General features: G+C 51.6%; 237 protein-coding genes, 3 tRNA genes and 3 pseudogenes (2 of these 243 cut by a window edge). 113 read left to right on the top strand and 130 right to left on the bottom strand.

Going from position 1 to position 222,954, the window contains the following annotated elements; all coding sequences use genetic code 11:
* The 4 genes from SIB66_RS07410 to SIB66_RS07395 form a co-directional block, all read left to right on the top strand.
* Nucleotides 1-455 carry the 3' end of a trypsin-like peptidase domain-containing protein gene (locus SIB66_RS07410; protein ID WP_063403759.1) on the top strand. The gene continues 700 nt to the left of window position 1, outside the view, so the window shows 455 of its 1,155 coding nt (coding positions 701-1,155); the start codon falls outside the window, past its left edge; its stop codon occupies nt 453-455.
* 6 nt (nt 456-461) lie between these two features.
* Nucleotides 462-1,124 (top strand): TIGR04282 family arsenosugar biosynthesis glycosyltransferase, encoded by a 663-nt coding sequence (locus SIB66_RS07405; RefSeq protein WP_063406491.1) that lies wholly within the window; start codon nt 462-464, stop codon nt 1,122-1,124.
* Nucleotides 1,125-1,338: 214 nt separating this feature from the next.
* Entirely contained in the window at nt 1,339-2,646 is a 1,308-nt protein-coding gene (locus tag SIB66_RS07400; protein WP_063406490.1) for a hypothetical protein, read from the top strand.
* A 527-nt stretch (nt 2,647-3,173) separates the two neighbouring features.
* The gene (locus tag SIB66_RS07395; protein ID WP_063406489.1) at nt 3,174-3,869 is read left to right on the top strand and encodes a TIGR04283 family arsenosugar biosynthesis glycosyltransferase; all 696 of its coding nucleotides are present in this window, start codon (nt 3,174-3,176) and stop codon (nt 3,867-3,869) included.
* Between the two features lie 3 nt (nt 3,870-3,872).
* Here the strand turns inward: SIB66_RS07395 and SIB66_RS07390 are convergent, their stop codons facing one another.
* From SIB66_RS07390 to hisG, 3 genes are all read right to left on the bottom strand, one after another.
* A complete protein-coding gene (locus SIB66_RS07390) occupies nt 3,873-4,373 on the bottom strand; it encodes a GNAT family N-acetyltransferase (protein WP_063421559.1) in 501 nt (166 codons plus the stop codon).
* Nucleotides 4,374-4,473: 100 nt separating this feature from the next.
* On the bottom strand, nt 4,474-6,270 hold the full coding sequence (locus SIB66_RS07385; RefSeq protein WP_063406487.1) for an ABC transporter ATP-binding protein: 1,797 nt from the start codon (nt 6,268-6,270) through the stop codon (nt 4,474-4,476).
* Entirely contained in the window at nt 6,270-6,923 is a 654-nt protein-coding gene (gene hisG / locus SIB66_RS07380) for an ATP phosphoribosyltransferase (RefSeq protein WP_011130564.1), read from the bottom strand. The genes SIB66_RS07385 and hisG overlap by 1 nt, the downstream gene beginning before the upstream one ends.
* Nucleotides 6,924-6,952: 29 nt before the next feature.
* On the opposite strand from hisG, the gene gloB reads away from it, so the two are divergent.
* The 3 genes from gloB (at nt 6,953) to SIB66_RS07365 (ending at nt 8,833) form a co-directional block, all read left to right on the top strand.
* Entirely contained in the window at nt 6,953-7,735 is a 783-nt protein-coding gene (gene gloB / locus SIB66_RS07375; protein ID WP_063406486.1) for a hydroxyacylglutathione hydrolase, read from the top strand.
* Nucleotides 7,736-7,921: 186 nt separating this feature from the next.
* The gene (locus tag SIB66_RS07370) at nt 7,922-8,320 is read left to right on the top strand and encodes a Rid family detoxifying hydrolase (RefSeq protein WP_011825483.1); all 399 of its coding nucleotides are present in this window, start codon (nt 7,922-7,924) and stop codon (nt 8,318-8,320) included.
* 291 nt (nt 8,321-8,611) lie between these two features.
* Nucleotides 8,612-8,833 (top strand): DUF3136 domain-containing protein, encoded by a 222-nt coding sequence (locus SIB66_RS07365; protein ID WP_011130567.1) that lies wholly within the window; start codon nt 8,612-8,614, stop codon nt 8,831-8,833.
* 35 nt (nt 8,834-8,868) lie between these two features.
* Here SIB66_RS07365 and cbbX read toward each other — a convergent pair whose 3' ends face one another.
* The 10 genes from cbbX to SIB66_RS07315 form a co-directional block, all read right to left on the bottom strand.
* Entirely contained in the window at nt 8,869-9,786 is a 918-nt protein-coding gene (gene cbbX, locus SIB66_RS07360) for a CbbX protein (RefSeq protein WP_063421561.1), read from the bottom strand.
* Nucleotides 9,770-10,021: a 4a-hydroxytetrahydrobiopterin dehydratase gene (locus SIB66_RS07355; RefSeq protein WP_063397380.1), complete on the bottom strand. Its 252-nt coding sequence runs from the start codon at nt 10,019-10,021 to the stop codon at nt 9,770-9,772. Before SIB66_RS07355 ends, cbbX begins: the two co-directional genes overlap by 17 nt.
* A 143-nt stretch (nt 10,022-10,164) precedes the next feature.
* Nucleotides 10,165-10,779, bottom strand: coding sequence for a BMC domain-containing protein (locus SIB66_RS07350; RefSeq protein WP_063406484.1), 615 nt, complete (start codon nt 10,777-10,779; stop codon nt 10,165-10,167).
* Nucleotides 10,780-10,835: 56 nt separating this feature from the next.
* Nucleotides 10,836-11,087: a carboxysome peptide B gene (locus SIB66_RS07345; RefSeq protein WP_011825478.1), complete on the bottom strand. Its 252-nt coding sequence runs from the start codon at nt 11,085-11,087 to the stop codon at nt 10,836-10,838.
* A complete protein-coding gene (locus tag SIB66_RS07340; RefSeq protein WP_011130572.1) occupies nt 11,087-11,362 on the bottom strand; it encodes a carboxysome peptide A in 276 nt (91 codons plus the stop codon). The genes SIB66_RS07345 and SIB66_RS07340 overlap by 1 nt, the downstream gene beginning before the upstream one ends.
* 1 nt (nt 11,363) lies before the next feature.
* Nucleotides 11,364-12,908: a carboxysome shell carbonic anhydrase gene (locus SIB66_RS07335; protein WP_063406483.1), complete on the bottom strand. Its 1,545-nt coding sequence runs from the start codon at nt 12,906-12,908 to the stop codon at nt 11,364-11,366.
* Between the two features lie 7 nt (nt 12,909-12,915).
* Nucleotides 12,916-15,297, bottom strand: a complete 2,382-nt coding sequence (locus SIB66_RS07330) for a CsoS2 family carboxysome shell protein (RefSeq protein ID WP_063406482.1) — start codon at nt 15,295-15,297, stop codon at nt 12,916-12,918.
* A gap of 110 nt (nt 15,298-15,407) precedes the next feature.
* A complete protein-coding gene (locus SIB66_RS07325; protein ID WP_011825473.1) occupies nt 15,408-15,749 on the bottom strand; it encodes a ribulose bisphosphate carboxylase small subunit in 342 nt (113 codons plus the stop codon).
* 108 nt (nt 15,750-15,857) lie between these two features.
* Nucleotides 15,858-17,270, bottom strand: a complete 1,413-nt coding sequence (locus SIB66_RS07320) for a form I ribulose bisphosphate carboxylase large subunit (RefSeq protein ID WP_011825472.1) — start codon at nt 17,268-17,270, stop codon at nt 15,858-15,860.
* Between the two features lie 69 nt (nt 17,271-17,339).
* Nucleotides 17,340-17,651 carry a BMC domain-containing protein gene (locus SIB66_RS07315; protein WP_011130577.1) on the bottom strand — a complete coding sequence of 104 codons (312 nt, stop codon included), beginning with the start codon at nt 17,649-17,651 and terminating at the stop codon, nt 17,340-17,342.
* Nucleotides 17,652-17,993: 342 nt separating this feature from the next.
* Here SIB66_RS07315 and SIB66_RS07310 point away from each other — a divergent pair, with 342 nt between their 5' ends.
* Complete coding sequence (locus SIB66_RS07310; protein WP_041385109.1) at nt 17,994-18,587, top strand: non-canonical purine NTP pyrophosphatase; 594 nt, start codon at nt 17,994-17,996, stop codon at nt 18,585-18,587.
* Here SIB66_RS07310 and SIB66_RS07305 read toward each other — a convergent pair whose 3' ends face one another.
* Nucleotides 18,588-19,358, bottom strand: coding sequence for a hypothetical protein (locus SIB66_RS07305; RefSeq protein WP_011130579.1), 771 nt, complete (start codon nt 19,356-19,358; stop codon nt 18,588-18,590).
* 101 nt (nt 19,359-19,459) lie between these two features.
* Here SIB66_RS07305 and SIB66_RS07300 point away from each other — a divergent pair, with 101 nt between their 5' ends.
* Nucleotides 19,460-19,861, top strand: a complete 402-nt coding sequence (locus SIB66_RS07300) for a hypothetical protein (protein WP_011130580.1) — start codon at nt 19,460-19,462, stop codon at nt 19,859-19,861.
* Between the two features lie 214 nt (nt 19,862-20,075).
* Here the strand turns inward: SIB66_RS07300 and SIB66_RS07295 are convergent, their stop codons facing one another.
* The 5 genes from SIB66_RS07295 to SIB66_RS07275 all read right to left on the bottom strand — a co-directional run bounded on the left by SIB66_RS07295 (nt 20,076) and on the right by SIB66_RS07275 (nt 24,301).
* Nucleotides 20,076-20,243: a hypothetical protein gene (locus SIB66_RS07295; RefSeq protein ID WP_236073721.1), complete on the bottom strand. Its 168-nt coding sequence runs from the start codon at nt 20,241-20,243 to the stop codon at nt 20,076-20,078.
* 205 nt (nt 20,244-20,448) lie between these two features.
* Nucleotides 20,449-20,751, bottom strand: a complete 303-nt coding sequence (locus SIB66_RS07290; protein ID WP_063397375.1) for a hypothetical protein — start codon at nt 20,749-20,751, stop codon at nt 20,449-20,451.
* 322 nt (nt 20,752-21,073) lie between these two features.
* Nucleotides 21,074-21,355: a P-II family nitrogen regulator gene (locus SIB66_RS07285; RefSeq protein ID WP_063400205.1), complete on the bottom strand. Its 282-nt coding sequence runs from the start codon at nt 21,353-21,355 to the stop codon at nt 21,074-21,076.
* A 4-nt stretch (nt 21,356-21,359) separates the two neighbouring features.
* A complete protein-coding gene (locus SIB66_RS07280) occupies nt 21,360-22,379 on the bottom strand; it encodes a sodium-dependent bicarbonate transport family permease (protein WP_063400204.1) in 1,020 nt (339 codons plus the stop codon).
* Between the two features lie 200 nt (nt 22,380-22,579).
* Nucleotides 22,580-24,301: a SulP family inorganic anion transporter gene (locus tag SIB66_RS07275; protein ID WP_063406481.1), complete on the bottom strand. Its 1,722-nt coding sequence runs from the start codon at nt 24,299-24,301 to the stop codon at nt 22,580-22,582.
* A 188-nt stretch (nt 24,302-24,489) separates the two neighbouring features.
* Between SIB66_RS07275 and SIB66_RS07270 the strand changes: the two genes are divergently transcribed.
* The 3 genes from SIB66_RS07270 to bchL all read left to right on the top strand — a co-directional run bounded on the left by SIB66_RS07270 (nt 24,490) and on the right by bchL (nt 28,458).
* On the top strand, nt 24,490-25,746 hold the full coding sequence (locus SIB66_RS07270; protein WP_063406480.1) for a ferredoxin:protochlorophyllide reductase (ATP-dependent) subunit N: 1,257 nt from the start codon (nt 24,490-24,492) through the stop codon (nt 25,744-25,746).
* 7 nt (nt 25,747-25,753) lie between these two features.
* Entirely contained in the window at nt 25,754-27,364 is a 1,611-nt protein-coding gene (locus tag SIB66_RS07265) for a ferredoxin:protochlorophyllide reductase (ATP-dependent) subunit B (RefSeq protein ID WP_063406479.1), read from the top strand.
* 203 nt (nt 27,365-27,567) lie between these two features.
* Complete coding sequence (gene bchL / locus SIB66_RS07260) at nt 27,568-28,458, top strand: ferredoxin:protochlorophyllide reductase (ATP-dependent) iron-sulfur ATP-binding protein (RefSeq protein ID WP_063397370.1); 891 nt, start codon at nt 27,568-27,570, stop codon at nt 28,456-28,458.
* Nucleotides 28,459-28,487: 29 nt separating this feature from the next.
* Here the strand turns inward: bchL and SIB66_RS07255 are convergent, their stop codons facing one another.
* The 4 genes from SIB66_RS07255 to SIB66_RS07240 form a co-directional block, all read right to left on the bottom strand.
* On the bottom strand, nt 28,488-29,492 hold the full coding sequence (locus tag SIB66_RS07255; protein ID WP_063397369.1) for a protochlorophyllide reductase: 1,005 nt from the start codon (nt 29,490-29,492) through the stop codon (nt 28,488-28,490).
* Nucleotides 29,493-29,574: 82 nt separating this feature from the next.
* Nucleotides 29,575-29,973, bottom strand: coding sequence for a hypothetical protein (locus tag SIB66_RS07250; RefSeq protein ID WP_236070264.1), 399 nt, complete (start codon nt 29,971-29,973; stop codon nt 29,575-29,577).
* 80 nt (nt 29,974-30,053) lie between these two features.
* A complete protein-coding gene (gene psaM, locus SIB66_RS07245) occupies nt 30,054-30,164 on the bottom strand; it encodes a photosystem I reaction center subunit XII (RefSeq protein ID WP_011130590.1) in 111 nt (36 codons plus the stop codon).
* Between the two features lie 303 nt (nt 30,165-30,467).
* Nucleotides 30,468-31,235, bottom strand: a complete 768-nt coding sequence (locus tag SIB66_RS07240; protein ID WP_063406477.1) for a sulfite exporter TauE/SafE family protein — start codon at nt 31,233-31,235, stop codon at nt 30,468-30,470.
* A 9-nt stretch (nt 31,236-31,244) separates the two neighbouring features.
* Between SIB66_RS07240 and SIB66_RS07235 the strand changes: the two genes are divergently transcribed.
* Nucleotides 31,245-32,087, top strand: coding sequence for a lipoate--protein ligase family protein (locus SIB66_RS07235; protein ID WP_063406476.1), 843 nt, complete (start codon nt 31,245-31,247; stop codon nt 32,085-32,087).
* Here SIB66_RS07235 and SIB66_RS07230 read toward each other — a convergent pair.
* A complete protein-coding gene (locus SIB66_RS07230; RefSeq protein ID WP_063406588.1) occupies nt 31,994-33,262 on the bottom strand; it encodes a site-2 protease family protein in 1,269 nt (422 codons plus the stop codon). The two genes, SIB66_RS07235 and SIB66_RS07230, sit on opposite strands and share 94 nt — an antisense overlap.
* Before the next feature lie 66 nt (nt 33,263-33,328).
* Here SIB66_RS07230 and SIB66_RS07225 point away from each other — a divergent pair, with 66 nt between their 5' ends.
* A complete protein-coding gene (locus SIB66_RS07225) occupies nt 33,329-34,006 on the top strand; it encodes a phosphoribosylanthranilate isomerase (protein ID WP_063406475.1) in 678 nt (225 codons plus the stop codon).
* Between the two features lie 186 nt (nt 34,007-34,192).
* Here SIB66_RS07225 and SIB66_RS07220 read toward each other — a convergent pair whose 3' ends face one another.
* From SIB66_RS07220 to SIB66_RS07190, 7 genes are all read right to left on the bottom strand, one after another.
* Entirely contained in the window at nt 34,193-34,342 is a 150-nt protein-coding gene (locus tag SIB66_RS07220) for a hypothetical protein (RefSeq protein WP_157859851.1), read from the bottom strand.
* A 141-nt stretch (nt 34,343-34,483) separates the two neighbouring features.
* Complete coding sequence (gene folE / locus SIB66_RS07215; RefSeq protein WP_063406474.1) at nt 34,484-35,251, bottom strand: GTP cyclohydrolase I; 768 nt, start codon at nt 35,249-35,251, stop codon at nt 34,484-34,486.
* Between the two features lie 11 nt (nt 35,252-35,262).
* The gene (locus SIB66_RS07210) at nt 35,263-35,970 is read right to left on the bottom strand and encodes an SDR family oxidoreductase (protein ID WP_063400193.1); all 708 of its coding nucleotides are present in this window, start codon (nt 35,968-35,970) and stop codon (nt 35,263-35,265) included.
* 24 nt (nt 35,971-35,994) lie between these two features.
* Nucleotides 35,995-36,984, bottom strand: a complete 990-nt coding sequence (locus SIB66_RS07205) for an acetyl-CoA carboxylase carboxyltransferase subunit alpha (protein ID WP_011130598.1) — start codon at nt 36,982-36,984, stop codon at nt 35,995-35,997.
* Nucleotides 36,985-37,010: 26 nt separating this feature from the next.
* Nucleotides 37,011-38,048 (bottom strand): long-chain acyl-[acyl-carrier-protein] reductase, encoded by a 1,038-nt coding sequence (locus SIB66_RS07200; RefSeq protein ID WP_063403738.1) that lies wholly within the window; start codon nt 38,046-38,048, stop codon nt 37,011-37,013.
* A gap of 162 nt (nt 38,049-38,210) precedes the next feature.
* Entirely contained in the window at nt 38,211-38,942 is a 732-nt protein-coding gene (locus SIB66_RS07195; protein WP_063406473.1) for an aldehyde oxygenase (deformylating), read from the bottom strand.
* A 74-nt stretch (nt 38,943-39,016) separates the two neighbouring features.
* Nucleotides 39,017-39,838: a creatininase family protein gene (locus SIB66_RS07190; protein WP_063406472.1), complete on the bottom strand. Its 822-nt coding sequence runs from the start codon at nt 39,836-39,838 to the stop codon at nt 39,017-39,019.
* Between the two features lie 69 nt (nt 39,839-39,907).
* On the opposite strand from SIB66_RS07190, the gene SIB66_RS07185 reads away from it, so the two are divergent.
* From SIB66_RS07185 to pgeF, 3 genes are read left to right on the top strand one after another with little or no spacing between them, the layout of a single operon-like run.
* Nucleotides 39,908-41,173, top strand: coding sequence for a S1 RNA-binding domain-containing protein (locus SIB66_RS07185; protein ID WP_063406471.1), 1,266 nt, complete (start codon nt 39,908-39,910; stop codon nt 41,171-41,173).
* The gene (locus SIB66_RS07180; protein ID WP_063406470.1) at nt 41,170-42,069 is read left to right on the top strand and encodes a Tab2/Atab2 family RNA-binding protein; all 900 of its coding nucleotides are present in this window, start codon (nt 41,170-41,172) and stop codon (nt 42,067-42,069) included. The genes SIB66_RS07185 and SIB66_RS07180 overlap by 4 nt, the downstream gene beginning before the upstream one ends.
* Nucleotides 42,066-42,920, top strand: a complete 855-nt coding sequence (gene pgeF, locus SIB66_RS07175; protein WP_063406469.1) for a peptidoglycan editing factor PgeF — start codon at nt 42,066-42,068, stop codon at nt 42,918-42,920. The genes SIB66_RS07180 and pgeF overlap by 4 nt, the downstream gene beginning before the upstream one ends.
* Here the strand turns inward: pgeF and SIB66_RS07170 are convergent.
* The 5 genes from SIB66_RS07170 to hemH form a co-directional block, all read right to left on the bottom strand.
* A complete protein-coding gene (locus SIB66_RS07170; protein ID WP_063406468.1) occupies nt 42,905-44,581 on the bottom strand; it encodes an NAD(P)/FAD-dependent oxidoreductase in 1,677 nt (558 codons plus the stop codon). The two genes, pgeF and SIB66_RS07170, sit on opposite strands and share 16 nt — an antisense overlap.
* Nucleotides 44,582-44,654: 73 nt before the next feature.
* Nucleotides 44,655-45,920, bottom strand: coding sequence for an amino acid ABC transporter substrate-binding protein (locus SIB66_RS07165; protein WP_074160848.1), 1,266 nt, complete (start codon nt 45,918-45,920; stop codon nt 44,655-44,657).
* Between the two features lie 110 nt (nt 45,921-46,030).
* Nucleotides 46,031-46,393, bottom strand: a complete 363-nt coding sequence (locus tag SIB66_RS07160; RefSeq protein ID WP_063406467.1) for a hypothetical protein — start codon at nt 46,391-46,393, stop codon at nt 46,031-46,033.
* Nucleotides 46,393-48,174 carry a biosynthetic-type acetolactate synthase large subunit gene (gene ilvB, locus SIB66_RS07155; protein ID WP_074160847.1) on the bottom strand — a complete coding sequence of 594 codons (1,782 nt, stop codon included), beginning with the start codon at nt 48,172-48,174 and terminating at the stop codon, nt 46,393-46,395. Before ilvB ends, SIB66_RS07160 begins: the two co-directional genes overlap by 1 nt.
* A 208-nt stretch (nt 48,175-48,382) precedes the next feature.
* Nucleotides 48,383-49,558: a ferrochelatase gene (hemH, locus tag SIB66_RS07150; protein ID WP_011130609.1), complete on the bottom strand. Its 1,176-nt coding sequence runs from the start codon at nt 49,556-49,558 to the stop codon at nt 48,383-48,385.
* A 74-nt stretch (nt 49,559-49,632) separates the two neighbouring features.
* On the opposite strand from hemH, the gene SIB66_RS07145 reads away from it, so the two are divergent.
* The 6 genes from SIB66_RS07145 to SIB66_RS07120 all read left to right on the top strand — a co-directional run bounded on the left by SIB66_RS07145 (nt 49,633) and on the right by SIB66_RS07120 (nt 54,906).
* Nucleotides 49,633-50,796 (top strand): site-specific integrase, encoded by a 1,164-nt coding sequence (locus SIB66_RS07145; RefSeq protein ID WP_063406465.1) that lies wholly within the window; start codon nt 49,633-49,635, stop codon nt 50,794-50,796.
* Nucleotides 50,793-51,422, top strand: coding sequence for a class I SAM-dependent methyltransferase (locus tag SIB66_RS07140; protein ID WP_063421563.1), 630 nt, complete (start codon nt 50,793-50,795; stop codon nt 51,420-51,422). The genes SIB66_RS07145 and SIB66_RS07140 overlap by 4 nt, the downstream gene beginning before the upstream one ends.
* Nucleotides 51,423-51,465: 43 nt before the next feature.
* Nucleotides 51,466-52,158, top strand: a complete 693-nt coding sequence (gene cobO / locus SIB66_RS07135) for a cob(I)yrinic acid a,c-diamide adenosyltransferase (RefSeq protein ID WP_011130612.1) — start codon at nt 51,466-51,468, stop codon at nt 52,156-52,158.
* A 311-nt stretch (nt 52,159-52,469) separates the two neighbouring features.
* Nucleotides 52,470-53,183, top strand: coding sequence for a UMP kinase (pyrH, locus tag SIB66_RS07130; protein WP_063406463.1), 714 nt, complete (start codon nt 52,470-52,472; stop codon nt 53,181-53,183).
* Between the two features lie 50 nt (nt 53,184-53,233).
* Entirely contained in the window at nt 53,234-53,782 is a 549-nt protein-coding gene (gene frr / locus SIB66_RS07125) for a ribosome recycling factor (RefSeq protein WP_041374725.1), read from the top strand.
* Nucleotides 53,779-54,906 (top strand): NAD(P)/FAD-dependent oxidoreductase, encoded by a 1,128-nt coding sequence (locus tag SIB66_RS07120; protein ID WP_063406462.1) that lies wholly within the window; start codon nt 53,779-53,781, stop codon nt 54,904-54,906. The genes frr and SIB66_RS07120 overlap by 4 nt, the downstream gene beginning before the upstream one ends.
* 169 nt (nt 54,907-55,075) lie before the next feature.
* On the opposite strand, the gene SIB66_RS07115 is transcribed toward SIB66_RS07120, so the two are convergent.
* From SIB66_RS07115 to SIB66_RS07095, 5 genes are all read right to left on the bottom strand, one after another.
* Nucleotides 55,076-55,741, bottom strand: coding sequence for an SDR family oxidoreductase (locus tag SIB66_RS07115; RefSeq protein WP_063406461.1), 666 nt, complete (start codon nt 55,739-55,741; stop codon nt 55,076-55,078).
* A gap of 267 nt (nt 55,742-56,008) precedes the next feature.
* On the bottom strand, nt 56,009-57,181 hold the full coding sequence (locus SIB66_RS07110; protein WP_063406460.1) for a transaldolase: 1,173 nt from the start codon (nt 57,179-57,181) through the stop codon (nt 56,009-56,011).
* A 93-nt stretch (nt 57,182-57,274) separates the two neighbouring features.
* Complete coding sequence (locus tag SIB66_RS07105; protein ID WP_063406459.1) at nt 57,275-59,083, bottom strand: peptidoglycan D,D-transpeptidase FtsI family protein; 1,809 nt, start codon at nt 59,081-59,083, stop codon at nt 57,275-57,277.
* Nucleotides 59,083-59,550 (bottom strand): hypothetical protein, encoded by a 468-nt coding sequence (locus SIB66_RS07100; protein WP_063421586.1) that lies wholly within the window; start codon nt 59,548-59,550, stop codon nt 59,083-59,085. Before SIB66_RS07100 ends, SIB66_RS07105 begins: the two co-directional genes overlap by 1 nt.
* A 93-nt stretch (nt 59,551-59,643) precedes the next feature.
* Nucleotides 59,644-60,894, bottom strand: a complete 1,251-nt coding sequence (locus SIB66_RS07095) for a CPBP family intramembrane glutamic endopeptidase (RefSeq protein WP_413681214.1) — start codon at nt 60,892-60,894, stop codon at nt 59,644-59,646.
* Between SIB66_RS07095 and SIB66_RS07090 the strand changes: the two genes are divergently transcribed.
* Genes SIB66_RS07090 through SIB66_RS07080 form a run of 3 tightly spaced genes read left to right on the top strand, consistent with a single transcriptional unit; the run spans nt 60,881 to nt 63,780 of the window.
* Nucleotides 60,881-61,147, top strand: coding sequence for a hypothetical protein (locus SIB66_RS07090; RefSeq protein ID WP_413681213.1), 267 nt, complete (start codon nt 60,881-60,883; stop codon nt 61,145-61,147). The genes SIB66_RS07095 and SIB66_RS07090 overlap by 14 nt on opposite strands.
* A 40-nt stretch (nt 61,148-61,187) precedes the next feature.
* Nucleotides 61,188-62,519 (top strand): histidine phosphatase family protein, encoded by a 1,332-nt coding sequence (locus SIB66_RS07085; RefSeq protein ID WP_063421565.1) that lies wholly within the window; start codon nt 61,188-61,190, stop codon nt 62,517-62,519.
* A gap of 4 nt (nt 62,520-62,523) precedes the next feature.
* Entirely contained in the window at nt 62,524-63,780 is a 1,257-nt protein-coding gene (locus tag SIB66_RS07080) for a dihydroorotase (protein ID WP_063406584.1), read from the top strand.
* Here SIB66_RS07080 and lepB read toward each other — a convergent pair.
* Entirely contained in the window at nt 63,770-64,474 is a 705-nt protein-coding gene (gene lepB, locus SIB66_RS07075) for a signal peptidase I (RefSeq protein WP_063406457.1), read from the bottom strand. The two genes, SIB66_RS07080 and lepB, sit on opposite strands and share 11 nt — an antisense overlap.
* 81 nt (nt 64,475-64,555) lie before the next feature.
* Here lepB and SIB66_RS07070 point away from each other — a divergent pair, with 81 nt between their 5' ends.
* A complete protein-coding gene (locus tag SIB66_RS07070; protein WP_063406456.1) occupies nt 64,556-66,073 on the top strand; it encodes a hypothetical protein in 1,518 nt (505 codons plus the stop codon).
* Nucleotides 66,074-66,688: 615 nt separating this feature from the next.
* Here the strand turns inward: SIB66_RS07070 and SIB66_RS07065 are convergent.
* From SIB66_RS07065 to SIB66_RS07055, 3 genes are all read right to left on the bottom strand, one after another.
* Nucleotides 66,689-67,051, bottom strand: coding sequence for an arsenate reductase family protein (locus SIB66_RS07065; protein ID WP_063406455.1), 363 nt, complete (start codon nt 67,049-67,051; stop codon nt 66,689-66,691).
* Nucleotides 67,052-67,094: 43 nt separating this feature from the next.
* Nucleotides 67,095-67,631: an inorganic diphosphatase gene (locus SIB66_RS07060; protein ID WP_063406454.1), complete on the bottom strand. Its 537-nt coding sequence runs from the start codon at nt 67,629-67,631 to the stop codon at nt 67,095-67,097.
* Between the two features lie 366 nt (nt 67,632-67,997).
* Complete coding sequence (locus tag SIB66_RS07055) at nt 67,998-68,462, bottom strand: hypothetical protein (protein ID WP_011825410.1); 465 nt, start codon at nt 68,460-68,462, stop codon at nt 67,998-68,000.
* Between the two features lie 147 nt (nt 68,463-68,609).
* On the opposite strand from SIB66_RS07055, the gene SIB66_RS07050 reads away from it, so the two are divergent.
* The 4 genes from SIB66_RS07050 (at nt 68,610) to SIB66_RS07035 (ending at nt 73,356) form a co-directional block, all read left to right on the top strand.
* Nucleotides 68,610-70,409 carry a proline--tRNA ligase gene (locus tag SIB66_RS07050; protein ID WP_063406453.1) on the top strand — a complete coding sequence of 600 codons (1,800 nt, stop codon included), beginning with the start codon at nt 68,610-68,612 and terminating at the stop codon, nt 70,407-70,409.
* A gap of 37 nt (nt 70,410-70,446) precedes the next feature.
* Nucleotides 70,447-70,878: a photosystem II protein Psb27 gene (gene psb27, locus SIB66_RS07045; protein ID WP_063406452.1), complete on the top strand. Its 432-nt coding sequence runs from the start codon at nt 70,447-70,449 to the stop codon at nt 70,876-70,878.
* Between the two features lie 86 nt (nt 70,879-70,964).
* A complete protein-coding gene (locus SIB66_RS07040; protein ID WP_236070262.1) occupies nt 70,965-72,284 on the top strand; it encodes an adenylosuccinate synthase in 1,320 nt (439 codons plus the stop codon).
* A 64-nt stretch (nt 72,285-72,348) separates the two neighbouring features.
* Complete coding sequence (locus SIB66_RS07035; RefSeq protein ID WP_413681211.1) at nt 72,349-73,356, top strand: adenosine kinase; 1,008 nt, start codon at nt 72,349-72,351, stop codon at nt 73,354-73,356.
* Nucleotides 73,357-73,369: 13 nt separating this feature from the next.
* Here SIB66_RS07035 and cutA read toward each other — a convergent pair whose 3' ends face one another.
* Together cutA and SIB66_RS07025 are read right to left on the bottom strand one after the other, a co-directional pair.
* Nucleotides 73,370-73,711 carry a divalent-cation tolerance protein CutA gene (gene cutA / locus SIB66_RS07030; RefSeq protein ID WP_063406582.1) on the bottom strand — a complete coding sequence of 114 codons (342 nt, stop codon included), beginning with the start codon at nt 73,709-73,711 and terminating at the stop codon, nt 73,370-73,372.
* Nucleotides 73,712-73,731: 20 nt separating this feature from the next.
* Nucleotides 73,732-74,553 (bottom strand): precorrin-6A/cobalt-precorrin-6A reductase, encoded by an 822-nt coding sequence (locus SIB66_RS07025; protein WP_063406450.1) that lies wholly within the window; start codon nt 74,551-74,553, stop codon nt 73,732-73,734.
* Between the two features lie 29 nt (nt 74,554-74,582).
* Between SIB66_RS07025 and SIB66_RS07020 the strand changes: the two genes are divergently transcribed.
* A complete protein-coding gene (locus SIB66_RS07020; RefSeq protein WP_063406449.1) occupies nt 74,583-75,065 on the top strand; it encodes a single-stranded DNA-binding protein in 483 nt (160 codons plus the stop codon).
* Between the two features lie 9 nt (nt 75,066-75,074).
* Here the strand turns inward: SIB66_RS07020 and SIB66_RS07015 are convergent, their stop codons facing one another.
* The gene (locus SIB66_RS07015; protein WP_063421567.1) at nt 75,075-75,275 is read right to left on the bottom strand and encodes a hypothetical protein; all 201 of its coding nucleotides are present in this window, start codon (nt 75,273-75,275) and stop codon (nt 75,075-75,077) included.
* A 52-nt stretch (nt 75,276-75,327) separates the two neighbouring features.
* Here SIB66_RS07015 and SIB66_RS07010 point away from each other — a divergent pair, with 52 nt between their 5' ends.
* From SIB66_RS07010 to SIB66_RS06995, 4 genes are read left to right on the top strand one after another with little or no spacing between them, the layout of a single operon-like run.
* Nucleotides 75,328-75,900: a DUF2854 domain-containing protein gene (locus SIB66_RS07010; protein ID WP_011130636.1), complete on the top strand. Its 573-nt coding sequence runs from the start codon at nt 75,328-75,330 to the stop codon at nt 75,898-75,900.
* Nucleotides 75,887-76,813 (top strand): acetylglutamate kinase, encoded by a 927-nt coding sequence (argB, locus tag SIB66_RS07005; RefSeq protein WP_063406448.1) that lies wholly within the window; start codon nt 75,887-75,889, stop codon nt 76,811-76,813. The genes SIB66_RS07010 and argB overlap by 14 nt, the downstream gene beginning before the upstream one ends.
* Nucleotides 76,814-76,816: 3 nt before the next feature.
* On the top strand, nt 76,817-77,308 hold the full coding sequence (locus SIB66_RS07000) for a hypothetical protein (protein WP_063398274.1): 492 nt from the start codon (nt 76,817-76,819) through the stop codon (nt 77,306-77,308).
* Nucleotides 77,283-77,573: a DUF3153 domain-containing protein gene (locus SIB66_RS06995; protein ID WP_063406447.1), complete on the top strand. Its 291-nt coding sequence runs from the start codon at nt 77,283-77,285 to the stop codon at nt 77,571-77,573. The genes SIB66_RS07000 and SIB66_RS06995 overlap by 26 nt, the downstream gene beginning before the upstream one ends.
* Nucleotides 77,574-77,587: 14 nt before the next feature.
* Here the strand turns inward: SIB66_RS06995 and priA are convergent, their stop codons facing one another.
* Nucleotides 77,588-79,894, bottom strand: a complete 2,307-nt coding sequence (gene priA / locus SIB66_RS06990) for a primosomal protein N' (protein WP_413681209.1) — start codon at nt 79,892-79,894, stop codon at nt 77,588-77,590.
* Nucleotides 79,895-80,281: 387 nt separating this feature from the next.
* On the opposite strand from priA, the gene rpoD reads away from it, so the two are divergent.
* Nucleotides 80,282-81,622 carry an RNA polymerase sigma factor RpoD gene (gene rpoD / locus SIB66_RS06985; protein WP_063406446.1) on the top strand — a complete coding sequence of 447 codons (1,341 nt, stop codon included), beginning with the start codon at nt 80,282-80,284 and terminating at the stop codon, nt 81,620-81,622.
* Nucleotides 81,623-81,882: 260 nt separating this feature from the next.
* Here rpoD and SIB66_RS06980 read toward each other — a convergent pair whose 3' ends face one another.
* The 4 genes from SIB66_RS06980 to SIB66_RS06965 form a co-directional block, all read right to left on the bottom strand.
* Complete coding sequence (locus SIB66_RS06980) at nt 81,883-82,155, bottom strand: hypothetical protein (protein WP_063406445.1); 273 nt, start codon at nt 82,153-82,155, stop codon at nt 81,883-81,885.
* Nucleotides 82,156-82,401: 246 nt separating this feature from the next.
* Nucleotides 82,402-82,656 (bottom strand): hypothetical protein, encoded by a 255-nt coding sequence (locus tag SIB66_RS06975; protein ID WP_063406444.1) that lies wholly within the window; start codon nt 82,654-82,656, stop codon nt 82,402-82,404.
* A gap of 241 nt (nt 82,657-82,897) precedes the next feature.
* Nucleotides 82,898-83,179: a hypothetical protein gene (locus SIB66_RS06970; RefSeq protein ID WP_063421569.1), complete on the bottom strand. Its 282-nt coding sequence runs from the start codon at nt 83,177-83,179 to the stop codon at nt 82,898-82,900.
* A 244-nt stretch (nt 83,180-83,423) separates the two neighbouring features.
* Entirely contained in the window at nt 83,424-83,678 is a 255-nt protein-coding gene (locus SIB66_RS06965; RefSeq protein ID WP_063406443.1) for a hypothetical protein, read from the bottom strand.
* A gap of 963 nt (nt 83,679-84,641) precedes the next feature.
* Here SIB66_RS06965 and hemC point away from each other — a divergent pair.
* Nucleotides 84,642-85,595, top strand: a complete 954-nt coding sequence (hemC, locus tag SIB66_RS06960) for a hydroxymethylbilane synthase (protein WP_063406442.1) — start codon at nt 84,642-84,644, stop codon at nt 85,593-85,595.
* A 76-nt stretch (nt 85,596-85,671) separates the two neighbouring features.
* On the opposite strand, the gene SIB66_RS06955 is transcribed toward hemC, so the two are convergent.
* The 3 genes from SIB66_RS06955 to SIB66_RS06945 form a co-directional block, all read right to left on the bottom strand.
* Nucleotides 85,672-86,247, bottom strand: a complete 576-nt coding sequence (locus tag SIB66_RS06955) for a L,D-transpeptidase (protein WP_063406580.1) — start codon at nt 86,245-86,247, stop codon at nt 85,672-85,674.
* 95 nt (nt 86,248-86,342) lie between these two features.
* On the bottom strand, nt 86,343-86,930 hold the full coding sequence (locus SIB66_RS06950; RefSeq protein ID WP_011130644.1) for an inorganic diphosphatase: 588 nt from the start codon (nt 86,928-86,930) through the stop codon (nt 86,343-86,345).
* A 267-nt stretch (nt 86,931-87,197) separates the two neighbouring features.
* Complete coding sequence (locus SIB66_RS06945; protein WP_236070260.1) at nt 87,198-87,656, bottom strand: hypothetical protein; 459 nt, start codon at nt 87,654-87,656, stop codon at nt 87,198-87,200.
* A 181-nt stretch (nt 87,657-87,837) separates the two neighbouring features.
* On the opposite strand from SIB66_RS06945, the pseudogene SIB66_RS06940 reads away from it, so the two are divergent.
* A pseudogene (locus tag SIB66_RS06940) lies at nt 87,838-88,116 on the top strand (carbamoyl-phosphate synthase); the annotation flags it as partial.
* 155 nt (nt 88,117-88,271) lie between these two features.
* On the opposite strand, the gene SIB66_RS06935 reads toward SIB66_RS06940, so the two are convergent.
* The 4 genes and pseudogenes from SIB66_RS06935 to SIB66_RS06920 all read right to left on the bottom strand — a co-directional run bounded on the left by SIB66_RS06935 (nt 88,272) and on the right by SIB66_RS06920 (nt 90,912).
* On the bottom strand, nt 88,272-88,709 hold the full coding sequence (locus tag SIB66_RS06935; RefSeq protein ID WP_063406440.1) for a hypothetical protein: 438 nt from the start codon (nt 88,707-88,709) through the stop codon (nt 88,272-88,274).
* 193 nt (nt 88,710-88,902) lie between these two features.
* Nucleotides 88,903-89,169, bottom strand: a pseudogene (locus SIB66_RS06930) (carboxypeptidase M32); the annotation flags it as partial.
* 174 nt (nt 89,170-89,343) lie between these two features.
* Complete coding sequence (locus SIB66_RS06925; RefSeq protein WP_063421571.1) at nt 89,344-90,060, bottom strand: transposase; 717 nt, start codon at nt 90,058-90,060, stop codon at nt 89,344-89,346.
* Nucleotides 90,061-90,165: 105 nt separating this feature from the next.
* Nucleotides 90,166-90,912, bottom strand: a complete 747-nt coding sequence (locus SIB66_RS06920; protein WP_063406439.1) for a TIGR01548 family HAD-type hydrolase — start codon at nt 90,910-90,912, stop codon at nt 90,166-90,168.
* Between the two features lie 104 nt (nt 90,913-91,016).
* Here SIB66_RS06920 and SIB66_RS06915 point away from each other — a divergent pair, with 104 nt between their 5' ends.
* Nucleotides 91,017-91,541, top strand: a complete 525-nt coding sequence (locus tag SIB66_RS06915; protein ID WP_063406438.1) for a 30S ribosomal protein PSRP-3 — start codon at nt 91,017-91,019, stop codon at nt 91,539-91,541.
* A 103-nt stretch (nt 91,542-91,644) separates the two neighbouring features.
* Here the strand turns inward: SIB66_RS06915 and SIB66_RS06910 are convergent, their stop codons facing one another.
* The 3 genes from SIB66_RS06910 to atpD form a co-directional block, all read right to left on the bottom strand.
* Complete coding sequence (locus tag SIB66_RS06910; RefSeq protein ID WP_063406437.1) at nt 91,645-92,316, bottom strand: transaldolase family protein; 672 nt, start codon at nt 92,314-92,316, stop codon at nt 91,645-91,647.
* A 33-nt stretch (nt 92,317-92,349) separates the two neighbouring features.
* Nucleotides 92,350-92,751: an ATP synthase F1 subunit epsilon gene (gene atpC / locus SIB66_RS06905; RefSeq protein WP_063399472.1), complete on the bottom strand. Its 402-nt coding sequence runs from the start codon at nt 92,749-92,751 to the stop codon at nt 92,350-92,352.
* Nucleotides 92,752-92,835: 84 nt separating this feature from the next.
* Nucleotides 92,836-94,302 carry a F0F1 ATP synthase subunit beta gene (atpD, locus tag SIB66_RS06900; RefSeq protein ID WP_011130819.1) on the bottom strand — a complete coding sequence of 489 codons (1,467 nt, stop codon included), beginning with the start codon at nt 94,300-94,302 and terminating at the stop codon, nt 92,836-92,838.
* Between the two features lie 226 nt (nt 94,303-94,528).
* Here atpD and groES point away from each other — a divergent pair, with 226 nt between their 5' ends.
* The 3 genes from groES (at nt 94,529) to SIB66_RS06885 (ending at nt 97,880) form a co-directional block, all read left to right on the top strand.
* The gene (gene groES / locus SIB66_RS06895; RefSeq protein ID WP_011130818.1) at nt 94,529-94,840 is read left to right on the top strand and encodes a co-chaperone GroES; all 312 of its coding nucleotides are present in this window, start codon (nt 94,529-94,531) and stop codon (nt 94,838-94,840) included.
* 82 nt (nt 94,841-94,922) lie between these two features.
* On the top strand, nt 94,923-96,557 hold the full coding sequence (gene groL / locus SIB66_RS06890; protein WP_063406436.1) for a chaperonin GroEL: 1,635 nt from the start codon (nt 94,923-94,925) through the stop codon (nt 96,555-96,557).
* A gap of 657 nt (nt 96,558-97,214) precedes the next feature.
* Nucleotides 97,215-97,880, top strand: coding sequence for an FkbM family methyltransferase (locus tag SIB66_RS06885; protein ID WP_063406434.1), 666 nt, complete (start codon nt 97,215-97,217; stop codon nt 97,878-97,880).
* 253 nt (nt 97,881-98,133) lie between these two features.
* Here the strand turns inward: SIB66_RS06885 and SIB66_RS06880 are convergent, their stop codons facing one another.
* The 4 genes from SIB66_RS06880 to gpmI form a co-directional block, all read right to left on the bottom strand.
* Complete coding sequence (locus tag SIB66_RS06880; RefSeq protein WP_063406433.1) at nt 98,134-98,634, bottom strand: hypothetical protein; 501 nt, start codon at nt 98,632-98,634, stop codon at nt 98,134-98,136.
* Nucleotides 98,635-98,734: 100 nt separating this feature from the next.
* Nucleotides 98,735-99,025 carry a hypothetical protein gene (locus SIB66_RS06875; RefSeq protein WP_063421573.1) on the bottom strand — a complete coding sequence of 97 codons (291 nt, stop codon included), beginning with the start codon at nt 99,023-99,025 and terminating at the stop codon, nt 98,735-98,737.
* Nucleotides 99,026-99,763: 738 nt separating this feature from the next.
* Complete coding sequence (gene secG, locus SIB66_RS06870) at nt 99,764-99,994, bottom strand: preprotein translocase subunit SecG (protein ID WP_011825182.1); 231 nt, start codon at nt 99,992-99,994, stop codon at nt 99,764-99,766.
* A 57-nt stretch (nt 99,995-100,051) separates the two neighbouring features.
* A complete protein-coding gene (gene gpmI / locus SIB66_RS06865; protein ID WP_063406578.1) occupies nt 100,052-101,674 on the bottom strand; it encodes a 2,3-bisphosphoglycerate-independent phosphoglycerate mutase in 1,623 nt (540 codons plus the stop codon).
* Nucleotides 101,675-101,837: 163 nt separating this feature from the next.
* Here gpmI and pyrR point away from each other — a divergent pair, with 163 nt between their 5' ends.
* On the top strand, nt 101,838-102,389 hold the full coding sequence (gene pyrR / locus SIB66_RS06860) for a bifunctional pyr operon transcriptional regulator/uracil phosphoribosyltransferase PyrR (RefSeq protein WP_063406431.1): 552 nt from the start codon (nt 101,838-101,840) through the stop codon (nt 102,387-102,389).
* Nucleotides 102,390-102,519: 130 nt separating this feature from the next.
* On the opposite strand, the gene SIB66_RS06855 is transcribed toward pyrR, so the two are convergent.
* The gene (locus SIB66_RS06855) at nt 102,520-104,145 is read right to left on the bottom strand and encodes an Hsp70 family protein (protein ID WP_063406430.1); all 1,626 of its coding nucleotides are present in this window, start codon (nt 104,143-104,145) and stop codon (nt 102,520-102,522) included.
* Between the two features lie 40 nt (nt 104,146-104,185).
* On the opposite strand from SIB66_RS06855, the gene SIB66_RS06850 reads away from it, so the two are divergent.
* The 4 genes from SIB66_RS06850 (at nt 104,186) to SIB66_RS06835 (ending at nt 105,759) form a co-directional block, all read left to right on the top strand.
* Complete coding sequence (locus tag SIB66_RS06850) at nt 104,186-104,470, top strand: hypothetical protein (protein ID WP_063406577.1); 285 nt, start codon at nt 104,186-104,188, stop codon at nt 104,468-104,470.
* A gap of 48 nt (nt 104,471-104,518) precedes the next feature.
* Nucleotides 104,519-104,746: a DNA-directed RNA polymerase subunit omega gene (locus SIB66_RS06845; RefSeq protein WP_011130810.1), complete on the top strand. Its 228-nt coding sequence runs from the start codon at nt 104,519-104,521 to the stop codon at nt 104,744-104,746.
* 4 nt (nt 104,747-104,750) lie between these two features.
* Nucleotides 104,751-105,128 carry a DUF1818 family protein gene (locus tag SIB66_RS06840; RefSeq protein ID WP_063406429.1) on the top strand — a complete coding sequence of 126 codons (378 nt, stop codon included), beginning with the start codon at nt 104,751-104,753 and terminating at the stop codon, nt 105,126-105,128.
* Nucleotides 105,129-105,492: 364 nt separating this feature from the next.
* Nucleotides 105,493-105,759 carry a DUF2811 domain-containing protein gene (locus SIB66_RS06835; RefSeq protein ID WP_063406576.1) on the top strand — a complete coding sequence of 89 codons (267 nt, stop codon included), beginning with the start codon at nt 105,493-105,495 and terminating at the stop codon, nt 105,757-105,759.
* Between the two features lie 152 nt (nt 105,760-105,911).
* Here SIB66_RS06835 and SIB66_RS06830 read toward each other — a convergent pair whose 3' ends face one another.
* Nucleotides 105,912-106,388: an EVE domain-containing protein gene (locus tag SIB66_RS06830; protein ID WP_063406428.1), complete on the bottom strand. Its 477-nt coding sequence runs from the start codon at nt 106,386-106,388 to the stop codon at nt 105,912-105,914.
* Nucleotides 106,389-106,545: 157 nt separating this feature from the next.
* Here SIB66_RS06830 and SIB66_RS06825 point away from each other — a divergent pair, with 157 nt between their 5' ends.
* The 4 genes from SIB66_RS06825 to SIB66_RS06810 all read left to right on the top strand — a co-directional run bounded on the left by SIB66_RS06825 (nt 106,546) and on the right by SIB66_RS06810 (nt 109,614).
* Nucleotides 106,546-107,181, top strand: coding sequence for a 2OG-Fe(II) oxygenase (locus tag SIB66_RS06825; protein WP_063406575.1), 636 nt, complete (start codon nt 106,546-106,548; stop codon nt 107,179-107,181).
* A 65-nt stretch (nt 107,182-107,246) separates the two neighbouring features.
* The gene (locus tag SIB66_RS06820; RefSeq protein ID WP_063406427.1) at nt 107,247-108,170 is read left to right on the top strand and encodes an AEC family transporter; all 924 of its coding nucleotides are present in this window, start codon (nt 107,247-107,249) and stop codon (nt 108,168-108,170) included.
* A gap of 447 nt (nt 108,171-108,617) precedes the next feature.
* Nucleotides 108,618-108,890 carry a DUF4090 family protein gene (locus tag SIB66_RS06815; protein WP_063406426.1) on the top strand — a complete coding sequence of 91 codons (273 nt, stop codon included), beginning with the start codon at nt 108,618-108,620 and terminating at the stop codon, nt 108,888-108,890.
* Between the two features lie 214 nt (nt 108,891-109,104).
* On the top strand, nt 109,105-109,614 hold the full coding sequence (locus tag SIB66_RS06810) for a hypothetical protein (protein ID WP_063406574.1): 510 nt from the start codon (nt 109,105-109,107) through the stop codon (nt 109,612-109,614).
* Between the two features lie 132 nt (nt 109,615-109,746).
* On the opposite strand, the gene SIB66_RS06805 is transcribed toward SIB66_RS06810, so the two are convergent.
* From SIB66_RS06805 to SIB66_RS06780, 6 genes are all read right to left on the bottom strand, one after another.
* Nucleotides 109,747-109,923 carry a hypothetical protein gene (locus SIB66_RS06805; protein WP_413681203.1) on the bottom strand — a complete coding sequence of 59 codons (177 nt, stop codon included), beginning with the start codon at nt 109,921-109,923 and terminating at the stop codon, nt 109,747-109,749.
* A gap of 284 nt (nt 109,924-110,207) precedes the next feature.
* Entirely contained in the window at nt 110,208-111,206 is a 999-nt protein-coding gene (locus SIB66_RS06800; RefSeq protein WP_063406425.1) for a hypothetical protein, read from the bottom strand.
* Nucleotides 111,207-111,695: 489 nt separating this feature from the next.
* On the bottom strand, nt 111,696-113,078 hold the full coding sequence (gene murD, locus SIB66_RS06795; RefSeq protein WP_063406424.1) for a UDP-N-acetylmuramoyl-L-alanine--D-glutamate ligase: 1,383 nt from the start codon (nt 113,076-113,078) through the stop codon (nt 111,696-111,698).
* A 27-nt stretch (nt 113,079-113,105) separates the two neighbouring features.
* Nucleotides 113,106-113,177, bottom strand: a tRNA-Val gene (locus SIB66_RS06790).
* A 78-nt stretch (nt 113,178-113,255) separates the two neighbouring features.
* Entirely contained in the window at nt 113,256-114,047 is a 792-nt protein-coding gene (locus SIB66_RS06785) for a photosystem II S4 domain protein (RefSeq protein ID WP_063406423.1), read from the bottom strand.
* Nucleotides 114,044-114,610 carry a hypothetical protein gene (locus SIB66_RS06780; RefSeq protein WP_063406422.1) on the bottom strand — a complete coding sequence of 189 codons (567 nt, stop codon included), beginning with the start codon at nt 114,608-114,610 and terminating at the stop codon, nt 114,044-114,046. The genes SIB66_RS06785 and SIB66_RS06780 overlap by 4 nt, the downstream gene beginning before the upstream one ends.
* Nucleotides 114,611-114,713: 103 nt before the next feature.
* Between SIB66_RS06780 and serA the strand changes: the two genes are divergently transcribed.
* From serA to SIB66_RS06760, 4 genes are all read left to right on the top strand, one after another.
* The gene (gene serA, locus SIB66_RS06775) at nt 114,714-116,300 is read left to right on the top strand and encodes a phosphoglycerate dehydrogenase (protein WP_063406573.1); all 1,587 of its coding nucleotides are present in this window, start codon (nt 114,714-114,716) and stop codon (nt 116,298-116,300) included.
* Nucleotides 116,301-116,314: 14 nt separating this feature from the next.
* Nucleotides 116,315-117,220, top strand: a complete 906-nt coding sequence (gene prmA / locus SIB66_RS06770) for a 50S ribosomal protein L11 methyltransferase (protein WP_063406421.1) — start codon at nt 116,315-116,317, stop codon at nt 117,218-117,220.
* Between the two features lie 164 nt (nt 117,221-117,384).
* The gene (locus SIB66_RS06765; RefSeq protein WP_011130797.1) at nt 117,385-117,684 is read left to right on the top strand and encodes a ferredoxin; all 300 of its coding nucleotides are present in this window, start codon (nt 117,385-117,387) and stop codon (nt 117,682-117,684) included.
* 113 nt (nt 117,685-117,797) lie between these two features.
* A complete protein-coding gene (locus SIB66_RS06760; RefSeq protein ID WP_063406572.1) occupies nt 117,798-118,217 on the top strand; it encodes a hypothetical protein in 420 nt (139 codons plus the stop codon).
* An 801-nt stretch (nt 118,218-119,018) separates the two neighbouring features.
* Here the strand turns inward: SIB66_RS06760 and SIB66_RS06755 are convergent.
* From SIB66_RS06755 to rnz, 3 genes are all read right to left on the bottom strand, one after another.
* Nucleotides 119,019-119,168, bottom strand: a complete 150-nt coding sequence (locus tag SIB66_RS06755) for a hypothetical protein (RefSeq protein WP_236070258.1) — start codon at nt 119,166-119,168, stop codon at nt 119,019-119,021.
* A 215-nt stretch (nt 119,169-119,383) separates the two neighbouring features.
* A complete protein-coding gene (gene psbV / locus SIB66_RS06750) occupies nt 119,384-119,896 on the bottom strand; it encodes a photosystem II cytochrome c-550 (protein ID WP_011130795.1) in 513 nt (170 codons plus the stop codon).
* A 69-nt stretch (nt 119,897-119,965) separates the two neighbouring features.
* The gene (rnz, locus tag SIB66_RS06745) at nt 119,966-120,922 is read right to left on the bottom strand and encodes a ribonuclease Z (RefSeq protein ID WP_041385149.1); all 957 of its coding nucleotides are present in this window, start codon (nt 120,920-120,922) and stop codon (nt 119,966-119,968) included.
* A gap of 124 nt (nt 120,923-121,046) precedes the next feature.
* On the opposite strand from rnz, the gene SIB66_RS06740 reads away from it, so the two are divergent.
* The 3 genes from SIB66_RS06740 (at nt 121,047) to SIB66_RS06730 (ending at nt 127,307) form a co-directional block, all read left to right on the top strand.
* Nucleotides 121,047-122,465, top strand: coding sequence for a SpoIID/LytB domain-containing protein (locus tag SIB66_RS06740; protein ID WP_063406419.1), 1,419 nt, complete (start codon nt 121,047-121,049; stop codon nt 122,463-122,465).
* Nucleotides 122,466-123,290, top strand: coding sequence for a glucosamine-6-phosphate deaminase (locus tag SIB66_RS06735; protein WP_063406418.1), 825 nt, complete (start codon nt 122,466-122,468; stop codon nt 123,288-123,290).
* Between the two features lie 306 nt (nt 123,291-123,596).
* On the top strand, nt 123,597-127,307 hold the full coding sequence (locus SIB66_RS06730; RefSeq protein WP_063421575.1) for an autotransporter domain-containing protein: 3,711 nt from the start codon (nt 123,597-123,599) through the stop codon (nt 127,305-127,307).
* A gap of 141 nt (nt 127,308-127,448) precedes the next feature.
* On the opposite strand, the gene SIB66_RS06725 is transcribed toward SIB66_RS06730, so the two are convergent.
* The 5 genes from SIB66_RS06725 to SIB66_RS06705 all read right to left on the bottom strand — a co-directional run bounded on the left by SIB66_RS06725 (nt 127,449) and on the right by SIB66_RS06705 (nt 130,532).
* Entirely contained in the window at nt 127,449-128,192 is a 744-nt protein-coding gene (locus SIB66_RS06725; RefSeq protein ID WP_063406416.1) for a YebC/PmpR family DNA-binding transcriptional regulator, read from the bottom strand.
* A 71-nt stretch (nt 128,193-128,263) separates the two neighbouring features.
* The gene (gene truB / locus SIB66_RS06720) at nt 128,264-129,241 is read right to left on the bottom strand and encodes a tRNA pseudouridine(55) synthase TruB (RefSeq protein WP_063421577.1); all 978 of its coding nucleotides are present in this window, start codon (nt 129,239-129,241) and stop codon (nt 128,264-128,266) included.
* A 63-nt stretch (nt 129,242-129,304) separates the two neighbouring features.
* Nucleotides 129,305-129,571 (bottom strand): 50S ribosomal protein L27, encoded by a 267-nt coding sequence (rpmA, locus tag SIB66_RS06715; protein ID WP_011825214.1) that lies wholly within the window; start codon nt 129,569-129,571, stop codon nt 129,305-129,307.
* Between the two features lie 42 nt (nt 129,572-129,613).
* Nucleotides 129,614-130,015: a 50S ribosomal protein L21 gene (gene rplU, locus SIB66_RS06710; protein WP_063406414.1), complete on the bottom strand. Its 402-nt coding sequence runs from the start codon at nt 130,013-130,015 to the stop codon at nt 129,614-129,616.
* Nucleotides 130,016-130,133: 118 nt separating this feature from the next.
* Nucleotides 130,134-130,532: a hypothetical protein gene (locus SIB66_RS06705; RefSeq protein ID WP_236070257.1), complete on the bottom strand. Its 399-nt coding sequence runs from the start codon at nt 130,530-130,532 to the stop codon at nt 130,134-130,136.
* Here SIB66_RS06705 and SIB66_RS06700 point away from each other — a divergent pair.
* The 3 genes from SIB66_RS06700 to kaiC all read left to right on the top strand — a co-directional run bounded on the left by SIB66_RS06700 (nt 130,485) and on the right by kaiC (nt 132,619).
* Complete coding sequence (locus tag SIB66_RS06700; RefSeq protein ID WP_063406412.1) at nt 130,485-130,685, top strand: hypothetical protein; 201 nt, start codon at nt 130,485-130,487, stop codon at nt 130,683-130,685. The genes SIB66_RS06705 and SIB66_RS06700 overlap by 48 nt on opposite strands.
* Nucleotides 130,682-131,053: a circadian clock protein KaiB gene (gene kaiB, locus SIB66_RS06695; protein WP_063396291.1), complete on the top strand. Its 372-nt coding sequence runs from the start codon at nt 130,682-130,684 to the stop codon at nt 131,051-131,053. The genes SIB66_RS06700 and kaiB overlap by 4 nt, the downstream gene beginning before the upstream one ends.
* Nucleotides 131,054-131,119: 66 nt before the next feature.
* Entirely contained in the window at nt 131,120-132,619 is a 1,500-nt protein-coding gene (kaiC, locus tag SIB66_RS06690; protein WP_063406411.1) for a circadian clock protein KaiC, read from the top strand.
* A 56-nt stretch (nt 132,620-132,675) separates the two neighbouring features.
* Here kaiC and SIB66_RS06685 read toward each other — a convergent pair whose 3' ends face one another.
* Nucleotides 132,676-134,733, bottom strand: coding sequence for an ATP-binding protein (locus SIB66_RS06685; protein WP_063406410.1), 2,058 nt, complete (start codon nt 134,731-134,733; stop codon nt 132,676-132,678).
* 24 nt (nt 134,734-134,757) lie between these two features.
* Nucleotides 134,758-136,074 carry a phosphoribosylamine--glycine ligase gene (purD, locus tag SIB66_RS06680; RefSeq protein ID WP_063406409.1) on the bottom strand — a complete coding sequence of 439 codons (1,317 nt, stop codon included), beginning with the start codon at nt 136,072-136,074 and terminating at the stop codon, nt 134,758-134,760.
* A gap of 101 nt (nt 136,075-136,175) precedes the next feature.
* Here purD and SIB66_RS06675 point away from each other — a divergent pair, with 101 nt between their 5' ends.
* The 9 genes from SIB66_RS06675 to SIB66_RS06635 all read left to right on the top strand — a co-directional run bounded on the left by SIB66_RS06675 (nt 136,176) and on the right by SIB66_RS06635 (nt 144,594).
* Entirely contained in the window at nt 136,176-137,174 is a 999-nt protein-coding gene (locus tag SIB66_RS06675; RefSeq protein WP_063421579.1) for a hypothetical protein, read from the top strand.
* Nucleotides 137,171-137,899, top strand: a complete 729-nt coding sequence (gene purC, locus SIB66_RS06670; protein WP_063406407.1) for a phosphoribosylaminoimidazolesuccinocarboxamide synthase — start codon at nt 137,171-137,173, stop codon at nt 137,897-137,899. Before SIB66_RS06675 ends, purC begins: the two co-directional genes overlap by 4 nt.
* A gap of 69 nt (nt 137,900-137,968) precedes the next feature.
* On the top strand, nt 137,969-140,257 hold the full coding sequence (locus SIB66_RS06665) for a BamA/TamA family outer membrane protein (RefSeq protein WP_063406406.1): 2,289 nt from the start codon (nt 137,969-137,971) through the stop codon (nt 140,255-140,257).
* Nucleotides 140,257-141,114: a UDP-3-O-acyl-N-acetylglucosamine deacetylase gene (gene lpxC, locus SIB66_RS06660; RefSeq protein ID WP_063406405.1), complete on the top strand. Its 858-nt coding sequence runs from the start codon at nt 140,257-140,259 to the stop codon at nt 141,112-141,114. Before SIB66_RS06665 ends, lpxC begins: the two co-directional genes overlap by 1 nt.
* Nucleotides 141,111-141,566, top strand: a complete 456-nt coding sequence (gene fabZ / locus SIB66_RS06655; RefSeq protein WP_197459805.1) for a 3-hydroxyacyl-ACP dehydratase FabZ — start codon at nt 141,111-141,113, stop codon at nt 141,564-141,566. The genes lpxC and fabZ overlap by 4 nt, the downstream gene beginning before the upstream one ends.
* A gap of 5 nt (nt 141,567-141,571) precedes the next feature.
* Nucleotides 141,572-142,423, top strand: a complete 852-nt coding sequence (gene lpxA / locus SIB66_RS06650; protein WP_063406404.1) for an acyl-ACP--UDP-N-acetylglucosamine O-acyltransferase — start codon at nt 141,572-141,574, stop codon at nt 142,421-142,423.
* The gene (gene lpxB, locus SIB66_RS06645; RefSeq protein ID WP_063406403.1) at nt 142,423-143,601 is read left to right on the top strand and encodes a lipid-A-disaccharide synthase; all 1,179 of its coding nucleotides are present in this window, start codon (nt 142,423-142,425) and stop codon (nt 143,599-143,601) included. The genes lpxA and lpxB overlap by 1 nt, the downstream gene beginning before the upstream one ends.
* Complete coding sequence (gene msrA / locus SIB66_RS06640) at nt 143,598-144,269, top strand: peptide-methionine (S)-S-oxide reductase MsrA (RefSeq protein WP_063406402.1); 672 nt, start codon at nt 143,598-143,600, stop codon at nt 144,267-144,269. The genes lpxB and msrA overlap by 4 nt, the downstream gene beginning before the upstream one ends.
* 112 nt (nt 144,270-144,381) lie before the next feature.
* A complete protein-coding gene (locus SIB66_RS06635; RefSeq protein ID WP_063406401.1) occupies nt 144,382-144,594 on the top strand; it encodes a hypothetical protein in 213 nt (70 codons plus the stop codon).
* Between the two features lie 304 nt (nt 144,595-144,898).
* Here the strand turns inward: SIB66_RS06635 and SIB66_RS06630 are convergent, their stop codons facing one another.
* The 3 genes from SIB66_RS06630 to SIB66_RS06620 all read right to left on the bottom strand — a co-directional run bounded on the left by SIB66_RS06630 (nt 144,899) and on the right by SIB66_RS06620 (nt 147,850).
* Nucleotides 144,899-146,371, bottom strand: coding sequence for a leucyl aminopeptidase (locus tag SIB66_RS06630; RefSeq protein ID WP_063406570.1), 1,473 nt, complete (start codon nt 146,369-146,371; stop codon nt 144,899-144,901).
* 38 nt (nt 146,372-146,409) lie between these two features.
* Nucleotides 146,410-147,006, bottom strand: a complete 597-nt coding sequence (locus SIB66_RS06625) for a GIY-YIG nuclease family protein (protein ID WP_236070284.1) — start codon at nt 147,004-147,006, stop codon at nt 146,410-146,412.
* A 118-nt stretch (nt 147,007-147,124) separates the two neighbouring features.
* Nucleotides 147,125-147,850, bottom strand: a complete 726-nt coding sequence (locus SIB66_RS06620; protein WP_063406569.1) for a response regulator transcription factor — start codon at nt 147,848-147,850, stop codon at nt 147,125-147,127.
* A 116-nt stretch (nt 147,851-147,966) separates the two neighbouring features.
* Here SIB66_RS06620 and SIB66_RS06615 point away from each other — a divergent pair, with 116 nt between their 5' ends.
* The 3 genes from SIB66_RS06615 to pyrF are packed head-to-tail and all read left to right on the top strand — an operon-like array spanning nt 147,967 to nt 150,361.
* Nucleotides 147,967-148,293, top strand: coding sequence for a DUF1825 family protein (locus SIB66_RS06615; protein WP_063396279.1), 327 nt, complete (start codon nt 147,967-147,969; stop codon nt 148,291-148,293).
* 59 nt (nt 148,294-148,352) lie between these two features.
* On the top strand, nt 148,353-149,600 hold the full coding sequence (gene tyrS, locus SIB66_RS06610) for a tyrosine--tRNA ligase (protein ID WP_063403616.1): 1,248 nt from the start codon (nt 148,353-148,355) through the stop codon (nt 149,598-149,600).
* Between the two features lie 23 nt (nt 149,601-149,623).
* Entirely contained in the window at nt 149,624-150,361 is a 738-nt protein-coding gene (gene pyrF / locus SIB66_RS06605) for an orotidine-5'-phosphate decarboxylase (protein WP_063406568.1), read from the top strand.
* On the opposite strand, the gene plsY is transcribed toward pyrF, so the two are convergent.
* The 4 genes from plsY to SIB66_RS06585 all read right to left on the bottom strand — a co-directional run bounded on the left by plsY (nt 150,349) and on the right by SIB66_RS06585 (nt 154,259).
* Nucleotides 150,349-150,963: a glycerol-3-phosphate 1-O-acyltransferase PlsY gene (plsY, locus tag SIB66_RS06600; protein ID WP_063421581.1), complete on the bottom strand. Its 615-nt coding sequence runs from the start codon at nt 150,961-150,963 to the stop codon at nt 150,349-150,351. The two genes, pyrF and plsY, sit on opposite strands and share 13 nt — an antisense overlap.
* 2 nt (nt 150,964-150,965) lie before the next feature.
* Complete coding sequence (locus SIB66_RS06595; RefSeq protein WP_063406399.1) at nt 150,966-151,997, bottom strand: DUF3086 domain-containing protein; 1,032 nt, start codon at nt 151,995-151,997, stop codon at nt 150,966-150,968.
* 163 nt (nt 151,998-152,160) lie between these two features.
* The gene (locus SIB66_RS06590) at nt 152,161-152,907 is read right to left on the bottom strand and encodes an MlaE family ABC transporter permease (protein ID WP_063406398.1); all 747 of its coding nucleotides are present in this window, start codon (nt 152,905-152,907) and stop codon (nt 152,161-152,163) included.
* On the bottom strand, nt 152,904-154,259 hold the full coding sequence (locus SIB66_RS06585; protein ID WP_236070283.1) for an MFS transporter: 1,356 nt from the start codon (nt 154,257-154,259) through the stop codon (nt 152,904-152,906). Before SIB66_RS06585 ends, SIB66_RS06590 begins: the two co-directional genes overlap by 4 nt.
* A gap of 135 nt (nt 154,260-154,394) precedes the next feature.
* On the opposite strand from SIB66_RS06585, the gene SIB66_RS06580 reads away from it, so the two are divergent.
* A tRNA-Gly gene (locus SIB66_RS06580) sits at nt 154,395-154,465 on the top strand.
* Nucleotides 154,466-154,481: 16 nt separating this feature from the next.
* On the opposite strand, the gene SIB66_RS06575 is transcribed toward SIB66_RS06580, so the two are convergent.
* Complete coding sequence (locus SIB66_RS06575; RefSeq protein ID WP_063406567.1) at nt 154,482-156,551, bottom strand: glycogen debranching protein; 2,070 nt, start codon at nt 156,549-156,551, stop codon at nt 154,482-154,484.
* A 77-nt stretch (nt 156,552-156,628) separates the two neighbouring features.
* On the opposite strand from SIB66_RS06575, the gene SIB66_RS06570 reads away from it, so the two are divergent.
* The 6 genes from SIB66_RS06570 to SIB66_RS06545 all read left to right on the top strand — a co-directional run bounded on the left by SIB66_RS06570 (nt 156,629) and on the right by SIB66_RS06545 (nt 159,998).
* Complete coding sequence (locus tag SIB66_RS06570) at nt 156,629-157,285, top strand: MBL fold metallo-hydrolase (RefSeq protein ID WP_063406396.1); 657 nt, start codon at nt 156,629-156,631, stop codon at nt 157,283-157,285.
* 159 nt (nt 157,286-157,444) lie between these two features.
* A complete protein-coding gene (locus SIB66_RS06565; protein ID WP_011130763.1) occupies nt 157,445-157,720 on the top strand; it encodes an HU family DNA-binding protein in 276 nt (91 codons plus the stop codon).
* An 88-nt stretch (nt 157,721-157,808) separates the two neighbouring features.
* Complete coding sequence (gluQRS, locus tag SIB66_RS06560) at nt 157,809-158,729, top strand: tRNA glutamyl-Q(34) synthetase GluQRS (RefSeq protein ID WP_063406395.1); 921 nt, start codon at nt 157,809-157,811, stop codon at nt 158,727-158,729.
* Nucleotides 158,730-158,819: 90 nt separating this feature from the next.
* On the top strand, nt 158,820-159,017 hold the full coding sequence (locus tag SIB66_RS06555; RefSeq protein ID WP_063396273.1) for a hypothetical protein: 198 nt from the start codon (nt 158,820-158,822) through the stop codon (nt 159,015-159,017).
* A gap of 321 nt (nt 159,018-159,338) precedes the next feature.
* Nucleotides 159,339-159,464, top strand: coding sequence for a hypothetical protein (locus SIB66_RS06550; RefSeq protein ID WP_268873686.1), 126 nt, complete (start codon nt 159,339-159,341; stop codon nt 159,462-159,464).
* A gap of 21 nt (nt 159,465-159,485) precedes the next feature.
* Nucleotides 159,486-159,998 (top strand): hypothetical protein, encoded by a 513-nt coding sequence (locus SIB66_RS06545; RefSeq protein WP_063406394.1) that lies wholly within the window; start codon nt 159,486-159,488, stop codon nt 159,996-159,998.
* A 190-nt stretch (nt 159,999-160,188) separates the two neighbouring features.
* Here the strand turns inward: SIB66_RS06545 and SIB66_RS06540 are convergent, their stop codons facing one another.
* Complete coding sequence (locus SIB66_RS06540) at nt 160,189-161,892, bottom strand: protein adenylyltransferase SelO (RefSeq protein WP_063406393.1); 1,704 nt, start codon at nt 161,890-161,892, stop codon at nt 160,189-160,191.
* 910 nt (nt 161,893-162,802) lie between these two features.
* Here SIB66_RS06540 and SIB66_RS06535 point away from each other — a divergent pair.
* The 3 genes from SIB66_RS06535 (at nt 162,803) to SIB66_RS06525 (ending at nt 163,888) form a co-directional block, all read left to right on the top strand.
* Nucleotides 162,803-163,063, top strand: a complete 261-nt coding sequence (locus SIB66_RS06535) for a hypothetical protein (RefSeq protein ID WP_063396270.1) — start codon at nt 162,803-162,805, stop codon at nt 163,061-163,063.
* Nucleotides 163,064-163,270, top strand: coding sequence for a hypothetical protein (locus tag SIB66_RS06530; RefSeq protein ID WP_041384534.1), 207 nt, complete (start codon nt 163,064-163,066; stop codon nt 163,268-163,270).
* Between the two features lie 429 nt (nt 163,271-163,699).
* A complete protein-coding gene (locus tag SIB66_RS06525; RefSeq protein ID WP_236073734.1) occupies nt 163,700-163,888 on the top strand; it encodes a hypothetical protein in 189 nt (62 codons plus the stop codon).
* Between the two features lie 274 nt (nt 163,889-164,162).
* Here the strand turns inward: SIB66_RS06525 and SIB66_RS06520 are convergent, their stop codons facing one another.
* The 3 genes from SIB66_RS06520 to SIB66_RS06510 all read right to left on the bottom strand — a co-directional run bounded on the left by SIB66_RS06520 (nt 164,163) and on the right by SIB66_RS06510 (nt 167,375).
* The gene (locus tag SIB66_RS06520; RefSeq protein WP_074160844.1) at nt 164,163-165,236 is read right to left on the bottom strand and encodes a carbamoyl-phosphate synthase; all 1,074 of its coding nucleotides are present in this window, start codon (nt 165,234-165,236) and stop codon (nt 164,163-164,165) included.
* A gap of 210 nt (nt 165,237-165,446) precedes the next feature.
* Complete coding sequence (locus SIB66_RS06515; protein ID WP_063406392.1) at nt 165,447-166,193, bottom strand: phytanoyl-CoA dioxygenase family protein; 747 nt, start codon at nt 166,191-166,193, stop codon at nt 165,447-165,449.
* Between the two features lie 576 nt (nt 166,194-166,769).
* Nucleotides 166,770-167,375 carry an aspartyl/asparaginyl beta-hydroxylase domain-containing protein gene (locus tag SIB66_RS06510; protein WP_413681194.1) on the bottom strand — a complete coding sequence of 202 codons (606 nt, stop codon included), beginning with the start codon at nt 167,373-167,375 and terminating at the stop codon, nt 166,770-166,772.
* 77 nt (nt 167,376-167,452) lie between these two features.
* Between SIB66_RS06510 and SIB66_RS06505 the strand changes: the two genes are divergently transcribed.
* The 4 genes from SIB66_RS06505 to SIB66_RS06490 all read left to right on the top strand — a co-directional run bounded on the left by SIB66_RS06505 (nt 167,453) and on the right by SIB66_RS06490 (nt 170,674).
* Nucleotides 167,453-168,001 carry a hypothetical protein gene (locus SIB66_RS06505; RefSeq protein WP_063406565.1) on the top strand — a complete coding sequence of 183 codons (549 nt, stop codon included), beginning with the start codon at nt 167,453-167,455 and terminating at the stop codon, nt 167,999-168,001.
* A gap of 222 nt (nt 168,002-168,223) precedes the next feature.
* A complete protein-coding gene (locus tag SIB66_RS06500) occupies nt 168,224-169,252 on the top strand; it encodes a hypothetical protein (protein WP_063406391.1) in 1,029 nt (342 codons plus the stop codon).
* An 86-nt stretch (nt 169,253-169,338) separates the two neighbouring features.
* Nucleotides 169,339-170,139: a sulfotransferase domain-containing protein gene (locus SIB66_RS06495; RefSeq protein ID WP_236070255.1), complete on the top strand. Its 801-nt coding sequence runs from the start codon at nt 169,339-169,341 to the stop codon at nt 170,137-170,139.
* Nucleotides 170,117-170,674, top strand: a complete 558-nt coding sequence (locus SIB66_RS06490) for a hypothetical protein (protein ID WP_063406390.1) — start codon at nt 170,117-170,119, stop codon at nt 170,672-170,674. Before SIB66_RS06495 ends, SIB66_RS06490 begins: the two co-directional genes overlap by 23 nt.
* 12 nt (nt 170,675-170,686) lie before the next feature.
* On the opposite strand, the gene SIB66_RS06485 is transcribed toward SIB66_RS06490, so the two are convergent.
* A complete protein-coding gene (locus SIB66_RS06485) occupies nt 170,687-170,986 on the bottom strand; it encodes a PqqD family protein (RefSeq protein WP_063406389.1) in 300 nt (99 codons plus the stop codon).
* Nucleotides 170,987-171,249: 263 nt separating this feature from the next.
* On the opposite strand from SIB66_RS06485, the gene SIB66_RS06480 reads away from it, so the two are divergent.
* Entirely contained in the window at nt 171,250-171,930 is a 681-nt protein-coding gene (locus SIB66_RS06480) for a TIGR02466 family protein (protein WP_063406388.1), read from the top strand.
* 275 nt (nt 171,931-172,205) lie between these two features.
* Here the strand turns inward: SIB66_RS06480 and SIB66_RS06475 are convergent, their stop codons facing one another.
* Complete coding sequence (locus SIB66_RS06475; protein WP_413410281.1) at nt 172,206-173,285, bottom strand: carbamoyl-phosphate synthase; 1,080 nt, start codon at nt 173,283-173,285, stop codon at nt 172,206-172,208.
* Between the two features lie 178 nt (nt 173,286-173,463).
* On the opposite strand from SIB66_RS06475, the gene SIB66_RS06470 reads away from it, so the two are divergent.
* The 3 genes from SIB66_RS06470 (at nt 173,464) to SIB66_RS06460 (ending at nt 175,137) form a co-directional block, all read left to right on the top strand.
* A complete protein-coding gene (locus tag SIB66_RS06470; RefSeq protein ID WP_063406211.1) occupies nt 173,464-173,811 on the top strand; it encodes a hypothetical protein in 348 nt (115 codons plus the stop codon).
* Nucleotides 173,812-174,483: 672 nt separating this feature from the next.
* Nucleotides 174,484-174,675: a hypothetical protein gene (locus SIB66_RS06465; RefSeq protein WP_063406212.1), complete on the top strand. Its 192-nt coding sequence runs from the start codon at nt 174,484-174,486 to the stop codon at nt 174,673-174,675.
* Nucleotides 174,676-174,981: 306 nt separating this feature from the next.
* A complete protein-coding gene (locus SIB66_RS06460; protein WP_196757079.1) occupies nt 174,982-175,137 on the top strand; it encodes a hypothetical protein in 156 nt (51 codons plus the stop codon).
* 484 nt (nt 175,138-175,621) lie between these two features.
* On the opposite strand, the gene SIB66_RS06455 is transcribed toward SIB66_RS06460, so the two are convergent.
* Entirely contained in the window at nt 175,622-176,374 is a 753-nt protein-coding gene (locus SIB66_RS06455; protein ID WP_063406214.1) for an MBL fold metallo-hydrolase, read from the bottom strand.
* A gap of 777 nt (nt 176,375-177,151) precedes the next feature.
* Here SIB66_RS06455 and SIB66_RS06450 point away from each other — a divergent pair.
* Nucleotides 177,152-177,484, top strand: a complete 333-nt coding sequence (locus tag SIB66_RS06450; RefSeq protein ID WP_011825262.1) for a hypothetical protein — start codon at nt 177,152-177,154, stop codon at nt 177,482-177,484.
* Nucleotides 177,485-177,892: 408 nt separating this feature from the next.
* Here SIB66_RS06450 and SIB66_RS06445 read toward each other — a convergent pair whose 3' ends face one another.
* The 4 genes from SIB66_RS06445 to SIB66_RS06430 all read right to left on the bottom strand — a co-directional run bounded on the left by SIB66_RS06445 (nt 177,893) and on the right by SIB66_RS06430 (nt 179,672).
* The gene (locus SIB66_RS06445) at nt 177,893-178,078 is read right to left on the bottom strand and encodes a hypothetical protein (protein WP_063421589.1); all 186 of its coding nucleotides are present in this window, start codon (nt 178,076-178,078) and stop codon (nt 177,893-177,895) included.
* A gap of 32 nt (nt 178,079-178,110) precedes the next feature.
* Nucleotides 178,111-178,296: a hypothetical protein gene (locus SIB66_RS06440; RefSeq protein WP_236070213.1), complete on the bottom strand. Its 186-nt coding sequence runs from the start codon at nt 178,294-178,296 to the stop codon at nt 178,111-178,113.
* 310 nt (nt 178,297-178,606) lie between these two features.
* On the bottom strand, nt 178,607-178,879 hold the full coding sequence (locus SIB66_RS06435) for a hypothetical protein (protein WP_063406217.1): 273 nt from the start codon (nt 178,877-178,879) through the stop codon (nt 178,607-178,609).
* Nucleotides 178,880-179,207: 328 nt separating this feature from the next.
* Nucleotides 179,208-179,672 (bottom strand): secondary thiamine-phosphate synthase enzyme YjbQ, encoded by a 465-nt coding sequence (locus tag SIB66_RS06430; protein WP_063406218.1) that lies wholly within the window; start codon nt 179,670-179,672, stop codon nt 179,208-179,210.
* Between the two features lie 284 nt (nt 179,673-179,956).
* Here SIB66_RS06430 and SIB66_RS06425 point away from each other — a divergent pair, with 284 nt between their 5' ends.
* A complete protein-coding gene (locus SIB66_RS06425; protein ID WP_063406219.1) occupies nt 179,957-180,301 on the top strand; it encodes a hypothetical protein in 345 nt (114 codons plus the stop codon).
* Between the two features lie 749 nt (nt 180,302-181,050).
* Here SIB66_RS06425 and SIB66_RS06420 read toward each other — a convergent pair.
* Nucleotides 181,051-181,124: transfer RNA gene (locus tag SIB66_RS06420), tRNA-Arg, on the bottom strand.
* A 67-nt stretch (nt 181,125-181,191) separates the two neighbouring features.
* Here SIB66_RS06420 and SIB66_RS06415 point away from each other — a divergent pair.
* The gene (locus SIB66_RS06415) at nt 181,192-182,016 is read left to right on the top strand and encodes a hypothetical protein (RefSeq protein WP_063406220.1); all 825 of its coding nucleotides are present in this window, start codon (nt 181,192-181,194) and stop codon (nt 182,014-182,016) included.
* Nucleotides 182,017-182,052: 36 nt separating this feature from the next.
* Here SIB66_RS06415 and SIB66_RS06410 read toward each other — a convergent pair whose 3' ends face one another.
* Together SIB66_RS06410 and rsmI are read right to left on the bottom strand one after the other, a co-directional pair.
* Nucleotides 182,053-182,280 (bottom strand): hypothetical protein, encoded by a 228-nt coding sequence (locus SIB66_RS06410; RefSeq protein ID WP_063406221.1) that lies wholly within the window; start codon nt 182,278-182,280, stop codon nt 182,053-182,055.
* Between the two features lie 43 nt (nt 182,281-182,323).
* Complete coding sequence (gene rsmI, locus SIB66_RS06405) at nt 182,324-183,193, bottom strand: 16S rRNA (cytidine(1402)-2'-O)-methyltransferase (RefSeq protein WP_063406222.1); 870 nt, start codon at nt 183,191-183,193, stop codon at nt 182,324-182,326.
* 24 nt (nt 183,194-183,217) lie between these two features.
* Between rsmI and SIB66_RS06400 the strand changes: the two genes are divergently transcribed.
* A complete protein-coding gene (locus SIB66_RS06400) occupies nt 183,218-184,135 on the top strand; it encodes a 3'(2'),5'-bisphosphate nucleotidase CysQ (RefSeq protein WP_063406223.1) in 918 nt (305 codons plus the stop codon).
* 16 nt (nt 184,136-184,151) lie between these two features.
* Here the strand turns inward: SIB66_RS06400 and SIB66_RS06395 are convergent, their stop codons facing one another.
* The 13 genes from SIB66_RS06395 to sppA form a co-directional block, all read right to left on the bottom strand.
* Nucleotides 184,152-186,317, bottom strand: a complete 2,166-nt coding sequence (locus SIB66_RS06395) for a polyribonucleotide nucleotidyltransferase (protein ID WP_063406224.1) — start codon at nt 186,315-186,317, stop codon at nt 184,152-184,154.
* Nucleotides 186,318-186,502: 185 nt separating this feature from the next.
* Nucleotides 186,503-186,805: a 30S ribosomal protein S14 gene (rpsN, locus tag SIB66_RS06390; RefSeq protein WP_063406225.1), complete on the bottom strand. Its 303-nt coding sequence runs from the start codon at nt 186,803-186,805 to the stop codon at nt 186,503-186,505.
* A gap of 108 nt (nt 186,806-186,913) precedes the next feature.
* Nucleotides 186,914-187,996: an RIP metalloprotease RseP gene (gene rseP / locus SIB66_RS06385; protein ID WP_063406226.1), complete on the bottom strand. Its 1,083-nt coding sequence runs from the start codon at nt 187,994-187,996 to the stop codon at nt 186,914-186,916.
* A 19-nt stretch (nt 187,997-188,015) separates the two neighbouring features.
* Nucleotides 188,016-189,293, bottom strand: coding sequence for a serine--tRNA ligase (gene serS, locus SIB66_RS06380; protein WP_063406227.1), 1,278 nt, complete (start codon nt 189,291-189,293; stop codon nt 188,016-188,018).
* 74 nt (nt 189,294-189,367) lie between these two features.
* Nucleotides 189,368-190,858, bottom strand: a complete 1,491-nt coding sequence (locus SIB66_RS06375) for an AAA family ATPase (RefSeq protein WP_063398359.1) — start codon at nt 190,856-190,858, stop codon at nt 189,368-189,370.
* Nucleotides 190,855-191,385, bottom strand: coding sequence for a YceD family protein (locus tag SIB66_RS06370; RefSeq protein WP_063406228.1), 531 nt, complete (start codon nt 191,383-191,385; stop codon nt 190,855-190,857). Before SIB66_RS06370 ends, SIB66_RS06375 begins: the two co-directional genes overlap by 4 nt.
* Nucleotides 191,382-192,518, bottom strand: coding sequence for a membrane protein insertase YidC (gene yidC / locus SIB66_RS06365; protein WP_063406229.1), 1,137 nt, complete (start codon nt 192,516-192,518; stop codon nt 191,382-191,384). The genes SIB66_RS06370 and yidC overlap by 4 nt, the downstream gene beginning before the upstream one ends.
* An 81-nt stretch (nt 192,519-192,599) precedes the next feature.
* On the bottom strand, nt 192,600-193,007 hold the full coding sequence (locus SIB66_RS06360) for a PH domain-containing protein (protein ID WP_011130738.1): 408 nt from the start codon (nt 193,005-193,007) through the stop codon (nt 192,600-192,602).
* Nucleotides 193,004-193,390: a ribonuclease P protein component gene (locus SIB66_RS06355; RefSeq protein WP_063406230.1), complete on the bottom strand. Its 387-nt coding sequence runs from the start codon at nt 193,388-193,390 to the stop codon at nt 193,004-193,006. The genes SIB66_RS06360 and SIB66_RS06355 overlap by 4 nt, the downstream gene beginning before the upstream one ends.
* Nucleotides 193,391-193,450: 60 nt before the next feature.
* Entirely contained in the window at nt 193,451-193,588 is a 138-nt protein-coding gene (gene rpmH, locus SIB66_RS06350; RefSeq protein ID WP_011825283.1) for a 50S ribosomal protein L34, read from the bottom strand.
* A gap of 48 nt (nt 193,589-193,636) precedes the next feature.
* A complete protein-coding gene (locus tag SIB66_RS06345; protein ID WP_063406231.1) occupies nt 193,637-194,227 on the bottom strand; it encodes a DUF2808 domain-containing protein in 591 nt (196 codons plus the stop codon).
* A gap of 127 nt (nt 194,228-194,354) precedes the next feature.
* Entirely contained in the window at nt 194,355-194,741 is a 387-nt protein-coding gene (gene aroH / locus SIB66_RS06340; RefSeq protein ID WP_063406232.1) for a chorismate mutase, read from the bottom strand.
* Complete coding sequence (gene sppA / locus SIB66_RS06335; protein ID WP_063406233.1) at nt 194,738-195,550, bottom strand: signal peptide peptidase SppA; 813 nt, start codon at nt 195,548-195,550, stop codon at nt 194,738-194,740. The genes aroH and sppA overlap by 4 nt, the downstream gene beginning before the upstream one ends.
* A gap of 53 nt (nt 195,551-195,603) precedes the next feature.
* Between sppA and SIB66_RS06330 the strand changes: the two genes are divergently transcribed.
* Both SIB66_RS06330 and SIB66_RS06325 read left to right on the top strand, forming a co-directional pair.
* Nucleotides 195,604-196,563: a DMT family transporter gene (locus SIB66_RS06330; protein WP_063406234.1), complete on the top strand. Its 960-nt coding sequence runs from the start codon at nt 195,604-195,606 to the stop codon at nt 196,561-196,563.
* 118 nt (nt 196,564-196,681) lie between these two features.
* Nucleotides 196,682-198,523 carry an ArnT family glycosyltransferase gene (locus tag SIB66_RS06325; RefSeq protein ID WP_063406235.1) on the top strand — a complete coding sequence of 614 codons (1,842 nt, stop codon included), beginning with the start codon at nt 196,682-196,684 and terminating at the stop codon, nt 198,521-198,523.
* A gap of 110 nt (nt 198,524-198,633) precedes the next feature.
* Here SIB66_RS06325 and SIB66_RS06320 read toward each other — a convergent pair whose 3' ends face one another.
* Complete coding sequence (locus SIB66_RS06320) at nt 198,634-199,176, bottom strand: DUF721 domain-containing protein (RefSeq protein ID WP_063406236.1); 543 nt, start codon at nt 199,174-199,176, stop codon at nt 198,634-198,636.
* Between the two features lie 66 nt (nt 199,177-199,242).
* Between SIB66_RS06320 and SIB66_RS06315 the strand changes: the two genes are divergently transcribed.
* The 5 genes from SIB66_RS06315 (at nt 199,243) to SIB66_RS06295 (ending at nt 203,857) form a co-directional block, all read left to right on the top strand.
* Entirely contained in the window at nt 199,243-200,046 is an 804-nt protein-coding gene (locus tag SIB66_RS06315) for a PspA/IM30 family protein (RefSeq protein ID WP_063406237.1), read from the top strand.
* Between the two features lie 125 nt (nt 200,047-200,171).
* The gene (locus SIB66_RS06310) at nt 200,172-201,368 is read left to right on the top strand and encodes an aminotransferase class I/II-fold pyridoxal phosphate-dependent enzyme (RefSeq protein ID WP_063406238.1); all 1,197 of its coding nucleotides are present in this window, start codon (nt 200,172-200,174) and stop codon (nt 201,366-201,368) included.
* Entirely contained in the window at nt 201,355-202,113 is a 759-nt protein-coding gene (locus SIB66_RS06305; RefSeq protein ID WP_063406239.1) for a biotin--[acetyl-CoA-carboxylase] ligase, read from the top strand. The genes SIB66_RS06310 and SIB66_RS06305 overlap by 14 nt, the downstream gene beginning before the upstream one ends.
* A gap of 51 nt (nt 202,114-202,164) precedes the next feature.
* Complete coding sequence (locus tag SIB66_RS06300; RefSeq protein WP_063406240.1) at nt 202,165-203,136, top strand: M23 family metallopeptidase; 972 nt, start codon at nt 202,165-202,167, stop codon at nt 203,134-203,136.
* A 568-nt stretch (nt 203,137-203,704) separates the two neighbouring features.
* On the top strand, nt 203,705-203,857 hold the full coding sequence (locus SIB66_RS06295) for a hypothetical protein (protein ID WP_236070214.1): 153 nt from the start codon (nt 203,705-203,707) through the stop codon (nt 203,855-203,857).
* 367 nt (nt 203,858-204,224) lie between these two features.
* Here the strand turns inward: SIB66_RS06295 and SIB66_RS06290 are convergent.
* The 3 genes and pseudogenes from SIB66_RS06290 to SIB66_RS06280 all read right to left on the bottom strand — a co-directional run bounded on the left by SIB66_RS06290 (nt 204,225) and on the right by SIB66_RS06280 (nt 207,196).
* Nucleotides 204,225-204,883 (bottom strand): annotated as a pseudogene (locus SIB66_RS06290) (response regulator transcription factor).
* A gap of 53 nt (nt 204,884-204,936) precedes the next feature.
* Nucleotides 204,937-205,632 carry an ABC transporter ATP-binding protein gene (locus SIB66_RS06285; protein WP_063406241.1) on the bottom strand — a complete coding sequence of 232 codons (696 nt, stop codon included), beginning with the start codon at nt 205,630-205,632 and terminating at the stop codon, nt 204,937-204,939.
* Nucleotides 205,625-207,196, bottom strand: coding sequence for an NAD(P)H-quinone oxidoreductase subunit N (locus tag SIB66_RS06280; RefSeq protein WP_063406242.1), 1,572 nt, complete (start codon nt 207,194-207,196; stop codon nt 205,625-205,627). Before SIB66_RS06280 ends, SIB66_RS06285 begins: the two co-directional genes overlap by 8 nt.
* A 127-nt stretch (nt 207,197-207,323) precedes the next feature.
* Between SIB66_RS06280 and topA the strand changes: the two genes are divergently transcribed.
* From topA to SIB66_RS06255, 5 genes are all read left to right on the top strand, one after another.
* On the top strand, nt 207,324-210,023 hold the full coding sequence (gene topA, locus SIB66_RS06275; protein ID WP_236073742.1) for a type I DNA topoisomerase: 2,700 nt from the start codon (nt 207,324-207,326) through the stop codon (nt 210,021-210,023).
* The gene (locus tag SIB66_RS06270) at nt 210,023-210,499 is read left to right on the top strand and encodes a hypothetical protein (protein WP_063406244.1); all 477 of its coding nucleotides are present in this window, start codon (nt 210,023-210,025) and stop codon (nt 210,497-210,499) included. The genes topA and SIB66_RS06270 overlap by 1 nt, the downstream gene beginning before the upstream one ends.
* Nucleotides 210,500-210,567: 68 nt before the next feature.
* Complete coding sequence (locus SIB66_RS06265; protein WP_063394997.1) at nt 210,568-211,176, top strand: DUF2232 domain-containing protein; 609 nt, start codon at nt 210,568-210,570, stop codon at nt 211,174-211,176.
* Complete coding sequence (locus SIB66_RS06260; protein WP_063421594.1) at nt 211,148-212,359, top strand: nicotinate-nucleotide--dimethylbenzimidazole phosphoribosyltransferase; 1,212 nt, start codon at nt 211,148-211,150, stop codon at nt 212,357-212,359. Before SIB66_RS06265 ends, SIB66_RS06260 begins: the two co-directional genes overlap by 29 nt.
* A gap of 29 nt (nt 212,360-212,388) precedes the next feature.
* Complete coding sequence (locus tag SIB66_RS06255; protein WP_063406246.1) at nt 212,389-213,408, top strand: ABC transporter substrate-binding protein; 1,020 nt, start codon at nt 212,389-212,391, stop codon at nt 213,406-213,408.
* On the opposite strand, the gene SIB66_RS06250 is transcribed toward SIB66_RS06255, so the two are convergent.
* Complete coding sequence (locus SIB66_RS06250; RefSeq protein WP_063406247.1) at nt 213,397-214,533, bottom strand: aldo/keto reductase; 1,137 nt, start codon at nt 214,531-214,533, stop codon at nt 213,397-213,399. The two genes, SIB66_RS06255 and SIB66_RS06250, sit on opposite strands and share 12 nt — an antisense overlap.
* Entirely contained in the window at nt 214,530-215,114 is a 585-nt protein-coding gene (locus SIB66_RS06245) for a bifunctional nuclease family protein (RefSeq protein WP_236070216.1), read from the bottom strand. Before SIB66_RS06245 ends, SIB66_RS06250 begins: the two co-directional genes overlap by 4 nt.
* A gap of 69 nt (nt 215,115-215,183) precedes the next feature.
* On the opposite strand from SIB66_RS06245, the gene SIB66_RS06240 reads away from it, so the two are divergent.
* Both SIB66_RS06240 and SIB66_RS06235 read left to right on the top strand, forming a co-directional pair.
* Complete coding sequence (locus tag SIB66_RS06240; RefSeq protein ID WP_063406248.1) at nt 215,184-215,846, top strand: riboflavin synthase; 663 nt, start codon at nt 215,184-215,186, stop codon at nt 215,844-215,846.
* A gap of 92 nt (nt 215,847-215,938) precedes the next feature.
* Nucleotides 215,939-216,529 (top strand): HdeD family acid-resistance protein, encoded by a 591-nt coding sequence (locus tag SIB66_RS06235; RefSeq protein WP_063421596.1) that lies wholly within the window; start codon nt 215,939-215,941, stop codon nt 216,527-216,529.
* A 103-nt stretch (nt 216,530-216,632) separates the two neighbouring features.
* Here SIB66_RS06235 and SIB66_RS06230 read toward each other — a convergent pair whose 3' ends face one another.
* From SIB66_RS06230 to SIB66_RS06215, 4 genes are all read right to left on the bottom strand, one after another.
* On the bottom strand, nt 216,633-216,995 hold the full coding sequence (locus SIB66_RS06230; protein WP_011825310.1) for an AbrB family transcriptional regulator: 363 nt from the start codon (nt 216,993-216,995) through the stop codon (nt 216,633-216,635).
* 96 nt (nt 216,996-217,091) lie between these two features.
* Nucleotides 217,092-217,715, bottom strand: coding sequence for a heme-copper oxidase subunit III (locus SIB66_RS06225; RefSeq protein ID WP_063406250.1), 624 nt, complete (start codon nt 217,713-217,715; stop codon nt 217,092-217,094).
* Entirely contained in the window at nt 217,712-219,388 is a 1,677-nt protein-coding gene (gene ctaD, locus SIB66_RS06220) for a cytochrome c oxidase subunit I (RefSeq protein ID WP_063406251.1), read from the bottom strand. Before ctaD ends, SIB66_RS06225 begins: the two co-directional genes overlap by 4 nt.
* Nucleotides 219,385-220,209 carry a cytochrome c oxidase subunit II gene (locus tag SIB66_RS06215; RefSeq protein WP_063406252.1) on the bottom strand — a complete coding sequence of 275 codons (825 nt, stop codon included), beginning with the start codon at nt 220,207-220,209 and terminating at the stop codon, nt 219,385-219,387. Before SIB66_RS06215 ends, ctaD begins: the two co-directional genes overlap by 4 nt.
* A gap of 306 nt (nt 220,210-220,515) precedes the next feature.
* Between SIB66_RS06215 and SIB66_RS06210 the strand changes: the two genes are divergently transcribed.
* From SIB66_RS06210 to SIB66_RS06200, 3 genes are all read left to right on the top strand, one after another.
* Nucleotides 220,516-221,439 carry a COX15/CtaA family protein gene (locus SIB66_RS06210; protein ID WP_063406253.1) on the top strand — a complete coding sequence of 308 codons (924 nt, stop codon included), beginning with the start codon at nt 220,516-220,518 and terminating at the stop codon, nt 221,437-221,439.
* On the top strand, nt 221,432-222,433 hold the full coding sequence (locus SIB66_RS06205; protein WP_063406254.1) for a heme o synthase: 1,002 nt from the start codon (nt 221,432-221,434) through the stop codon (nt 222,431-222,433). The genes SIB66_RS06210 and SIB66_RS06205 overlap by 8 nt, the downstream gene beginning before the upstream one ends.
* A gap of 86 nt (nt 222,434-222,519) precedes the next feature.
* Nucleotides 222,520-222,954, top strand: partial view of an ABC transporter ATP-binding protein gene (locus SIB66_RS06200; RefSeq protein ID WP_063403669.1) — the start only. The gene runs 579 nt beyond the window's last position; only the first 435 of its 1,014 coding nucleotides appear in the window; its start codon is at nt 222,520-222,522; its stop codon lies off the right edge, out of view.

Below are 222,954 nucleotides of genomic sequence, written 5' to 3'. Positions count from 1 at the left end.
ATGCCTCAGGACAGGTGATCGGAATCAATACTGCCATCAAAGTTGCGCCCGGAGGCGGGCTGAGTTTTGCAGTACCGATCAACCTGGCCAAACGAATTGCCCAACAAATCGTGGGGAGAGGGCAAGCTTCTCATCCCTATATCGGGGTAAGGCTGCAGAGCCTTACCCCCCAGCTAGCCAAAGAAATCAACGCAACAGGAGGGGCATGCCAAGTGCCTGAAGTTAATGCTGTTCTCGTTGTTGAAGTGATGTCTCGCAGCCCTGCAGACAAAGCCGGCGTGCGCCAATGCGACTTAATTCGTGAAGTCAATGGTGAGGTCGTCCGCGACCCTTCACAAGTACAACTTGCCGTTGATCGTGGGGAGGTTGGCAAGCCCATGCCGCTCACCCTTGAACGAAACAACAAGACGATCGAATTAATCGTGAAACCAGCAGAGCTACCCCGGCAGGGGTGAATTGAAATGGCAAAACCTGCACTGGTGGTGATGGCCCGCTGGCCGGCAGCAGGCAGATGCAAACGAAGACTGGCCGACACTCTTGGAATAGTGCGTGCAGCATCAATCCAGGCCAGGCTTACCAAACACACTCTGAGCGTGGCCAATCATCTGGCCAATAGAGGCCTGGTCGAGCTGCAATTCGCGATCACTGGCCTCGCTCCCAAGGCAGCCAAGCGCTGGGCACACGATCAAGGTGTGAGCACAGTGGAGCTTCAAGGCAAGGGAAGCCTGGGTGAACGGATGCGTCGACAGGTTTTGCGAGTGCAGCAACGACACCATCCACAAATCACAATGAGCCGCACCACATTGCTGATCGGCACGGACCTGCCAAATCTCTGTGATCGTGATCTGCTTCAGGCCCTAGAAGCTTTGCAAGAGCATGAGTTCGTACTTGGACCCGCTACTGATGGGGGCTATTGGTTACTTGGACTCTCAGGGCGCTTGGTAAAGCCCGTGACACGCTGGCCCTTCTGCGGCATTCCTTGGGGGAGCAATCAAGTGAAGCAAGTCACACTGGAGAAAGCAGCGGATGCAGGCGTGATGCCTTGCTTGCTGCGCGAACAAAACGATCTCGACCGCCTCGAAGATCTTTCAGCATGGCAAGCATGCGATGAAGGATTGATATGACAATGAGATGAACCAGAAACAACTGGATTAAGGCTAGAAAAATGAGTCTAGAGAGAAGAAGATAACCTCTTTCAAAAGGGAAGCAGTGCCGCTCAAAACTTCTCATCAGTGAGCAACATCACAGCCCCAAGTGAGGCGGGTCATCACCTCAGCCAAAGAATTGAGAGATGGTGTATTCACCGAGTAAGAAATCCCTCCCCACAACCTCAAAGCAATGAACTTCAAAACCCATACCAAGCGACATGACGATTTTAGCAAGAGAGTAATCCTTAGCAAAAAAGATATGGGAGATTTGGAGCGCAAAAGTTCCATACAAGGATCTTTTGAAATAGATCATTCTCAAAAGAATTATGAAACAATAACTGGCCTGGATAGGTTCAATCCAAAAGCCGTAGATCCAAACTCTCTTGATAGATTTAATCCAAAAGCTGTTGAACTAGATCAAGGTGAAAACACAAGCATGCCAGAGCTACCAACATTTTCTCCAACCCTAGGATTTGATATCCCAGAGAACCCAATTGAAGATGAGATTTTAAAATCCGGTGAGCAGCTTGGACCGAACCCCGAGGAGCTTAATGCCAATGATCTTATAGATACAAACGACTTTAGCAACTTGGATGATCTTCTGGGCCAAATAGATAATCTTGAGGATTTAATGCAGGAGATTATGAATGGCGGCACCCATCATCAACAAGCCCCAACTGAAGGTGGCGGTGTAAATGCAGCAGAGGAGTTAGGAGATCTATATGATGCTAGCGAAAAAATAGATGGGTTGTTTGATGACCATGATTTCGATTGTATCCCTAACTGGAGGGATGGGGATTGGTGGTTTGGAAATGAAGAAGAGGAACTCCAAAAAGAAATAGATGAAATTTCGTCATTTGCTGAAGATGACTACACACCAAGCGGCTCTGAAGGAACAGAATCAGATGGTGATGGTGATAATTGGGATCCCAATGACGAAGTTGATCTTGATCAGCCTCCATACGATAAATTATTTCCAGTCATTATAATTGAAGAGGGTGATGATGGGGCAGAAGATGGGGATGATAAGCCGGAAACGACTTCAGGAAAAGATGATAAAGATGAAGGCGATAAAGATGAAGAGGGTGACAATGGGGCAGAAGGTGACATCATGGTCACTGGAAATGAAGATGATTTACCACCATGGGTACATCATTTCGATGATATAACAGGCCAAGAAGATTTCATTCCTGAAGTTTCAACTATAGAGATCCCATTACATGAATCCACCAACCACCTTAAAAAGAGTGGCCAAACTATCAACCAAAGCCCAGAACTCCTTGCAAAGGATGGTGTTAGCAACCATGATCATAACCCTGTGACTATGAAATCGGCTTTTACTGATAATGGTGAATTTATAATCGAGGCGATCCCCTCAGCTGGAGAAACCTATAGAGCAGAAGGCCTCTTCCCCTGCCCGACAATTCCTCACATTCAAGCCAAAAACTTCTCAGAGCTGATACCAACAATCTCGATGACCACCATTCAAGACATCTGATAGGAGATGCCAAACCAATGAGTTTTTATTAAATACAAAAACTTGGAAAGTCAGCGAGCCGTCGATCAAGTACTACCACATCAATCAAATTCAATCAAACCAGTCCAAAGCCCCGCTCTAAGGCGGGGCTTTTTATGCGCTTCAACAAAAGTCAAAACTCCTCTTGCTTAAATTTGATAAACATGCAGCTCCAAAGGCTACGCGAAGAGGCCTACATCTTTTTTCAATTTTTACTTGCCGAAGTTTCACGCCATTGCATGACAATATCCAAGAAGCAACTATTAACACTCTTCAATGCTTAATTAATAAAGGCCTGCTCTCTAACCCGTTTAGTGAAGCACTCTAGTCACTCTTTTTTCTCAAGTAGATGTACTCTGAAAGCTTCCAATAGCAATTTTCTCAGACAGAGGCCCATCAAGATTACTTAGGGGATTCCCCATTCAGTTGCTTAAACAACAAGCCAATCAACCATATTTATCGTGATCCTCTAAGCCAATCCAATCAGGCAGTTCTCTGCAATATCAAACATGAGCGAAGTGCCCAGCCTCAGCGTGATTGTGCCGACGCTCAATGAAGCCAGCCGTCTACCACTGCTGTTGGCCGATCTCCAACGCTGGCCGACACCCCTAGACCTTTGGATGGTTGATGCTGGCAGCTCTGATGGCACAGAACTCGCTGCCCAACTCTCAGGAGCTCAAGTACTGCGAGTAGCCAATCCCAATCGGGGTGCTCAGCTCAGCCATGGAGCCTGCCAGGCAAAAGGTACTTGGTTGATGTTCCTGCATGCCGACAGCCGACTCCCCCCCCAATGGCCCGCTGTCGTTGAAGCAGTGATTACTCAGTCAACAGGAGACCTGAGTGCTTGGTTTTTCGACTACAAAATCCAAGAAAAGGGAACAAAACTACGCCTATTGGAACTAGCGGTGGCCCTTCGCAGTCATTGGCTGCAAAGGCCCTATGGCGATCAAGGCTTGCTCATCAGCAAAAGGCTCTACCAACACATCGGGGGATACAAACCCATCCCTTTGATGGAAGATCTCGAGTTAGTAGAGCGACTCTCTTGCCAAGTCAAGTTGCTGAGCCTGGGATTACCCCTTTACACCGACGGGCGTCGCTTGAAACGGCTAGGTCTACTGAATCAAGCCTGGCAAAACGCCCAATTGCGTAGACGCTGGCGCAGAGGAGAGGCAGCCAAGCATCTGTCAAAAGACTATTACCAATAATCCTTAGGCATACCAGAAAGCACATTTGTGGCCATCAGGCTCAAGCGTCCAACCCTGTCGCTCATAGAAATCGACAACACCTGGATCAGCAAAGAGCGTGACTCGTTTGACACCCATCTCCTTAAGAGATTCAAGGGTGTAATCCATTAGATGCTTACCCAATCCCACCCCCTGATAAATGGGGTGAATCGCTACATCCCACACTGTGGCTTCAAGAACTCCATCACCTGTACATCGAGCAAAACCAACCAAACGAGGCAACAGAGAATCATGGCGCCAAAGACCCACTTTCAAGAGACTGTGATCAAGTGCACGACGCACTCGACGCATCGGCCGGCGACTCCAACCCACAGCCTCCAGCAATTGTTCAAGCTCAACAAGATCGAATGAACGGTCATGACTGAAGACAAGGTTGATCTGCTCATTAGAAGACGGGCACTCTCGTGCTCCATGCCCATAGGCCTGCTCAAGCACCTCCGGCGTTAGCGAACAGGAGCTGATCACACGGCAGTGCTCAAATGTCTTAATCCTGCTTCACCACCGCCCATAGCGATTAAGCGTGAAGCTGAAATCAAGATCCAATCGCTGAAAGCAAAAACTAAATTCAAAGTTTCGCCAGTCCCCTTTCCTGTAGTTCCGCTAACTGAGAATAAAGGCCTCCCTTGGCACGAAGCTCAAGGTGGGTTCCCTGCTCAATCAGCTTGCCCCTCCGAAGCACCATAATTCGATCGGCTGCTTCCACAGTGGCCAGGCGATGGGCAATAACAACCGCGGTGCGACGTTCAAGCAAGCGATCTAGATCCCTTTGCAATGTCGCTTCCGTAGAAGGGTCCATGAAAGCGGTCGCCTCATCCATAACCAGCACAGTGGGGTTGCGAATGGCCACCCTTGCAACTGCTAAGAGCTGTCTCTCTCCCGATGACAAATTGCCGCCACGCTCCCTGAGCTCAGTCTCCAAACCGTTGGGTAGCCGATTGAGCAAAGGATCAAGGCCAAGATCTCTACAGATCGCCCGCAAACGGTCATCCTTAATCGAGGAATCCAATCGGAGGTTATCTGCAACATTGCCGCTAAATAGAAAGGTGTCCTGAAGCACAACCCCCAGTTGTTTGCGTAGCCGCCAAAGAGGGATTGTTTTGATGTCAACACCATCAAGCATGATCCGCCCGACCTGAGGCTCGTAAAGACGACATAGCAAGCGGATCAGGGTCGTCTTGCCTGAACCGGTTGGTCCTACCAGGGCAACATGTTCACCAGCAGAAATGCGAAAACTAAGGTCCTGGAGAATCGGCTCGTCCGGCCGATAGGCAAAGCTCACCCCCTCAAACACCACCTCACCACAAGCAGCAGAAGCCGAGGGCCTAACAACGCTGGGTTCGTCTTTAACAGGCTTTGCATCGACAATGTCCAGTGGCTGCTCTAGCAACTCGCCAATCCGTTCAACAGCAGTCAGTCCCCCCTGAATCTGAGTGAAGCGATCAGCAAGTTGACGCAGGGGATCAAACAAACGCTGGGAATAAAGGATGAACGTTGTCAAGGTGCCAAGGCCCATTGTCTCGGCAGTTACCATCCATCCCCCAAGCGCCAGCACCACAGCCACGGCGGCCAGGGCCACCCATTCGATAAAAGCTGAAATGCTGCTGTCATAAAAGATCGTTCCATTCACGGCTTGCCTGTAGGCCGAGCCAGTGCGATCAAATAGCTGCCCATTAACCGTTTCTCGACGAAACATCTGGACAACCTCAAGCCCCTGAAGGTTTTCCTGAAAATCGGCATTGAGCTGAGAGAGTTCCTCCCTCACGCGGTAATTGGCTTTCCGGTATCGGCGTTGCAACCAAAGGATCACCAAGGTGACTGGTACCTGCGTCACCAGCAGCAACCCCCCCAGCCGCCAATCAATCAAAATCATGGTGACTGCAATCACCACAAGGCTGACGAGATCCCCCAAAACTCCTACTGCCCCACTGCCAAAAACCTCAGAAAGTGCATTCACATCACTGGTCAGCCGAGTCAACAACTTGCCCACAGGCATTCGATCGTGAAAGCGCAGCGAAAGGGCCATGGCGTGGCCAAACAGATCGTTACGAATACGCGCCGTTAGCCGTTGCCCTAAGGCCTCGATATTGAAAGACTGAAAGCCCTGCAGACCCAAGCGCAGAAGCACAGAAATCAGCAGAATCCCCACCAAAACTCTTATTGCTGAGCTCACTGGCAGATCACTGAGCCAAGGGAAGGTTGACTCTTGCTTCAAAACACTGATTGCCTGGCCAACCAAGAAGGGTTGAATCGCACCAGCAAGAGCTACCGGCACCAAGAGGACAAGCACCATCCATAGACGCCGGCGGTCCTCACGGAGATAACGCCCCAGTCGCCGAACCCGCTGAAAATCAGTAACAGACATCAAGCTGGATTTTTAGGTAATGATTCCTGAATGCGCATAGCCTCCACAATCAACTGAAGATCTCCACGGTCCAACCTCAAGGCCAATGGATGGCCGATCAAGCGAGCCGAAGACTGAAATAGCTCCTCAATGGCCACTAAGCCATTGTCGCGAAGGGTACGGCCTGTCGCGACCAGATCGACAATCGCTTCAGCAATGCCTGTTAAAGGGCCAAGTTCCACCGAACCGGTCAGGTGAACAAGCTCTACAGGCAGATCGAGAGCATCGAAAAATTCTCGAGCACAATGGGTAAACTTGCTAGCAACTCGACAATGGGGAGGTAAGTCAGCTGCGTGCTGATAGCCACTGCTGGCCTTCACTGCCACAGCCATACGGCAGCCCCCGAAGCCAAGATCAACCAACTGAGCAACGGGCATCTGATGCTCCCGCAGCACGTCGTAACCAACAACTCCCAACTGGGCCTGACCATAGGCAACATAAACGGGCACATCCCCGTTGCGCACCAACAGTGCCCGGGCCCGGCCACAATGGGAAGGCACCATTAACTGACGATTGCCTGGATCAAGTACAGCTGAAAAATCCAACCCAGCAGATTGAAAACGAGCAACCGAATCATTCAGCAAAGCTCCTTTTGCAAGCGCGACAGTGATCATGGAGCGATGCGTCGACCTGGACTTTAACGATGGAGGCAACCACAACAGCTGCGACTAGCGATAAACAACGTTCATCGATCCATGCCCTTCCTGTTCTTCAGGACAACATCATCTGGATCTGGATTAAAGGCAACCAGGCTGTCGTTGTGGATCCAGCAATCGCAGAACCAGTCAAGACATGGCTGCGAACTCGAAAGCTCTCACTCGCAGCAGTACTTCAAACCCATCACCATGCTGATCACATTGGTGGCACCCTTCAGCTGCTTAGGGACTGGCCTAACGCAGCCGTGGTAGCAGCCGCTGAAGACCGTGATCGCATTCCCTTCCAGACGATCTCCGTTCGTGATAGAGACAAGGTTTCTCTTCTCAACAGCAGTGTTGAAGTGCTCGCTGTTGCGGGTCATACCAGAGCACACATTGCTTATTACCTGCCCACAAACAAGGAAGATCTTGAAGATCCAGCAGTGTTCTGTGGTGACACCCTTTTCGGAGCTGGATGTGGCCGACTGTTTGAAGGAACTGCCGAAGACATGTTCAAGGCTCTTCAACGTCTCAGTTGCCTGCCAGCGAAGACCCGTGTGTATTGCGCTCACGAATACACCGAAGCAAATCTGCGCTGGGCCTCCGCCCTGCATCCAGAAGATGTTGCTATCAGCGAACGACTGGCAGACGTTTCAAGTCGTCGCCAGAGGGGTGACCTGAGCCTGCCTAGCAGCATTTCAGAAGAACAACGTACCAACCTCTTCGTGCGTGCTCAGAACAGCAAAGAGCTAGCAGAACTTCGCCACCACAAGGATCAATGGCGAAACTAAGCACAAATACCTGACTCAGCAACAAGGCAATCCTGTTGCAATGGAACAGGACCAACAGCTAGTGAGATTGCAATCCATTGAGATCAAGGCCGCTGGAACATGAACGAAGCGGCCTCACACCCAGAGAATTTTCAACAGAAACAAAAGCTGACAGCGATGATGCAACATTCATGCTCAGAGCAGACCATGAACGCCCCTTCTGTGCAAGCAATCACCACAGCATCAGCTCCAGCACCAGTCGGGCCCTATAACCAGGCTGTACTAGCAGGAGGATGGCTGTACTGCTCTGGTCAAATTGCCCTTGATCCAACCAACGGGGTGATGGTTGGGCAAGGTGATGTGGAAGCTGAAACCCGCCAAGTCCTTAGCAATCTGATGGCTGTGCTCACAGCAGCCGGTGCTGAGCCAAGGCAAGTGATTCGTACCACGGTTTACCTCACGGATCTGGCGGACTTTCAAAGGGTTAATGCTCTCTATGGCGAGATCTTCGGGGATGGCATCAGCCCAGCAAGAGCATGTGTTCAAGTAGCCGCCCTTCCAAAAGGTGGGCGAGTGGAAATCGATTGCGTTGCTTGGCTCGGCTGAAAACAACCAGTGGAAACCTGAAGCGCTTTGATCAAGCGTGTAGCGACTCAAGAAAATCTTGTCCCTGTCCTCTTATCCCTGTCCTAGCAGGAGTTCTTCGATCCGATCAACCCTAATTATTTTGATTTACGGCTGAAGAGGGGTTACTGCTAACTCCTGTGACTTTCCCTAATGGTGAAAGGATCAAAAACGATTGGCCGAACCAGAAAGCAAAAGCCGAATCCGCCAAGACGGACAGTCCGCTGAGTAGTCTGAAGATTGCATAGGTTTAGAGGCGTACTGCGAGAAACCATGGCCGAAGCCAAGTTGACCATTGGCGAACTCGAGGCGGGTTATCCCCTTTACTGCAAGGCCCTAAGGCGACTGCTGCAGGAAGGTCGTAGCACCCAAGAGATCGAGCGCACAGTTTGTTGGAGCCATCTTGAGACCCTTAATCGTTGCCTCCCCAGCCGTTACAAGGCACCGTCTTATTTGCTTGTGCTGATCAGACGGGATCTGGAGCAACCAAAGTAGAGAAAGGTTTTCATCCAAAAAGCCATCTTCAATCCTCATTCAGACGATTCCATCAGGGGTTGAGTCGGATGCCGACCTTCCACCTCCCCTTGGAATACACGACTCGCCAAGATATCAGCAGGTTCGATCGTCATCAGTTCATCACGACTGAGCGGTTCTCCCATGCGTGCAAACAATCGGTTCGCCTGCCTCAAACGGGTACGGTCCAAAGCATTGCGAATTGAACGAGCATTAGCAAAGAAAGGAAGCTGACGGCGACGTTCGATGTAATCCTCGAAAACGCCCTCAGCTTCATCGTCAAAGTAATAGTTCTGCTGGGCCAGGAATAACTGAGCGATAGCCAACAACTCCTGATTGCTGTAATCCGGGAAATCAATATGGTGAGCAACCCTCGAAGAAAGGCCCGGATTAGATTGATAGAAAGCATCCATCTTATCTTTATAACCAGCAAAAATAACAACAAAATCACCTCGCCGGCTCTCCATATCCTGTAGCAATATTTCGATTGCTTCTGCTCCATAATCTCTTTCATTACCTGGCTTATAAAGGTAATATGCCTCATCTATAAACAACACACCTCCCTGCGCACGCTTAATCATCTCCCGAGTTTTTGGTGCCGTGTGGCCAACGTACTGACCAACTAAGTCGTCACGGGTGACAGTTACAACATGTCCTTTGCGCAGGTAGCCAAGGCGATGAAGAATCTGAGAAATTCTGATTGCAACAGTTGTCTTTCCAGTGCCAGGTCGTCCAGTAAAAGACATATGAAGGCTTGGCATCGTGCTAGCAAGATCGAGATCTTTCCTGGCCCGATCAACTAACAACAAAGCGGCAATTTCTCGAATCCTAGTCTTCACCGGCCTCAAGCCAATCAGCTCGCAATCCAACTGATCTAGGACCTCTCCAACTCCGGAATCGGCATAAGCCAAAGAGAGATCAATTGAGGAGTCCATCTATCTCAGCTGCAAATTTATAATCATCATCATTTAACTCAACCTCTTCTTCTTCATCCTCTGGCCGCAAAGTGATATTGACATAGGTACGTCCAAAACTTATATCAGGAAAGCGCTTTGCGGCTTCAGTGTGCTCGCCAAGACGGTCTAAAAAATCCCTGGTTTCTGCATAGGTTTCGAATTCAAATCGCCGTTCGAGTCGTATTGGACGAGAGCGCTTCTGCCATTGATTCATCACAACAGTTGGGAGATGGATTGTTCGAAGTTAAAGAATAACCTTAATGCTTGTTATCAAAGTTGATCAAACCAGATTTCTGAATAACTTCGCCACAGAAGAAACCCGCAAATAAGAAAGCTAAAAATTAGGGTGTACCCAACTTAGCTGCGGCGCTTTGCATGAGTGGGTCTTAATGCTGGCTCAACTTCCTGATGAGGACGAGCAATAATATGGGCTGCAACAAGTCCATCACCAACCCGCTCACAGGCATCTGCACCAGCACGAACAGCTGCATTCACAGCTCCTGTTTCGCCACGCACCATCACAGTGACATAACCACCACCGACATATTCCCTAGAGATGAGATTAACCTCAGCAGCTTTTGTCATTGCATCAGCCGCTTCAATGGCAGGAACCATGCCACGAGTTTCAATCATTCCGAGTGCAATCCCCTGAACAAAAGAAGGCACCGAGGAAGAGGCGGGTGGCTTGATAGCACCACCAGACGAAGAACCACTACCACTGGAACCCGCAGCACTCTTACCGCCCCTTGATGCAGGCGTCGCAGCCGTTGCTCGGCTGGCGGATGTACGCCCTGTGGCAGCGCTTCTGCTCGTAGTCGACTTTGAACTTGATGAGGACGATGTTGAAGCAGAAACATCAACAGTTTGTGTTGCCTTGGCAGGAAGAACTTTTTTGGCAACTTCAGAGCCAGCAGGTTTCGCTGTCGTCAACGAGGGGCTGTCTGAAGAACTAGAGGAAGAAGGTTTTGGCATGGATAAAAGGTTTAAGAAGAAGAGAATAAATGGATCGGATCCGAATCATTTATTAGCTATCCATCAGGCAGCCAGTAATCAATAATTCCTCCAATTGTCAGATCTGTTTGAGTGTTGGGATCTGGACATGCAAAACGTGCAGCTGATCCACTGGAGGTGAACACCCAATTGCCCTCTCGAGCACCAACAGGATCAACAGCCACCAACTGCTTGCCAGCGTTATTACGCAGGATACGCAGATGCATATGACCAAGACCGTCAACCCTTTGCGTACAAACCAAACGGCCCATCACCTGCATGATTTCCATCAAGCTGAGCCCCCTGAAACTGGCTTCGGGGCGCCTGGATCCCAATGGTCAATAATGCCTACAATCGTAAGATCACTAGGATAGGATTTACTTCCTGCAGCCTCTCTCGCTGCTGAGCTGCCAACACAAATTACCCAGTCATCTGGCTTACAACCCACAGCATCGACTGCAACCTTCTTAGAACTTCCATCAAGAACAACTTGAAGGTGTTTGTGTTCGAATCCAGGAATTCGATTGGTGGAAACAAGCGGCTTAAGAACCTTGCAGATCAACATGTCAGTGTGCCTCCTGATGAACAGGCTCCAAGGAGGAACCGACGACCTCTGAAGTGTCTTTTTTATCACGATCACGAATGGTCAAGAATGTATGAAGAAGACCCTGATCGAAAAGATCTGAATAACGCTCAGCAATAGCTTGATTTACGCGATAGCAATCAGTGACAGCCCGATCCCTTGCCCCTGGGACTTGGCCAGAATAATCAAAACGAACAACAACAGGAATTGGTAGATCTCGAGAAACATTCAACCCTTTAAAAATTTTCACTCCTACATCTAAATCTGGGGCACCTACTTCGACAGTATCCAAATGGGCGAAATAAGTTAGGTTGCGAAGATGCACTTCCTTAAAACCTATTCCAACTCCAATAAAACGCTCTGCATGCCCAGCATCTGGGTAGGGTCCAGCATGTGATTGCTTCACGTAGTCAATCTGAGAAAAGTTGTTTGCAATCAATTTCACAATGAATGCCACCATCCCCTCGTCGGGTTTCTTAGGCGCACTGGCTTCAACACGTTCAGCAATATGTTGCATCGCCTCATCTGAAGTTAGAGAAAGCGTCTCGTTATAAAGATCTTCCGCTGAAAGCCACTCGTCTAAAACAATTGAACCATCTGCCGCAGGAACATGGACGCGAATGGCATCAGTATCGGTATCAAGCCCGATCAAAAGAAGGTCTACTGATGCTCCACAACAGAAACTATTTTCGACGGATTCACGAAAATCAAGCAGGCGCTGTTGACCAGCAGAAGCTGCCAAGGCATCATCACTCCCATGAGCCGCACATCCTTGATGAGATGGATCAAGGGAACTAAAATGATAGGTGACAACCTTGAGATAACGCGTTGGAGAGTCGGCTGAATTTGGAACACCTTCTCGATAACGTCTATGCTCTGTCTTAATCCAACGGTTTACGGTTTTCTCAACATCAAATAGAGCGCCTGCATGGGAGCGACGTCTTACTGAACTAAATGGAATCCGTAAGGCATAAGCAATCGTATGTGCCAAGCGTCCATCAGCGCAGGGGGATACATCAAGGAGATGAAAACCACAATCAACAAGGAATGATTGGAAATGCTTTGCTTGAATGCTGCCTTCTCCTCCTTGCAGAGGGTCTTCTTGAAAAAAGCGGTCACTCACCTGCTGATGAGACTGAAACACACACCAAGCAAATAAGGCCCTCATATCTAATGCTCGTACCCAAGCCTGTTCCAAAAGGTGGCTAGGCAAATCAAAACCAAGTTCAGAGCGAGAAAGACTTTGAGACTTTGAGACAAAATCCTGATCATGCTGAAGTGCTGAGATCCTTTTAAGCAAAGGAACAATCAGCTCAAAAGAGCCTTTGACATTGGCTTCATAAGTCTGCAGATGCTGATTTGCAGCTCTGTCTGTGAGAGGGTGGCAAGGTCCTGAACCAACATTGGCAAACCCTCTTAGCCTTGAGCGATCAGAGATCTGAGGTGTTACCACAGGCCTCCTCCTTGGAGCAGTCGGCGCCAAGGGTCTTTGCATTTGAGAGGCCAAATTGCGATTGCGATAGGCCATCAATCAATCAACCCCTTGCGCCGCCAGAGACTGTGATCAAGGAGCCTTGATCAGTGTTACCACTTGACCCTGTTACTCGACTCATTGGTTGAGAAAGTTCCTCATTACGCTTTAAATCAGCGGCAGGCATCGCAGACATCGGGCCAGGCCGAGTTGGATTACGGCGACGGGCAGAAGCTCCTTCGGTACCAGTCACCCTTTCACTGCGATCCCAATCATCACCAGTGATATTGAGGCCGGCAGATTGGCCTTCTCCTGTAACTCGTGATTCTGGGCGTGTTTGACTTACATCATTGGGGGTTGCTTCAACAGGAACTGACTTGAAATGACGTTGTTTCCGGTCAAAACGGAACTGCTCAGTGCCAGTAATTTTATCAACCGCCATATTAAAAGGACCCGTAATCTGAGAGCCCTGCTCATAACTTGTTCCCGTCACACCAGAGCGAGGATCACGCTGTAGCTGCATCGCTCTCGCAGGAGACTGAACACTAAAGTGAGTCCAAGGAGATGATTCTGATGAACCCTGGTGATCATTACTACCAGCGGGAGCATCACTTCCACATGCTTGAACAAGTTGATCTCCACCTACATATGGGGTGCCAGTTAAAGGTTCACAAGCACCTTTCTCTGCTCCTGTCATCACTCCACCTACTCCAGGCTGAAGACCTGTCATCACAGCGCCAGGTGTACCCAACAATTTTGGAGTTCTATCCTGAATTTCTCTTACAGAATTTGTATCACACCAACCTGAAGCCTGTTCAACACCGCTATAGGGAGTTCCAGTTACCGCTTTACAAGTTCCAGGTTCATCTCCTGTTACAAGTTCCGAGCGACCTGTAAGAGTTCCACTAACAGTTTGAGATTTATTTGTGAGGCTTAAACCGACCTTTGCGGCCTCAGGATTTGGCTTGCCACCGCAAAATGTTTTGTATTGCTGAGTACCAACATATTCATCACCGGTCACTCTTTTACAACTACCTGGTTCATTGCCTGTAACGTACTCAGAGCGAGCAACATTGGTACCAGTTACACCTGCTCCACGCAGAGTATGAAATGAACCAACTTTTTCAGCAGGTCTTCCTTCAGGGAGTGGGTCAGCTCCAAGATACTGATCACCAGTCAGTTGCCGATTGGAACCAGCTTCGTCTCCAGTAACCCTCTCGGAACGTCCCACCATCACACCGCTAACCTTGCGACCATCTTCTGTAATGCTCTGGCCAACTTTTCTTGGGGAAGGTTGGCTAACTCCACAATATTGATTGGCCTGATTAGCTGAAATATATTCAGTGCCGGTCAAAGTCTTACAAGTCCCAGGTTCATCACCAGTGACTTTCTCTGAGCGACCAACTTCATTACCGGTCACCCGATTTCCATGGCTAGTATTTGTAACTGCAACTTTTAAAGGCTGACCTGGTTGCGGAGATGACTGACAAAAAGCATCAAACACCTCTGAACCTAAATATTGAGTACCTGTAATTGAACGACAAGTACTCGCTTCGTTGCCAGTGGTTTTAGAAGAGCGATTTGCTTGAGTTCCAGTAACAAACTGGCCTGTATTTGTTTCACTTAAACCAACTTTCCAATGAGCATCTGCCGCAACAGCCTGCTTGGAACCATTACGATTAGGGCCACAGGGACGACAAGCACCTGAACGCTTTTTATCGGTAGATCCACTTTTACTACGCAATTCACGCACTCTCTGTGAAATCTCTCGACTTGACAAGTCAGGGTCTCCCTGACGCGCCACTGATGCGGCAGAGGTCGGTTGATTGGCTGCTGTTTTTCCGTGTTTCGATTGTGCTTCACGGCGTGCAAGAACCAATGCTCGACTTGGATTTTGTATTGAGCGGCGTTTCGAAGCAGGGCGGCTTGAAGATGAGTGTTTAGGACTTAATCTTGAGATGGCATCAGAAGTCCTCAAAGAATTAGCAGCAGATTCATCAAAACTTTTTTGATTAGAGGCTAAATCCTTAACCTCATTCTTTGCAGCAACTTGCTGGCTAAGCTTTGAAGATAGTTTCTCAACTTCTGCACGGGTTCTATCTTTACTTTTTGCCGCTGGCTGACCACGGCGAGAAAGCTGATCACGACGAGCCAAAACCAACTCTCGACTAGGATTAGCTATGGATTTGACTTGACGACGGGAAGCGCCAGAGGATTCTCTTGAAGCAACAAAAGACGTATCTAATAGCTCTTTCTTAGCAGGGGTTATCTGCGGAGATGTTTTTCCAGTCTTGAGGAAAGATTGATCAGTCCTAGTTACACGTGCATCAGAAGCATTGCGGGTGCGATTAGGGCTTGATCCATTTAATGAAGTGGATTTCTTGCCTGAGTTGCTCTGGGCCCTACGGCGTTCAAGCGCTAGCTCTCGACTGGATTGTTTTGCCATGTCCAACCAATAAAAACGTCGTAAGGAGGAATGAGGCTCGTCGCCTCTGATGAGAATTAATAGCCCCGAAAAAACTCGAGGCTATTAAGGAATAGATGCTGAAACTAAAATCAGCGTCCTTCAAATACTACGAATGCAGTTCCTTGGCTTTGGGTGTAAGCGTCGTAACCGACCATGCGCACATGGTGGTCTGGGTATGCACGATGACAAGCCTCAAGCTCACTAACGACCGCATTCAGATCCTTCTCGCCAAAGAAAGGTAACTTCCAATAGGACCAATAGGTCTGCATGGAACCGCTTGGATGAACGTGCTCAATAACAGGGCTCCATCCCTGAGCAATGATGTAGGCAATTTGATCGTAAATTTCGTCCTGGGTCATCGGCGGTAAAAAGCCGAAGGTTTCCAGGGTGGCGACTGTTTGATAGTCACCAACTGTGCTCTGGAAAGGCATGGTGAACCTTGGAATGTGGATATTGGGGGGCCAATACAATTAAGTGTTGGCCTAACTAAATCTGAGAACAAGTTTTGAGGAGACAGGTGTCTCCTCGATTAAGCCGATCTACTGAACGTCGAGCTTGTCGACAGTATCGAACTCGAACTTGATTTCTTTCCAAGTCTCAAGTGCGATGGCCAGCTCAGGGCTATGCTTCGCCGCTTCCATAAGGATGTCGCGACTTTCCTTCTCGATCTCACGACCGGCATTGCGTGCTTTCACACAGGCTTCAAGTGCGACTCGGTTAGCAGCAGCACCTGCAGCAGACCCCCATGGATGACCATGAGTACCACCACCAAACTGTAGACAGGAGTCGTCTCCAAAAATTGCCAACAATGCTGGCATGTGCCAAACGTGGATACCACCAGAGGCAACAGCAAAGACTCCAGGCATGGAACCCCAGTCTTGGTCAAAGAAGTTACCGCGATTGCGGTCTTCTGGAACAAAAGACTCACGCAGATTGTCGATGAAGCCGAGGGTGGTCTGACGATCACCTTCTAGCTTGCCAACCACAGTTCCTGTATGGAGTTGGTCACCACCGGAAAGGCGCAAGCACTTAGCAAGCACACGGAAGTGAATTCCGTGCTTGGGATGACGGTCAATTACCGCATGCATGGCGCGGTGGATATGCAACAGCATGCCGTTTTTACGGCACCAATTCGCCAAACCTGTGTTGGCGGTAAATCCACCAGTGATGTAATCATGCATGATGATTGGCATGTCGAGTTCTTTGGCGAACTCAGCACGCTCATACATCTCTTCAGGAGTCGTCGCAGTGCAATTGAGATAATGACCTTTGACTTCTCCAGTTTCTTGCTGTGCAAGCTTGACAGCCTCAGCAACAAATTCAAAACGCTCGCGCCAACGCTGGAAAGGCTGAGAGTTGATGTTTTCGTCGTCTTTGGTTAAGTCAAGACCACCACGCAGACACTCATAAACAACCCGTCCATAGTTTTTACCAGAAAGGCCAAGCTTTGGCTTAATGGTGCAACCAAGCAAGGGGCGACCGTACTTATTCAAACGATCGCGTTCTACGACAATGCCATTAGGAGGACCACCGCATGTCTTGATGAAGGCCATCGGGAAGCGGATATCTTCTAAGCGCAGATGGCGCAATGCTTTGAAGCCAAAAACATTACCGACCAAAGAGGTCAGAACGTTAGTGATTGAACCTTCTTCAAAAAGGTCTAGAGGGTAAGCAATAAAAGCGTAAAAGGACTCCTTGTCTCCAGGGACATCTTCAATGCGATAGCAACGGCCCTTGTAAAACTCAAGGTCAGTTAATAGCTCTGACCAAACTGTGGACCAAGTACCTGTTGAAGATTCAGCAGCTACAGCCGCAGCAACTTCCTCTCTAGGTACTCCTTCCTGGCCAGTGACCTTGAAGCAGGCCAGCAGGTCAGTGTCTAGGGGTACATAATCGGGAGTCCAGTAGGTGTCTCTGTACTCCTTAACCCCTGCGTCATACTTCTTGCTCATGGAATAGCTCCTTTTAAGTCGGTATAGAAGGTTGAGATAGCGCGGCTCTTAGAGCCATCGCAGAAGGCCTCAGTCCTTCTGACCTAAGAAATTGCCGTTGCCTAGCGCAGGCTCAACTTCGCGATGAGGGCGAGCAATGATGTGCGCTGCCACAAGGCCGTCACCAACACGCTCACAAGCATCAGCGCCAGCACGAACGGCGGCGTTCACAGCGCCTGTTTCGCCACGCACGAGCACGGTGACATATCCACCACCGACAAACTCACGACCAATCAGGCGCACTTCAGCTGCCTTGGTCATGGCGTCAGCAGCTTCAATTGCTGGCACGAGGCCGCGGGTTTCGATCATGCCTAGGGCGATGCCCATGGTTTCGCTAGCCATTGCTTACCTGTAGTAGGAGATTGAATGTTCGGGAAGGAGAATGCTCTGCGCAGGCAACTTCCGTCAAGCAAATTCAGCCGAAACGGAGATCACCATCCGTAGCCCCTTCTATAAGCTCAGCTAATCACCCTTGCTACGACTGTTTTAAACGACTGTTCGTTTTTCTGTCAGCGCTTGGCCACATTTGGTTGCCAAGCCGCGCGAAAGTCTCAATTGATCGACTCCAGAAGCTTCTATCGCTTGTCCAAGGGGAGCAGAAACAATCAAAAATCATGCCTCAGATCTTCCCAAGAGAGAACTTCCACCCCCTAAAGCAGAATAAGAGCGATAGTTTTTTTGATTTTGGCTAAACCACTGCTAACCATTGCGAGTGGAAACCCTCGCAAGGTCGCCGAGATCGAAGCAATGCTTGGTCCACTCCCAATCGATGTGCAGAGGCAACCGCAAGATCTAGATGTCGAGGAAACGGGCTCCACTTATCTAGACAATGCCCTACTCAAAGCTCGAGCAGTCGCAAAACGAGTTGGAAACTGGACCATTGCTGACGACTCCGGATTAGAAGTTGATGCCCTGGATGGAGCCCCGGGGCTTTATTCGGCCCGCTTTGCTGCCAGCAATCAAGAAAAAATCAAGAAAATCCTTGCGGCCCTTGAAAACAACCCATATCGGAGTGCTCGCTTCCGCAGTGTGATGGTTCTATGCAATTCCAAGGGGAAGCTTCTTAAAGCAGCAGAGGGGATTTGCTGGGGAGAACTACTTAGATCGCCTGCCTATGAAGGAGGCGAGTTCGAATCGCTGTTTTGGGTTCGCGAAGCGAACTGCACCTACGGAGAACTCAATAATCAACAGCTTTCAAGGCTTGGTAGTCGAGGAAAAGCGGCTAGAGCACTAGCCCCTTGCCTGCGAGAACAACTAGGACTTGATCAGATTGTTTAGCTAGCGATTGATTTGATCGATGGCTCGCATTGCAGCAGCAGCAGCCTCCTCTACATCACCTTCTTTCCCCGCCAATGTGAGCCTGCCAAAGGCTCCCACGCCTTTCACGTCAACGATGGTGATATTGGATGCCTTCTCAGCTTCATTGGCAGCAATTAATACATAACCAGCCGGTTCGGTTTCAAGAATGAACATGCTCATTCCAGCTTCAATCATCGAACCACGACGATTTTGGCGATTAATCAAAACAGCGTGATCTGGGGTTATCGCACGGATCACCTCGGTCCAGCTCACATCACAAGAACTTCTCTGGCTAACAGTGCTGCCAATGGCATCCAAAACAACATCACCGGAATGGAGCACAGTGCTCTGATCACGGTGGTATAGGGCCAAAGAACCAAAAGCCCTTTCAACGACCATCTGGCCTAGTCGCACATTGCTGGCCTTAAGGGCAATATCAGTCACTCGATGGACAGCCATGCCTGGTGAGACCTCCATCCACAGGCAAGCATCACCAGGAATCGGTAAAAAGCCTTGACTCACCGTGCCCATGTAGGCAGCTAGCTGAGGCTGAAGTGAATCGAGGAAAACATACGTGCGCAATTCAATTTGCTGCACATGACTATTTTGACGGCCAACCCTTGCTGTCTCCGAATCAGTCGTAATGACGCAGCTTGCCCCTGAGGCCTGAGGCAAAACCTCAGTTCCTGTCACCAGCGAGCTTCCACCTTGACGCCGCTCCCGAATTTCTAAGCCCGCAAATCGCTGCATGGCGGGGATACTACCTTGTGATTGAACATATCTTTCAAATGCACTGCTCTTGCAAGTGGCCTTAGAGCCGATACCGTCCAAATCAATGATTGGGATGGACTATGGCCACCATGCAAGAAAAAAAATCTGAATCTACAAACCTTCCAACAGACCTAAAAGCAGAGCAAGCCTTGGGTTTAATTGGTTTGGGCCTGATGCAAAAAATGCGGGAAGGTGCAAGTGAATGGACATGGTCTCAAGCTGAGACTGGCGGACAAGCCGATCTTTTAGCTCTGCGACAACGCCTCGAGCTCACATCTTTGGCCATTCAAACTGGTGCTCCACTGAGCACAGCTGAGGTGTCAAAACTTCTTGGCGCTAGACCCGGCTCAAAGGAAGTCAGACGAGGAGGGCTGATCGCAAGGCGAGTCAGCAGAAACGTTTGGAAGCTCAGCAGTTCCGACAAAACTCCAGAGCGCAATGTTGATGGATTCAGCGGCGATGGATTCCGTCGCCGCCTTTGAATCCCTTAAAAATTAATCATCAAACTGATCAATCTCCAGAAGAGATTATCTTTAATCATTCATCTTCTGACTCGTCTTCATCGTCTGACTCTCCTTTAGCCGACTGTTCAACATCGATGCAGATCGTGGTTGCCATCAATTGTTCTCTGGCCGCAATCACAGGAGCCACTTTGCCCTTTTGCTGATCAGCAGCTTCAGCAAGAGTCAGATCCTTCTACTCACGTATCTCCTCGACAGCGTCGCAGAAGATCTTCACCTGGTCACGATACTCACTGAATTCAGCCTGGGCAATCGTGGGTTCAGGAGTCAGCGCATTGACCACCGCTACAGCCTGATCAACTTGATTTCGAGCAGAGCACACCAGCTCAGCATAATCAGCCACTTGGATTTCATCATTGGTTGCTTTCTGGCTAGATGACTCACAAGAAGCAAGAGTGAGAGATCAAGCCAAAACAGACGGTAAAAAGCGAACTGCAGCCATCAATCCAAAAAATCGATTCTCGTAAATTTAGTCATGTTTCGTCTGCACTTAAAAAGATCTAAGTGCAGACACATTGCATTGTGATAGAAAAACCTAGGATTGAAGGTCAGCTCCTACCTAACCAGGACGGAGCTCCGCCAAACCATTCTCCAAGGTCTTCATCCTCCGAGCAGTAGTCATCATCTGGTTCGGACGATCCAAGCTGAAGAGCATCGAGCAACTGATCGATACCATCTCGAGGTTGCAATTTCTGTTGTTCTCTCCTCGCTCTATGCAACCAGGTTGCAACAGTCTGGTTTCGGTCAGCAAACTTATGAATATAAATCCGTTCACTTAAGCTAACGGGCTGATCGCTTGCGACTCGAGCAAGAATCTCTTGCAAACGCAGGCGAGTATCTCTTGACAACATCCAGATAACGTCGGTAATACTTTTCTACTGGCAGGAAGGGGAGAAGTCATTGAAAAAACCACTTTATTTTAAAAACTTATATTTAGATTCATATGAGATATTTTAATTATTTCTTTCCTTGCCAGTTGGAGTCATTGCATTCAGCTATGACTTGGTTGCCAGAAAGAGAATGGTGCTCTCAAATCAATCAGGCTAACTTCAAAGAAAAAACTTATCTCTCTAGTGTGAGGCTAAAACTTAAACCTTTAAGGCGGCATCAATTGCGGCTACTACTAAGCCGCACAAAACCCATATCGTTATTATTTATCTCTTCAAAAGATTGTCAGAGTGGTGAGGCCTCTGCAGCATAAGCGACACCACCATAATAATTAAGTATGGGGTTTATCGATACACGCAATTTCTCAAGAACTTCTATCTCGCAAAAGACAATCACATGAGCATTTGTACCAAGACCACTAAAATCCATGCCCTCTGTCACATACGTATCAGGACCTCTACCTGTTACAGGCCTAATGACTGAATAGCCAGGTGCCCCAGCTTTATCAAGAGCTTCAATCACTAACTCAAGCTCTCTCTCACTTACGATCAAATCCAGGCGCTTCATGATTTTAAATTGATGCAGGGATTAACTTGTAAACCAAACCCATATATAGCGGAATTCCAATCGTATGATTAAAAGGGAAAGTTAATCCCAAGGCGCTAGAAATGTAATATCTTGGATTAGCCTCTGGAACTGTCATTCTCATTGCCGTAGGTACGGCAATATAAGAGGCACTAGAGCACAAAATAATAAACAAGAGTGCATTACCATACCCTAAACCAAGGGCCCTAGCAACAAGGCCTCCAATTAAAGCATTGAACATTGGCATCAGTATCGCAAAGAAGACAAGAAAAGCGCCTGCTTTTTTGAGGTCTTTAAAACGCTGCGCCGCAACCATCCCCATTTCCAGCAAGAAGAAGCACAAGACTCCATAGAAAAACTTGTAAACAAATGGTTCCATCTTCTCTACACCAGCAGGGCTATAGATAGAAGCAATGAAACCAATTACAAGGCTACCTGCAATCAAATACACATAGCCATTCAGCATCGATTCATGCAGAACCTTGCGCCAGTTCATTCCATCAGAGCCAGGACGTGCCTGACGGGAACCAAGCCGAACTAAGATCAAACCAACGATGATTGCCGGTGATTCCATTAACGCCAGTGGGGCCACCATAAATCCGTCATAAGAAATATTTTGAGCCTGAAGAAAACTCTCAGCAGCGATAAAGGTCACTGCACTAATTGAGCCGTATGTCGCTGATATTGCTGCTGCATTAAAGACATCAAACCTCAATCGCAAAATACAGAAGCAAATCAGCGGGATGACCGCCGCCATTAACACAGAAACAGTAATGGTTGGGATAACTTGGCCACCGAGACCATCTTTCGCCAAAGCCATGCCACCCCTAAAGCCAACAGCCATCAACAAATAAAGCGAAAATAATTTCGGCAGCGGCGCAGGAATCTCAAGGTCAGCATTCAAGAAAACCGCAATCGCACCCAAGAAAAAAAATAAAACCTTTGGTGATAAAACATTTGCCAGTATTAGCCCTGCATCAAGTGCTGTTGCGGTTGCTGTGATCATATAAAAGTTTGCAGGGAGATAAGGGCTGTTTTAGATAATGACTGGGAAAGAGGAACTTAAAAGAAGCGTAGACAATTTTTCAAACCATTCAAAAGCTGTAGATTTTACAAGATAGATTATATCATTGTTTTTATCAAAGATCCCAACCCAATGAAGGTGGTCTCCTGAAGCTGAGATCTCTAATAAGTTGTCACTTGCTCTTATAAGTCAGCCAGGGCAGCTTCAAGGGCTTGAGTTCGATTAGTCATCAACCCTTGCACATCAAACTTCTCAAGTCTGTTGCGGACCCTCTCGTTTGCAGCCACAACATAAGCTTTCCTTGAATGGTTTTTTGCCTCTTGAACCATCTGTTCAATGGCCAAAGTTGCAGTAATGCCAAGCCGAGGAACTTCAGTAATGTCAAGGATTAAAACCTTGTAATTACGCACCAGAGCCATTCGTTCTGTGATCCCCGAAGCAGCTCCAAAGCTCAATGGCCCGCGCAGGCGAAATAACATCACCTGCCCGCCACAACGATCAAGTAATGCTTGCTCTGAAGGGGGCAGTGATGGCTCTTCAGTATTAGCAGCAGCACCAGTTGATTTGTTGTCAAAATCACCATCCATCAAACGATTATCGGCATCCATTCCTTCCAATTGAGCCTGTGTCAACGAATCAATTGTTAATAGGTTTGCAACAAACACACCAACCAAAACTGCTGAGATTAAATCCCAGAAAACTGTCATCAGCAAGACGCCATACATGACAACAGCTGTCTTAATCGAGAGGCGATGAGCTCTAAGCAAGAAGCCCCAATCAATGATATCGAGACCTACCTTGACCAATATTCCTGCAAGCAAAGCAGTTGGAATTAAAGCCGCGAACTGACCTGCTCCATACAAAACAATCAACAACACAATGGAATGCACCATTCCAGAGAGTGGCGTGCTGCCTCCAGATTTGACATTGATCACCGTCCGCATCGTTGCACCGGCGCCAGGCAATCCGTTAAACAGCCCAGCAAGAGAGTTGCCAATTCCTTGGCCAATCAGCTCTCGGTCTGAGTTATGACGAGTCTGGGTAATGTTGTCTGCAACAAGGGATGTCAACAGCGAGTCGATTGCTCCCAACACTGCAAGCACTAAGCCTGATTTGATAATCAAAGGAAGAAATGCTGGGTCCCAGCTGGGCAAAGAAAAGCTCAGGCCACCTTCAGGGATCGTGCCGATACGCGGCAGCTCATCGATGCCTCGGGCTGAAAGGTTCGCGTCATTGAACAGCACAACCGAGAGAGGCGTAACGATCAACAAAGCCAACAACGGTGAAGGCACCCACTCGGTGAGTCGCCGAGGTGCCAAAAAGACAATGGCCAAGGTCATCACAGCCACTGCTACCGCGCCCCAGTTGGGTTGAAAGTTTGCCGATAACTGCGTAAGGCAAGCAATCACACCGCCCTTGGTTGAGATGCCAAAGAGAGGTCCAATCTGAAGAATGAGGATGATCACCCCAATCCCAGACATGAAGCCAGACACCACTGAATAGGGCACAAGCGTGATGTAACGACCCAGTCGTAAGACCCCAAAAAGAATTTGGAAGAGACCTCCAACAACAACTGCGGCCATCACCAGGGGCAAAAGCTCTCCAGGCCCATCCACAGTTGGCAGTGCTGTGGAAATACCAACAGCAGCAAGGGCGGCTACAACTCCTGCCACAGTGACGCTCATCGGTCCAGTCGGGCCGCTGACCTGAGATGGAGTGCCGCCAAACAGCGCTGCGAAGAAGCCAACAATCACCGCTCCGTAGAGACCGTAGATCGCGCCTCCATCGCCAAGGGCAGCATTGCCAAATGCGAGAGCTAAAGGCAGCGCCACCACCGCAGCGGTCAATCCGCCTAATAGATCTCCGCGAACATTGCGCAGATGAAATCCATGGATCAATGCCAAAACGTAGTGCTCCTTCCCACTTGAGTTGAACAAAACAATATCTGGCTGTGGGCCCCTCCTCTATGGCAAGAGAAGCAATTTGTCCGGCCTCTATAACAAAAAGCTTTTCTCGATCCCGAAGAGTTTATTAACTCCCGCAGATTTGTTCATTCATCAAGCAAATTGTTATAGCGATTTTGGAGCAGCCCATGGGCAGCACGACGCTGCTAAAGGAAAGCGGACCTCGGGAGGTTTTCTGTGGCTTGACGTCAATTGTTTGGCTGCATCGACGAATGCCCGACGCCTTCTTCCTTGTGGTGGGCTCACGCACCTGTGCACATCTGATCCAAAGCGCCGCAGGCGTGATGATCTTTGCCGAGCCGCGTTTTGGCACTGCCATCCTGGGAGAGCGAGACCTCGCTGGACTCGCAGACGCTCATGAAGAGCTCGATCGGGTGATAAACGACTTGTTGGCGAGACGTCCTGAAATTCGCACCCTCTTTCTGGTGGGTTCCTGCCCCAGCGAAGTGATCAAGTTAGATCTGGCAAGAGTTGCCGAGCGACTCAATGGACAGCTTCAAGGCGGCGTACGCGTGCTGAATTACTCAGGCAGCGGCATTGAAACCACCTTTACTCAGGGTGAGGACGGCGCGCTCAAAGCCATGGTGCCTTTGATGCCTAATAGCAACGAAGCGCAGCTACTGCTTGTTGGCACCATGGCCAACGCAGTTGAAGATCGTCTCAAACATCTCTTCGAGCGCCTCGGCATCCCCTCAGTGTCCAGCTTGCCGCCAAGGCAGTCGACTGATCTGCCATCCGTAGGGCCTGGCACCCGTGTTTTGCTAACCCAGCCCTACTTAACTGACACGGCTAGGGAACTCAAAGACAGAGGCGCCGAGATCCTTCAAGCGCCTTTCCCTCTGGGAGCTGAGGGAAGCCGACTCTGGATGGAAGCGGCAGCCCACGCTTTTGATATCAATGGCAGTCACGTTGCAACCATCCTTGAACCTTTGATGGTGCGCGCCCAAAAGGCTTTATCGCCCTACAAAGAGCAACTGGCTGGAAAGCGAATTTTCCTGATGCCTGAATCCCAGTTGGAAATTCCACTAGCACGTTTCCTTCACAGAGAATGTGGAATGGAACTTGTAGAAGTTGGAGTTCCTTATCTCAATCGAGAGATGATGCAGTCTGAATTGGAACTGCTGCCGCACAACACGCAGGTCATGGAGGGCCAACATGTGGAGAAGCAGCTCGACAGGGTTAGGGAGCAGCGTCCTGATCTAGTTGTCTGCGGTATGGGTTTGGCAAATCCCCTTGAAGCGGAAGAGATTGCAACGAAATGGTCAATCGAATTGATCTTTAGCCCCATCCACGGCATTGATCAAGCCGCAGACCTCGCCGAACTGTTTGCAAGGCCACTGCATCGGCGCAACCTTCTCAACAACCAACTCCTCGTAAGCGTCTAAAAAGCCAATGGAACTCACTCTCTGGACCTATGAAGGGCCTCCTCACGTAGGAGCCATGCGCATCGCCTCCTCGATGGAAGGAGTGCATTATGTGTTGCATGCCCCGCAAGGAGACACATACGCGGATCTGCTGTTCACGATGATCGAGCGGCGCGGGCGCAGACCGCCCGTGACCTACACCACCTTTCAAGCCAGGGATCTAGGAGGAGATACGGCGGAATTGGTCAAAGGTCATCTGCGTGAAGCCGTGGAGCGCTTTAACCCCGAAGCACTCTTGGTGGGTGAAAGTTGCACCGCTGAACTCATTCAAGACCAACCCGGCTCACTTGCTTCAGGCATGGGTTTCAACATGCCTGTTGTGGGTATAGAACTGCCGGCCTACAGCAAGAAAGAAAATTGGGGAGCCTCAGAAACGTTCTATCAACTCGTGCGAGGCATCCTCAGCAAGCAGCCTTCTGAGCAATCTGGCGTCAGTCATAGCCCTACTGCATGGAAAAACGAAGGACGCCGGCCCAGAGTGAATCTCTTGGGGCCAACCCTGCTCGGCTTCCGCTGTAGAGACGACATTCTCGAATTGGAAAAACTGCTCAATCAACACGGCATTGATGTACATGTTGTGGCTCCACTTGAAGCAAGGCCAGCTGATCTAATGAGTCTGCCCAATGCTGATCTGAATGTCTGTCTTTACCCTGAAATCGCAGAAGCAACTTGTCTCTGGCTTGAGCGCAATTACGGCATGCCGTTCTCCAAAACAGTGCCGATCGGAGTGGGTGCTACCAAAGACTTTTTAGAGGAACTCCATCAATTGTTAGAGATGCCTGCACCTAATCCAGGCGAAGGTACAGAGCAATCGAGACTGCCTTGGTATTCACAGTCTGTGGATTCCAACTACCTCACCGGCAAGCGCGTGTTCATTTTCGGCGATGGCACCCATGCCCTTGCCGCAGCAAGGATTGCTGATCAAGAGCTGGGTTTCAAAGTGGTAGGGCTTGGCACCTACAGCCGCGAAATGGCCAGACCGGTGCGAGCTGCAGCCAAAGAACTAGGACTTGAAGCACTCATCAGCGATGACTACCTTGCCGTTGAAGCTGCCATGGCAGAGGCAGCTCCCGAACTTGTGCTTGGCACACAGATGGAGCGGCACAGTGCCAAACGACTGGGTCTTCCCTGTGCAGTCATCAGCACACCGATGCACGTGCAAGACGTCCCTGCCAGATACAGCCCACAAATGGGATGGGAAGGTGCAAACGTCATTTTCGATAGCTGGGTGCATCCATTGATGATGGGCCTTGAGGAGCATCTAATCGGTATGTTCCGCCATGACTTTGAATTTGTGGATGGTCATCAAAGCCACCTAGGACACCTAGGCGGACATCAGAGCCAAACGGAACAACAACAAAGCCAAGCAGCAACCAATCCATCAACGCGATCAAATGCAGATTCCTCATCTGAGGAATCACCTCTCTGGACCCCAGAGGGAGAAGCAGAGCTCGCAAAGATCCCCTTCTTTGTTCGAGGAAAGGTTCGTCGCAATACGGAAAAGTATGCGCGCCAGGCTGGTTGTAGACGTATCGACAGCGAAACCGTTTACGACGCAAAAGTCCACTTTCGGGCTTGACTATCAGAAAAAAATCGAGAAGCTTCTAGTCATTACAAGGAGAAAAGAGGATGAGTGTTTACACTCATCTTTCTCTAATGGTCAATCCCTTTGTCTCGAAAAGCAAGCAAACCTTGAAAAAAGTTGTATCGAATTTGTTAGGAACCAGCAGAGATAGATCCCTTGGCCTTGAATAACAATACGAACTTGAGCAAGATCACTCAATGACCACGACCCTGACACGACCAGCCGATGGTGAAGGCAGTGTGCAAGTTCAACAGGATGCTTCTGTTCGCATTCAGGAAGGGGCCCTGGTAATCGCGGTTTATGGGAAAGGCGGAATTGGTAAATCCACCACCTCCTCCAATCTTTCAGCCGCATTCTCCAAACTCGGCAAACGAGTACTGCAAATTGGTTGTGATCCCAAGCACGACAGTACTTTCACGCTTACGCATCGCATGGTGCCTACGGTGATCGACATCCTTGAAGAGGTTGATTTCCATAGCGAAGAGTTGCGACCAGATGACTTCATGTTTGAAGGCTTCAATGGAGTCAAGTGTGTCGAGAGTGGTGGACCTCCAGCCGGCACCGGTTGCGGTGGTTACGTGACTGGACAGACCGTAAAGCTGCTTAAAGAGCATCACCTGCTGGAAGACACCGATGTGGTGATCTTCGATGTCCTTGGAGACGTGGTGTGTGGCGGCTTCGCTGCACCCTTGCAACATGCCAACTACTGCTTAATCGTCACCGCTAACGACTTTGATTCGATCTTTGCGATGAATCGCATTGTCGCTGCAATTAACGCCAAAGCTAAGAACTACAAAGTTCGCCTTGGCGGAGTCATTGCAAATCGTTCTGCCGAATTAGATCAAATAGAAAAATTCAATCAACAGACAGGGCTGAAAACTATGGCTCATTTTAAAAACGTTGATGCAATACGTAGATCAAGACTTAAGAAATGCACAATTTTCGAGATGGACTCATCAGACGAGGGGGTAATGGAATGTCAAAATGAATATCTTGCACTAGCACAAAAAATGATCGATAAGGTTGAGCCTCTTGAAGCGGAACCTCTCAAAGATCGTGAAATTTTTGACCTACTTGGCTTTGACTAACCTCTAAAAGGAGCAAAGCCCTTGATCATTTAAGTCAAGCCAACCAATTTCATCGACAATTCCCAGACCCGTTTTGCGGTGATGGGATCTGTTGCCCTTTCCGATAGTTCCTGTCGGAAACTTTCGCGGTTCTTCTTCTGACGATTGCCCCAACTCCAATGCACGCCTGATACACCAAACTCTGGATTAGTCACAACCTGTGCAACCCGTTGGCCAGCCTTGGCCTGGGTGACATATCCACCAGTAATCAGCCTCTGGAATATAGGAAACAAAAACCGGAAGATTTTTGGTGTGTAGCGGAATAACGGTGTATCAGCCACACAACCAGGATAAAGAGAGGTAAATAAAATCCCTGATTGTTCATGTAGACGCCGATGAAGCTCCTGCGTGGTGATCATGTTGCAGAGCTTGCTGTCTTTATAGGCCTTGCCAGGCTTGAAGCTTTTGCCACTCGCCATACTGATAGGCGCATGAAATCCTTGCTCAAAACCTGAAAGATTACCCAGATCAGCCGGTGCAGGAATGGGGATCTTGCCGCCAAGCTCCTTATAATTTGCAGTGACTGTGCCAAGAATGACCACTCGGGCAGCAGACAAATAAGAGCCACGCGCTGATTGAAATACTTTTGCTTTGCCGAGGTTCTCAAGCAAAAGTTGAATCAGCAAGAAATGGCCGAAATGATTGGTTGCCATCGAGAGCTCATAGCCCTGAGCTGAGCGTTTCGGCTTGCTCAATCTGGGCTGATAGACCGCGGCATTACAAACAAGCGCATCCAACGGTTGTTCGAGCGAGCCGAGAAGGGTCTCGACGCCATCGCGAACGCTCTGGAGATCACTCAAATCCATCCTTAGATGCTGAAGTTGAGCGGCTGGGATACCCACCCTCTCGGCAGCGGCAACAGCTCGCAATGGATGTCGATTTGCAGTGATCACCTGCCAGCCTCGATAGACGAGTGCCTTGCAGGCATACAACCCGACGCCAGAGGTCGTGCCCGTGATTAAGACGGTGCCTGGAGAAGCTTGAGAAGAAGCCATCGACGCAGCCTTGAGAGCAGCAGGTTGGTATAGATATAAAACTAAGCGCTGAGCTTCACTCTCGACGCAAGCAAAACAAAACTCAGCGCCAGATGACCCTCAAACGATTCGGGGCGATCCACTGATCATGCTCGTCCATCAGACGAATGCCGCCTCCAAGGGTGAACAAACGATCAAAACGTTGCTGAAGGGTTTTCAGCTGGGAAGATTCAAGGTTCAACACGGCGACAAGTTCACCATGACGATCAAGACGTTCCTGATAAGCGATTGAGAGCTTGACCAGAGTCACAACACAAAGTGAAACCAGTCCCAACTTCATGGTCAATGCCAAAAGGCTGAAATTAATCTCTCTGCGCTGCTCTTGCAGCTGCAAAGTAGACGCCATAGTGACTGCATCCATCACCTCAGGATGAATCTGCTTACGGCGTCGCCGAGCTGTGCTTTTCTGTTTTGACCTGGGTCTAGCCAGGGGGGAGCCCAAGTTTATTCAACGGTTGACCGCTTGTAGCGCAGCAAACCTCAACTGCCAAGGGGCTAGACCCAATTAGAGCAGGGCCTCAATCAAGCCTCATGAAGGGTTACGCCAAGGCGAAGAGCTAGCACACCGCAATGAAAAACAACCACGAGGCACAAACCGGCCAAGTCGACATTTGCAATATCAGTGATGCCCATGATGGAAGGGGAACGCTAGAAGCATCCATATTCTCCTAGCAAAACGGCACCTAAGACCAGTCTTCGCAAAGGCCTGTCACACCTATCAATGGCAACTCCTCCGTCGAATGGCATTGATCGATCAATCTCCCCACCATCCACTGACTCGAAAGACGCCTCTCAAAGCCCCTTGAGAGCATGCTCTCGCAGCGACTTTCTCGGAGGAAAAGGGTTCCTGAGATCAACTCATCAATAACGCCTTGCAGCAAAAAACATGGGTTCTTGAAACTCGAGGCTTAGCACTGAAACTTGCACGAGGAATAGTTAATGCCCCATCGCAAGGGTCAGGGCCTGACGGCCAGTGCCAAAAGCAAGCAACAGCACAAGTGTTCTCAACATCCATGCCAGACGATTGCCAGAAACCCGTTGAAGTCGAGACGCTGACCAATGAGCGGCCAGAGCCGCCACGCCACCGAGCAACAGCCCAATCCCTACAGAGCCCCGACCCTCGCTAAGAAACTGTAAAGAGGCCGCAGTCGCTGAACATGTCACAGCCAGGGTGCTTAAACGGATCGCCAAGTGAATAGGAACAGCCAAACCATTCACCATCAAAGGCACCATCAACAAACCACCCCCCAAACCAAGCAAGCCTGCGGAAAATCCTGCGACACCGCCAACGACTGCAAGACCTGGCAAAAAAAGAGTGGATTTGATCTGCTGACCTGCTTGCTGAGGCTCTGAACGAATCGTGGCAGCCACCACGAGATAGAGCCCCACCTGAAGCGTCAGCAAAAGCCAGCCAGAAACATCTAAACCAATCTTGCTGAACAGCAGTGAAGACAAAAATGCGGCCACTGCGATACTCAATCCAGCCCGAAGCTGAAATCCTCCAGCGAAGAGGTGGGTCAGCGTGCCACTCAACGCAGTAGGAACAATGGCGAAAGTGCTGGTGGCCAAAGCCTGGTGAGGGCTAAGCCCCATCCACAGCAGGAGGGGCGCAAAGATCAGACCGCCGCCAATGCCCAGCAGACCAGCCAGACCACCAGCCAAAAGCCCCAAAGGCACAAACACCAGCCAATCCCACAACACCATCACTGCTCTATGCCGACAGCTGCATCCTGCCTACCCATCTCACCAGGTCGCGGCCGCTTGATTTCCCCTTTGCGATTGTCTGGCCCAGAACAGATGGCCCTCGATGAGGTGCTGCTCGAGTCTTACCAAGCAGATGCGAAACCACTGCCATCACTGCGCTTCTATCAATGGAACGGTCCATGTCTTTCCCTTGGTCGCAACCAACGCCACTGGCCCGAGCACTGGAACGCCCTAGCCAAACGAGGAGATCTACAGCTGGTTCGGCGACCCAGTGGCGGTAGTGCAGTCCTGCATGCAGGAGGGCTCACTTATGCATTGATCTGGCCCTCTCCTCCCCGCCAGAGACAACAAGCCTATAAACAAGCTTGTCAATGGCTCATACGGGGCTTTAAAGAGCTCGAATTACCTTTGCAATTTGGCGATCACCCAGCCAGGGGGGCCAGCGAGAGTAACTGCTTCGCCACAGCCACAGCCGCTGATCTTGTGGATCCTCAGGGTCACAAACGCATCGGCAGTGCACAACTCTGGCGTCAGGGTCATCTCCTTCAACATGGCGAAATCATCCTGAATCCCCCTCAAAGACTCTGGCGAGAAGTCTTCGATTGCGAACCACCTAGCGACGCACCAGCATCAATCCCCAGGCAAGAGCTGAGCGATCTCCTGCAAACAACGTTGCGCTCCTGTTGGCCAGAGGTGAACTGGCAAGAGAGCCCTATCACTAACGCTGAATGGAGCTCAGTTGCCAATAAAGCACCGAACTATGAAGTACTGCTGGATGCCTCAGGCTGCTCAACCAATCCGCCCGAGACCATCGACTCCACAACTTTAGGCAGTGCCATACCCAGGGGATAGGTGTTCTGACGGCGAGCAGCTTCGAGAAACTGAGCAGGAAGCCTTACCCCAAGACGCTTAAGCACAGCCTCGGAGAGGTCAATTCGATCTAATGTTCCGCAAGGAAGACCAGCAACATTAAAGACAAGAAGCCTGCCCTCCTCAGCCTGTTCTAGTGCCATCACCGCCTGCCATAACGGGGCTTTCTCGCCAATGGAAGGCAACTCAGATATCGGCTTCATGTGATCCGCCAGGCATTGCCTATCCCATTGCTGCACAGGCAATTCTTTTAAGGGTTGGTCCGTCATGTAACCAACCCATCGACCAGAGCGACAAACCAAAACCCACTCCTGAGGAGACTGCTCCTCGCTGCCAGACAAACGCAACTGACTAAGCCTGCGCAGCGACTGGTCATCTTCAAGCACACGGAAGTTGCGCCCAGCAGCCAGGCCCACGTTGAGCTCACGCAAGACCTTCTGCAAGGCAAGTAGCTGGGTTTGAGAGCGAGATGCACCGAGGCCAAACCAACCGAGCATCACCAGCCAAAGCCCACCAATCCCACCACCTTTAAAGAAGAGCAACCACCCCCCCAACACCATTGCCGAGAGAGAAAGGGCACGGCCAGTTGCGGTGGCGACCTGGACACCCTTCCTCTGACTGCCAGTCCACTGCCAGACCAAAGCCTTAAGGATCAAGCCTCCATCAAGAGGCAACCCAGGCAGCAAATTAAAAAGGGCGAGCAACAAATTGAGCCCACCCAACTGACCAACGAGATTGGCAAGCAGCGGATTGACGTAATCAGCTGCATACACCCCTCCAGTCAGTAAGGCAACAGCCAAGACCAAGCTCACCAAAGGTCCCGCTGCAGCAACCCTTAAAGAGGCCATCGGTGTCGAGCACTCCCTCTCAACGCTGGCAACACCTCCCAGGAAAAAAAGCGTGATGCTGCGAACCTTGACCCCCTCACGCAGTGCAACCAAAGAGTGGCCTAGCTCATGCAGGAGAACAGACAAAAACAACAGCAGGGCCGTTATCAACCCCAGACCCCAGCTGATCCAAGCTGGAAGCGAAGATTCAGCGGCAGCGGACACCTGGTTTTGTGAAATCCAAGTAAAAAGCAACAGGATCACAAACCAGCTGGGATGAACCCTTAAAGGGATTCCCCGAATCTTCATCAGCTCCCAGCCTTCGCCCACCCTTTCATCTCCATCGAGCCGGATCAGCGGCCAGTAGCAAACCAATCTTAGAAAAGTCTCGAGCCAATGGTCTTGCCTATGGGATCTCCCACATCCACCGCAGTGAAGATCTGCGGTCTTACCAACATTCACCAAGCCAAATCGATTGCAGCGCTAGGTGTCGAAGCAATTGGCGTAATCGGCGTAGCAAGCTCACCCCGCTTTGTTGCAGAACAGCAACGACGAGACCTTTTCGCTCAACTCAACAGCTTCAAGCCAGAACTCCAACGAGTCTGGGTGGTCGCTGATCCAGATGACACCGACCTATCCGAAGCCCTGCAAGGAGAAGGTGCACCTTCGGCAATCCAGCTTCACGGCCAAGAAACTCCAGAACACTGCGCAAACCTGCGCATCCAACACCCGAACACGCAGTGGTGGAAAGCCCTGCGCATCCGTAGCCATGAGGATCTCTCCCTTGCTCATACCTATGCAGGCCAGGTCGACGCACTCCTTCTCGATGCATGGAGGCCTGGACAACTTGGTGGAACAGGCCATCGACTTCCCCTGAGCTGGCTGCATCAAGCCTCTTTTGAACTGCCCTGGTGGTTAGCGGGTGGTGTCTCCGCAGAGTGGATTCCAGAACTTTTGAGCCAGGTGAATCCATGGGGCTTGGACGCCTCAAGCCGTCTCGAGATTTCGCCAGGGATTAAGGATCTAAAACTGGTTGAGGCCCTGGTTGAAGCGGTACGTCAGCAGCAAAACTAGATTCAATGATGCAATCAAAGCTCTTAAACAATTTGAGCTGCAGCAGATTTTTTCAATGGGTTGAAATTGAATTTCAATAATAAAGAGCGAATAGAGAATAAGAATTTCAATCAAATCAATAAAATATGCCTAGCTAAAACTTTGGTCAATGAGACGAGCAAGACCCCAACTGAAGGTTGCTGCTAATTATTTTTTAGCTTGATCGTTAAGCTGTTCCTGTCTTTGCTGAATTCCAAAAAAAACATTCGCGCCTAACACCAAGACAGTTGCAACTACAATCACTCCAATCGCCAATGGGCTCAGATTAAGAGCCATTGCAAACAAAGGGGAAGGCATTGACCTCTAAATTGTAAATACGAGAATTAGCTTGGCAGAGTTTCATCAACTTAGCCAGTAACAAGCGAAGTCGATACACACATGTTAATCAGACATGGCCATCGTTAAGCCTTATACCTCTAAAAGACCTAGGAAAAACTTTTAAGTTGCTAGCGTGGACTCCTGCTGACGAACAAGCTCGAAGAATTCCTGCTTAAGACTAGGATCATGACGAAAAACGCCTCTAACAACAGAATTGACCATGCTGGTACTTGGCTCTTTCACTCCTCGCCATTTCATACAATAGTGCTGCGCTTTTACTATTATTCCTAAACCCTTAGGCTCACATAAACGCTCTATTTCATCAGCAAGAATCATCACAGCCTCTTCTTGAATATGTGGCCGCGAGAAGACCCAGTCAGCCACTCTTGCAAATTTTGAGAGCCCAATTACACGACTGCCAGGCTTAATGCCAATCCAACAGTTACCAAGAATAGGAACCAAATGATGAGAGCAAGCAGAGCGAACAGTTATGGGGCCAACAGTATAAATTTCATCTAAATCTTTTGTATTTGGAAAGCTAGTAACATCTGGCTGCTTATAGAATCGACCTTTAAATACTTCATTTAAATACATGCGAGCAACCCGCTCGGCAGTCTCTTGTGTGTTGTGGTCATTATCAATATCAATCACTAAGCTTTGGAGCAGTTCTCGCACACGATCGGCAACTTCTACTTCAAGTTCCTTCAACTCTCCAGGTTGAATATGTTCTGCAATATTGTCGTTGGCGAGGAAGGAAACATCTTCTGCAACTAGGCGGGCACGTATACGTTCAGAGATCTTGTTTTCATTTTTTGGCTGACCATTCCCAGGCAAGCCATTGCGATGCTGACCTAGGTCTTTAGATGATGCTGGGATGATGGAAGTCATTAAAGGCTTGTTCAAAAGGCGCCAGTGGCTGGCATCAGAGTTAGATCTTCAATCACCTGTGATGGTGGCTGCTGAGCCAAGTGTAGAAGGGCGGCGGCTGCCTGCTCAACAGACAGCATGGCATCACGGTCGAAGCTGCTTTGGACGGTTTCAGTATCCCAAAGAGGGGTATTGACCGCTCCAAGAGTGAGGGTGCAAGCACGTATCCCATGATTGCGCTCCTCCGCCGCCAAGCAACTAGTAAAAGTAGCCAATGCTGCTTTGGTAGTGCAGTACGAACCCCACTGTGGGAAAGCATTGCGAGAGGCATGACTGCTCACATTGATCACCAATCCACCGCTGGTACGCATCGCAGGCACCACAACAGAACACAACTGGAAGACGCTAGTGAGATTCATCTGAAGCAACCATTGCCAACGCTTCAAAGGCATGGATAGAAGATCCCCTGTCCAAGCCGCCCCAGCATTGTTGATCAACACCGATGGGCAATGGCCCCTTCCAAGCAAATCCTCGATACCAGGAGCAATGGCTCCTGGATCAGCCAAATCGATTGATTTAAAAAGAACATTCTGGCCTGTACTTTTTAGCTCTTGGGAAAGTGCCTGAAGTGCATCTTGGCTGCGGGCTACCAACATCAAATCCCAACCGGAATTGGCAAACAACCGCGCAGCTGCTTCCCCAATACCGCGAGATGCTCCAGTAATCAGGGCAGTAGGCAAGGAGCGAATGCAACCCCAATAACCCTAGGCAGGCAAGCCGGTTTCCGACGAGCTTGGATCGAGAACACGACCCATCGCCCGGAATTTTCGATACCGCGCTTCGCGAAGCTGATTAACCTTTAAACCAAGAAGCTCATCGAGGTGCCGCTCGATAGCCTCTCTGAGCACCTCTCCCGCCTGAAGAGGGGCCCAGTTGTTGCCTCCAGCTGGTTCTGGAAGCACTTCATCCACCACTCCTAAGTTAAGGAGGTCTGGACCAGTGATCTTCAAAGCAGCAGCTGCCTCAGGAGCTTTGGCGGCATCTCTCCAAAGAATCGAAGCACAGGCTTCCGGACTGGCCACGGTGTAGACGCTGTGCTCAAACATGAGCAAACGATCAGCTACGCCAATTCCAAGAGCGCCACCCGAGCCTCCTTCACCAATCACCGTGGCAATCACAGGCACGCGCAAACGGAACATTTCACGCAAGTTGACTGCAATGGCTTCCCCTTGCCCCTGCTCCTCGGCAAGCAGGCCTGCATATGCACCTGGCGTATCGATGAAAGTGAGGATGGGTAAACGAAAACGATCGGCATGATCCATCAGACGAAGAGCCTTGCGGTAACCACCAGGCGTTGCCATCCCAAAGTTTCTAGCCACATTTTCTTTTGTATCCCTGCCCTTTTGATGTCCGATCAGCAGCACAGAGCGCTTACCAATACGGCCCACACCACCAACCAACGCCTGGTCGTCGCTACCACGACGGTCACCGTGCAACTCAACCCAGTCGTCGCAAAACATTTGGATAAAATCCAAGGTGCTCGGCCGGTGAGGATGTCGCGCGACTTGTATTTTTTCGGCCGGTGTAAGAGCTTGAAAAATTTCCTCCCGTCGACGAGCCGCCAAAGTTTCTAACTGGAGCAACTGCTGACTGACATCGACTTCGGAATCGCGTGCAAGCTCTCGGATCTGCTCAATCTGCTGCTCTAGCTCTACCAATGGCTTTTCGAACTCAAACAGATAACGACGAGCCATAACAAGAGAAGATCCGGAAACAAGGTTCAGGCTGCAGCAGCCTGAAGTTGGTGATTGAGATTGAGGCTTGAAAAACCATGACGCAAAGACGCCATGCCGATAAAATCCATTTTCTCAAGGGTGATCTGGTTACGCCCCCAACTGAAGTTTGTGTGGCAATTCTCAAACTCCAACAGCATTGCTTCTGCAAAACAGGCAAACATTTGCCTCGCAGGCTTATCCATCTCTGCAATCCAGCCAACATCCCAGCTGATGTCATTGCAGAACTCAACGATTCCTCCCTTGAGAACATGCACCCCACTACCAGCAAACTTTGCATCTAGGTTCTTCGGATAGCCCCCATCAATCATCAAGCAAGGCTTGCGCAAACTCTCCATATCGATTTCAAGGGTTCTAGGCATGCTGGCAACCCAAACCACAACATCAGCTTCAGGCAAGGCCTCTTCAAGACTCAGTATTCTGCCGCCAGCCAATTCAGTTTGAAGATCTATAAGAGGTTGTTGCTGTCTAGCCACCAAAAGAAGTTCAGCGACACCCGTTCGAGAGGAAAGCCAACGGCAAACAGCACTACCTATATCGCCAGTGGCACCAACTACCGCTACACGCGCCTTGCTTAAATCAATGCCCAAAAGTGGTGCATTGTTCTCAAGCTGACGGCAAATAACCCAAGCCGTATGAGTGTTGCCGGTTGTAAATCGCTCCCATTCAAGCGTGGTGTTTCGTACATGTTGATGCTTAAGAAGATTGAAGTTCTCAAAAATAATTGAGGTAAATCCGCCTAGGGCACTGATCTGAATGCCTCTCTTCTGCGCCATTTCCATGGCATTGAGAACTTTGCGACGGGCAGTTTTGAACCGACTCAACATTTCTGGCACAAAACATGAATCGATATAAGCGCCTTCTATTTTCTTTCCTGTAAGGCTTTCTACCTCAATCTGTTCCAAAAACTGCGGAGGAGCACTGCACCAAACATCTAGGTCTCCATCTAGATGGTCATAGCCAATCTGAAGTGCCGTCTTCCTGGCATCTTCAAAACTGGTGGAATGACCGATCAGACCAAACATGTAGTGCTGACGTACGGCAAAGCTGAGCCCACCCTATAAGCCCTGGAGAGGTCCAAGTCAACCATGATCCCATGAATGCTGGTCTTTACGGTCAATTGCTTGACCTTCAACCGGGCTGCTCACAACTGAACATAAGCAAAAAGGAAGCTCAAAGGCAGCAGTTCAGCTCACAAGAGCTGCTGCTGCCATACGGGTAATTTCACGAGTGTTAAAGCCAATCTCAGTAAGAGATTCCTGGTAGGCGATTAAGAAATCCTCAATCAGATCTTCCTTATCCATCTGCAGCTCAGCAGCATCACCTGCCACCTGATCAAGCATCCTGCGAATCAAAGGCAGGTTCTCGCGATTGGCCTCAAGCAACTCCTCACGGCAACTCTCCAAATTGGCCTTGAGCCAAGCCTCGCCATAATTGAGGTGTGTGTACTCGTCCTTCACGACACCTTCAGTAATCTTGCGAGCAAAGGGGTCAGAAACAGGGATATAGGTGTGATAAGCCGAAATAGCAAAGGCTTCAATCAAGAGCGCCTGGATCAGCAAGCATGTAGGTGTTTTCCCTTGTTCTAAGGCTGTCTGGAAGTTGTCACGCAAAGGAGCAAAAAACTCCCTTGCGAAGTCCATGTCAGCCTCAACGCCAAGGTTCTTGCCGCAAGCTGTAAAGCCCTTCTTGTGCCTCATCTCCATCTTGGCAAGCCGCTTGAGCTCTTCGACATGATCGGGAAGCAGCGTGCCAATCGCGATGTAATTGTCATGGGCTTCCTGTTCGCCCTCAATAACTATTGCGTTGATTCTGCTGTATGCATCCTTATATCTATCTGAAGTGAAGTCTGGCAGGGCTTCTGAAGATCCAACAGTGCTGTCAAGAACAGCTGCCACAGGCATCTCTAGCGTAGGCATGGATCTTTTAAAAGTCGTAAGTCGAGAGACTTTAACCCTCTACTAGGGGAAATTGACTCAAGCCGCCCTTTAAATCACAAGCATTCAGGTTCTCTCACCGGAGGCCATTGGCTTCCCATCAGGCTGATCAGCAAATTAACCCAGTGATCAACCAAAGCCTGCTCCAATGCTTTCCCTAGCGCAGCATTAGCCTCTCGACTATCACCGATCACCCCGGACTCACTGAAATCGTCCGTAAGCCAAGCACATGGAGAATGGCCCTCAAGGCTCCAACCCATCGGCGGAGTGGTAGATAGGCCAGGGGTGTAGTGGTCACCATCGACAGGGCGATCAAGCCCTACCAGCTCAGGCGCCATGGACAGCATCAGGCTGGTCTCAGCCAGACCAGCATGCAGGCCTACCTCACGCTCACTTTCAGGGAGCAAATCCTTTAATGCCCCGACACCACTCCAGAGAAAACAGGGCAATACAGCCATCGCAGGGCATTGAGCACGAAGCTGCCGAGCCGCCACATGCAATAAGCCAATCTGGCCTCCATGTGCATTGAAAAGCAGCAAACGACGAACTCCCATGGCCGCCAATTGCTGACCAACTTCGATGACCAGCTGAAACATCAGGTTCGCTGAAAGGGAAAGAGTTCCTGGGAATGCTTCATGTTCCGGAGAAAATCCCAATGACTGGGCTGGCAACATCCAGATCGGCAGGTCAGCAGGCAAGCGTTCAAGGACCTCTACCAACATCCGCTCTGCAAAAAAAGCGTCCGTTATCAGAGGCAAATGCGGACCATGCTGTTCACAGGCCCCGAATGGCCAAACCAAGGTGGATCCCTCCAGACCAACCGCCTCTGCAGCCTCTGGCCAGCTGAGATGGTCAAAACGCCTGCAAGAAATAGACATCAGCCCCAATCTGCGAACAGAACCCCACCCTGCCTGTCAGAATGCTTGATCGACGACCCCAAGGCCCCCATGGCCGGATCAGGCAGTCCGCAGCCCAATAGCCCAAAGCCCCCTAAACCCGCAGCGGAAGCCCCTCGCAAGCCCCTGCAGGTCATGCACATCAGCAGACGTGGGGAACAAGAAAAGCTAGTGCGAGAAGCCGCCGAAACAACTTCACCTGGCAGCGAAGCAACTGCAGCATCAGGCCAGCTCAGCAACGCCCCCAATCGATCCGTCTCAGCTGATGCAGCCTCAGATGAGAGTCGTTTTGATCTCGGCGAGCTGCAAAACATGACGATGGCCGATCTACTTGGTCCGGCCGATCAGTCACGCCGAAGCGCTTCGGCCCCGAAGGGCATCGATCATCGCAACGAAGAAGGGCAATCCAATCCAGCACGCAGTGTCGACGATTTCGACTTCGATGAAGACGCCTTCTTGGCTGCTCTAGATGAAAACGAACCAATTGGAACCACAGGGGAAGTGGCTACAGGCAAGGTCATCGCTTTGGAAAGTGATGGTGTTTACGTCGACATCGGCGGGAAAGCACCAGGCTTTATGCCCAAAAATGAATGCGGCCTTGGCGTGATTACCAACCTCAAAGAGCGCTTCCCAAAGGGTTTAGAGGTCGAAGTACTCGTCACTCGAGAGCAAAATGCCGATGGGATGGTCACCATCAGCTGTCGAGCTCTAGAGCTGCGTAAGAGCTGGAGCAAGGTGCAGCAGATGGAGAAGGAAGGCAAGGTCGCCCAGGTCAAGGTCAATGGATTCAACCGTGGTGGAGTGACCTGCGACCTTGAAGGCCTGAGAGGATTTATCCCCCGCTCTCAGCTCCAAAATGGAGAGAATCACGAAGCGCTTGTCGGAAAAACCCTTGGTGTGGCATTCCTGGAAGTCAATCCAGAAACCCGCAAGCTGGTGCTTTCAGAGAAGCGGGCCGCTACCGCCGCCCGCTTCTCTGAACTTGAAGTAGGACAGCTCGTGGAAGGTCAAGTCGTAGCAGTGAAGCCCTACGGTTTCTTCATAGACCTAGGCGGTGTGAGTGGCCTCCTTCACCAATCCATGATCACCGGTGGCAGTCTTAGATCCCTGCGGGAGGTATTCAATCAAGGCGATCGAGTCAAAGCCTTAATCACCGAAATGGACCCTGGTCGCGGACGCATTGCCCTGAACACAGCCCTACTGGAAGGACAACCGGGCGAACTCCTAATCGAAAAAGATAAGGTTATGGCTGAAGCGACTGATCGAGCCAACAAAGCTCGTAACGTCCTTAGGCAGCAGGAACAGTCAGCAGGATGATTGCTGCCAATACGCCCAACATCACAGACCAACACCCTAAGACTGACTGGGAGCTCGACTTCTACTCGCGACCAATCCTTGAATCTGACGGCAAAAAACGTTGGGAGTTGTTAATTAGCAGCTCCCAGGACCCATCAGGAACTGCACCATTCCGCTGGGTAAAACGCTGCCCTGCAGGAGAAGTCAATTCACTGTGGCTGACCGATGCCCTGAGAGAGGCCCTGAAAGACTCTCAGCAACAAGGCTGGGAGGCCCCTCTCAGGCTTCGCTGTTGGCGTATATCGATGCGCACCATGGTGCAACGGGCTGCCGCAGAGCTTGGCATCGAAGTCATTCCAAGCCGCAGAACCTATGCCCTACTCGACTGGCTCGCCGAGCGAGAACGGGATGTCTACCCCCTTGAGGAGGGCTACATGGCTGGTCCACTGGCTCCTCCCCCAACTCCGATACCAACACCCCCAGTGCCTCTACCTGAGGCTGTAAGGGGAGACGCCTGGAGCTGGGCCTCCCTACCCTTGGGTTTGCTACGCGAAGCCCAAGAGTGGCCAATCGGCTTCGGCGGCCTACTACCAGTTGGAGCAAACGACAACGACAACATCCCCGTGCCAGGCGTTCGGATGTTCAGTCAAACCCGTGCTTTGGCTCTAGCAGGCTGGCTTGGAGGCCTGGAACCAGTTTGCTTGGCCGTCGATGGCTCGCAGCTGATGCTTGAAGCAGGTCAAGACGATCGCTGGCTGGTGACGGATTTGGATGACAAAACAGCCACGGCAGTTCAACAGAGCCTCCTAGAAGCAAGAGAGCAAGCCGGCGGACTGCAATTCATCTCTGTGCAGACCTCCCCAGAGGAAAAACGATTTGCTGGTTTCTGGATGCTGCGTGACCTGCCGCAACCATGACATCGCTGGGGCCGGCAGCGGAAACTGACAACCAAGACCCGCTTGCTACTCCAGATACCCTTTTCAACCAACTCAAAGGATGGACCTGGGTCGGTTGCTATGGGGGCTACTACCTGCAGGCCGACCTTCTACAAACGGCTGGTTTCGAACATGGATTCTTCACGCGACGCTGGCAAGATCGAGGCCCCGATCAACTAGCTGGTTACCTAAGCGCAGGCATTAGCGTTCATAGACCCCAACAAGTTCATGGCGGCAAGGTGCTCCAAGCCTCACAAGCCAACCGCCCACCCTGGCCGGAGGCTGATGGCCTCGTCAGCGACAGGGGTGGACAAAGTCTCTGGGTCTGCACTGCCGACTGCACTCCAATACTGATTGCCGACCAGTCCACGGGGCATGCAGCCGCATGTCATGTGGGCTGGAGAGGCGTAGCCGCCAAAATCCTGCAGGAAGCTCTAGCAAAGTTGGAATCTCGAGGAGCAAAAATCGAGACTCTGCTTGTTGCTCTAGGACCAGCTGTAAGCGGTTCCAACTATCAGATTCAAGTTGATGTTGCAGAAGCTGTGGCCAAAAGCCTCGAAGCAGATCCAAACAACCCACCAATCCAGCTGGAGAAACGGCTCTCCGCACTAAAAGAACGAGGCATTCTCGATGCAGACAAACAGCCACAGCGACTGAGTCTTGACATTCGCTTGGCTGCTGCTGAACAACTAAAACGAGCTGGGTTAAGCAGCGAGCAGATCAGCAGTTGCCCGCTATGCACAGTGGCAGAGCCCAGCCTCTTTTACTCATGGCGCAGGGACCACATCAAAGCTGTGCAGTGGAGTGGGATCGTTGCTCAAGCTGAAGACTGAGCAACCACAAGCTGTTTCGCCAGGGCTTCTGCAGCCCTAATCCCATCAATGCCAGCCGAAAGGATGCCTCCGGCATAACCGGCCCCTTCTCCAGCAGGAATCAGCCCAGTGGTGTTAAGCGACTCAAAGGAGTTATCCCTGGGAATACGCACAGGCGATGAGGTACGGGTCTCAACCCCAGTGAGTACAGCATCAGGATGCTCATAGCCTGGTAAACGCCTAGCGAAGGCCGGCAAGGCCTCTCTTAAAGCCTCAATCAACGGAGCCGGCAACATCTGATTGAGGTCAACCAACGTGATCCCTGGCAGATAAGAGGGAATCACCTCCCCGAGGCAAGTTGTAGGCCTGCCCGCCTGGAAATCCTCCTGGCGCTGAGCAGGGGCGCAATATCCACCCCCTCCAAGCTGAAAAGCCCTTCGTTCCAAGTCCCGCTGCAAGGCCACTCCTGCCAAAGGATCTCCTGGCCAACGCTCATAACTGCACAAATCCTGATGCTCCAAATTCACAACCAAGGCACTGTTGGCATTGCGTTCATTGCGCGTGTGTTGACTCATGCCATTGGTAACCACGCAATCTGCTTGCGATGTAGCACCCACCACAACTCCCCCCGGACACATGCAGAAGCTATAGACAGAGCGGCCATTACGAGCGTGATGCACCAACTTGTATTCCGCATGGCCGAGTTGTGGATGACCCACCATTGGACCCCAGCGCGCGCGATCGATCAGAGGCTGGGGGTGTTCGATGCGGAGTCCTACAGAAAAGGGCTTGGCCTCAAGCTTCACGCCAACCCTTTCCAACATGGCGAAGCTGTCCCGGGCTGAATGACCCAGGGCAAATAACACATGCCGACTGCTAATTGTGCTGCCATCGGCAAGCTTCAGCCCTACCACCTGCAAAGGCTTGCCAGTGCGTGAATGATCTAAATCTCGCAGCAGCAGCAATTCATCAACTCGAGTCTCAAATCGAATCTCACCACCAAGCTCCTCAATTCTGGCGCGCATTCCACGCACCACCGTGGCCAATTTGTAGGTGCCAATGTGAGGTCGGTGCACCGTAAGGATCTCTGGATTGGCTCCACTGGCCACCAATTCTTCAAGCACCTTGCGCCCATAGTGTTCAGGGTCACTCACCTGGCTATAAAGCTTTCCGTCTGAGAAAGTCCCCGCCCCACCTTCACCGAATTGGGCATTGGAATCAGGATTGAAAGGCCGCTGTCCCCTCCAGAAAGCAAAGGTTTCTAGCGTGCGCTTTTTGATCGACTGACCGCGCTCCAACAGCAAAGGCTTGAAACCCATCTGTGCCAGAAGCAGAGCTGCAAAGTAACCACAAGGGCCTGCACCCACCACAACCGGCCGCTGCGTTTCTACTTGAGGGAAATCTGTTGGCGCCTGCGCAACTGGGTAATAGCGGGTGTCTGGAGCCTTACGAATCTTTTGATTGCCTGCGTGGCGTTTCAACAGAGCAGCTTCCCCTCGAACCTTCACATCCGCGCTGTAGATGAACTGGATCCGCTCATGACGTCGAGCGTCAATACTTCTTTTCACCAGCCTGTGATTGATGAGCTGGGAAGGCGGAATACGCAACCGCTTAAGGATGACTGCTTCGATCGCCTCTGGCGAATGATCAAGGGGAAGCTTCAACTCACTCAACCGCAACACGTCATCACCTCACACGTAAAGCGCATCAGCTCCATCCAATCCTGATTCAATCCCAGCAGATTCGAGTTCTGCCTCAGTCAGGCCCCAAAGCAGAAACTCGTGTAAAAACTGTTGTCCCAGAAGGTGTCTGTCCTGCTCGCAAAGCAAAACTGCTAGCGGCACCCTCCAAACGCACTTGTTTGCCTTCGAGCCGCAAGCGCAAAGCTTTGCAAAGAGGCTGGGGTTCACTTTCTGCATCAACCCAACCAAGAGGATCAGCGCTTCCCTCTGCAGAAGCTAGAGAAGCAGACATCGTTGACAGCGCAATTATTCGAGCAGTATCAAAGCCAGCAGCGGCCAACAAATCGGGCGCCTGCCCCCAATGCTGCTCAAACGATTCAGAAAATTTCTGCCAACCAGGCCCCCGTGAGGATTGCTTCAACAAGAGCTGCTCCCAGGCTTCTGGACCGATATCACTCGCCAAATCCGATGATGCAAGCCATACCCAGGCTGGATGTTGTGGTCCCCGCCCAAGCGATCCATCCATCTGCGCCTTTTTCAAAGCCTGCGCAAGAGGACCTGATGGGCGAGACGCCAAGACAAGAGCATCAGGTCCTAGCCAGACCAGGTCCTGCTGCAAACGCTTAAGTCGTTCGCCATCGTCAGGATTCACGCTCTGCACCAACTCGGGCTCGTAGCTCTCCACCCTCCCCCCAAGAATTTCAAAGGCTTCAATAAAAGATTTCGCTGCAGCAACACCAAGCTCAGATGGATCTCGCACCACCATGACGCGGCGCCAACCCTGCTCCATCACTCGCTGAGCCATGGCCTGATGATCATCGCGAACAGGTGCCACCAAGAACCACAGGCGTGAACGTGCATCCAGCTCACCAAGACTTCGTAACGAAGCGCCCCGCTGATAAGGCAACACCACACTGAGATTGCGCTTAGACGCCAGAGCAGAAAAAGCACGAAGATCCGCAGCAGGAGGCGCCACGACCAACTTCAACCGCGGGTTACCTGATAAAGCCACAGCAGGATCATCATCCAGATTGAGAAGACGCAACTTCACAGACGCCAGCGAAAGACCGCAACCTCTTACCTTCTCCTCTCCCAACTGGAAGCCCTTGAGGAAGATCTCATTGGCACCTTCTACAGCAGAGCCCTTTGGCAACAGAACCACCACAGATGGAGACAGCAGCCCACTTGCCGAAACCGCCTGACAGCCAAGGAGGCTGGCAAAAATCATCAACCAGCTCCGCCAGGGAGCCTTAAAGAACCTTTGCCTCCAAGACCCACTTGCAATGGAATCTGCAGCCAAAGACGAACCACTTGAAGGGGCCGCTTGGGAGGGGGCCATGATCCTGAAGACCCAACGTCATCAGAGTAGGGCTGATGGATCAGACACCTCTGGCTTTATCACAAGATCTTTCTAGAGAAACAATTTGATCTTGCAGAGCCACTCCTATCTCAAGCCTGAGGCGAATCGCACGTTAAACGACCTAAACCAGCAGCCGCTAGACCTGCACTGAGATCTACATCGCTGCCGATGGAGGTCACCCGCGCCAAAAGCACACCTTCGCTAGAACCTTCTGGGCGCAGATTGACCCGCCGGCGCCTGGGTAGCTCTGACTTCAACCAAGCCATCGCTTCCGCCTCATCAGATGGATCCACCTGCAAACAAGCAAGACGAACGGTATAGGTTCGGTTGTGGTCACCAACCAGGAGCAACGAGGAGCTACTCACACGCAGCACTTCCGCCGCCATGACAGGCAATGGTGCGATGAACAAAACAAGCAGAATGCTTAGAAGAACAAACTGCAGTCGTTGCATCACAAAGAAACCCCAGAAAGTTCAGGGTGGTTAGATAAACCCACCATTTGAGCGTTGCTCTTGCCAGGAGGAACCATCGGATAGCAATTTTCATCACGTCGCACATGCACGTCGATGAGCATCGGACCTGGAGTCGCAAGGGCCTGCTTCAAACTTGACCTGAGATCCTTTCGCTCAGTGATCAACACCCCGCCAACCCTAAAGGCCTTCGCCAATGCCACGAAATCAGGCATGCCCGGAAGCATGTCAGTGGCTGAATAACGATCTTCGTAGAAGCTTTGCTGCCACTGACGAACCATCCCTTGCCAGTGGTTGTTCACAATCACAATCTTGGCTGGGATGTTGTACTCAATCAGTGTTCCCAACTCCTGAATATTCATCAGGATGCTGGAATCACCAGCGATACAAACAACCTGTTCATCTGGCAAAGCAATTTGAACACCAATAGCAGCTGGCATCCCGAAACCCATCGTTCCCAATCCCGCGCTACTAATCCACTGACGAGGCCCATTCCGTAAATATTGAGCCGCCCACATCTGATGCTGGCCCACATCAGTTGTTATGTAGGCCTCAGGAGCCAAGTCCCTTATCGCCAAGAGCACCTCCTGAGGATAAATTGGCCCCTCCTCAGGCGGAGTCATCAAGGGGTAAAGGTTCTTCCAACTCTCAATACGAGTTAGCCACGCTGAAGTCCTCAACTCAACAGACTTTTGCTTACTCAAGTCCAATAACTTCACCAAGCTAACACCAACATCACCCAATACCGCAACATCAGGACGTCGGTTCTTAGCTACTTCTGCTGGATCAATTTCAAAATGAATCACTCTTGCGCGGGGCGCAAAAGTATCAAGCTTGCCTGTAACACGGTCATCGAAACGTGCACCGACAGCGATCAACAAATCACATTCAGTAACTGCAAAGTTGGCATAGGCAGTGCCATGCATTCCCAACATCCCCAAAGCCAAAGGATGTCGCTCATCAAACGCCCCCTTACCCATCAATGTGGTGGTGACAGGTATCTGGTGACGTTCTGCAAAACCCTTAAGACTCTCGTGAGCTCCGGCAGAAATAACTCCTCCGCCAACGTAAAGGAGAGGCCTCTGAGCATCATCAATTAAATCGAGAGCCGCCTCAATTGAGGAAAGTTCTGGAGCCGGGAATCGGTGAAATCCTGCAGGCACGACCGATCCAGCTTCAACTGGCTGATAGTCGAATTCCTCCTGGCCCACATCCTTAGGGATATCAATCAACACCGGACCAGGTCTCCCAGAAGCTGCAATAAAAAATGCTTGAGCAACAACCGAAGCCAAATCTCCCGGATCGCGAACAACCCAGGAGTGTTTCACGATAGGCAGAGTGATCCCGAAAATATCAGTTTCCTGAAAAGCATCTGTACCAATGCATGGTCGAGGGACCTGTCCTGTAATCACCACCATTGGAATTGAATCCATCTGAGCCGTGGCGATACCAGTAACCAGATTGGTTGCGCCTGGCCCAGAGGTTCCAAAGCAAACTCCAACACGACCTGTAGCTCTTGCATAGCCATCAGCCGCATGGGCGCCCCCCTGCTCATGGCGAACAAGGATGTGCTTCAACCATCCCTGCTGCTCAGCCTTATAAACGGCGTCGTAAATCGGAAGGATTGCACCACCTGGATAACCAAAGATGATCTCCACACCGTTGCGGCGAAGAGCATCCATCAGGGCATCGGCGCCCGTCATACGCTTTTGCACTTGTTGTGATGAACCACCGAGAGCCGTGGTTGAAGAAGTCAAGGTCACGGCAGTGGCAAAGCATGGTCTGCTCCTAAAGATTAAGGGCCTGCCGTACAGATTGCCTATTGGTTCTTCACCATCACCAGCAAAATCAATCCTTCAGTGAGCCTGCTGCCTGAGGGCGAATGCCCCAATACAAATGGACTCCGTTGAGAACAGTCATCCCACAGACGAACCAACAAGAAGAGTGAGACGCCCCTTAATGAGCCAACACTCAGAGCAGACCGATCGCGTGCAAAGGGCCATGGCCACTGATCAGCTCCAACAAAAAAGCCGCAAACCCAAGCATGGCTATGCGTCCATTCCATGCTTCAGAACTGGTATTCAAGCCCCATTGCCATCTCTCCTGGGGATAGAACTTCACTCGACCGGCCAGCTTTGCAGCCTCATCGAGATTGATCTCTGGCCCCTCAAGACTGGATCCAACCAGATCGGCCAGACCCTCAATGAATGTGGGGTAAGTATCAAGAGCAGGCACCCGCCTGAAATGAACAATCCCTGCTTCGGTCGCCAGCTCGCGGTATTCGATATCAAGCTCGGCGAGAGTTTCGATGTGTTCGCTCACAAAGCTGATCGGCACAACCACTAAATCCCGTGTACCAGCCTCACCAAGCTGCTCAATAACTTGATCGGTATAGGGCTGAATCCATTCCTCTGGACCCACTCGGCTTTGATAGGCAAGGGAATGAGGATTGCCATAGCCAAGAAGGTTTTCCAGCTCAGCCATGATCAAAGTCGTACAAGCCTCGATCTCCTTCTGATATGGATCACCTGCTTGTTCGACATAGCTCTTGGGCACTCCATGAGCACTAAAAAACACTTGAGCTTCTTCAGGTACATCACTCAGCCGAACCTGCTCAGCGATCAACTCCGCCATGGCACGAACATATCCAGGGTGGTCGTACCAGCTGCGGATACAACGTATTGGCAGCTTGCGGAAAGATTCATCCGTCTGTCGCAAGCGCTGCAACTCTCGAAAACTCGAGCCACTGGTACTAATCGAAAAATGAGGGTAGAGGGGAAGCACCACCACCTGATCAATCCCATCAGCTTTGATATCTGCGACAGCGGATTCTGTGAATGGATGCCAATAACGCATCGCCACATAGCTCGTGGCATCGATACCGCGTTGCCGAAGCAAGCTCTGCAACTCCCGAGCCTGTTGTTCAGTGATCCGCCGCAGAGGTGAACCGCCCCCGATTGAGCGGTAAGCCTGCTCGGATTTACTGCTGCGCAGCGTGCTGATCAACCAGGCCAAAGGCCTCTGAAGAGCGGGGTTAGGCAGCCGAATGATCTCCGGATCGGCAAAAATATTAAAGAGAAAAGGCCCTACATCCTGGATACGTTCAGGCCCCCCTAGGTTCATCAAGAGGACACCGACCCGGGCCATATAGAAGAGAGTTCTTTAGAGGGACTTGAGGGTAGCTGCCATCAACGCCAAGGTGGCACCATCCCTACAAGGCCATGGAGCTGAGCAACGAGCTAATCAACATCAACCGTGCCCTGGCTGACAGCGGCATCAACCTGAGAATTGAACAGCGAGGCCAGTGGCTCAATTTACGCGGCGCACTGCCCTGCCGGAATGGAACTGGATTGATCAAAACTCAACGAATCAGTTTGCAGCTTTTGGCAGAACAAAAAGGATTGAAAGAGGCTGAGCGAATTGTGCAACTTGTGCACTACCAACTGCAACGCAAACAATTCGACTGGTCCCAGTGGACAACCAAATCAACACGGAAACAACCTGAACATATAGCGACAGGGCTCAGAGAAGCTTTGGTCAGCTTTGAAGAAGCATTCTTTACTGATCCATATCGCCGACGGTCACCGGCCGGTAGCCGCAGCACATGGACGTCCGCTTACCTTCCTTACTTACGACGACTCAAAGCCCTAGCTGTTAACAAGCAGAGCTGTTTTGATTCAGACCTTTTAAAAGACACTCTGGCCAGTTATGCAGATGGCAGCCGAAGCCGACAGCAATGCGCCACGGCCCTAGCTGCATTGGCACGCCACCTGGAAATGGCACTGCCGGAAGATTGGCGAGCAGAAGCGGATGGATATGGACTGCATCAGGCGCGCTTTCGTCAACTACCCAGCGACAAGCAGATCATCGAGGCGGTGGAGCGCATCCCCAACCCAGGATGGCGACTTGCCTATGGACTGATGGCCACTTACGGCCTGCGCAATCACGAGGTGTTCTTCTGCGACCTTGCTGCTTTAGCGAAGGGGGAAGATCAGGTACTGCGGGTCCTGCCAAACACAAAAACCGGCGAGCATCAGGTTTGGCCGTTTCATCCAGACTGGGTCGAGCATTTTGAACTTGAACAACTAGCAAACAATGCCCAGGCCCTGCCGCCGGTGAATGTCGATCTGCGTCACACCACACTCCAACAGGTGGGGAGAAGAGTGTCGGAACAATTCCGGCGCTATCAACTGCCCCTCACCCCCTACAACCTGCGGCATGCCTGGGCGGTACGCACAATCCACATCGGCCTTCCAGACACAGTTGCAGCAAGAATGATGGGCCATTCAGTGGCTATTCATACCCGCACCTATCACCACTGGATCACCCGACGTGACCAACAACAAGCGGTAGATGCAGCCCTAGCTCGACAGCTCAGCCCATGACCTCACCACTAAGAACCTTTGCCTACGAGCATCGCTGGTTTTATGACCTAGTGACAACCATTTCGGCCCTCAGCGTAGGGGGTGTAAAGCGGTTGAGGTCCTTAGGGCTGACTGCTCTTCAAGACAAGATTTCTAAAGGTGCACCAGTTTTGGATCTTTGCTGTGGGTCTGGCGAAACAGCAGCACCATGGATCGAGGCTGGTTTCGCTGTAACAGGTTTAGATCTTTCACCAAAGGCACTGGCACTAGCAGCTGAACGAACCCCCCAACTGCAATGCATCGAGGGCATGGCAGAAAAGCCACCGCTGAACAGCGGCCAATTTGCGGCCATCCAAATCAGCCTGGCCTTGCACGAATTCAGCTCAGAAGAACGACAACAAGTGCTCAAAGCCTGCATGCGTCTATTGCAACCGGGGGGTTGGCTAGTGCTGATAGACCTCCATCCAGCAGGCCCCTGCCTCAAACTGCCCCAACAGTTGTTTTGTGCCCTGTTCGAAACTGAAACCGCTCTCACAATGCTGCAAGCAGACTTGCCCAAGCAACTTCGGGAGATGGGTTACAGCACTATTGAGCAAGAACTATTAGCAGGCCGAGCACTACAACGAATCACAGCCCGCCTTCCATAATCAGCCCAACTCAAAGCATGCTCAAGACCTTGCCAACACTTTGATGACCAACCCGCCAGCTCCGCATTCGCCCTCTTCAACCGAACTCGATCACAGCGCAGAAGTTCTCGGCATAGGCGGGCATTTAGCCCCCGAAACCGACCAACAGAGCTACCGCAAACGCATGCAGCGCCGACAAGACATTCAGCGCCAACGTGTAGGAGAACGAGACAAAGAGAAGGGCCTAATCCTTGTGTTCACAGGACATGGCAAAGGCAAAACCACAGCAGCGCTAGGGCTAGCCTTACGAACCCTTGGCCATGGCGAGCATGTTGCAGTCGTGCAATTCATTAAAGGGAGTTGGCAGCCAGGCGAAGCAAAAGCGTTAAAAGTTTTTGGTGACGCATTGAGCTGGCATGCGTTTGGAGAGGGCTTCACCTGGACAACCCAAGACCGGGAAAGAGATCAGCAATTGGTATCAAAAGCCTGGCAACAGGCTCTGATTTACCTCCACAGCAACACCCACAAACTTGTAGTGCTTGATGAGGTCAATGTGGCGATGAAACTGGGATACCTCAAGGTAGAAGAAGTACTAGGGGGGATCACGGAAAGGCCACCCCTAACCCACGTAGCACTCACTGGCCGGGGCGCACCAAAGGAGCTCATTGAACGTGCAGATCTGGTCACAGAAATGACCTTGGTGCACCACCCCTTCAAGGAGCAAGGCGTCAAAGCACAAGCAGGCATTGAGTTTTGACGCAATCAATCATCTCACCTCTAAATCCACATCCAATAGCTGATCTGTAGCAACAAAAACCGACAGACCGTTCACCAGCAAAGCTCTATGCACAATGAGCTCGCTCCAACAAGAAGGATCCTGTCTGATACCTTCAAGCGCTCAGCAGCTCAGACATGCCATCACATCGATGCGACAAAACACGTTCTCTCGCATCGATCAGGAATGATGACTTCATCCAAGCGAATCTGAGAATCGACAACCCTTCAGACCATCCAGCTCAAGGACGATTAGGAGAAGGCTTGCTACTCTCTTCGGGATCTGGACGATGAATGGCCTACGCGCGAGTCCTTCTAAAACTCAGCGGCGAAGCGCTGATGGGCGATCAAAGTTATGGCATCGATCCAGCAATTGTTCAATCCATCGCAGAGGATGTAGCCAAAGTGGTGGCTAAGGGCACCCAATTGGCGATCGTGGTGGGCGGTGGCAACATTTTTAGAGGCCTAAAGGGTTCTGCCGCGGGCATGGATCGGGCCACGGCCGACTACGTCGGCATGTTGGCCACAGTGATGAATGCCATCACATTGCAGGACGGCTTAGAGCGAGCAGGAGTACCAACCCGAGTACAAACTGCAATCGAAATGCAAGAGGTGGCGGAGCCTTACATCCGTCGGCGAGCCATTCGTCATCTAGAGAAAGGTCGAGTGGTTGTGTTTGGTGGAGGCTGCGGTAATCCATTCTTCACAACTGACACCACGGCCTCACTTCGGGCTGCGGAAATCAACGCTGATGTGGTGTTCAAAGCCACGAAGGTGGATGGGGTTTATGACCGTGATCCCAAACGCTTCCCTGATGCAAAACGCTACGACTCACTCACCTTCCAGCAAGTGCTAAGCGGCGAGCTGGCGGTGATGGACAGCACTGCCATTGCCCTATGCAAAGACAACAATATCCCGATCGTTGTATTTGACCTCTTTGAACCTGGCAACATCGGCAAAGCAGTGGCTGGCGAAGCAATCGGCTCCCGTATCAGCAATGCAACCTAAACAGGCCATCCCAACTCATCCCTTCACCCAGCCTTCGCCTCTCTGAAGCCATGTCGAACCAGGATCTCAAAGACAACATGCACAAATCAGTGGAGGCCACACAACGCAACTTCGCCACCATCCGTACTGGACGCGCCAACCCGTCACTACTTGACCGAATCAACGTTGAGTATTACGGCACCGAAACGCCCCTGAAATCTCTGGCAACAATATCCACCCCTGATTCACAGACGATTGCCATACAGCCCTTTGACAATGGGTCAATGGGCCTGATTGAAAAAGCCATTGCCACTAGTGATTTGGGCTTGACACCGAACAATGACGGCAAAATCATTCGCATCAATGTGCCGCCGCTAACTGAAGAGCGCCGCAAAGAGTTCTGCAAACTGGCAGCAAAATATGCAGAAGAAGGCAAAGTAGCCCTTCGCAACATCCGTCGCGATGCAATTGATAAAGTGAAAAAGCTAGAAAAAGATGCTGAGCTCTCTAAAGATCAGAGCCATGATGAACAAGATGGGATACAAAAACTAACCGACACATTCATCACTGAAATCGAAAAATACCTCGCCGAAAAAGAAGCCGACATTCTCAAGGTTTGAGCACACCCGATGTGCTGGTCATCGGAGCAGGCGCCGCTGGATCTGCGGCAGCTTTCCATCTGGCTGCAGCCGGCCAACGCGTCACACTGCTCGAACAGAATGCACACCAAACGATCAAACCCTGTGGCGGAGGCATGGCAGCTGCGGTGCAGGAGTGGTTTCCATTTGATTTGCAATCGGTCGTTGATGAAGTTATTGAAAGGGTTGAGTTCAGCTGGCAACTCAGTGATCCCGTCGTGGCCGACCTGCAAGATTCCGCCCCTTTTTGGATTGTGCGGCGAGAGAAGCTTGATGCCCTCCTAACAAGCCAGGCGATTGATGTAGGCGCCGAACTGCTCCGGCCCTTTACGGTCAAAAGCTTGCAAAGACAAAAAGAACGGTGGCAAGTCACAGCCGATGACGGCAGACAACTTGAAGCAAGAGCGGTCGTACTGGCGAATGGCTCCCAGTCAGCTTGGCCTGAAGCCTTGGGGTTGGGACCAAAAACCCTGCATCACGCGAGCACCATGTCTGTGCGCCTGGAGGGTCGAGGCAACCTCAAAACTGGTTCAGCCCGATTTGAATTTGGGCTGGTTCATCATGGTTTTGCCTGGGCTTTCCCCTTGGCAGGAGGCGTGAATGTAGGCGTAGGTACGTTCATCGGCCGCAATGCCGCCGATAGTGATGCCGTCTTGGAACAACTGCTACCGAACCTGGGATTTGACCCGCAAGCAGGCAAACGACAAGAAGCATCTTTACGGGTCTGGAACGGCCATCAAACACTGCATGGCGATGGTGTCGTCGCCGTGGGAGATGCGGCATCACTATGCGATCCGTTCCTGGCAGAAGGTCTACGCCCAGCGTTGATGAGTGGATGCGAAGCAGCCCGCTGCCTGAATCATTGGTTGAACGGTGATACCAACAACCTGGCTGATTACAGCCAAACCATGCGACAACGGTGGGGAGACTCCATGGCCTGGGGCAAGAGGATTGCTCAGGTGTTTTATCGATTCCCCAAGGTGGGATATCAGCTTGGGATCAAAAGGCCAACAGCTCCACAACGGATTGCTCAGATCCTTTCTGGAGAGATGGGATATGGCGACATTGCCCAGCGTGTAATTAAACGGTTGCTATTGCAACGTTAATTACATAAAAGAATAAAGATTGGCCGAACGAAGTTCGACAACTAGCATTCAAGCATTCCTAATTCAAAATAAACTTCAGCGTGAGCAGTAAAGTGCCCTCAAATGATTACGAAGAACGCAAAATTACAGGCCAAAAGCAACGTCAATCACTTCTTCACAAAAACAATTTTTACCAAGGAAGAATCTCCCCATTGGCATGCCAAAAACTACCTGAGTTTTCCAAATTGAGATTGTCGATACGGGCCAACAAGCCATCAACCGATTCTTCTGGAGTAATGCCTTGATCAGTGAATCCTGTCATGCGGGTACGCACAAGCCCTGGATGGAGAATCGCCACGGCAATGCCTTGAGATTTAAGGTCGATAGCTAATGACTTTCCTGCCATACACAAAGCCACCTTTGACATCCTGTAGCCATAAGAACCGCCGGAGCTGTTGTCATCGATCGAGCCCATCCGGCTAGTCATCAAAATGACTTTTGCGCCAGGAAGCAGATGATCCAAAAGAGCATGTGTGACACGTAATGGCCCAATAGCATTGACCTCGAACTGACGACGAAGGCTCTCAGGATCAAAATTTTTCAAATTCGTGCTTTCCAAAATGCCGGCATTGTGGATCAGCACATCGATCGGCAGGCTGCGAAGCCGTTGCTTCAAGCTCGCAATCGATCCATCTGAAGTGATCTCGACCCCGGCCTCAATACGCACGCCTAAGCCTTCCAAGTGCTGCGAAGGCTTACGGCAAGCAGCCACAACCACGTCACCACGAGCATGAAGCTGACGACAATATTCATAGCCAATGCCGCGATTCGTTCCTGTGATCAGATAGGTCGCCAAGAGCAGAGAAAGCAGAAGCCTATTTAGAAAATAACTTTATAGCGGCAGGAGATCTTTGCACGCATTCCAGTTGGATTGGCAGGATTGCCAACCCTGATCTCTCTAATGCTCTGATCAAACGATACCGATCTTGGGATTCAGAGTATTAGTACTTTCAAGATGGCAGAAAAACTCCCCAGCTTCAATTCAGGCAAAGTAGAGTATTTTTCAACACTATAAGGAATGACGATAAATACTCATCCCCTTATTAACTTATTTAGCAAGCCTTCAAGCTGTTGTTAGCGCCAAAGCAGCACCCAGCCCGGAACGAACATCTTCCTGAAGAAGTCGGCCATCATGGTCATGATCTAAGGCATCAAATACCGCATCACTACCGAGCCATTCTTCTCTAGTAATACAACCATCACCATCGAGATCATTGAGCATGAAAATCTCTTGAACAACATGGCAGAAGGCTGCTCCTCCCTCCAAAACAGCTAATCGATGCGCCAACTGAGCCTCAAGAGTTTCAATCGCCTTGCTAAAGCCGCGAATCCCTTCATCTAACTTCTCAAAAGCCATGCGATCAGCCCTCATCATTGACTCAAAACTCTCCTTTTCAACATGGATCTGAGACTCTGCAGCAACAGGATTGACCGCATCCAACTTACGCATCAGCGGAGCCTCTGTACTACCCAGCTGATCCAAAAGCTTTGGTGAAATGGTCAACAAATCACATCCAGCCAATTCAATAATTTCGTCAAGATTGCGGAAACTCGCACCCATGATCTCAGTCTTGTAATCATAGGTTTTGAAGTAATTAAAGATCTTGGTCACCGAGATCACACCAGGATCTTCTGGACCTGCATAAGAATCCCGACCAGTTGACGCTTTGTACCAATCAAGGATTCGCCCAACAAAAGGAGAGATCAAAGTGACTCCTGCTTCTGCACAAGCGACAGCCTGGGAAAAGCCAAATAGCAGAGTTAAGTTGCAATGAATTCCATCCTTCTCCAAAACCTCAGCCGCTTTTATACCCTCCCAAGTAGAAGCTATCTTGATCAAAACGCGATCATTAGTAATGCCAGCGTCGTTATATAGGCCAATGAGTTTGTGAGCCTTGGCGATTGTGGCTTCAGTATTGAAACTGAGGCGAGCATCCACTTCAGTGGAAACACGGCCAGGAACAATCTTGAGAATTTCCTTTCCAAAGATTACACAAATCTCATCGAGAGCCTCATGGACCACCTCCTCCACAGCTGCAGAGTTGCCCAATAACTGACGGGAGGAATGAAGAGCCTCATCGATCAAACTCTGATAAGCAGGAATCTGAGCCGCCGCAAGGATCAATGAAGGGTTGGTCGTGGCATCCCTGGGGGTGAACTTTCTAATCGCGTCCAAATCACCGGTATCCGCCACGACCACGGTCATGGTGGAAAGCTGCTCAAGGAGTGTGGCCATGAAGCAGAACGTCTCGCAAGATCTTTAAGCTAGCGGCGTTTTTTTTTGCTGACAGCCCAGGTTCAGAACTCACCATCGAAGCTTTGCCAAGACTTAGCCTTTGGCCGGCTGAGAATGGGTCTGCTCATTGCTAGGTGGAATTTTTTCAAGCACCAGCAAAGCATCAATGATCTGCTTCGCCACAGGCACCGCCACCGTGGACCCATAAGCATTGCCCCCCTGGGGTTCATCCACCACGACGACCACCACATAGCGAGGATTGTCAACCGGCAGATGGGCAACAAAGCTGCAAATCTTTGCTCCTGGCAAATAAACCCCATTCAGTGCTTTCTGAGCAGTGCCGGTCTTGCCACCAATGCGATAACCAGGTGTTTTCGCCCCTTCCCCACTCCCTTTCTCTACAACCGATTCCATCCAGTCCCGCACAATCCTGGTGACATCTGGGCGCAGTAGTTGATGTCCAGTTGTTGCGGCGGCGCGTGGAGCCAACGCTTCTCCCGCCCGCAAGCCCCTAGTGATGTGGGGACTCACCAATCGGCCACCATTGGCAATCAAGGCATGCAACTGAGCCAGCTTCAGTGGCGTGAGCGACAGTCCCTGTCCAAATGCCGCCGTGGCCGGCTCAATTGGCTGAGCCACGAACTGCTCCTTCATCTTTAACTGACCTGCAATAGCCCCCGGCAGATCGGTATCGGGCTTGACATCAAGTCCTAGCCGTCGCAACCAATCCCAGTACAGCGAGGGTTTGAGCTGACGCATGATCTTCACCATGCCGACGTTGCTAGAAACCTGCAGCACCTTGGCGTAATCGATCACCCCATGGATCTGACGATCATGGTTGGAGATTGGCCATCCACCGATCTTCAGTGATCCGTTGTCGTTCACCATTCCCCCCGGCTCAATCACACCTTCCTGAAGAGCAAGGGCAAGGTTGATCGGCTTGAAGGTAGAACCAGGTTCATAAAGGTCCTGAACGGACCACTCGCGAAAGAGAGAGGGCGAATATTTCCAATACTTGTTCGGGTCATATGTGGGTGTAGACGCCAGCGCCAGCAACTCTCCATTGGTGACATCAATCACGATGGCCACTCCCTTCTTTGCCTGCCACTCTTTGACCTGGGCCACAAGTGCCTGCCCAGCCAGCTCCTGCAAACGAGCATCCAAAGTGAGCTGCAGGCTTAGATGATCGCCATAAAACACTCCCGGAGCCAGGTCGTCAGGAAGGGGGGTGCCATCCGCTCCTCGGCGCAGGCTGCGAACCTGTTCATGACGCAACAAATCCTCGTGGCGACTTTGCTCCAATCCCGCCTGTGGGACTCGATCCAAATTAAGAAAGCCCACCACGTTGGCAAACAGAGAGCCCTGCGGATAGAGCCGCTGTGGATAAGCCTCAAGATCTAAACCACTGATACCAAGGTTGCGGATTTCATTGACGATGTCCTGATCCAATCCTTCAGCAAGCTTCACACCAGAAGGACGGTCACCAAATCGCTGAACCAATTCGGCAACAGGAATCGCCAACACCCCGGAGAGCTTGCGAGCAACATCCAGTGGCTTACGAATCAAACCGGGATCATCCCCGGGGAAATTAAAATAACGAGGATGAGCCCAAAGCCGAAAGCGTTCCTCATCGAGAGCCACCAGCCGTCCATTGCGGTCCACAATTGAACGACGTGTCCCAATCGGTTGGGTTCGCTGGGTCTGCAAAGCCCTTGCACGGGCTTCAAGTTCCGGTGCTTGCAGAACCTGCAGCCAAGCCATCCGGCCCACAAGTCCAATCAGCCCAACGCAGAGGATGGAAAACACCCATCGCATCCGATGAGCAGGAACTGATTCCAACGCAATCACGTCCTGGGCACGCCTCCTGGAACTTCGTGAGCGACGAGCCTTTGAGGCAGGCATCAGTAGCCGTGACTAATGGGTTGGCCCATCAATTGGCTAAGCAGTTGCGACTCTCCAGAAACAACACCACCAGGCGGATCAGCAGAGCGTTCGAGATAAAGAAGGTTGGCAACCTTTGTGAGAACCATCGACTGAGGCAACCTGGTTTCAGCCAACAAGTGACGCTCAATCATCGCGGTTGACTCCGTAAGACGATGAGCCAATGAGCGAGTGGTCTCCAGCCTGTTGAAAGCAATGGTCCAACGATGCTGCCAATGCAGCGTGAGAGCAGACATCAATGCCGCAGCAACCAAAACACCGATCAATGCACCATCAGCAGCCCGATGCAGTCCTGCAAGAACTGGCGACTGGCGAGCCACCTTCCTTGAAGACAAGGATCCCTGGATCAGCTCAAGTGTGCGGACAGATCGTGCCCGCGAAACATCACGGTTAGCAGTTACCGAACGCTGTTGGAGTGCGGCAACCACCGAATAAGCCAATGTAATAAATCAGTGAACCACCCTCAATAGGCCTCCGCAAGGCTAAGTCGCTGACAATCACATGCTCATTGAAGAGTCTAGTTATCCGCCAAGCAGCAAAAGATTGATGAAAGTAACCCCATTCCAGAGGGCATGCATCAGCACGCAAGGCAAAAGACGACCTGAACTAAGCCTTAATAGACCGAGTCCCAAGCCCAACACAAACAGCGGAGGTAATTCACCAACACTCAGGTGAGCCACACCAAACACCAACGCGCTGGTTACCACACCCCATAGCGGACCAAAAGATTTCGCCAATACAGGCAGAAGCGCACCACGAAAAACCAACTCCTCAAAGAGAGGCGCCAGAATCACAGCGGTGGTGGCTAGCAACATCAAGGCCAATGGATCCTTGCTGCGCAGTACCAGTTCCAATAAGGGGTTACTTCCCCCTTGATCCCCCAACAGCAATCCCATCAGCCATCCAGTCAATAGAACCAACGGCATCACCATCAACCAGCCTCGACCTGCCTTCAGCAACGCTGAACCCCAAGGTCGCAGACGCCACTGCAACCATCCATCAACGGGCCGATCAGTTGCCTGCAGACTGCGCAGCTGCTGACGCAGAATCAACAATGGCGGTAGTGCCAAAGCGCCGTAGCCAATCACCACTGTCAACGCTTTGCTCAAGGGGCTGTCCATCCCCCTAGTCATCAAGGCACTCAGCGGAGCCACGAAAGCGGGAGCAATCACCTCACCCAAGACCACAAATCCACAGGCAATCAGGAGCACCATGTCCGTTAAGGAAAGTGGTAAGGCCTGAAGCGGTGGCCAGGGAGCAACAGACTTGCGGAACAACATCCAAAGATGACGCAACAAAAGCCCAGTACCGGCAAGTAGAGCCGCCGCCGGTAACACCACGCTCAAGACCAGCCTCAAAGCCATGCTCGATGCGACACGGGGATTCACGCAGTCATCGCGATCCCCGCCAAGAGCAAAGCAACCAACCTGCTGAAGCAAAGGGTCCCCGCTTAATGAGCCAAGCGCCTCAAGATCAGCAAGTGACAGGCCCCCTTCTTGCGTACTAGCCAGTAGCGCCTGCTCTAGAGGAATCAGTAACGGTGACTGCACTGAAGCAGCCAGGAGCTCACGACGTTCTGCCCCTGAAGATTGGAGTCCGGCGAGCAACAGCCTCTGGCGGTCATTCAACTGAGTGAGAGGGATCTCACCGAGAGCTTCTTGCAAAGCCAATGTTGGATCCTCACCCACCAGCAGAGGCCTAATTGCTGCAGGGACGGCCTGATCAGCAAGCAAAGCCATCTCCTGTTGCTGCATGGAGATGGTTGGGGTCACTGACGGCCTGCTGAAGCTGTCTTGCAACCCCACAAACCAAATCAAAACCGCGAACATCAGTGATACAAAAGCCAGTCCGACTTTCCAAAGCGGCTCACGGGTGTATCGCCTGATCAGGCTGAACAGGGGATCAAAGCTCAACGACCAGGCATCAATTGAAGCTGATTCTCGCTGCCCGCAGCACAGCGCGCTGACAGCTGTTCAACACTTCCTAAAGGGCATCGCCGCCGACCATCCCATACTGCGCTGGTAGGGGGGCCCCATACGATGGCCGCGTCAAAACATCTTTGCCGGTGCCCCTGCGTCTTCTCCTCGTCCGTCATGGTCTGAGCAGCTTCAACCGCGAGCGACGGATTCAGGGTCGCAGTGATCTTTCCACGCTCACCTCGGAAGGCCAAGAACAGGCCCGTCAAACTGGACAAGCCCTGAAAGAAATCCAAATCAATGCTGTTTACAGCTCCCCTCTGAAGCGGGCCGCATCCACAACAACAAACCTACTAGCAAGCAAAGGCAGTGATCTCAGGCCTTGCTTCGATGATGGGCTACTGGAAATCGACCTGGCTCCATGGAGTGGTCTCTGCAGCGATGAGGTAAAGATCACGTTCCCAAATGCCTATCGCACCTGGAAGCAACAACCACAGGAATTGGTTCTCAAGCGAGAAGACGGCAATCCCTACAAACCCATTGGCGAGCTGATGGAACAGGCTCGTGAATTCCTACGCAAACTCATTCAACGTCACCCACTGGAGGGTGACGAAACAGTTCTGGTTGTTTCGCACAATTGCATCCTGCGCTGCTTAATCCTTGTTCTACTTGGTGAGCCAGACCAAGGATTGCGACGACTGCGCCTCGACAACGCCTCCCTCTCAGTGTTCAACCTGATACCCCTCTCAGAGCAATCCCATCAAGCACAAATCGAATGCCTCAACAGCACCGCTCACTTGCCTCAGCAACTACCCAGCAAAGGGAAGGGTCCGAGACTGATCCTTGTGCGCCATGGTGAAACCGACTGGAACCAACAAGGCCGGTTCCAAGGCCAAATCGACATCCCGCTGAATAAAAATGGCTTCGCGCAAGCCGCCGCCGCCGGAGCATTCCTAAGCGATGTGTTGATCGATCAGGCCTACAGCAGTTCGATGACCCGACCAAGACAAACGGCGGAAGCCATCCTCAAGCACCATCCAGATGTCCAACTCGAAGTCACCCAGGGGCTGGTGGAAATCGGCCATGGCCTTTGGGAAGGGAAGCTGGAATCAGACATTGAAGCAGGCTGGCCTGAACTGCTAGATGCCTGGAAACAAGCTCCGCAGACGGTGCAGATGCCTGAAGGCGAAACCATCCAGGATGTATGGGAGCGTTCCGTGGCCTGCTGGAACAAGATCGCCAACAGCCTGGCTCCAGAAGCAACAGCGCTCGTGGTGGCTCATGACGCTGTCAACAAAACGATTCTCTGCCATCTACTCGGAATGACCCCGGCTGATATCTGGGCAGTCAAACAAGGGAATGGAGGTGTCACGGTGGTCGACATCGCTACAGATCCCGGCCAACCTGCAGTGGTGACCTCTCTCAACCTCACCTCTCACCTTGGTGGTGTGCTCGATCGCACAGCTGCTGGGGCGCTCTAACGTGATGCCCGAGGCACAACTTCTAGACCCCATAAGGATCCTGCACGGGTCGGATCAACCTGTCGTTGAAGATGCTGTGCTGATCAGAGACAGCCATCTGATCGCCTTTGGAGCGAAGGCACGTAAACAGGCTCAACAGCTCGGGCTGCCCCCCAAATCAGCCAGCCAACAACTACTCGCCCCCTGTCTTGTAGACCCCCATTCCATCCTTGAAAATCCAATCAGTGGTCATTGCGAAACCCTTGCAAGCCTGAGACATGCAGCAGCTGCTGCCGGTTATGGCCAACTAGCTCTGCTACCCCGCAGTTCCTCCTGGCGTGATCGCCCCGAAAGATTGCAGGGATTTTTAAATCCAAATAGCGATGTCGACATTCACTTGTGGGGCAGCTTTAGCAGAGATGGTGCCGGCAGCGAACTATCCCCCCACGCGGATTTAGTGCACCACGGTGCCGTAGGACTGGCAAACGACGATTTAATCCTGCCGATCGCTCTCCTACAACGGGGGCTGGTGTTAGGCGAAATGGGATCAGCCCCAGTGTTAATCGCCCCCAGAGATGAAAAAATTCAAGGTGGCGGGATGGTGCGCGAAGGCGTTGAAACACTACGAGCGGGCTGGGCACCTGACCCCTTCGCCAGCGAAACCCTCCCCCTAGGACAACTTCTCGAACTTCATCGGCAGCACCCTGAACGTTCCCTAAGACTGATGAACCTGGCCACTGCCCCTGGAGTCGCCATCTTGGGGTCTTGTCCCTCCCCGCCTATGGCCAGCGTGTGCTGGTGGCATCTGGTGACTGACCAAAGCAAACTTGATCCCACAGAGCTCGGATGGAGGGTCATCCCATCTCTTGGTAGTCCTCGGGATCGAGCAGCCTTGATCAAGGCCCTTGCCAATGGCACCCTCACGGCCGTAGCTGTCCATGCCATACCCCTTGATGAGGAAGATACCCAACTGCCTCCAAATCAGCTTGAGCCTGGCCTAGCAGGCCATCAACTCGTGCTGCCTGCGCTTTGGCAAGAGCTTGTGGTCAAGGCTGCTTGGTCTGTAGAGCAGCTTTGGCATGCTCTTAGTTTTGGACCGTCAAAAATGCTCAACCTGCCCGAAGAACGCTTGACCGTTGGCAGCCGGCGCTGGCTCATGTTCGACCCTGATCAGCTCTGGATCCAAGATCGGCACAGTGATCATGCCCCCAAAGCCGCTAATCAACCCTGGCAGGGCTGCCAACTGCAAGGCCGTGTCGTGGCATGTGGACTCAGGGAATAAGTGAGCCGAAACGATCAAAAGGCCAAAAACGCCATAAAGCACGCCCGAGGATCTCTTTCTCAGGCAGAAATCCCCAAATTCGTCCATCAGTGCTATTGCTTCGGTTATCTCCCAGCACCAAGACATGATCGCTGGGAACTGTCGCGATCAGAGAATTGCAAGGTCCCATTCCCCTGTTGTTCACAGGGCAATACTGGGTTACATAGGGCTCCTTCAGCCTCTGTCCATTCACGCTCACTTCTCCCCTGGGATTGATCGAAACCTGGTCCCCACCCACGGCGACAACACGCTTAATCCAAGCATCACAGCTGGGATTGGTTAGTCCTATCGAGTTCATAAAAGGAAGGTTCACCACAAAGCAAGGAAGGGAACTCTGACCACTCTTCAAATTCAACGCAGAATTAAAGGAATAGGGCGTGTTAAACACCACGATCTCCCCACGACGTGGAGATCGACTGCGAAGGCTGACTTTCTCAACCAGCAAACGATCCTGGACTTGCAGCCCTGGGATCATCGATTCAGAAGGAATGTATCTCGCCTCAGCGACGTAATGACGAATGCCGAAATACAGGCCCAAAGTGAAGAAGACTGGTCCCCAGAAATCCCAAAATGGATGAGGTTTAGAGGTTGATGCTCCCTGGGGAGCAGACGCCTTATCGTTAGTGGGACGGTCCTGCTGCTGCGCGTCAGACAACTCAGCCCTGTTATGAATTCGATGATTAACGATAAGGCCAGCCTGTACGGCCCCTTAGCGTGATCAAAGCAACCTCAGCCCATGGTGCGTCCCCGCTGGCAAGGGTTGAAACCCTCCCCCTCGCGTAAGTTCTGGCAGCGCTGGGATCAAATTTTAGCGCTAATCGCTGCAACCAACTTGAGTTGGATCCTCTTCGACGTTACCTACATTCCGCTACGCAATTTCTGGTTACACCGCAATCTCTATCCACTGCCCTCGACATCGTTGATGGTTCCGTTGCCATGGTTGCCGAACGTGACGCCTTTCTATGACGTTGTTAAAGGCATCAAACCGCATAGAGATACCCAGCTTTATATCAAACGTTTCAGCCAACTCGATCAAACCGCAGCAAGGCAAGGAATCAATAGCCCTGCTTCACAACAACTACGCCTTAATCAAGTCGAGCTCACGACTCAACTGATCGATGAGAATCCGTTCGTCAGTTCTGGCAACGTCGGCACCCTTGAAAAACTAAAAAACCTACTGCGTGCAAGGGCTGGGATGGATTCCTCCAAACAGGCAGCCGCCCATCTCTTGGGAAACAAATACCTCAACAACCTTGATTGGCAGCAAGAAAGACTGTTCTGGACGGAGAAGGTTCTTCCCCTGATCGCCACCAACTATTGGCGAACGATCAACGAAAACGGGCAGCCTGTTGACCATGCCTGGCGCCTCGACACTCCCTTCCAACTTCTCTTTCTCCTCGACATCCTGCTAAGGGCTATGCGCCTGAAGCGTCGCTTCCCCGGCATTAGCTGGCGAGAGGCCCTTCTTCGACGCTGGATCGACCTGCCTCTTCTGCTGCCATTCTGGAGACTCTTGCGGGTAGTGCCCGTTACCGAGCGCCTATCCAGCGCTGGGCTCATTCAGCTGGAACCTTTGCGCGCTGTCATCAGCAGGGGCGTCGTAGCCCTATTAGCCCTGGAGCTGTTTGAAGTTCTCACCTTACGCATCGTGGATGCGATGCAAGAAATCATTCGCTCACCACATCTGCCGCAACGAATCCGCAGTCTTTGTAGTCATCAATCAGTGGACAAGAACGAAGAAAGTGAACTGGCCGAATTACTTCGGCTCTGGCTACCGCTGCTCCTCAGTGAGGTAGGTCCAAGCATGCGCCCCCAACTTTTGGCACTCTTTAGTCACGCCTTGCAGCGCAGTATGGATGGCGTGATCGTGCCCGCTCCAATCAAAGGGCTTGCGGTCATTGAAAAGGCCGAATCGGAACTAAGCCGGCAACTCGCAGCAGGAATGATCGATACATTTCTGCAGCTCTCTCGCAATGCCGGCGACCAACTTGGCCGCAAGGATATGGTGCTAGAGCAACTAGGAGTCGATACTATTGATCGCTTCTGGGAAGAGCTCGCTGGCACCCTCGAGCAGGGGCCCGTTCTCGAACGTAGTCAAGAACTAATGGTGGCCTTCCTTGAAGAGTTCAAGCGCTCCAGCTTCCGCCAACTCAGAGAACAAGGTGGGGTTAATGAATTGATCAGTGAGCTCGATGGCCTTAACTTCAGCGAAACGGAAACGACAAGCCAAAAAAAGAATCTAGCAACAAAATAACAGGGCAAGATGCCATTCAATCTGCCATTAGAAGACACTCAAAGATAACGAGAGCCTGAGACAGGCAAGCAGAAGAAAACTAAATAGCGAAAAGATAAACCGCCATAAAGGTTACAATTACCTCCGCATTTAATGCCGCATTACAACCCCTCAGAGGCTTTAATCTCTTGACCATTTAGGCTTTATCCAGATCCACTTGATTGAACTTATTTGAAAAAACTTCCTTTTTTGTCTAGAAAATAACCAACACAAACCATCTCCTCCTACCAGGGCAAATAGACAACAGGCCACATCCTTTACAGGCTGCTATAAGCTTGCAGATTAAACAGATAAATATTTAGACAAGGCCATTATATTCGCGCAAAGGGATAACTCATTGCCCGTCATAAAGCTGCTATAGCCATGGCAATCAATGCCCCTAAGGACAAACCATACAGGAATAAGACTTCAGGTTCTTGATTGCTAGCTTTTAAAGATTGTGAATTGCAAGAATCGCACTTCCATCGTTCGCGATCTCTTTGGTTCATTTTACTTTAGCAGCCCTGCTAAAAATTCATCGCATCAAAACAACATTTATTTTCGCCGAAATATCACCTATCTTTGAGGATTTACTCTTCAAGGCAGCAACGCCTCAGCCCAGATCTCAGGCTTGAAGCCCACCAATACACTACCATTTTCAGTGATCAGGAAAGGACGTTTAATTAACTTGCCATCGGATGAAAGTGCATCGAGCGCCTCGTCATCGCTCATGGCCTTGACTGCATCCGCGCCAAGCGAGCGATAACTTACACCACTTGTGTTGAAGAGAAGTTTGCGGCTTGCTAACTGCTTACTAGCACCACGAAGCATCTCTCGACTAGGAGGTGTCTCAACGATGTCGAAAAGATCATGCGCAATTTGATGCTGCTGCAACCAAGCAAGAGCCTTGCGACAAGTAGCGCAGCGCGAATAGCTATAAATCCTTATTGAGTTGAGCATGATTTAACTGACCAGCAAAGAATGAACGAGTTCATTCAAGCGATTAGGGTTCACAGTCACTTTTCAGCTTAACCTGCGCAGCTTTGGTGCAGGTCTCCAACAGAGGCTCAACAGCTTCTGAATCTCTCCAGCCACCGATATCAACAACTCGCCCCTCAAGATTTTTGTAAGTGCGGAAGAATTCAGCCACATCCTCCAGTTGACTGGCTGAAATCTGCCGAATGCTGCTGATCGACCGTTGACGGGGATCAGCAACGGGAACACACAACAACTTGCCGTCATAAGCCCCGGAATCATGCATATCAAGCACCCCGATTGGTCGTGCCCTAATCAGACAGCCAGCAAATGTGGGCTCCTCCATGATCACCATTGCATCAAGAGGTGCACCATCCTCGGCAAGGGTGTTGGGGATGAAGCCGTAATCAAACGGGTAGCGAACCGAGGAATGAAGAACCCTATCGAGGGCCATCACACCAGCCTCATCGAAATATTCGTACTTGTTGCGGCTTCCCGCCGGAATCTCCACCAACAGGTTGACCAACCCGGGTGAAGGAGATGGGAGTAGAGAGCTTAGATCCATCTTTCTCCAAGGCTGTGGGAACCATGCTTTCCCTCCCCGCAGACCGATCTGTCAAAACTGCCGCGAGGGGCACTCCAACGGATGCGATGGCAATAGTCAAACCCAGCAACGCAATCGAAGGCGCACTCAAACTGAAAGGATCTTCAGGATCTGGTCCAATGAGACCAGAATTATGACGTGATCTGGACGGCTCCTCACCCTTAGACGAGGGGCTTAAAACTGAGGCTGGGTCAGGATCCATGCAGGGGTGGTTTAGAACGACCCGGTGTAGGGGATAGCATCAGCCACCTTCATCGGGGCGATCTCAGGGTCTGGACAAGCCATTGCCGGAAACCGCTACAAAATATTCTGTCACCGAAAGAGACGTTATGCAGCAGGACGATCCTGCCGCTCTCTATGGGCGGCCAAATCTGACGGTGCATCATTCAATCCATCAAGCTGTGACCTAATCGCACGCAGCTCCTCAAGGATTGATCCAAGAACCTGTTGGGTTGCTGTTGAGGGGGAATTCAGAACCTCAACAGTGACCTCTTTGATCCTTAAAACATCCTTTGCGAAACGGGCGACTTCATTTGGATGAAAAAGAAGGGGATCTTTCTGATCGCTTCGATACTCAGGATTGAGCTTGCGAGGATTAAACGAAGGATTGAGGTTGCGTGGATCTGTATTGGTGTAGCGATACACCGAAGCCCTTGAACGATTCAAAGACTTCTGCACGTCATCGATACCAACAAGCGCATCAGATTGAGCCATCACAGCATTAATATCTTTGCTTAAATCGGAAGAAGGGCTGGGCAGAGGAGAATCAGAATTGACCGAGCCATCAGACATGAGATCGACTAACCGCTTCTTGATGTTGCGCGACCTTAGCAGGTGAGACTCATCTCACACAGGTCGATTCGGCGCCTTAAGACAGTTTCATGATCGGCTTTTTTGGACCGCGGATGGTAGTTTCCCCCATCCACTGAGGTCCGATTCATGCGCGTCTCCCGCCTGATGCTGGTGACGTTGCGCGACGTACCAGCAGACGCGGAAATCGCCTCCCATCAATTGCTGCTCAGAGGGGGATATATCCGTCGCGTGACTTCAGGTATTTATGCCTACCTGCCCCTGATGTGGCGGGTCCTGCGCAAAATCACAGCGATTGTGCAGGAGGAAATGGATGCCACTGGTGCTCTGGAGACCTTGTTACCTCAATTGCAGCCTGCAGAGCTCTGGCGGCGCAGTGGCCGATGGCAGGGGTACACGGCCGGCGAAGGCTTGATGTTCCACCTTCAAGACCGCCAAGGACGAGAACTCGGCCTCGGCCCTACCCATGAAGAGGTGATCACAAGTCTTGCCGGAGACCTACTGCGCTCATATCGACAGCTTCCTGTAACGCTCTATCAGATCCAGAGCAAATTCCGCGATGAGATCCGCCCACGTTTTGGCCTGATGCGCGGCCGGGAATTCATCATGAAGGACGCCTATTCCTTCCATGCCTGCGAAGCAGACCTCGCCATGACCTACACAGCCATGGATGAGGCCTATCAACGAATCTTCTCCCGTTGCGGACTCGAAACCGTCGCCGTGGAAGCCGACAGCGGAGCCATCGGCGGAGCCTCGTCTCAAGAATTTATGGTCACAGCGGATGCTGGCGAAGACCTGATCCTGATCAGTGGTGATGGCCTCTACGCCGCCAACCAAGAAAAGGCCGTCTCTCATCCACCAAAGGCCATCCCACTGCCTGCTTCAAAAGCTGCCTTGCTTGATACACCCGAACAGGGAACGATCGAAACACTGTGTACCGCCCAGGGGCTTGTTCCCTCTCAAGTGGTGAAGGTGCTGGTCATGCTGGCCCGCATCGAAAATGGTGAACTTCAACCAGTCCTTGTAAGCATCCGAGGAGACCAGCAACTCAATGAGGTAAAGCTGATCAACGCCCTAAGCAGGGAACTAAACAAGGGGGTGCTCGATGTGGCCCCCATCAGCGCCGATCAAATCACTGCGCAAAAGCTTGAAGCCTGGCCCTTTGGGTCGATGGGGCCTGACCTAGACGATGCCCTGTTAAGCGGAGCCACAAGCTGGACAAAACATTTCCTACGCCTAGCTGACCCGACAGCTACTGAGCTGAACTGTTTTGTCTGCGGTGCCAATCAAAACAATCAGCATCGAACTGGCATGACCTGGTCAAAGCTCGGGGAAGTGCCCAAAAGCGTCGATCTCCGCAAATCGCAGGCTGGCGATCGCTGTATCCATGACTCCAGCCAGATTCTGGAGGAGAGAAGAGGCATTGAGGTAGGACACATTTTCCAATTAGGTCGCAAGTACTCAGAAGCCCTAGAGGCCTGTTTCACCAATGACAAGGGCACTCAGGAGCCTTTCTGGATGGGGTGTTACGGCATCGGGATTTCCAGACTTGCCCAGGCCGCTGTGGAACAACACCATGACGAAGCTGGCATGAATTGGCCTCTGGCTATAGCCCCATTTGAGGTCATCGTCGTGGTAGCCAACATCCAGGATGAGGTTCAGCAAAAGCTGGCCGAACAGCTTTACAGCGAACTACAAGCAGCTGATATCGAAGTACTACTTGATGACAGGACTGAACGCGCCGGCGTGAAATTCAAAGATGCTGACCTGATCGGGATCCCTTGGCGGGTCGTCGTCGGCAGAGATGCCGCCAAGGGGCAGGTGGAACTGATTCAAAGATCCAGCCGCAAGGTTCAAATACTTTCTGCAAAACAGGCATTTACTGCACTGGTTAAAGAGATTGCAGCGAACCAAAACACAAGGTTCTGACCAGCCATTTAAAATTCTTGGAAATGGAATGAACCGGATGACTACTGCCTTGCATCACATGGCCAAGCAGTTGATGCGGGCAGGATTGGCAATCTGCCTTGTCCTTTGCCTGATGCTCACAGCCAACGAAAGCGCCAATGCCGCCGAGATCCAACTGTCCGGAGACTATGTAGACGACACAGTCAACGTGGCTCACAGCCTGCAAGACGCGATCGCCCTGCCCTTGGACGACGAAGGCTATTCAGCTGCGCAAGAGGAGGCTCGTGACCTGAGCTACAACTACATCGCCCGATATCGGCCGCGCTCCAAAGTGAATAACCTGCCGTCTTTCACCACCATGCAGACAGCCCTCAATTCCCTAGCTGGTCATTACAACAACTTCGCCAACCGCCCCCTACCGGAAGCACTTCAAAATCGGATCACGAAGGAACTTGCCAAGGCAGAACAAACTGTATTAAGAGGCAGCTAAATCAACTGCTAGCCAATCGCTGTTTGACTTAAGGCAGTGATATCTGGGAAGATCCCCGTTCTGAATAATGGCGGCTTCGGGCCGCAGTGTCCTTGGCCAATGTTGTCGTCATCGGTGCGCAGTGGGGTGACGAAGGAAAAGGCAAGATCACCGACCTCCTTAGCCGTTCAGCTGATGTTGTCGTCCGCTATCAAGGTGGCGTCAATGCCGGCCACACAATCGTTGTGGATGACAAGGTGCTCAAACTGCACCTCATTCCCTCAGGAATCCTTTACCCAGAAACAATCTGCCTAATCGGCTCGGGCACAGTCATCGATCCCAAAGTGATGCTCAAGGAGCTAGACATGCTCCTTGAGAACAGCATTGATATCTCAGGCCTTCAACTGGCGTCGACGGCCCACGTAACGATGCCCTATCACCGCCTCTTGGATGAGGCGATGGAGCAACAACGTGGCGATCAACGTATCGGCACTACTGGACGGGGCATCGGTCCCACCTATGCCGATAAATCCCAACGCAACGGCATTCGCGTACTTGATCTTTTAGATAGCCAACGACTACGAGAACGACTGCGTGGCCCTCTGCAAGAAAAGAATCGTCTACTCGAACAAATTTATGGTGTCGCACCACTTGACTCAGAGCAGGTCATCGAGGAATACCTCGGCTATGGCCAAAGGCTTGCTCCACACGTTGTCGACTGTATTCAAACCATTCATCAAGCTGCCCGCAGCCGCAAAAACATTCTTTTTGAAGGAGCTCAAGGGACCCTTTTAGACCTTGATCACGGCACCTATCCCTACGTCACCTCCTCCAATCCAATCTCAGGCGGTGCATGCATCGGAGCTGGAGTCGGACCCACGCTGATCGATCGAGTGATCGGTGTTGCCAAGGCTTACACCACCCGTGTAGGAGAAGGTCCTTTTCCAACAGAACTGGAAGGAAGCATCAATGAACAGCTCTGTGACCGGGGAGGTGAATTCGGCACCACCACAGGCCGGCGCAGACGCTGCGGCTGGTTCGATGGGGTCATTGGTCGTTACGCAGTAGCAGTGAATGGACTGGATTGCCTGGCTATTACCAAACTCGATGTGCTTGATGAGCTCGACGAAATCCGAGTGTGCGTCGCCTACGAACTCAATGGTGAACGAATTGAACACTTCCCTAGCAGCGCAGAAGACTTTGCCCGCTGTCATCCAATCTTCGAGACCCTGCCAGGCTGGCAGTGCTCCACTGCAGACTGCCGCCGTCTTGAAGACCTACCAACCACAGCGATGGACTATCTGCGCTTCCTCGCCGACCTGATGGAAGTGCCGATTGCCATCGTCTCCCTAGGTGCCAACCGTGATCAAACAATCGTTGTAGAAGATCCGATCCACGGTCCCAAACGGGCTCTGCTAAGCGCCTAAGCCCTTTCTCAAAACAGATGGTGGACGGGGATCGATACTTCTGAGGTTTCCCATGCATCCCTCAATGGCTATCCCCAGGTTCAGTGATCGTCCTCTAGATGTGGTTGGAATAGGCAATGCCATCGTGGACGTGCTGGTGCAGGCGGACGATGCCTTCCTTGATGCGCACAGTCTGAGTAAAGGCAATATGGCCTTGGTGGATGAAGCCCAAGCAGAAGCGCTTTACTCCATCAGTGGACCAGGTCTAGAGACTTCAGGTGGATCCGCCGCCAACACCCTGGTAGGGCTGGCGCAGCTCGGCGGGAAGGCAGGCTTCATCGGTCGTGTCAAAAATGATCAACTAGGCAGCATTTTTAGCCACGACATCCGTTCAGTAGGCGCTCGATTCGAGACTCCACCAGCAAGTGATGGTCCTTCTACGGCTCGCTGTCTGATCCTGGTCACCCCTGATGCGCAACGCACCATGTGCACCTATCTAGGAGCTTCGGTACAGCTGGACCCTGAAGATTTAGACCTGTCAATGGTTCGCCAAGCCAAGGTGCTCTACCTCGAGGGGTATCTATGGGACAGTCCGGCAGCCAAAAAAGCCTTCATCGCTGCCGCACAAGTCTGTCGTGATTCAGGAGGCCAAGTAGCCCTATCTCTTTCCGATGGCTTCTGCGTTGATCGGCATCGCGACAGCTTCCTCGAGCTGGTTGATAGCCACGTTGATCTGCTGTTTGCTAACGACAGCGAAATCACCTCTCTTTACAAGAGTGTCAGCTTCGAGGCTGCATTGGAAGAAGTGAAAGGCCGCTGCAAGGTGGCAGCCCTCACCCGCAGCGAGCACGGATCTGTCGTGCTCGCTGGTGATCAACGCTGGGATATTCCTGCCTACAAACTTGGCAACGTGGTTGACACCACAGGTGCAGGTGATCTCTACGCCGGTGGCTTCCTACACGGTTACACCCAGGGAGCCCCTTTGGAAACCTGTGGACAAATTGGATCCATATGCGCCGGCCAGGTGATCACTCAACTCGGTCCGCGCTCACAGGTGTCTCTTCCGGAATTAGTAGCAAAGCATCTGAACTAATTGAAGGGCTGTTTCACCCTGCAACAGGTTCCACAGCTGCTGCTACCCAAGCAGCGTAAGGATCACTTGCAGTGGCTGACCAGTAAATCCACTCTGGGGTCTCATAGCTGTGTAACTCTTTAATCGTCTGATGCAGTGCATCCAGCTGATCCTGACTGGTCTTGATCAGCAATTGCACTTCCTGCGCTCGTTCCAGCTTCCCCTGCCAACAGTAGTGGGATTGAATCTGCTGCAAACTCACGCAGGCCGCCAACCTGCGAGCCAAGAGCTCATTGGCCAATCCCTCGGCCAGGTTTGCGTTTGCCTCTGTGGTCAACACCAAAACCAGTGTCGATGAGGATCCTTGATCAACCATGAAGACCTTTGCGAAGAACGTCAGCAAAGTGGAGCTACTGGATCGGTTGAGAGCCGATTGAGCAAGCTCTCAACGCTACCGATGGCTTCTACTGCAACGCAGGGCTGTGGGCGGGAGATCAACCAAAGGCCAAGACCCTGCTGCCGACAGATCTTGTGCCAGAGCTGCTCCGTCACCCCCCCCGACTGCCTGCAAACCACTGCTGTAATCGACCAGCGCCGGCACAAGGCTGACTCCAGTTCGCCATGAGATTGCCCCTGCAGCGGACGCACCACAGCCAGATGGTGCTCGGGCAAGCCACTCGCCAAAGCATGTCGAAGACTTTCCGGCGAAGGAAGCACACGGGCAAACACTTGAGCTCCAGCCTGACGAGCTGCCCTAACAGCCTGGCCAAGATGCCTTGCCCCAAGAGCCATCAACAATCGACTTCCTTGCAATGTTTGCCTTGCCAAATCAGCCGAGCTCGCGATCAGGGATGCTTCTCCACAACCCTCCATGGGACGCTCAAAGCGCAACAAAGGCTGAGCGAATTCCTGACAGGCACGCTGCAGATCCGTACTGATCTTGACTGCAAAGGGATGGGTCGCATCCACCACCCAATCAAAACCTTGATGGCGATCACGAGCCTGATCAAGCAACCCGAGTATCCCTTCCACTCCGTCGAGGGGGCCCGTCCAAAGATCTTCCAAGGACAGACCTGCGTAGGCCCCTGCGGCGCTAGCACTGACGACACTGACACTGACTCGCCATCCTTGAGCCACCAAAGCGGCCACCAAAACAGGCCCTTCACCAGTCCCAGAGAGCAACCAGACATGCGGCTGGTCATTCCTGCAAGCTTGCATCAAAATGACTCTCACTCCAAAGGAAGGACATGAACCACTGCGTACTTGAAGTGGAAGTGATCCAGGCACCAACCATTCGTTATACCCAAGACAACCAAACACCGATCGCCGAAATGGAGGTGCGCTTCGATGCACTTCGTGTCGACACTGCCCCTGGTCAACTCAAGGTGGTGGGATGGGGCAACCTTGCCCAGGATCTACAAAACCGCGTCCAAGTTGGGCAAAGGCTTGTGATTGAAGGTCGACTACGAATGAACACAGTTCCCCGCCAAGATGGCACCAAGGAAAAGCGCGCCGAATTCACGCTCGCGCGTCTTCATTCCCTCTCCGGCCAAGCTGGTCAAACTGCTAGTAGCCCAGAACGACCGACTAGCACTACAACCAACCAGACCTCACGAGCTATACCGATAGCCGAGACGCCAACACCCAAACTGGTAACAACTGCAGAACCAGAAGCTGCCAGCTGGAATAGTGCCCCACTGGTGCCAGACACCGATGACATTCCCTTCTGAACGCATTCATTACCCGAAGCTGTTCTCGTCTTCAAGGCCCTCGGCAGCTCGAGTCAACAGCTGGCCCAATTCCCTCTCCAGAGCAGCCAAGTCAAGGCGCAACTCAACCCAACGGCCACAATCAATCTGCTCCAGCAACCAAGCGCGATCAGCATCCAACTGAGTGATCAACTCAGATAAGTCGCTATCAGAGGGATGAGCTGAAGCCATTGCAACGGATCCTTACCCTCAGCCTGGAGGCTAAAGCGTCAGAATAAACGCCATGAATGATCTGTTCTCTCCAGGCAGCCTCGTCACCGTGGCAGGTGGTGTACTTGCAGTTGTTGGTGCGGTGGCCTACACAAATGGCGATGCCAACCTCAGCCTGCCAACCATCTTCTATGGAGTGCCCATCCTCATAGGAGGACTAGCACTAAAATCCTCTGAACTTCCCCCTGCTAAACGCGTCACTCCAGCCGCAGTTCTGCGTCAAGCCAGGGAGAAGGGAGCACCGGAACTGGGCAAACTCGTCTGGGATGTAACCCGCTGGCGTTATGGACAGAAAGCCCATCTTGAGACGTCCTTAGAAGCGCTCAAACTCTGGGATAAAGACAACCCCCCTCAGCTCCAAGAGATTGAAGAACTAGAAACTGCAGCGGGGTACGGCGTACGGTTGAGATTCAATCTGGGTGCGGTGCCACTCGATCTCTGGCAGGAACGCCAGGAACGATTGGGCCGCTTCTTTGCCAAAGGCCTGCACGCCGAACTGAAATCTCCAAGCGCGGGGGTCCTGGATCTCATCCTGCTGCCAATCAACAAGGATGATGAACTAGCAGGTCAAGATGGAGTCAGCTAAATCTGCTGCAGCGCTGGTTGAGCCCTGCCAAACCAACTCCGCGAGAAGGCTTACAGAGGATGACTCCCTCAGGGTTTCTGTGCTTAGCGAAGCCCTCCCTTACATCCAACGTTTTAGCGGACGGCGCATTGTTATCAAATACGGCGGAGCCGCCATGGCCCACGCCAATTTGCAGGAAGCGGTTTTTCGCGACCTTGCCCTACTCGTCAGCGTGGGCGTAGAGCCCGTTGTGGTTCATGGCGGCGGACCAGAGATCAATCAATGGCTGGAAAGGCTTGAGATTCCAGCCCAATTCCGCGATGGCCTTCGCGTTACCGATGCAGACACCATGGACGTGGTGGAAATGGTCTTAGTTGGACGCGTTAACAAGCAAATCGTTAATGGCCTCAACCAACTGGGGGCCAAGGCTGTTGGCCTTAGTGGCAGTGACGGGAGTCTGGTTGAAGCCCGACCCTGGGGCGACGGCAGCCATGGCCTCGTCGGAGATGTAGCCCGAGTCAACACCGATGTACTTGAACCAATTCTCGCAAAGGGTTATGTACCAGTGATCTCAAGTGTGGCCGCCACTGTTGAGGGCTGCTCACACAACATCAATGCAGACACGGTCGCCGGTGAGATCGCCGCCGCTCTTGAAGCAGAGAAACTAATCCTGCTAACCGACACCCCAGGCATCTTGCTAGATCGGGATGATCCAAGTTCCCTTGTTCATCAGTTGCGTCTCTCTGAAGCACGCCAGCTCATCACTGAAGGGGTGGTGGCTGGCGGCATGACCCCAAAAACCGAATGCTGCATCAGAGCTTTAGCTCAAGGGGTCGGCGCTGCCCATATCATCGATGGACGTGTTCCACACGCCCTGCTTCTCGAGGTGTTCACCGACGCCGGCATCGGCACCATGGTGGTCGGTCGCAGCTGAGCGATGCACGCGAATCTGGCCGAGGCTGAAGCCGCCCTCGCCCGCGGAGACTATGGCCAAAGCCTTGCTCTATTAGAGCCTTTGGCAGCAAACCATCCACTGCCCCATGCGGAGGGGGCCAGGATCAGAATGCTGATGGTTACTGCTTGGATGGGGCAAGGTGACGAGCGCAAGGCCCTCGCAACCTGTCGTCTTCTCACCCGCTGCAAAGACCTCGAACTTCGCCAGAACGCGAAACAGCTACTGATCGTGTTGGAAGCACCAAGCTTGCAACGGCCTGCCAACTGGTCGATACGCTTGCCGAACTTAAACATGACAGCCACAACAGCTGCACGCCCTGTCTCAGCCCGTCGACCTTCACTACGGCCAGCACCGCCGCCACCGCCAGCCACCGGACCAACAAAAGCCCCCAATCTGGGCTTCTTAATCTTGGTCTTGCTCGTTCTCATCGGGTTAACCATGCTGCTCAGTGGCTTGGCCATACCACCGAGATGAGCCTCTTAAGGCCAAACGAGTGAACCCAGTAACCAGCCAAAGACTCACCAACAACCCTGACGGGGATCTGAGTTGGCCTCTACAGCAAGGCGACCCTCAGCAGCTAGACCTTGATCGCAAACGCTCCAGCCGACTCGAGGTTGGCAACCCTTGGGTCATGGAGCTGTTGAAGACCAGCATGATCCTGCAAAACGTTCAGCTCAGACTCGGCTTCGGCGTGCTCAAAATGCCCCTCGAACGGACCTCCAACAACATCAACCCGTGAAGATGATGGCCTAATCAAAGCTGAATGGGATCTGGGTCCACCGCTAAGGAAACCCCACGGGGCAATCCATGCCAAAGAGTCGATCCTGAAGGCAGCGGCAAAGGACTCTCCTCCGGACCATGCAATAGCAGTTGCCAACGACTTCGACCAGCGACCCGTGCAATCGGAGCTGGCGCTGGTCCTACAAGACACCAACCCTGAGCATCACAAAGGGGTTTGATCTGTTCAGCGAGGACCGCAGCAGCTGTGGCTGTCGCTGCAGCTGAATCACCGGACAAGCGCAACAAGCAGGCCCGGCTATAAGGCACCAAACCAGCCTCATGACGAAGAAAGGCCTCTTCTTTCAGAAACTCGCCATAGCGACCATCCACCAAATGGTGAATCACAGGATGATCAGGGCAATAGGTCTGAACAAGCACATGACCTGGCCGCTCGCCACGTCCTGCACGACCAGCCAATTGCATCAATAGCTGCAAGCTCTGCTCTCCAGCTTGTAAATCAGGGCGATGAAGCAAACCATCTGCCGCCAACACAGCCGCAAGAGTGACCCGAGGCAAATCCATACCCTTGGCCAACATCTGGGTGCCAACCAGCACATCTGCCTCCCCTGCTGCAAATTGCTCTAGTAAACGGCGATGCCCACCACGCCCAGCGGTGCTGTCACGATCGAAACGCAACAGCCTCAGACCCTGGAGCTCCTCAACGAGATGCTCCATCACGCGCTGTGTGCCTGCACCGAAGGGTTTGAAAGCCTTCGATCCACATTTATGGCAACTGGACTCAACCTCAGCGCGATGGTCACACCAATGGCAACGCAACCACTGGTGCCCTTGACGACTGCGATGCACCGTAAGCGCCACATCGCAGTTAGGACACTGCACGACCTCTCCACAGCTACGACAACTCAAAAAGCTGCTGTAGCCGCGTCGTGGCACCAACACCACCGCCTGTTCACCGGCCTCAGGCAATGCCGAAAGACGTTCCATCAATGGACGGCTGATCAAGCGACGATGACCATCGGCCAATTCCTGTCGCATATCAACCACATGCACAGGCGGTAAGGGCTGATCGGAAATGCGACGGGTCAGTCGAGCCAAGGCAAGCTGGCCTTGAGGAGCGAGGTTCTTCCAGCTGACAAGCGAAGGCGTAGCGCTTCCCAGCACCACCCTGGCGCCAGTTCGCCTGGCCCTATCCATGGCCATGTCACGGGCGTGGTAGCAAGGCATGGGTGACTCCTGCTTGTAAGAACTGTCGTGTTCCTCATCAAGCACGATCAAACCCAATGGTGCCAATGGCAAAAAGACTGCTGAACGAGTACCAACCACCACCAATGGCTGGGCAGCAGTAAGCCCCTGCCGCCAGGTGCTCACCCGTTCACGATCGGAACAGCCACTGTGATATTCCAGGACCTTAGTTCCGAAGCGGCGACGGAAACGATCGACCAACTGAGGGATCAAACCAATCTCCGGCGTGAGAATCAAGCAATGACGACCGTCTTGCAGTTCTCTTGCCGCAAGCTGCAAGTAAACCTCTGTCTTGCCCGAGCCTGTCACCCCCCAAAGCAGCATCCCAGTGCCAAGGGGCTGTGATTGGAAAGCCTCCACAACCTCCTGCTGTTCAACAGTCAGAGACTGAGGCACCTCCAAATCCTGATCACAAGCATCTGAGCAGGAAAGCCCATTGGATGCATCAATAGGTTGACGCTTTTCCCTACGAATGAGACCTCGCTTGATGAGGCCATTGACAAGACCAGACCCGAAGCCAGCAGCCTGAAGATCCCTCTGCCATGCACCACCGCCCCCTGCAGCCAAGGCCGCCTGCAAATCAACCTGACGCTGAGGAAGATTCTGGGGATTGATCGCAGAAGATTCGAGTTGAATCCACCAGAGTCGACGTGGCTCCGCCAGATGAGACTGCCGCTGACCGAGCCAACCAGGAGGCAAAGCTGCTTTAAGCATGCGAAATGAACTGATATGGCAATGAACAGCCATCGCTTCAATCCAGCCAAACCAGAGAGGATCTACCGCCGCAGACTGCACAAGAGCCTCGATGGCCTCTAAGTGACGCGGCGGCGCTTCACTCCCAGAGTCCTGCCCACCATCAACAGGAGACGAGATCCGCCGATCCATGACGAGGCCGTGCATCCTTCGTCCCCGCAGGCGAACGACGACGAGATCCCCTAAATCCACCCCTAATCGTCTGCTGTCCACATAGGTGAAACACCGCCCTTCACGACCTGCCTCCACCCAGACGTCCACCTCTGCGCAGCGTTCGGAAGGGCAGGGGGCCGGTTCAGCCGGATCAAGACTTGCAGGCGTCACAAGTTTTTTTTAGAATGTCAATGTTGGACAGTCCAAAGGCTGTCGTCGGAACCAAGCAGAGTTCCGTCCAGTGGGAAGACACGAAATTCGAGCCTCTATAGAGAACTCTCTATAAAAGTTCGGTCGGTCTGAGAAAGCCCCTGACAGCCCTGCTTTGGTCCACAAAAACATTTCCTGTTCCTTTCGCTCCAAATCAGAGCATCCCAAGTCTCAACCTGCACAACAGGATCGTCAGGCTACTTCCAGCTCAGATGATCACTAGTTTATGAGGTTCTGATCTGATGCTGTGAGCCGTCGGTGCTGCAGTGGCCACTTTTGCATGGTTTTGCATAAGCCTGGGTTCTGCTCCCTCATTCCCACTTTCCTCTTTCATTCCCCTCACCTGCCATGAGTCCTGCAGCCACCCAAGCAGCAGCTGCAAAGGCCAAGCCAAAAGCCTCTGCAAAGACTGCCAAACCCCAAGTGGCCAAAGGCACGGTTAAAGCCAAAGCCAAGAAAGTCAAGGCAACAGCTACTAAGGCCAAGACTGCTGCCAAGCCGGTCAGCTCTGCTGCAAAAGCGTCCAGCCCCAAAGCAAAAAAAGCAAAAGCCACCCCTAAAGCCACCCCTACTGACGGCAAAAAGCTTGATTTAACGGCTGACAAACTTCTTGCTGCCGCAGCGACAAGCGCCCCTAAGGCCAGCGCTGAAACTGAAAGCAACCAAGCTGCTGCTAAAGCAACCAGCGAAGCAGACGCGAAGGCCAGAGCTCTAGCCAATATCAAGATCGGTCCTAAAGGCGTCTACACCGAAGATTCCATCAGGGTTTACCTCCAGGAGATCGGCCGTATCCGCCTGCTGCGTCCGGACGAGGAGATTGAACTAGCCCGCAAAATTGCTGACCTCCTGCATCTAGAGGAACTAGCAGAGCAATTCAATAGTGATCACGGTCACTACCCCAACAACAAGGAATGGGCTGCCCTTGTTGAAATGCCCAACATCAAATTCCGCCGTCGCCTGATGCTGGGGCGCCGAGCCAAGGAAAAGATGGTGCAATCCAACCTAAGGCTGGTTGTTTCGATCGCCAAAAAATACATGAATCGAGGCCTGTCCTTCCAGGATCTAATCCAAGAAGGCAGCCTGGGCTTAATTCGTGCTGCCGAAAAATTCGACCACGAGAAAGGGTACAAATTCTCCACCTATGCCACCTGGTGGATCCGTCAAGCCATCACCCGAGCAATTGCCGATCAGAGCCGCACAATCCGTCTTCCTGTTCACCTCTACGAAACAATCTCACGCATCAAAAAAACAACCAAAGTGCTGAGCCAGGAGTTTGGCCGTAAACCAACAGAAGAGGAAATTGCCGAAAGCATGGAGATGACAATCGAAAAACTTCGATTTATCGCAAAAAGTGCTCAACTGCCCATCTCCCTCGAGACCCCGATTGGCAAAGAGGAAGACTCCAGACTTGGTGATTTCATCGAATCTGATACTGAGAATCCAGAACAAGATGTCGCCAAAAATCTCTTGCGAGAAGATCTAGAAGGTGTTCTCGCAACCCTCAGCCCCCGCGAACGCGATGTTCTGCGTCTGCGCTATGGCCTTGACGATGGCCGCATGAAAACCCTCGAGGAAATTGGACAAATCTTTGAGGTCACACGAGAGCGCATTCGTCAGATTGAAGCCAAAGCCCTGCGTAAACTGCGCCACCCCAATCGCAATGGTGTTTTAAAGGAATACATCAAGTAATTAACTTAAAAGTCAATCCAAAAAGGGGGTTTAAGCCCCCTTTTTTTATGCCCGCCATCAGATGCCGAAAAGGCCTTGAAACCTACTCAGACCACAACACCCATAACTTTTCAGAGCAACAACGTGTTTTCTCGTCCTACAAGGACGATGGGTCCAACTACTTGGCATTAACAGCTTCAATTATTTATTCCAACATGTCTACAGCATAAAAAACCCCGCTCAATGGCGGGGTGATAAAGATACTTCCTGTCTAGAAGGGGTCAGTCTTCGTTGCCACTTCTCTTACTAGATAGGGCACCAACAACCCAGAGGACTTCGTCAATGTAGTCACTCACTTCATGTTTTCCATCACCATCACCAAAAGTACTTTCGGCCCAGTCGGCTGCTTTCTTGGCTGTTTTTTTAACCCAAGACAAGAAGCCTCCACCAGTTATGAATGCCAGTTGTTCAGGAGTTAGCTCCATGTCTTCAAGCTCACTCATAACGAGTGCTTCAAATTCAGCTTGGGTGATCTGGCTTGTAAAAGTAGTCATGATTAAAAATAAGTAGTGTGTTTAAGTTCGTTGGAATCTCTTCCGCCGACAAACACACCATCTCCCAAATCAGCGACAGCTGTGATGATCTCAGTCATCTTCACCTGTGATCTTAATTACAAGCTGAAAAGGGTATAAAAAAACCCCGCTCGATGGCGGGGTACCAAAGATCTCCTTGAAGCAATCTGCATTCGCCAGAGACATGCATATAAAAACATGTTCTTATTGAAAGGCGATCTTGTATCTCTATCCCTTAGATATTTCCCCCAACCATTTAATGACAGCAATGACTTCATCTTTGTAGTCACTTACTTCATGCTTTCCATCACCATCGCCTAACTTACTTTCGACCCAATCAAGTGCTTGCTTAATTTTATCTCTTAACCAGCCTCCACCGCTAATCATTTCAAGCTGCTCAAGGGAAAGCTCCATGTCTTCAAGCTCACTCATAACGAGTGCTTCAAATTCAGCTTGGGTGATCTGATTTGTAAAAGTAGTCATGATTAAAAATAAGTAGTGTGTTTAAGTTCGTTGGAATCTCTTCCGCCGACAAACACACCATCTCCCAAATCAGCGACAGCTGTGATGATCTCAGTCATCTTCACCTGTGATCTTAATTACAAGCTGAAAAGGGTATAAAAAAACCCCGCTCGATGGCGGGGTACCAAAGATCTCCTTGAAGCAATCTGCATTTGCCGTAGACATATATATAAAAATATATTCTATCTACAAGGGTCAGCCTTCAATCAGGACAAGGCCCATACTGGTGATCAGTAGGGCAAGGGCCTTCCAAGAGGCCTATTAAGTCTGTAAATTCAAACTCTCCATCACCATCGCCATACTCACGGTCGATCCATTCGCCTACTTTCTTGGCTACTTTCTTGGCTCTTTTTTTAACCCAAGCCAATAAGCCACCACCAGTTATGAATGCAAGTTGTTCAGGAGTTAGCTCCATGTCTTCAAGCTCACTCATAACGAGTTCTTCAAATTCAGCTTGGGTGATCTGATTTGTAAATGTAGTCATGATTAAAAATGAGTAGTGTGTTTAAGTTCGTTGGAATCTCTTCCGCCAACAAACACACCATCTCCCAAATCAGCGACAGCTGTGATGATCTCAGTCATCTTCACCTGTGATCTTAATTACAAGCTGAAAAGGTTATAAAAAACCCCGCTCGATGGCGGGGTAACAAAGATCTCCTTGAAGCAATCTGCATTTACCGTAGACATACATATAAAAATATATTCTATCTACAAGGATTAGCCTTCAATCAAAACCAAGGACCACCAAGGATGATGTCTTTAATTTCATCTTTGTAGTCTTCCCATTCATGTACTCCATCACCATCGCCATACTTACGTTCGGCCCAGTCGCCTACTTTCTTGGCTGTTTTTTTAACCCAAGCCAATAAGCCACCACCAGTTATGAATGCCAGCTGTTCAGGAGTAAGCTCCATGTCTTCAATCTCACTCATAACGAGTGCTTCAAATTCAGCTTGGTTGATCTGGTTTGTAAATGTAGTCATGATTAAAAATGAGTAGTGTGTTTAAGTTCGTTGGAATCTCTTCCGCCGACAAACACACCATCTCCCAAATCAGCGACAGCTGTGATGATCTGAGTCAATCACTTCTGTGAGGCTGATCACACTCTAACTTCTCTTTAGACAAAGATATCAATCAACTTGTCTACAAATCACTCCAGCAGACACCCCCCAGGAATGATGCATCGAGTTCAAGATCTAACGATACTATCGGCCCATTCCATCCACTCTTATGAAGCCTCGTCTAATGAGGATTGTCTATCTGCGAATTTTCCGCGTTTAATTCCACCATTTCTTGAAAGAGATTATCCCTTTCTACAATAAACCCACAATTTCATACCAGAAAGCACAATCTAGTAACAATGATGCTTTAAAGGAATACATCAAGCAATCAATTTAAAAGTCAATCCAAAAAGGGGGCTTAAGCCCCCTTTTTGGATTCAGGCGATCAAGACCTTTCAACACTGATATCTCTCATTCCTAATACCAATAGAGCAGCAAAGCTAGTTAGGTTAAGGCCATGAAAAAAGCAACAAGTCTCAATCTGATCAAAGGCACTTCAAATACTTTAACCACTATGACCATTCATATTAGACATAAAATACCTCCATCCTTCTTATAAAAGTCAACACCTTGCCATCAAGCTAGCGCCTCCGCATTAACTTCAATCAAGCCACTCACCAGGAAAGATTTTATTTTTTAGCATGCAATCCGGAGACAGTCTAAATATATTTCTGATCACTTATTCAATCGCTTGGAAGTGATAATTGCTTTCCAAACGGAAGCTCTTATATCTCTTGCTGGTCTTCGCAAAGAAAATGCACAAGCCCTATTGATTGAGCAGACAACCGAAAAATCTCCCTTCCCTCAGAGCATTAACGGATTATCAGCCCATCGCGAAGATCGTGGGGTCGACTGCTTAATCTGGAGTGCTGGAGTTCTGAACACATGGTCCTCAAGCAACTGCGCATCGCATCACGCCGAAGCCAGCTGGCCATGGTGCAAACCAATTGGGTGCAAGCGGAACTGGAGCAAGCACACCCTGGCCTTTCCATCTCAGTAGAAGCGATGGCAACCCAGGGCGACAAAATCCTCGATGTCGCCCTTGCCAAGATCGGCGACAAAGGCCTGTTCACCAAAGAGCTTGAAGCTCAGATGCTGGTAGGGCGTGCTGATATCGCTGTTCATTCCCTCAAAGATCTACCCACCAATCTTCCCGAAGGGCTAATGCTTGGATGCGTGACTGAGCGAGAAGACCCAGCCGACGCTCTGGTAGTTAATCAAAAGAATGCCGAGCATCAACTCAGCACCCTGCCTGAAGGGGCAATCGTTGGAACAAGCTCGCTACGGCGTCTCGCCCAATTACGGCATCACTACCCCCATCTGGTGTTTAAGGATGTGCGCGGCAATGTGATCACCCGCCTTGAAAAACTGGATGCCGGCAACTATGACTGCCTGATACTTGCAGCAGCAGGGCTTACAAGGCTTGGCTTTGGAGATCGCATTCATCAGTTGATTCCCAGCGAGATCTCCCTTCATGCCGTTGGCCAGGGAGCCCTAGGCATTGAATGCGTTGAGGGTCACCCCGAAGTCCTCGAGGTCATCAAGGCACTGGAACACACACCAACAGCGCAGCGCTGCCTTGCTGAGCGGGCCTTACTGAGAGAACTAGAAGGGGGCTGCCAGGTCCCCATCGGCGTCAATAGCCGCATCGAAGCCAATGAATTACTGCTCACAGGCATGGTTGCCAGCTTGGATGGCAAACGGTTGATACGTGATCAGCAGCGCGGCCCAATTGATCGCTGCGAAGCCATCGGCAAGGAACTCGCTGAAACCCTGAAATCTCAAGGCGCCGGAGAGATCCTTGCGGAGATCTTCGCTGCTGTCAGGCCAGAAGCCTGACTTTTCTCAATCTCTATTGAGCCAGCTAGCTAGATCAATCAAGCACTCGTCAGTCTGTTGGCTGCGCTGACAAGGATCAGCGCAGGATTTCCACAGTTGTCCCCACCTCAACGGCGTCAAACAACTGACGTACATGCGCATGAAGCATGCGCACACAGCCATTGGTGACTGCAGCTTTTGCATTGACCCAGTAGGGCCATGGGGTGCCATGAATGCCGAATTGGTTCTGACCACTTTGCAGAAAGCCAATCCAGCGATCACCAAGCGGGCTAGCAACCCCAATCGCAGGATTCACTCGCCCAGATTTGGTGCTCTGATATTGCGGATTGATCACTTTGTTCTCCACCTTGAAGACACCTGTAGGAGTAGGCGTACGAGGATCACCAATAGCAACCGGCCAGGGACCAAGCTTCTCGCCATCGCGGATCACACTGATTTCACGACGACCAAGCAGCAAGACAACTTTCGCACTGATCTCAGGCGATACAGACACTTCAGAGTTTTCTGCTGAGACTTCAGGCGATGCAGATGCTTCAGTGTTTTCTGCTGGGATCTCAGCAGATGCTTGAACCATGCCTGGCAAAGCAACAGCTCCCGCCAGGATCAATGAAACAGGCAACAGCGAAAACGGACGTCGAAACAGACTTGACACGGGCCAGCAAAGACTGATCAGTCTCAAGATAAACAGCGAGCAACAAAACCGTTCAGGCAATGTTCATTCGCTGCCAACGACCATTGCCGCAAGGATCAATCAACCAGTTTTGGATCGATCTCAGCGAGATAACGGGCTTCGCAGGCCTTGATAATCTCTACGGCCTTTTGCACACCTAAGAAACCGTTCACCCTGCAGGTACCAGGCTTTTTAAGGTCCTTGTAGTGCTCCCAGTAGTACTGGGTCTCCTTCAGCCATTGCTCTCCGAGCTGTTCAAAGCTGGTGATGTGGTCCATGCGCTTGTCATCAGCCAGCACAGCAATCACTTTGTCGTCGACTTCACCACCATCATCAAAGGTCATGATGCCAATGATCCTTGCCTCAACGATCGAGCCAGGCACCAGCGGCTCTGTGACACTGACGATTTCGATGTCGAGTGGATCACCGTCTTCGTCCCATGTACGAGGAATGCAACCGTAGGCAAAGGGATAGGCCAGGGAGGAGTAGCCGACACGATCAAGCTTGAGGTGGCCTGTTTCCGTGATCAGCTCATATTTATTGATCGTGTTGGAGTTGAGCTCCACGATCGTGTTGAGCCGCAATTCCGATTCATCGGCAAAGGCAGGCAACACATGCAAGAGGTTGGGAGTGCTGCGGCTTGGAGCCTGATCGATGTTGGCCATAAGTAGCGAAGTCGCCAGCGGCGCATCCTAAGGGGGCGCCGCGATCAAGCTCATGACTGCAACGAATCCAAAGTGATTGATTCAATATAAGATTCTTAACGCTATCCAAAACCACGAGAGGAACCAAGTCAAAAGCTGGCAGAGCAGTTGGTTTGATTAAAAAAATAAATAAAAAGATTAATGATTGACCATCTAAACATCAATCAATAACTTCTCGTTAAAAGAGAAGCATTTTACCAATCATCTTCTTTGCTTCCATGAGACAAGTTAGAAGATTTTGGGCTTAACAGAAGCACCGACACTGCCTTCCACATTAACCTTGCCATCGATATTGACTCTACCTTGCACTTTTAGTGGAGATGAGTTCACCACATCTACTGGTGTTCGAATTTCATCCACACTCACGCTTCCCTTAATCTCTTCTACCAACACTTGGCCGAGGATCGGCAGAGCTTTATTCGAGTTAATCGTCACGCCATTCTTCACAGCCACATCACCTTTAACAGAGAGTGGCTGTTCGGCGTTGATCTCAACGGTGGGCAAAGCAATCTGATCCACTTGCAATCCACCGACGATGCGAATTGGAATCGGCCTGCTGAGCAAATGCAGCGCTGTTGCCGAAAGCACACCAATCGAGATCACCAGAGCGAAGGGCCATCTGCTGATGGTGAACACTTGCAGCCACAACGGCGTGTCTTCTTTTTGAGTGAATGGCTTGCTCTGCATGGGAGAAGATCTACTGCCCTATTGATACAAGACCAGCAACTCATACGCTCATTACCCACAAGCAAAAACTGCGCAAAAGAGGAGCCGATCCTGCCCATCGTTTTGGTGAAACAGATGTGGGCAGGCCGAAAAGCCACATCTTCCCGTCATGCTGTTGACAGCATTTAACAGCTCAATCCCAGTGCAGCGTTCGCTTCGTCTCGCCTTATCGCTCACTGGTGCTACGGCTCTTGCACTAGCCAACACTCCCATCCAGCCTGTTGCTGCTCAACAAGAAGAAGACAGCAATGCAGACGATCTAGGCGTGATGAGCATCAGCCTGAAGGATGTTGTGAATCCCACCATTGGCTTTCAAGGCGCACTGCAAGGAGCAGGCACACCCAATCAAGCCGGCATAGGAGCATTTCTTCCCATTGCTGCTGGCGAGAACAGCGTCTTCTGTATCGAGGCCTTAGCCAACCCTCAAAAGCACAGCCAGCTTTGACAAAACTAGTTTCCCAAACCTCAAAACTATCTATTGCTATTTCAGTGCAGATGCTGTGAATTAATCAAGTTATAATAGATGTAACTATCTTATGCTACTAACCCAATCATTATAGTAACGCAAAAGATTCTTTAGTCACGACAATTAAGCACCATCCCTCCAGCCCAACAATTCTTCTCGCCCGGACCACCCGTATCAGCAACATCAAGCATCTTAAACAATCCAGGCACACATAAAATGCCATCGCCTGTCTCTACCCAGCCGGGCGCACATTTAGAGCCCGGCTGTTCAACAGCGGTATCATCTGTTGCCACTTGATCACTCGGTACTCGCTGACTGGTTACTGAATTAGCTGGCACTCGCTGAATAGCTAGCGGATTAGTTACTGCTGGATTAATTACCACTTGATTATTATTCAATTGATCACTAGCTACGCCCCTAGCATCAAGCTGACTTTCAGCAACTTGCTTAGTGATAACATTACCCCCAGGGATTATCCCCATGGTAATAACAATAAACACCAAAAGCATGACGCCAATGGCAGCCAATATGCCGTTGATGCCTTTCATTTGCGACGTTCTGCTGTATCAAGCATAACGGCCCCTGGAGAGATCCCAGAAGAAAGAAAATAATTAGTAAGAACATCTAGCCCAAAGAAAGATGCCATTCACCAAATGCCCTTCCCTTCAATGCAATTAATTTGATCTAGTAATGGCCGCAGACGTTTTCAACATAGCGCCAAATCTAGGCCAGGAGTATCTATTAAAGTTCTTGTAGACGCTTAAGTTGGCCCTCAAGACAATCAAGAAAAGGCTTAATGGCAAGAGCCTTACCAATTACTTATTCCACCAATTGTTTAGCGTTCCTCATCCGGCCAATCGGGTGAACATCTTCTCGCAACCAAGCCAACAGCTGATGCTCATTACCATGAGAAACATGTTCCTAAAGTGGTCCAATCGCCTGCTGCATCGCTTCTGATAGCTGGGCACTAATTAAATGCCCTGGTAAATAAGAAGTAAAATAGCCAAATTAGCCTTCAGTTTAGTTTACATAGAATACAACCCTTCAAGGCCAGCTGCATTGCAATAGGTTTCGAGGGCAAACAATGCCCGACAAGCAGATTGTTCTCAGTAAAATCCTCAGTAATTAGGCTCTTACGAGCGAGTGAATCACAATCTTTCATAAAATTCCCTCTACTAACACTTACATATAAGGGATGAGTTGAACATTGTGTTTTAGATCCCAATCCCACGGCAATCGTTGTTGACCTGGTGAAACCCTCTTCTTCTTGCTTCTAGTTCTTGAATGACTGACTAGCCGTTTCAGCATGCGACTACCCCAGTGGCACTTGGGAGCAGCTTTGCCGTGATGGCGATAACGCTGGCAGAAACGCTCATAACGCCTGGCACAACCATCGAGCGTTGTCGAGAGCTTTAAAAAGGCAGAGCTCCATTCACTGATGCCATCTGCTTGCAGCCTGATGTAGTGGCCATAGTTGCTATAGGGGTCATAAAAGCCTTTCCTTACCCCTGCTGCTTTGGGGTTGGCATGGATAGTCCTCAAGGTATTCAGCATTCGTCTGTGGTCTTTGGGGTGGATCGGCGTTGAGAAATACCTGGCCTCCCAGAAGTGCCCGCAACGCCCGCTCAAGCGGTTGAGTGCCATGGCGGAGTACCAAGCAAACCAATGCATCAACCTCGGCAAATCCATGGCATCGGCTGGTTTCAGCAGCAAGTGCAGGTGGTTAGCCATCAGGCAGAGCCCATACACCCTCACAGAAAACTTATGGTGGGCCTTTTTAAGTACCGCCAACAACACATCACGCCTAAGCCCTTTAGCAATCAAGAACTGACGGCTATTGCAGCGCAGCGTGATGTGGAAACTGCAGCCATGCGGCAGTAAGCGTTTTGCGCAAGCCATGGGCTGGCGGCATCAGCCCTCAAGCATTAGCCATGCTTCCAACCAAATTCCTTAGCAGCTCTACGCGAGATCAAGGAGATGGCCGAACCTGGCCAGACGACATCTTCACCAGTTTTTGAGCATCTCGATCGCATCGGTTGTGCAGCTCAGAATGTGATCAGCGCCGGCCTGTTTCAGTCGATCTTCATAGGTACTGCGTGCTTCTTGTTGCTCGATCCCATGCAAATGGGGTGGCGCGACTGCCAAGCTCATCCATTGCTGCTCGGGTTGTTGCTGGCGGGCATGGATCACTGTGCGCACATCGGCCACCGTGTCGCCTAGGTAGGCGACTGTTGGAACGCCTTGACCCAATCTCCTACCAGCAAGTTGGCTGGCTAGTTGAAGCAGGCCAGTGGGATCTGGTTTATCAGGTGCTTCGCCCATGGCGATCAAGGCTGGATGCTTGAGCCCCAAGCGTTGTTCCAATACAAATCGGGCAGAAGGAGGCTCAGCACCGCTAACAAACCCCCAGGCGAAGCCGAGCGAACTCAGCGCCTCAAAGAATTTTTGATTGACCAGCAGTGGCTCATTGCGGATAAAGCCCTGCCAATTGCTGGGGTCGCCATTGGGATCACCGCCAAAATAAAAACGACTAAACACCTCTATGAGCTGCTCGCGGCTCGGTAGCTGAAGGGCTTGGTAACGGCTTTTCTGATCACGTCTGAGGAGCTCCAAGCTGGCGTCCCAGTCGTTATTCCAGATGCCTTCTGTTTTGAGTGCGTCGATCTCAGCGACACTGGGACGCCAGCCGCTGTAATGGTGCACTGTTTCCTGGATGGCACGGCGGTAGCTGGCTGCTACATCGCGGATCACGCCGTCGATGTCAAACAGCAGCAGGCCTTGCAGGTTCAGTGGATAAAGAGTGTTGAGCGACTGTTAGGTTAGTTGTTTATTCAGATTCCTTGAGCGCAGAGAGCATGACGGTTTCCGAAGGCGCTGCCGCTGATCAAGAGGTCGCGAGCACGGACGCTGCAGTGGCTGAGGCACATCCACAGGCCACGACGGACGTCGTTGAGGATCAGTCGCAACCCAAGGAGGAGCCTCAGGAAGGCCGTCCTGTGATGCGTGGTGGCAGTGCTGCTCTAGCGACTGCAACGATCGATGCTGATGGTGTGCCTTCTGGATATACCCCAAAGGCCGATGAAGGTCGTTTCTTGCTGAAGATTCTGTGGCTGCCAGACAACGTTGCTCTGGCTGTTGATCAAATCGTTGGCGGTGGCCCCAGCCCTCTTACGGCTTACTTTTTCTGGCCTCGCGAAGATGCATGGGAAACACTTAAAGGTGAGCTAGAAGGAAAGAGCTGGATCACCGATAACGAGCGCGTTGAGGTGCTCAATAAGGCCACGGAAGTGATCAACTACTGGCAGGAAGAGGGCAAGGGTAAGAATCTCGAAGAAGCCAAGCTCAAGTTTCCAGACGTCACCTTTTGCGGTACGGCTTAATCAAGCCAGCCGAACGAAGGAAGCCTGCAGACCCGCTCCGCCTGTAAGGCGGAGCTTTTTTATGGGGAAACTGAAAAGGAGGCTGCATGGGCGAGCTTGCAGTTCAGGCTCCAGAGGATGCGTCTTGCTCAAACGCAGCAGCAGCATCCAAGGTGGCCTTGACATCAAACAGCTCCTCAGCCAGTTCAGCACTGATCGTGAAGGTGTCGATTCCTTCTGCCGCCAAATGGCTGAGATCACGACGATTGCGCAAACTAGCCACCAGGAGTTTGCAGCTACTGCCAACTCCTTCTAGGGCTCGTTGCATTGCTATCAATTCGGTGTAGCCATCACGGCCTTGATCGTTAATCCGTCCGAGGTAGGGGGCGATGTGTTGAGCGCCCAAGGCTGCAGCGATCAAGACCTGGGGGGCTTCAAAACAGGCCGTGAATGTGATGGGGATTTCTGCGGCGATCAGGGTGCTTGCTGCTTGGCTTCCTGCTTGGGTAATCGGCAGTTTGACGTGAACAGTGAGAGCTGGAGTCGTCAATTTCGCCAAGGCAGCGCCGCATTCTGCCAGCTCGATGGCATGCTTTCCCCATGCTTGAAGATGTAGCTCTAAACAACCAAGTCGTTCGGCTGCAGCAGACAAGCTCTTGAGATGATCAAGTTGGCAGGGTTGTTGGGCTCGCCTTAGCAGTGTTGGGTTAGTTGTGATGCCAGCAAAAAGGCCTGTGGGAAGCAATGCCTCCCATTCACTTGGGTCTGCGCTGTCGAGTAAGAGCTGCAGAGTCAACTCAATATCCTCAGCAGCAGCCTATCGATTTACTTATTTCGTGGCTTGAACTCGTGCTCGGGCGCGATTGAAGTTCTGCTGTGCCTTTATTTTTTCGGTTGAGGGTTCCTGGCCTTCCATTTGGCTCACTTTGGCTTTGGCTTGTTCCAGCTCTGCTTCAGCCGTTGTTGCATCAATGCTCTTGCCGAGTTCGGCACCATTCACCAACACGGTGACATCGTCTGCTTCAACTTCGGCGAATCCACCCATCAGGGCAATGGAGTTCCAGGCCCCATTGGTTCGAACCCTCATCACACCGATATCCAGGGCCGTGACAAGCGATATGTGGCCTGGCAGGATGCCAATTAGGCCTGTAGTGCTAGGCAGAATCACCTCTTCGGCAGTGCCGTCGAACACACTCTGGTCAGGTGCCAGAACGCGGAGGGTGAGAGACATGGTTCGGAGGCTTTGGTTTGACGTGGAGAAACTGAATGGGGATGAAAGTGAACAGCGGGGAGATGTCTCACTCCCCGCTGGGCTTTAACCCTTTGCTTCTGAAGCCATCTTCTCGGCCTTAGCTTTGACCTCGTCGATGTTGCCAACAAGGTAAAAGGCTTGCTCAGGGAGATGGTCTAGTTCACCGGACATGATCATATTGAAACCGGCGATCGTTTCTTCCAGCTTGACGTACTTGCCGGACATGCCGGTGAAAATCTCGGCGACAAAGAAGGGCTGGGAGAGGAACTTCTCAATCTTGCGGGCACGATCTACTGTGCGGCGATCATCTTCTGAGAGTTCGTCGAGACCAAGGATGGCAATGATGTCTTGCAGTTCCTTGTAGCGCTGCAGTGTGGCCTGCACGCTTCGTGCTGTGCGGTAATGCTCATCGCCAACAACTGATGGCTGAAGCATAGTGCTGGTGGAATCCAAAGGATCCACAGCCGGGTAAATGCCCTTGGCGGCCAATGCACGAGCCAGCACAGTTGTGGCGTCTAAGTGGGCAAATGTTGTGGCTGGTGCGGGGTCGGTTAGGTCATCTGCGGGAACGTAGACGGCCTGAATCGAGGTAATCGATCCCTCTAGGGTTGATGTGATGCGCTCTTGAAGTGCACCAACGTCGGTGCCAAGGGTGGGCTGGTAACCCACGGCGGAAGGCATGCGACCCAATAAAGCAGAGACTTCTGATCCGGCCTGCACAAAACGGAAGATGTTGTCGATGAACAGCAGCACGTCTTGCTTGTTCACGTCGCGGAAGTGCTCAGCCATGGTGAGAGCTGAAAGACCAACGCGCATCCGGGCGCCAGGGGGCTCATTCATCTGCCCGAAGCAAAGAGCTACCTTCGACTTCGAAAGGTCGTCGGAGTTGATCACTCCGGATTCTTTGAATTCCTCGTAGAGGTCGTTGCCTTCACGAGTGCGCTCGCCCACACCACCAAAGACGGACACACCACCGTGCTCTTTGGCGATGTTATTGATCAGCTCCTGAATCAACACGGTCTTGCCCACACCGGCGCCACCGAAGAGGCCAACCTTGCCGCCTTGACGGTAAGGAGCCAGGAGATCAATCACCTTGATGCCAGTTTCAAAAACTGTTGGTTTGGTCTCTAGCTCAGTGAGTTTTGGTGATGGCCGGTGAATCGGGGCAGTTGCATCGGTTGTAACAGGACCCTGCTCATCAACTGGTTCGCCGAGCACGTTGAAGATTCTGCCCAGAGTGGCTTCGCCAACGGGGACGGAAATTGCAGCGCCGGTGTCGAGGGCTTCCATGCCACGAACCAGACCATCCGTGCTGCTCATGGAGACCGCACGCACTCGATGGTCGCCGAGGAGTTGCTGCACTTCGGCAGTGATGGCAACATCCTGACCGGATGGATTCTTGCCCTCAATGCGAAGGGCATTGAGGATCTTGGGCAGCTTGCCGGCAGGGAATTCCACATCCAGAACCGGGCCAATCACCTGACGAATGACGCCCTTGGTGCCGGCGGTGGCGGTAGCTGCAGCGGCCATAAGAAAATAGAGTTTTGCAGGGGTGCGTGTCTAACGCATTCCCTTACAGAGCGGCGCAACATTACCACTGCATGGCGAGATCTTCTCAGGGTTCGGTGACCCGCACAGGTATCGGCTAGGCGACACAGCATCAACACACATAGGGTTGGCACTCAATGGCCACGAGTGCTACTCCAGGTCGTTATGTGGTGCTTTGGCGCCCTTTTCTTGCTCTTTCAATACACCCATGGCAGCTGTTTCTCTCAGCGTCTCCACCGTTAAGCCTCTCGGAGATCGCGTTTTTGTGAAAGTCTCTGAATCAGAGGAGAAAACTGCGGGCGGCATCCTTTTGCCTGACACCGCTAAGGAAAAGCCCCAGGTGGGCGAGGTGGTTCAAGTTGGCCCTGGAAAGCGCAATGACGATGGCTCCCGCCAGGCTCCCGAAGTGGGAGTTGGAGACAAGGTTCTTTACAGCAAGTACGCAGGTACAGACATCAAGCTCAGCACAGATGAGTACGTTCTGTTGTCCGAGAAGGACATCCTTGCTGTCGTCAACTGAGCTTTGCGGCTGACTTTGAACTTTCAGCTGACACCCGCTTTCAACTGACCAAATCCATCATTTTTAAAGGACAACGCCTCCCATGGCTAAACGCATTATTTACAACGAGCAAGCTCGACGTGCCCTCGAGCGCGGCATTGACATCCTGGCCGAATCCGTGGCCGTCACACTGGGGCCCAAAGGCCGCAATGTGGTGCTTGAGAAAAAGTTTGGTGCACCCCAAATCATCAACGATGGCGTCACCATCGCCAAAGAGATTGAGCTTGAAGATCACATTGAGAACACCGGTGTTGCTCTGATCCGGCAGGCAGCTTCGAAGACCAATGACGCTGCAGGTGATGGCACGACCACAGCCACTGTTTTGGCTCATGCCATGGTGAAGGCAGGCTTGCGCAATGTGGCTGCTGGTGCCAATGCAATCTCCTTGAAGAAGGGGATCGACAAGGCTTCCGACTTCCTCGTGAGCAAGATTGAGGAGCTCGCCAAGCCGATCAGTGACAGCAACGCCATTGCTCAGTGTGGAACCATTGCTGCCGGCAACGACGAGGAAGTGGGTCAGATGATTGCTGACGCCATGGACAAAGTTGGCAAGGAGGGAGTGATCTCTCTTGAAGAGGGCAAGTCGATGACCACTGAACTGGAGGTCACCGAGGGGATGCGTTTCGATAAGGGCTACATCTCCCCTTACTTCGCCACTGACACTGAGCGAATGGAGGCTGTGCTGGATGAGCCCTACATTCTCCTCACTGACAAGAAGATTGGCTTGGTACAGGATCTGGTGCCTGTGCTCGAACAGATTGCCCGCACTGGCAAGCCCCTGCTGATCATTGCTGAGGACATTGAGAAGGAAGCTCTCGCAACCTTGGTGGTCAATCGTCTTCGTGGTGTGCTGAATGTGGCTGCCGTGAAGGCGCCTGGGTTTGGTGATCGCCGTAAGGCCATGCTCGAAGACATGGCAGTGCTGACCAATGGTCAGTTGATCACCGAAGACGCCGGTCTTAAATTGGACAATGCCAAGCTAGAAATGCTTGGTACAGCGCGCCGTGTGACCATCAATAAGGACACCACAACGATCGTTGCCGAAGGCAATGAGACGGCGGTGAAAGGGCGTTGCGAGCAGATCAAAAAGCAGATGGACGAGACTGACTCGACCTACGACAAGGAGAAGCTGCAGGAACGACTTGCCAAGCTGGCCGGTGGCGTTGCTGTTGTGAAGGTGGGTGCTGCCACCGAAACCGAGATGAAAGACAAGAAGCTCCGTCTTGAAGACGCCATCAACGCCACCAAGGCAGCAGTTGAGGAAGGCATCGTCCCAGGTGGTGGCACCACACTGACTCACCTCGCTTCTGATCTGCAGAAGTGGGCCAATAGCAACCTCAGAGGTGAGGAGCTGATCGGTTCCAACATTGTGGAGGCTTCCCTGGCTGCTCCGTTAATGCGCATTGCTGAGAATGCAGGCGCCAATGGTGCTGTCGTGGCCGAGAACGTCAAGAGCAGGCCTATCAGTGACGGCTATAACGCTGCTACGGGGGATTACATCGACATGCTTGCTGCAGGCATTGTTGACCCTGCCAAAGTCACCCGTTCTGGTTTGCAGAATGCGGCCTCGATTGCTGGCATGGTGCTGACCACTGAGTGCATCGTTGCTGATTTGCCCGAGAAGAAGGAGGCAGCTCCTGCCGGTGGTGGTGGCATGGGTGGTGACTTCGACTACTGATCAAGCAGATTCACTCCATAGGCTAAGTAAAACGGATTAGCAACCTATTCACACCATATAAGGGGTATTTCTTTACCCCTTTTTTAATCCCCAAAAATATTAGATGTGTGAAAGAACGCCAATTACGTATGAAGCATTGTCGAAATGGGTTAACTACACTGGGGCGCCTAATTAGTGATGCGAAATAGTGATTTAAACATTTTCTTGCAGTTCAGAATTGTTTTTGGTGATCAGATCTCAGAAGCATCACCCAATCTGGGTAGGGCGGGGCAACTGCCGAGATCTTTTACCCGAAGCCACTGGTATAAGTTATCCGCAGTATCCTTCCGCAGGTGCCCACGCTCCTTCAGCAGCGGTGGTATATCAACCATGTCAAGACACCCTATCAATGAAGGCCATTGTTTCTCCGATCTATTCCCTTTCATCTAGGTGAAATCGCCAGATCTAATGATGGATCGGATGGATCGGCGTGAAATCCAAATCGGATGCGTCACGTAGACGGATTGATACAAGAGGATTGGTTGATCAATGAAAAGAGAGCCTTACTAGGTTTGTTAAGGCATTTCTGTATTCACCAAAATGAGAAAACCTTGAAATACTTTATGAATATCAAAACTCATCTTTATGGTAATATTCTTCAAATGAAGCGTCCCGAGTATGATAACAGTAAACTATATTAAGAATTTCCCCCCTCTTAAGCCTCTTGAAACTGTTGTGCATGTTGGGGCATGGCGTGGAGGGGAGATAGAGAAATATATAGCAGCAGGCTTTAGTAAAATTATTTATATCGAGGCGGATCCAAGCGTTTACAGTGACTTATTAAGAAGAGTAGGCGAACTTGAGCGATCAATTCGCCATAAAGTAATTACTTTAAATGCTTTAATTACAGACCAAGATGATGAGGTCTATGATTTTCATGTATTTGATAACGATGGGGTCTCTTCTTCTATCTATAAAAGCACGGAGCTCAAAAGACTGGTTTGCAAAGTCAAGGAAACGGGCGAAATCAAACGTTTAACGTCCTCTAGATTGGATACGGTGCTTTATTCTCTTGATCTCCCGCCAGAGACTATCTCTGCAATTGTTTTTGATATTCAAGGAGCAGAATTTAAGGGATTACTTGGCCTGGGAAAATTTCTTAAATATCCAATGTATCTTGAGGTCGAGGTTTCTAGTCTTGAATACTATGAAAATGCACCTTTGTATCCTTATGTAGAGATGATATTAGAATCAAGTAAGTTCAAGCGTGTAACGCCAGTGCCTAACCATTATGATTGCTTATTCATTAATAAGAGGCATTATGTTAGAGGATTGTCCATATAGTCTTGCATAAAGTTTCATAGGCCTCGGCGATTTGTACGGAAAAGTGTGTGAGATACTCTTATCATAATTGACTGCCTCCGTCTTATAGAAAAGATAGTCTCCAAAAGCACCCTAATCGGTGCTTTTTTTCGATATAAAGGACGATCGCTGGTTGCAACTATGAGAGAGTTATGCTGATCAAGAGTCATGATCATTGCTGTCTTGATGCTTGCATTGCAAGATCAATTTAAAGCTAAACTTACTCTAGACATGTTCATGATATCGCTTTCCTTAATGCATAGATAGCGGCACCAGTGCGTTCGTAAATGTGCGCTTTTGGGCGCTTCATTTCGATGCCATATGGATTAGTGAAGATCGCAAATAGTATGCGTGTAAATCTAAATAAATTCTTCTTTGTTGACGTTTTACTTGCGTCTTCCTGTTTGACCAGTAACAGCATCTCTCCGGCAATAATTTTGTTGTCGCCAAATGCTTTCAGCATCTTTTCTTTCTCTGAACTGTTGATCGTATCGAGGATGATCCTTAGGCCTCTGATTGAGTCTCGGTCACCTCTTGCAATCTCCCTGGTAATACTTTGATAGAGATTCTCCCATTTGTATGGCTCTTCTTTAAATAGATATGATGCCGGACTACTTGAGCTTGCCTTTGACAATCTCGCCTTTTCATCTTCTTCATTTTGTTGTGATTTCCAGTAATCATATAAAGGAGAAGCCTTCTCTATGATTGTTGCAAGTTCTTTCCCTTTGGGAGGCATTTGGTTTTCAGAGCAAATGATTTTTTATGGAGCACTGATTTGTTGGCAAGAATGACACTGAATGGGCTGGCAACTTCTCGCTGAGATGCAGACTGGCTAATTACTTGACGTTTTGATGATCAATACCTGTTTCTTTCTCATAGGCAATGACTAGGTCGACCAATTCTTTCTTGAGTAATCCTTTTAGCTTATCATTTGACTCCTTGGCGGGAACTATTTTCTTGTCATTCGTTTGTGTGTTTTTCGTTACCCCAGCATTAAGTAGAGAGACAAGCCTTTTCAATGAGTCAAAAACAATAAAAGTAATCCTGATAAGAAGTAAGATGATTGTATCGGTCGTGATCTTTTCTTCTGGCGCCTTTGACGTCTTCTCCTCTGGTGCCTTTGCCATTTTGGGTTTCCGATAAATGTCTTGTCGATAAGAAATCAGTAGAGCAAGTCGCCATCGCCGACGCTTTGATTATAGCTTGAATCCCATTTGGGGCATAGTCTTTAGCCTCTTGATTTTAGCAAAGGAGCTTTGACTTGCTTTTGTGCGCAAGAAGCTTTGATGCTTGATTTTTCATTCCTTCGCTTTGTTGTTGTATTCATTGTAAGCCGCAGAAGCGTATTGTAATCCTTCGACTATGCATCAGAGATCCTCTCTTTATTTTTTTTGCCGCTTATCGTATACAACATAGCTTGATGTTTTATTTGAGCCATCTGTGCTTGCTTGATCATCACTAAAGTTGCTTTGTTGGCTCAGTGATGAGATTCTTCTTGTGCTCAAGATAATCCTTCCATTAAGACTGCTGCTTTAGGTAAATACATGTGGCTGATCGATGGTGATCACCTGCCTTAAGTTATTGCTCAAGGCAGGTGATCTTTTGAATAAACTATGTCTATGCTAAGTCGCGGTGAGTGTGGATAGGCCTGCTTCCCTTCCTATCGCCATGCTCAACTTTCTTTTTTGCTGTGAGGTGTATTCACCTGGGTGCCTTGCTTATGAGTTATGCAGGAGGCGTTGAGTTGCAGTTTGGCATGTAAAAACATGGTGATGAGTTCGATCTCGATTAGCGAGGTTCATCACATGTTTGTTCAATCCTTTTAGCAATGGTCCTGCGAGTCTACGGAGGAATCAAAGCTCAGCTCAAGTGAGCCAGCCAGCGCTAAGGATCACTGCAAGAGTGAGGAATATGGCTAGGCATGTCCAGGTGATCCTGTCCAAGGTTGCCTCGGCACTGCTGGTGCTTGTGAAACTGGAGCTGCCGCTAGCGGATATCCCTCCCATGCCACCACCCTTGGGGCTATGCAACAGGACCAACAACATCAAGAGAACGCCAGAAGCGACCCAGACCCAGGAGAGAACAGAGGTAATCATGGCCTCAGTCTAGGGATGTGTTGATCATGCTCTGACCTCAGCTCGCAATCGTTCGCCTCAAACGGGTTGAGGGAGTCGTGCAGAGGGCGTTGGTGAATCAATGGCTTGAATCAACGATAAACCTGACATGGCATCGGGCTTGGGTAAATCCAGAAGTTGCAGCAGCGTAGGTGCGATGTCAGCCAGGCCACCACCTTCACGCAGCTGGATGTCATTGCCGTAGCCAGCGAGCTTGCGTTTCTCTCCTTCTACCAAGATCACAGGTACGGGATTCGTGGTGTGAGCCGTCCAAGCCTGACCATCTGAACCTTGCATCAGTTCGGCATTGCCATGGTCTGCCGTGATCAACAGAGTGCCGCCCATTCGTCCGGTCGAATCCAGCAATCGGCCGATGCAGCGGTCCACGATGCTGATGGCTTCCTGAGCGGCTCCCATCACACCGGTGTGCCCGACCATATCTGGATTGGCGTAGTTGATGACGACCAGTGAATACACACCACTCTCAATCGCGTTCACACAACTCTCGGTCAGCGTGTCTGCGGACATCGCTGGAGCCAGGTCGTAGGTGGCCACGCGGGGGGATGGCACAAGATGACGCTCCTCGCCTGCTAGTGGCTGTTCGATGCCACCATTCATGAAATATGTGACATGGGGATACTTCTCTGTTTCTGCGGTGCGGTATTGGCGTAGGCCGTGTTCAGAGACCACCTGACCGAGCAGATCGTCGAGTGATTCGGCGGGGAAGGCTACTCCTACAGGGAGATCGTGTTCGTACTGGGTGAAGGTAACGACATCGAGGCTGGGCTGATTGGCTCGAGGGAAACCATCGAAGTCTGGAAGAGTGAGGGCTTGCACCAATTGCCTGGCGCGGTCAGGACGGAAGTTGAACATCACGAGGCCATCCCCGTCTTTGAAGTAGTTATTGCTAAGACGTGTGGGTTCTAGGAATTCGTCGGTGGTTCCGTTGGCATAACTTGCGCTGAGAACGTCTTCGGCAGTGACTCTGCTGATCGATTGATTTGGGTCAGTGAGTACCTCATAGGCCCTGATCGTGCGCTCCCAGCGGTGGTCACGGTCCATGGCCCAATAGCGGCCGCAGAGGCTGGCTAACTCACCTACTCCACTGGCGTTGATGGCGTCTTCGATTTGGTGGAGGTATTTGCTCGCGCTTTGAGTCGGGGTGTCTCGTCCATCGGTGATGAGATGCACTGCCACTTTGTTGAGCCCAGCGGCGGCAGCCCAGTGCAAAAGACCGCAGAGATGGTTGATATGGCTATGGACACCGCCATCGGAGCAGAGTCCCAACAGGTGAAGCGTGCCGTCAGACTTGCGCAACCGTTCGGCTAGGGCAATCAGGGCAGGAATTTGCCCCAGCCTTCCGGCTTGTACGGTTTCACTGATGCGAACGAGCTCCTGACGGATCACCCGGCCAGCACCGATGGTGAGATGACCGACCTCAGAGTTGCCCATCTGGTTGTCTGGCAGCCCGACAGCGGCACCACTGGCTTCGATCAGGGTGTGGGGGTAGGCATGCCATAGGGCATCCATGATTGGAGTCTCAGCACTACGGATGGAGTTGTGCTCAACTTCCTCACGATGTCCCCAGCCATCAAGGATAGCCAGCACTACAGGTGCAACTCGGCTGAAATGCCTTGATTTTCCGGAACTGCTGCTGGGCATGTTCACACGCGGCTATTGCTTATTAAGGACTTCTCCGGATTGAAGTTACTTCCTCCTTTGGTCTTGGTCTGCATTTGTGCTGACTTCCGTCAGCTTTTACGCATTGATTGTTGTTGGAGGCAAGAGAAGATCGGCATAAACTCACGTCTTAATCGTCACGACCATGATCGACAAAGGTAGTGATGAACGGGTTGAGATCCTCTCTGACCAGGAGCTCGGTCGCACCCTTTCGCGCCTTGCTTCTCAAGTACTCGAGTCTGTTGCTGATAGTCGGGAGCTTTTGTTCCTGGGAATTCCTACGCGAGGTGTGCATCTGTCTCGTGTCTTGGCCAAAGAGTTGGAACCAATTGCTGGCCATAGCATTGATCAGGGAAGTTTGGACCCCACCTTTCATCGTGATGATCTGGGTCGAGTCGGTACTCGGATGGTGCAACCCACCGATCTCCCCAACAGCGTTGAGGGGCGAGAGGTTGTGTTGGTGGATGATGTGATTTTTACCGGCCGCACAGTGCGCGCTGCCCTTGAAGCTCTTCAGGCCTGGGGCAGGCCTCAGCGGGTGATGTTGTTGGTGATGGTGGATCGCGGGCATCGTGAAGTGCCGATTCAACCAGATTTCTGTGGTCGCAAAGTGCCGACTCGTCGCACGGAAAGCATCGAATTGCGCCTGTCTGATGTGGATGGAGAAGAGGGGGTTTACTTGCGCCAGTTCCCTTGATGAGGACAACACGCTGAACTGGTGGACTTTGTGTTGATGCATCGGCGTTGTTCGTCTTGATGACAGAGGTCAGTTCAGCCCATGGTCGTCTTGCCTTTGGCTTGCGTTGAGGTTGGTGTGGATGAATCAATTACTGCACGGTGCCAAGCTTTTGCTTGCCTAGCCGCTCCCCACTGCGTAGATCTAGCCCCTCCATCTGCAGCTGGGCATCGTCATCGATGGAGAATTGCAACCTCAGGCAGTCTTGCCCCGGCTGACCGGGTGGTTGTAGTGCAAGCGAAGTTGTAGGGCAGGTTCCTGGCCAGGGATGCAGTTTGCGCTCTGCTGGCTTTGATTGCAGGGTTGGCATTCCATCGATGTAGATGACCTCATGGCTCTCGTTGATGTCTGGCTCAGCAAGCACCACCTCCAACTCCAGTTGATCGATCCGGCTGGCGGCCAGCACAAGCTCAAGGGGGGCGGTTGTTGGCCAGGGCTGACCAGCGAGGAACAGCGGATGCCAATGATGTTGTCCACCTCGCTGATCCCAGCAGCGCAGAGATACTCCGCGGTGCAGTACATCCTGAACTTTGACCCCCGGTGTGAGTTGCAGGGCTCCAACAGCAACGGCCTCTATGGGGGGAGGCGTGAGGAGTGGGGCTGGTTGCGTTTGCTGCTGCAACCAACTGCGAACGAGGGGGATTTGTGCGCCGCCGCCGACGGCTACGACCCCCTGTAGGTCTTTGATTTCGCAACCATTGCCACGTCCCCTTGCCAGGGTTTCATTGAGCAGGCTGGCCAGGCTGTTAAGCAAGCCTCTGGCGATGAGCAGCTCTTCCAGCTCCCTGCGGCAGAGACGTAGAGGCAGGACTTCATTGCCTTCTGAATCGGCGACAATCTCCAGCTGGGTAGCCTCAGCGCGAAGATCCACCTGGCTAAGGCGGCATTTGAGCCTCTCTGCAGCATTGAGGAGCGTTTCTGAGAGCGGAACGTCGGGATAAAGATGATTGGCAATCCAATGATCGAGGTCCCGTCCACCCAGCTTCAGTCCAGCCTTGCCAAGCACGCGTGCGCAGCGCAGGGCTTGTTTGCTGCTGTCCTGAAGATCTTGGCCAGCAAATCGAAGTAATTGGGCGATTGGAGCCGCCCGTCCTTCACCACCTTCGAGGGCCACGAGGGAGAGATCAATGGTGCTGCCACCTATGTCCATCACCAACAGCTTGGAGCCTGGGGGTAGGCCGGCACCCATTGCAGCAGCGGTGGGTTCATCAACCAGGGCGATCTCTTCGACCGGCAGTGTTGTGCAGACCTGATTCAGCCAGGTTCTATAGGCGCGATAGCTCTCCACTGGCGCAGTGAGCACAAGACGTCGCACCTCGATATGGGGAGGGAGTCGGCGCCAGATCTGCTGCAGCAAGATTTCTCCGGCCTGTTCTGGCGAGAGGCAAGAGCCATCGCTTTTGCTTGGATGAGGTGCACCGATCCAGCGCTTGAAGTCTCTGCTCAAGCTTGGGTGACCCTGCCCCACCAGGCCTGCTTCGTCCACCTGTTGCCCCACTAGAGGGTTGGGGTCATTGCTTTGGCCGGCCCAGATCAAACTGGGGACTTCGCCTGGGCGACGGCTGATTGGTGGGAGATCGAGAAGTTGAGGGCTGTCAGCACGTTCAGCCTGGAAGGCCACAACCGTGGTGGTGTTCCCAAGGTCAATGGCAAGGGTGCCAACTTGTTGGAAAACCTGAAGCTTTTCTTCGCCCTCTGGGGGCATGTCCATGGCCATGGCCAGGTTGTAGTCATTACTAGGCTAAGAGACAATGACGATGGATCGGTTGCAGCGCCTGGTGCTCTCTTTTTATCGAGAGGACCCTTGCATTGAGGCAGAGCTCGAACCGCTGCTCGATTGCCGCATGACCCGCAGTTGGGGGAGCATCCGGATTGAGTGTGTGGATGAAGAGCACTTGGAGGAAGTCAGCGCTTTGCTGAGCCATCTGAGGCTTCCCTTGGCGGCCTTGGGACTTGGCCGGCAGATTGTTTTGCGGGTGCCGGGTTCTTTACAACGGAGCTATCCAATGCATGTGCCCTTTCACAGTGATCTATTGGCCTAATGCTGAGCAGCGCTCGCCTACAGTGACCTTGAGAGATAAGAAGTTTCTGTGATCACATCGGGAGTGGAACCCAAAGACCTTGCCAAGCGTGGGGAGAGTCTCATCCGTCAGTCAAGCAACCGCTACCTCACTACTGTTCGAATTGCGTTTCGGGCGAAGCAGCGCCGTTTCGATGATTTTGATGGCCTTTTGGAGGAATCGAGTGTGAAACCGGTTCAGCGAGCCATCGTTGAACTAAGCGACGAGCAGGACCAACCGGATCTGCTGCCTGGCTGAGGTGATGATTCAACAGGATGGCCCTGGCTGGCGACTTGCCAGGGACCCTGCTAGGACAGCCTTTCCGGTGCTGATTGGAGGGGAAGGCTGGGCTATCGAGCTCACTCAAGATGAGTGGCAGTGTTTGCAGTCTCTGGTTGTTGAGCTCACTGATCAACATCAGCAGCTTGTTGATCAGCTGCTGGCAGAGGAATCTGTCTGCCTGGAGATGGAACGTCAGCCGTGGTGGGCTTGTCTGGATGGTGATCGTCACAGCTGGAGCCTGCAGGTGATTTTGCAGGGCGATGGCGAGAAGGCCCGTGGCGCTGAAGGATGTTGGTCGGTGCCTGCTGCGCAAGCGATGGCCACTGCGATGAGAACCACCTGGGACTTTGATCAATGATTAGAGAGGCTGATCGATAGCGGGATCATTGATCTTTCCCCGAGCTTGCGCAAGGTAATTCACAACTTTTCCACAGCTTGCAGGTTTGAATCGCCCTCTCGGCTCAAGCATGTGGAAAAAGGTCTGCTTAGGTGCTTGCCCACTTGACGTGGATCGTTCTTGCTTCCCATCGAGACTGCATGCTGACAGCCTTGCTGAGGAAGGCTGTCAGGGCGTTGTTCTCGCCATGAGATTGATTGAGACGAGGCCTTTGGGTAGGTCTTGACGGAAGTGGTTCAGGTGTGGAGAACTGGTGTCGTGTTCTGGAGTCAAGATGCACTTGAGGGATGTCCAAGAGATCGCAGAAGAAACTGTGAGACAACCGATGGTGCAAGCTCAGAAGGTGCAATCCCAGGAGGTTGTAGAGGATGCCAGGCTGGATGGAGTGGTCAGCTTCCAGGCCGAACTGCCTCTGCCTCTGCAAGAGGCCATGGCAGGCTTTATCGAGACATGTCCCAATTGGGATCAGTATCGATTGATCAAAGCAGCTTTGGCTGGCTTCCTTGTGCAGAACGGGGTGGATTCAAGAGAGATCACCCGTCTTTACGTGGCCAACATGTTTCGCAGCGATTCTCTGATGCAGGGATTTTGAATGTTGCTGCTGGCTTATTCGTTAGTGGCAGCAGGGTGCGCCTTACTTGGCGGAAGCGTCGTTAGTTGGCTTCTGGTTCGAGCACCAGACATGTTCTTGGCATATGGTCTGACGACAAGAGCAGCTCTTTAGTGTTTGTCTTTTAGGAAGGCTTAGTGGAGTGGTCCAAGCCATTGCAGCAGATCATTGGCAGTGCTTTTGGGAATCGGCAAGATTGAGAGGCGATTGCCCTTGCGAAGCACTGGTAGTTGCTCAGCGCTGTATTTGTCCCGCAGACTTTCTAGACTTAGCAGTTCACTAAAGCGTCCGAGATAATGCAGTCGAACGCAATCCCAGCGCGGCTTGTCTGCTGATGACTTCGGGTCGTAGTACTTGGCTTTTGGATCAAATTGTGTGGGGTCTACCAGGCCAGTTTCAATGACCTCCATGAGCCCTACGATTCCAGGAGGCTTGCAGTTTGAGTGATAAAAGAATGCCTTGTCTCCTATGAGCATCGAACGCATAAAATTGCGTGCTTGGTAGTTGCGAATCCCATCCCAGAGGGTGCTGCCTTCTTTTTTGAGGTGGTCGATCCCGTAGGCATCGGGCTCGCTTTTCATCAACCAGTAGTTAGGGCCTTGTTTTGCCATGGGATATCAAAGGAAAGTGGTGGTTTGGATAAAGTTTTGCTAGCCCCCTTCCTCAGGGTCTTATTCGTTATGAACCTTTCTAGCTAATCGAGCTATAGAGGCATTCCTTTGAAAAGGTAATTAACTTGATGTCAATCCCTATTGAAAGTCTGTGTCTTTGGATCTGATTGCTTGCTATCGCAACACTGGTTTCGAGGCTGTTGCTGATGGGGTTATGTCATTCTTTGATCAGCGCCTTGATCTTCAACATAGTGGAGTCGCATTCGGTAATGACTCATCTTCATCCGAGGCAGAACCCGCCAAAGTGTCAACCGATATCAGCCTTGTTGCAATAGATCGCTCAGATCCAGAGGCATTTGCGCTTTCAGATGTGATTGTTCGAGGTGTTACTGCTGCTCTCGATCAATATCTTCAGGATCGTCCATTATTGAGAGACTGCTCTCCAGAACAGTCTCTGTTTGTTATTCCGATTTTCAATATCCAACGTTATGCCCCTGGGGAAGGTTTCAAACGCTGGCATTGTGATTGGACTATCAGCGATGAGGCAACAGAGCCTGTTCATAGAATGCTTGCTTGGATCCTTTATTGCAATGATCTTGATTCGGCTGGTACTGAGTTTTATTGGCAGCAACATCATGAACCTGCAGAGCGAGGAAAGCTAGTTATTTTCCCTGCAGGCCCATCTCATATTCATCGTGGCCGAGTGAATCATAAAAGCACTAAAACGATTGCTACAGGCTGGATTAATGCAGGCAGTAGAGACTCTTATCTTACGCGTTTGGCAGCCTCTTGAAACTTTTTTTTCAAAAGCAAATTCTCAGCCCAAGACTCATAATTTTTTTACACTGAGTTCGTTAAATGTTGATTCTGCGACTCTTTAGTGAATTGTTGCCTTTGCTGGCACTCGGCTATTTGATTGGTCGCTTTAAAGCAGAACTTGCATCTCAAATAGCGTCACCTCTTATCAACTTTGGTATACCAGTAAGCCTGATGGGTCTTCTGCTCAAGAGTGGGATGGATTGGCGCCTTTTTGAGGCCCTTGCGATGTCATTTCTTGCGATTGGATTGCTGATAGTTGTCATTAGAACTTTCCCAAAAATCAGAACTATTATTGGTAATCGAAGTTTGCTGTTGGGTAGTGTCTTTGGGAATTCAGGCCATTTAGGGATTCCTGTTTCATTGGCTCTTCTGCCAAGTCAAGCACTCAGTTTTAGTATTGGTTATGACCTTGCCTCCACGTTACTTGTATGGAGTTTAGGACCCATACTTTTCGCAAACTCCTCATCCGAATTGAAGGGCAGAGCTGCTTGGACTAATCTTTTACGTGTTCTGACTAGTAGTCCTGCGACGAAGGGACTGGTTGGGGCATTTTTTGTTCAGTTAACTCCATGGAATGATCAAATCACCTCTGCTCTTTGGGCCCCATCCAGAATTGTGATTGTTCTAGCTCTAATGATTGTTGGGATCCGTTTGGGCTCTTTTGGGTCTGTTAATAATCCAGGAATTAGAAACTTGTTCTCATTAGTTGGGCCCAGCTTGCTGATAAAGCTGATGTTTCTTCCTGCCTTAATGTTGACTCTTGCCAAGGTTTTTGGTTTGTCAACTTTGATGTCTAATGCCCTTGTCTTGCAGGCGGCTACACCCACAGCTATATCTGTTTTGTTGTTAGCGGAAGCAAGTGGTAAGGAGCAACACATTGCAGCTTCTTTAGTAGCATGGAGTACTTTGATTTCATTGGCGACAATCCCTATTTGCTATTTAGTTCTTCAATCGATTAATTAATTCAAGAATTGAAGTTATTCCCAAAAAAATGGTAGAGGCGACTTCTTGTTAATGAATTGCCTGAGCTGGCTAACGATTTTTGATTCCCTAAGTATCTTGGCTCTCTTTCAATAGGAAGTTTTCACTGCTTACTCGTTGATGGTCTGTCTTATATTGGCCATGGTTGAGGTTTTAGGACTTGATAGTCGTGCTGCTGCTAAGGTGTATTTGGAAAGCATTTATCGATGAGTTTTAGAGAATGCTAATTGTGGTAGCAGTGATAAGATCTAGGCCTACAGATTATCAACAATGAGTTTATATCAACGATGTTAAGTCGTCTCAGCAATTGCAGTGCTTGAGTAGAGCGGGAATGAAGCATACCAATCTGGGCTTTTACTTGCTAAGTTCTTCGCGCTTGCAAATTCTAAACGCACTATGATGAGCGCGAGCAGTCTGCAAATCTTACCGATGGATTTTTCTGGTCCGGGTGCAATTGATCAAGCGATTGAGGCAGGGATAGATCTTGATGGCAGCCAAATTCCTGTGGAGATGCTCAAACTCTACAAGGAAGTCATGGATCAAGAAGGTGCGAGAAAGAGGAGTGGAGTGAAGAAGTCTATGCGTAATCGTATCGTCCGTTCAGGAGCCAAGCATTTCGATCAAGAGACCCTCAATCAACGTCTTATCGCTGCTGGATGGGAAGGCTTGAAGTCAAAGGAAATTGAGTTTTTCTTTGGCTGATTGAGACCACATAAGTGCGATATCTTTGATAAACGATTTGTCGATCGTTAACCTTTTGCTGGCTACCTCTAGGACGAGAGTTGTTATTAAATAGACACTTGTATTCGTCAATAAATTTTGATTTGACTATTCCTTTGTGCCTTGGTGTGATTAAATTGATTAGTATGAGGGTGATTGTTCTTTGTCTAACCGCGAAGCCAAGCATGACATCAGAATGAAAAGTCTCCCTGCTTCACAGGAGCTTTTAAAGCTTGAAGCCTCGGCGAGAAAGCAAGGCAGCGGGATTGAGATTAATTCACTCAATGGACTTTGGAAGTTTGTATCTGTTTGGAAGCAAGGCAAAGAGAAAAAAGACTTCTTCTCTTCTTTGATGCTTCGATTTTTTTCTGCGAGCCTAGAGCTCAGGCAAGAGAATGGGAGTCATGAATGCTTGCCTTTGGTGATTGCTAACTCTGTTGGCATTGGCTTGCTAAAGCTTGAATTCACAGGTCGAGGAGAGCTCAAGGGATCGCAGCCTCTACTGCCTTTCTTTTTTGATCGAATCACAGTTAGTTTTGCTTCAAGGGTTTTATGGAGCCGCTCGCTTGATGTGCCCGAAGAGAAAGAAAGGCCTTTCTTTGCTCTGATCTCAATGGCGCCGAACGGAGAGTGGCTTGCGGCTAGAGGCCGTGGGGGCGGCCTTGCGCTTTGGCTCAAGGGCTATATCAATCAAGCAGCCCATTAAGGTTTAATATTGCACTGGCTATTAGTAATCGATAAACCAGTGGGATTGCATTTACAAATAGAATACCAGTAGCATCATTATCGAACAGAGTAATGAGCATGAAGTTGCAGCTAGTGATCAGTTAGCCGTAAATTAGGCCGTTAAATGTGGTGCAGTTAGGTTGCGGAAATGTTCGCCGCGGGCTTCGAAGTCTTGGTATTGATCAAAACTTGCGCAGGCAGGTGAAAGCAACAGGCAAGCGGCTTGTCGCTCTAGGCCCAGTGGAATGGCCAAAGTCACAGCAGCGTTGAGGTTGCTGCAGCAATGCAACTCACCACGAGAACTAGAAGGATGTTATGTAGATTTGGCAGAGAAAATTTTGCCTAGGAAAATTTGACAATATCTCTGATGTCATTGTCAATGGCTCTTGGGAGCATGATTTGCACAAGGGCTTTTCATATTTGTTGTAAGAAGCAACTTAATCAGGGTTAGTAAGAGATAAATGCTGATGCACTATTGTATCTTTTATAAGGCTTTTACTTGCCCCAAAGCTGGAGGATTGCTTCGATGACCTCCACTACAATTCTGAACCTCTAGAGCAGCTTTCAGGCTTCTCACCAGTAATAGGCAATGGCTGATAATTGATAGTAAAGAGTTTTTTTAAGTAAAGAAGTTATTTTGCTATTTGATTGATCTAATTTTAATAGCAGGTTGCAGATCTCTTCTTGGTTGGAAGTGAATGCTTTGTTTAATATTTCCCGAGGTTTGTATTCTGGGAATGGCTTTAGAGTTGCAGTTAGTTGTCTGATTGGGAAAGTAGGTTCAAATTTATTGCCAATGGGTAAATAATCAAGCAACAACTCATTGTCTTGATTTTCCAAGTGGATTAAACCTTCTATTCCTGATCCTCCTTGAATTCGAACTGGTTTCTTAGTTGTGGATACATTGATTATGATAGGGAAAGAAAATGCAAAAGGCTCTTTGCTGCTAAAGCCATAGCCAAAAAACATCCTTATTGGATCATTGCCTTTAGAATAACTATGTAGGAACTCATGATCCCCTTTTTCCTTTTCAGTGGAAATTCCTGAATTCGCATTCGTTGAGAATGTCTGAAAATTATGATTGTGATTGACGAGTTCAAAAATAGGAGCTAAGCATTTCTGGTTTTTGTAATCTATAAATCTAGACTGGATAAAATTGTTAAATATAACTTCTTGCCAATTTCCTTTATGCCTAGCCTTTAAGTCTAAAGCCCCTAAGTTTTCAAGCAGTTTAATAACCTCAAATGGTAATTCTCTAAGGCCAACCTCGAACTCATTGATCTCGTCCCATATACAAGCTTCAAAGGCAATAGATTTAAGGTAATTATCTATGAATATTTTTGTTTCAGGTGTATAAGGAGAGTCGCGATTGATTTTTATTTCTTTGGAGTCAATGTGTAGGTATTTAGCATTAATCAGCAAGTCTTCTGGAACTTGAATTTTTGATGGAAGTTCTGGATCCAAAGGGAATATTCCTCTCCCATATGCCCCTTTTCTGAGGTCGATATTTTCTGCTACTCCACCAAGAGCCCGAAATTCAATCAGGATTTGTTGCCAGGAATTAACAGCCATCTTTTTTAAATGAATGCTGTGGGGATAGTCCGATCAATCAAGTCAATAGAATGATCTCTCAATTAAACCAAATTTAAATCGTCTAGTTAGATGCGGTAATGGATCAGTATGTTTCTATTTATTACGTCGAGGTGAGCTCAAGGGAAGGAATTCTCTACTGCCTTTCTTCCTTAATTGAATCACACTTGGCTTTGCTTTAATGGTTTTATCGTGCCGCCAGATTGATGAGCTGAAGAGAAAGAAAGGCCTTTCTTTTCTCTGACCTCAATGGCCTTAAACGGAGAGTGACTTGTGGCTAGAGGCCGTGGGGGCGCCCTCGCGCTTTGGCTCAAGGGCTAAACCAATCAGCTCATTAAGGTTTAATGTTGTACTAGCTATTAGTAATCGATAAGGAAGTAGGATTGACGTTGCAAATAGAGCGTAATCTGCATCATTGCCGAACAGAGGAATGAGTTATGAAGTTAAAGCTAGTGATCAGTTATCCGCAGATTAGGCCGTTAAATGTGGTGCAATTAGATTGCGGAAATGTTCGCCGCGGGCTTCGAAATCTTGGTACTGATCAAAACTTGCGCAGGCAGGTGAAAGCAACAGGCAAGCGGCTTGTCGCTCTACGCCCAATGGAATGGCCAAAGTCACAGCAGCGTTGAGGTTGCTGCAGCAATGCAACTCACCACTGAAGCCAGACGTTTTGATCAGCTCTTGCAGTTCTGAAGCGCCTGCACCAAACAGGATTACAGCGCAGGCTTTCTGATCCAATTGCTTGAGCCATCCAGAAGCCTCGCCCTGTTTGGTTTGCCCACCTGCCAGCACAACGGCAGGAGCAGGGACGGCCTTGAGGCCCACACAGGCGGCGTCATAGTTCGTGGCCTTGCTGTCGTTGTAGACGCTCATTTGCTGGATATGCCCAAGCTGTTCGAGTCTGTGAGGCACGCCTGGGAATGAGCGCAGGCTGTCTTCGATGGCCTTTGCTGGCAACCCCGTTTGCCGGGCTGCGGCTGTCACTAGCAGCAGGTTTTGAAGATTGTGTTGTCCAGGCATGGCTAAAGCCGAAGCGGCAAAAAGCGCTCCTTGCGGTTCTCTAACCAGCCCCTCCGCATCAATCCAAAAGTCGGCGCGATGGTTTGCAGTACCAGGCCCTTCGCTGCTCACCCACAGCCCCTTATCCCAGCTGGATCTTTGGCTGCGCAGATCTGGATCATCGCCATTGAAGATGCGGATCTCTGAGCGCTCCAGTAGGCCACGCTTGATCGTTCGGTAAGCATCAAGGGTGCCGTGGCGTTCGAGGTGGTCGGGGGTGAGGTTGGTCCAAATGCCAATGCGTGGGGCAATCTCAGGGGCGGCTTCGATCTGATAACTGCTGAGCTCCATGACCAGCCAGTCGGGGCGCTGTGCGTTTGGTTGCCGCCATTTGAGTGCGACTTCAGCCGCGGCATGGCCAACATTGCCGCCCATTGGTGCTCTGAGGCCATTGCTTTCAAGCACATGATTGAGCAGGTGGGTCACTGTTGTTTTGCCATTCGTGCCGGTAATGGCGATCCATGGCAGATGGCTCAGGCTTCGCCAGGCCACTGCCATCTCTCCATCGATGTCGATGCCGCGTTGACGCAGTGCAGTCAGTGTTGGGTGGTCCCAGGCGATGCCAGGGCTGATGACCACGGCATCAAGTTGATCAAGCAAAGGGATGAAGCTGGTCAGCTCTAGAGGTTTGCCTAGCTCGACAGCAATTCCCTGCAGACGTAGATCAGCTGCCAAGCTTTGGAGATGGGGCTCGATGCTGCGCTCAAGCACTGTGACTTGATGTCCCTCTGCTTGCAGAAGTCGTGCCGCACCGATGCCGGAGCGTCCAAGCCCCACGACCACAGTGCGTGCCATCGATGAGTCCTATGTTTGTAAAGGGAGTGGGCGATACTGGAATCGAACCAGTGACTCCTACCGTGTCAAGGTAGTGCTCTACCTCTGAGCTAATCGCCCGCGCGGCCCTTCCAGAAGAGTGAGTGGTGACCAGTGGCTTTTCAAGCAGCGAAACTAGCAGCCTGACGATACGAATCTTCAGTGCCGCAGCATTTCCACCCGCCAGCGCTGACGCTTGGTCATTTCCAGCGCCAGCACTTTCAGAGTGCCTCGACCCTGAAGTTGCAGGCGATCGCCCACTACAAGTTCTCGACTTGTTTGTCGGACTGGTTCCCAGTTCAGGCGCAGGTGACCTTGCTTGATTTGATTGACCACCTTGGCCCGCGATAGACCAAAGCCGGCCGAGGCGATTGCATCGATCCTGCAAGAGGCCTCAACACTGTTCAATCGGCGGGTCAAGCGGTGGGCTGGTGGCTGCAGTTGAGCAACTGCCACGGCTTCACAGATGATCTCAACCTCTCTTACTTTGCTGCTGCGGCCGTCGAGGTTGACGGCTAACTCTGGAGTGCAAAGGGCTTGTGCACCGCGATCACCGCGAACCCAAAGATCTCCAAGTTGTTCTGGTCGAGCGTCGATCGCCTCTAGGGCTTGGCGGAGATCTGTTGGGCTGGGGGAATCAAATAAAAAGTTGCCATGCAGCAGCAGACCATGAATCGGGGCTGTTTGTGAGGGAGTGGGGTGCTGGTGATCTTCGCTGCGCCAGCAACACAGCCGCTGGCGTTCAGCGCCAGGGTGACCACCGTCGGCGTGCCAGTGCAGATCAGTGAGGGTTGAAAATCGATGCAGGGCTTCTTCCCGCAAGGGGGCAGAAACAAATGCACTCCAGCTGGGCTGCCAGGTCCGTAACACTGTGTCTGCCTGGACCAGCAGGGCTTCCATGCCTTGTGGATCCAGGCAACCTTTGAGCAGCTCTTGCCGCGGCAAGATCACAGTTCGCTGAGGCTCGTTAAGGCGAGGGGATTGGCTTCTCGTAGCACTTTCCAGGGCAACTCGATGCCTATCGGTGTCTCCAGCAGCAACAGCCATTGGCCTTGCTGATGGCGATTGCGCAGGATGCGAACGTCTTCAGCGTCTGGAATTTTGACGCTGATTGCGGCTGCATAACTACCCATCCAACCTGAGACGAGGCCCAGCAGTCCACCGATGATTGATGCACCCAAGCTGCCGTAACTGGCAAAGGTATCCATGTCTGTACTGAGCGTGATGGCGATGCCGAGGATGAAGCCAAACGGCAGCAACCAGACGGCCATCAGTTTTTGACGACGGCTACGGGTCAGCTTGGGGCTCAGCCTCTCGATTGAATCAATGTCCATCGATTGGAGTGGGTTGCCATATTCCTTGGGTTCTGAGGCCGTTCTCTCAGGTTGTGTTTCTGAGTTGGTTGCCGGCTGAATCAGCTCACAGCGGGTTAGCGGGGTCTCTGCTGCCTTGAGTTGTTCATTCAATTGATCTGCGTGGTCTCTTTCGGCGAGAACAAGAACGCAAATAGCCATACAACACACCTCAATCGTTTGAATTCTGAACCCTGTTTTGTGGTCTGCAGGGCTTGGAGCATGTAGATCTCTACAGTGCCCTGCTGCAGTCTTGCGCCGGTTGATGACGAAAGTTCTGGTTTCAGACCCTATCGACCAAGCGGGAATTGACATCCTCGCTCAGGTTGCACAGGTGGATCAGCGTGTGGGCCTGTCAGAGGATGACCTCAAGGCGATGATCGGCGACTACGACGCTCTGATGATTCGTTCTGGCACGCAAGTCACGGCGGATGTGATCAAAGCCGGTGCACGTTTGCGCATCATTGGCCGGGCGGGTGTTGGCGTCGATAATGTGGATGTGCCGGCGGCCACCCAGCAGGGTGTTTTGGTGGTGAATTCGCCGGAAGGCAACACCATTGCTGCTGCCGAACAAGCGTTGGCTTTAATGCTTTCGCTCTCTCGGCATGTGCCTCAGGCCCATGCCAGCACGATGGCTGGGGGTTGGGATCGCAAGAAATATGTAGGGAACGAGCTCTATAAGAAAGTTCTTGGCGTGGTTGGGCTCGGCAAGATCGGCTCCCATGTGGCCCGGGTCTGCAATGCCATGGGTATGGAGGTCATCGCTTACGACCCCTTCATCTCTGCGGACCGTGCTCAACAGATGCAGGTGCGACTCTCAAGCTTGGAGAATCTTTTTGAGCAGGCCGACTACATCACTTTGCATCTCCCTCGTACTCCCGATACCGAGAATTTGGTCAATGCGGAATTGCTGGGCAAGATGAAGGCCACAGCAAGGCTCGTGAACTGTGCTCGCGGTGGCATCATCGATGAGTCAGCCCTTGCTGATGCCTTGACGGCTGGAGTGATTGGCGGGGCTGCCTTGGATGTTTATGCCCAGGAGCCATTGGCTACCGATTCGCCGCTGCGCTCTGTGCAGGAGCGCTTGATCCTTACGCCCCACCTTGGAGCTTCGACGACGGAGGCGCAGGAGAACGTGGCTGTGGATGTGGCGGAACAGATCCGAGACGTCCTGCTTGGCCTCCCTGCCCGTAGTGCCGTGAACATCCCTGGCCTCAGTGCAGAGATCATGGAGCGGCTCAAGCCTCACTTGCAATTAGCCGAGACCCTGGGGCTGTTGGTGAGCCAGCTCTCCGGAGGACAGTTGCAGGAGCTTGAAGTTCGTCTTCAGGGGGAGTTCGCTCAGCATCCCTCTCAGCCTCTGGTGATTGCTGCTCTCAAGGGCGTGTTGACCAGTGCCCTTGGCGATCGGATCAATTACGTGAATGCGTCCTTAGAAGCCAAGGGCCGTGGCATTCGTGTCTTGGAGGTCAAGGACGAGACAAGTAAGGATTTTGCCGGGGGGTCCTTGCAACTGACGACTCGTGGTGACCAGGGCGGTCACAGCGTGACGGGTGCGGTGTTTGCCAATGGCGATTTGCGTATCACCACCATTGATGAATTCCCGGTCAACGTGTCACCTAGTCGACACATGCTGTTGACCAGGCACCGCGATATGCCTGGGATCATCGGTCAGTTGGGCTCCGTGCTTGGTGAACACAACGTCAACATTGCATCGATGCAGGTGGGGCGTCGCATTGTGCGCGGTGATGCGGTGATGGTGCTGAGCATTGATGATCCAATTCCGCCCAGCTTGCTGGTCACCATTCATGCGATCAATGGCATTAAGGAAGCCCATCCGGTCACCCTCTGATCAAGGCTGATGAGATGAACTCTGCGTCTGCTCTTCGCTGGTGGCGTCTTTCTCTGCCCATTGCAGATGAGCTGGAAGAGTCGCTCATCTGGAAGCTGACAGATCTGGGTCTCTGCCGACTTGCTGTTCAACATGCGCCTGAGAACTCTGAGCGCACCCTGTTGGCATGGTTGCCATCGTCTGAGTGGTCCGAGTCGGACAGAGATCAGCTGATGGCAAACCTGCGTCCTCTGGCAGAACCGTTTGGCCTGAAATTAGCCAACCCCACTTGGTGCGAGGTGGCCGATGAAGACTGGAGTTTGAACTGGAAGCAAGATTGGCAACCCGATCCGGTGGGGCAGCGCTTGTTGATCTTGCCGGCTTGGTTGGATCTGCCGCAGGAGTATGCCGATCGGCTTGTTGTGCGAATAGACCCTGGCAGTGCTTTTGGCACTGGCAGCCACCCAAGCACTCGCCTTTGCCTGGAGGCACTGGAGAGGAACCCACCGCTGGGTTTGAGGGTGGCAGACCTCGGCTGTGGAAGTGGGGTGTTGGGTTTCGCCGCACTTGCTTTTGGAGCTAGACAGGTGCTGGCCGCTGATACGGATTGCCAGGCTGTCTGCGCCTCTAGAGCTAATACAGAGCTCAATCAGCTCGATTTAGATCGTGTAAGGGTTGTGCATGGTTCTGTCGAGGCTTTGTCAGCGCAGCTGCAGGGAGAGGCCGTCGACCTGCTGCTCTGCAACATCCTGGCGCCTGTGATTGAGGTTTTGGCTCCAAGTTTTGATCAGTTGTTGAGTGCCAATGGTCGAGGTTTGCTAAGTGGTTTGCTGGTGAAGCAAGCGCCAAGGCTTCAGATGGTTGTGGAGGCGCTGGGATGGCGGGTGAATAGCCTGACTGAGCAGGGCTGCTGGGGGCTTTTAGATGTGTCTAAGCGGTAATTCTGCGCAAATTTTTACATAAGCCAGAGTTATCAGTACTCGTTCTTTGATTGGCCTTAGCCGGGCAGATTGCACGATCAGACTGAATTTCTACCGGGAGGGTGTTAGAAGGAGCGGTCCAGGGGCGTTTTACTTCTGGATTTCTATGCGTTTCCATCCATTCCATGGCTTCCTACAAAGTCACCTTGATCAGCGAGAGCGAGGGCCTGAACAAGACCATTGAGGTTCCCGATGATCAGTACATCCTTGATGCTGCTGAAGAGCAGGGCATCGACTTGCCCTATTCCTGTCGTGCTGGGGCCTGCTCCACATGTGCAGGCAAGCTCACAGGTGGTTCTGTGGACCAGTCTGATCAGAGCTTCCTCGATGACGATCAGCTTGAAGCTGGTTTCGTGTTGACCTGCGTTGCTTATCCAACCTCTGATTGCACCATCAAGACCCATGCTGAGGAAGAGCTCTATTGAGCTCAGGGCAGTTGTCTCTGTTCCCGATCAGTGCTTGCGAATCGGGATCCCATCAGCCACCCTCAGCGGGTGGCTTTTTGCTTCAAGGTGGTCTTGATGACTCTGTTTTAGATGTGACGCCTGTTGCCCCTGCCAGAGCGGATGTCGATGTTGTGTTGGCGCACGGCAGCATTCACACCAGTCCTGGTGGGCAATACAGTTTTCGTGTGATCGGTTCTTGTTGCCGGCTGTTTGATCGCGAGGAACTGCCATGGCCTTGCTGTCGGCTTGCCTGGCGGAGCAAGGAGCCAAGTTGGCGACGTGTGGGCCGGCGCTTTGTTGCTGATCTAGCGGCTCGTCGTTGTCCGTCTTATGTCGTCGAGCTATTGCAGCCTGGTTCAAAGCCCGCAGTTACAGTGCTGACGTTGTTTTCTCAGCGTTTGACGCCGGATTTGCAGGAGTGGTGGTATAGCCGTGGGCAGCTTTCAAAGGACCCCGCAAATCTGCTGCCAGCTTCGATGCTGAATGCAAGCGAAGAGGCCCCATCGTGTTGATCGGCTAAGGGCTGATTGGCTACTGGTTTGTCATTTCGATCAACTGTCAACTTGTGGTTAGTGAGATTCGCTTAGACAGCTGATCGAAGTTATTGATAGAGCATTTGTCAGCTTTGGATTGCATCAAGCAGAAGCCAAAGCAGCTTTCCTTGAACGAGGCTATGGGTATAGAAGCAGCAAATGATTTGCGGAGAAGGAACGTATTGATAAAATTATCAGCCTGGAAATTGCTATTGATTGTGCTGAAGAGGCTTTACAAAAGCCTTGTTGAAACATGATTTGGTTATGAGTAAAGACAAGAAGAAATGAGATCACTTACCTCATGGATTGACTGGGATTGGGATGATGTTTATTTGTCTCCATCTCTCAACCGAAGCGGCTGCAAGTAAAGCCAGAAACCCCGAAGTCATTTCATCCATTGACGCAAAATCAGTTGGCAGGTGGAGGTATTACTGTGCCATTCTTTGGCTTGCGATTGATGACTCATTTTCGTTTTACCTGGTCATAGATACCAAAGAATGTTATTGATAACTGCAGGCCATGCTTCTGCTAGAAGTGATCCTGGCTAGCTGATTAGTAACTTCAATGAGAGGTTAAAGAGAACCCTCTTGAATGACTAATCTTTGCTTTCAGTTCTGCAATCCAAATGCTTAAGCAAAGTGTTCTTGAGCAAGCTGTTGAGAAGGCTTGATTGCTGTAAGGCTTGTCTTTTGCGGCAATCCTTGGCGATGAGCAGCAGATCTTTGTTTAGAGCGCAGGCGAAGCCTCTCAGAGGCGATTGTTTTTAAGATCGGCGCCTGATCAAGGCCAAGCCTTCAAGCCAATCATTCCTCCCAGCGCGAGAGCGACAGGGCAGGCGGATTCAGTCTTGAGGCAGAGCCCCTCGCCTGCAACCTCCTCTTTTGATCCAGGGCGAGTTGCTAGTTCCCCTGGGGGGTTGAGAGTGAGCAACAGACAAGCCTTGTCTCGTAGAAGAGATATCTCTCAATCAGCTTGTTCAATCAGTAATCACGACGGCAACAAACACTGGAGTTTTAGATCGCTATTGATTTTAAATCGCGATTGAAGATAAGACTCTGGCGAGCGAGCTCACTGCCAATTTTTTAGTCAAAAAAAGGACCCCAGCTTTAGCTGAGATCCCATGATTGTTTTTGCTTCTTAAGCGATCAGAAGTAGATCTTGCCACCACCCCATTGGTCGCCCTGTACTTTCTCAGCCGTGAGGATGTAACCGGCGATTAGGCGCAGGTCTTCATCGTTGAGCGTGCGCATCTGAACGTAGACATCGCTGCTGCTGATGCCTGGGTGGGTGTCGGCAATGCTGTATTCCCCGTCATATGACATGGGATTTTTCAGGAATTCGACCAGGCCGTCGACGTTGTCACGAGCAGGTGATGCCAGTGAGAGAGCCTCAAGGTCGAGACCAACGTTTTGATTGGTCTTGGTGACGCCTTGGTTATGGCAGGTGGCGCAGTTGCTTTTGAAGAGCTTGCTAGCGCTCTTGATTTCTGACTCGGTGAAGGTCACCTGCTGTCCGCCTGAGCCTGCGGGAACGGTGAGGGTCTCGGCATCCCATTGGGCAGCCATGGCCGGAGAGCTAATGCTCAAGCCAATTATTACGGGCAACACGATCAATAGTTTGATCAGGGACCGTCCCAGGGATGCAAAGAGAGAGGCCATGGAATACGCCAGTTACTGACAGAAGCGACAACACCTTGTATCACGGGGCGGGAGCTCTAAGGGCCGTAATCAAGAACTGTTGCAGCGCGGAGCGACTTCAAAACTGAGGAAATCCTTGGCGAGGATGGTGTTCGAAAAGATCGCTTGAGCTTCTCGTAGCAGGTCATTTGGGGTGACCGGATTGCCTGGCGCATAGCGGGGACTGAGGTGGGTCAATACGAGTTTCCCGACGCCGGCTTCGGCAGCTGTTTGGGCCGCCATGGTGCTGGTGGAGTGCTGCTTCTGATAAGCCATTTCTGCTTCGCTATGGGCGAAGGTTGCTTCGTGGATCAGCAGGTCTGCGCCTGCGGCTAGCGAGACAGCAGCTTCTGAAAACACCGTATCGGTGCAGAACACGATGCTGGCGCCTGGGCGATCTGGTCCGCAGAAGTCCCGGCCATCCACCACGCGACCATCATCGAGGCTGACCTGTTCACCGCGCTTTAAGGCGGCATAGACGGGGCCTGGCGGGATACCGAGGCTTTGGGCTCGTTCAAGGTTGAAATGGCCTGGCTTGGGTTTTTGCTCCACGCGATAGGCGTAGGCCGGCACGCGATGAGTGAGCGGGGTGCAGCGCACCAGGATGTCTTTGTCTTCAAACACAATCAAGTTCTGCTCTGCTGCGTCTCGCACGCGATGAACCTTGAGGGGGTATCCGATCCTGGTGGAGCTATTGCGCAGCACGCCTTGCAGATAGCTTTCCAGTGGATCGGGGCCGTAGAGATCCACTCCGTTGCTGTTGCCGGATAGGCCGAGGCTGGCCAACAGACCCGGCAGGCCAAAAACATGGTCGCCATGCATGTGGCTAACGAACACTCGTCTGAGTTGAGACAGACGTAGATCGCTGCGCAGGAACTGATGCTGAGTGCCTTCTCCGCAATCAAACAGCCACAACTCAGCTCGTTGGGGCAGCCGCAGAGCCACGGCAGAAACATTGCGGGCTCTTGTTGGTACGCCCGAGCTCGTGCCGAGAAAGGTGACCTGCAAGGCCCTTACACACCCCAAAGACCATGCTGCCATGGCTTGGGGCCTGGCCTGGTTGTTGTGATCGGGGCACACTGAATGTCCTTGTTGAACATGTTGATTGGCTTTGCCCTCGCCGCTATGGGCTATGGGATTGGTCGGCGGGGTCACACTCACGGCCGTAAGCCCTGCTGCCCAGGTGATTGCTGTGCAGGAGCCAGTGATGCGGGTGCTGGTGCTGGAAGCATCAGCTCTGCGTCTGCGGGCTGATGCTGAGCAGCCTTTGCTTGTGGCAGGCCTGGGTTCGAGCGAGCAGAGGCTGAGGGCGCTTTCTGTTCGCAAGCAACGCGGTCAACTGCAGCTGACACTGGAGGGGCGATCGCGGCGATCGGTATCGCTTGCTTTGCAGCGTGAGCTCAGGGTTCGCAGTGCAGACCCACGCGGGATATGGCTGGGCAAGCGTCGCTATCGCGGTGAGTTGAGGGTTCGATCTGTTGCTGCAGGCTTGCAGGTGGTGAACCACCTGCGCGTGGAGGACTATCTAGCCAGTGTGGTGGGCAGTGAGATGCCGGAATCCTGGCCTCTGGCTGCACTGCAGGCCCAGGCGGTGGCCGCTCGCACCTATGCCCTTGCTCAACACAGCAAAGCAGGTGGTTTTGATCTCAAGGCCACCGTTGCCAGTCAGGTGTATCGCGGTGTGGAATCTGAAACCGCCAACACCCTGAAGGCGGTTGAAAGCACCCATTCGCTGGTTTTAGTGCATGGCGGCAAGTTGATCGATGCTGTTTTTCACAGCAGCTCTGGTGGGGCAACGGAAGCCAGCGGGGCGGTATGGAGCAAGCAGCTGCCTTATCTGGTCAGCGTGCCGGACCACGATCAACACAGCCCTGTGCATCAGTGGGACGTGTGGTTTGAGCCGCATCAGTTGCGTAGAGCGTTCCGCGAAACCGGGGGTGTAAGCAGCATTGATGTGTTGGGCACAACAGGCACGGGCAGAATTCGCCAGGCTCGTGTGCAGGGGCCTCGTGGTGATTTGCTGCTGAGCGGCAAGCAGCTGCGCCAGCGTTTGGGCTTGAAGAGCACCTTGGTGCGCTTTGAAATGCTTGCCTCGAAGTCAGCAAAGCCTGGCGCAGGCGTTGGCCGTCAGCGCTTTGTGCACAGCCTTGGAAAACGCAACTCTGCTGGGGCTGGCACGGTATTGATGGGGTCTTGGCGTGATGGCGCAACAGGCAAGAGCTTGTTTGCACCCAGCGTTGATGCCAATGCCAGTTTCATGGGCCTGACCCCGCCGCCGCCTGTGCCGCCTCTGCCGGTTCGCTCAACACGCCGTTCGCGCCATCAGCCGCTGATGTTGCTTGCTATGGGTCAAGGTTTTGGCCATGGCGTGGGCATGAGTCAGTGGGGTGCCCATGGCCTGGCGCAACGGGGTGCAGATTTCCGCCAAATCCTCAATCACTACTACCGAGGCGCAGAGATTGTTCCCTATCGGCAGTTACAGAATTCCTCTTTGGCCTTCCTGTGGCGCTCTCGCCAGCCTGGAAGAGTTGAGAGAATGGGAGACGCCTAATTGAACCTCTTGCGGCCTTCTGTCGCCTCTGAACAAGGGTTCGCGAGCACGATCACGGTGCGAGAGAACCTGCCAAGTCTGGTGGAAGCGGTTGTTGATGCACTGGAGGGGCATCTAAGGCAGCGGCTGGGGGAGCAGAGGCCGAAACCGCTTGGCTTGGCCACTGGCCGCACGATGGTGCCGATCTATGCCGAATTGGTGGCCCGTTTACAGCGTTGGCCAGCTGATGAGCTTGAGCATCTGCGGCGCAGCTGGTGCAGCTTCAATCTTGATGAGTATGTGGGTTTGGGGGCAGCTGATCGGCGCAGCTTTGCGGCCTATATGGCGCGTCATTTAGGCAAGCCGTTGCAATTGAGCCCGCAGCAGTTGCATCTTCCCGATGGCGAGGCGATCAATCCAGAGCAGCAGGCTGGCAGTTATGCCGCTCAATTGCAGAGTTTTGGTGGTGTTGGTGTGCAATTGCTGGGCTTAGGCAGCAATGGCCATGTGGGCTTCAATGAGCCGCCTTGTGGCCCAGAGGCGGCTTGCCGGGTGGTGTCGTTATCGCAGTCCACCCGGCAACAGAATGCTGCTGCTTTTGGTGGTGATCCCAGCCAGGTGCCATCTCAAGCACTCACACTTGGATTAAAAGAAATCCTCGCGGCAGATGAGATTCATCTGATTGTGACGGGTTCAGCCAAAGCAGAGATTCTCAAGGCGTTGTTTGATTCGCCATGCACGGATCAGTTGCCGGCAAGTTGGTTACGCAATCATGCTCGGGTTGCACTTTGGCTAGACCAAGCAGCTCTTAATGGAGAGAAAGTTCCTGAAGTAAATCTCAGTTAAAAGTTGATTTGTTTTTTTAGCTCTTGGCTTCTTGTAAGCAAGAAAATCATTCGTGATCGCAGACAATTAGTGATGTTGCAGCAGGACACTGCTGGCATAGTATTTTACCTTATTGAAGGCATCTATTTGAGCGAAGAGGTGTTAGGACATTGAATTTACGCACTGGCCTTGAATAAGGCTGATGCGCTATTGGGATATAATTGTAATTTCAAGATCTAAATATTAGATCAGATTATTGGAATAGTTGCATTCTTTAGAAAAAGAAGTAGTGTCATTTAGGTATAAAATTTTACTTGAACTGCAGTGATGCGTAGTAAATCTCTGCCGATTTCAGTCGCTGTGTTTTTGGCGGCTGCTACACCATCGATTGCTTTTGATGCCAGTCGAGCTCAGGTCGGTACAGCAGATTTTGCCACTAATGAAGACGAAGAGGTAGCAGAATTAGCTTTAGGTGCTAGCGAAAGCAATCCTTGCGCCATCGCAGGCATTGTTACGTTTAAGCCATGCGACGTGACTGTGAAGAAAGATATTCAATACAAGAAGATTCAAAGTTACAATGGCTTCCTAGGTACTGAATTTAAAGATAGTGTTACGGTGAATAGTGGCCAATTTCTTATTATTGATACTGGTGGCACCATTAGTCTCTATGGCAATGATGATATCATAACAAATAATGGAACAATTAATGGTGATATATTTCTGGCAGATGGAAATGATATTATAACAAATAATGGAACAATTACTGGCAATGTAAATATGGGCCCTGGAACTATAGATACTCTAACCAATGCCGGCGCGACAATTGCTGGCGATATAACAATGGGCGATGGAAAGAATAGCCTGGCCAATTACGCTGGCTCAACAATTACTGGCAATATAGATATGGGCGATGGAAATGATGAGTTGGATAATTACGACGGCTCAATAATTAAAGGCAATATAGACATGGGCGATGGAGATGACAGTACATTGAACAAAAAAGGTTCAACAATTACTGGTGATATAGCAATGGGCGCTGGAAATGACAAAATTTATAATCACAACGGCTCAATAATTGATGGCAATGGCACTATAAAAATGGGCGATGGAAATGATAGGCTAACCAACAATGAAAATTCTACGATTGCAGCAAACAGCATCCAAATGGGTAATCAGAAAGATATATTTACGAACTCTGGAAAGATTACTGGTAAAACGATTTACATGGGGGCTCAAAATGATACCTTTACTAATGATGAGGATGGAGACATAGGCCTGGAAGGCAATATTTATTTAGGCATGAATGATGATGAATTGGTTAATTATGGAACGATTAATGCTGGCGGTATTGCTATGAGCGCAGACAACGATACTAATACGGTGGTAAATACGTTGATAAATTATAGCTCCGCTACGATTACACTGGCTGGAACACTTTCTGGCAGTCCAGGAGCCGATAGTATTACTAATACTGGCACGATTACCGCAGACAGCATTGCAATGGGGGATGGCAGTAATATGTTGACAAATAAGGGTGGCTCTACGATTACGCTCACTGGCAACCTCTCTGGCGGTTCAGGAGTCGATAGCATTACTAATGCGGGATCTACGTTATCTGCTTCTGATATTGATCTCGGGGCTGCTAACGATACTCTTTCTAATACTAATGCTGGAACGATTATAGTCACAAACATTAAAATGCGAGGTGGCGCAGATGAAATTAAAAACTATGGAGAGATTACTACTGTAGAAAATATTCAAATGGCTGGTGGCGCTGATACTTTGATTAACTATAAAGCTGGAACGATTACTTCCAAAAAGATTGCCATGGGCAATGGGGATGATGTTCTTAAAAACAAAGGAACATTAAATGTGGACTCTATTTCACTTGGCTCAGGCAATGATGTCATTTATGTTGACTCTCCAATTAATGCAAGAAAAGATGACGGTACTGTGACAATCGATGGTGGTAGTGATCTTGGAGATATTGATGTTGTTAGGTTTGGTGCGGATGGTGGAAAGGGAACGATTGATGGCAGTCATTATATTAATTTTGAGAAGGCTGTTCAGGAAGGTGGCACGTGGAATTATGACAAGGATTTTAGCCACATCCCGCAGTTTGTTGTTCGAGGCGGTGTGATGCAGGCAACTGATGATATCCCGGCCACATTTAAAAATCTAACGCTTAAAGGCGGTACGATTCAGACTGATATCCATGACCACGACGGGGCTTCATACCCTGCCCCTATCAAGGTGGCAGGTAGCTTTATTTATGAGACTGGCTCTTTAGTGATTAGCGCGGAGAAAATAACCAACCCTACTGGCACATTTAACATTATTGATGTTGTAGGAAGTGAAACTGAGATCAGCAAACTTGCTAGCAACACTATTCTTAGATATGGAGAGCAAGAATCTGCTTCCTTCACTGGCCTAGGCAAGGAGAATGAACTTACAGAACCTGCTTTGAGAGATGTCTATCTCGAGAAAGGATCGCTTTTGCTGGTAGTAGAGGATAAGACTAAAGATGAAATAACAGACCCGTTAGACCCAGGCAATTCAGGCGGCGGATCAATCGATGAGCTGTTGCCAGGTTGCGACGGTGACGAGGATCTCTGTGACATCATTGCCGATCACCCTGATGATGATGATGCAGCGGATGAAGATGAAGATATAGCTGGAAATATTGTTGACGAGATTCTTCTGCCAATCAATGATTCAGATGATGATGTTGCTCTGCCATTAATTGACTATGGCCAGCTAGCTCGCCTTGTTGTTTCTGGATTGATACCACGCAATGTGGATGGCCCTGGTCAATCAATGGCCACTTACAACAATCTGCTGGTTGATACAGTTTTTGAACGCCTGCCATTGCGTCAGTTCCAGGGGGTTGAGCAACCGATTGAACAGTCGCCTTTTGTAGAGGAAGAGTCTGTTGAGGAGATGCAACCGCAACAAGCAGAACCAGTGCGTGGCTTGTGGATGAAGAGCGCAGCTGTCGATGAACAGCAAGCGCTTGATTACCTCGAACAGGAAGCCAGCAAGATCACTGTTGCGCAGGCTTCTGGATCTGAGAGCGCATCTGTTGATGGCGAAACCGTGATCACCATCGATGGCATTGATTATGTCGATCGTGATTCACTCACCACCGATTATTCCGAACGCGATGGCATGCGTGCTTGGTTCCGTGGTTTTGGCGGCAGCTCATCATTCTCTAAGAGCAGCACTATTTACAACGGTTATGACATCAGTCATGGCGGAGGGGTTGTTGGAGTGGATGTTTCGATTGCTAAGAACATCCAACTTGGTGCATATGCCAATTATGGCCAGATCAACCTCTCTCAAAATTCATCCGACACTGGCGGTGGATCCTGGAATCCATCGGGTTGGGGTGGTGGCATTACCGCCGATTGGTGGGCGGATAACTTCTATATTCAGGGACTACTGGGCGGCACCGGTTTCTCTGGTGATCAGAAGCGTGACATTGTTGCCATTGCTGATGGCTGGGGTTCATCAACATCAACTGGAGATAAGAGTTCCACCTCTTATGTGGGTGCAGTTCGCTTAGGAGCTCCATTTGATCTTGGTAGCGTTCTGCTTGAGCCTCAGTTCAGTGCCGTTTGGACGCGTAACGACGAGAACTCCTTCTCTGAATCTTCATCTCATTCCAGGCTTAATCTTAAGTATCACAGCCGCACCACCAACTATTTTCAAACAGATCTTGGTGTGAAGCTGGCTTATCCACTGAAGTCTGGTGATCAGGGATTGGTGGTTCCCAGTCTTAAGGTTGCCTGGTTGAGGGATTGGGATCAAAACAACGCAGCCCAGAAGATCGGCTACACATTCACTGATGACACAGTGTCAGTTGAATCGAATCACGAAAGCCAGAACGGCCTGCTTGTCGAAGCTGGAGTGGATTACACGATCAATAATTTCGGAACAACTTCATTCAAGGTGTATGGTCGTGGAGGCCTTGAGTTCTGGGATGCAAACCGCGGAACCGATTGGCGTGCCTCTGGTGGTGTCACCTTCCAGTTCTAAGCATCACGCTTCAGCTTTCAACTGAAACCGCTGGTGTCGTAATCACGACCTCAGCGGTTTTTTAGTCGTCCTATCCCATGGTTTTCTTTTACAGTCTTGATGGCGTTGCTGATGCCTCAGTCATCTCGACATTTTGTCTTGCTAGCTCTCCAGGTTTGAGCTGATGTGATGCACATCGTCGAGTTCATCAAGTGCATCCAGCAATTGCAGGCATTGGTCTTCGCTTTTTTTATCTGCTTGGCTGATCGTGGTGAGTGGTCGCCAGCAGTGTTCCCATCCCTCAACAATCCAGCCTTGATCCTTGAGGCCAGCCTGCAGGACTTCTAAAGCTTGAAACGGGCCATAGACCACAGCGCCATCGTCGATCAATTGATAGCCATCAGCCTCAAGTTCCAGCAGGCTTTCCAGTAGTGCATCTTCTGAAACCTTGCCCCCATCTTGGGCAGACTGCGCACTCAAATACACTTCGCTGCGTTGCTCAAACAAGTAGGCCACGCAGCCGCTTTCGCCGAGCTTGCCGCTGTGTTTATTGAAGGTGAGGCGTAGGTCTGCGGCCGTGCGATTGCGGTTGTCGGTGAGCGCTTCGATCAGTACCGCGACGCCACCGGGTCCGTAGCCTTCATAACGGATGGCTTCCAATTGGCATGCGCCGTTTTGGTCGTGGCCGGAGCCTTTTGCAATCGCGCGCTCAATATTGGCCGCAGGCATTCTTGCGGCTTTGGCTTTGTTGATTGCGGTGCGCAGTTGAAAATTACCGTTTGGGTCTCCGCCGCTTCTTGCTGCCACACTGATCTCGCGTGCCAGACGGGTGAACACAGCTCCTCGCTTGGCATCCACCACCGCTTTGCTGCGTTTGATTTGAGACCATTTGCTATGGCCGGCCATGGCGGAGGCTGATTAGGTTATGGCTTGACCATCAACGCTAGTGGCGTTCGGGTTGAACGACAGTGTTGGAATCATCCCCGTGCGTTGAACACAACTTTTGGCTTCACTGTTGCGTTGTCTTCCCAGTAGGCCATTCCGGCGACTTCGCCTCTGCAGTCGATTACCACGAGCATGGGCTTGTTTTTACTTGGATCGGTTTGGTTTGGAGCAGTTTGGTTTGGATCAGATTCTTGCTGATCAGAGGCCAGAGGTTTGGGTGCTGGTTGGCATTGATCTTGATGGGCGGTAATGCGGCGCCCGCAGCTCCAGCTCTCCTGTTCCTCTTCGTTGAGTTGCAGTCTTGGTAGGTGTGCAAGGGCCGTGAGTGGAGGTAACACAGCAGGCGGAGTCGTTAGGGCTAGATTGTCTCGATCGGGTAGTGGTACGGCTTGTTGCTCGTGAAACCCCAGTGCCTGGGTTCGCTTTAACCACCCCAGACAAGCGCCGCAGCCAATTAATTCGCCTAGATCTCGTGCGAGAGAGCGAATGTATGTGCCTGATGAGCAATGCACGTTGAAGTCGATTTGGCCCAGTTGTTGGTTCCAGTTGAGTAGCTGCAAGCGATCAATCGTGATCGTTCGCGCTGGAATCTCCATCGTTTCTCCCCTGCGGGCACGTGCATGAGCGCGTTCCCCTTGCACATGCACGGCTGAAACTTGCGGTGGCCGTTGCTGAATCCTGCCGCGAAACGGCTCGAGATAGGCCTCGATCTCTGCTGTGTTCAATTCGGGCCAGGCTTGCTTGGAGATCAGATCCCCTTGTTGATCGTCGCTACTGGTGCGTTGGCCCAGTTGGATGCTGCCGCGATAGCTCTTGGCGCCGGGTAGATAGGGCAGCAGCCTGGTGGCATGCCCTATGGCGATGGGCAAAACTCCTGTTACGGCAGGATCAAGCGTGCCGCCGTGGCCCACGCGCTTGATGCCAAACACGCGCCGCATTCGGCTCACACAGTCGTGGGAGGTGAGGCCAGCAGGCTTGTCGATCACCACAAAGCCGAAGGGCACAGTCACCTGATCAGAAGCGTTCAGTTTGTGACTGCTGCTGCCCGCATTGTCTGCAAAGGCTGAGATTGCTCAGCTGGAGGCAACCACACTGATGCGCTTGCGGTTGCGCAGGCTGCGGCGAATGCTTTCGAAGGTCACCACACCATCGGTTAGAGCGAAGAGGGTGTCGTCTTTTCCCTGGCCAACGTTCACCCCTGGCAACACTGAGGTGCCGCGTTGGCGAATCAGGATCGACCCTGCTGTAACGGTTTCGCCGCCATAGGCCTTCACGCCAAGACGCTTGGAATTTGAATCGCGGCCGTTGCGTGTGGAGCCTGTGCCTTTCTTATGAGCCATGGTGATTTAAGCGGGATTGAGAGCAGTGTATGGAGGGGGTGGTTAGCTGAGTGCTTTGCCGTCTATTGAAATGGATTGAACCATCACTCGCGTGAGTTCTTGGCGGTGTCCATTTTTGCGTCTTGTCTTCTTCTTGGGGCGCATTTTGTAGACGATGATCTTGGGGCCACGGCGGTGGTCCATCACCTTCAGTTCCACGCTGGCGCCCTTCACGTAAGGCTGGCCAACTGTGGCGTCATTCTTGCCATCCTTGATCAGCAGTACCTTCTCAAGGGTGACGGTGTCATCAACAGCCGCTTGCAGACGGTCTAGGTCGTAGTAACGGTTGGGTTGCAACCAAAACTGCTGGCCAGAGGCCTCAACGATGGCGTATGAATCACTTAGGTCTTTAGCTTCAGCTTTGGCTGCAGCGGCTTTTGGCTTTGCAGCGGGTTTCTCGGCCATGGGTGCTTTAAGACGCGTTCAGGCTCGGAATCTGCAGAGCTGGGCTGATAAGCGCCGCACCACTTTGACCGATTTGGCCTGACTCGCAATCGAGAGTCAAACAAAGATCTTCCCGCGTTTAGGCGCCTTTAGTCAAGATTGAACGCTGATCCCTGAGCGTCAAAACCTCGGAGCGAAGCCGACTTTGATCATTGCTTCTCTTGCGGCGCAACACACCAGCATTCTTTGATGTTTGCTGTGATTGGTGTTTTGCCAGCCCTGCTCTGCCTGAGGATGTTGTGCTCGCAGGCCTAGAGAGTCTCTGATCAGCTTGTTGCAGCCTCAGTTGTCTTGAGGAGAGGTTTTCGTTGATGCAGAGATCGATGCATGAGTGATTTTCGAGATTCTTGCGCTGTTCCCCTGGCCCTAGATCGCGAGTTGATCGGCATTGTTTGTTGTTTGATCGATCACCTAGGTTGTGGAGATACATATGGATCTCATTGACGCTTTCTGGCAACAGTTCAGACTTGAGTTGCATGAGAGAGAGTCATCGCCGGACGTTCTGTTCGCATTGCTCGATCTAGCAAAACACCTTTGGGTGATGCTTCAACACTCGCTTTCCGCAGAAGTACCCCTTTTGTTGATATCAATCAGTTTCGATTTAGAAGATGCTTCTGAGATGCAATTATGAGCCCAAGAAAAACCTACATCCTCAAGTTGTACGTAGCAGGGAATACCCCTAATTCGATGCGGGCGCTTAAAACTCTGCGCGACATCCTCGAGAATGAGTTCCGTGGCGTGTATGCGCTCAAGGTGATCGATGTGCTCAAGAATCCTCAGCTTGCAGAGGAAGACAAAATTCTGGCGACACCAACCTTGGCCAAGATCCTGCCGCCACCGGTGCGCAGAATCATTGGTGACCTCTCAGATCGCGAACGGGTTTTGATTGGTCTTGACCTCCTCTATGACGAGATCTATGACGAGATTCCTGAGGAGATGCTCGGCTCAGCGGAGCTCGATACGTTGGCAGACGATGACATTGCGTCGCCAGATTCTTAAGGCTCGCGGTGCAGCGCTTTGTTCCAGAGCTAATTCTCTCTAGCGTTTGAGTAGAACGTCCTAGCTATGCAGTCTTTTAGTGCCGGTGGCTCCTCCCAGATGCAGGTGCAGAAGCTGCCTACTGGGATCGAAGGTTTTGATGACATCTGTCATGGCGGCTTGCCGACGGGGCGTAGCACGCTGATCAGTGGCACGTCGGGTACAGGCAAGACAGTTTTTTCACTTCATTTTTTACACAACGGAATTAGCCAGTTCGATGAGCCTGGAATCTTCGTGACCTTTGAAGAGTCTCCATCAGATATTTTGCGAAATTCCGTCAGCTTTGGTTGGAATCTTCAAGAGATGGTGGAGCAGGATAAATTATTCATACTCGATGCTTCACCCGATCCTGATGGTCAGGATGTTGCAGGCAGCTTTGACCTTTCAGGGTTAATTGAAAGGATTAATTATGCCATTGTTAAATATAAAGCGAAACGGGTGGCAATCGATTCAATGACAGCCGTTTTCCAACAGTACGACGCAATTTCTGTAGTGCGTAGGGAAATCTTTCGCTTGATTGCACGTCTTAAGGTGATTGGCGTTACCACCGTAATGACCACAGAACGGATTGATGAATATGGCCCAATTGCACGCTATGGGGTAGAGGAGTTTGTCTCCGACAACGTCGTCATCCTACGCAATGTTCTTGAGACTGAGAAGCGTCGACGTACCGTTGAGATTCTCAAGTTACGTGGCACAACTCACATGAAGGGTGAGTTCCCATTCACCATGGGCACCCAAGGCGTCAGCGTCTTTCCTTTAGGCGCAATGCGGCTTACGCAGCGTTCCTCCAACGTGCGGATTAGTTCTGGTGTTCCTCATCTTGATGAGATGTGTGGCGGAGGTTTCTTCAAGGATTCGATCATTCTTGTTACTGGTGCAACGGGCACTGGTAAAACCCTTTTGGTGTCGAAGTTTATTGAGGATGCTTTCCGAAATAAGGAACGCGCGGTTTTGTTTGCCTATGAGGAGTCGCGAGCCCAACTTCTGCGTAATGCCACCAGTTGGGGGATTGATTTTGAAGAGATGGAAAGTGAAGGCCTGTTGAAGATTATTTGTGCTTATCCAGAGTCGACTGGTCTGGAAGATCATCTGGAGATTATTAAAACGGAGATTGGACAATTCAAGCCATCGAGGATGGCGATTGATTCACTTTCGGCCCTTGCACGTGGCGTGAGCCTCAACGCCTTTAGGCAGTTTGTGATTGGAGTAACAGGCTATGCAAAGCAGGAGGAAATAGCGGGATTCTTTACCAATACCGCTGAAGAGTTTATGGGAAGTCATTCGATTACCGACTCCCATATCTCCACAATCACAGATACTATTCTGCTGCTTCAGTATGTGGAGATCCGCGGCGAGATGGCCAGAGCTGTGAATGTATTCAAGATGCGTGGCTCATGGCACGACAAGAGAATTCGTGAGTATGTTATTACTGATAATGGCCCACAGATTAAAGACTCATTCTCTAACTTCGAACGGATCTTCAGTGGTGCTCCTCATCGTATTGCTGACGACGAACGCGCTTAATGTTCCTTCGATGTAAGGGCCTTAAAGCCAATGTTTGATTCAGTTTATTGGCTAAATTAGAGTTCTAAACCTTGTTCTTGTTGCCGAGTTGTTCGTACTGATTGCACGATAAGCTCGTCGGCATCTGTTTGCTCAAGAGGTAGATCAAACCAAAAGGTTGTGCCAAGCTCAACCTCACTGGCCATTCGTATTTGGCCGCCATGCTTTTCGATGATGCCGCGCACGATTGATAGTCCAAGACCGGTGCCGGCTTCTGTATGCACGGCATTTTCCACACGATAGAAGCGGTCAAAAATATGTTGTTGGTCATCCTGATTGATGCCATGGCCTGTGTCCGAAACTTCTACGCGGAGCTTGGGGAGTGGTGAGAAAAATTCGCAATGTGGTGCTGATTTGCTGCTCTCGATTGGAGACATTTTGCAGCTATCAGGCCATGTGTAGGCTCGCACCATCAGGCTTCCACCAGCACGACTAAACTTGAGCCCATTGCCGACTAAATTGTCGAGCACTTGGAGTAATAGATCCCAATTTCCCAGGATTGTTGGTAGCTCATCATCTGTATTGAACTCAATATGAATCTGCTTGTCATCTGCATTAAGCCGATAGTTGCGTAGGGTTTGCTCGATGGCAGGGCGAAGATCCATGGGCTCGAACTGCACGGTCCGTCCGGATTCCAATCGCGAAAGGTCAAGTACATCATTAACGAGTCGAGCCAGCCTATCGGTTTCGGAATTAGCAACACCTAAGAATTCTTTCTTTTCTTCTTCGCTGAGTTGATCACCGAGATCATGCAGTGTTTCTACATAGCTTTTGATATTGAACAGTGGTGTTCTAAGTTCATGTGAAACGTTGCTAATGAAGCGGCTTTGGGCTGCATTGAGCTCCACTTCTCTTGTGAGGTCCTGCACTGTGATTGCGATGCCTTTAAGGGTTTCACCGCTTTGATCACGTACTGACTGCAACACGATGCGAAGTGTGCGTGATGGTTCTTCAAGACTGCAACGCAGATCGTTACTTTCACCGATATTGCGCAGCAGAGATTGAAGTGGGTCATGCAGTTCGTTTGCGATGATCTCTGGTAACTCATTGAGCAGTTCCTGGCCCTCAAGATTTCGACCTTCCCAGCGAAATAGCCGCCGTGCTGTTGGGTTGGCCAGCACGATTTTTCCAACTTCATCGAGCAGTAAAGCGCCATCGGCCATCGTGGCAATCAGCGATTGCTGCTTCACTTGGGCGGCAGTGAGCTCTTCAATATTGGCGGCGTCATAGGCCTCCAGTTGGGAGGCCATGGCGTTGAAGCCATTCAGGAGTTCTCCCAGTTCTCCTCCCATCGGTAGAGCGATTCGAGCTTCGAAATTGCCGGAAGCAATGGCCCTTACACCACGCAGCAGCTCCTTCACAGGCTGCGTGATCGTTAGAGCATTGAAAACGGCGCCGAGAATTACAAGCACCCAGATGGAGATGAAGACGGCAATCGTCACCTGTCGCGTGAGAGCCGCGCTGGCAAGAGCTGTGTCGTTGGGGTTGACCCCCAGAGCCAGTGTCCCCAAATAATCACCTTTCCACACCAGTGGAACGAAGACATCGGTGAGTTGACCTTGAGGGGTGAGGTGCTGGCGAATCAGTGCGTTTTCTGGTCGTGATGGCAGCTCGGCTGGCAGTTCCAAGCGATGGTTGAGTTGCAGATCGTTATCACCGCTGACAGGGGAAGCACTAATGGGGATTCCCAGATAGATCAAGCCATCTGGGTCGGCGAAGAAGATGTAACGAAGGCTGCGCGAGCGCCAGAATTGTTCGGCAACAGTTGCCAGTTCCCTGTCACGTCCTTGGGCGACAAGTTCAGTGACGTTTCCGGAAAGGAGGAGTCCTAGATCCCTGGCGTAACGCGTGTCATTCATCCCTGCATCCCTTTGGATGCCGTTGAGGACGAAGAAGGTGACGCCTGTCATCAGCAGGCTTACCACCAGTGTGGCGATTGCCAACAACTTGGTTTGCAGGCTGAATTCTGCCCACCAGAGATAGATGCGTTCCCCCCAGCCGGGTGGCTCTGGTGGGGGTTGGCCATCTCCTGGGGGAGCCCACTCTGCGATGGCTTGCGAAGTACTGCTGGCCATCAACCCATTCAGCGTCTCTTCACCCTAGGACTGGCGCACTTGGTGACCGATGTCCCGGCGGTAAGTGATCCCTTCGAAATACACCTGATCAAGACCTTGGTAGGCGTTTGAGAAGGCCTGATCAAAATCGTTTGCTTGAGCCACAACCGCCAACACTCTGCCGCCATTGGTCAGTTGATCTCCCTCTTCAGTGCAGCGGGTGCCAGCATGGAAAAGCTGTAGGGATGGGCCTGGCTGCAGCTGAATGTTGAGGCGGTCACCCTTGCGGGGTGCATTGGGGTAGCCCGCTGCTGCTGCCACGACACATGCACTGCAGCAGTCCTCGATCAATAGCTCTGGTGCTTGATCGAGGCAACCAAGTGCACAAGCCTGCAGAACTTTTGCCAGCTCTGGACCCATCAGTGGCATGAGGGTCTGGCATTCGGGATCGCCGAAGCGACAGTTGAATTCAATCACCTGCGGCCCAGAGGGGGTGAGCATCAATCCGGCATAGATGACACCTCGATAGTCGATGCCTCGCTGCTTCAGGGTCGCCAGGGTTGGCTCAAGGACAACCCTGCGCACAAGGTCGAGTCCTGCTGCATCAAGCAGGGGAGCCGGGGCATAAGCCCCCATGCCCCCGGTGTTAGGGCCTCTGTCGCCGTCCTCTAGACGTTTGTGATCCTGAGCAGGGGGCAGCAATAACAAGTGCTCGCCATCGCAGAGTGCGAAGACGGATACTTCTGGCCCCTCTAGTCGCTCTTCAAGCACCAATTGGCAACCGGCAGCTCCGAATCGGCCGCTGAAGACCTCCTGGATTGCTTCAGCAGTTGTTTCAATACTGTCGGCCACGCAGACCCCTTTGCCTGCTGCTAAACCATCGGCCTTAACAACCAAGGGTTGTTGCACTTGATTCAGCACGCTCAGAGCTTCTGCTGCTGTGCTCACTGTCCAGTGTTTTGCCGTTGGCACGCCGGCTTCAGCCATCAGGGTTTTGGACCAGGCTTTGCTGGCTTCCAGCTGGGCACCCTCAGCCCCTGGCCCAAAAACAGCTAGCCCGGCCTCGCGCAGTCCGTCAGCCACGCCAGCGGCCAGTGGAGCTTCCGGTCCTACCACCACTAGATCGATCTGAAGCGACTGGCAGGCATCAATCAGGCCATTGACGTCGGTTTCTGCGATCGCCAGGCAACCACAGCCCTGATGCTCTTTTGTGCCCCCATTCCCTGGTGTGACCCAGACGTCTTCTATGCCGGAACAGCGTCGTAGTGCCCATGCAAGGGCATTTTCACGCCCACCACTGCCAACCACAAGCAGCCGTTCCAAAGGGGGAAAGGGATGGGGACGGGTGCTGGACATGGCCATAGGAACAAGCAGGGACGGGGAAGACCCCTAGGTTTGAGCAGGTCGGATCTCGTCAGAGGAATCCGTTGCCCTCTTCCATCTTTGTTGAACGACTCAACTCCATGGGGATTCATTCGCTGCCGCTGACTGTGCTGCTGCTGGCTGCCGTTAATCAGGCTGCGCCTCTTAATTCTGCGCCTGGCCCCCGTGCTCCCGCTAGGGAGCCCATGGCTGAACTGGTCTATCGGCAAGTGTTGCTTGATGGGGCGATACCAGAGCTCAAAACAGCTTGTGCGGACGCAGCCCTGTTTGGCTTCAACTTGCGTCTGCAGGAACTTCGTAATCGCCTGATTGACATTGCTCCTGCACCTCAACCCTTTGAGGTTGTGATTGCCAATGCTGAAGCACTGATGGTCTGCAAGGCTCCAGCTAGCACGCAGACGGTGCTCAGTCGTATCAGCCCAGCGCCAGGCAGTCAGCGTCGCGCTTGGTTGCTGCTCTCCTGGCAGGCGGCCAACGCATCTTTGGATCATGCTCAGGCGGCCCTTGCTCTGCGACGCCTGGCAAATGGCGATCTCACGTCCTTGAATTTTGAGCAGCTCACCGTTGGCTATGGAGACGATGGCCTCCCTCTGACTCGCGCTGCTCTTGATCTCTTGGTGGAACATGAGCTTTCCCTGGATCGTTCGGCTGAGGCTGTCATGGTGCTGTTGGCTGGCCGTGAGCGTGGCGCATTGGGGGCCCGCCGTCTTGCTCTGGCCGCTGAGTTGCTTCAAGGTCTAGGCAACGATCAGCACTCAACACTGTTGGAATCAGCTCTTGACCAGGCGGCTGCAGATCAAGCTTGGGGGCTGGCAGAAGACTTGCTGCGATTGCAATTGAAGTTCGATTTAGCAGCGGGTGGTGACGGCTTAAAGCCCCGACAACGTCTAGAGCGTCTCGCTAATCGCCTCGATGACCGCTACACCCTGTGGGAGTTGGTTCGGGGGGATCTAGATCAGCAGGATGCTGCAACTCTGCTAGAGCAAGAGCTGCGCTCGCCGCGTCAGCCTGGCGGCCATGCTGCTGTTGAAGCGCATCAAAGTGCGCCTCCTGTTTCAGTTCCATCAGAATTCAAATGACGCCAGATCACGGCCCTCTGCTCTATGAGGGCAAGGCCAAAAGGGTCTTCGCTGCGGATCAGCCTGATCGTGTGTTGGTGGAGTTCAAGAATGACGCCACGGCGTTTAATGCACTCAAACGGGCTGCACTCGAGGGCAAGGGGCGACTGAACTGTCAGATCTCGGCACGACTGTTCGAGATGCTTGAGCGCGAGGGTGTGCCCACCCACTACCTCGGCCTGGCCGCCGAAACCTGGATGCTTGTTCAGCATGTTGATGTGATTCCCCTAGAGGTTGTGATTCGCAACGTGGCGACTGGATCGCTTTGTCAACAAACGCCGATTGCGGCTGGTACTGAGCTTTCGCCCGCTTTGTTGGACCTCTACTACAAGGACGACAATTTGGGAGATCCCTTGCTGAGCGAATCAAGGCTGCAGCTGCTTGGATTGATCAGTTCGCAGCAGCGTTTAGAGATCGAACAGTTGGCCCGTCGGGTGAATCAGCTGTTGCTGTCATTTTTTGAGAGCTTGGATCTGTTGTTGGTGGACTTCAAGCTCGAACTTGGACTCAACAGTGCAGGCACTCTGCTGGTGGCGGATGAAATCAGTCCTGATACCTGCAGGCTTTGGGACCATCGAAATAGCGACCCCCAGGCCCGCATCCTGGATAAGGATCGCTTCCGCCAGGACCTTGGTGGAGTGATTGAAGCCTACGGGGAGATCCTCAAACGGGTCCAAGGGGTATGAGCTAATCCCTTCAACTGCAGGTAATGTCAGCGCACATTTGGCGGCTTTGTAGCCGGATTCTTATCACCTATGGCCAGCTTCCTATCTAGCGGACCCTCGGATGCCTTGCGGCGAGGTGCATTTGGCCTGGTTCTGACCTTGCCGCTTCTTGCTGCTCCTGCGCGTGCTCAGACACCCGAGCAGGACACTCAGCCCCCAGCTACGGAGATCTTGGTTGCCGATGATGTGCAGGTGGAGGAGGTGGCCACTCCTGAAGGCGTCGTCGAGGAAAGCCTGGAGGTCGAGCAGATTCAGGTTACCCCTGCTGAGCAGCAAGAGCTGCCTCTCAACGCATCTGAACAGCTGCCTGAGGAGCCTCGTGTCTTGATCACCGAGGTGATCATCGAAGGGATTGCAGGCCATCCGGAGCAAGAGCGTGTAGAACTCGCCGCTTATGACGCCATGGTTGTGCGTCCCGGTAGTCGTGTGACTCGAAATGAGCTCAAACGTGATCTCGATGCGATTTACGCCACGGGCTGGTTTTCTGATGTGCGCATTGAGCCGAGTGACGGCCCTTTAGGGGTTCAGCTCGTGGTGCAGGTGCAGCCCAATCCATTGCTCACCAAAGTGGAACTTGATCCACCTGATGTTGAGCTTTCTGAATCTGTGATTGAGGAAACATTCAGCCCCGACTACGGCAGGACTCTCAATCTCAATGAACTGCAGGCTCGTATGAAGGAGTTGCAGCAGTGGTACGCAAATGAGGGCTATTCCCTGGCTCGAGTCACCGGGCCCACGCGCGTTTCTCCAGAGGGAGTGGTGCAGCTCAAGGTGATCCAGGGCACGGTGGCAGGGGTGGAAGTGCAGTTCCTCAATAAGGAAGGTGATTCCACCGATGAGAAGGGTGAGCCAATTAATGGCAAGACCAAGCCCTGGGTGATTACACGAGAGATATCAATCAAGCCTGGCGAAGCTTTTAATCGAAATCAGCTTGAGGCTGATATTAAGCGTCTCTATGGCACATCTCTTTTCAGTGATGTCAAAGTCACCTTGAAACCGGTTGCTGGTGAACCTGGCAATGTGACAATCATTCTTGGCATTGTTGAGCAGTCCACCGGTTCGTTGTCAGGTGGGCTGGGTTATAGCCAGAGTCAGGGTGTCTTTGGCCAGATACAACTTCAGGACAGCAATCTTTTTGGTCGTGCCTGGAATATGGCATTGAACATTACTTACGGTCAGTATGGAGGCTTGGGAAGCATTACATTTACCGATCCATGGATCAAGGGTGACCCTCACCGAACGTCATTCCGCACCTCTTTATTCCTAAGTCGTGAGGTGCCTCAAGTTTTTCAGAGCCAAAATAATGGCAATATTCGCACTGTTGAAGATTACTATGATGGCAATTCAAGCTACGCTTATCAAATTAATAAGGATGACAACCCTGCTGACAGCAAGTTTAATTCCGTGTCAAAGGCTGAGAATGAATATCCACAGTACAGCTGGTTTGACTATGAGGGCAACTCTGTTGCGTTGCAAAGAATTGGTGGCAATATAATTTTTGCAAGGCCTCTAAATGGAGGCGACCCTTATAAGAAGGCGCCATGGAATGTCTTGGCTGGTTTGAACATTCAAAAGGTTCGACCGATCAACTTCTCAGGCGATAGCCGTCCTTATGGCGTCGCAAATGATGACATTAAGAATGGCCGTGTGCCTGATGATGATGTGATTTGTATCGCGTTTGACTGTGCAGATGAAAACAATCTTCTTGGTGTAAGGGTCGCGGCTACTTATAATAATTTGAATGACCCTCGCAATCCAACTTCTGGCAACTTCTTTAGTTTCGGCACTGAGCAATTTGTATCTGTTGGGGAGCATTCACCGACCTTTAACCGTCTTCGGACTAGCTATACACATTTCATTCCAGTTAATTGGTTGAAACTTGCCAAGGGCTGCCGTCCTAAGCCAGGGGAACCGGAAAATTGTCCTCAGGCCCTTGCTTTTCAGGTTAAGGCAGGCACGGTTTTAGGCGATTTACCTCCTTATGAAGCTTTCTGTCTTGGTGGATCTAATTCCGTAAGAGGTTGGAGTGATTGTGATTTATCTGTAGGACGAAGCTTTGTTGAAGCGACGATTGAATATCGATTCCCGATTTGGAATATCGTCTCTGGTGAGGTTTTCGTTGATGGCGGTACTGATTTAGGTTCCCAAGAGAATGTTCCTGGTAAACCAGGCAAACTTCTCGACAAGCCTGGTTCTGGTTTTTCGATCGGTTCTGGTCTGATTGTTACCACTCCAGTAGGGCCATTGCGCCTTGAGGTGGCAACACAGGATTTCACGGATGAGTGGCGCTTTAATCTCGGGGTTGGCTGGAAGTTCTAGTGGCTTTTTGGCCTACCAGTTATGACCGTGCTTGGACCCTAGCCGGAGCTGTCTCAAGACGAGGGATTGGTCTTCATGGTGGGGAGGTCGCCGAAGTGCGTTTACAGCCTTCGGCGCAAGTTGGCTTCCATGTCTCCTGGCTGGACAACAGCGACCCACCAGTCACTTTGGGGCCACATCAGGTTCGCGATAGTCAGCTTTGCACCACTTTGGAACTGGGCGAACGCCATTTAGGCACGGTGGAACATCTACTGGCGGCCTTGGCTGGCTGTGGCTTGACCCATGTGGAGATCCAGGTTGGTGGTGAGGAAATACCGCTTCTTGATGGTTCAGCTCTGGGCTGGGTGGAGGCGATAGCAGAGGTGGGCCTTACTCCTGCTGCAACCCCTCGTGCCGATCCTCTCGTGCTTGAGCGTGCTTTGGTGTGTCATCGCGGTAGCAGTGTGATCACAGCTACACCTGCCGAGCGCTTCAATGTTGTTGGTGTGATTGATTTCCCACAAGCTGCTATTGGTCATCAGATGCTGGCGATTGAGCTCACTCCAGAGGGGTTTACTGAACAGATTGCTCCGGCGAGAACATTTGGGTTTCGCGAACAGGTGGATCAGCTCTTGGCGGCGGGCCTCATCCAGGGGGGTGCCCTCGACAATGCCTTGGTTTGTGATGGTGATCACTGGTTGAATCCTCCACTGCGATTTGCTGATGAACCAGTGCGCCATAAGCTCTTGGACTTGATCGGAGACCTTGCACTTGTGGGATTCCCTCAGGCTCAGGTTCTCGTCTATCGGGGGTCCCATGGACTCCATAACGATCTGGCGAATGCTCTCCTTGCCGTCTGTCCTGTGACTGTCTCTTGACCGATCCCTCTCCTAATACTGCTGTGTTGACAAGTGAGCAGATCATGGGGCTGCTGCCTCATCGTTATCCGTTTGCTCTGGTTGATCGTGTTGTGCTCCATGAACCTGGCCAGCGGGCTGTTGCGATCAAAAATGTGACCCTCAATGAACCTCAGTTCCAGGGTCATTTCCCTGGCCGTCCTTTGATGCCTGGAGTCTTGATTGTTGAGGCGATGGCCCAGGTGGGTGGTTTGATCGTGGCCCAGATGCCCGATCTGCCCAAGGGGTTATTCGTGTTTGCAGGTATCGATGCAGTTCGTTTTCGCCGTCCGGTGGTGCCAGGAGATCAGCTCACGATTAGCTGCGAGCTGCTTAGCTTGAAGCGGCAGCGCTTTGGCAAAGTCAGGGGGGAAGCCAGGGTGGAGGGCCAGCTGGTTTGCTCTGGTGAGTTGATGTTTTCCTTGGTGGACTGAGGATCATGAGCGAGGTGGGCAAACTCTCAGCGATCACTGCCGAAAAAAAGGCTCAGGTTCACCCTGCGGCTGTGGTGGATCCTCGTGCTGAGCTCGCTTCCGGTGTCATTGTTGGGCCGGGAGCAGTGATTGGACCTGAAGTGAAGATTGGTCCTGATACCTGGATTGGTCCCCATGTGGTGCTCGATGGCCGTTTGACCCTTGGCGCCAATAACCGGGTTTTCCCCGGCGCCTGCCTTGGTCTTGAGCCACAGGACCTCAAGTATCGCGGTGCCCCCACAGAGGTGGTGATTGGCGATGCAAACACAATTAGGGAATGCGTCACCATCAACCGGGCCACGGAGGAAGGTGAACAGACCAAGATCGGTGATCAAAACTTGTTGATGGCCTATTGCCACCTTGGTCACAACTGTGAGCTGGGCAATGGGATTGTGATGTCGAATGGCATTCAAGTGGCTGGTCATGTCGTGGTCGAAGACCGGGCCGTGATCGGCGGCTGCTTAGGAATTCACCAATTCGTTCACATTGGCAGTCTTGCCATGGTTGGAGGTATGACAAGGGTTGATCGTGATGTACCCCCGTACTGCCTCGCCGAAGGGCATCCAGGTCGATTGAGGGGCCTTAATCGCGTTGGCCTGCGGCGCAGTGGTCTGAAGACTCAAGAGGGAGGAGAGCTTGGCCAGTTGCAGGAGATTTGGAATCTGCTGTTTCGATCTGACCATGTCTTTGTTGAGGGGTTGCGGCTTGCTCGACAAGAGCAGTTGATGCCAGCGGCTGCACACCTCTGTGCCTTTCTCGAGGCCTCGATTGAGAAGGGACGTCGCGGTCCTATGCCCGCGATGTCTTTGAGTCGCTGATGGTGCGCCTGCTGATCAGCACTGGCGAGGTCTCTGGTGATTTGCAGGGAAGTCTCTTGATTCAAGCTCTCCAAAGGGAGGTTGAACGGCGTTCCTTACCGCTTGAGTTGATGGCCCTTGGAGGTCCCCGCATGCAGGCTTCTGGTGCAGAACTGCTTGCTGATACGGCTCCGATGGGTGCGATTGGACTTTGGGAGGCCCTGCCTCTGGTGCTCCCTACTTTGCGACTTCAGTCTCGGGTGGATCACGTGCTCAAGCAGCGACCACCCGATGCCGTGGTGCTGATCGATTACATGGGGGCCAACGTGCGTTTGGGGCACAAGTTGCGGCGCTGGTTTCCCAGGGTGCCGATCATTTACTACATCGCTCCTCAGGAATGGGCTTGGCGTTTTGGCGATGGCGGCACCACTCAGCTGCTGAGTTTCACCGACAGAATTTTGGCGATCTTTCCGGTTGAAGCTGAGTTCTATTCCCAGCGGGGAGCAAAGGTGACTTGGGTCGGTCATCCATTACTCGATACGGTGAGTGTGTTACCTGATCGTCAGCAGGCGCGTGAGCGGCTTGGCTTGAAGCCTGGCCAAAGATTGTTGTTGCTTTTACCGGCTTCCCGGCAACAGGAACTTCGTTACTTGATGCCCACTCTCGCCAAGGCAGCAGCTTTGCTTCAGCAGCGTGACCCATCCCTTCAGGTGATTGTTCCTGCAGGATTAGCAAGTTTTGAGATGTCTTTGCAGGAGGCTCTTGATGCAGCGGCAGTTCGAGGGCGAGTGCTTTCGGCTCAGCAGGCCGATGAACTCAAACCAATGCTTTATGCGGCGGCGGATCTTGCCCTCGGTAAATCAGGCACCGTCAATATGGAGCTGGCCTTGCGTGGTGTTCCCCAGGTGGTGGGCTACAAGGTGAGTCGGATCACAGCATTTGTGGCTCGACACTTTTTGCGCTTTCGGGTGGACCATATCTCGCCGGTGAATCTGTTGCTGAAGGAACGGCTTGTGCCGGAATTACTACAGGATGAGTTGACTGCAGAAGCACTTGTGCAGGCAGCTATCCCTTTATTGGAGGATCCTGCCCAGCGCAATGAGATGCTCGAGGGCTATCGGCGATTGCAGCAGACGCTTGGCGTTCCAGGTGTTACCGATAGGGCAGCCAAGGAAATCCTTGATTTAACCAAGACATGAAGACAACGTTTCGACCTTTGAGGAGATGGTGGATTGCCATCTTTCTCTGTGTTGCCTTACTTGGCTTGCCGCTTCAAGTTTTGGCGTCAGTCGAGGAAGCCGTTTTTGCCGGGGGCTGCTTCTGGTGTCTTGAGCATGATCTGGAGGGATTAACCGGTGTGATTTCTGCTGAGAGTGGTTACACAGGTGGTGATTTGCCTCGCCCCACTTATCGCCAGGTGAGCTCTAAGACCACAGGTCATCAAGAGGCCGTACGGGTGCGATTTGATGCCGCTCAAATCAGCTATGCAGAGCTATTACGCAGCTATTGGCGCAATGTTGACCCGCTTGATGGAGATGGCCAATTTTGTGATCAAGGTGACTCTTATCGACCTGTGATCTTCACCCGAGATGACCAGCAGGCCAGCGAGGCTCGTGAGAGTGCTGATGCTGCGGCTGTGGAGCTGGCCCATCCCATGAGCAATCTGAGAGTTGAGATCAAACCTTTAATTGAATTCTGGCTGGCTGAGGATTACCACCAGAATTACGCAGAGCTCAATAGCATCAAATACAACTTCTATCGATACAGCTGTGGTCGCGACCGCCGGCTAGATCAGCTATGGGGTGACAGAGCACGAACCGGCTTGCCATGGCAGCGCCCAGATCAAGCAAATCTAAGGAAAAAATAAAATCAGGATGACCTATGGAATCGGGTAGTTCGCAGTGAAGATGCGGGTTTCCACCCATCCCTTCTGCTGAAAAAGCTGCTTAACATCTACTGGAGATTTAAGTAGGAGATGTATGTATCTGCTGACCGTTAAGGATGGACTAGTGACTCGGCATGTTGGCCCGTATCCTTCTCCGAAGCAGGCTTCCGATGACTTGGAAAGGGTTTTGGAATCTTTTTCTGAACGAGCACGTTGGCAGATTCATGCGTTGGAATCCCCCAAGACCCTTTCGCTTTCAGAGAGGATTCATGCCAGGAATGGGGCGATGAATGCTGCCGCCTCATGAGTTAGACGGTCTTTCCTTCTCCCTCTGGCTTTGATGCTCAAAGCTTCTTTGATCAGATCACTATGGAATACCAGGTCAATGACTGTCGTCAGTCAAGCCAGCTCAATATCCCGCATCAAAATCAAGGGCCCCGATTCTGATCAAGCAAGCGAAAACTCTTTGCTGATCAATCTTCTGGATAGGTTGCTAGCTCTAGGTATGAGCATTGCCAACCCTGCGCGACCTTGAGCGATCAACGGTCTACTCGTGTTGTGATTCCTTCTTCAGCTGGTTTTTCGCTGAGTTGAATGCAAAGCCTCTTGACTCAAGACTGACTACAAATCCAATTCACCAAAGTGCGAACCCCGTAGCCGGTGGCACCAGATGGATTGAGGCCATGGCCCTTTTCAGACCAGACCGTTCCGGCGATGTCGATGTGGGCCCATGGGATGGAGGCTTCAACAAACTCTTTGAGGAAAAGGGCCGCGGTAATTGATCCGCCAGGACGAGGCCCTGTGTTCTTGAGGTCAGCGAGGTTGGATTTGAGACCCTCTCGATAGGAGCTTGGCAATGGCATGCGCCACAGGCCTTCTCCGGCCGCCTCGGCGGCAGCGGTTAGGCCCTCAGCCAGGGGATCATTAGCTGTCCAAAGGCCAGCGATCTCTTCTCCAAGTGCGATAACGCAAGCCCCTGTAAGGGTTGCTAAATCCACGATTGCGTCTGGTTCAAGTCCGCAGGTATATACCAGTGCATCGGCAAGGGTCAGACGGCCTTCGGCATCGGTGTTGTTGATCTCGATGGTGGTGCCGTTAGAGGCCCGCACGATGTCTCCTGGATGGACAGCGGATCCATTCACCATGTTTTCGCAGGCTGCAACGATCACATGCACTTCCACTCCCTTGGGTCGCAGTTCTGCAATCGCTCGGGCGGCTCCAAGTACAGCTGCGCTGCCGCCCATATCGAACTTCATCAGATCGATCTGGGCAGCTCCAACTTTGAGGTTGTATCCACCGGAATCGAAGGTCAGTCCCTTGCCTACAAGGGCCAGTCGTCGTTGAACTGGTCCTTGGGGGCGATAGGTGAGGTGAATGAATTTTGGCTCCAGATCAGAACCTTGAGAGACTGCTAGGTAGGCACCCATTTCCCGTTCGGCGCAGTCAGACCGCTCCAGCACAGTGCACTCAAGGCCGTGTTCGTGGGCAAGTTGAATCGCTGTTTGGGCGAGGGCCGCAGGGGTAAGACTGTTGGCAGGAGCCGCAACCAGCTGCCTTGCTAGCTCCACTCCCGCACAGGTGGGGTGAACGGCTTGAAGATCTTTGCCGGCTGAGTCGGGCAGACCAATGAGCTCCAGTTTTGTTGGCGTAGAGCGGGGCTCAGGAGCACTGCGAAAGCGGAGGTCTTTATAGAGGGAAAGGCGAACGGCTTCTGCGACGGCCCTTGCGACAGATGCCGCATCTAAGGGCTCCCAGGGGAGCATCATCCCCAGGGTTCCACTGCATCCGAGGCTTGCTTTCGCTCCCAGGGCAGCGGCCTTGCGAAGGTCGTCAAGCCTGATGTTCTGGGGTTCTCCGAGCCCTACGAGCACCAGCAGGTTTGGCTTGTTTTGGAGCAGTTGAACGGTGGCGATTTCTCCAGTTTTGCCTTTGAACATCTGCTTCTCAAGGCTCTGCATCAGAGAGCCTTTGCAGAGTGTTTCCAGCTCGTTTAAACGTTCCTCCATCTTTCCCTCAAACATGCCCACCATGAGCACATCGCCAGTCCAGCTCTGCAAGGTTGCTGGAAAAAGGCAAATCTCCATGGGATGTTTATGAGGTGGCGCGATGTTAGCCGTGCCGTTTAGCTGCATTCAGCTGTGAACGGGGTGCTCCAGCGAGCTCTTGTTTCTTTGTTGAACGGTGGCAGCCAGCGCTGGATCAATTGTTGCTCGAGCTTTCGACGAGCTTTGGTGCTCTCGGGAACATCGCTCCAAAAACGGATGCTGAGCTGGTTTGTTAGTCCTGCCTTGGCAAGGGCTTCGGCATAGGCCGCAAGGTAGGCCTTGCAATCATGCTCACCCTTCCAGCGGCGATCTGCAGCAATCGTTTCGCCCACATAAAGCAATAAAGGAGTGTTGAGGCCTGATGGGCGGTCCATCACCAGATAAACGGCTGGGCCATGGTGAGGGCTGTTAGGCCAGCGCCAGAAGCTCAGGGGGAGAGGGGTGAGCTTGAGGGGCTTCAATTGGTCGATGACTGTTTCGTGATCGCTATCAAACAGCGAGCTCTGCCGAGCGATGTCTGGCTCGCCTTGGAATAGACCGGCTTGATGGCCTTGAATGCGCCTCTGCCAGCTTTGTAAAAGGTCGCGGCTAAGAATGAGCTCCTGGCGGGGGGCGAGCCCTGCGGATGGAACTTGGTTTGTGAATAGGTGGCCCTGACCACGCGCGGTTTGCATCGATTGATCACCTTTGCGGAAGCTTTGGAGCTGCGCTTGTTGGCTCAAAGTGCAAGATGCCAATCACCCTTTGGGGATCGCTCATTGAGGGAACGTTACCGAGTCATTGAAGGCAGCGTTATTGCCAACGTGGCAGTCTTTGAGGTAACTCCACCAGCCCATCACGAAAAGCCACCACCACAGCATGGGTGCGATCTCGTGCTGGCAATTTTTGCAGCAGGTTGTGCACATGGCTCTTGACCGTATCGATCGAGAGATAGAGCTCATCGGCGATGTTCTGATTGCTCATCCCTTTACAGATTCCTCGAAGCACATCTCCCTCGCGCAAGCTGAGGTTGTCGACTTGGCGGCTGGTCTTGCCATTGCCGAGACGACCGTGACGTAAAACTCCTGCAACCACACTGTCTAAGTAGGTGCCATCGCTTTCGATTGCGCTTAGAGCTGCTAGCAGGGTGCCACTGCCGACGAGCTCATGGGCACAGAGGCCATCGCAATGGGCTTCGATTGCATCCAGCAGGGTGCGTAATACAGGTCGTTGAATCAGCATCAGGGCCTTGAGATCAGGCTTGAGCTGTTTTGCTTTCCGGACCAGGCTTGGGCCATTCCCGCTCTCCAGTAGATCGGTGCAGATCAGGAGATCTGCATTAGAGCTTTTCAGGCAACTGAGGGTCTCGTCCTCACCGGTTGCAGCGCCCACTAGGGGACCCAGACAATCAAACCAGCCCACCCAACTTGTGATTAAGACGCGATCGGCTGTGGCGACAACAGTGCGACTGCGACGTAGTAGGGGATGGCTTTGTTGACTTGTTTTCTGGAGAGAAGAGATCCGGGGAGTGATGTCCACTGGTTGCAACCAGGTAACAGGAGCGGTTAGAGCCTCATTGTGGAGATTACGTTGATCCGCACTGTTTCTGACGGCGAGAATTTTGCACAATTCCAACCAACAAGCCCAGGGCGTTCATGGCCTTCTTTGAATCGGAGATTGTTCAGGAGGAGGCCAAGCGGCTGTTCACCGACTATCAACAGCTGATGCAACTCGGTTCTGAATATGGAAAGTTTGATCGGGAGGGTAAAAAAAAGTTCATCGACACCATGGAGGAGTTGATGCAGCGCTATCGCGTGTTTATGAAGCGTTTTGAGCTCTCCGAGGATTTTCAAGCAAAGATGACTGTTGAACAGCTGCGCACTCAGTTGGGCCAGTTCGGGATTACGCCTGAACAGATGTTTGAGCAGATGAATCAAACCTTGACCCGGATGAAGACAGAGCTTGAGCAGGACTCTGGCTGAAAGTGATGACTGGCTGACTCGCTACCCGTACGATCCGCTCAGCTAGAGATCCTCTAACGATGCCGGAGACGCCGATCACCATGCCGGCCTGGTTGGAGCGGGGCATGGTTGACTTGTTCCCTTCAGGCCAATGGGGGGATGCTGATCAGCAACTTGCGACTCGTCTTGATGAGGCTCGAGAACAAAACCGGCCCCTAAGGGTCAAGCTTGGTATTGATCCCACTGGTCGTGATATCCATCTGGGACACAGCATCCTGTTTCGCAAACTCAGAGCTTTTCAGGATGCGGGCCATACAGCAGTTTTGATTATTGGTGATTTCACTGCACGAATCGGTGACCCAACCGGCAAGAGCAGCACCAGAGTGCAGCTCACCTCTGAGCAGATTGAGGCCAATGCGACAACCTATCTTGCCCAGCTGGGTCAGGGGCAGTCAGCGGAAAGAGCGCTGCTCGATTTCACAACCCCTGGGCGCCTGGAAGTGCGACGTAATACTGAGTGGTTGGCTGACTTGGATTTGCCCGAGGTGATTGGTTTGTTGGGCACTGCCACGGTTGGGCAAATGCTGGCTAAAGAAGACTTTGGCAATCGGTATGGCTCAGGTGTTCCGATAGCTCTGCATGAGTTTCTGTATCCCCTCTTGCAGGGTTACGACTCGGTAGCGGTGCAGGCAGATGTTGAACTTGGGGGGACTGATCAGAAATTCAATGTCGCCATGGGGCGGGATCTTCAGCGTCATTTCGATCAGCGCCCTCAGTTTGGGCTCCTACTCCCAATCTTGGCTGGCCTGGATGGGGTGCAGAAGATGAGCAAGAGTCTCTCTAACACTGTGGGACTGAATGAGGACCCCCTTTCCATGTATTCCAAGTTGGAGAAGGTTCCTGATGCCCTTGTCAGCAGTTACGTGGTTTTGCTTACCGATCTCGACCCTGAAGCTTTACCTGTCAATCCGCGTGAACGGCAGAAGGCCATGGCTCTTGCGGTCACGGCCAGCCGTCATGGCATCGCGGCGGCTGAAGCAGCCCAGAATGATGCAGCCAGATTGGTTTCCGGCTCTCAAGATGACGCTGCATCTGTGCCAGAAGCGTTGCTTTCGGATGTGAATTTTCCGGCCAAGGCCTTTTATCTGCTAAGTGCGATTGGCCTTTGTGCGAGCAGTAGCGAGGCTCGGCGTCAAATCAAGGGTGGTGCGGTACGCCTGGATGGCGAAAAAATTACCGATCCCAATTTGGAATTCACTGACTCCAGCCTGCTGATGGGCAAGGTGCTGCAAGTGGGCAAGAAAACCTTTCGTCGTTTGACGCGTTGAGTGAAGGACCAACCCCTACTGTGATGACCTCGCCATTGACTCCTGCCGATCAACTGATCATTGCTCTTGATGGCATGGAGCGGGCTGAGGCCCTTGCATTCAGCTCAAAGTTGCCAGAGGTCAGTTGGGTCAAGGTGGGCCTGGAACTGTTTGTTAGTGCGGGGCCAGAGGTTTTGGCTGATCTACGGGAGCAAGGGTTGCGGATTTTTCTTGATCTCAAGTTTCACGATATCCCTGCCACCATGGCAGGAGCTTGTCGCCGAGCGGCGAGCTTTGGCGCTGAGTTGATCACGGTGCATGCCTGTGCTGGCCGTGCTGCCCTTGCTGAAGCTCAGACTGCTGCTTGCGAGGGGGCTGCGGAGGTTGGCTTGTCAGCACCCCGGCTGTTGGCCGTCACTGTGCTCACCAGTTGGGATCAGAAGCGTCTAGCGAATGAGCTGTGCATTCCTCAGTCTCTTCAGGCCAGGGTGGAGTGGTTGGCTGAGTTGGCAGCGGAGTCAGGGTTGGGCGGCTGCGTGTGTTCTCCCTGGGAAGTCAGCGGCTTACGCCGACTTCATCCCTCGCCATTTGAGTTGGTGACTCCTGGTATTCGCCCCTCGGGGGCTGAATTGGCGGATCAGGTCAGGGTCATGAGTCCTGCAGCGGCGCTGAATGCAGGAGCTTCACGTTTGGTGATTGGCAGGCCGATTACCCGTGCTGTTGATCCGGCAGAGGCGTTTGCACGCTGCTGCTTTGAGATTGAACAGCGTCAGCTGGACTGACCGAGGCGAGGTTCGGTGCCCGCCAGTAAGCGTTGCAGATTGGAGCGGTGTCGCCACACCACCAATGCCATGGCGGCAAAGGCCACCGCCATGTACGCCGGCGGTGAGTTGCCTTGAAAGCGCAAGATCATCAGCAACGGCAAGCTGAGGGCGGCGATGATGCTCGATAACGACACGATCCTGCTGAAGCTCAGCACAGTGAGGAAGATGCCGAAACAGGCCAGCCCTACAGGCCAGGAGATGCCTAGCAGCATCCCAAGACCTGTTGCGACAGCTTTGCCACCTTTCCATCCCAGCCACACAGGCCAGATGTGACCTGCCAAGGCTGCTAGACCTGCCGCAACTTGCCAGCCATCATCCAGCTCAAGTGCCCTAGCAAAAAGTACGGCGATTGTGCCTTTGCCAACATCGATAAGGAAAACGGCCAGGGCAGGACCTTTCCCTACCTGGCGCAGCACATTGGTGGCCCCGGTTGAGCCAGAACCCTTCTCACGCAGGTCGATTCCTGCCAGCCATTGGGCTGCAAGATATCCGCTGGGTATTGAACCGAGCAGATATCCCATAATTAGGGAGAGAAGACTCCCAAATAGAGAGTTGAACATCATCAGAGCAGTTCTTCGTCTTCGAACCGTTCTTGCGGCCCAGCTGCAAAGGCTAGCCAGAGCGGGAACTGAAGCACGGAGATCTCTACGCTTCGTTGGGCTGCATCAATCAGGATTAGGGGAACTTCCCCTCGTTCCTCAAGTCGATCGGCGCGTTCTACAAGAGCTTCGCTGCGTTCAAAAAGAACAATGCCGCTGCTAGGGCCGAAGTCTTCTCGAGCGAGGCCTAGAGCATCTTGAAGGCCACGTCGCCATTCGCCAAGCCGCTCTGGTTCGCCGGCAAGCACCAGGCTTTGGAATCGGTCGCCATAGAGTTCACCGAGGATGGCAATCAGGGCTGCAGCCACAAGGATGTTGCGTGTTCGGCTGTTCCTGCTTGGCTGTGCTCCTCGCCCACCCTGATTGAAAAACCAGTCTTCTAGAAGTTCTTTGTCCCTGGGATCAAGGCTGCGTCGCAATTTCCAAGGATCGGCGTAGAAGTCTGGTTGACTTAGAAATTGCTCCAGACATTCACGGATCAGGCTTTCGTCTGGTTTAAAGGTGTCAGCAACAGCTAGCGCGTTGTCCTGAGCGGCTGCTTCGGGCGTTGACTTGGGTTGGTCTAGGGGAGAAGGTTGGACCACAACAGGCTGCACAACTAGTTCAAGTTGCTCCACTGATTGGGCCAGGTCTTGTAGAGCGCCTGTGAGGTAGTCCTGGAAGCCTTTGACCCGCCTGGCAATAGCATCGGACTGGCCAGCGAAGGAACTGCTGAGCTCCTTTTCCAGTTGGGATTTGCGGTTGGAGAGGTCTTTGATTTCTGCTTCGAGTTGATCGCGATGTTGCTGCAGCTCCGTCAAGGCCACTTGCAGGAGTGGAGCAAGATCTGGTTTGTCTTGAGGAGCAGCTAGGAGATCGGATTGAGAGTCTGCTGAGTTCTGCGAGGGCTGTTCAGGCGATAGCTGTTGAGGAGAAGGCTGTTCAGGCGATAGCTGTTCAGGAGAAGTCTGCGCGGGGGGGGACTGTTTTCGGAGGGGGAGGTCGGCTTCAGGCATGAACCAGGCAGGCAGTGGTGGTCTTGCTCTCAGGAGAGATGTTGGGTCTGTTTGGGGAGTTAATGAGAGAGGGCCGATCTAAACCCATCACTGATTTGGGGGTGATATGGGGGCAAGCAGGATTTGTCAATAGCTATGCGTTTGCTTGTGGGCCTTGATGACATCAGCTGAAAAGAATCTGGGTGAGCAACACATCCATCAAAGACACTGTGACCAGGGTCATCACAACAGCGCCAGTGGTGCTGGTGCCAACTTCTTTTGGACCACCACGCGTTGTGAGGCCCCACCCGCAAGCCAGAACAGCAATCTGAAGGCCGAAAACCAATGATTTGATCAGCATGAATGGCAAATCATCCGGAGTCAGCCAGGTGCGCACGGAATTCCAGAAGACCTCTGGTGGAATTTGATAAAGATTGGTGCTGCTGATCTGGCCGCTCCAGAGGGCTATGCCGAAGAACAGCATGCATTGCACCGGTGCCATGACCACCATGGCGATCACTCTTGGAACCACCAAGTACTCAACCGGTTCGGTTCGCAACATGGTGATGGCATCGATCTGTTCAGTGACCTTCATGGTCCCCAGCTGAGCTGCATAGGCCGTGGCTACCTTGCCAGTGAGCAGCGTGGCGGTGAGCAGAGGGGCGATTTCCCTTGCCATCCCAATGGCGAGAATCCCTCCGACCGTGGATCCAGCACCTTGTCTGCTCAGCTCTGCGGCGACCTGGATGTTGAAGACCGTTCCTGCGGCTAAGCCTGTGATCAGCACAATCAGGAAGCTGCCTGGACCGGCCTCCATCAGCTGATCAAACAGGTCGAGCTTGTTGATACGACCTCGGGCGGTGGCTGCCACTGCCTGGCCTCCGATGATGAGGCTGCTGCCCAGTCGCTTCAGCCAGCGAGGAGTCGTCATGACATGGCTGCCTGGTTGTGAGAGTTCCTTTCGGGCCAGCCTCGCATCACCACAAGACCCAACGCCACAAGTACTGCGGGAATCAATCCCATGCACATGCGAATGGTGATCAGAGCGGATTCGGGTTGATTCGAGTAGCTCAGTGCTCCGCCTGCTTCTACCACTGAGCGATAGCCAGACAGTGAAAGCAGAATGCCGAGTAGTTGGATGCTCACACCAATACCGATTTTCTGAACTAGCACCATCCAGGCGGTGTAGAGGCCTGCTGGCTTGTCAGGGTCAGCATCAATTGCATCTGGTAGCAGACACCAAGGGATCAGATAAGCATTTGCGGCTCCAAACCCCACCATGCCAATGGTGGCCAACAAAGCCATCAATCTCAGACCATCAGTGCCGGCTGTAGGCCAGAGGTTGGCGAGGGATGCATCAGCGGAGAGAGGGGGGAGCAGCATCGAAACAACACAAGCAGCGATCCATAGACACCCACCCCAGCACAGGGCCCTGATGCGCCCATGGCGATTGGCATACATGCTCCAGACCTGAAGGCCTATCAGGGCGCAGAGCTGGAAGGGCAGCAACATCCAGGTGGCCAGTTCTGCGGGTACGCGCATCAACTGAACCAGGTAAATCAGAGCAACTGGCTGCATCAACTGCAAAGCGCACCAGAGCAACAGGTAAAGCCCCAGAACTTTGAGGAAGCGTCTGTTGCTGATGATCCTCACAAGCTGTCGACGTAGGGGCTCGTGATGGCAACGGGGGCGCCTGGCGGTTTTTGTGAAAGGGGCCAACCCCCAGCAGCAGGCGAGGGTGGCTAAAGCTGCGATTGTGCCGGTGATGCGGCCCATGGCCAAGTAACCGTTGGCACCGTTGACCAGCAGTAAAGGCGTCACAATCAAGCCGCTTGCACCAGCGATGATTGATCCGGTGAATCTGGCTGCGTTGAGACGGTTGCGCACAGATGTGTCTTCTGTGAGCTCTGTGGAGAGGGCGGAGTAAGGCAGATTGACGCTGGTGTAGGCGGTCATCAGCAGAATCGCCATCACGATGTAATACATCGTTTTCTGGGCAACGTCTCCGGGAGGAACCCACCACATGGCAGCCAGGCTGATGCCTAGGGGGAGTGCTGCGCCAAGCATCCAGGGAATCCTTGGGCCCCAACGAGTTTGGGTGTGATCGCTCAGCCAGCCGATCATTGGGTCATTGATCCCATCCCAGAGCTTGATCACCATCAGCAGTGAGCCGGCAACAATGGCAGGCAGCCCGGCGGTCCCGGTAAAAAACACGAAGAGGTAGAAGCCGAGCAGAGTTGCTGCCAGCCCGGTGCCTGCATCGCCAAGGCCATAGGAGATCATCAGCCGGCGGCGTGATCCCTCTTGAAGCGCTGTGGAAATCGTCAAGCTGCAAAAAGGGGGATGCGCAAGGTCATAATGCAGGGGCACTGAACCGCAGACCCACTTCGTCTATCGTGATGGTTCTGCAGTACTAGTGCGGGCGTTGTGTAGTGGTAAGACCTCAGCCTTCCAAGCTGATGACGCGGGTTCGATTCCCGCCGCCCGCTTTTTTGATTTTGCCTTTTAGAGCTTGAGTTTTGAGGCGTATTCCTCTGCCAGCAAGATCAACATGCTGCGGTTCTGCAGATCAATGTCCTCTGAAGTCCATGCATGAGGTCTTGCGGGTAGATCATCAGGGCTAGGACGTGCTGTGTCCAGGATGCGGTGCCAGGCAGAAGTCGGTTCCGGCAGATCAAAGTGCATGGCTTTGCTGTAGGCGTTGAAGCCCATCCACATCACCGCACCGCTGAAGCCTCGATTCAGGCTGTAGCAGATGGTATGGGACCAGCTGCCCCAATCGGGCTTGTCGATCTCAACACCATGCCATTGCAGCCAGAGATCGTCTGGACTCTGCTGAAGACGTACGGGCATTTCTTCAGGGGGGTGATTGATGGGAGAGAAGAGTTCCGAAAGTTGGTGGCGAATCATGAGCAGCCTGCTGACGAAGAGGTGCAAATCCATATCGCATTGTTCAGGGTTCCAGAGCATCCAGCCGAGCGGGTTGTCCTGACACCAGCTGTTGTTGTTCCCCCCCTGGCTGCGGCCCACTTCATCTCCCATCAAAAGCATTGGCACTCCTCTTGAAAGCAGCAGGGTGGCGATCAGATTGCGCATCTGGCGATGGCGGAGGGCCTGCACGGCATGGTCACTGCAGGGGCCTTCAATGCCGTTGTTCCAGCTGTTGTTGTGATTTTCACCGTCGCGGTTGCTCTCTCCATTGGCGAGATTGTGTTTGCGGTTGAAACTCACCAGGTCATTGAGGGTGAAGCCATCGTGTGCAGTGATGAAGTTCAGGGAACGTCCCAGCGGAGCTGGTTCACCTTTGTAGAGATCAGCACTTCCGCTTAGGCGTTGTCCCATCCTCCAGGCGCTGTCTTCGTCTCCTTTCCAGAAGGCACGTAGGTCATCTCGGTAATGGCCATTCCATGTTCCGATTCGTTGTGCTGGGAAATCGCTGAGTCGATAGAGGCCACCGCAATCCCATGGTTCGCTAAACAGTTTTAAATCGCTGAGCTCTGGATCAGCTTCAATCTCTTCAAATAGGGGAGGGTGTTCGAGCGGCTTTAGGCCTTCGCCTCGGCTCAGGGCGATCCCTAGATCGAAGCGGAAGCCATCGACTCCTAGTTCGATGGCCCAGCAACGCATCGACTCGAGAATCAGCTGCCTCACGATTGGACGATTGGCAGCGATGCTGTTGCCGCAACCACTTACATCCAGGTATTCGCCACTGTCGTTTTGGTGGTAATAGAGAGCATCGCTGAAGCCTCGCCAGCTGAGTGTGGGGCCATCAAGGCTGCCTTCTGTGGTGTGGTTGTAGACCACGTCAAGGATGACTTCAATACCCTTGTCATGACAGGCCGCAACCAGCTCGCGGACTTGTTGGCGAGCCTTCAATGGATCGTCACCATGAACATATTTGGGATGGGGAGTGAACCAGTTCAGAGGGCTGTAGCCCCAGTAGTTGTCCCGCCCCATTGGCGCATCAGAGGGATCGAAAGCAAAAATAGGTAGCAGCTCTATGGCCGTGATACCCAGTTGTCGCAGATAGGGAAGTTTGTCAATGAGTCCCAGGAAGGTGCCTTGGCGCTGAGGTGTTACCTCTGACTTCTTGCCGCTGCTGAACCCTCCTACATGCAGTTCGTAGATCACGCTGCGGTTCCATGGGGTCCTGGGGCGTGGATGGGATGCGAAGTCAAAATGTTCTCGTTCGCACACCACTCCCTTTAGGCAGGCTTGGATATTGGGCGACGATCCCTTGGCCTGTTCTCTTTGATAGATGTCCCAGCCACTGATGGCTCTTGTGCAGGGATCAAGCAGCACCTTGGAGGGGTGAAAGCTATTGCTGCCAGGGTTGTGGGGGCCGAAGATCCGATAGCCATAACAGCAGCCAGTTTTCAATCCTTCCACCTCAACATGCCAGTAGTCGCCGGATCGATGGCAAGGCTGGAGCTCGAGGATGTGTTCTGGTTCCGTGGCATTTGCATCGGCAAACAGCAGCAGCTCCACGCGCTTTGCAGTTGGGGCGGCCACAGAGAAATTGACACCTCGTGTTGTGATCGTGCTGCCCAGGGGCCAAGGAGTGCCGAGATGCATCTTGCTTACAGCTGTGTCTGCGGCGAGGCAGAAAGCATTGGGCACAAGCGAAGAAGTTCAGCCCGTTTCACAATGTCATGACGTTGTCCCAAGCATTGGAGTCGGGCAATCCTCCAGAGCAGCTGAGCGGGCCCCTCTGGGTTTTCCCACCCAATCGAGACTGTGACGGGGGGACAGCATGGTGGCTGGGATGTGACCCCGAACCCGTCTTAATCGACTGTCCGCCTTTAACGACAACCACTCTTGAGGCTCTAAAACAGCTCGCCTCGGGGCGCACGGCCCGGATCTTGCTGACCAGTCGAGAGGGGCATGGCAGGGTGCGTGCGTTTCAGGATGCACTCGGATGGCCTGTCTTGGTGCAGGAGCAGGAGGCTTATCTCCTGCCCGGGCTGACTTCGCTGGACAGCTTTGCTGATCAACACACCACCGCTGCGGGGCTGCGGCTGCTTTGGACGCCTGGGCCAACACCAGGGAGCTGCGTGGTTTTTGCTCCTGATCCTTGGAACGTACTTTTCTGTGGACGTTTATTGATTCCTGTCGCGTTTGTTCAATTGGCTCCATTGGCGCATCGGCGGACTTTTCATTGGCCTCGCCAGCTCAGAAGCTTGCAAAAATTGCGCCAATGGATTCCTTCAGACTCAAGGCCTGTACTGGCTTCTGGTGCTCCCCTTGGGCCCCTCCGAGGAAAGAAATTGGCCCCATGGGATGCCTGGGAATTGCAGGCAAATCAGTGAATCAAATTGTTCAATTTTCGTATAAAGCGTTGCGCCACGGTCCCTTTCGGTTGCCGGCAGCGGCTTGAGTCCATACGATTAGCGCGAATCGGGATAGCAGGGACGGATTTCGTCTTCTGCTCTGTCACTGAACAGTTTCCGTACCATCACCCCTTTCCTATGAACAAAGCTGACCTGGTCAACCTCGTCGCAGCCCGTACTGAGCTAACGAAAACAGATGTCTCCTTGGTGGTGGATGCTGCCATCGATACCATTATCGATTCCGTAGTGGAGGGGAAGAAGGTCTCCATCCTTGGATTCGGATCCTTTGAGCCTCGTGATCGTTCCGCTCGTCAGGGTCTGAACCCCAAGACAGGGCAGAAGATCAAAATCCCTGCCAAGCGTGTTCCCGCTTTTACCGCAGGAAAGATGTTCAAAGATCGCGTTCAGGGCTGATTGTTTAGCCCTTGTTTGCAGTCGGGCGGTCGTCACGGCCGCCTTTTATTTGTGGGCCTACTGAGTCAGGGCTCCTTCCATTGATTCAATGGCCACGTCCTCTGAACTGCCTGATCATCTGTATGAGCAGATGGAAGCGGGGCAGCGCCTTAGGAATCAGGGCTATCGCGGCCGGTTTGCCCCGTCTCCGACGGGACCATTACACCTGGGCAATCTGTGCACTGCTCTGGTGTCTTGGTTGCAAGCGCGCTTGGCTAATGGGGCTTGGCTGTTGCGGGTAGATGACCTGGATCAGCCTCGCAATCGTGTGGGAGCGGTTGAGAGCTTCCAGCAGGATTTGCACTGGCTAGGCCTTGATTGGGATGGCCCCGTGGTGTTTCAGAGCCGCCGCCGTGGGCTTTACAACTCTTTCCTCTCGGCTCTGCGGCGTCAGGGGAAGTTGTATGCCTGTCGATGTAGCCGGCGAATGTTGGCTGACATCTCAGCACCAGCTGGGCGGCACTTGGTTTACCCAGGCACGTGTCGAGATCTGGAGCTGTTTTGGGGGTGGCATGAGGGCAGGCTGCCCAGTTGGCGTTTAAGGGTGAGCAAAGAGTTCTCCCATACCAGTGGGGACGTGATTTTGCGGCGCGCTGATGGTTTTATCGCTTATCACTTGGCGACGGTTGTTGATGAACTGACTCTCGGGATTAGCGAGGTGGTACGCGGTGAAGATTTGCTTGACGCCATGAATGCACAGCTCGCTTTGATCAATGCGATTTCAGAGCGGCCTGTGATCTATCGCCACGTGCCGTTGTTGTGTGATGACCAAGGCCGAAAGTTGGCCAAGCGAAAGGGACATGCTGGTTTGGACAGCCTGCGTTCCGAGGGACTAGGGCCTTCTCATGTGGTGGGCTGGCTTGCTGCTAGCCAGAGCCTTGTCCCTTTTGGTGCTGAACTCACGGCAGGGGAGTTGTTGAGTGAGTTGAAGAAGAAGGAGGGGGTCTTGAAAAGCGTGCTGAAACCTTAAAGGCGCAACGGCTCCAATTCTTAACGAAGCCTTCGGGATCAGAAGCGCAAAAATGTATGAAAATAAATGGCCACTTAATGCACATAATCAATGTCGATCTGCCCTAACTGCGGAGGTAGTGGCATTCAACGCATCAGTCACCTGAGGTTTCGTACCTGCTTGGACTGTCTTGGCCAGGGGAGCGTCATAGAAGAGCTGAACACTGGTTACGCGCTGCAGTCTCCAGGTGGAGATCTTCAAGCAGAACAGACGATCAAGACTCCTATGGCTGCTTCTGTGGTGAGCTGATTGAGATTATTTAAGTTTTTGCAAGCGATTAAGATTATGCAGCTCCCTTAAGAAAGGGGAAGGTAGATCAATACATCAATGTTGTGCATTAAGACAAGTATGAGTTGAGAGCTTCGGTCAATTGAGCTCTAGTTCCTTGATGTTATTGACAACGCTCAGTGGTGCGATCAATCGCTTTAAACGCTTTCGCCAGTGGTATCTCTATGCACGCCAAGGGTGTTTCTAATTGCCACTAGGTTGGCCGGATTTTCAAAACGCTTGTGAGCAGCTACAAGAAAGAACTAGAAGCAAGAAGAAGAGTGCCTCGCCAGGTGAGTCGCGATGGCATTGGATTCTCGATCTTCACTCAATCAGAGGGCGCTGGTTGGTGTGATGCGGGTGCGGGGCAATCATCTGGCATCAGTTGATGAGAAGGCATTGACCATCGGCTTGGGGCTGCCAACGTGAAGTGACATTCAGTTGGAATCAATGAGCCCCACCTCTCGCATAAAGTGCGTTTCCGTTATGTCTTTGGTGGCTTTAAGCCTGGGATGGCAGGGAGCTCAGGCACAAGGCATGCTGCCCGGATGCCGACTTGAGAATGGCAGTCTTCAGTGCGTTCCTGGGCTAACTGCTTCCCCTCAGGAACAGATTCATGTTTTAGAAGGCCGTATTTCAGAGGATCAAAAGTCTGAAGAGCAGGTCGAGCAAAACATCGAAGGTTTAAGTCGTTTTGTTTTGGAAGGAGATGCTTTTGAAGGGCAACTGCTGAAGGCGGACCTGATGCTGGATGGTGACGCCATTGAATCGGTTCACATTCACTGGTATCGCCGCAAAGGTAACGGACATTGGCAGCTTTTAGCGAACGCTTCTGAAACCACCTATCAGCTTGGAAGCGACGATCTAGGACGTTCTCTGATGGCCGTCCTGACTGTTTCTACAAGTGATGGGAATGTGAATCGAACTAATAGCAACGTGATTGGGCCGATTACTGCTAGATGATTCAGCTGATGAGGTGATTTCATTTTCTGCTTGTGGGCGGCTACCTATCAATGACTTGAATAGACTTTCAATTCTGGGTCGAGATCCATCAGCTCACTGATAATGAAGTCACTGCTTTTTTGTGAGTCAATGACTAAAGCTTTTTCTCGCATGAAATTTATGATTCCAATGGTTTAGTTTTTATTTGGCCTCAAGATGAACAGCTATAGTGCGATATGCCACCAACATTAAAGAATGCCTTAGGTTTTAGGCGATAATAGTTGTCTTCTATTTCTTTTGATTGCTCATCATAAGGATGGCTTAGCACTTCTTGCAGCTCTTTCACTAAGGAATAGTTGCCCTCTTCGGCCTGCTGATAGGCAGGGGCAATTAACCACTCTCGCCAAGTATATTTTGGATTAGTAAGTTTCATGATTTTTGATGTCTCTGTTGAATTGCCGTTGTTAAGGAGGAGGTCGCGCCAGCTTTGCAGCCAAGATTTCCATCGCTCATCGATTTGTTGTGAAGTTTGGATGTAGAAGCTCTTTTTTAATGCTGATAAATCATTTGGTATATTAGATAGCTCGCGAAAGAAGATGGTGTAATCCACTTTTGAATTAATCATTAATTGCAATAATTCCTCAAATAGATTGGAGTTGTATTCTTTCAAGCCAAGCTTGGCTGCCCACATTTTTTGGATTTGTTTATCCATGGCTTTTTCAAAGCCATCACGAACTTGGTCAAACTCTTTTAAGGCTTTAGCATCTTCTTCGAGTAGCGGCCTTAAAGATTTCCAAAACATATGATAATTTGCTTCCGCTGCGATTGGCTGATTGAAGTATGAAAAGTGTTCGCCGCCGCCAGTCCAAGGCTGAAAAGCTGGATCAAAGATTTCACAAAATCCAAATGGTCCATAGTCGATGGTGAAGCCACCTGCTGCGCAATTGTCACTGTTGAAATTGCCTTGGCAGTAGCCAATGCGTTGCCAATTTGCTACCAATAAAGTAAGGCGATCACGAAATAGCCGCGCCAACTCCACCAATTGAACTGTAAAAGAAAGGTTTTGATTAATGTCATTTTTGTATTCTCGTTCAATTAAATGCGACACAATCATGCGCAACTCTTCTAATGCTCTTGGATGAGTATTGCTGCGAGCGCGCCGCGCAAATAATTCCAGTTGACCAACTCGTAAAAAGGATGGTGCGACGCGAGTTGAAATTGCCACCGAATTTTCCACCAAAATATCAGGGTCGGTGGATTGAGAGTGTTGAGAATACCAAGGCCGGGTAATCGTCTCAGATTTAGAAACATAGAGTGTTAACGAACGCGATGTTGGAACACCTAAGGCCTGCATATATTCTTGCGCTAGAAATTCACGCACACTTGAACGTAGTACTGCGCGTCCGTCGGCACCACGGCAGTAAGGCGTTGGACCACCACCTTTTAATTGCATTTCCCAGCGTTTGCCATTAATGATTCCTTCAAATACAGATATCGCTCGGCCATCGCCATATCCATTACCAGTGCCAAATGGACATTGTTGGGTGTATTCTCTGCCATAAATCGATAGTGCATAACCAGTTGCCCAGCCAACCTGTCGCATAGGCTCACGCGTAGCAGAGAGATCACCTGAAAATAACTTGCAAAAATTTTCATTAAACGCCAGCTCGTTGTTCAAGCCAAGTTCATTAAAAAATGTGCTGCTATGAGTTACATATTCTGGGTTTTTAAGCGGCGTGGGTGTTACAGGTACGAAATGACCCGAAAAAACTTGTCGGGCAAGGTGATCATCACCGTCTACCGTGGAATCAGGGTCAGTATTTAAGCTATCCATCAGAGAATAATCCGCCAGCTTCTCAAACTCATCGACTGTCGTTATGCAGGGAGCAGCAGATGATTCAGATGGATGCGACATTCTTGTTAAAAGTGACTTAGGAGGTCCGGCAAGGGTCCTCTATGTGTTTTGAACACCAGCGTTTAAGCAAAAACGTTGCGCCCAAGGAACTTCTCTTGTGTGTTTTCTTGTAATTCGTTTTGCTGCAGTGGGCTGCTAAGCCTGGTCTAGGCATCAACCCACCTTAGTATTCAGCGATTACTCTTCTAATAGCTTTAAGCCCTTTGCTTTTTTGGTGGGTAGAGGTGTGCTGTCTTCACATACAGGATGCGGGAACACGTTGCACCAAATAACACTATTGAGCCTGCAAGAAGAACGTTCCAAAAGAAAGGAGGGATATCAAAAAGAATGTAGTGGAGAATCATCCAGCTCACTCATGCTTAAACAGCACTTCTAGATATAGCAATGCAATTGCCTTCTGTCTGCTGAAGCCAGCCCTTACCCGCCCGATTCGTTATCGGGGGTACTGGCTTGGTGCTTGGTGTGTGGGATGCCTGAAGGAGAAGCCTTTTGATTTGAATGCCACCGTATACAGAGAGAAGACCTGTCTCCCATCGCCGCTAAGGTCTACACCCTATGGGTAAACAAGAGAGAAGAGCACGCTTCAAAGCGATGACGAGCTCTGAGAGGAAGGCTCTGATCAGGAAAAAAATGAAAGCGGCAGGGCTAGTAGAAGGTAGTGGGGTACCTGGGACAACCTTGTCTTCATACGATCAAGAGCAAGTAAGGGAACTGATCCGAATTACCAGCTGTTTCCCTGAGATGCGTAGCGATTAGGGGGGTGCACTCCACCGTTAGCAAGGGGGCAGCCGGTTTGGTCACGACCTTTAACAGGATTTTGTTTTTTTTTGTCTGACCAAAATTGACACTGTGCCCCCTTTCCGTCTCCGTTGAATCGTCACTAGGCTGCGCCTGACGCAATCACCAAGACATGGTTCGCTCGTTGACAACCGCTGCAGCGGCAGCAGTTCTGATGTGCACCCCTGCGATGGCATGCAGCAATCAGTCAGAGCAATTGGTTTCACAGTCTCAAGAGAGTGACGTGTACTTCCGGCGCAAGAGCAACCAGCCGCTGGTCAATGAACAGACCAGCATTGATGCAGAGAACTGCACTGCCAACGCGGATGGAGGCTTCACCTGTGATACCAAGGTGGTTAACCCCGTAAGCCCAGATAACAAATACAGGAACTAAGTGGACAAAAAGCCCTTTTGGGAACCAAGGATGATCTGGCGAGCAGTTGTGATCGATGTCGTGCTGTGCGTGCTCATGCTCACCCTCTCGGTCATGTCTGATGAACAGTTCTGGCGTGTGTTCTATGCATCCGGTTCCCTGCTAGCGATCATTGATGCGATATGGGCATCGCGTGTACTTGATGCTGTAGAGGAAGAGCAAGACTAAACACACAGCTGACGCCACTCCCTCGTCTAAGGCTCATTGCTAGGCACGTCAAAACCATGAAAAAGGCGCCCTCATCGAGCAGCGCCCATACCGACAAACTTGTGTGAGGAGTGTCGTGTTTCGATGCTACTCCTCTATTGGGTTCTTAATCAACGAAAAAGGTGAGTGTATGAAGCGTGTTCGTTTTTTGTTATCATATTTTGACTAATAGATCTTCTATAGTTCAATCTAAAGTTGATGAGTTTAAGAATCGACTGAATTGAATAAAGCTGATACGACAGCCTGAAAACTGATAGAATCAGTTAATGTTACTCAGTCTTCTTAAATCTTTCGTCAATATTGAATTGATGTGCCAGGCGCTATGAGCGTTTCTGCCAGCGCTATCGCCATCACGGCAAAGCTGCTCCCAAGTGCCACTGGGGTAGTCGCATGCTCAAACGGCTAGTCAGTCATTCAAGAACTAGAAGCAAGCAGAAGAAGGTTTCACCAGGCCAACAACGATTGCCATGGGATTGGGATGTAAGGCTTAATCAAATCCCCGAGGATTGGCATCAGGGTGCGGTGAAGTTCCGCAGGGCCAATGGAATCAGAGATGGTGATATTCAGTTCAGATTCTGAGAGTGAGTTGAGGAGATATAGGTATTAATTAGAGGCGAGAAGTTGATGGCTAGTTTTGTCGTGCCCAGTGAATGTTGCCAGAGTTAGCTTCGATCAACTGCACACCTTTGTAAGCAACTTATTGGCAAGAATGCGCCAGGCATCGGATGGCTAATTAGGCAGTATTGGCGGTCTTAATGAAGATTGTAAGAGCTGCATTTTTACTGGCGCCTTGCTAGGGTTTTGCCGGAACTTAGTTGAAAGGTGTGTTCTTCGTCCAATTCCTTTGGGTAGATCAGTACTTGTAGGTCCAGTTAGTATCTGATTGAGCGAACGTAGTTTTTATTGCTTTTGTACAATGATAGGCTATACCATTCACCTGAGTGTTCTTAGTTAGCTTTTGGCCCTTGCATGGTTGGCTTAGTATCTTATTCGCATCATGAACTCTTACATCACGGTGTTTGATTGATTCTGTGAGTGATTGAATCACTGGTGTCTTCCAGGCTTTCTTTTCTGTTGTTGTAGATGATGTGTTGCTGCCAAAGCGATATTCAATGTTGCCTGAAACGCGTGTATCAAAGGCTTCGTCATAGGAAACCTTGACGCCAAGCGTTAAACCATCGGTGATTTCATAGGCCAGAGTGGCGAGGACACCATTCCCATCGTCTTCTGTGAGGTCATCACCATGCTGGTAGTAGTAACCAATCGAGGCATCCCACTCAGGGGTAATTGCATAACCAACATCCAAGCCGTAGGTGCTTAAGGCACCACCGCGGTAACGGTCATTCAGGACCTGCTCGGTATCGCCAACTGGAAACAAGCCATAGGCATTGAAATTCCAGCTCTCAGAGACTGCTTCTAAACCTGCAGCAACCTGCTGAAAGAAGACATCACGCTTACCAGTGACATCCAACCCGGTTTCAGCATTACCGGTATTCATCGGGCGGCTGTCATAACCAGCATTCAGCCCATACATCCAGTTGCGGTCGCTATTCAGCCAGCGATAACCAAGTCTTGAGGAGGTGCTGATCGTGGTACCAGCAACCTCTGTATTGATGATGCTGCTATTGCCGTCGTAATCAGCAAAGTTGGCGTTGAGCAGCACATCAGCAAAGAACACACTGTTCTCGCCTACAGCGATTGGAAGGAACCCACCAATGCCGGCTTGATTGGGTGTGCCTGCTCCTTGTAGTGCTCCTTGAAAACCCCAGTTGAACTGAACAGAATCTTTGAGGTTGATCTCCATCACCCCCAGATCTGCTGCACTGCCGTCTTCTTCTTGAGCAGCGACTGGCTGTATAGGAGAACTAGCTAAGGCAAGAGCCGCAGCACCGGTAAGGGTTAAGGAGAGACGAATCGAACGCTGCACTGGGATAGAGCGCTTAAAACTTCAGCTCATATTGCTTTTAAAACTGGCTTGAAAGCAGAGCGTGAGGCAGTCGTTGGATTGGCTGCACTAAGATCCTCAACGATTAATCTCGCTAGGGAAACAGTACTTTTCTTCTAATTGGAATTGAGGTGTTTACCTAAATCAAATCATGAAAAGCCTTTTATCAGCTTTTAGTGAGAAGTTGAAGCACTAATTGTAGAAATCATTTAACTTATACCTTCCCGAGTATTCCTTCCTTATGCTGTAGGTTGGCCCGTTTATGTCCTTCTCGCCAAAAGAGAAATAAAAGACTGGACGCATGCAGTCAAGGCTTGTATTGGCAGTGCCAGAATGTAAAACACGACTATCCATTAAAACGCTTGATCCCCTCGGCAGGGTCATCACCCTGAAATCTTCTAATGCAAGGTACCTGGGTGAAGATGAATAGTCCTCCCAAGTATAATTTTGTGATCCAGAGATAACCAGCAGAGGACCAGACTTTTCATCGACATCAAGAAGATTGATGAAAATTGTTACCAGCCTTTTGTCTTGGATAGACATATCTCTATGAAGTTGCTGTCCCTTTGCACCAGGAAATGCACAGATTGAGCTGAATTCAACAAGCCATTGCATATGCTCTTCTGCTAGAAATTCATCAAGCACGGGCTTGTAACTCTTCAGTGCAGACCTCATTGCTTTCATATTTACTTCGGTCATCATCATTGGTACATGGAACCTGAATTTAGGACAATGAATGTAATCGGATTTGGAATTAGACCAGAAATTTTTCATTTCATTGAATATATTCTCGCAGTCAGCCGCTGAGATTATTGACTGCTTGGCAAGGCAGCCTTCTCTGAAAAAATCATGATCACGTTCTCTTATGTTTCTGGCCCCTTGTTGATGAGATTCTTGGCTGTATTTGAATGAATCTTCGCTGGATGAGTGTGATGACATTTGCTGACACAGCTCATCTTTGCCATGCCAATTTTAGGTCATAAAAACCAGGGTTGGTAGGCTTGACTGGAAATTAATTTTTTTGAAACAAGTGTTAATTGTTTTGCAATGCACTTTTTTACGCTTCGTCGTCATTGAGTAACTTTTGCATTTATCAGCACTGATTTTATTTCCATAATGAACTCTGGTATCGCGTTGTTTGATTGCAGCAGTGAGTGATTGAGTCACTGGTATATTCCAGGCTTTCTTCTCTGTTGTTGTTGATGTGTTGCTGCCAAAGCGATATTCAATGTTGCCTGAAACGCGTGTATCAAAGGCTTCGTCTTAAGAGAGATCAACCCCAAGGGTTAAGCCACTGCTGATTTGATAAGAGAGCTGAGCAAGAGCAGCAGCACCGGTAAGGGTTAAGGAGAGACGAGTCGAACACTGCACTGGGATTGAACACTTAAAAGTTCAGTTCATGATGCTTTGAAACCTGAGTTTCAGAGCTGAGCTTGAGGCAGTCTTTTGGTTGGCTGCACTAACAGCTTCATCAATTGATCTCTTTAGGCAGGCTAAGACTGCCTTGAGCTGCTTCTAGTCGGCTAATACACTGGAGGACTTCTTGAAATCAATCAGCAAAATATATCTGGTGTCATCGCAGTTGTTCCATGCCTCATGGATTTCAGTGTCGTCAAAAATAAATGCCTTGCCAGGCTGCCAGTTGTAAATGGTATCTCCGACTCTTAAACCGCACTCGTGATTCATTCCTTTGTGAGTATCGCCTTGGCGTGCATTTGTCTTGGCTTTGGGGATAATTAGACCAAGATGGCAGCGTAGGACCTTATTCGTGTAGCCAGTGTGAGGCAAGATCCGAGTCTGTGGTGTCATAGCTGAGAAGCCGGCTGTTGTCATTCCTGGTATCGCTTCGACAATTTTTGTTGTGATAGGGCAGCGATTGCAGTTCTCCGTTAGTTTCTCTCCGAATGCATGCAGGCCAAAAACTTTCCAGTCGCCATGATAAACGCTTCTTTCATGCCATGATTGAAAATAATCTTGACCGCTCTTATTCTCTTTGCCTAGCAATACGCTTAGCTCGTAACGAATTGATTGCCAACTCTTCTCAAGCTCTGCAAGGAATTTATAGTTGTAATTGACTCTGCTCACCTTGTATTTGTAATGCATGCAATAATTGTAGGGCATTTAAAGGTCATGCCTGCCATTGCTCAGAGGGCTTGGCATGGGCGAATTGCGAGTTGTTTTGTGGTGTGGAGTGCTTGATGGTCGATAATGAATTTTGGATTCAATTTGTCTTTGGCAAAAATGATCCTCAGCTTTTTAGCGAGTTGTCATTATTTTGGGATCGATTTAGAGCGGCCTACAAGGATGAAATGAAGGGGCATAGCCTGGCCACCGCTACTTCAGAAACTAGTCTTGGTAGTGGAGGTCATGTCACCTCTTTGGATAGACAGCCTGCTGCCATAGCAAGAGGCCCTGAAGGATCAATTGTTGGAATTGTTTTTGTTGCTTTGACTAAAGTGGAAGATTCTTTAGATACAGGAGAATATGTTTACTTTCAGAGAATGTATACACTTGGTCAAAAGAGGAGTTTTCGTCTTTCTAATCAACTCTATACGTCTTTTTTGAAGGGATTTAAAGCTGCTAAAGGCTTTCGTGACCCACGTGCGCGTTATTTATTGGCGGAGAATGCAAATCCTGGGTTAAGAAGGCCTTCGATGCGAAGATATTTTTTTCGCCTTGGGTTCCGAATGCTAGGCATTAATCATCTGGGATACGAGGTTTGGCGTTTGCCTTTGCAGACCCGCTGAATACTACCAAGTGTTGCTGCACGTGAAACAATTGACTGGTGACCTCTTGTTTGGATGTGACACGAATGATTTCGAACCGTTGCTTAACCTTGTATTCTCTAGAGGTTGAGTTGATAGATGCTTTATGCACATAAACTTGTTTGGATGTGAGGGATAATGCCTTCTTCCTTTTAGGATCTTGATGATTTCAGAAGAAGTAATGGTCTTGAGGTTGGGTTGTTGATGGCTTTAGAAACGGTTTGCACAAATACCTACACAGCTTTTGGCTTGGAGATATCCAGCGATCTGTCGTTACCTGAGCTGCCAGTAAATCTCAAGCCTGAGATTGTTGTTGATCAGGTGAGCATCACTGCTTCAGCCAGAGAAGATTGGCCAGAGTTGAATGCCAGTGTTCACAGCACGCCAACCGTGCAGATGGCCTCCAATGATTGGCGTTTAGAGCTTGAAGGGATCGGCTGGTTCCGTGTTCATCAAGGCACTTGTATCAATTGGCAGCGATGGGATGACAGCGTAAGCGATCGCGATTTGAGAACGTTTCTGGTAAGTAGTGCCCTTGGGGCCTTAATGATTCAGCGCGGCAGCCTGATGCTGCAGGCAACAGCATTGGTTAGGGATGGAAAGGCAGTGTTGCTGTTAGGTCCGCCTGCTAGCGGTAAATCGACATTGGCCTGGTGCCTTCATCAACAAGGCTGGCAATTGCTCAGTAGTGAGCTAACGCTGGTTGATCCTCAGGGGATGGCCTGGCCCGGCATGCAACAAATCAAGGTATGGCATGACGCTGCCATGGAATTAGATCTGGACTTGACAGTGATGCCTGTTGTTCGTAAAGGCTTGCGGCGCTATTCCTTCATGCCTACGGATCTTTCAACTGCCAATCAGCCCACTCCTTTGGCGGCGATCTATGGCATAACTCGTCGAGATAAGGCGAAGAATAAGGATAAAGAGGAAGAAGAGTTGAGAATAGTTGCCTGGGCTGTGCTTAGACAACAGGCAGCCTTGCTACAGCTACGCAATCAGGCATTTCAGCCACGTTTTTACAGGGGTATGGAGCAAGAGCAACAGTTGTTTTTGCATGTTGCTGCCTTAGTGCGCAGTATTGGCCTGTACCATTTAGTGCTTCCGGATGATGTCAAACGTATGCAAATAGCCTTGAAAGATGCAAATCTTCTCGACCCAATTTCGCTCGCTCCAGAGCTGAGTGAGCCTGCATCTGAATCCTTGTCAGAAGCTAAATCAAAGGAAGAAAAGTGATAGCGATCAACGAGCAAGGCTATTGGTATCTGGCTTCTTATCCCAAATCTGGTAACACATGGTGTCGCGTATTCATTACCGAGTTGATGCGGCTTTCAACTGAGGGGGAAGCAGAGGAGGAGCTCAATCTCAATAGGGATGTAGAAACTGGTGCGATTGCATCGTCACGTCATTGGTTAAATGATCAGTTGGGTATCAATACTTGCGACCTTAGTTTTGCTGAATTGGATCCATTAAGGGGGCGAGCTGGTGAAACAGCGTTTCTATTTGCAGAAGGTGAACGATTTCATAAGGTTCATGATGCATTTCGATCGCCAGATTCAAAGGGTCGTCCAGTTGTCAGCACAGTAGGTTGCAAGGGAGTTGTTTATATCTTGCGTCATCCTGAAGATGTGGCAGTGTCGTTGAGCCATTTCTTCTCTTGGGATTTGTCTCGATGTGTGAGTTTTCTATTGGATCCGTGTGCTGGATTAGTGCCGCATGAAAATCATGGGGGCCATCAGGTACGGCAACATATGGGGCGATGGGGGCAGCATGTGCTCTCTTGGGTTGAACAAACGAAAGTTCCTTCTTTGGTGATTCGCTATGAAGACATGCTGGCAAATGGCCCGGAAACATTTATGGCATTAGCAAAATTTCTTGAGTTGCCGGATGATCCTGAGTTGGTGAATAAAGCCCTTGAGAATACATCAATTGAGCGCCTTAAAAAGCTTGAAGATGAGACTGGTGGTTTCAATGAGAAGCCGGAAGGATGTGAACGTTTCTTTCGCTCAGGTCGAACGGGTGAAGGAGCAGAAAAGCTGTCTATTGAGCAACGCAGCAGATTGTTTTCTGGGCTTAAAGAGGTCATGAAACGCTTCTCTTATGATGGCCCTGCAGATGAGTGACTTTGTCGTTCAATATATATTTGGTGGAGTAGATAATTCCTTGAAAAAGGATATCAAATGCTTCTGGGAGGACAATATCAGCGCCTATAAACTTGAAACCAATGAACACGTTGTTGAAAGCAAAAGAACAAATAGCAAAGCAAAAGTTGGCCCGCCATTGCGTCGTCAGCCCGCTGCTATTGCCCGTAATCGATCTGGTGAAGTTGTAGGTATTGTTGTTGTTGTTTTAAGGCAACTTGATTCAGAATTGAATCTTGGGACGCATGCATACTTTCAAAGAATGTATGTGTCTAAAAATTCTCGTAGTGCAAGACTGGCTTATCGACTTTATCAAGACTTCCTCCAGGGATTTATTGCTGCTAAAGATTCTCGCGATCATCGCGCTCGTTACCTTATGGCGGAGAATAGAAACCCAAGATTGCGTAACTCATTTATTAGAAAATATTTTACCAAATTAGGCTTTCGAATGCTTGGGAGTAATGATATTGATAGCGAGATCTGGTCTTTGCAATTGATAACCTCCTATTCATTATAGTTGGAGGTCCGGCTAATTTATTGGTTGGCTTAGAGCAACCCCCTTCTCGACAGCAATGCTCAGCCATGCTTTTGTTTCGCGGATACATGTATCTATGCTGACTTCATAGTCTGCTGATAATTGCTTGCAAATATCATTAAGAGAACTTGGAGTTTCAATGAGCTCCCATATTGCTGAGCCTGTTGAATTGAGTACCAAGTATTCGCAGGTTTCCGCTTGAAATAAAGCTGTCTCTCCATCTAAATCAGTAAAGATTGCCTTTGGATCACGCTTGTATAAGCATGATTCTGTTTTGTCTTCACTCCCTTCCATAGGTCTTGAATGCGAATGCATTTATTGTAGGTTAATCAGTCTAACAGGGAATTCTTTAAGTCTTAGAGATGTCTCTCTATTGCCTCGTTGGGATACGTGTAAATAGCGTGCAGATTATTATAAATATTTTAGACTTGCATAGTTAAATAACCCAGGCAATGCGGTTGCTGGTGCTAATGTAATTTTGTTTTTATGATCTTTCGCTTGCTTTTGTTCCTTTCCGAACTAGGGATAGTCATTAGGCATAGTTGAAATTGATTCCCATGAGTGATCTTCAGGTTGAATATGCATCAGTCCCAGGCTTTAGCATCGCGAAGGCTAGTCTTTCTCCCCCAGAAATAGAGCTGGAGAAAATGAATGATTTCATGCAAAAACTTCAAGAGAGGAGTGATGAATCTAATAAGCAATTTTGGGATCAAACGGGTGGTATGGCGCATTTGCATAAGCTCATGCCATTTGATTGGCTGACTATTGAAGTGGAGAAATTAGTCGTCAGGTACCTTCTGGATTTGGGTTATGACACAACTCGTATTTCTCTGTTTCACCAAAAGTCTTGGCCTGTGATCACGAGAAAAGATGGGGCAATTAAAAGGCATGCTCATTTTAATTCCGTATTGGCAGCTGTGTTTTATCTGCGCTGTTATGAGGATTCAGGTGGCCATCTTGTCTTTCATATGGATAGGCCAAGCCTCCCAAATATTCCTAAGATTAATTTGGAAAAAATAGAGTTTCCGGCACTAATTACCAAAATAGTGCCTCAATCTTTTGATTTGTTGGTATTCCCTGCTGGCTTGCCTCACTCCGTGACTGTATACGAAGGAGAAAGTCCAAGATGGAGCATTGCTTATGATATCAGCGTGACTGCTAGTGAGAAATTAGGTTCAGGTAATACGGAGTCAGTCGTTATTCATCCAAGTTTTTGGAGAGAGTTTTGCAGGGATTGAAATCACTGCCAAGTCGATACTTAGAGTCTCGTAGGTGTTAAGATGGTTATCTTTTGTTCATGTTTTGAGGTTTAGTTGAGGGGATGTAGGTATTTCTTAGACCTCAGAAGTTCATGGCTGGCTTGTCGTGCCCAGTAAATATTGCCAGAGTCAGCTTCGATCAACTACACGCCAGTATTAGTATTTGATTAGCAATAACGTGCCAGGTGCCGGATAACTAATTAGGCAGTATTAGCGGTCTTAATGAAGATTGCAAGAGCTGCATTAGCTGGCACTTAGCCAGCTTTTGGATTATACCAATGATATACAGATTTACGTCCTGTCATAAGTACACAATGATATTTATTCCCATTATCTTTTTTATGTGCTGATGGACCCGTTTTTGTACACTTCTCGCCCGAAAGCTTGCCCCCATCATGAACCCTTACATCACGATGTTTGATTGATTCTGTGAGTGATTGGATTACAGGAGTTTTCCAGGCTTTCTTTTCTGTTGTTGGTGCGTTGTTGTTGCCAAAGCGATATTCAATATTGCCAGAAACGCGTGTATCAAAGGCTTCGTCATAAGAGAGATCAACACCAAGCGTTAATCCACTGCTGATTTCATAGGAGAGTTGGGCAAGAACACCAGAGGCATCGTTAGCTGTCAGGTCATCACCATGCTGGTAGTAGTAACCAATCGAGGCATCCCACTGCGGGCTGATGGCATAGCCAACATCTAAGCCGTAGGTGCGTAGAGCACCACCGCGGTAATGGTCGTTAAGCACATGCTCTGTATCGCCAATAGGGAAGAGGCCATAAGCATTGAAGTTCCAGCTATCGGAAACAGCTTCTAAACCTGCAGCTATTTGAGAGAAGAAGACATCACGGCGATCACTAACGGATTTGGCATCCCTGATAAAAGCATCAGCATTGCCTGTATTCATTGGCCGGCTGTCATAGCCAGCATTCACCCCATACATCCAGCTGCGATCACCATTGAGCCAGCGATAACCCAAGCGGGTTGAGGTGGAGATGGTTGTACCCGCGACATCGGTATTAATGATGCTGCTGTAGCCGTCGTAGTCAGAGAAGTTGGCGTTAGCTAAGGCATCAAGGAAGAAGACACTGTTCTCGCCAACGGCAATGGGAAGAAAGGCTCCAATACCAGCTTGATTTGGTGTTCCTGCTCCTTGTAGGGCTCCTTGAAAACCCCAGTTGAACTGCACAGCGTCTTTAAGGTTGATCTCCATCACGCCAAGATCTGCTGCACTGCCGCTTTCTTCTTGAGCAGCGACTGGATGGATGGGAGAGTTGGCTAAGGCAAGAGCCGCCGCACCGGTAAGGGTTAAAGAGAGACGAATCGAACGCTGCACTGGGATTAAGCGCTTAAAAGGTCACTCATTATCTGGGATTTTTTGGGTTGCAGCTGTCAGTCCATATCAACTGCATTAAAAGGAATTTTTTGGATGAGCGGCATGCAAATTACTTTTGAGCATTTGTGACTGAACCATGCATTTGCGTTGAAATAAGCACCGTTCTTGCGAAGGAATCATGTCTCTTCTAGGGCAGGAGTCGCAGAGATGGTGCCTATTGCTGCAGCTCCTGCTCTGTGGTTTTCTTCCGCTACTAGGGATGATTCCTGTAAGAGCGGCTCAGCTTCCAGGCCTCACGCCACTAGCACTCGCATGCTTTCAATCTGGTCAGCTCAACGCATGCCAAGCCGCTTTACTGCGCGCGGAAGCCCTGCAGAGACGTGCAGGAGCTCAGAGCAACTATCCCTGTCAGACCTTGCTGCTTGGCTTGCAAGCAGATGTGATCATGAGTCAACTTCGAGCTGGACGTGGTGATGATGCTTTGATCATGCTGGAGGAGGTCAGCAGTAGTTGTCGAGGTTTGTGATCTAAGAGAGCAGAACTAGCGATCTCTTGAATTGCTTTTAATCGTCTTTACTGTTACCCCGGCAACCCTTACCTTCAGCGTAAATATTGTCTTGACCCTCGCTTGATAGCCCAGGGCGGATACAGCACAATCCTTGCTCACTGAGCCTTGCAGAAGGGCTTGGTAAAGCTGGCCATAGAAATATTGGGATTCCTATTATTGGAGCTATAACTCAGGAGACTTTATTTTTTATTTCGTTGCAGACAGGAAGCAGTTCATGCAAAGCTTTTGGAGTAATCACATCTTTTACTGCTGCTTGACTAATGTCTAAGTTTGTAGATTTTAATCGACCTGTATCGAGAGAATGCAATGGTTCAAAGCATCTAATCTAATTTGCCAGTGGCTCTAAAGAACCTTTCCTACTTGTCTATAGACTTTTAGTATTGAGCCTCTTGCCTGCGATTAGCTCTATTAAAATTATAATTTTGTTGACTAATGATTCAAAGCATGCCTGCAAGTTCCAAGGCATTTGTATACGGGGAGTGCTGATAATCATTAACCCCCTTAATGTTCTGACCTTTCAAGTCTGGCGAGCTGATGCTATAATGGATTTTAAGAGTTAAAACTCTTTTCCTGCCTCCTTCCATCATCGACACTTGTTAATGATGGAAGCTGTGATCTATTTGTTGATCCATGTTCAGAGAGCTGCTCCTTGCGTTGCCTGTTGAGCAAGACATTTTGATTCAAATTGTGTTGGCGTTCATCGGCCTATTTGTTTGGCTTTGGGCCGTTGGCAGGGGAGGTAGTTGGGCTTTTGGAGCATTTGTGGTAGGGCTTTGGTTCTTAACAGCGATTGGGCTGATTACCTGGAATTTTTCGGAATAGCAAGCAGCTCAATCCCTCTTATGGATTCCAATCTTGTGGAGAAAACACTTGTCTTTAAATCTGAATGAATAAGCCACAGGTTTTGTATTTTCATTCAAGTGCTGAGTGTGTCGCCGTTTAAACCTTGTGATACTTAGCTGCTTTCCACTCGCGTCAACCATGCTTGGCTTGGATTGAATATAGTAGTTCCCGTGCGTTCCCTTTGCGGGGCTGGGCTCACCAATGAGGCTTTTGTACAAATTTATGTTTGCAACAGCGAAAGCATGAAAAGGCGCTATTATTGAAAGAAGCTTGCTTTTGTGATCAATGAATTCTGCACTCTCAAGAAGTTCAGGCCTCAACTGGGCTCAGAAGACATTGGCCACTCTGTTTGCGTCGACTCTCTTCATTTATGGCTTGGATCGAACAGTGCCAGGCGTTCACAACTTCTTGATGGGTGCCTTCTCCTGCCACGGTGGCTGAGTCTCTAGACTTGAATAGTCAATTTGTATTCAAAGACCAGGATTTTTGATCCGGGTCTTTTTTGTGCGGGCAAAAAATCAAATCAGGCTATCAAAATTGCGTTGATGTTTAATAAACCTCAAATGACACTAATCGAAAAGGTGTGCTATTAACATCAGAATGCGGATGCTGATTGTGATCTTCAGAGCAGGGAACATTTTAAATAAGATGAATCATTTCTCTTCCTGTTCAGAGGTTCAGTATCCTCTCCAGCCAGTTTTCGCAGCGTTAAAGGTCAGATCAAAATAACCCCTTCGTTTTTAGGATACGCTCCAGAGATTCCTGTTTTGCTTAGCTGGAGTCGAGACAGCTTTCAGAAGCCTGTGGCCTGAAAGAACGATTGATTGCGATCATCACCATCACCTTCTTCTGTCTTCGTCATGGCCTCAATCTCGTCAGCTTGAGATTCTCTTGAGCTTGCTGACGGGGCTCATCAGCTAGATGGTTAAACCAGAGATTGCTTGGAGGTAAGGGCGTAGCGTTTGCCTGGTTCTGGGTCAATGAACTTGACCTGAGCAGGAAGCATTTCGGCAACGTCTTTTGCTGATCCCTCCATCTGCATAAAGCTGCTCAGCAGCCCCTCGAAGCGAACATTCCCTCCAGCAGTGCTAGCAAGGATGGTGTTTGGCTCAAATCTTTTGAGCAATTCAGGAAGAACTTGACGGCCTTTCACAAAAGCCCCTGCAAGAGGCAGGCCAAGATCAACCACCGGGGTGATCACCGCATCAACGGATTGTGATTCGATTTTGCTGTCGAGAAAACCATGAGGTTCAAGGTAGATCTTGCCGTCAGCATTGCTGATGAGATAACCGTTTTCCATCGAGGGCACCATGGCTCCAGCAGTCGCGCGGATGGTGAGTCCAGCGATGTTGGTGCTCTCTCCAGGATGCAATGGCGTCACTTGTGTAAATCCCAAGCGCCCAACCAGTTTTGCGGCCGAGGGGGAGCCAACAATCTTGAGATCCCTGGGAAGAAGTTGCAGGGTTTCTGGGTGGGCATGATCTGGCAACCCCTGGCTCAAAATCAGTACATCAAGGTTGCCAGGCACAGCCCAGTCGCGGGGCAGCCTGCCATTCAGCAACCAGGGGCCTGGTGGGAAGGAGAGTTGACCGGTGAGCCAGGGATCCACCAATACCCTGCAGGCACCAAACTCCAGCAACCAACCGTTGGCACCAAAATAGGTCGCTGCCAGGTTCATGATCTGCTCAGGTTCTGAGATCTGACCCTATCGGGGATCTGGTATCGATTGCTGGATGCACCCGTCTTGCAGGTAGGAATTCTTTTAACTGGCAGCTGCCATCTCCTTTGAAAGAGATCATGCTCTGCATGGCGATCATGTCCAAGTCGCATGCTGTTGAGTCGTGATCTGTCGTTGATAGAGCTAGGCATGCGAGCTCTGCCTTAGAACAATCAAATTTTAGTGCAGGTCTCTTTCTCAATGGTCTTCCATCGATTAACAACGCCTGCCTTCACAAGTAAAGACGACTATCCTAATTTAATCGATTGGCGAGAAATCTGCTTCGGAAGTCGAATATGCAGGCGACTTATTAAGAGCCTTTTTAACGTGGCTGGAAAAAGAAATAAGTATTAATAAGCCAGTATAGATTGGGTTGGGATTGTGATGATTGTTTGATTTACTGCTCTTACTCAATTCATCTATTCTCCCTATAGTATCGCAGGCCCAGCTTCATTCTCTTGGTCATTTATGGATATCTTTTGACCTGCGAATCTTGTGATTTGATGATATAAAATGAATGCTAAATTCGAAGTCAAGCATTTGCAGGCTTTTGCTTTGATGTAGAGATGGCTAATGAAAATCTGGGCAGATCTATTGCAGTCACATCAGGCTGATCAGATTGTCCGATCACAAATTCCGGCAGGAATGGCGCCTGTTGTAATTTTTAGCGGAGTCCAGCTTCATTTTTTCTAAATGTGGTAAGGTTCGGCGTCTTCAAGTAAAGGCTGCTAAAAAATTATGCCTCCAGTTCTTGGCAGTTTCGGCTCCCCTGTCATCGTCCTTACCGGGACTCTCGGTTGGCAGTTCTATTTGGTATGTGTCTTCGTGATCGTTGGCCTTATCCTCACTGGTTATATCTTGCCCTCTTCCGGGGTGTATGGCTCTCTGAGAGGTTGGGGCACAGGAACTCCATGGCTGGTCGGCATTGTGCTGCTGGCCAGTGTTGTGACGGTGGTAGAGGTGGCTCGCGGCCTGGTTGGCCCCTCCTTGGCTGTTGGCCTATTTATGCTGATCCTTGGATTGCTCGTCCTAGACCAGTTGGGTCGGCAACTCTCTAGGTCTGGTGGTTGATTGCTGGCCAATTTTCTTCTTGGTTTCTCGCATGAGCAGTTAGATCTAAATTGATTGGCACTTTTCATTGGTATTGATTGGATCAACCAATCTCTCAGAAGTATCATCACTGGATTTAATTAGCGTTGATATCACTAAAAAGCCCCGCGTTTAAAGCGGGGCTTTTTTATTGTTTTTCCCCTATAGCCGTGTCGACTTTTTGTTTTCGTGATCCACTGCTTTTGACAGGTTATTGCCTCTTCATCTGAGAGGCAGTTGGCTGGCTTAATTCCAGTGGTGAGTTTAATCACGTGGCTGTTTGCTCAGCATGCTTCTAGTACTTTCACTGTCTTAAGGCTGATGTCGTTTACACCTGGGGCTTCAATAGCAGGTGTGCTATCAGCACTAGATCAAACGAACCTTTAGGGATCAACCAAGAGCATTCACAGTCTTGGCCGTTCTGGTTAAGCAGGGTGGTATTGAGGTGGTCACACAAAGCAGTTTTTCTTCTTGCCATCGTCGCTGCTGCGATGGGTCAGCGTGATGGACGAGCACCTTGGGGCCCTTCACGAGCTTGGTGCCTTGCCTGATGGCTGAGTTTTGCAGAGAAGTCAATGCTGACCTCAGGCTGAAAAGCTGCCGAGTTCTTAGTGTCCGCACCAGAGTGCACAGGTTGCAGTCACGACAGCGATGACCAGCCCGCCCCATTTGATGACCTTCTGGGGAGCATTGAATGTGGCGCCCACCAGGATTGCGGAAAGGTTGATCACCATGAGCTGATCAGCTGAAGGCGAGATGCCGAAAGGCCCTGCAGTAGCGAGCAAGTTCATCATGAGTGTTGACAGTAAAAAGATATTAGAGCAAATATCCTTTTAGATAAAGGTGAGTTGTGTTTATTCCTCTGGGTTTAGTTGGCAAGGCTGCTCCCAATCCGATGGCGACCTAGATAATCAATATTACGTACACATGAAATACTTCATGGTAGTAGTGAAACAATTTAAACCCATTTGCTATAGGAATACAGGTGACACCTTGCGCAGGGGGAAATACTTCCTAAGTACCTATTTTTAGCAGTGATATCAAGCTCTATTTCCAGTGATGGAATACTCATGCTAATAAGATCAGCAAGAGGGATGCAAACTCCTAGCCTTGCCGGTTAGGTTTTCCTTCTCCAATCGTTAGGGAGTTGTTGAGATTCATGATCACCCGACCAAGTCGATTCGTGATAGTAGATAGGGGATTCACAATGGCGAATATATTTTTACAATGTTCATTGAATTGCTCAAAATTGGAATGATCACCTTCTAGCAGTATTGGCTGAGCAGTCGTCGCGAGCAGCGATTTGTTTTTAGGAGCCCCTCGTCGTCGATAGGTCTGTATGCCGGCGTGTTTGGCTTTAAGTGCTAACCAATTCATGCGTACAGGAAATCTGCTAAATCAAGTGTGCCAAGTTGTTCAGCTTCTGGATATCAGGGGTGTTCAGAATTAGCCCGAGTGATGAGTGTGATTGGCCTCGATAAAAAAACTGTGGTGGCATTCCAGCAGAGCTTTTTTTGGAGCACCGGTCTGATCTTTTGTCTTGGCTAGGTGATTGGCCTTTTGACAATCTTTTCCTCGCATTCGTTATGCACTGGTCAGGAGCAACGCTTGGCTCTTAGCTCATCGCGTTGGTGTTGATCAGGTTGGTGTAAAGACTTTTTTTAGGCGCGGGGGGGGGCTGATTTTGAGGGATGGTTTTAAGCTTTTAAGTACCCAGAAAACTCACGCCAACCTGTCGTCGTCGTGGACCGTCTAACTCCACCAGGATGACGTCTTGATATCGACCTAGCACGAGTTGGGCATCCTGGACAGAAACCATGAGGTGATTCCCGAGCAGCAACGCCTGTAAGTGTGCATGGGCATTTCGCGGTTCATCCTCAGGGATATTGGGGCGAAGATGAAGGTCGTTGTGTTTCCAGCTCAGATCCACTGGGGCCAATTGATTGAGCCAATGCTTGATGTCTTCAAGTAGGCGTTCTTCCCATTCATTCACGATCAGGCCTGTGGTGGTGTGCAGACCGGCCAGCACCAGAGCACCCTCCCTGTAACCGTGTTGCTCGATGAGTTGCTGTAGGGGTTCGCTGATGCGATGAAAGGCCAATGGTCCTTCGGTGATCACCGTGATAAGAGCCTTATTGCCCTCGAGAGTGTTGATCTCATCAGTATGCATGGGGACAAACCTCGTCAGTGATGAAATTAGCTGCATTGCTATTTTGTCGCTGAATATTGGTTTATATGCAAGTTAGTCTTTACGACTACCTCTGGGCTCTGAACTATGAACACACCTTTTAAGACTCTTCAATTAGCCATCATTCAGCAGCCAATCCGAGTCAATCGAATGGCATCGTCATTTCTCCATTAAAGATAAGCGCTTTTGATTCCTGAATTTTATTGAAGGCTGCTTGTCGTTAATGGATATGTGCGTGATCGTCTAAGTACGTCAAAAGGAGGTTCATGGCTGCTCTAGTTATTTTTGTGCTTATTCTTCTTTCTTTTGGGGGCATTATTTTAGGAGTTGGTGCTTTGATCCTGCTGCTCAATAAAGGTGAAAAGGCTGAGGAAATAAAAGCTCTCCTTGAGGGCATGTGGATTGACCTTAAAGACCTTTACGTTAGATTTGTAAGATTATATAATCTTCTTGTGGCATTTTTTAAAGAGCTAATTCAGCGTGAACCAGAGGGAATTAATGAAGTCGCAAAAGCTGAAGATGTGACTTCTGTTGTATTAGCCAGCGAAGCCGATGAAGCGGCCATTCAAGAATGCATTGTTGAAGAGAAAGATAATAATGGTCAGTCTTAGGCCTAGCCAAGCTAGTCAATGGGTTTAAGAATAGATTGCTATTCGTATATAGATTGCAATCCATGCCCATGCTCATCCAACTACTCCTTAATAAAATCAGAAACAATTTCATGTTGATTTCTGTGCAAATACCTTGGTCTTTTATTAGTGGATCTTTGTAGTCTTTGCGATACCTTCTGCCTTTGAACTCACTCACCGGAACATTTTTATTCTTGGATTGACGGTTGATATTACTGGCGAGAGTAAGTGGACGAATGATCTTGTTCGCTAGGTAATTTGAAGTGCTACGAACAGAATAAAGGAACATGCGCTCAAGGCTTTTGCTAACTCAAAAGAACAACTCCTCTAGCAATCATCAGCTGAAGTACAGAATATCATTAAATTGCAGCGCTGCGGGGCTCGCTAGTGCCGAGCTGAGATAGAAGATGTTATCCGCTAAATAATGCATAGATTTTCACTAAAGTAAAAATTAAGCGCGCTCATTGCCAAAAAGCTGAGGTGAGGTTGGAGAATTCTTCAACTCGTCCCCTCTGACTGCACGCACCCCGATGGATTCAAACCATCAACCGTCTGCTTAGAAGGCAGATGAATCTGTGCTCGAGAATGCCTGGTGTGACTGGGTTTTAATGATCAGCGCTGGCCATGCGTTTTCATTTCCGTTTGCAAAATGCATGCGATTTGACGCATCAAGTCGACTCAAGCGTTTCGGTTTCTTCTCGGGATGTCTTTGTCGGCCTGGTTTTTTAAGACGCCCCCTGATGGATTCGAACCATCGACCGACTGCTTAGAAGGCAGTTGCTCTATCCAGCTGAGCTAAGGGAGCACTAGATCATTTTGACAGTCATTGTTGCGTTGGCCGCTTATGGTTAGGCGCTGCGAACTTGCATTCGATGGCGGCCAGCCGGCTCAGCGACAGCCAGAAATCTGAGCTTGTGGAGCGTTACAGGGCAGGTGATGCCACAGCAAGCCTTGCCAAGGCTTACGGCTGCAGCCCTAATACTGTCACTCGCACCGTTAAAACACTGCTTTCAGAGAAGGACTACGTCGCGGTGAAGGCTTCTCGTGCCCAGCGTGGTGCCATCCCTAAGCCTTTCTCTAATGTTGAAGCAGCAAGCGTTAAGGATCAATCGGCGTCGAGCTCAACGACGCTGACTTCCCCTGAAGAGATGAAGCTTGAAGACGGGAACGTGGATGAGCTCGCGTTGGACGACGAAGCTGCAGGTGTTCTTGCTCTCGATGATGCCGATGACTTTGGTCATGATCCAGAAGAGGACTCGAGCGAAGATGATCATCTCGAGGCGGACATGGGCGATCTCCCTGAGTCCGAGGTGTTTCGCGAGCTGGTTCCTTTAGTCACAGATTCTGTTGATTTCAGTGATCGTCCAACGGTTCAATGTGAGCCTCTCTTGCCTGGCTTGTTACCTAGCAGTGTTTATATGCTTGTCGACAAGACAGTTGAACTTGATGCACGCCCGCTGAAGGAGTTTTCAGAGTTGGGTGTTCTAGCCAATGATGATCAAGAAAGACGGGCTCTTTGTTTGTTTGCGAATCCCCGTTCTGCCAAACGTCAGTGTGGACGTAGTCAAAGGGTGATCAAGGTACCTGACACAAGCGTTTTTGAGCTCACCACCTCCTATCTATTGGCTCGCGGCATCACCCGTTTGGTGTTGGAGGGTTCACTGATTGCCCTTGATGCTCCAGCCCCATCGGTCTGAAAGGTTCGTGATTCGCCGCTTCAGAGTCAGAGGCGTTCAGGCTCTTGGCTTGGGCAGCAGCAGAGCGGCTGTACTACCGCCACTAATCACACCTGCGACGATTGACATCCCTACCAGAAAACCTGTGGGGAGCTCTGCGCTTTTGGCATTGCCCAGCCTGAGACTGTGGCGATCAGTAAGGTTTTGGGCTCCTAGGCAGAGCACGATCAAAAGCAACCCGCCGCTGAGAAAACTGCTTGTTAGCAGTCGCAGCCGTAACACCATGATGTATTTTCGATGGTTCTCTTAGTTTGACCTTTCTAGGAGTTCACTCGCTCTCGTTTTCTACCTTTTGGTGGAGCAGGGCATAGAGAGCCCTTCTGGATTGCCCTGATTGATGAGCGAGTTGTCGAGCAGCATCACTGGCGCTTGCGCCACTGGCCATCAACGCTGCCAATTCCGCTCGCCAATGCGCGTCACTTTGCTGATCTGGTCCTGAGATTGGAGCACCTCCTAGGACAAGAGTGCATTCCCCTAGAGGCTTGTGTTCAAGAAAATGCTGAAGGGCTGCTGCGATCGTTGGCCCTACTTGTTGTTCATGGCGTTTGGTGAGTTCCCTGGCCACCTGTAAGGGCCGCTCATCCCCGCAAAGTTGCGCCAATTCTTTCAACAGTTGCACCAGCCGGTGTGGTGCCTCGTAAAGAACGGTTGTTCGGGTCTCGCTGGCGACCGCTGCCAGCTGCTGCCGCCGTTCCTTGCCCCTGGAGGCTAGAAAACCTTCAAAACAAAAGCGGCCAGAAGGAAGTCCGCTGCTTACTAATGCTGTTGTTGCTGCACAGGGGCCGGGAATACAGATCACCTGGTGCCCATCTGCCCTAGCGGCTGCAACAAGTTGTTCGCCGGGGTCGCTGATGCCCGGCAGCCCGGCATCACTGATTAAAGCCAGGCTTTTCCCTTCGTTGAGTAGTTGAAGCAGTTGCGGGAGGCGAGATTTGGTGTTGTGTTGGTGGAAGCTGATGCGTTGACTCTGAGCGCCCAGGCCGTTGAGTAGATAGCCGCTATGGCGTGTGTCTTCACAGGCGATGGCCGAGACATTCGTGAGCACAGAGCGTGCTCGGGGTGAGAGATCTCCGAGGTGACCAATGGGCGTCCCAACCACATAGAGCACCCCTGGGGCTGGTTCCTCTCGCTGACTCAAAATGAGGCTTGCACGTGTCTATTCATGATGCCGAACCCACCTCTTCTCCCTGTTGGTGTGGACCTGGAGGTTTTGTTGCCGCAATTGAGGCGATTGAGCTGGGGTGCTGCAGACATCCTGCTGGCCTATGCCCGGGGAGAACAGCCACCGCATGGATTTTCTAAGGCTCTGAATGTTGACGATGGTGGTGAGGGGCCTGTCTCTGCAGCTGACCTTGCGGTGAACCGTTGGCTTCTGGATGGCTTAGAGGCGAATTTCCCCTTGGCAGATTGGACTTTATTGAGTGAGGAGACGGCAAAGGAGCAACTCACTGCAGGCGAACCCCTAGCGGCGGAATGGTTGTGGATCCTTGACCCCTTGGATGGCACAAAGGACTTCTTGCAGGGCACAGGTGAATACGCCGTGCATCTTGCCTTGGTGCATGGTCAACGCCCAGTGCTTGGCGTGGTACTCCTGCCAGAAGCCGAGGAGCTTTGGTTCGGTGTGATCGGTTCTGGTGCCTGGTGCGAAGACCGGCAGGGACAACGTTCGCCAGTGCGTTTTAGTCAGCGCCAGGCTTTTGGTGAGTTGATGCTGGTAGCGAGTCGCAACCACCGCGACAATAGGCTTGAACAGCTGCTAGAGAGTCTTGCTCTTGGTGGTAGCAAGGCTGTGGGCAGTGTGGGTTGCAAAGTAACCACGATTTTGCGCGGAGAAACAGATCTGTATGTCTCTCTTTCAGGTCGTAGTGCTCCAAAAGACTGGGATATGGCGGCTCCAGAGGCGGTGCTGATGGCTGCAGGGGGATGTTTCACTCATGCTGATGGACGCCAGCTTGCTTACAACAGCGGTGATGTGCGTCAGGCCGGATGTTTGATCGCCAGCCATGGCCTCGCCCACGCCCAGCTTTGTGAAGCAGCGGCGCGGGCTATGCAAGAGATCGACCCAGGCTTTCAGGTTTGAATTGACCTGAAGCTCATCAGTTGAGAGGGGCTACAGGAGTTGGAGCTGGCTGTGATTGAGTCTCTTCGCCGTTCTGAGGCACGCCTCTGAGTGTGAGGTTGATACGGCCACGATTGTCAATCTCTCGTATCCGTACTGTCACCTCATCACCTACTTTCACGACGTCGTCGACCTTCTCCACGCGAGCCTCTGAAAGCTGGGAGATGTGGATCATGCCCTCTTTGCCGGGCAGGATCTCTACGAAAGCCCCTATCGGAATGATCCTTGTGATGGTTCCGGTGAACACCTCCCCCTCGTTTACTTTGCGGGTGAGTCCTTCGATGATGCGTTGGGCTGCCTCTGCAGCAGCCCCGTCATGAGAAGCAATCGTGACGATGCCACCGTCTTCAATGTCGATCTTGGTGTTCGTGCGTTCTGTGATGCCCTTGATTGTGCGACCACCAGGTCCAATCACTGTGCCGATCAGTTCTGGATCGATTCTGAAGCTCAGCAGGCGCGGGGCATGGGGAGAGAGGCTAGTCCTGGGAGCGTCAATGGCTTCCAGCATCTTCTCGAGGATATGGATCCTGGCAGGGCGGGCCTGATTGACAGCTTCTGCAATGGTTTTTACCGGAAGGCCGGTGATCTTCATGTCCATCTGCAGGGCCGTGATGCCATCTTTTGTTCCAGCCACCTTGAAGTCCATATCACCGAGGAAGTCCTCGATTCCCTGGATGTCAGTGAGGATACGAATCTCGGAATCTTCCTTGATCAAGCCCATGGCGGCTCCGCTGACTGGAGCTTTCAGTGGAACACCTGCATCCATGAGGGCCAGGGTGCTGCCGCAGACCGAGCCCATCGAGGTGGACCCATTGGAGCTCAGGACTTCGCTCACCACCCTGAGCACGTAAGGGAAGGTGTCCTTGGGAGGCAGTACTGGAATGATGGCGCGTTCAGCGAGGGAACCATGGCCTACCTCACGGCGCCCGGGCGATCGCATGGGACGTGTCTCGCCAACGGAATAGGGGGGGAAGTTGTAGTGGTGTAGATAGGTCTTCTCAGGTCCAGGGTTGAGGTCATCCATCTCCTGGGCATCACTGGGTGTGCCCAGGGTGGCGGTGGACAGCACCTGGGTGAGTCCGCGTTGGAAGAGTCCGGATCCGTGCACGCGTTTTGGCAGCACGCCTGCGGCGGAAGTGATGGTGCGGACCTCATCGAGCTTGCGACCATCGACGCGTTTGCCTTGTTTGATGATCTGCTCACGCATCAATTTTTTGGTGAGCGCCTTGAAGTTGTTGCTCAAGAGTTTGCTGTTGGCATTCACTGACTTGCGAACAGCATCGTCTTCTTTGAGGCTGTCAATGGCTTCAGCTGTTTTCGCTTTGATGGCATCCAACTTGCTATCGCGTTCAGCTTTGGTCTGCTCAAATTGCTTAAGCACTTCCCCAATGCTCTTGCTGCAATTTTTTTCCAGATAAGTCGACAGCTTGGTGTCTTGAGTGGGGGGTTCCGGCTCTACCTGCTTAATCCCTGCATCCTTGAGGATTGATTGCTGTGCCTTGATTAATTCGCAGACGGCTTCATAGCCAAAGTCGATGGCTTCGATGACGTCCCCTTCTGGCAGCTGGTTTGCACCGGCTTCAACCATGACAACCCCATCTGGGGTGCCAGCTACCACGAGATCGAGATCGCCACGTTCGATTTCTCGATAGCTGGGATTCAGAACGAAATCATCACCGAGAAGCCCTACCCTTACTGCAGCCATTGGCCCCTGGAAGGGGATGCCTGCTAGCAAGGTGGCCATGGAAGCTCCCGTAACGGCAAGCACATCTGCTGGAACCCGTTCATCGAGAGAGAGGCATGTTGCCACGATCTGAAGGTCGTCCCTCATCCAGCTAGGGAATAAGGGCCTCATGGGGCGGTCGATTAGACGAGCGATCAGTGTGGCTCTCTCTGGCGGGCGTCCTTCACGTCGCATGAAACTGCCAGGAATGCGGCCAGCTGCATAGAGCCGCTCCTCGTAGTCGCAAATCAGGGGAAGAAAATCGATGCCTTCGCGGCCTGTCGATCTGGTGGCGGTTACCAGGACGGCGGTGTCGCCGCATTCAATCATCACTGAACCACCGGCCTGGGGGGCATATCGCCCTGTGGTCAGCCGAATCTCCCGACCATCAAAGGAGATCGACTGTGTCTGACCTTGCACGTTCTCTTATGTTTTTTTGTCAAGCACCATACTGGCACTTTGCCGAGTCAACTTTCGTGGAATTTTGGAATTGATTCCTGTTGCTTCAGTTGCTAAGCAATAAAAAAGAGGGATGGATGACTTCAATCCCTCTTGTGAATGAGTAAGAGCTCTCTACTCCTATAGATGCAGAAATGGTTTGAGAGTTACCAGCTGGACTTAACGACTCCAGGAAGTTCGCCCTTGTGAGCTCTTTCTCTCAGCTGGTTGCGGCATAGCCCGAAGTCGCGATAGACGCCTCTTGGCTTTCCTGTGGCCCAGCAACGATTGCGGATGCGGCTTGGAGCACTGTTGCGCGGGAGAGCTTGAATCTTGCGGTGGATCTCAAGACGTTGCATTGGATCCTTGGCTGCATCGAATGCTGCCATTAGAGCCGCTCTCTTGGCTGCGTAGCGCTCAACAATCTTCTTGCGCTTTACATCACGGGCGATCATTGACTTTTTAGCCATGCGGCAGGTTTGAAGCGCGAGGGTCGATAACGAACTTTACCTTCCAACTGCTGTAATTGTTTTGCTTGCCCAGTTTTCAGCTGCTCAGGCTCTTGCAAATAGGGAAGATCAGTGACCGATCAGCTGTTGCACAACCGATAGTTGAGTGGTGTCGCGAACGATCAGCACCACACTGAGACCTACTAATAAAAAAAAGCCTGATTGCATAAAAGCCATTTGGATTCGCTCCGGAATTGGTCGCCCACGCACGCCTTCTAATAGCAGTAGCAACAGTTGGCCGCCATCAAGTAGGGGTAGCGGAATGGCATTGAGTACGGCGAGATTGATCGAAAGCAATGCCGCGAAGAGCACTAGGCCAGAACTACCTTGGCTGGTTAGCTGGGCGCCCATTTCGACAATCTTCACAGGACCACTGACTTGTTGGGCTGTGGTTGCGAAATCGGTGATGAGTCCTGAATAGCCCTTAACGGTTCGACTGAGTAGGGAAATGAATTGGCTGTCAACATGGTTCAGAACCTCTCCGGGGCCCTGGGCCCGGCGGGTTTTGCCTGTGACGTTGGCCTGCAATTGGGCGCCCACCCTGCCATTGCCTTGTTGCTCAGCGGGGATGAGCACAATCTTGCTGAGTTGACCCGAACGGACTGTGTCCAGGTGAATTTTGCTGCCTGGTGACTCTTTGATTTGACTCACCAGGGCCTGGATCGCTTCTTGACCTCGCCCTAGCTCGTTGCCATCCATGCTGAGGATTCGATCGCCAGCGGCTAGCCCTGCAGCAGCAGCGGCTTCTCCAGGTTGAACCGCTACAACGATGACACCTGGATCAGGTTGGCTTGGCAGCCCGATCATGACCGCTTGGCCCATTAGCACCAGCCATGCCAGCAGAAGATTGGCCATGACCCCTGCACAGATCACCAGGGCTCGTTGTCTGATAGGCCGGTTGCGTAGTAAGTCGGGATCATCAGGGGGGATTTCACTATTTTCGTCGTCATCCGGAAATGAAACGAAGCCCCCTAAAGGCAAAACTCGCAACGCATATGTGACACCCCTTCGTTGTCGTTTAATCAGCGCCGGTCCAAACCCGATCGAAAATCCATTCACACGGATTCCCTGAGCAGTGGCAGCAAGAAAGTGCCCAGCTTCATGAATGATGATCAGCAGGGCTAGAACCGTCAGCGCCGCAAAAACGTTCATTCAGCTTCTAGTAATTGGTTCATTGTGGCTCTAGTCGATCGTTGCCGAAATAAGGCACAAGTGCCTTGGGGAGCAGGACACTCCCATCAGATTGCTGGCCTGTTTCGAGAAGGGCAGCCATGGTGCGTCCGACCGCCAGACCACTGCCATTGAGGGTGTGGATGAGTCGGGTACCTTTTTCGTCTTTGGTGCGAATAGCAGATCGCCGTGCTTGGAAGTCTCCACAGATACTGCAACTTGAAATTTCCCTGAAGGCGCCTGCTCCTGGTAGCCAGACTTCGAGGTCGTAGGTGCGTGAGGAAGAAAACCCTAGATCACCTGTGCAAAGTTCAATCACCCGGTAGGGCAATTCCAAGGCCTGCAGCACGGCTTCGGCATCGGCTGTGATCTGAGCGTGGGCAGCCTGCGAATGGTCTGGATGGACGAACCAATAGAGCTCCACCTTGTTGAATTGATGCAGCCGGATCAGGCCACGGGTGTCTCGTCCATAGCTGCCAGCTTCGCGGCGAAAGCATGGACTGTAAGCGGCGTATCGCAGTGGCAGTTGGTCAGCGGGGATGATTTCATCGCGGTGCAGAGATGTCACCGGCACCTCTGCAGTTGGTGTTAGCCAGAGGTCGTCTTCAGCGCAGCGGAAGCTTTCTTCGGCGAATTTTGGCAGCTGGCCAGAGCCCGTAAGGCTGGCGGTATTCACCAGTACCGGAGGCATCACTTCTCGATATCCCTTTGAGGTATGAAGATCGAGCATGAAGTTGATGAGTGCTCGTTCCAGTCGTGCGCCCTGACCCATCAGGGTGACGAAGCGACTTTGGGCAATCCGTACAGAGCGTTCTGTTTCGAAAAGTTTGAGCTGCTCGGCAATTGACCAGTGCTCCAGAAGGTCTTTCCCTTCACGTGGCTTACCCCAACGGTGTCTTTCTTGGTTGTCGTTCTCGTCGCGTCCTTCAGGACAATCAGGGGAGGGCAGGTTTGGCAAGCTCAGCAGTTGCTCTCGCAATCGGGCTGATAGTTGTTTCTCCTCCTCTTCTAAAACAGCCACCTTTTGCTTGATTAGGTTGCCTTGCTGTCGTAGTTCTGCCACATCGCTGGCTTTTGGGTCGCTTCCCCGCTGGATCCGTTGACCGACTTCCTTGCCGATCCGATTTCCTTCTGCCTGGAGGCGGCTGCGCTGTTCCTCGAGATTTCTTTGTTGCTGGGCGATCAGTTGTAGGCCCGTTAGATCTAACGTCATGCCCCTTCGGCCCAGTTCTTTGGCAATCAGGTCGGGGTTGTCCCGCACCAGGCGCTGGTCAAGCACGAGGGTTTTGAATTCAGCGCGGGCAGCCTAAGTGTTGTTGGCCCAGCAAATGAATCCTGTTTGGTTACGCCTATTCAGCCTGCGAGATTGGAAGCAACAGAAGATGCTGCTCGGGCCCTTCCGCTAGCGGCCCATTCCTTAAGGGCGTTGAGTTGTTCTCGGGCTGTGCGGGAGAGCGGCACCAGTTGGCTGGCAGCAAGAATTAAGTCGGTCTCTCCAAGTTCTCGGCGTTCTGCGAAGGCCAAGTGCATGGCCTCAATCACAGTCTGTTCGAGTTCGGCACCTGAAAAGCCTTCGCTTCGATCGATGACCGCAGCCAGGGGCAGGTTTAAGTTTGGTCTTCGTCGCTGTATATGGAGCTCAAGGATGTTGCGGCGTTCCTCGCTGAATGGCAGGTCAAGCAAAAAGATTTCGTCGAAACGACCTTTGCGCAGAAGCTCTCCAGGTAGGCGTTCTACGCCATTAGCGGTAGCGACGACAAAGACCGCGGAGGTTTTCTCCGCCATCCAGGTGAGCACGTTGGCAAGGACACGTTGACTGGTGCCGCCATCACTTCGGGCATCACCACCAAAACCTTTGTCGATCTCATCGATCCAGAGAACGCATGGAGACATGGCTTCTGCCCGCTGGATCGTCTCTCTGGTACGTGCCTCGCTAGCACCCACTAGCCCGGCAAATAGGCGGCCTACATCGAGGCGAAGCAGTGGCATCGACCAGTTGTGGGCGATGGCCTTGGCGGTGAGCGATTTGCCTGTGCCTTGGGGGCCGATCAGTAGAACGCCGCGGGGCAGTGGCAAGCCAAAGTGACGAGCTTCGTCGGAGAATGCCTGATGGCGTTGCTCCAGCCAACCCTTAAGGCTATCGAGGCCGCCTATGTCGGCAAGCGAGGCTTCTGTAACGCAGTACTCCAAAACCTCACTGCGGGCGACGGTCTGACGCTTTTCCTCAAGCACCTCGGCGAGATCTGCCCAACCTAGTTTGCCCCGCTGTGCTAGGGCTCGGGCTGCTACCTGACGCACCCTCATTTCGCTGAGGCCGCTGCAAGCGTGGGTTAGCTCTTCTAAAACGTCGGCTGAAAGGGGGGAGCCGCTTGCCTGGGCGATGTTCTCCAGCAGTGTTCGCAGTTCTGGTTCCTGCGGCAGAGGTAGATCGAGAATGGTCAGGGAATCATCAAGATCGCTGGGCGGAGTCCATGGCCCTGAGCAGAGAACCACAGTGTGGGGTTGATGGCGCAAGTGAACCGACAAGTTGCGCAACATGCGTGCGATACCAGCGTCTTCGCAGAAGTGATAAAAATCTTTGACTAGCAATAGGGTTGGACTACTTGCATCAAGTTGTTGCAGCCATTGAAGGACGGCCATCGGTTGACGTGCCCCAAGCCCTTCTTCGTTAAGCACGCCTTTAAGGCCGCCAATAAAATCCCAGCTAGCAAGGCGACGGGGCTGTAGTCGTTTTGCGGCTTGTTCAAGCAGCACTTCAACACGCTCCTCTTCGCTGCTGCGAATCCAAAGGAGAGGTGTTCTGGCTCTGATTAGTAGATCCAGGTGGTTATCCCAGCTCGTCATGGCGAGGTGAGTTTGTGTAAAGCTGCCCAGCGTGGATCGAGATCAGTTCCCTCAGGTTTCACGGCAGTGGTTTGGGCTGAGGGCTGCAGTTGAGCTGGACCGGGGCAATCGGCCCCACAACGCTTGACTAAAGGCATCTGCAGACTCAGTTGTTCGAAAACCCAACGTTCTGGGTCAAAGCTGCCAAGAGGGTCAAGGCACTCCATCAGTGCATCCATATCCTCGCAATGGCTCGAGCCAGTGAGTTCGTTTGGGTTTGGACCATTGCCCTTCAGCCAGATCAGTTCTTCGGTATTACAAGCAAGGTTTTGATTGAATTCGCTTAGGCATCGATCACAGCAGAGGGTGACGATGGTTTGGAATTTCCCTTTCACTTCAAGAATGCTGCCTTGATGCTCGGCGCTGATGCTGCCTCTCAATGGAGTGAGAGAGGCCATCTCATCCAGATGTCCCTCGATCGACCAGTGTCGAGGAGCAGCCAAGGCTTTCAGGTCTTGCAATGAAATTGGTTGGAGCCCTGGGATCATTTACTACGTTTTTTAGGTTCAAAGGGAAGGCGATCTGATCCACCGATGGCTTCTGTTGCTAAAGCAGGTTTGGATTGCTGGTCATTGAGGATTTTCTGCAGGTTCTCAGGTAGGGCTTCACGACTAAGCAGAAAAGTTTGACCTGCTTGAAAGATGTTTGCGATCACCATATACAGCAATACACCTGCTGGTAGTGGAAAGAACAAAAACATGCCAGTGATCATCACTGGCGTGATCTTGTTGGCTGTTGATTGTTGAGGGTTCGCAGGCAGCCCCCTGCCGGACAGGATCTGCGAAACCAAAAGCGTCAAGCCGAAACCACCAACCAGAATTGCGATATCCCAGTTGATTTCCCCATCGACGTAGAAACCAACTTGACCAAGGGCCTTAATGAATAGAAAGCCACTTTGGGCAGCAAGGCCAGGAATTTTGCCTTGAACAGTGGCATCGCCTTCAGCCAAAGCCTGGACAGTGCCATCGGCCGACACCTTGACAAGATCATCCCCCTTGGTGACGCTCCAGGTTGGCGTGAACTTGGTTCCACCTTCTACGCCAGAAAGCCTGCTTGTGAAGCTTTCGCCAGTGAGCGTTTGCAGCTTGATTTGGGCCTTGTCTCCAACTCCTAATTTTGTGCCTCTTGGCAGAGACGCAATGACTGGGAAATGTTTGGTTTCACTGATGAAAATCGAATGCTTGCTACTGGTAAATGGCTTGGGTTCAATGGCTGCAATTTGGTCGCTAGGCAGCACCTTGAGGTTCACCAAATAAGGCACATCAGCAAAAGGTGATCCTCGAAGGGTTGCAAACAGGGCGAAGAGAATTGGCATCTGTACCAATAGGGGTAGGCACCCTGAGAGGGGGTTGCCGAACTCCTTCATGACTTTCCCTAGTTCCTCCTGTTGCTTCTGAGGGTCTTTGGCATAACGGCTCTTGATTTCATCCTGGCGCTTCTTCATGGCCGGCTGGGCGATCCGCATGCGACGAGCGCTACGAATGGATCCAGCACTTAAGGGGAACAGTGCTAATCGGATGACCACTGTGAGGGCGACGATGGCGAGGCCATAGCTCGGCACTAATCCGTAGAAGAAATCCAGGATCGGGAGCAGAATGTTGTCGGAGATGTACCCGATCACGATCGATTGCTGAGGGTGGATGGAACTGTGATGCCAGTGTGCATCAGCACCTATATGGCTGGGTTACACGCTAGGAGCTATTTAAGCCGCAAAGCCCTTTAGATCCTGGGGTGAACCTTTGGCCCTGCGGGCGCTAATCCGTGCATTGATGTATTTCTCGGTTTCTCTGAAGCTAGGTAAAGAGCGCATCTCAAGTCTTGAACCATCGTTGAGTACCAGTACCATGTCGCCCCAGGAGCCCAGGCCACGGGGCACTGAGCGAACCTCCTTGATTTGGCTATACACGACTTGGGTCTTATCGCGTCCCAGCCATCCCCCAGTCACCGAAACGCGTCGATTGGTAATGCGAAAGCGCAGCCACAACGCTCGAATCACCGCCCCAATGGTGAAAGGAAGGCCAATCAGAGTTAGCCCCATCAATAGGTTGATGATGAGATCGCTTTGAGCGGGGCCTCCTTCATAGAAGACCTCTTCTGAGGTTGTGATCATGACAACAAACCTGCTTCATGGAGCAATCTGTCGCATTCTTCTAGCAATGGAGACGCCTCTATTGCGGAGGCGACTGGCTTGAGGCTGATCAGCACCCAGTGATTGCAATGCTCGGGTGCAACCTCAAGCCTGCTTCTTAGGTGATCGTGCAGAAGTCGACGCAGACGGTTGCGAATGACGGCCCGTTTACTCACTTTGCTGCTGATCACAACGGCACAACGGCATGCCGTGGAGTTGTGGTGCCGATGGGGTGCTTTGAGCAATTGGAGATCTGCTTCGATGACACGGAGCACCATTGAAGTTCCATAAAAGCGATAGCCCCACTTCTGAAGGCGCTCAAAACATCGACTTCCCCTTAATCGCATTGATGCTGGCAGCACCATTGGAGGTTGGCTTCCTGAGGAAGTGGCGTGATTTGAGTGATTGACCCGCAGTGTTATGGATTAGACCGCGAGACGTGTGCGGCCACGTTTTCGGCGACTGCGGATCACTCTTCGACCAGTGTGAGTTCGCATGCGCACACGAAATCCTGAGACGCGCTTTCGCTTGCGGCTGGTTCCACCAAAGGTTCTTTTTGTCATTGAAGGAGAACGGCGTACAGTCTTTTATCAGTCGACAAACTTATCAGTTCAGTTGATGTCAATGAGCCAGCTGCCAAGGTAGCCGCCCATTGGCACATCTCCAGGAGCTTGGGCAAGGGCATTGAACTGGAACATCCCACGTTGGTCGGGGTTAAAGATTTTCATGACCACCGCATAGGTGCCTTCTGTAGGGATGGGGGTGTCCGGGAAGACTTCAATGCTTGTTTGGTCTTCAGAGACTTCGAAAATCGCAGGAACCTCTTCTTTGCAGCGGGTGCGTGAGAGCATGCCCCCTAGATTGACAAGGCAAAGGTTCAGTTTGTTCGGGTTGATCTTTGCATCGAAATAGTCAGGGACAGAGATGCTTAGCTTGAGGATCGCAGTTTTGCGGTCCTTGGGTTTCAGCATTAGGTAATAGGTTGCTCGGTCACGCCTGATGGTTGAGCTTTGCCAGTAATAGAGCTTTTTATAGTCTTTAGAGTTCTCCCAGCGAAATTCAAGTAGCGCTGGTGTTGCCTGGGCTCTGGCCTTTGGTGGTGTGATGCTTTCAAGCATCACACTGGAACCGATCAAACCGGCAGTGAGGCCTCCTAAGGCAAGGGTGCCTGGAATACAAAGCCTGAAGAGCTGCTTAACCATGAGATCAAAGCGGGTGTGTTGTTAACCACCGGCACTTAAAAGTAAATTGATTCTCCTTTGCTCTCCTCGATGAATCACAACGACTAGGACGGCCTAGTAGTTGGCAGCTTTTGGTGCGGCAAGTGATTCAGCATCGATCTGGACGCAGTAGCGCGGTTTCGCCAAGGTAGGGATGTTGAGGGGGCTGATCTGAAGGCAGCCAGGCATGGGCAAGCATGCGGATGCAGCGTTTGAGATCCCCCTCGACATACATTTGCTGGCAGTCCAGCAGTGCTATCGACTCCCATCCTGCTTGACGGCGCGCGATCGCTGCAGGGAAACAGGCGTTTAGGTCTGCCGTTACAGAGAACGTGATGGACACGATTTCTGCAGGGTTGAGTCGATTGCGTTGCATTAGCGCTTGCACGAGCTCGCTGACGGCTGCCTCGATGGCTTTGGTCGTGTTGGCAGAGCTTGTTGTGGCACCTCTGAGACCGTGTAAGTGGAGGCCTCCATAAGGGATGGAAGTGGTCATGGCAGAAAGAGCCAGAGCACCTGACCACTGTTGCCAAGCTCAAGGTTGAGAAGCTCTGCAAGTTTGGATAGGAGTTTGCTGCCTGGTAGAAATCCCGCTAACCGTTTTTTGGGGCGTCCCAGTTTGAGCGTTTGGGTGTTGGCTTCATCAAGGTCCGCCAGCTTGGCCGCAAGTTTTCGAGCATGTTCTTCATCTCCCAGCTCATCGACGAGTCCGAGATCATGGGCCTGAGCTCCGCTGAACACACGGCCGTCGGCGAAGTTGCGCACCTCTTCGGCACTGAGATGGCGGCCTTCAGCTACCGCGTTCACAAATTGCTCATAGCTGCTATCGATCAGTGATTGCAGTAGCTGACGCTCCTCTGCTGTGAGTGCGCGATCAGGCGAGAGAATGTCCTTGTAGGTGCCGCTTTTTACTGTCTCGAAGCGGATGCCGATTCGCTCCAGCAATTTGGAGAGGTTGTTGCCCCGCAAGATGACCCCGATTGAGCCAGTGATTGTGCCGGGATTGGCAACAATTTTTTCTGCAGCCACCCCGACATAAACACCGCCGGAGGCGGATACATTGCCGAAGCTCGCTACAACATGACAACCCTTTTCTCTAAGCCTGAGCAGGGCCGCATGGATTTCCTGACTGTCACCGACAGTTCCTCCTGGGCTGTCGATACGCAGCAGAAGAGCGGGAAACTCTCTCTCTTCAACTTCCTTGATCGCTTTCAGCACCCGCTCGCGCGTTGCACCGCTGATTGCTCCGTCAATGGTGATCTGTGCGATCCTTCGGCGAGATTTGCGTCGCCAGAGCCAGCCCATTCAATTTCTTCGTAGAGGATTGGATCTTAAAAAGGAACCTGCTTGTTGCCTTCATGTTGTCAATACGGCACTGGCTGTTGATGGTCCTGCCCTTTGCCCTTTGGGGTACGGCCATGGCTGCGATGACACCTCTGGTGATTTCGGGCGGACCGCTTCTCGTCGCTTGTCTGCGCCTTTTGCCAGCAGGAGTTGTCATCCTGCTGGCCTTGCCGTCGCTGGGACGTCACTGGGCTATCGCCTCAACTGACAGGATTTGGTTCCTGGTCTTTACGGTTGTTGATGCATGTCTTTTCCAAATGTTCCTGGTCAAGGGCTTGGCCTATACCGGAGCAGGGATGGGATCGGTGCTGATTGACTCCCAGCCATTGCTGGTAGCTCTGCTGGCACGCAGCCTCTTTGGAGAGTCCATCAACCCAGTTGGCTGGATGGGTTTGATGTTCGGTTTGGTCGGGATTATCTGCCTTGGTGCCCCGCCGGATTTGTTGCGCCATTGGTGGTTGCTAGGCGAACAGGCCTCTGGTTCCAGTTTGTTGGAGCAAGGGGAAGGCTGGATGCTCGCAGCAGCCATCGCCATGGCCTTAGGCACAGTGCTGAGCAGGTATGCCTGCCGTAGCAGTGATCCCGTTGCGGTCACTGGTTGGCACATGGTCTTAGGCAGCTTGCCGTTACTGCTCTGGCACAGTTTTGATCGCACATGGCCTTTGTGGCCTGATTGGACTGGCTTTGATTGGGGATTGATGGCCTACGCCAGCTTTTTTGGCAGTGCCCTGGCCTATGGATTGTTCTTTTGGCTCGTCAATCGGGAGGAGCTCACAAGCTTTAGCACCCTGGCATTCCTTACACCGGTGTTTGCCCTTGCTGCTGGTGGCGTTTGGCTAGGAGAACGGCTTCAGCCTCTGCAATGGTTCGGGGTGGCTTTGGTCCTGTTTTCGGTGCTTGTTGTGAGTCAGCGTCGTCGACTATGGGAACCGGTTGAAGTGGACTCGGATGTGTTGCCGAGGGAAATCGGCTGATGTTATTTCGTTCCTTGCGCTTGGATGGAGATGGTCCACTCTGCTGGCCTGCCGCTATGGCACTTCAGAAGATATTGAGTCTGGTCACGAACATAGCCAGGGATGCCACCATCACTAGATGGTGCTGACGTTTGCTGCGACGGTGTTGCTGTCTCCTCTTCAACGGCGTCGAGGTCTGCTGCTGATCCTGGCTTTTGGGGTGGCTCTATGCCTTTGGCAGTTAGGAGACTCTGGTTTGGTTGATGAAACCCCGCCTCTCTTTGCCGCGGCAGGTCGTGCCATGAGTACTACAGGAGATTGGCTGACGCCGAGGGTTAATGGTCTGCCTCGCTTCGACAAGCCTCCTCTGGTTTATTGGCTAATGGGGTTGATTTATGCCTTGCCCGGCCATGAGATCTGGGACCCATTAGGGACATGGGCGGCACGTCTTCCTTCTGCGCTTGCATCTGTCGTGATGATGCTGGCCCTTGGTGACACTGTGATGTGTTGGCCCCAGAAGGATGACGCTTGTCCACGCCGAACAGCTGTTGCGGTGGCCTTTGCCTTTGCTCTTTCGCCACTGGTCATGGTCTGGAGTCGGGTTGCTGTTAGCGATGCCTTGTTTTGCAGCACCTTGGGGGTGAGTTTGCTTCTGCAGTGGCGCCGCTTTGCTGCCCCGAGTACCCAGCCATGGTGGTTGGCCTGGCTTGTTTTGGGTTTAGCAGTGCTTACCAAAGGACCAGCGGCTGTCGTGCTGACTGGCATGGTGCTTGTTCTATTTGCTTTGCTGCAGTGGAATTTGGCCAGCCTTTGGCAGCGGTTGCGCCCTCTGCCTGGTTTGTTGATTACTGCCCTGATCAGCCTGCCTTGGTATGTGGCGGAATTGCTTGTGGAGGGACAACCTTTTTGGGATAGCTTCTTCGGCTATCACAACCTTCAACGCTTCACATCAGTAGTCAATAGTCACCTACAGCCCTGGTGGTTTTTCGGGCCTGTCTTGGTGGTTGCGTCCCTGCCATTTACCCCCTTGCTGATCCTTGGGCTGTTGCAGGCCGTCTTTCCAGTCAGAAAGGGCGGTGCGCTTTGCCAGAAAGAGCCTGAGGGATCTCTGCAGAGTTTTGCAGCCTGTTGGCTGCTAGCTGTGTTGCTGCTATTCACTTGCGCTGCCACAAAATTGCCAAGTTATTGGTTGCCTGCGACACCGGCGGCCGCGTTGTTGATTGGATTGGCCGCAAGTGTTTCCCCTCAACAGCGACCAGGTCTTGTTTGGGCATGGGGCGGATCAGTTGTTTTGGCGGGATTGTTAGCGGCAGGGCTTTGGGCTTCACCGTTCTGGGTTGAATGGATTTATGACCCGGAGATGCCCACCCTTGCGGCAGAACTGCTGGCTAGTCGTCTTGTACTCAGGGCAGCAGTTTTTTTCAGCCTTTCGGTGCTACTTGGGATCTGGTTGGCTTGGCGGCCACGGCCTGGGCGATTGCTGGCCCTTCAAGGGCCATTGGTTGCTTTCCAATTGTTTTCGTTCTTACCGATGTGGGCGTTGGGTGACAAGGTGCGCCAGTTGCCTGTAAGGCACGTTGCTCAACTGTTGGTCGCTTCTCAGAAGTCTCGCGAACCCTTGGTAATGGTTGGGGCAATCAAACCTTCACTTCACTTCTATACCGATCAGGTGGTGGTTTATGAGGGGCGCTCTGCGGGTGCGTTAGTGAACCTGGATGATCGATTACGAGAAGAAGAGCGCAGGGGATGGTCAGGTCTGCCTATTGAGGGGCCCATGGGATCTTCAACCGCTCTCGTCGTGATTGATCAGGGCACAACGCAGAGGAGGCATTGGCAGGACCTTCAGCCTGAGCTGCTTGGCAAGTTCGGGATCTATAGGGTTTGGCGGTTGGATCGCCGGACTCTTGAGAAGCGAGCGAATCAGCTCAAAGCTGAAGGTTTCCAAACTGATTGGCGGCAACCAAGACCTGAGCGTTTCTGATGTTTTGGTTGTCTTAATTGCAGGATGAAGTGGCTACTTCGACCTGCTCTTGTCATTTGCTTTTGGACCACCATGCGAGCAAGACGTCTTGGATGGTGCGTGAGCAGGATTTAAGCGTTGGTCTCCGATTGGGGCGGGTCAGCAAGTTGCAGTCTTCTACAGAAACCACAGCGTCCCCAGAGGGCCATTTCTCCAGCTGGGGCAGGACTACCGCAGGCCTGACATGCGGCCATGCCATGAACATCAATTCTGCTTGGATGTCGTGCCCAGATGCTGGCTTCACTTTCCAGCTTTGGAGTGCTTCCGGGGTGGTGTTGTTGAATGCGTAGATCTTTGATGTCATGGCCCGCGGCACGCAGGGCTGCCAAGAGTTGGGGGCGGTTATAGAGCAGGGCCTGTCTCCACTGAGGATGGCTGGCGCCGATGATCAAAACCCCTTGGCGAATGTTGAGTGGGCGGCAGTGAGGAGCAAGCAGGGGGCCTGCCAGTCGGGGCCATTCTTGCCAGAGAGCAGCCATGGAGCCTTGTTGCTTCCAGTCACGCTTAATGGATTCAAGGCAGTTGCAGAGGGCTATGACTGGGGCGGGAGGCGCTTCTTGCAGCACTTCTCCTCGACCAAGCCGTTTGCGTTGCTGATCAGGAGCTATGGCCATCTCAAAAGCCTAAGTGGAGTCTTGGCTCCAGCTCGCTAGCCTCCGAGAGGTCTTTTCAATGCCTCGATGGGCTTCTTTGACCGGTTAAGCCGCTTATTACGTGCCAATCTCAACGATCTTGTGAGTAAGGCCGAGGATCCCGTCAAGATCCTTGATCAATCGGTTGCAGACATGCAAGCCGATTTGGTCAAGTTGCGACAGGCTGTTGCTATGGCCATCGCCAGTCAGAAGCGACTTCGCAATCAGGCTGATCAGGCTGAGGGTCAAGTTAAAACCTGGTACGAACGTGCTGAACTGGCTCTTCAGAAGGGTGAGGAGGATCTCGCGAAGGAAGCCCTTACTCGTCGTAAGGGTTTCCAGGAATCTTCTACGGCGCTCACCAACCAGCTCAAGGGGCAGGAAGGGCAGGTGGAGACTCTCAAGCGAAGCCTAGTGGCTCTTGAGGGCAAGATCGCCGAGGCCAGAACCAAGAAGGACATGCTCAAGGCCCGAGCACAGGCAGCAAAGGCCCAGCAGCAATTACAGAGCGCTGTGGGCAATCTCGGCACTAACTCTGCAATGGCGGCCTTTGATCGCATGGAAGACAAGGTCCAGGCCTTGGAAGCCAGTAGTCAGGCTGCCGCTGAGCTCGCCGGTGCTGATCTTGAGAGTCAATTTGCTGCTCTGGAAGGTGGGAACGATATAGATGATGAACTATCTGCTCTTCGTCAGCGTCTTGAAGGGGGGGCTGAGGCAGTGGCTTTACCCGCCGCGGAGACGTCTTCACTTGAGAAGAGTAAGGATGCCAATGGCCCAGAGGTGGAGGCTGTCAAGGTGGCTGAGGTGGATGCTGAGTTGGAGGAACTGAAGCGCGCCATCGACAAGCTCTGAAAGGGGATGGATTTCATCGGCAGATCATTGCGCTGCAAGATGTCTTGCCTCATTTGCGGAGTTCTTAACGGCTGCTTATTTGATGTAGTAACAGATCACCAAAACACAGTTTTAGCTTTCCGTTGATGGCGACTTCAAGGCGTCTAGGCAGATTGGGTCGTGGCGTTTTTGACCGCAATGACCGCCGTAAGCAGGCTTATCGCCTGGCCAACTCAGGCCCTAAAAGTTTGCCTCTGCTGGATTTGTCACTGGGGTCCACAGACTTATCACCTCCAGTGGTGGCACTTGAGGCAATTGAAGTTTCTCTAAGGGCACCTGAGAGCTCTTCCTATTGCTTGCATGCTTCGACGAGGCCCTTTCGGGAGGCGGTCGCTGCATGGAGTCAGAGGCGCTTCGGTGTCAGCGTTGATCCAGATCGGGAAGTGTTGTTGTTGGTCGGTTCACAGGAGGGAACGGCCCACCTGCCTTTGGCAGTTTTGGATCCTGGGGATTCTGCCTTGATTTTGGATCCTGCTTATCCTTCACATCGGGGTGGGTTGATTTTGGCCGATGCCCGTATTGAACGACTGCTGCTAAGACCGGAGCAGGAATGGCGACCTGACTTCAAGGCTTTAAGCAAAAGTCAGTGGGACCAGTTGCGGATGATGGTTTTTGGGTTTCCTCATAACCCCACAGCCCAGGTAGGAGAACAGAGCTGGTTGGCGGAAGCCATGGATCGGGGCATCCGTCATCAAGTGGTGGTTGCTCACGACAATCCTTATGTGGATTTGGCACTGGACGGTGAGGCGCCAGCTCTGTTGCGTTGTCCTGGTTGGAGGGAATGCGGGATTGAGTTTTTCTCCTTATCCAAGGCCTGGTGCTTGGGGGGGTTCCGATTGGCCTTTGCGATTGGTGCTGAGCATTTGATTACAGCCCTACGTGAGCTCAAGGGTGTCGTGGATTTCAACCAATCCTTGGCTTTACAAAGAGGCGCCATAGCGGCCCTTACCGATGCCCAAGATTGGCCTCAAGAGATTCTTGGGGTTTACCGGGAGCGCAGAGACAGAACCCTGGCAGCTCTCCATGCATTGGGTTGGCATGCTCCTTGTCCATCAATGGCGCTTTATCTTTGGTTGCCGATTCCAGCCTGGGCAAAACAGCAGAACTACAACGATGAGACTTTGGCAGCAGATCTTTTGGATCAGACTGGAGTTGCCTTGACGCCTGGATCAGGTTTTGGTTCCGGCGGGGATGGTTGGCTGCGCCTGGCCCTTGTCCATCCGGTGGAAGATTTGGAGGCGGCAGTTGCCCGGATGTGGCCTTGGTGGCATGCACACATCTGAGTCATGGACTGGTGCTGCTGCGGTTGCCCGTTTGTGGCGTAAGCAGTCTTGTGGCGCTAGGCCATGGCAGTTGCGATGGCAGCCGGTCTGTGCAAGTACTGAGTTGATGTTGTCTGGTTGGCTGAAGCAGCAGCCTTGTTCAGCTCAGCAGCCTCGGGCCTTGTTTGCTGATCGCCAGACCCATGGGAGGGGACAGCGTGGTCGGGTCTGGCAGTCACCGATCGGTGGGGTTTGGATCAGTGCCGCTTTGCCCTGGTTTGATGCTCAGTGCTCTGCCGGTATTTTTGGAGTAGCGGTGGCTGTGGCGCTGGCTGAAAGGCTCGAGCTGCGGGGAGTGCCCGTGAGTATCAAGTGGCCTAACGATTTGATGGTGGGGGACCGTAAATTGGCTGGTCTCTTGCCGCGATTGGTGCACCGTGGCAGTCGCGTCAGACTGGCACGCATTGGTCTTGGTTTGAATGTTTGCAACCGTGTGCCCAGAGAAGGGATTGCCTTAGATGAGTTGCTTCGATCCGGCCAGTGTCAGCCTCTGGTCTGGATGGCAGAAGTGTTATGCGCTCTTGATCGAACCATGGATTTGGCTGGTCGAGCCGATTGGGTTTGCGCCGAAGCTGAGCGACGCCTCTGGACAAAGCAGGTTCGTGATCCGAAGGGTGGTGAATTCTGGGACGTGATCGGACTGGGACTGGATGGGTCGCTTTTGCTGAGCCAGGGTTCTCGGACCATGCGCTGGACACGTTGGTGATAACTGAGTTGGACTTTTTCTATAGTTTTTCTCGTCTGAGGATCCGATCGGGTGCCGTTTCGCTGGTTCGCTGCTGCATGGCTGCTTTCAGTGCCTGTCCTTGCCAAGCCAATGGATCCTGTTGCTCAAGCGGTTCGGCAAGCACCGTTGTTGCCTGCGCGTGAGGCTAGTCAGCTTGAGCGGCCGCAAAGGTTTGATCAATCTCTTGAAGAGCTGGAGCGCAACAAGGTGATCACTTCAGCGGAACGGCGACAGTTGGAGGGGCATGGGGTGAGTTTGACGATCGATGTGCCTCGGATGCAGCAAGCCTGTCGTAGTGGTGCTCTGTCAGCCAAGGAATGTGCCACTGGCGTTGCTCTGCGGTCCAGGGGGCGTCGAGGTCGTTCCCAGTTCAGCTTGCTACGCCGTGGTCCTGGCGGTCGGCCATTGCGGCCGCTTACGGTTCCGGTTTCGGCATTGTTGGCAGGCTCTGGGAGTGGCTTCAGCTTGGCTTCAGTGTTTGCGGTGACTCCGAGACCAAAGCCCCTGCAAGGGAATGGAGATCGTCAGCTTCTTTTCCCGATCATTGGTAGGGCTTTTACCAGTAGTGAATTCGGCATGCGTTTGCATCCTGTGATTGGCAGTTGGTTGATGCATGCGGGTAAAGACCTAGCCGCACCAGAAGGTGCTCCGGTGGTGGCGGCATTAACGGGAACTGTTGTCAGTAGCGGCCTAGCTGGGGGCTATGGCATCGCTGTTGAACTGGAACATGATGCTCCTCGCAGGCGCACGCTTTATGGGCATCTTTCAGAGATTTATCTGCGGCCTGGTCAGCGGGTTCGTCAAGGGGAGGTGATTGGTCGGGTTGGTAGTACCGGCTTAAGCACTGGTCCACATCTCCATTTCGAATTGAGACGCCCTCAGGGTGGCGGTTGGGTTGCGATGGATCCCGGTGAGTTGGATCTCAATCCACTCATGGCTTCAGGTGTCGACCCGGTTTCGCTGTTGGTCGGTCAGTTGATCGAGAGCCTCGAACGGCCTTAATCAATTCATATCTTGCTTCGCGAAGGATAAAGAAATCTTTTGATCTCTCCCAATGGAGGAATTCTGAGTATTGAGAATACAATTTGTGCAAAATCTAACAGTTAAATACCATTCAAGAGCCCACATAGGCCACGCTTTTATGCAATAACTTGCAGACATGAGAAAAGTGTAAGATGAGCGCTTGTAATTGAAATTCATTCATTCTAAATTGAAAAATATAATCAAAGCTTCAGTGCCATCATCGGCAATTTTACTCTCTCCTCTAATAGGCTCAGTTTAACCTGTTAGTGCACAGGAAGAATAGGCAAGTGAATCTCAATCAGGTTCTTACATCCAAACATGGATTGGAACAGGCTTAGGTAAAATAGTGGATGGAGAGCTTCGCCATCAAAGTGTATCTGCTGATGAGCGTACTGTCTTTGCTGGCGGCATAAGCATTGGATACGACTTTGGGTCTATCTTGGCTGATATATCTGCGCATAGATGGCATGATATAGACAGCTTTAGCGTGAATGGTCATAAATATGACTCTGATGAGAATAACTATTTTTAGAGTGTTGGCTTAGGATTGGCTCTAGATATTCCCACTAATCCCAAGCGGACTCCTTACCTTCACGCTAGTGGTGGTCAAAGCTGGGGAGACAATGCTGACGATATCGCCTGGGGTTACGGTGGAGGCATTGGCTTGACTTATGCAGCTTCTCAAGAAGTTGATATCTAAGGTCAAGTTAGTTATGGTGAGGCTTCGCCACAAACAATTGATAATGTCAATACTGATACTTCGGGTGCTTTCGGAGTTGAGGCTGGCCTGCGATTCCGTCTCTAAATGAAGCTCGATAATTTGATATTCAGCACATTTGAATAAAAGATAAGATTGATCTTAATGCAACCAATTGAAAGCTATCCATGCTAATCGGTCTTAGAGAATACTGGCTGGAAGCAGGAAGATTTGTTCTACGGATATAATACCCAAGTCTTCTACAAAGAAAAAGACCTTTGTGAAAATGTGCCGAGGGAATGAAGTCCTTCCCCACAAGAATATGGCTTAAGACATTTTCATTGTAAAAGCCGAAGGTGATTTGCATGTATTACTCTTCTCGAAGGATGAAGCCAGCCCCGCGAACAGTATGAATCAAAGTAGCAGCACCTTTTTGTTCAACCTTTTGGCTCAGATAGCGGATATAAACGTCTAGAAGATTATCATCTCCGAAGAAGTCCTCTCCCCATACGGCTTTCATAATGGCGTCACGTTCGTGAACTTTTCCTGCTCCAATCATTGAAAGATGTAGCAACTCATATTCTCTTACGGAAAGTTGAATCGTGCGATTGTCGCGCGTTACATCCCTTGTGCTTGTGTTCATCTTTAAGTCCGCTACTTGTATTGTCTCTGGTAGATATTCGAGCCCAGGTCTCCTGAGAATTGCTCTGCTCTGCGTTGCATGGCTCATAATCTGGCCATGAGCTCTTCAATGGAGAAGGGTTTGGTTAGATAGTCATCAACTCCAGCATCCAGTGCCTTGACCCGATCGGTGACATCGTCATGACCTGTGAGCATCAAGCTCGGTGTCTTAATGCCACTAGAACGAATACGTTGACAGATATCGATACCTGTGAGATCAGGTAGGTTCCAATCAAGAATGATGAGGTTTGGGGATGGATCACTTCGAGCTTTGATCAATCCTGAGGCGCCCTCCTCCGCCACGCTGACCTCATAACCCTCAACATCAAGCTCTAGGAGTAGGGGAATCGGCTTGGTTCTTCTTTGATTGATCTAATATCAGTAGCAGCCAGCTCAACGCTCTAGTCCCGAACGACTTGACCATCGTGGAAGCGCGCCACTCGGTCGGCTCTTTCGGAAACATCGTTTTCGTGGGTGACCAAGACCAGAGTGATCCCCTGATGATGCAACTCATCGAAAAGGTTGAGAACATCTTCTGTGGTTCTTGAGTCAAGTGCACCCGTGGGTTCATCAGCTAGCAGTAGAGCTGGTTGGTTGATAATTGCTCGGGCAATTGCAACACGCTGCTGCTGACCTCCCGAGAGTTGATTGGGGCGGTTTCCCATTTGTTTGCTGAGACCTACTCGCTCGAGAGCTTGTTCAGCTTGCTCTCTTCGCTGGACAGCAGGCACCCCGGCATAGATCATTGGCAGCATTACATTCTCAAGGGCTGTGGCCTGAGGGAGTAGGTGAAACTGCTGAAAAACAAAGCCCAGTTCTTGATTGCGCAGATTCGCCAGAGCGTCATCATCGAGATCTTCGACTGCTACCCCGTTGAGCCGATAGCTGCCGCTGGTGGGACGATCCAGGCAACCGAGAATGTTCATGGCTGTGCTCTTGCCAGAGCCGCTAGCACCCATCACGGCTAAATAATCCCCTTGATACACCATCAGATTGAGATGGTCTAGAGCTTTTACTGTTCCAGCTCCTTGTCCGTAGAGCTTGCTGACATCGCTCAGCACTGCTACGGGTGTGCTGCTTGCGGTTGGATTAGCCAATGGATCGTTGGCTGCCTAGAGCTATGGCTTCTTGGAGAAGCGGCGTGCCGGCTACGGCATTGTTCGCCCATTGAAAGAGAGGATTTGAAAGGATCCCCCCAACGGCTGTTACAACAACGCAACCCACTAGTGCTATTCGAAGTGGAGGCATGCCAATCGTTGACCACTGGATCGATGGATAGGACTTCACGACATCGGAAGCTTCTTTTGGTTCTTTGACCACCATCATTTTGATGACAGAGATGTAGTAATAAATCGACACTACGGAGGTCACTAGGCCAACAACGACGAGGAGGTATTGATGGTCGGCCCAGCCAGCAAAGAAAAGATAGATCTTGCCAAAAAATCCGAGCATCGGAGGTATGCCACCCAAGGAAAGAAGGCAGAGGCTGAGTCCAAGCGTTATCAACGGATCCTTCTGATAGAGACCTGCATAGTCAGAAATTCGATCACTTCCCGTGCGGATGGAAAAGAGGATGATGCAGGCAAAGGCTCCCAGGTTCATGAATAGATAGGCCGCCATATAGAGAACCATTGCAGCGAAGCCGTCTTTCGTTCCGCACACCAGGCCAATCATTACGAATCCTGCCTGGCCGATGGAGCTGTAAGCCAGCATTCGCTTCATTGATGTCTGCGCCAGAGCGACGACGTTGCCCAGGGTCATGCTCAACACAGCAAGCACGGTGAAAAGCAATTTCCATTGGTTGTCGAAGGCACCGAAGCAACCAACCAACAACCTCAGTGCAAGAGCAAATCCAGCAGCTTTAGACCCCACTGAGAGGAATGCGACCACTGGAGTTGGGGATCCTTCATAGACATCCGGGGTCCATTGGTGGAAAGGCACCGCAGCAATTTTGAAGGCCACCGTGGCAAGTACGAAGACCAGTGATAGTGCGGCCAGTGGAGTAGGGCTGGCGAGTAAAGCAATGCCAATAGCCTGCAAGCTGGTGGTGCCGCTGAGCCCGTAGAGAAGAGAGGCGCCGTAGAGAAATACTGCTGCCGCGGCGGAGCCCACCAGCAGATATTTGAGTGCTGCTTCGGAACTACGGGCATCTCGTTTCATGTAGCCAGCCAGGAGGTAGCTCGCCACGGAGAGGGTCTCGAGGGAGACGAATACGCTCACAAGATCAGTTGAGCCGCAAAGGAGCATTGCCCCGAGGGTTGCGGCCAGAAGGATGGCGGCATATTCACCAATTGGCGTGCCGCTCTGTTCCGCGTAGCGCCAGCTGATCAGTAGTGACAGCAAGGTAGAGAGCGCCACCACGGCCCGAAAGGCAATGGCCAGGTTGTCAGCCAGAAAAGCTCCAAGGAACGAGGACTCCAGAGGGGCATTCCATTGCTGGGCGAGGAGCACAAGTGCTGTGCCAAGGCCGGCATAACAAATGGGAGGGACCCAGCGGGCTGCAGCCTGCTCACCGGCTAAGTCCACAAGTAGGGTCGCCAGCATTGCGACGAGGACAGCCCCTTCAGGGGCAATCGCACCAGCATTCAGTGCAAGGTTGAGCAGCTCGCCTGGAGCTGCCATGGCCTGGGTGGCGAGAAGAAATACACCCATTTCGGGCATGACGCGTGCACGATCAGACCAATTTGCGTGACTGTAGCTGTGCTGCCTTGCTATACCTTATTGAGAACATCGCATCATGCAGCTCGCTTGCCGGTGCGATAAAGATTGGAACGGTTACATATCGTCTGTGGCGAACACTCTGGTCATTGTCGAAAGCCCTACCAAGGCGAGAACCATTCGAGGGTTTCTGCCCAAGAACTTCCGTGTGGAGGCCTCTATGGGCCATGTGCGCGACTTGCCCAACAACGCCAGTGAAATCCCTGCGGCCCAAAAGGGGCAGAAATGGGCCAACCTTGGCGTGAACACCACCGCGGATTTCGAACCTCTTTATGTGGTTCCGAAGGACAAAAAGAAGGTGGTCAAGGAGCTGAAGGCAGCTTTGAAGGAGGCTGATCAGCTGTTGTTGGCAACTGACGAAGATCGAGAGGGCGAAAGCATCAGCTGGCATTTGCTGCAGCTGTTGGCTCCCAAAGTGCCTGTCAAGCGGATGGTGTTTCACGAGATCACCAAAGAAGCCATTGCTAAGGCTCTTGATCAGCCCAGAGATCTCGACATGGAGCTGGTCCATGCCCAGGAAACGCGACGGATTCTTGACCGTTTGGTTGGATACACGCTTTCGCCTCTGTTGTGGAAGAAGGTTGCATGGGGACTCTCCGCCGGTCGGGTGCAGTCCGTAGCAGTGCGGTTGCTTGTGCAGCGTGAACGTGCCCGTAGGGCTTTTCGTAGCGGCAGCTACTGGGACCTAAAGGCCAAACTTGATAAGGGTGGTGGTCAATTTGAGGCAAAGCTCACCAGTCTGGACGGCCAGAAGATTGCTACCGGCAGTGATTTCGATGAAGCGACAGGCGCTTTAAAGGCTGGCAGAAATGTTCGACTGCTTGGCGAATCAGATGCGCTCACTCTTTCCGAGTCCGTTCGCAGCAGTCAGTGGCGGGTTGAGGCGGTGGAAGAGAAACCAACGGTACGTAAACCGGTGCCTCCTTTCACTACAAGCACTTTGCAGCAGGAGGCAAATCGCAAGTTGCGGTTTTCGGCCAGGGAAACGATGCGGTGTGCCCAGGGGCTTTATGAGCGTGGCTTCATCACCTATATGCGAACTGACTCTGTGCATCTATCCGAGCAGGCTATTCAGGCTGCTCGGAGCTGCGTGGGGTCACGCTATGGCGATGATTATCTGAGCAAAACTCCACGTCAGTTCAGCACTAAGTCACGCAATGCCCAGGAGGCTCACGAAGCGATACGACCAGCGGGTGAAAGCTTCCGTTCCCCAAGTGAATCTGGACTTGAAGGGCGCGACATGGCCCTATATGAGTTGATTTGGAAGCGAACAGTGGCCAGCCAAATGGCCGAGGCTCGACTCACCATGCTGGCGGTTGATCTTCGTGTGGCGGATGCCAAGTTTCGGGCCACGGGTAAGAGGATTGATTTCCCAGGTTTCTTTCGAGCTTACGTGGAGGGCAGTGATGATCCAGACGCTGCCTTGGAAGGCCAGGAAGTTTTGCTGCCTGATTTAGCGGTTGACGATTCGCCCACGCTGCAGGATGTGGAGGCCCTCGGTCACCAGACTCAGCCGCCTGCTCGCTATAGCGAGGCTTCACTGGTGAAGATGCTCGAGAAGGAGGGCATTGGCAGGCCTTCCACCTACGCCAGCATCATCGGCACCATCGTTGATCGGGGTTATGCAGCGTTGCAAAACAACTCCCTTACACCCAGTTTCACTGCTTTTGCTGTTACCGCTCTTCTAGAGGAGCATTTCCCCGATCTTGTCGATACCAGCTTTACGGCTCGGATGGAATTCACGCTTGATGAGATTTCCACGGGCAAGGTGCAGTGGTTGCCTTATCTCGAAGGGTTCTACAAGGGCGAAAAGGGCCTTGAGAGTCAGGTTCAGCAGCGTGAAGGTGACATCGACTCCAGTGTGTCTCGCACTGTGGATCTGGAGGGATTGCCCTGTGTGGTGCGCATCGGTCGTTTTGGGGCCTATCTGGAAGCCAAACGAGTGGGTGATGACGGCGAGGAGGAATCGCTTAAGGCAACCCTCCCTCAAGAGATCACTCCTGCTGATCTTGATGCAGAGAAAGCCGAACTGATTCTAAAGCAGAAAGCTGATGGCCCGGAATCGATTGGGGAAGACCCGGAAACCGGTGATCAGGTTTACCTCCTTTTTGGTCAGTACGGGCCTTATGTGCAACGAGGCCAGGTGGGTGAGGACAACCCCAAGCCGAAGCGGGCATCCTTGCCCAAAGGCAAGAAGCCTGATGAGCTCAGCCTTGATGAGGCATTGGGCTTACTGCGTCTGCCGCGCTTACTGGGAGAGCATCCCGATGGTGGACGAATTCAGGCGGGTTTGGGTCGCTTCGGACCCTATGTGGTCTGGGATAAGAGCAAGGGAGAGAAGGACTATCGCTCCCTTAAGGGGGAGGATGACGTGCTGGCGGTGGGGCTGAGTCGTGCCCTAGAGCTTTTGGCGATGCCCAAGCGGGGCAGGGGCGGCCGGACTGCGTTGAAAGACCTTGGCATCCCGGAGGGGAGTGAGGAGACGGTGCAGGTTTTTGACGGTCCCTATGGCTTGTATGTCAAGCAGGGCAAGCTCAATGCCTCGTTACCTGAAGGGAAGGGAGTCGACGACATTTCTCTTGATGTAGCAATGGAGCTATTGGCTGCCAAGGCTTTAAGTAAGAAGACAAGTCGACGCAAAAAGAGCACTTCAACAACCAGCAAAAAACCCGCCGCAAGCAAACCAAAAACTCGTAAACCTCCTGCTACTACAAAGACAGGTCGGTTGCGAGCCAGTGCTGTTCGGGTCATCAAGCCTGGTGAGGTTTGATGCTCAAGGTGAGTGCAAGGGGCTTACTTGCTAATGGGTTAAGCCTGTGTGTTCCGCTGCTTATGTTGATGTTGCAGTCCTGCGTCAATACGCCGTTTGGTCAGGAACTTGCGAACAGTTTTGATGCTCCCACGCAGGAGCCTGTGCCTGTCGCACCTGTTTCCAGTGATCCAGAACCCACGAACTCTTCATCTGACTCAAGAGCTCCTGATCAGGACGTGAGCAACCCGGAAGCTGCTAATCCTCAGACATCGAGACAGGTTGAGCAGAAGCCAGAGTTGGCTAGTACCCCTGTTACCCCGCAGCCTTATCGCATCACCATCAAGTTGTCCGCTGCCGATCCTTCGGCGCCGGCAGAAGCCGTCACTCAGGCATTACGAATGGCTGGAGTGACTTTTGAGGTTGAGACGATTGAACGGGTCAAGGATCAGTCTTTGATCAAAGTGCCGCCTTCCGGTATGGGAGCGCAGCCTTGATCTGGTTTGGTGGCTTGCGCAAGGGTTCGAGAGCTTCTCAACCCATAAGCCGTCGCCAGGCCCTGAGAATGATGGAGACTTCTTACCTTGCGGCGGCTTCAGCTCTGATCTGGGTGGCGCTCTATTACCTCCCTGTTGGTGGAGCCCTATTTCGGCTGGCGTTGCCATTGCCTTTAGCCCTGCTGCATGTGCGTCGCGGTTCTAAGGCAGGGCTAGAGGGTGTTGCCCTGGCGGTGCTTTTGTTGATTGCCTTGATGGGGCCTGTTCGTGGTCCCTTGGTGCTGTTCCCTTATGGCCTTCTAGCGTTCTGGCTTGGCTGGAGTTGGCATCGTGGGCTGAGCTGGTGGGTGAGTTGGGGGTGTGGAGTTGTGATTGGAACAGCGGGTTTTCTGGTAAGGGTTGTGGTGCTGTCGCTTTTGGTGGGTGAGAACCTTTGGGTGGTGATCACCCGAGCAGGATCAGGTCTGCTTGATCGATTGGTGGACCTGCTCAATCTGCCTCTGGCCCCAGATCTCAATCATGTGCAGCTGATGGCCTTTGCTTTGGTGGTTTTTCAAGAGTTGGTCTACGTGCTTGTTCTTCATGCACTGGCCTTCTGGATTTTTCCTCGGCTGCAGGGACCAATTCCCGAGCCCCCCAGACTTCTGCATGGCCTCGTTGCCCTGGATCCTCTCTAATTTCAAGCCGGGTTCGCCTCCTAGAGGTCTACCTTTAGGTTGTAAAGCCTTTGGTGCAGGTGCATCTCCAGCCGCGCAGGAGAGATGGTTAAGGCCCTGGAGGGATGGGGGCCTGGAGTTTTCTTTACTCTTGGTGTTGGCTGGAACGCGTACTGCCGAGGTGGAGGGCATTTCGGCGGCAGGTGCTACCTCGGCTGCCCGTCGCTACACAGCTGTGGCAGATGCGGAACTGCTGCTTAAGGGCCCTGATAGGCCAAGGCTGTGCTCGCTTCCACCTCTTCCTGCAGGGATCTCACCGGCCCTGATTAGTTATGTTGCCGCTCGTTGGATTGGCGTAGACCCATTGGTGGCGGCAGTGGGCTTAACCCTGTCGCCACCATTCCCCCATCTGCGCCTGGAGGCGCCGGGAATGGGTCCGGCTGCTTGTTTGAGTACTGGTGAGGCCATGGGTCTGTCGCGTGTGCATGCTCTCTGGCAGCGTGGCTTTTGCCTTGGGCGAGGTCTTCGTCGTCCTTTGGTATTGGCCGAATGTGTCCCTGGAGGAACGACCACGGCTCAGGCTGTACTCACCGGGCTTGGCTTGCAGGTTGCTGACCTGATCAGTGGTAGTGCTCGTCAAGCACCAATGGTGTTGAAACAGGAGTTGGTTGATCGTGGATTGAGTAAAGCGGCCTTGGGGTTTAACCCTCCACCTCAGCGAGTGATTGCGGCCTTAGGTGATCCTTTTCAGCCCGTAGCGGTTGGGCTGCTACTTGGTGCAAGAGAGGCGGGTCAGCCTGTCATGCTTGGCGGTGGCAGTCAGATGGTGGCCGTGCTGGCTCTGGCCTTGGCAGCTATGGAACCATCCCATCGCCAGGACATGGTTGATGGGATTGTGCTTGGGACCACGTCTTGGCTGGCAGAGGAGGCTAAGCGTTCAGATGGCAGGCCAGGTGCACTTGAGTGTCTGATCGATTGTGTAGGGGAGTCTTTCGGTGTTCGCCTTTTGGGCTTGGCCACAGGGCTGCGTTTTCATAACAGTCAGCATCGGGCTCTTCAGGATTATGAGCTTGGATATGTCAAAGAAGGTGTTGGTGCTGGAGCCCTGGCGCTATTGGCTCAGCTTCAAGGGGCTTCTTGTGAGCAGCTGTTGGAGGCGTGTGATCAAGCTATGAACCGATTGTTGGGGACGTCTTGCTCATGAGATTTTCTCCGCCCCGTAGGGTCTGATCGATGAGTGGCGCCATGCTTGAACAAAGGCAGCTTGGACGAAGAGAGCTGCTAAAACTGGGCTTGATGGCTGGGCTGATGGGCTTAGCGAGCTGTGGACGTGCCTCAGCAGCCCCATTGTTGAGAGCAACTCCGGAAACGTTGCCAAAGAAATGGCGGCGCAGTTTGCCCGTGCCTTGGAACTATCAACCGATTGAAGCTGATGCAGGTAGAAACCCTTTCATCGCCGCACTCGAGCAAGGCAATGACCTGTTGGCTCTTGGTGATGGTTGGCTGACGAGCTTGCCCGCAAAAACCTTGCAGCGGATCGAAGCGCCTGGGCTTCAAGACCGGCTCGATGGTCAGGCGAGGGCCTTTCAAGCCAGCCTGGGACCTGCCCTTCAGTCTCGAGTTCTGCCTGTTGGGGTCAGCCCCTGGGTGTTGCTCTTTCGTCAGGGTGATCCTTGGGCATTACAGGCAAGGTCTGGCTGGCAGGTTTTGTTAGACCCGGCTCTTAAGGGGCGGGTGGTGTTACCCCAGAGCCCCCGTCTTGTGATGTCTCTGGCTGAGAGGATGCAGGTTGCTGATGGATTGCGTCAGCTGCGTTCTCAGGCCTACACCTTTGATGATCGACAGGGCCTCAACTGGTTAATTCAAGGTAAAGCTCGGGTCGCGGTATTGCCGCTACAGCGCTGCTTGCAGAGCTTGCGTCGGGACCCAAGGCTCAGCGTGGTACTCCCCAACAGTGGAGCCCCATTGAACTGGACTGTTCTTGTACGGTCTGCCTTGACTCGGGAGCCATTGCCACAGCAATGGGTCGAGCAGTCTTGGCAGGAGCCTCTGCTGGGACAATTGCTTGCCGGTGGTTGGATCCCTCCGTTGCCACGAGCAGAGTTGCGTCTTGCCTTAAGAGCAATTCCTAAGGCCTATCGCTCCTTTGTGTTGCCATCCAGGGAGGTCTGGTCGCGTTGTTGGTCCTTACCAGTGCTTAAAGCTGTTCAGCAGATTGAGCTGGATCAGCGCTGGAGCCAATCAACCCCATAGCCTGCGCCTCGGAGCTGCTGCTAGGCGTTGGTGTGTGTCAGCGAGGAGATCCGGGATCGGCAGGTGATGGGGGCAACGGGGTAGGCATTCGCCACAGCGCTCGCAGGCGCTGCCATCAATACCTTCCCACCAGTGTCCTGCTCGTCCGATCAGGTTGTAACGCTCTTCTGTAAAAGCTTGAAGGTTATGGCCTACGGCCAGATTTCGTAGTCGTAGTAGATCTGGTATTGGTACAGAATTTGGGCAGGGCAGGCAGGCTTTGCACTGGCCGCATCGGTTTGCACCTAGGCGGCGCTCACCTTGTTGGCGAAGTTGGTTGAGAGCTCTTTGCTCGCGTTGATTGAGTGGCCCATCGGCGTTGGCCAACTGCGCAGCAAGAGTGAGGTCCTCTGGCTGAGCAGCACCAAGGCTGAGGGTGCTGATCTTTGCAGCCAGCAGGAAGCGATAGGCAAGTTGGAGAGGAGAGAGTGGGCTGCAGTCCTCAACCAGGGTTGGGCTTGGGTCTTGAAGCCGTCCTCCTTTATCAGCAGGGGAGATGGCCATCACACCCATGCCTGATGCAAGGGCCTCCCGTGCCAGGGGAATACGTTCGGGATCTAGTAGGTGCAGATGCAGGCTGCAGAATTGAAAACGACCGCTTGCTAAGGCTTCCTTGATGAGGGGAAATGAGCCATGGCTAGTGAATCCCACTTGGACAACAAGATCCTCTTCCTCAGCCCAACGCAGTAGCGCTGCGCCGTCTCCCCTTAGGGCCCACTCCAGGTGCTCAGGGCGATTGAGGCCATGCACTGCAAGGTTTTCAAGCTTTGGTCGTCCAAGTCGCGCCAAAAGGTTGTGCAATTCGCACTGCCCTTCTTTCAGGCTTAGCCCTGGCAGAAGTTTGCTGGTAATGACCCAGCCTCCAGAAGGTTCAGCTTGGTTTTGTTGCAGCTGTCGCAGAGCAGTGCCAAGAAAACTTTCTGCCGGGCCATAGGCCGGGGAGGTTTCGATGTGGTTAATGCCAGCGGCCTGGGCAGCTTTAACAACCCCATACATTTGCTCGGCTGAGCCGATTGCCCTCATCGTCCCAAGGGTGAATAGGCTCACTGCCGGTCCCCGACCAAAGGGACGTCGTATTGGCATCATTCCTGGTGGTCGGGATCGGGATCTGGAGAATTGAAGGGTTCGTCTGTTTCACTTTCACGGGTTTGGAGGTGACGGACCAGAGCCGCAGGACTCACTTCATCAAGGAAGCGACGGAATTCGTTCTGATCTTCTGCGTCAGCCTCGGCATCTACAGGAATTGAGGCTTCTGCTACGACCTCCTCGAGCATCCAGATGCTGCTTTTGGTGCGGACTGCAAGGGCGATGGCATCACTAGGACGAGCATCAATTTCAAGCAGCAGTGTTGATTCCTCAGGAGTCTTCTCTTCCTCCGGTTCTTCCTCTGATGCCTTAAGACGAAGTTTGAGTACAGCCTGGAATGTGTTGTCTTCAATCGCGTGGATGATGACCTTCTCAAGTTGAAGATTTCCTGCTTTGAGCAGGGCCACCATGAGGTCGTGGCTCAGTGGTCTTGGTATAGGTGAGTCCTGAATTCCGGCCATGATGTTGTGCGCCTGGGCTTGATCGATCCAGATCGGCACCTGTCTTCGTCCGGATGGATCCCTGAGCAGCACGATTGGGCTGCGGCTGGACGCGTCGAGTGCGAAACCGGCAACGCTCATCTCGACCACTGACCCCCCATCCCCCTTTTGTCCGATTATGGCCAGTGATGTTGCCACATACGGCCTGCCATGTTTACGGGGCTAGTTCAGGCGGTGGGACGGGTGCAGCGTCGAGCGACGGGCTTGTTGGTGCAAGGCTGTTCCCCATTAGCACCTCTGGCAGAGGGAGACAGTGTGGCTGTTGATGGGGTCTGCCTAACGGTGGCTGAATTGATCGCGGATGGTTTTCGTGCTGATGTCAGTCAGGAGACGCTTTGTCGAACCAGCCTTGGGGCCAAGGCGGATCGCGGTGGGGTTGTGAACCTTGAACCAGCCCTTCGCCTCTGCGACCGTCTCGGAGGCCATCTGGTTAGTGGCCATGTTGATGGATCTGGAGAGGTGGTGGCTCTGGATGCTCGCTCAACGTCCTGGTATCTGGAGGTCTGCTGGCAAGATCCTGCCTTCGGACGCTATGTCTGCGAAAAAGCCAGCATTGCTTTAGATGGCATCAGTCTCACTGTTGCGGGATGCGTTGAAGACGGCAGCCGGTTCTGGATAGCGGTGATAGCTCATACCTGGACGAGCACGTCTTTACAACATTTGGAGGTTGGAGCTGTGGTGAATCTGGAGGCCGATCTGTTGGCCAAATACACCGAGCGTCTTTTGGCAGGGGCGCCTCATTTACCAATGGCAAGCAACCGGAACACTCAAGAGATCTCAACGGAGTGGCTTGCCAGCCATGGGTGGAGCTGAGTCGCTACGTCTTTTGCACAGGGATCTTACAAAGCATGGCCGGATCAGGAGACCCTCAATAGCGTTCAGATGCTGTTCATTTTGAACATCTCATGACCGTTGATGAACGTCAGGATTCTTTGGTCACTTTCAAGGCCTTTGCGATTGCTGAAGGCATTGTGTTGATCGTGCTTGGTGTGTTGGCTTTGATCTTTCCGGTGGTTGCTGCAAGTTGGACGACCGGGTTGATTGCTGTGTTGTTTCTGGTGGGCGGCATCGTTGGCTGGATTAGCAACCTTGCTCGCTCTTCCCGGATGGCCCGTTGGGTTTGTTTTTGGCGTCTAGTGGTATCAACACTTTTCTTGGTAGCAGGCGCATCGATGATCTCCAATATGAAGAACCCTGCTGAAGCAGCTGTTCAGGTGGCGACATTTGCCTTGGCGATTGGCATCGTGTTTTTGGCAGAGGGTGTCGTGGCTTTCTTTACTGGAATGGCGCACGCAAAACGCGCTGGGTATGGTTGGGCAATTGCCAATGGGGTGATCACTTTTATTCTTGGCTTGTTGATTGTGACAATGAAGTTTTGGCAGCTGTCGTGGGTACTCGGAGTATTGGTGGGAATCAGCTTTCTGTTTAGTGGCATTGACTTGATTGCCTTTAGCTCAACCCTGCACGACGACAACCAGCCCCCTGCTCTCACCTGAAATGGCTAAAAAAGATCTATTCAGTTGTGCCAATTGCTAATTTTCGGGTGTCTCTAAGGCGATGTTGATGATGGAGAGACCAAAGCATTAAGGAGGGGGCAAATTACTTCTTGTCACCCTCATTCTCTAGTGGTAGCAACCAGATAGCACCTGATTCTCTGTGGATTTCGATTCGGAACTCTTGGCCAGGCTCTAGGCCGAGTCTGCGTGTATAGGCGTGCCCAATAAGCAGGTTGCCATTTCCGTGGACCCGAGTGCGAAACTCGGCCTGACGTCCGCGGGAAGCCGCTGGCCCTCCACTGCTGGAGGGAAGCTTGTAACCCTTGGCTTCCACGAGAGCTCGATAGAAACTCTTGCGCAAGACACGTCCACTTGGCCCCACGTATCCGCAGCCACGAGCAATCTCATCCTCAGGACGGTTGCTGAGTGACCTGGCCTTGTCTAGAAGTTCTTTTCCGACGAGCATTTCGCCAGGTTTATTCGTGTTGATTCTGACGAATTCTTCCGACCGTGGCAAGTTATTGCTCGAACTTCTCTTGATTGAGATGTAAGGGCCTTGGCTTTAGAGAAGGTAGAAGATGATGAATAAGATCACCCAGATGCCGTCTACGAAGTGCCAATAGAGCTCAGCGGCTTCGAGGGGAAAATGGTTTTCACTGGTGACACGACCGCCTGGTGAACGCGCCTGCCACCAGACGATCAATATCATGATCGTCCCTAGGGTGACGTGTAGCCCGTGAAAGCCTGTAACGGCATAGAAGGTGCTGGCGTAAAGGTTGTCTGTGAGACCAAATGGCAGTGTGAAGTACTCGACCATTTGGCTGGCTAGAAAGGCCAGCCCAAGGCCAGCAGTGATGAACAGCCAACGTTGACACTGGCCTGATTGGTTGCGCTTCAGAGATTGTCCAGCTCGATGGAAAGTGGCGCTGCTCACGAGGAGCAACACCGTATTCAAGGTGGGGAGGGGCAGCTCTAATTCATAAACCGCATCAGGCAGCAGGGGATTGACAGCCCGAAATGTGAGATAGGCGACAAAAAAGCCCGCGAAGGTCATGCCATCAGCCACTAGGAAGGTGGCTAGGCCGAACATGCGGTGATCAGCATGTTCCTCGCCAAGCTCAGCCTGTTCATCTGCTAGATCAGCCTGCTCCTCATAGTCATGGTCGATCGTTGGCAGGGATGTCATTGGCTTTTGCTCCCTAGATCACTATCAATGTTGCTGGTTTTTTCTAGGTTGAGCTGCTCCTCAGGTACGCCATAGCCATAGGGCTCTGTTACCAGAGGGGCTTTGCCGCTCCAGTTTTCCACTGGTGGTGGGGAGCTGGTGAGCCATTCAGGAGTAAGCGCCCTCCAGGGGTTGTCTCCAGCAATGGGGCCGCTCAATGCACTCTGCACGACGTTCCAGAGAAATGGCAGCGTGCTGATGGCCATCAGCAAGGCACCAACGCTGCTGATTTGATTGATTACGGTGAATTGCGGGTCGTATTCCGCCACACGGCGGGGCATGCCGTTGAGGCCTAGCCAATGCTGTGGGGCAAAGCAGAGATTGAAGCCGATGAAAGTGATTAAAAAATGAAACCGCCCCAGAGACTCATTTAGCATGCGCCCAGTGAATTTTGGATACCAGTGATAAATAGAGGCAAAGATCACAAACACCGAACCTCCATAGACGATGTAGTGAAAATGGGCAACAACAAAGTAGGTATCATGCACGTGAATGTCGAATGGAACTTGTGCAAGTGCTACACCAGTAATGCCGCCAAGCACAAAGTTGACAATGAAGCCACAGGAGAAAAGCACAGCACTGTTTAGAGAGATGCGCCCTCCCCAAAGTGTTGCCAGCCAGTTGAAGAACTTAATTCCTGTCGGTACGGCAATAAAGGATGTGGCAATGGTGAAAAAGAGGCGCATCCAAGGAGGTGTTCCACTTGTGAACATGTGATGTGCCCAAACCACGAGGCCAAGGATCACGATGGTCATGATTGAATACACCATTGAGGTGTAGCCAAAAAGTGGTTTGCGGCAGTGAACAGGAAGGATTTCACTGACCAATCCGAAGGCTGGCAGCACCATGATGTATACAGCTGGGTGGGAATAGAACCAGAAAAGATGTTGGTAAACGACTGCGTTCCCGCCCAGGCTGGGGTTGAAGAATCCTGTATTGGCAACGATGTCGAAACTTAAAAGAACCAGTGTTCCAGCCAGTACTGGCGTGGAGAGCACCACCAGGATGCTTGTGCCGAGCATCGCCCAGCAGTACATGGGTAGTTGCATCAGCTTGAGCCCGGGCTGCCGCAGCTTGAGGATGGTGGCGATGAAGTTGATGCCACCAAAGATTGAGCTACCGCCAAGCAAGAGAACACTGAGAATCCATAAGATCTGTCCTGCGGCGGGGGTGGTGATACTCAGTGGTGGATAGGCCGTCCAGCCGGATTGAGCAGCACCAGTAATGAAGTAGCTACTGATCAGCAACAGGCCAGCTGGAGGGATCATCCAGAAGGCCACGGCATTGAGTCGAGGGAAGGCCATGTCACGGGCTCCCACGTAAAACGGAATGAGATAGTTGCCGAAGGCACCGTTCACGACCGGCACGATCCACAGGAAGATCATCACCGTGCCGTGCAGAGTTAGCACCTGGTTGTAGACATCCCTGGCCATGAAGTCGGCGATGGGGCTGGCGAGTTCGATGCGGATGGCGCCACCAAGCACTCCCCCGATTAGGTAGAAGATGAATCCGCAAACCAAGTACTGCAGACCGATGACCTTGTGGTCAAGGCTGAAGCTGAAGTAACGCAACCAGCCAGTTGGTTGAAGACCATCTGATTGCTTTTTGCTAGGAGGAGAGATAGCAACCGTCATGCTTCTGAAACCGTTGTTTTGGCGTTGTTGCTGAACCAGGTGTCGTAGTCACCGGGCGCTTCGACAATCACTTTCGTATGCATGTTCCCGTGGTATGGACCGCAGAGTTCGGCGCAGATGATTGGATAGCGACCTGGCTTGGTTGCTGTGAAGTTCAAGAGAGTGGGCTGACCAGGAATGATGTCTTGCTTGATGCGGAATTCGGGAACCCAGAAGGCATGGATGACATCCTTGGATTCCATGCGCAGTGTCACAGGTTGGCCTAGAGGCACGTGCAACTCGCCTGAAATGATGTCGCCTTGGGGATAGTGGAAGAGGAAGGCATACTGCATTGCGGTAACTTCCACCGCTAGTGCGGCAAGGCTGTTGTCAGTGCTGGAGGCATCAGCTACAGAACCGATCCCTCCCCAGATTTGTTCCTTCATGTCCATCATCTGATGGTCATGGGCGTCATGGGCTAATGGAACCATTCCGCCCATGCGGTCGTAGATGTCGAAGCTGTAAAGCCCAACAAACAAAACGACCACAGCAGGTACAGCTGTCCAAAAGATTTCAAGAGGGAGATTGCCTTCAATGGCGAGGCCGTCCTCCAATTGACCAGGACGTCTGCGGAACTTAATCAGGCTGAATACAACCAACCCGACAATACCGAGGAAAAGGATTGCTCCGATGCTGAAAAGAACTCGGAAGAGTTCGTCGTATACGGGTGCATTCGCACTTGCATCAACAGGGAGCAGATTGACGTTCTGGCCAATCCATAGGCCTCCAAGTACAAGGGCAATGACCAACGCCAGCGTCAGGATGGCAAAGGGAGTCCGCACAGAATCTATTTGGATCTTTTAAGGCTATGGAGATCGCTCCAAAGCAACATGCAGTGATTATTAAGTCGTCGCAAATTTTGCAAGAAATCCTTATTTTGCAAGGTGTCTGATGAGGTTAGGTTTTTTTGCCTGAGCGCTTCTGTCAGGGATGGGTGATTTGGCGACCAGTAGTGAAGTAGCAGTCGTCTAGACAAGGTGAATCTGATGATTCAATCGCTCCATCCTCAGAGATAACAACCCTGCTCTTTGCGATTTGCGATTAAAGCCGCTCCATCGATTTGCATCCTTTTATTTTAGCATAGTAGCATGATGTCGTCTCTGCCTCGGGTTCGCTGGCGTCTTGCTCAGTTGGCTGTTCATCTTGTCGTTGCCCTGATTGCGCTGGTTGTGATCGGAGGCGCAACGCGTGTGATGGAGGCAGGGTTGGCTTGTCCGGATTGGCCGCTCTGTTATGGCTCTCTGCTGCCTGGGCGTCAGATGAATGTCCAGGTTTTTCTTGAGTGGTTTCATCGCCTTGACGCCTTTGTGGTGGGCCTTGCCCTGTTAGCGCAATTAGGGGCTGCTATTTTTTGGCGTTCTCAGTTGCCCGCTTGGCTTCCCTGGGTCTGCGGCGGCCTGGTGGTTTTAGTTTTAGTCCAGGGAGCTCTTGGAGCTCTGACTGTCTTGCAGCTTTTGCCTTCTGGTGTGGTGACGGCGCATCTGGCATTTGCACTCACACTTGTGGCGGCGGTGAGTGCTCTAGCTCAGAGATTGTTGTCCTCTTCTGTTGAGTCACCGCCTTTGTGGTGGCGCCTGATGGGTGGAGCCTCCTTGTTGGCAGTGATAGGTCAATGTCTTCTTGGTGGTCGTATGGCCACGGCCTGGGCGGCCCAGCGTTGTCTGAATGGCGGACAAGCCTGTCAATGGCTGACTTGGCACCGTATTTCTGCCACACCCGTTGCAGCATGCGTAGGGATCTTTGTTGGCACTGCTCTCTTGGTCGGTGGCTGGCCTCGACGCCAGTGGCCTTTTTTGATATCTGCTTTAGGACTCGTTGTGACCCAGGTAGGCCTTGGATTTCTTACCTTGCAGCTTGGACTATCCCAGCCTGCAGTGACGGTTTGCCATCAGCTGGTTGCAACTCTGCTTGTGGCATTGCTTGCCGCCCTTACCTTCCGTAATCCGGAAGGATCACCTTTGCCGGTGTCTCCCGTTGGTGATTCATCCTCGATAGACCATTGTCATGGTTAGTTCAACACCAGAGATGCTCCAGGGGGGGCTGACCCGGGAGCAGATCGTGCCTTCTCGCAAGCGGATCAAGCTGCCCGCTTGGTTGGAGATTGCCAAACCACGCTTAATTCCACTGCTTTTGGCCACAACCCTTGGTGGGATGGCACTATCCGAAGGTTGGCCCCTACCTTCTCTCAAGCTGGCCTGCACCCTAGGAGGAGGGGCTCTAGCTGCTGCTGCTGCTGGTGTTCTCAACTGCATTTGGGAACAGGATCTTGATGGGCGCATGCAACGCACAAGTGGTAGGGCTTTGCCTTCAGGACGCTTGTCTCCAACTGCGGCGTTCATCGGTGCCATCTCTTGCACCTTGGCGGCAGCGGCTCTGTTAGTGAGTGGTGTGAACTGTCTTGCGGCTGGCCTGTCTTTGCTTGGTCTGTGCAGTTACGTGCTGCTTTACACGGCGATCTTGAAGCCCCGCACGCCCCAAAACATTGTCATCGGAGGGGTTGCTGGAGCGATCCCCCCTCTCGTGGGTGCGGCTGCGGCCAGCGGCCATGTGGGCCTTAGTGGATGGTGGTTGTTCTCGCTGGTCATGCTTTGGACCCCAGCGCATTTTTGGGCCTTGGCCCTGTTGCTGCGAGACGACTACAGGGCTGTTGGGATACCCATGCTTCCTGTTGTTCAGGGCCCTGTGGTCACCGTCAGAGCTATTTCTCGTTATGGCTGGGCCACGGTTCTACTCAGCGGTTTTGGTGTCTTGGCCTTGCCGGAGGGGGGCTTGCTCTACGGACTTTTGTTGATCCCTTTCAATGCTCGTTTGCTGCAAATGGTTCATCAGTTAGGTGCTGCTCCGGAGAATGTTGATCGAGCCAAGGGGCTCTTCCGTTGGTCGATCTTCTATATGTTTGGTATCTGCCTTCTTTTGGTGGTTAGTCGTTTGCCCATGGCGGCTAATTTTGATCTTCAGGCCTGGTCTTTGCTTCAGCAGATGGCGAGCAGCGGGAAGTTCATCTAAACAGAAGTCACTAGAGACCCCCTGGAGGGTCTGGTAGCTCTATACAGCTGCCTAGATTTTTAAGACTTGTACTACGTTCCCTCTTGATGCCGATGATTGAACTGAAGCAGCTTGAGAAGTCCTATGGAACGGTTCAAGCCCTAAAAGGTCTCAGCCTCAAGGTGCCTCGGGGATGTCTTTATGGTTTGCTTGGTCCAAATGGTGCAGGCAAAACAACCACTCTCAGGATTCTTTGCACCCTTCTGGCTCCTGATTCAGGCACGGTCAGCGTGGCTGGCCTCAATGCTTTAAGTGATCCTCGTGCTGTACGGCTCGAATTGGGCTATGTGGCACAAGAGGTTGCTATCGACAAGATCCTCACAGGTCGGGAGTTGTTGCAGTTGCAGGGGGATTTGTATCACTTGCGCTCTAGCGATAGGGATGGACGCATTGCTGAATTGATTGATTGCCTTGGCATGCAGGATTGGATTGATCGACGTTGCGGCACCTATTCGGGTGGCATGCGTCGCCGGATAGACCTG

The sequence above is a fragment of the Prochlorococcus sp. MIT 1318 genome, assembly GCF_047304505.1.
GTDB classification, from domain to species: Bacteria; Cyanobacteriota; Cyanobacteriia; order PCC-6307; family Cyanobiaceae; genus Prochlorococcus; species Prochlorococcus marinus_D.
Note: the sequence above shows the minus strand (reverse complement) of the source record. Positions and strands in the feature narration are given on the sequence as shown.

Bases quoted from the DNA above. Each gene is read 5' to 3' on its own strand.
- SIB66_RS07405 (WP_063406491.1), top strand. From the start codon at position 462: ATGGCAAAACCTGCACTGGTGGTGATGGCCCGCTGGCCGGCAGCAGGC.
- SIB66_RS07400 (WP_063406490.1), top strand. From the start codon at position 1,339: ATGAACTTCAAAACCCATACCAAGCGACATGACGATTTTAGCAAGAGA.
- SIB66_RS07395 (WP_063406489.1), top strand. From the start codon at position 3,174: ATGAGCGAAGTGCCCAGCCTCAGCGTGATTGTGCCGACGCTCAATGAA.
- SIB66_RS07385 (WP_063406487.1), bottom strand. From the start codon at position 6,270: ATGTCTGTTACTGATTTTCAGCGGGTTCGGCGACTGGGGCGTTATCTC.
- hisG (WP_011130564.1), bottom strand. From the start codon at position 6,923: ATGATCACTGTCGCGCTTGCAAAAGGAGCTTTGCTGAATGATTCGGTT.
- gloB (WP_063406486.1), top strand. From the start codon at position 6,953: ATGGAGGCAACCACAACAGCTGCGACTAGCGATAAACAACGTTCATCG.
- SIB66_RS07370 (WP_011825483.1), top strand. From the start codon at position 7,922: ATGAACGCCCCTTCTGTGCAAGCAATCACCACAGCATCAGCTCCAGCA.
- SIB66_RS07365 (WP_011130567.1), top strand. From the start codon at position 8,612: ATGGCCGAAGCCAAGTTGACCATTGGCGAACTCGAGGCGGGTTATCCC.
- cbbX (WP_063421561.1), bottom strand. From the start codon at position 9,786: ATGGACTCCTCAATTGATCTCTCTTTGGCTTATGCCGATTCCGGAGTT.
- SIB66_RS07355 (WP_063397380.1), bottom strand. From the start codon at position 10,021: ATGAATCAATGGCAGAAGCGCTCTCGTCCAATACGACTCGAACGGCGA.
- SIB66_RS07350 (WP_063406484.1), bottom strand. From the start codon at position 10,779: ATGCCAAAACCTTCTTCCTCTAGTTCTTCAGACAGCCCCTCGTTGACG.
- SIB66_RS07345 (WP_011825478.1), bottom strand. From the start codon at position 11,087: ATGGAAATCATGCAGGTGATGGGCCGTTTGGTTTGTACGCAAAGGGTT.
- SIB66_RS07340 (WP_011130572.1), bottom strand. From the start codon at position 11,362: ATGTTGATCTGCAAGGTTCTTAAGCCGCTTGTTTCCACCAATCGAATT.
- SIB66_RS07335 (WP_063406483.1), bottom strand. From the start codon at position 12,908: ATGGCCTATCGCAATCGCAATTTGGCCTCTCAAATGCAAAGACCCTTG.
- SIB66_RS07330 (WP_063406482.1), bottom strand. From the start codon at position 15,297: ATGGCAAAACAATCCAGTCGAGAGCTAGCGCTTGAACGCCGTAGGGCC.
- SIB66_RS07325 (WP_011825473.1), bottom strand. From the start codon at position 15,749: ATGCCTTTCCAGAGCACAGTTGGTGACTATCAAACAGTCGCCACCCTG.
- SIB66_RS07320 (WP_011825472.1), bottom strand. From the start codon at position 17,270: ATGAGCAAGAAGTATGACGCAGGGGTTAAGGAGTACAGAGACACCTAC.
- SIB66_RS07315 (WP_011130577.1), bottom strand. From the start codon at position 17,651: ATGGCTAGCGAAACCATGGGCATCGCCCTAGGCATGATCGAAACCCGC.
- SIB66_RS07305 (WP_011130579.1), bottom strand. From the start codon at position 19,358: ATGCAGCGATTTGCGGGCTTAGAAATTCGGGAGCGGCGTCAAGGTGGA.
- SIB66_RS07300 (WP_011130580.1), top strand. From the start codon at position 19,460: ATGGCCACCATGCAAGAAAAAAAATCTGAATCTACAAACCTTCCAACA.
- SIB66_RS07290 (WP_063397375.1), bottom strand. From the start codon at position 20,751: ATGTTGTCAAGAGATACTCGCCTGCGTTTGCAAGAGATTCTTGCTCGA.
- SIB66_RS07285 (WP_063400205.1), bottom strand. From the start codon at position 21,355: ATGAAGCGCCTGGATTTGATCGTAAGTGAGAGAGAGCTTGAGTTAGTG.
- SIB66_RS07280 (WP_063400204.1), bottom strand. From the start codon at position 22,379: ATGATCACAGCAACCGCAACAGCACTTGATGCAGGGCTAATACTGGCA.
- SIB66_RS07270 (WP_063406480.1), top strand. From the start codon at position 24,490: ATGGGCAGCACGACGCTGCTAAAGGAAAGCGGACCTCGGGAGGTTTTC.
- SIB66_RS07265 (WP_063406479.1), top strand. From the start codon at position 25,754: ATGGAACTCACTCTCTGGACCTATGAAGGGCCTCCTCACGTAGGAGCC.
- bchL (WP_063397370.1), top strand. From the start codon at position 27,568: ATGACCACGACCCTGACACGACCAGCCGATGGTGAAGGCAGTGTGCAA.
- SIB66_RS07255 (WP_063397369.1), bottom strand. From the start codon at position 29,492: ATGGCTTCTTCTCAAGCTTCTCCAGGCACCGTCTTAATCACGGGCACG.
- psaM (WP_011130590.1), bottom strand. From the start codon at position 30,164: ATGGGCATCACTGATATTGCAAATGTCGACTTGGCCGGTTTGTGCCTC.
- SIB66_RS07240 (WP_063406477.1), bottom strand. From the start codon at position 31,235: ATGGTGTTGTGGGATTGGCTGGTGTTTGTGCCTTTGGGGCTTTTGGCT.
- SIB66_RS07235 (WP_063406476.1), top strand. From the start codon at position 31,245: ATGCCGACAGCTGCATCCTGCCTACCCATCTCACCAGGTCGCGGCCGC.
- SIB66_RS07225 (WP_063406475.1), top strand. From the start codon at position 33,329: ATGGTCTTGCCTATGGGATCTCCCACATCCACCGCAGTGAAGATCTGC.
- SIB66_RS07220 (WP_157859851.1), bottom strand. From the start codon at position 34,342: ATGCCTTCCCCTTTGTTTGCAATGGCTCTTAATCTGAGCCCATTGGCG.
- folE (WP_063406474.1), bottom strand. From the start codon at position 35,251: ATGACTTCCATCATCCCAGCATCATCTAAAGACCTAGGTCAGCATCGC.
- SIB66_RS07205 (WP_011130598.1), bottom strand. From the start codon at position 36,984: ATGGCTCGTCGTTATCTGTTTGAGTTCGAAAAGCCATTGGTAGAGCTA.
- SIB66_RS07200 (WP_063403738.1), bottom strand. From the start codon at position 38,048: ATGTTTGGTCTGATCGGTCATTCCACCAGTTTTGAAGATGCCAGGAAG.
- SIB66_RS07195 (WP_063406473.1), bottom strand. From the start codon at position 38,942: ATGCCTACGCTAGAGATGCCTGTGGCAGCTGTTCTTGACAGCACTGTT.
- SIB66_RS07190 (WP_063406472.1), bottom strand. From the start codon at position 39,838: ATGTCTATTTCTTGCAGGCGTTTTGACCATCTCAGCTGGCCAGAGGCT.
- SIB66_RS07185 (WP_063406471.1), top strand. From the start codon at position 39,908: ATGGCCGGATCAGGCAGTCCGCAGCCCAATAGCCCAAAGCCCCCTAAA.
- SIB66_RS07180 (WP_063406470.1), top strand. From the start codon at position 41,170: ATGATTGCTGCCAATACGCCCAACATCACAGACCAACACCCTAAGACT.
- pgeF (WP_063406469.1), top strand. From the start codon at position 42,066: ATGACATCGCTGGGGCCGGCAGCGGAAACTGACAACCAAGACCCGCTT.
- SIB66_RS07165 (WP_074160848.1), bottom strand. From the start codon at position 45,920: ATGGCCCCCTCCCAAGCGGCCCCTTCAAGTGGTTCGTCTTTGGCTGCA.
- SIB66_RS07160 (WP_063406467.1), bottom strand. From the start codon at position 46,393: ATGCAACGACTGCAGTTTGTTCTTCTAAGCATTCTGCTTGTTTTGTTC.
- hemH (WP_011130609.1), bottom strand. From the start codon at position 49,558: ATGGCCCGGGTCGGTGTCCTCTTGATGAACCTAGGGGGGCCTGAACGT.
- SIB66_RS07145 (WP_063406465.1), top strand. From the start codon at position 49,633: ATGGAGCTGAGCAACGAGCTAATCAACATCAACCGTGCCCTGGCTGAC.
- SIB66_RS07140 (WP_063421563.1), top strand. From the start codon at position 50,793: ATGACCTCACCACTAAGAACCTTTGCCTACGAGCATCGCTGGTTTTAT.
- cobO (WP_011130612.1), top strand. From the start codon at position 51,466: ATGACCAACCCGCCAGCTCCGCATTCGCCCTCTTCAACCGAACTCGAT.
- pyrH (WP_063406463.1), top strand. From the start codon at position 52,470: ATGGCCTACGCGCGAGTCCTTCTAAAACTCAGCGGCGAAGCGCTGATG.
- frr (WP_041374725.1), top strand. From the start codon at position 53,234: ATGTCGAACCAGGATCTCAAAGACAACATGCACAAATCAGTGGAGGCC.
- SIB66_RS07110 (WP_063406460.1), bottom strand. From the start codon at position 57,181: ATGGCCACACTCCTTGAGCAGCTTTCCACCATGACCGTGGTCGTGGCG.
- SIB66_RS07105 (WP_063406459.1), bottom strand. From the start codon at position 59,083: ATGCCTGCCTCAAAGGCTCGTCGCTCACGAAGTTCCAGGAGGCGTGCC.
- SIB66_RS07090 (WP_413681213.1), top strand. From the start codon at position 60,881: ATGGTTGGGGTCACTGACGGCCTGCTGAAGCTGTCTTGCAACCCCACA.
- SIB66_RS07080 (WP_063406584.1), top strand. From the start codon at position 62,524: ATGCCCGAGGCACAACTTCTAGACCCCATAAGGATCCTGCACGGGTCG.
- SIB66_RS07070 (WP_063406456.1), top strand. From the start codon at position 64,556: ATGGTGCGTCCCCGCTGGCAAGGGTTGAAACCCTCCCCCTCGCGTAAG.
- SIB66_RS07065 (WP_063406455.1), bottom strand. From the start codon at position 67,051: ATGCTCAACTCAATAAGGATTTATAGCTATTCGCGCTGCGCTACTTGT.
- SIB66_RS07060 (WP_063406454.1), bottom strand. From the start codon at position 67,631: ATGGATCTAAGCTCTCTACTCCCATCTCCTTCACCCGGGTTGGTCAAC.
- SIB66_RS07055 (WP_011825410.1), bottom strand. From the start codon at position 68,462: ATGTCTGATGGCTCGGTCAATTCTGATTCTCCTCTGCCCAGCCCTTCT.
- SIB66_RS07050 (WP_063406453.1), top strand. From the start codon at position 68,610: ATGCGCGTCTCCCGCCTGATGCTGGTGACGTTGCGCGACGTACCAGCA.
- psb27 (WP_063406452.1), top strand. From the start codon at position 70,447: ATGACTACTGCCTTGCATCACATGGCCAAGCAGTTGATGCGGGCAGGA.
- SIB66_RS07035 (WP_413681211.1), top strand. From the start codon at position 72,349: ATGGCTATCCCCAGGTTCAGTGATCGTCCTCTAGATGTGGTTGGAATA.
- cutA (WP_063406582.1), bottom strand. From the start codon at position 73,711: ATGGTTGATCAAGGATCCTCATCGACACTGGTTTTGGTGTTGACCACA.
- SIB66_RS07025 (WP_063406450.1), bottom strand. From the start codon at position 74,553: ATGCAAGCTTGCAGGAATGACCAGCCGCATGTCTGGTTGCTCTCTGGG.
- SIB66_RS07020 (WP_063406449.1), top strand. From the start codon at position 74,583: ATGAACCACTGCGTACTTGAAGTGGAAGTGATCCAGGCACCAACCATT.
- SIB66_RS07015 (WP_063421567.1), bottom strand. From the start codon at position 75,275: ATGGCTTCAGCTCATCCCTCTGATAGCGACTTATCTGAGTTGATCACT.
- SIB66_RS07010 (WP_011130636.1), top strand. From the start codon at position 75,328: ATGAATGATCTGTTCTCTCCAGGCAGCCTCGTCACCGTGGCAGGTGGT.
- argB (WP_063406448.1), top strand. From the start codon at position 75,887: ATGGAGTCAGCTAAATCTGCTGCAGCGCTGGTTGAGCCCTGCCAAACC.
- SIB66_RS07000 (WP_063398274.1), top strand. From the start codon at position 76,817: ATGCACGCGAATCTGGCCGAGGCTGAAGCCGCCCTCGCCCGCGGAGAC.
- rpoD (WP_063406446.1), top strand. From the start codon at position 80,282: ATGAGTCCTGCAGCCACCCAAGCAGCAGCTGCAAAGGCCAAGCCAAAA.
- SIB66_RS06980 (WP_063406445.1), bottom strand. From the start codon at position 82,155: ATGACTACTTTTACAAGCCAGATCACCCAAGCTGAATTTGAAGCACTC.
- SIB66_RS06975 (WP_063406444.1), bottom strand. From the start codon at position 82,656: ATGACTACTTTTACAAATCAGATCACCCAAGCTGAATTTGAAGCACTC.
- SIB66_RS06970 (WP_063421569.1), bottom strand. From the start codon at position 83,179: ATGACTACATTTACAAATCAGATCACCCAAGCTGAATTTGAAGAACTC.
- SIB66_RS06965 (WP_063406443.1), bottom strand. From the start codon at position 83,678: ATGACTACATTTACAAACCAGATCAACCAAGCTGAATTTGAAGCACTC.
- hemC (WP_063406442.1), top strand. From the start codon at position 84,642: ATGGTCCTCAAGCAACTGCGCATCGCATCACGCCGAAGCCAGCTGGCC.
- SIB66_RS06950 (WP_011130644.1), bottom strand. From the start codon at position 86,930: ATGGCCAACATCGATCAGGCTCCAAGCCGCAGCACTCCCAACCTCTTG.
- SIB66_RS06945 (WP_236070260.1), bottom strand. From the start codon at position 87,656: ATGCAGAGCAAGCCATTCACTCAAAAAGAAGACACGCCGTTGTGGCTG.
- SIB66_RS06935 (WP_063406440.1), bottom strand. From the start codon at position 88,709: ATGAAAGGCATCAACGGCATATTGGCTGCCATTGGCGTCATGCTTTTG.
- SIB66_RS06925 (WP_063421571.1), bottom strand. From the start codon at position 90,060: ATGGCTTGCGCAAAACGCTTACTGCCGCATGGCTGCAGTTTCCACATC.
- SIB66_RS06915 (WP_063406438.1), top strand. From the start codon at position 91,017: ATGACGGTTTCCGAAGGCGCTGCCGCTGATCAAGAGGTCGCGAGCACG.
- atpC (WP_063399472.1), bottom strand. From the start codon at position 92,751: ATGTCTCTCACCCTCCGCGTTCTGGCACCTGACCAGAGTGTGTTCGAC.
- atpD (WP_011130819.1), bottom strand. From the start codon at position 94,302: ATGGCCGCTGCAGCTACCGCCACCGCCGGCACCAAGGGCGTCATTCGT.
- groES (WP_011130818.1), top strand. From the start codon at position 94,529: ATGGCAGCTGTTTCTCTCAGCGTCTCCACCGTTAAGCCTCTCGGAGAT.
- groL (WP_063406436.1), top strand. From the start codon at position 94,923: ATGGCTAAACGCATTATTTACAACGAGCAAGCTCGACGTGCCCTCGAG.
- SIB66_RS06885 (WP_063406434.1), top strand. From the start codon at position 97,215: ATGATAACAGTAAACTATATTAAGAATTTCCCCCCTCTTAAGCCTCTT.
- SIB66_RS06880 (WP_063406433.1), bottom strand. From the start codon at position 98,634: ATGCCTCCCAAAGGGAAAGAACTTGCAACAATCATAGAGAAGGCTTCT.
- SIB66_RS06875 (WP_063421573.1), bottom strand. From the start codon at position 99,025: ATGGCAAAGGCACCAGAGGAGAAGACGTCAAAGGCGCCAGAAGAAAAG.
- secG (WP_011825182.1), bottom strand. From the start codon at position 99,994: ATGATTACCTCTGTTCTCTCCTGGGTCTGGGTCGCTTCTGGCGTTCTC.
- gpmI (WP_063406578.1), bottom strand. From the start codon at position 101,674: ATGCCCAGCAGCAGTTCCGGAAAATCAAGGCATTTCAGCCGAGTTGCA.
- pyrR (WP_063406431.1), top strand. From the start codon at position 101,838: ATGATCGACAAAGGTAGTGATGAACGGGTTGAGATCCTCTCTGACCAG.
- SIB66_RS06855 (WP_063406430.1), bottom strand. From the start codon at position 104,145: ATGGCCATGGACATGCCCCCAGAGGGCGAAGAAAAGCTTCAGGTTTTC.
- SIB66_RS06850 (WP_063406577.1), top strand. From the start codon at position 104,186: ATGGATCGGTTGCAGCGCCTGGTGCTCTCTTTTTATCGAGAGGACCCT.
- SIB66_RS06840 (WP_063406429.1), top strand. From the start codon at position 104,751: ATGATTCAACAGGATGGCCCTGGCTGGCGACTTGCCAGGGACCCTGCT.
- SIB66_RS06835 (WP_063406576.1), top strand. From the start codon at position 105,493: ATGGTGCAAGCTCAGAAGGTGCAATCCCAGGAGGTTGTAGAGGATGCC.
- SIB66_RS06830 (WP_063406428.1), bottom strand. From the start codon at position 106,388: ATGGCAAAACAAGGCCCTAACTACTGGTTGATGAAAAGCGAGCCCGAT.
- SIB66_RS06820 (WP_063406427.1), top strand. From the start codon at position 107,247: ATGTTGATTCTGCGACTCTTTAGTGAATTGTTGCCTTTGCTGGCACTC.
- SIB66_RS06815 (WP_063406426.1), top strand. From the start codon at position 108,618: ATGGATTTTTCTGGTCCGGGTGCAATTGATCAAGCGATTGAGGCAGGG.
- SIB66_RS06810 (WP_063406574.1), top strand. From the start codon at position 109,105: ATGAAAAGTCTCCCTGCTTCACAGGAGCTTTTAAAGCTTGAAGCCTCG.
- SIB66_RS06800 (WP_063406425.1), bottom strand. From the start codon at position 111,206: ATGGCTGTTAATTCCTGGCAACAAATCCTGATTGAATTTCGGGCTCTT.
- murD (WP_063406424.1), bottom strand. From the start codon at position 113,078: ATGGCACGCACTGTGGTCGTGGGGCTTGGACGCTCCGGCATCGGTGCG.
- SIB66_RS06780 (WP_063406422.1), bottom strand. From the start codon at position 114,610: ATGGCTATTTGCGTTCTTGTTCTCGCCGAAAGAGACCACGCAGATCAA.
- serA (WP_063406573.1), top strand. From the start codon at position 114,714: ATGACGAAAGTTCTGGTTTCAGACCCTATCGACCAAGCGGGAATTGAC.
- prmA (WP_063406421.1), top strand. From the start codon at position 116,315: ATGAACTCTGCGTCTGCTCTTCGCTGGTGGCGTCTTTCTCTGCCCATT.
- SIB66_RS06765 (WP_011130797.1), top strand. From the start codon at position 117,385: ATGGCTTCCTACAAAGTCACCTTGATCAGCGAGAGCGAGGGCCTGAAC.
- psbV (WP_011130795.1), bottom strand. From the start codon at position 119,896: ATGGCCTCTCTCTTTGCATCCCTGGGACGGTCCCTGATCAAACTATTG.
- SIB66_RS06740 (WP_063406419.1), top strand. From the start codon at position 121,047: ATGGGATTGGTCGGCGGGGTCACACTCACGGCCGTAAGCCCTGCTGCC.
- SIB66_RS06730 (WP_063421575.1), top strand. From the start codon at position 123,597: ATGCGTAGTAAATCTCTGCCGATTTCAGTCGCTGTGTTTTTGGCGGCT.
- SIB66_RS06725 (WP_063406416.1), bottom strand. From the start codon at position 128,192: ATGGCCGGCCATAGCAAATGGTCTCAAATCAAACGCAGCAAAGCGGTG.
- rpmA (WP_011825214.1), bottom strand. From the start codon at position 129,571: ATGGCTCATAAGAAAGGCACAGGCTCCACACGCAACGGCCGCGATTCA.
- rplU (WP_063406414.1), bottom strand. From the start codon at position 130,015: ATGGCCGAGAAACCCGCTGCAAAGCCAAAAGCCGCTGCAGCCAAAGCT.
- SIB66_RS06700 (WP_063406412.1), top strand. From the start codon at position 130,485: ATGGATCTCATTGACGCTTTCTGGCAACAGTTCAGACTTGAGTTGCAT.
- SIB66_RS06705 (WP_236070257.1), bottom strand. From the start codon at position 130,532: ATGCAACTCAAGTCTGAACTGTTGCCAGAAAGCGTCAATGAGATCCAT.
- kaiB (WP_063396291.1), top strand. From the start codon at position 130,682: ATGAGCCCAAGAAAAACCTACATCCTCAAGTTGTACGTAGCAGGGAAT.
- kaiC (WP_063406411.1), top strand. From the start codon at position 131,120: ATGCAGTCTTTTAGTGCCGGTGGCTCCTCCCAGATGCAGGTGCAGAAG.
- SIB66_RS06685 (WP_063406410.1), bottom strand. From the start codon at position 134,733: ATGGCCAGCAGTACTTCGCAAGCCATCGCAGAGTGGGCTCCCCCAGGA.
- purD (WP_063406409.1), bottom strand. From the start codon at position 136,074: ATGGCCATGTCCAGCACCCGTCCCCATCCCTTTCCCCCTTTGGAACGG.
- SIB66_RS06675 (WP_063421579.1), top strand. From the start codon at position 136,176: ATGGGGATTCATTCGCTGCCGCTGACTGTGCTGCTGCTGGCTGCCGTT.
- purC (WP_063406407.1), top strand. From the start codon at position 137,171: ATGACGCCAGATCACGGCCCTCTGCTCTATGAGGGCAAGGCCAAAAGG.
- SIB66_RS06665 (WP_063406406.1), top strand. From the start codon at position 137,969: ATGGCCAGCTTCCTATCTAGCGGACCCTCGGATGCCTTGCGGCGAGGT.
- lpxA (WP_063406404.1), top strand. From the start codon at position 141,572: ATGAGCGAGGTGGGCAAACTCTCAGCGATCACTGCCGAAAAAAAGGCT.
- lpxB (WP_063406403.1), top strand. From the start codon at position 142,423: ATGGTGCGCCTGCTGATCAGCACTGGCGAGGTCTCTGGTGATTTGCAG.
- msrA (WP_063406402.1), top strand. From the start codon at position 143,598: ATGAAGACAACGTTTCGACCTTTGAGGAGATGGTGGATTGCCATCTTT.
- SIB66_RS06635 (WP_063406401.1), top strand. From the start codon at position 144,382: ATGTATCTGCTGACCGTTAAGGATGGACTAGTGACTCGGCATGTTGGC.
- SIB66_RS06630 (WP_063406570.1), bottom strand. From the start codon at position 146,371: ATGGAGATTTGCCTTTTTCCAGCAACCTTGCAGAGCTGGACTGGCGAT.
- SIB66_RS06625 (WP_236070284.1), bottom strand. From the start codon at position 147,006: ATGCAAACCGCGCGTGGTCAGGGCCACCTATTCACAAACCAAGTTCCA.
- SIB66_RS06615 (WP_063396279.1), top strand. From the start codon at position 147,967: ATGGCCTTCTTTGAATCGGAGATTGTTCAGGAGGAGGCCAAGCGGCTG.
- tyrS (WP_063403616.1), top strand. From the start codon at position 148,353: ATGCCGGAGACGCCGATCACCATGCCGGCCTGGTTGGAGCGGGGCATG.
- pyrF (WP_063406568.1), top strand. From the start codon at position 149,624: ATGACCTCGCCATTGACTCCTGCCGATCAACTGATCATTGCTCTTGAT.
- plsY (WP_063421581.1), bottom strand. From the start codon at position 150,963: ATGTTCAACTCTCTATTTGGGAGTCTTCTCTCCCTAATTATGGGATAT.
- SIB66_RS06595 (WP_063406399.1), bottom strand. From the start codon at position 151,997: ATGCCTGAAGCCGACCTCCCCCTCCGAAAACAGTCCCCCCCCGCGCAG.
- SIB66_RS06590 (WP_063406398.1), bottom strand. From the start codon at position 152,907: ATGACGACTCCTCGCTGGCTGAAGCGACTGGGCAGCAGCCTCATCATC.
- SIB66_RS06585 (WP_236070283.1), bottom strand. From the start codon at position 154,259: ATGATCTCCTATGGCCTTGGCGATGCAGGCACCGGGCTGGCAGCAACT.
- SIB66_RS06575 (WP_063406567.1), bottom strand. From the start codon at position 156,551: ATGCATCTCGGCACTCCTTGGCCCCTGGGCAGCACGATCACAACACGA.
- SIB66_RS06570 (WP_063406396.1), top strand. From the start codon at position 156,629: ATGACGTTGTCCCAAGCATTGGAGTCGGGCAATCCTCCAGAGCAGCTG.
- SIB66_RS06565 (WP_011130763.1), top strand. From the start codon at position 157,445: ATGAACAAAGCTGACCTGGTCAACCTCGTCGCAGCCCGTACTGAGCTA.
- gluQRS (WP_063406395.1), top strand. From the start codon at position 157,809: ATGGCCACGTCCTCTGAACTGCCTGATCATCTGTATGAGCAGATGGAA.
- SIB66_RS06555 (WP_063396273.1), top strand. From the start codon at position 158,820: ATGTCGATCTGCCCTAACTGCGGAGGTAGTGGCATTCAACGCATCAGT.
- SIB66_RS06550 (WP_268873686.1), top strand. From the start codon at position 159,339: ATGGCATTGGATTCTCGATCTTCACTCAATCAGAGGGCGCTGGTTGGT.
- SIB66_RS06545 (WP_063406394.1), top strand. From the start codon at position 159,486: ATGAGCCCCACCTCTCGCATAAAGTGCGTTTCCGTTATGTCTTTGGTG.
- SIB66_RS06540 (WP_063406393.1), bottom strand. From the start codon at position 161,892: ATGTCGCATCCATCTGAATCATCTGCTGCTCCCTGCATAACGACAGTC.
- SIB66_RS06535 (WP_063396270.1), top strand. From the start codon at position 162,803: ATGGTTCGCTCGTTGACAACCGCTGCAGCGGCAGCAGTTCTGATGTGC.
- SIB66_RS06525 (WP_236073734.1), top strand. From the start codon at position 163,700: ATGCTCAAACGGCTAGTCAGTCATTCAAGAACTAGAAGCAAGCAGAAG.
- SIB66_RS06515 (WP_063406392.1), bottom strand. From the start codon at position 166,193: ATGTCATCACACTCATCCAGCGAAGATTCATTCAAATACAGCCAAGAA.
- SIB66_RS06510 (WP_413681194.1), bottom strand. From the start codon at position 167,375: ATGCCCTACAATTATTGCATGCATTACAAATACAAGGTGAGCAGAGTC.
- SIB66_RS06505 (WP_063406565.1), top strand. From the start codon at position 167,453: ATGGTCGATAATGAATTTTGGATTCAATTTGTCTTTGGCAAAAATGAT.
- SIB66_RS06500 (WP_063406391.1), top strand. From the start codon at position 168,224: ATGGCTTTAGAAACGGTTTGCACAAATACCTACACAGCTTTTGGCTTG.
- SIB66_RS06495 (WP_236070255.1), top strand. From the start codon at position 169,339: ATGCGGCTTTCAACTGAGGGGGAAGCAGAGGAGGAGCTCAATCTCAAT.
- SIB66_RS06490 (WP_063406390.1), top strand. From the start codon at position 170,117: ATGATGGCCCTGCAGATGAGTGACTTTGTCGTTCAATATATATTTGGT.
- SIB66_RS06485 (WP_063406389.1), bottom strand. From the start codon at position 170,986: ATGGAAGGGAGTGAAGACAAAACAGAATCATGCTTATACAAGCGTGAT.
- SIB66_RS06480 (WP_063406388.1), top strand. From the start codon at position 171,250: ATGAGTGATCTTCAGGTTGAATATGCATCAGTCCCAGGCTTTAGCATC.
- SIB66_RS06470 (WP_063406211.1), top strand. From the start codon at position 173,464: ATGTCTCTTCTAGGGCAGGAGTCGCAGAGATGGTGCCTATTGCTGCAG.
- SIB66_RS06465 (WP_063406212.1), top strand. From the start codon at position 174,484: ATGTTCAGAGAGCTGCTCCTTGCGTTGCCTGTTGAGCAAGACATTTTG.
- SIB66_RS06460 (WP_196757079.1), top strand. From the start codon at position 174,982: ATGAATTCTGCACTCTCAAGAAGTTCAGGCCTCAACTGGGCTCAGAAG.
- SIB66_RS06455 (WP_063406214.1), bottom strand. From the start codon at position 176,374: ATGAACCTGGCAGCGACCTATTTTGGTGCCAACGGTTGGTTGCTGGAG.
- SIB66_RS06450 (WP_011825262.1), top strand. From the start codon at position 177,152: ATGCCTCCAGTTCTTGGCAGTTTCGGCTCCCCTGTCATCGTCCTTACC.
- SIB66_RS06440 (WP_236070213.1), bottom strand. From the start codon at position 178,296: ATGATGAACTTGCTCGCTACTGCAGGGCCTTTCGGCATCTCGCCTTCA.
- SIB66_RS06435 (WP_063406217.1), bottom strand. From the start codon at position 178,879: ATGAATTGGTTAGCACTTAAAGCCAAACACGCCGGCATACAGACCTAT.
- SIB66_RS06430 (WP_063406218.1), bottom strand. From the start codon at position 179,672: ATGCATACTGATGAGATCAACACTCTCGAGGGCAATAAGGCTCTTATC.
- SIB66_RS06425 (WP_063406219.1), top strand. From the start codon at position 179,957: ATGGCTGCTCTAGTTATTTTTGTGCTTATTCTTCTTTCTTTTGGGGGC.
- SIB66_RS06415 (WP_063406220.1), top strand. From the start codon at position 181,192: ATGGCGGCCAGCCGGCTCAGCGACAGCCAGAAATCTGAGCTTGTGGAG.
- SIB66_RS06410 (WP_063406221.1), bottom strand. From the start codon at position 182,280: ATGGTGTTACGGCTGCGACTGCTAACAAGCAGTTTTCTCAGCGGCGGG.
- SIB66_RS06400 (WP_063406223.1), top strand. From the start codon at position 183,218: ATGATGCCGAACCCACCTCTTCTCCCTGTTGGTGTGGACCTGGAGGTT.
- rpsN (WP_063406225.1), bottom strand. From the start codon at position 186,805: ATGGCTAAAAAGTCAATGATCGCCCGTGATGTAAAGCGCAAGAAGATT.
- rseP (WP_063406226.1), bottom strand. From the start codon at position 187,996: ATGAACGTTTTTGCGGCGCTGACGGTTCTAGCCCTGCTGATCATCATT.
- SIB66_RS06375 (WP_063398359.1), bottom strand. From the start codon at position 190,858: ATGACGAGCTGGGATAACCACCTGGATCTACTAATCAGAGCCAGAACA.
- SIB66_RS06370 (WP_063406228.1), bottom strand. From the start codon at position 191,385: ATGATCCCAGGGCTCCAACCAATTTCATTGCAAGACCTGAAAGCCTTG.
- SIB66_RS06360 (WP_011130738.1), bottom strand. From the start codon at position 193,007: ATGATCACAACCTCAGAAGAGGTCTTCTATGAAGGAGGCCCCGCTCAA.
- SIB66_RS06355 (WP_063406230.1), bottom strand. From the start codon at position 193,390: ATGGTGCTGCCAGCATCAATGCGATTAAGGGGAAGTCGATGTTTTGAG.
- rpmH (WP_011825283.1), bottom strand. From the start codon at position 193,588: ATGACAAAAAGAACCTTTGGTGGAACCAGCCGCAAGCGAAAGCGCGTC.
- SIB66_RS06345 (WP_063406231.1), bottom strand. From the start codon at position 194,227: ATGGTTAAGCAGCTCTTCAGGCTTTGTATTCCAGGCACCCTTGCCTTA.
- aroH (WP_063406232.1), bottom strand. From the start codon at position 194,741: ATGACCACTTCCATCCCTTATGGAGGCCTCCACTTACACGGTCTCAGA.
- sppA (WP_063406233.1), bottom strand. From the start codon at position 195,550: ATGGGCTGGCTCTGGCGACGCAAATCTCGCCGAAGGATCGCACAGATC.
- SIB66_RS06330 (WP_063406234.1), top strand. From the start codon at position 195,604: ATGTTGTCAATACGGCACTGGCTGTTGATGGTCCTGCCCTTTGCCCTT.
- SIB66_RS06325 (WP_063406235.1), top strand. From the start codon at position 196,682: ATGGTGCTGACGTTTGCTGCGACGGTGTTGCTGTCTCCTCTTCAACGG.
- SIB66_RS06320 (WP_063406236.1), bottom strand. From the start codon at position 199,176: ATGGCCATAGCTCCTGATCAGCAACGCAAACGGCTTGGTCGAGGAGAA.
- SIB66_RS06315 (WP_063406237.1), top strand. From the start codon at position 199,243: ATGGGCTTCTTTGACCGGTTAAGCCGCTTATTACGTGCCAATCTCAAC.
- SIB66_RS06310 (WP_063406238.1), top strand. From the start codon at position 200,172: ATGGCGACTTCAAGGCGTCTAGGCAGATTGGGTCGTGGCGTTTTTGAC.
- SIB66_RS06305 (WP_063406239.1), top strand. From the start codon at position 201,355: ATGCACACATCTGAGTCATGGACTGGTGCTGCTGCGGTTGCCCGTTTG.
- SIB66_RS06280 (WP_063406242.1), bottom strand. From the start codon at position 207,196: ATGCCCGAAATGGGTGTATTTCTTCTCGCCACCCAGGCCATGGCAGCT.
- SIB66_RS06270 (WP_063406244.1), top strand. From the start codon at position 210,023: ATGCTCAAGGTGAGTGCAAGGGGCTTACTTGCTAATGGGTTAAGCCTG.
- SIB66_RS06265 (WP_063394997.1), top strand. From the start codon at position 210,568: ATGATGGAGACTTCTTACCTTGCGGCGGCTTCAGCTCTGATCTGGGTG.
- SIB66_RS06260 (WP_063421594.1), top strand. From the start codon at position 211,148: ATGGCCTCGTTGCCCTGGATCCTCTCTAATTTCAAGCCGGGTTCGCCT.
- SIB66_RS06255 (WP_063406246.1), top strand. From the start codon at position 212,389: ATGAGTGGCGCCATGCTTGAACAAAGGCAGCTTGGACGAAGAGAGCTG.
- SIB66_RS06250 (WP_063406247.1), bottom strand. From the start codon at position 214,533: ATGATGCCAATACGACGTCCCTTTGGTCGGGGACCGGCAGTGAGCCTA.
- SIB66_RS06245 (WP_236070216.1), bottom strand. From the start codon at position 215,114: ATGAGCGTTGCCGGTTTCGCACTCGACGCGTCCAGCCGCAGCCCAATC.
- SIB66_RS06240 (WP_063406248.1), top strand. From the start codon at position 215,184: ATGTTTACGGGGCTAGTTCAGGCGGTGGGACGGGTGCAGCGTCGAGCG.
- SIB66_RS06235 (WP_063421596.1), top strand. From the start codon at position 215,939: ATGACCGTTGATGAACGTCAGGATTCTTTGGTCACTTTCAAGGCCTTT.
- SIB66_RS06230 (WP_011825310.1), bottom strand. From the start codon at position 216,995: ATGCTCGTCGGAAAAGAACTTCTAGACAAGGCCAGGTCACTCAGCAAC.
- SIB66_RS06225 (WP_063406250.1), bottom strand. From the start codon at position 217,715: ATGACATCCCTGCCAACGATCGACCATGACTATGAGGAGCAGGCTGAT.
- ctaD (WP_063406251.1), bottom strand. From the start codon at position 219,388: ATGACGGTTGCTATCTCTCCTCCTAGCAAAAAGCAATCAGATGGTCTT.
- SIB66_RS06210 (WP_063406253.1), top strand. From the start codon at position 220,516: ATGATGTCGTCTCTGCCTCGGGTTCGCTGGCGTCTTGCTCAGTTGGCT.
- SIB66_RS06205 (WP_063406254.1), top strand. From the start codon at position 221,432: ATGGTTAGTTCAACACCAGAGATGCTCCAGGGGGGGCTGACCCGGGAG.